This is a genomic window from Pseudorhizobium endolithicum, assembly GCF_902153245.2.
Taxonomy (GTDB): domain Bacteria; phylum Pseudomonadota; class Alphaproteobacteria; order Rhizobiales; family Rhizobiaceae; genus Neorhizobium; species Neorhizobium endolithicum.
Window position 1 is genome coordinate 1 of record NZ_CABFWF030000015.1, and the last position, 188,497, is coordinate 188,497.

The window sequence follows — 188,497 nt, forward strand, 5'->3', positions numbered from 1 at the left end:
GCATCGACACCTCCCGCCAAAGCGAAAAGTGTTACCCATGTCTCCGGTACGAAATGTCACCTATCTCTCAGGTCGGGCAGAACTTCCTATTCATATCGGCTCCCTGATCGGCGCGTCGCGTCTGGCTGGAGATTTCTGTTCGCTTTTTCTTTCCCGCGAGGCTTTTAGGCCCGTTTCCGCAATCGCTCTTCGGTTTGCTGACCTGTTTGCGATCATCGAAGCGTCACCGGGCGCCTGCGGCAGCCACGTTACCTATGGTGGTTTCCTACAGCGCTACCGCCAGGAGGAGCAGCCCGCTAGCTCCGCGCAAGCATAAGCGGCCATTCCTTTCCTGCCCGATGAAGGGTAGTGAAAGGGAAGCATGACCGTGTCTCGAGATCTCGACCTGCCAGCCGCAATATCCGAGGAAGTCCTCGGCCTCTTCCTGGAGGACAACGACCTCGATGCGCTGACGGACATCCTCGTCCAGTCGCTCGAGGAGGCTCTGCGCATCCTGCGGGACGAGATCCGCGGTGACGTGCTCCACTGACGGTGCCGTCCCACAGGCCCCAGCCTCGCAAAGCGTGACATCGGTTCATCAACGGTTACAGTAAAAACGGAACAAGGTCTTTCCTTGGGGGTTCTTCTGCGCGGAAGGGCAACAAAAGGAGAAAGACATGAAAAAGATTCTGATCGCTTCTTGCGCAATCTTCGCTGCGGCCTTCGCAACCGGCGCCTCGGCCCAGGAAGGCACCGCGAGCGGTGCGGCCGGCGGTGCGGTCACCGGTGCCATCGTCGGTGGTCCGGTTGGTGCGGCTGTCGGCGGCATTGCCGGCGCCGCTCTCGGTACGGCAATCGATCCGCCGCCGCAGGAAGTCATCCGCTACGTGGAAACGCAGCCTGCGCCGTCTGCGAGCGTGGTCGTCGAGGAGGAAATCGTGGTCGGCAAGCCCGTTCCCGAAGCCGTGGTCCTCACTCCCGTCCCCGATCACGAGACCTACGCCTATGCAGTGGTCAATGAGCAGCGCGTGATCGTCGATCCGCAGACCCGCACCGTGGTCCAGGTGATCCAGTAAGGCTGCTTCCGTATCACGTCGCATGCCATGGTTTCAGGGCCTTCCTCCGGGTAGGTCCTGAAACCACGACCGGGCCAGCCGTCCGGGCGCGCTCAGCCTCTAGAAAGCAGGGGTGTTGGACGGGTTGCCCTTCGCGCAGTCGCCATAGGCGCTCCTGGCGGACCATCGTTTCCCACAAACCGGCAACGGGTTGATATCTATGCGAGAAAGGTGAGCAGATCGCGCCGCTGCAGGACGGCTGCCTTGCGGGCTGCCGTGTGGGGAGCGGAAAACTGTCTGCTTGAAAATTGAGAAAAACGAAGCTTCTCAAAATGGAATGGTGCCCAGAAGAGGACTCGAACCTCCACACCCTTGCGAGTACCAGCACCTGAAGCTGGCGCGTCTACCAATTCCGCCATCTGGGCGACGGAGAGCCATGTACGGGGGCGGCCCGCGCCTGTCAACAGGCTTTTTGAAGTTTCCGTGCCCGGCTGGAAAAACGGCATGGCGGCCGGACCGGCCGCAGCCCCGGCATTGCCACCTGGCAACCGGCTGGCCTGTCTTGGACGTGAACGCCGTCAGCCGCCGTTGTTTTCCCCGCTGCGATCCAGGTGGCCGAGGTCGCGCTCCGGCTCGATGACGTCGCGCACCCTTTGCTTGAGTTCCTTCGGCCCCGGAAAGCCGCCGTCGCGCTTGCGCTCCCAGATGAGTTCCCCGTCGATGCGAATTTCGAAGTTGCCGCCCGTACCGGGAGTGAGGGCAACTTCGCCAAGGCTGTCGGAGAAGGTCTGCAGCAGTTCCTGCGCCATCCAGCCGGCGCGCAGCAGCCAGTTGCATTGCGTGCAGTAAAGGATGGTGATGCGCGGCTTGTGCATATCGGCTCCTCTCGCAGTTCATCGAGAGGCTTCCGCCGCCGCTCGGGTTTGCGCAAAGCAACCCCAGTTGCGTTGCCGATGCAAGCCCTTTCGATGGAAGTGGAGATGGTCCGGCGGGGGAGGAGGAAGAACGGGTCAGAAATCGGTGGGAGGGTGTCTCCGCGGGCGCATCCGCTACCATCAGGATGGGTGGCCGATGTTCTTCCATTGCTGCCATTGCCGCGACTGCCGGCGCCAGAATGGCAGTGCCTCGGGAGGGGGCGCACCGATCCCGGCTGCCCGCGACTGAAAAAGGCCCCCGCATGGATGCGGGAGCCTCCTCGGGAAGATCCCCGAGCGCGGATCAGTAGGATCGGCTGTCGCCGCGTGCATCGCCGTTCGGGCGCTGGTATGTCCGGGTCTCCTCGGCGATGCGCTCACGGGCCGTGTCATGCACATCCGTAGCGATGCTCGCTGCCTTGCCGTAGACGTCGGAGGCCACTTCTTCCGCCTTGTGCATGGCCTCGGATGTGCTATTGGCCAACTGCTCGCGCACGCCCTCGGCCATCTCGCCCATCGCTTCGTCCTCGCGGCGGGTGTTCGGCAGCGCCGCACCGATTGCAGCGCCGAGTGCAAAGGCGAGTGCTCCGCCGATCAGCGGCTGGTCCTGGAAGTGCTTGAGAAGGCTCTCGTTCATGTTGCCGGCATAATTGCGCATCGAGCCGCCGGCCGACATCGCGCCGCTGCCCATGGAGCGGGCGCCCCCCATCACGGAACTGCCCGCCCTCGAGGCGGAGGAGGTAACCCGCCCCCAGGTCCGCGCAGCCCAGCCGGACGCTTCGTCGAAGAGCCTGCCGGCCTCGTCGCGGATGTCATGCATCTGCCGACCGGTGGCGTCGGCAAAGCCGCGATAGGTTTTGCCGGTGGAGTCCATGAAATGGCCCGCGCGGCGCCCCGATTCGTCCGTCAGCGCCTTGAAGCGGTTGCCGCCTTCATCGGTGAAGTGGCTGTAGCGGGAGGTGCCTTCCATCTGTACCGGACCCACCCGGCGTACCGAACCGCGGACCGGTGCCAGCGGATACTCCGGTTCCTCGTCATACGCTGTCGAGGTGGATGTGTCGGTGGATCGGCTGGCGCCCGGATTGGCCATCAGCCAGGCCATGCTGATTCCCATCAGGGCGACCGGGACCGGATTGGTCTTCATGGCATTGCCGAGATTGGCGACGTATTCGCCGCCGCCGCTGCCCTTCGCGTAAGCCAAGGCTTCGTCTAGAAGCTGTCCCGGCGACATCTTTGACTGGATCGCATCGATCCGGTCCTCGATGCGGCGACGATCCGCTTCGATCTCCCGCTCGATCATTTCTGCTCGGTTGCTGTCAGACGTGGTCATTACACGCGCTCCTTGATCATCTGGGCATCCCGGCGAAGCGACGACGAGGTGCGGTCGAACTTGAGGTTCTCGCCGCGAAGCGCCGAAAGCCCGCGGTGGATCATGCCCCACGCGATCAGCGCAACGACGACGCCGACGATGACGGAGGCCAGTGCGTCGGCGCTCGGTTCCCGCATGCCTTGGGCGACGAAGAAGGCAGCCAATCCGTTGACGAGCGCGGCGAGCAACACCCCGACGGCGGCGATGGCGAAGACAAGGCCGGCTGCGAAGGACTCCACCCCTGTCAGGGCACTGGACATCTTTTCGGAAGCCTCGGTCTTCGCGAGGTCGATCTCCTTGCGGAACAGGCCGGTGATGTCGGCCACGAGGCCGCTCAGAAGTTCCGAGAGCGGGCGGTTTTCCATCTGGTTAGCCATTGTAGCGGCCCTCCGGGGTATAGGACGTCGCATAGCCGGCCCCCGTGGCGGGGCTGACGGGCGAAGCCGCGGTTGAGGTGGTGCCGACGCCGTCTGCAGAGCGAGGGCTCGCAGAAGCGCGTGTTACGCCGTCCGTGGGGGATGCTCCCGCCTGGCGCCGATCTGCGGACGCGGTCAGGAAGCGGCTGGCGGCAAAACCGGCCAGGGCTGCAATGCCGAGGAAGGCTGCAGGCTGACGGCGACCGAAATCTTCCGCCATGGCGGCGATTTCACCCATCTCCTTGCCTTTGATGTCGCCGGCCAGGCGTTGAATGCTGTCGCCGATCTGCTTGGCGTAGCGGCCGACTTCCGGCTGGTCGCCCTGTGCAAGCTCGTCACCGACCTTCTGCATGGCGGTGGCAAGACCGCCGAGACGTTCGGCTGCATAGGTCTTCTGGCCTTCCGCGGCCTCTTTGGCCCGTCCGGTCGCGTGGCCCAGTTCGTCCTGCGCCATGGACTTCACTGCCTGCCAGTCTTCGCTGGCCCTTTCCTTCAGGCTGCCGCCCGCGCCCTGGGCGGTCGATGTGGCGGAACGCGCCGTTTCGGACGCCGCTCTGCCAAGCTCCGGTGCGGCTCCTTCCCGTGCCGGATTGCCTCCGGCGGCGTAGGTGGAGCCCGGCCGGTAGCCGTCTCCGCGATTTGGGTCATGTTCGGTCATGAAACTCTCCCATGGATGTCGGTGGGATCGGCACGGGCCTCGTGCGAAACGATCAGAGATTTGAACAGCAATCAGCCGCAAAATGTTCCGAAAGCTGCCATATTTCGTTCGGGGGAAGGCGGATGGCGGCCATCTGTCCACCCGGAGCCGGGGGCTCCCATGGAGGCTCAGGTATCTGCCGGAGGATTAAGATTGGATTCAGTCTTTCCCGGTAAGGTTCCGTTAGCTTTCACCGGGCGGCACGGATGCCGCCGGGAAATCGGCTCGATTGTTGTTCTGCGTGCGGGTTCTCATGCGTCTTTCGGTTCTGCCAGCTTTCCTCCTTGCCGGCCTTGTTCTGTCCGGCTGCACCTCCAGGTCCGCTCCGGAGACCCGGGCCGCGGCAGCACCTTCTCGCGAGATCACGAGTTCGGTGGTTCCTGCGGCTCCGGTGCCGGTGGCAAGTGTCGGCGGGACGGCCCCGGAAGCCCGCTCCCTGCCGCAGAAGGCGCTCGCCTGGGCGGGAGACGTGGTTCGCCCTCAGGCCTTCGCGCCGGTCACGACGACTGTGGGCATGCCGGTTCCCTCGCAGCGCCCGATGACGCTTCTCCTTCCCGGCGATCCGGGTGCGACCGGGCCGGTCAGTCGCTCGAAGATCTACAGCCAGCGCTTCCGCGACGCCAAGCCGATCAACTTCGGCAAGGTGGCGCCGAAGCACTATGCGGTGCACGGCGTCGACGTTTCCCGCTGGCAAGGCGAAATCGACTGGCCCAAGCTGAGGACTCAAGGCGCTAACTTCGCCTATATCAAGGCGACCGACGGCGGCGACCATCTCGATCCGATGTTCAGGACCAACTGGCGGCGGGCCAAGGAAGCCGGCATCCGCCGCGGCGCCTATCATTTCTTCTACTGGTGCCGCCGCGCCAGCGAGCAGGCCGACTGGTTCATCCGGAACGTCCCGCGTGACCCGGACGCCCTGCCGCCGGTGATCGACGTCGAGTGGAACGGCGATTCCGCCTGCAAGCGCCGCCCGTCGCGCGCCGACGTCCTGGAGAAGATGCAGGTCTTCATGGACAAGCTGGAGCGGCACTACGGCCAGCGTCCGGTCATCTACACGGCGCCGGACTTCTACAAGGACAATCTCGTCGGCGCGTTCGAGAACTATCCCTTCTGGCTGCGGGCCGTTGCCCAGCACCCCTCGAAGGTCTATCCGGGCCGCAAGTTCGTCTTCTGGCAGTATTCGGGCTCCGGCCTGTCCCAGGGTGTCGACGGCAAGATCGACCTCAACGTCTTCAACGGCAGCGAGGAGGGGTGGCACAACTGGGTCGCCGCCCGCGCCATGAGCGCCCGCAACTAACGCCCTTCGTCTAGCTCCGCTTCCGCCAGCAGCCAGTCGGCGAGTTGGCGGACGTTCCTGTCCGCAGACCGCGACGACATGAGGAAGTAGCCCCTGTCCGGGGCTGCGACTTCCGGGCCGGCCTTTGCGAGCATGCCCGTCGTCACCTGGCTGTCGATGAGCCCGAGCCAGCCGAGCGCCAGGCCCTGCCCGCCGAGCGCCGCCTGCACGACCATCGCATAGGTATTGAAGCTTGCGTCTCCGCCCGCGGCCGCGGCGGGACGATGGATGCCCGCCCCCGAGAGATAGCCCGACCAGTCGAACCAGGGTGAGGAAGCCAGGGCCTCCAGGTGGATCAGGGGTGCTGTCGCGAGAAGATCCTCCGTCCGGCAGACGCGCTCCAGGAGCGCCGGTGCGCAGACCGGCACCACCCGCTCCGGCATCATCATCCTTCCGACATGGCCGAACTCGGCCCGAGAGCCGAAGGCGACCGCGATTTCCGCCTGGTCGGCCCAGTCCGAGGCGAGCCTTTGGGTCGAGACGATCTGGATGTCGATCTCCGGATGGCGCTCGCGAAAGCTCTGCATGCGCGGGATGAGCCAGAGCGTGGCGAAGGCATAATCGGTAGCCAGTCTGACCGACGGCCGCCGCGCCTGCTGCCGCAGGCGTTCGGCAAGGGTATCGATATCCGAGACCGACCGCGCCACGACATCCAGCAACTGCCTGCCTTCGCGGCTGAGCGCCACGCCGCGATGCTGCCGGTGGAGAAGGTGCACGCCGAAGGCCGCCTCCAACTGCCGCATCTGGTAGCTGACCGCGGGCTGGCTCAGCCCCAGCACCCGGCCCGCGGCCGACAGCGAGCCGTGCCGGGCGATCTCGCGAAACAGCCTCAGCCATCCTAGGTCGACCGGTGGGAAAGCCATAAAATCACCTTATGCGATGTATCGAAAAAAACCGCCTTCACGATGACAGATTGCCGCGGTTCAATAATCCTAGCAAATAGAAGAAGGGGAACAAGCATGACTTTGCCTTCCATCCAGGGTGCGTCCGTCCTGGCCTGTACCGGCGCATTCATTGCCGCTCTTTCCGCCCTGCCGGCCGCGGCTGCGGACGCCGAATCCTGCAAGACCATCCGGCTTTCCGATCCGGGCTGGACGGACATCACCGCCACCAATGGCGTTGCCGCCTTCCTTCTGGAGGCCCTGGGTTACGAGCCGGACGTCAAGACGCTGTCCGTTCCGATCGGCTACCAGTCGATGAAGAATGGCGAGATCGACGTCTTCCTCGGCAACTGGATGCCGGCGCAGCAATCCTTCATCGATGATCTCAACGCTGCGAAGGCCGCCGAAGTCCTGAACAAGAACCTGGAGGGCGCCAAGTTCACGCTCGCCGTGCCGGCCGCCACCGCGGAGAAGGGCATCAAGGACTTCGCCGACCTCGCCGCCCATGCGGAAGATTTCGAGCGCAAGATCTACGGCATCGAGCCGGGTGCGCCCGCCAACTCCAACATCCAGAAGATGATCGATTCGGGCGACTTCGACCTGAAGGACTGGGAACTGGTGGAATCCGGCGAGCAGGCCATGCTGGCGCAGGTCGCGCGCGCCACTGGGGAAAACAAGCCGATTGTCTTCCTCGCCTGGGCGCCGCATCCGATGAACGAGCAGTTCGAGATCACCTACCTCTCCGGCGGGGACGAATACTTCGGACCGGATTTCGGCGGCGCCGAAGTCTTCACGCTCGCCCGCACCGGCTGGTCCGCCGACTGCCCGAATGCCGCGACCTTCTTCAAGCAGCTGACCTTCACGGTGGAAATGGAGAACGTGCTGATGGGCGAGATCCTGGATGGTGAAGACCCGGCGGATGCAGCCGAAGCCTGGCTGAAGGAGAACCCCGAAGCCTTCGAAGCCTGGGTTGCCGGCGTCACCACCTTCGACGGCAAGCCGGCAAGGGATGCCGTCGCCGCAGCGCTGGGGCTCTGAGGGAAACTACGCGTGCAGCACAGACCGAATATCCTGATCCTGATGGTGGATCAGCTGAACGGCACGTTGTTTCCCGACGGGCCGGCCGATTTTCTCCACGCCCCGCACCTGAAAGCCTTGACGGAGCGCTCCGTGCGCTTCGCTAGCACCTATACCGCAAGTCCGCTCTGCGCACCGGCGCGGGCCTCCTTCATGTCCGGCCAGCTGCCGAGCCGCACGCGGGTCTATGACAATGCGGCCGAATTCGCGTCCGACATCCCGACCTTTGCCCATCACCTGCGCCGGGCCGGCTACCAGACGGCGCTCTCCGGCAAGATGCATTTCGTAGGCCCCGACCAGTTGCACGGCTTCGAGGAGCGGCTGACGACGGACATCTATCCCGCGGATTTTGGCTGGACTCCGGATTATACCAGGCCCGGCGAGCGTATCGACTGGTGGTACCACAATCTCGGCTCCGTCACCGGAGCGGGCGTGGCCGAGATCACCAACCAGATGGAGTACGACGACGAGGTCGCCTACCACGCCACGCGCAAGCTCTACGACCTGTCGCGTGGCCAGGACGACCGGCCATGGTGCCTCACCGTCAGCTTCACCCACCCGCACGACCCCTATGTTGCGCGGCGTCGCTTCTGGGACCTCTATGAGGATTGCCCGCAACTGGATCCCGCCATTCCGGCCATTCCCTATGACGGGCAGGACCCGCATTCGAAGCGCCTGATGGACGCCTGCGACCACAGGGCCTTCGACATCACCGCCGGGGATGTCCGCCGGGCCCGGCGCGGCTATTTTGGCAACATCTCCTATATCGATGAGAAGATTGGCGAGATCCTCGATGTGCTCGAGCGCGGACGCATGGCGAACGACACCGTCATCCTCTTCGTCTCCGACCACGGCGACATGCTGGGCGATCGTGGCCTGTGGTTCAAGATGAACTTCTTCGAGGGCTCCGCCCGCGTGCCGCTGATGATTGCGGCTCCCGGCTGGCAGCCGCGCCTCGTGGAAGAGCCGGTCTCCACGCTGGACGTCTGCCCGACGGTGGCCGCTCTTGCCGGCATCGACATCGCGGCGCTTCTGCCCTGGACGGACGGCACCGACCTTGCCCCGATCGCCCGCGGGGAAACGGGGCGCGGACCCGTGCCGATGGAATATGCCGCAGAGGGTTCGGTGGCCCCGCTGGTCGCCATTCGCGACGGGCGTTACAAGCTCACTCTCTGCGAGGCCGATCCGCCGATCCTTGTCGATCTCGAGGGTGATCCGGCGGAGCTCAGCAACCTTGCGGCAGATCCTGGCCATGCAGCAGTCCTGGAGCGGCTCTCTGCGCTGGCGGCTGAGCGATGGGAGCTGGCCAGCTACGATGCCGCGGTGCGCGAAAGCCAGGCCCGCCGGCACGTGGTCTACGAAGCACTGCGCAACGGCGCCTATTTCCCCTGGGACCACCAGCCACTGCAGAAGGCGTCGGAACGCTACATGCGCAACCACATGGACCTCAACGTTCTGGAGGAAAGCCAGCGTTTCCCGCGGGGCGAATAGGCCGCCAGAACCGACCTTTAAAAAGGGCCTGCATCTCGGTGCGGAACAATTTTGCGTGACTCCCCGTTCTCTTGCCAGGTTAAACGGAGGAAGAACCCATGACCTATGATCCGAATGACAATCGTCCGGACCTGCGGGACCGCCGCCCGGACCTCGTGAACAACAATGTCGACGCCCGCCGCAGCGCGTCCTGGGTACCATGGGTGGCCGTGCTGGCCGTCCTTCTGATCGGCGCCTTCATCTGGGGCAACATGGGCGGCGAGCCCGGCACTGACCCGGCCACGACCTCCTCGACGACGAACTCGGAAGCCATGGACAGCGCACCGGCTCCGGTCGCTCCGGCACCGGGTGGTGGCGCAACCGATGCTGCCCCCGCCGATCCGGCTGCCCCGGCCACTCCCCCGGCCGCAGGCGGTACCACCAACGGCGGTTAATCCGTCTGTCATCCACCTATCCGAGCCGTCCGCCACACTGGCGGGCGGCTTTTTCGTTGGCGGAACGGCGGCCAGCTTGTTGTCGGACGTGGTGTGTTCTTTCCGGGGTTGTGTTTGGGTCGTCATCCCGGACTTGTTCCGGGATCCAGCCACGTGAAGTCCTTCGCGTGAGAAGAGTCTTCCGCACCGTAGGCGCAGTGCTGTGTTCTGTGACCGATCTACAGACCAGGTCCGGGGACAGGAATGACGAAGAAGGGGGCGCTTTTCTCACTAGACACAGGCCCGGTCTGTAGCTAGATAGGAAATGTAATAACATTACAAAAGGGGTGGTGGTGAGGAGAATGGTTATCTGCGTAGGACATCGACTTGACCGCGAGCCGCCTTTCCGCCTACCTGACCGTGATGGTTCCCCGAAGGTGACTCGGAGGGGATTAATAGGGAACACGGTGAGGTTCGTCATTTCGACGTCCAAGACCGAGGCTGCCCCCGCAACTGTAAGCGGATTGTCATTCATCTCCGGCGCTGGAATGCGCCGTGCCACTGTGCCTCGGGTGCGGGAAGGCAGATGAAGGCAGATATCCGCAAGCCAGGAGACCTGCCATCGCGCTGCCATCCAATCGACCCGGGCGGGGATGCCCGGAAAGGAACAGACATGTTTGACCTGCGCCTTCGCCGAACGCCTCACCTCCGTCTTGATTGGACCCTCCGCCACTAGCGCGCCGATTGCGGCTGCCGGACTACCCGGGCCGCGACCGCTATCCGCTCGTTCTCCTGCCTGTTCCATTTCGAGGTCCATCATGCGCCAGCTTCCCGCCAGCCTAGCCCTTGCCCTTGGGGTCAGCATCTCGACGCCCGTTCTTGCGGCGACGGACTATCCCCTCACGATCACGAATTGCGGCCGCGAGGTGACGTTCGAGCAGCCCCCGAAAAGGGTCGTGTCCGTCGGCCAGGGCATGACCGAAATCCTGTTCTCTCTCGGACTGGAGGAGAAAATGGCCGGCACGGCCGTCTGGGTGGGACCCGTCCTTCCGCAATATGCAGAGGCCAACAGCCGGATCAAGCGGCTGGCGGATAACGACCCGAGCTTCGAATCCCTTGTCGGACAGGAACCGGATCTGGTGGCTGCGGAATTCGAGTCGCATATCGGCCCGGAGGGCTCGATCGCCAACCGGGACCAGTTCTCCGCTCTGGGGATAGACACCTATGTTGCCCCGGCGGATTGCGCCGCCAAGATCAACACCAATGGTGGTGACGGGGTGCGCAAGGAGCTGTTCACGATGGAGCTGATCTATCGGCAGATCAGCGAACTTGCCGCCATATTCGATGTCGAGGAGCGTGGCGAGGCGCTGGTCGCCGAACTGAAGAAGCGTGAGCAGGATGCCGTCGCCTCCATTGCCGGCGCGGCTGGGAAGGACCTCCCGGTCGTCTTCTGGTTTTCCAGCAAGGAGGTGACCGGCGACGCCTTTATCGCCGGCAAGAACAGCGCGCCAGCCTATATCCTGAAGACGCTCGGTGCGAGGAACGTCGTGGAAACGGAGGAGGAGTGGCCGCTGGTCGGCTGGGAGACGATCGCCGAGGCCGACCCGGCCGTCATCGTTATCGCTACCATGGAGCGGCGGCGCCATGCTGCCGACAATCCCGAGGTAAAGCTCGATTTCCTCGCCAATGATCCGGTGACCAGCCGGATGAACGCAGTGAGCAACAAGCGCTTCGTCCTGATGGACGCCCAGTCGATGAACCCGACGATCCGGACGATCGATGGCATCGAGACCCTGGCGGAGGGCATCCGCGCCCTCGGGCTCTCGCAGTGAGCCTCCGCCAGGAGAAGAAGGGCGGTTCGAGGGGGTTCTCTCCCGTTCAGCCCACCCGGTGGATGCTGGCAGCACTCGCCATGGCGGCGGGGCTTCTCGCCGCCATGGTCAGCCTCGCCGTATCCATCGGCGAGGTCTCCATCCCCCTCCCGACCACCGCCAAGGCGGTGGCCAACCGGCTCTTCGGCGCGGAGTTCGTGTTGAGCCGGATCCATGAAGGCATCGTATGGGACTATCGCCTCAGCCGGGCGCTCGTCGCAGCATGCGCCGGTGCGTCCCTGGCGCTCTGCGGCGCCATGCTGCAGGCGCTTCTACGCAATCCGCTGGCCGAGCCCTATGTGCTCGGCATCTCCGCCGGAGCTTCGACGGGAGCGGTCTGCGTCATGATCCTCGGTTTCGGCTACGGTGCGGTGAGCCTATCGGGCGGCGCCTTCATTGGCGCCGTTCTGGCCTTCCTGCTGGTCGGGATCCTCGCGGCAGGGGTGGGCGGCACGAGCGAGCGCATCATCCTCTGCGGCATTGCCGGCTCGCAGCTCTTCAATGCGCTCACCTCCTACATCGTCACGACCTCGGCGAATGCGGAGCAGGCGAGGGGCGTTCTCTTCTGGCTCCTGGGCTCGCTCAGCGGCGTGCGCTGGGTGGACGTCTACCTCGCCGCCCCCGTCTGCCTCGTCGGGCTCCTCGTCTGCCTTGCCCATGTGCGGGCGCTCGACTCCTTTGCCTTCGGCACCGATGCCGCCGCCTCGCTCGGGATTTCGGTGCGGCGGGTGCAGATCGTCCTGCTCGCGACAACGGCCGCCATGACGGCCAGCGTCGTCAGCATGGTGGGGTCGATCGGCTTCGTAGGGCTGGTCATTCCCCATGCGGCGCGCTTCATCGTCGGGCCGGGCCATGCACGGCTCCTGCCTGCGGCAGCTTTCGGCGGGGCGATCTTCATGGTGGGTGCCGACATCATCTCCCGGATCATCATCCCGCAGCAGGTCCTGCCCATCGGCGTCGTCACGGCCCTGTTCGGCGCCCCCGCCTTCGCGCTGATCCTCTACCGCGCGAGGCGAACGGCATGAGCATCGCCGTCGAAAACGTCAGCTTCTCGGCCGGCAGCAGGCTCGTCGTCGACGGTGTCACCCTCACCGTGCCAAAGGGCAAGGTCCTCGGCCTGCTGGGGCCGAACGGCTCGGGAAAATCGAGCCTGCTGCGGCTCATCTGCCGGCTGAGAAGGGCCGAAAGCGGCGTCATCCGCCTCGGCGACGACGATATCGCCTCCATACCGCGCGCAGCACTTTCCCGACGCGTCGCCTTCGTGGAGCAGCAGGCGACGACCGATACCCAGCTTACGGTCCGCGACGTCGTGCGGCTCGGGCGTACGCCGCACCGGGGGCTGCTGTCGTCCTGGACGGCGGAGGACGAGGCGGCCGTCTGCCAGGCGCTGGACCGGGTCGATATGCGCGAAAGGACTGGGCAGCTCTGGCAGACGCTTTCCGGCGGCGAACGCCAGCGCGTGCATATCGCCCGGGCGCTGGCCCAGGCACCGGCCGAACTCCTGCTCGACGAGCCGACCAATCATCTCGACATCCAGCACCAGCTCGACATCCTCTCGCTGGTGTCGCGCCTCGGCATCACCTCGATCATCGCGCTGCACGACCTCAACCTCGCGGCAATGTTCTGCGACCAACTGGCGGTACTTCGGGAAGGACGCATCGTGGCCGCGGGCCCGCCGGACGCGGTGCTGACCGAGGACCTGCTGAAGGAGGTTTTCCGGGTACAAGCCAAGGTGGAAGCCTCTCCGCATCACGGGCGGCCGCATATCCACTATCTGGGATGACCCGAAGAGGCGGCCGGAAGGCGATAGGCTGTCCCCACAGACCTTCGAGGCCGGCTTCGACCACCCTCGGGATCAGGGCGAGCGCGCTCGGTCATGCGGTTGCAGCAGGGCGGACTCCTCCCTTGTCCCCGGGTCGAGCCCGAGGATCACGCGCGGACGGATTCATCCCTTGGCGATCCACGGGTCTCACTTCGTTCGCCCGGGGTGCGCGTTCCGGTCGGTGACGGCTGTCGCTCGGGGATGGGAAGGCTTGGTTTTGGATCCTCGGGTCAAGCCCGCGGATGACGAAAGCGAGGGCGGGGCAGGACGTCCCACGCTCCCCTCATCCTGAGGTGGCCGGCAAAAGCCGGCCCTCGAAGGATCCTTCTTGCGCCGCCGCTAGCCCTTATGGCACCACCCGCCCCCGCCCTTCGAGGGTCGCTGCGCTCCCACCTCAGGGTGAGGGCTGACCGCCTGTGCCTCACCGGAGGTGACGGTTATCGCTCCTGCTCAGTCTCCTGCCGCTCGACGGGGCCGCGCCGAGACAGGGCGGGCAGTCTCTCATAGGCGTGGGCGATCAGCGCTCCCTTTTTGGCGCGATTCCAGCCCTTGATCTGGCGTTCACGAGCTATGGCGTCGACAATGCGGTCATAGATCTCCATGAACACGAGCTCGACGGGCCGGCGACGAGCGGTGTAGCCGTCGTAGACACCGGCATTGTGCTCCCACAGGCGCGCGTAGACGTCCTGCTTCGTCAGTCCGGTATAGTAGGAGCCGTCGCTGCAGCGGAGCATGTAAACGGTGACTTCCATGCGGATGCACTCCCGCCGTGTCGCCGCTATGCAACCGCAACCATCGGACTTTGTCGAGAGGCATCCGCATCCGCCCTCATCCTGAGGTGGCCGGCTTTGCCGGCCCTCGAAGGATCCTTGTTGCTCAACCGTCCGCTATTGCCCGCCCTAGACCCTCGACAGTGGCTGCGCTCCCGCCTTAGGGCTAGGGCCGGCGTGGCGGGGCCACTGACGCTTCCGGCCATGAGCATAGCCGAAATGACGACTTTGCTACCGTTAACGAAGGCAACCCTGGATCATCTGGCCTTCGTCAACACGCTCCGGCGAATGGCGAAGAGGATAACAAGCTTGCGAGCCAATCGAACGACGGACCTTCAAAGCCGGTCAAGACGCAGACCCGCGACAAAGCGGTGAGCAAACCGCGATGTGCGAGATCCCTCACTCATCCCCCATCTTCAGCGCCGCGATGAACGCTTCCTGCGGTATTTCCACCTTGCCGAACTGGCGCATGCGCTTCTTGCCTTCCTTCTGCTTGTCGAGAAGCTTGCGCTTGCGGGTGGCGTCGCCGCCGTAGCACTTGGCGGTCACGTCCTTGCGCAGCGCCCGGACCGTCTCGCGGGCGATCACCTTGCCGCCGATCGCCGCCTGGATCGGGATCTGGAACATGTGCGGCGGGATGAGTTCCTTGAGCTTTTCGCACATGCCGCGGCCGCGGCGGTCGGCGGCGGAGCGGTGGACGAGCATGGAAAGCGCGTCGACCGGGTCGCCGTTGACGAGGATCGACATCTTCACGAGGTCGCCGGCGCGGTAGTCGATGATGTTGTAGTCGAAGGAGGCATAGCCCTTGGAGATCGACTTCAGCCGGTCGTAGAAATCGAAGACCACTTCGTTGAGCGGCAGCTCGTAGGTGATCATCGCGCGGTTGCCGACATAGGTGAGTTCGGTCTGGATGCCGCGCCGGTCCTGGCAGAGCTTCAGGATGCCGCCGAGATATTCGTCGGGCGTCATGATCGTCGCCTTGATCCACGGTTCGCGGATCTCGTCGATCTTGACGACGTCCGGCATGTCGGCCGGGTTGTGCAACTCCTTCTCGGTGCCGTCCGTCAGCGTCATCTGGTAGACAACGGAGGGGGCGGTGGCGACGAGGTCGAGGTTGAACTCGCGCTCCAGCCGCTCCTGGATGATTTCCAGGTGCAAGAGGCCGAGGAAGCCGCATCGGAAGCCGAAGCCGAGGGCGGCCGAGCTTTCCATCTCGAAGGAGAAGCTCGCGTCGTTGAGGCGAAGCTTGCCCATGGCGGCGCGCAGGTCTTCGAAATCGGCGGCATCAACGGGGAAGAGGCCGCAAAAGACCACCGGCTGGGCGGGCTTGAAGCCCGGCAGCGCGGAAGCCGTCGGCTTCTTGTCGTCGGTAATCGTGTCGCCGACGCGGGTATCGGCCACTTCCTTGATCGAGGCCGTGATGACACCAATCTCGCCGGGGCCGAGTGAATCGACCTGCAGCATCTTCGGCGTGAGCACGCCGACGCGCTCCACGCCGTAGCGGGCGCCGGTGCCCATCATGCGGATCTGCTGGCCCTTGGTCAGCACGCCGTCGAGTACGCGCACGAGGACCATGACGCCGAGATAGGTGTCGTACCAGCTATCGACCAGCAGCGCCTTGAGCGGCGCCTTCTCGCCACCCTCGCTCTTCGGCGGCGGCAACTTGTGGACGATCGCTTCGAGAACGTCGGGAATGCCGAGCCCGGTCTTGGCGGAGATCATCACGGCGTCGGAGGCGTCGATGCCGATCACCTCCTCGATCTGCTCCTTGATCCGGTCCGGCTCGGCCGCCGGCAGGTCGATCTTGTTGAGGACCGTGACGAGTTCGTGGTCGTTGTCGATCGCCTGGTAGACATTGGCGAGCGTCTGGGCTTCCACGCCCTGGGACGCGTCGACAACCAGCAGCGAGCCTTCGCAGGCCGATAGCGACCGGGAGACTTCGTAGGCGAAGTCCACGTGGCCGGGCGTATCGATCAGGTTCAGGACATAGGTCTCGCCGTCCTTGGCCTTGTAGTGCAGGCGCACGGTCTGCGCCTTGATAGTGATGCCGCGTTCGCGCTCGATGTCCATGGAATCGAGGACCTGTTCCGACATCTCGCGTTCGGCAAGGCCGCCGCAGGTCTGGATCAGCCGGTCGGCAAGGGTGGACTTGCCGTGGTCGATATGGGCGACGATGGAAAAGTTGCGGATATGGTCAAGGGGCGTGCGGTCGGTGCTCATGGTCCGCGCATATAGCAGCGGTCAAAGGCGCCGCATAGCCGGTAGTCACCGGCATTTGCGACAAATGCGCCGCTTTTCGCGGGCGTGCCGCGTTTTAGCGGGCGAACTGTTCCGGCCAGTCGCGGCGGGTGGCCACCTGCCCTTTGGTGCGCAGCCGGGCGACGTCGGCGAGATCGATGTCGACGAGGAGCCAGGAGGTCTCCTCGACGGTGTCCGACGGACTTTCGGCGACGATGCCGGAGGGCGGCATGCCGTAGTCGGAGGGGACGTAGAGGGCGGCGCGGCCGCGGTTTTCGTCCATGGCCGGAGACCAGGGGGCGGTCCCGGCGGTGGGGGAGGAGAGGACGGCAAACTGGTTCTCCAGCGCGCGGGCCTGGGCGCCGATGCGGACCCGGAAGCTGCCGGCGAGCGTATCGGTGCAGGAGGGAGCCAGCACCAGTTCCGCGCCGAGTTCGGCGAGCCGGCGGCCGAGCATGGGGAATTCGTTGTCGTAGCAGATCAGGATGCCGAGCGTGCCGAGATGGGTCTCGAAGGCCTTGAGGCCGTCCTGGCCCGCGGCGATCCCCCATTGCTCGCGCTCGAACCGGGTCATGATCTGCTTGTCCTGGTGGCCGATCAGCCCGTCGGGGCCGAACAGCCAGGCGCGGTTGCGGTACTGTCCGTCAGGGTCGAGCACGGGGGCGGAACCGGGCTGGAAGACGATCCGGTGCTTGCGGGCAAGCCCTTCGCAGAGCTCCAGCCAGCGCGGGATCAGCGGCTGGATGCCGGAAATCGAGCCGTGCAGGTCGGAGCGTGTCGCTGCGTCCAACTGGCCCGCCAGCACCAGGCCGGCATATTCCGGCATGAGCAGGAGTTCTGCCCCCTGGGCGGCGGCCTCCTCCACCAGACCGGTCAGGTGACGGACATAGTCGTCGAAGCTCTCGATCAACTCTATGGCGTACTGGCAGGCGGCAAGCTTGATCATGCGGCGAGATCCTTGATCCAGAAGGAGAGGGGTTTTTCGCTTTCCGCCGCTTCATCGAGGTCGCGCCAGGCGAAGGTGGTGCGAAGCTCCGGATGGTGGCGGTAGCCGCGCTTTTCCCAGAAGGCATCGAGCGGCACGTAGTCGGCCGGGCGGCGGGGGTGGTCCAGCGGGCGCTCGACGGCGCAGAAGGCCGCATAGCGGAGGCCGAGGCGGCGTGCCTGCGCCTCGCGCTCGGCGAAGAAGGACACACCGATGCCGCGGCCGCGATAGGCGGGCAGCAGCACGCTTTCGCCGAAATAGAAGTGGTCGGCCGGGTCGCGCCCGGCGGCGTGGAAGGGCGCCTTCACTTCGTCGGTCTCGGTGGCCATGGGCGTTCCCGTCGAGGCGCCGACGACGACGCCGTCATCGATCGCCAGCACGAAGATCGAACCTTGCGAGCGGCCATAGGTGGAAAGATAGCGCTCCTCATAGGCGAGGTCGCCGTCGTAGAGATAGGGGAAGTCGCGGAAGACGGCGATCCTGAGCCGCGCCACGTCGGCAAAGCAGGCCGCGGCGTCAGCGCCCGAAAAGGTTTTTATTTCTAGGGTCATAGATTATGTTCAGCCGGTTGCGGAGCAGTTATATCGTCGTGAACCATCCGATCCAACCCTCTGCCAGAACCGGGGACCAGCATGACCGCCACCGAGACCGTCCGCGCCTATTACGACGCCTTCAACGCCCAGGACATGCAGGCCTTCCTGGCCCTGCTGACGGATGACGTGGTGCATGACGTCAACCAGGGGGAGCGGCAGGTGGGCAAGCAGGCCTTCGCGCGATTCATGGAGCACATGAACCGGTGCTACCGCGAAAGGCTGACCGACATGGTCATCATGGCCGATGCGGACGGCAGGCGTGCGGCCGCCGAGTTCATCGTCAACGGCGAGTATCTGGAGACCGACGAGGGCCTGCCGGAGGCGAGGGGCCAGACCTACCGGCTGCCGGCCGGCGCCTTTTTCGAGATCCGCGAGGGCAAGGTGGCGCGGGTGACCAATTACTACAACCTCAACGACTGGATCGCCCAGGTCGGGGAATGATTCCGGCGAGGGCCTGCTGCCCTGCGCGCCGGCTGTTGAGCCTGCCGGGCATCCTATAGCTGCATATTTCCCCGAAGCCGGTGATCAGGCGGGGCAGGAAGGAATCCGAGGCTGCTGAAGCGAAGAGGACAGACACTGGGACCCCTGGCGGCAGGAGCGATGGTTTTGCTCCTGTCGATTGTTGCCGCCACTGCGGTGGAACAGTCCCACAACCGGCAGATCGCGCGGGAACTCGCCGCCATCGCAACGCGGATAGAAGGGCGGATTGAGACCCAGACGGCGCTGCTGTCTTCCCTGCGCGGCTTCCTGAGCGCCACCGGCTATCGGATCGATCCTCCAGCCATTCGTCGCTTTCTCGGGCTGAGCGACCAGAACGGGCTGACCGCCGGCATGCAGGGCGTGGGGATCGCGCTTCACCAGAAGGCGGACGATGTCGCTCCGGCAGAGGCGATCCTGAAGGACGCCTATGGCCAGGGGCGTGGTGTCTGGCCCGAGACAGACCAGCCCGACCGGTTCCCGATCGTCCTGCTGGAGCCGGCAGACGAGCGCAACCGGGCCGCCTATGGCTATGACATGTATGCCGAACCGGTGCGGCGCGAGGCGATGGATCGGGCCTGGCGGTCAGGTGAGGCGGCTGCGACGGCACCGGTCGAGCTTGTCCAGGAAATCACCGCCGACAAGCAGATCGGCTTCCTGATCTACCTGCCGGTGATCCGCGACGACGGCACGATCCACAGCCTCGTCTATGCGCCCTACCGTATCGGCGACATGATGCACGAGGTCTTGACTCAGCCGAGCGATCTCGGGGTCACCGCAAGGGTGGTGGATACGGCAACGGGCGTCGTGATGCTCGAGCCGGACAAGGATCTTGCCTTCAGCGCGAGTTATCCGATCTTAATGGCGGATCGGGAGTGGAGGGTTGATCTCGCCTATCGCGACCGTGCTGCAACCTTCAACCAGGCGTCCTTTCTCCTGCTGGTCGGCGGCGGGCTCGTGGCGGTTCTGCTGCAGTGGCTCCTGCAGCAGCGCGAGCAGAGGATCCAGGCCGAACTGGATGCCGCGCGCGAGGTCCGGCGCTCGGCCGAGCTTCGCGGCCTGCTCCTGGAGGAGACGAGACACCGCCTGAAGAACTCCGTGGCGCGGATTTCGGCGATCGCGCGGCTGACGGCCCGGCAGGTGGAGACGAAGGAGGATTTCCTCACCCTGTTCGAGCGGCAGCTCCACGCGCTCGCAGCGGCACAGGACCTTCTCAACCCCGCACTGGGGGGCGGGGTTGACCTGCGTGCCCTGCTGGACGCCGAACTTGCCTCTGTTGGCGGCAACCGCGAAGCGATCGTCGTTGAGGGGCAGCCTGTTCGTCTCGACTCCAACCAGGCCCAGGCGCTCGGGCTGATCCTCCACGAACTGCTGACCAATTCCTTGAAATATGGCGCGCTGTCGCAGGAGCAGGGCCTGCTGACGGTCCGCTGGACGGTTCTGGAGCGGGTCAGGATGGAGTGGATCGAGACCGGAGCGAGACCGGCGGACGCCCAGGCATCGGGTTTCGGTACCCGGCTGATCGATACGCTGGTGACGCGCCAGCTCGGCGGCCGACTGTCGCGGCGGCCGGCCGAAGACGGCATGAGGATCGACATAGACTGGCCTCCGGCTGCTCGCTGAACCCGGTCACGGTCTTTCTTCTTCTGCGCAAATCTCCTTGACTCCATCATAAGAGAAATGAATTCTTCTATGATGGACGATGCCAGCCGCAACTTCGATCGGTCGATCGGCGACCGGGTGCGATCGCTCCGCGCAAGGCGGGGGCTGACCCTGACCGAGCTCGCCCAGCGTTCGGGCGTCAGCCGAGCAATGATCTCCCGCATCGAGCGCGCCGACGCCAGCCCGACTGCCGCGCTCCTCGCCCGAATTTGCGAGGCTTTGGGGGAGACGCTCTCGGCCTTCTTCGCCGATGAGGACGTGCCGGCTTCGGCGCTCAGCCGGAGGGCAGGACAGAGGCTGTGGCGTGATCCCCATACGGGCTATCTGCGCCGCTCGATCTCGCCGGCGGGCATGGGAAGCCGCGTCGACGTCGTCGAGGTGGAGTTCCCGCCGGGGGCAAGGGTTGCCTTCCCGCCGAGGGGGGAAAGCAAGGTGATGACGCAGCATGTCTGGCTGTTCGAGGGCGAATTGCAGATGACGGTCGGCGAGATGCTGCACCGCCTGCTGCCGGGCGACTGCCTGTTCATGGACCTCGGCGATGCCTTCGAATTCCACAATCCCGGCAAGACAGCCGCCCGCTATGCAGTGATCCTCGACCAAGGTCACTGACAGAAACAAGGAGCATGCAGATCGTGACCGCAGCCATACGCATTGCCGATGCCGAGACCGCCATGGCAGCCATCCCGGATCTTTGCGAGGTGCTTTCCGACTGCATCAATGGCGGAGCGTCGCTGGGTTTCATGCTTCCCTTCAAGCCTGAGGATTCGGCCGACTACTGGCGCGGCATCGCCGAGCAGGTCGGGTCGGGCGGTATCATCCTCGCTCTCGCCGAGATGGAAGGAAGGGTCGTGGGAACCGTACAGGTGGGACTTGCATCCAAGCCGAACCAGCCGCATCGCGGCGACCTGATGAAGCTTCTCGTGCACCGCTCGGCCCGCGGTCTGGGCCTCTCGCGCCTGCTGATGCAGGCGGTCGAGGCGGAGGCGGCGCGGCGGGATCGCACGCTGCTGGTGCTCGACACCGCGACCGGCAGCGAGGCGGAGGCGATCTACCCGCGCTTCGGCTGGGAAAGGGTGGGCGTCATCCCGGACTATGCGATGTGGCCGGACGGCGGCTTTTGCGGCACCACCCTTTTCTACAAGCGGATCGGATTGCCAGGCTCTCTGCAAGCGGCCGGGATGTGAGCCGGAAAAGTCGGAACATCGGTTCCTGCCGGGGGTTACGTCTTCGTCACCAACCCAAAGACGGAGACGACGATGACGAAGAGCGATGTTGAACAGGCCATAAAGCGGGCGGAACGCCAGGTGGAGAACACCAGCGCGGGCGGACATCTCGGCGGGACCTATTATGGCCAGGAAGCGGACGGCAAGACCGCGACCACCACCGACCGCTTCGGCTCCAAGGCAAGGCCCAACAACGGCAGCAACTGAGATCGTATGAGTTGAAGAATAGGCCCCGCACGCGTGCGGGGCCTATTCTTTTGATGTTGAGCCAGATCAAGGGCACGCCCACGCAAGCGGGTAGGCTGCAGGTGCTTGAATAGCTGTGGAGGCGCCTTATGCTCGGCTTCGTTGCTGAAACTATCCTTCGCCCGGCCGGTGCGATCGTTGAATGGTATGCGGGTCGCGATGCGAATGGTTTTGCCGTCCATCAGCTGATCGTCGCCCTGATCGCCATGGCTCTCTTCTGCATCGCCGTTCTCTACTGGCCGCGGGTGTGGCGCGGCCTCCTCCATCGGTAGATTCGCAGGACGTCAACGGGCGGCCGCGTTGAGGTCTTCTGCAAGGTAGACGCGCGCCGACGAGGGACCGTCTTCGAGCGATGCCGCAAGGAAGCCGCCGCCTGCGATAACGGCAAGCATAAAGAGAATGGCGGTTCCGAAGCCGCCCTTTGCGGGGCGGCGTGACGAATAGTGATATGACATGAGAAGCCTCCGAGAAGATGCTTCTACAACGGGCTGAGACCCCGGCCGGTTCCGCGGTCTGGGATGAAAAGTAGAAAGTTCTAATGGAATGGGCGGCGAGGTCCGTGCGCACCGGTCCTCGCCGCGTATCCGGACGGGCTTACAGCGTCCCGTTGCGTTGCTGGATCATCATGAAGGTGTCGTAGCTGTACTCGGCGACCTGCGCCCATAGATAGGCGTCCTTCTTGAAGGCCAACTGGCTGTCGTAGAGCTTCTTGAACGAAGGGCTCTTTTCCGACAGCTCCGCATAGGTTTCCATTGCCGCCTTGTAGCAGCCTTCCATGATCTCCTGGCTGAACGGCTTGAGGACCGCGCCGTCGGCCACCAGTTGCTTCAGGGCTACGGCATTGCGGGCATCGTAGTTCGCCAGCATGTTGTTGTTGGCGGACGCGCAGGCATTGGCGAGTATCTGCTGGTAGCTCTTCGGCAGGCCGTTCCACTTGCCCAGATTGAAGAAGGCATGCATGGCAGGGCCGCCTTCCCACCAGGCGGGATAGTAGTAGTACTTGGCCACCTTCTGGAAGCCGAGCTTCTGGTCGTCGTAGGGGCCGACGAACTCGGTCGCGTCGATCGTACCCTTTTCCAGTGCCGGATAGACGTCGCCCGCCGCGATCTGCTGCGGCGTCACCCCGACCTTCTGCATGACCTGTCCGGCAAGCCCGGCAATACGCATCTTGAGGCCTTTGAGGTCATCGAGCGTGTTGATCTCCTTGCGGAACCAGCCGCCCATCTGGGTGCCGCTGTTGCCGGCCGGCAGGGCGTAGAGATTGCGGGGCGCAAGGAATTCGTTGATCAGGTCGTTGCCGCCGCCGGCGGTGAACCAGGCATTGGTCATGCGGGCATTGAGGCCGAACGGAATGGCGGTGCCGAGCGCGAAAGCCGGATCCTGGCCGATATAGTAGTAGGAGCAGGTATGCGCCATCTCCACGGTGCCGCTCGCGACCGCGTCGGCAGCCTGCAGGCCGGGGATGATCTCGCCTGCGGCAAAGACCTGTATGGTGAACCGGCCGTCGGTCGCGTTCCTGACGCTTTCGGCGATCTCGTTGGCGGCGCCGAAGATGATGTCGAGGTTCTTCGGGAAAGACGAGGTGAGCCGCCAAGTGACCTGTGGCTGTTCCTGGGCGATGGCGGGAGCTGCAAGCGGCAATGCTGCGGCGGCGCCTGCGCCGGCCGTTGCAGCCTGCCGCAGGAAGTGTCTACGGTTCATGGGATCCCTCCTCATGGGATGGCGAGAGTTTCTATGGGTCTAGAGGCTCGGCGCGCTGGCCGGGAAGCGGAAGTGCAGCCCGCAGCCGATGCGTGGAACAGGAGGGGTGCCGGCAGGGCCGGCACCCTTGGCATCAGAGCGTGCCGTTACGCTGCTGGATCATCATGAAGGTGTCGTAGCTGTATTCGGCGATCTGCGCCCACAGATACGCATCCTTCTTGAACGCCTGCTGGCTGTCGTAGATCTTCTTGAAGGCGGCATTGTTCGCCGAGATCTCCGCATAGGTTTCCATCGCCGCCTTGTAGCTGGCATCGAGGATTTCCTGACTGAACGGTCGAAGGATCGCACCTTCAGCCACCAGTTCCTTGAGAGCAGTGGCATTCCGGGTGTCGTAGCGCTCCAGCATGCTGGCGCTCCCGGCTGCGCAAGCGTCGTTCAGCATGCGCTTATAGTGTTCCGGAAGGCTGTTGTACTTTTCGAGGTTGACGAAGGCGTGAACCGCCGGGCCGCCCTCCCACCAAGCCGGATAGTAGTAGTACTTGGCGACCTTGTAGAAGCCGAGCTTCTGATCATCGTAGGGGCCGACGAATTCGGTGGCGTCGATCGTTCCCTTCTCCAGCGCGGCATAGACGTCACCGCCGGCGATCTGCTGCGGCGTGACGCCGACCTTCTGCATGACCTGACCGGTAAGGCCGGCGATGCGCATCTTCAGACCCTTCAGGTCCTCGATCGTGTTGATCTCCTTGCGGAACCAGCCGCCCATCTGCGCGCCGGTATTGCCGAGGAGGATGGAGTGGATGTTGTAGCCGGAAAGGAATTCGTTGAGCAGTTCGTTGCCGCCGGCCTGGTTGAACCAGGCATTGGTCTGGCGCGCGTTGAGGCCGAACGGAATCGACGTGCCGAGCGCGAAGGTCGGGTCCTTGCCGACATAGTAGTAGGCGCAGGTATGGGCCATCTCGACCGTACCTGCCGAGACCGCATCCGCGGCTTGAAGGGCAGGAACGATCTCACCGCCGGCGAAATGCTCGATGACGAAATTGCCGCCGGAGGCTTCCCGGACATGGTCGGCGACGATCTGACCGGCACCGAACAGGATGTCGAGGCCCTTGGTGAAGGACGAGGTCATGCGCCAGCTGATCTTCGGGTTTTCCTGAGCGATCGCCGGTGCTGCAAGCGTGGTGGCCGCCGCGGCCCCGACGCCCATCGTGCCGGCCTGACGGAAGAATGTTCTGCGGTTCATCGGATTCCATGCCTTTCGAATTGGTGGAGCACGACCAGAGCGTGTCTGCCTTCTTGTAAAGCGAATCGTTTCGAGAACGGCAAGAGGTTGAGGCATAAAATTTCGCCAGCCCGACCCGGTTTTTGCCTGAAATTGCGCCGGATGGGCGGCCATGCCGTATCTGCGCTGCCCTCTTGATCCCATCCTGCATCCGGCATAAGTTAGAATTATTCTAAAGAGGATTGCCGGATGCTCAGCTCGTTCTTGTCGATTTCTACCCGCCGGGCCTTCGGCTCTCTCAGCGAAGAGGAGATCCTGGCCTTGGCGATCGGGGCCGAGGAAGAGGATTCACGCATCTATCTTGCCTATGCCGACAATCTACGGAACCGGTTTCCGGCATCCGCCAAGGTATTCGAAGATATGGCGGAGGTGGAGCAGGCCCACAAGAACATGCTGATCGAGATGTTCCGCTCGCGCTTCGGCGAGCGGATCCCGCTCATCCGCCGTGAGCATGTCCGCGGCTTCTATGCGCGTCGCCCCGACTGGCTGGTGCGCAACCTGCCGCTGGACAAGATTAGGCGGCAGGCGGAGGCGATGGAGGAGCAGGCCTTCCGTTTCTACACGGAGGCGGCCAAGCGCGTGGGCGACGCCTCGACCCGCAAGCTGCTGGATGATCTGGCGCTGGCCGAGCAGGGGCACGAGGAGATCGCCCGAACGCTGGCCGAAAAGCATGTGGGCGAGGAGGCGAGGGCGGAGGAAGACGAGGCGGCTCACCGCCAGTTCGTGCTCACCTATGTGCAGCCGGGGCTGGCCGGCCTGATGGACGGCTCCGTTTCGACGTTGGCGCCGATCTTTGCCGCCGCCTTTGCCACCCAGGATACCTGGTCGACCTTTCTCATCGGCCTGTCGGCTTCCGTTGGCGCGGGCATCTCCATGGGCTTTACGGAAGCCGCCCACGACGACGGGAAGATTTCCGGCCGCGGATCGCCGGTCAAGCGGGGGCTTGCTTCCGGCACTATGACCGCGATCGGCGGCCTCGGCCATGCCTTGCCTTACCTGATCCCGCATTTCTGGACGGCGACGATGATCGCGGTGCTGGTGGTCTTCGTCGAGCTATGGGCAATCGCCTTCATCCAGAACCGCTACATGGAAACCCCTTTCATGCGGGCGGTGATGCAGGTGGTGCTGGGTGGCTCCCTCGTCCTAGCCGCCGGCATCATCATCGGCCACGGATAACGAAAAGAGCGGGCCCGGGCCCGCTCTCCGTGACTTCGCATGGAACCTTGATCAGCGAAGGGCGCCGACTAGGACGTCGCGGCCGTTCTCGATGCTGACCCAGCGGCCCGTATTGAACGAGGCCTGCCGCTTCAGGAAGGTGTAGGAGGTCTCGTGCCAGAGCTTCACCTCGCGATCGAGATTATCGAGGATGAAGTCGCCCTGGGCCGTTCGCACCGTCAGGACCGCATGTCCTTCGCCATCCGGCTTGCGAACCACCGTGATCAGCAGGTCGGAGAGCGAGAAGCCCCTGGCCGCCAGTTCGCGCCGCTTGAGGAGCGCGTAGTCTTCGCAGTCGCCGACATCCTTCGGGTAGACCCAGACCTCTTCGCGCCCATAGATGTCCTTGTCGGTCATCGCCTGGATACGCGAATTGACGGAGTCGTTGACGCTCTTGATGAGCGACCAGCCGCGGGGAGTGAGCTTGGGCGCGGGCTTGGAAGCGACGCGCTTGTTGCACTCGCTCGGGTTCTGGCGGCAGAATTCGTAGTGTCCGATGGGCTGGGAGGTCACCGCCCCCGTCACCATGTTGGCCTGGGCGCGAGGCGCCGGTACGGCTGCAGTGGTCGGCGCAAGTACAGAGGCGAGGATCACAGCAATGAGCTGTGCCTTCAAGGCAATTTTCATGGACCCGTCCCTTCAAGTCTTAACAAAACGTTAAGACGGGGTGGCCCGGAGTGTCAATCGATCAACTTTTACTGATCCATTTTGAGAGTGAATATGGTTAAAGGTGATGCTTTTTAGCCGCAGCTTAATTATTAATCATTATTTATGAGGGTGCCGATCGCGGAGAGGAGTTTCTCGATGTCCTGGGGCCGCGAAAGACGGTGGTCGCCGTCGCGGATCAGGGTCAGAACGACATCGTCGGCCGGAAGGTGCTCCACGAGCTTCAGGGCGTGGCGGTAAGGCACGTCCGGATCCGCCATGCCCTGCAGGATGTGCACCGGGCAGCCGGTCTCGATGATCCCGGTGAGTACGAGGTTGCGGCGACCGTCTTCGAGAAGACCCCGAGTATAGATGTTCGGCTCCGGGCCGTATTCCGAGTGCTCTTCGAAATACCCTTTCTCGTCGAGGGTGGCGCGTTGCGCGTCGGTGAGATGGGGTTCGACGAGGTCGCAGGTGAAGTCGGGAGCGGGCGCGATCAGCACCATGCCAACAACCTGCGGCCTGTGGCCGCGGCGGCGAAGCTCCTGGACCAGCCGCAATGCGATCCAGCCGCCCATCGAGGAGCCGACCAGGACGACCTGCAGGGGCTTCACCGCGTCAAGAACCGCGAGCGCCTCCTCAAGCCATCGGGAGATGGTGCCGTCGCGGAACTCTCCGCCCGAGGCGCCGTGGCCGGAATAGTCGAAGCGGACCGCCCCCAATCCTTCCCGGATGGCGAAGGCATCCATCTCGACCGCCTTCGTGCCGGTCATGTCCGAGCGGTAGCCGCCGAGCCAGACGAGCGTCGGACCTCCGGCGGTGGCGGACCGCCGGAGGATGGCGATCTGCCGTTCGGTGCCCGGACCGCCGACGGTGATCGTCATCGGTTCGGGTGGCGTGATCTCGATCTGCGACATGGCGGCCTCCTTTGTTGGCCGCCTTATAAAACAGATTCTTACTCTGTCGGCAGCAGGTGATTTTCCTGCAAAGCTATGCTATTGACTTCGCCGTCGTGATCACGACATTGCCGACGCCTTCGCGAATTGCGTGGGTTTTTCTGCCCGATACCGAAACAGCCAAGGAGAATACGACCATTCGCAGACCGTTCAAAGCCGATGCCCCCGTCAAGGAAGGGCCGCGCTCAAACCGGGAAATCCGGATCCCAAGGGTTCAGCTTATCGATGCCGATGGAAACAATCTCGGGGTCGGCGCGACGGACGAAGCGCTGAGGATGGCGGAGGACGCCGGCCTGGACCTCGTCGAAATCTCCCCGAACAACGACCCGCCGGTGTGCAAGATTCTCGATCTGGGCAAGCTGAAATATGCCAACCAGAAAAAGGCTGCCGAGGCGCGCAAGAAGCAGAAGATCGTCGAGATCAAGGAAATCAAGATGCGCCCCAACATCGACACCCATGACTATGAGGTGAAGATGAAGGCGATCAACCGGTTCTTCGAGGACGGCGACAAGGTGCGCGTCACGCTGCGCTTTCGCGGTCGCGAAATGGCCCACCAGGAACTCGGCCTGAAGCTCCTGCAGCAGGTCAAGGAAGATACGGCGGAGATCGCCAAGGTGGAGGCCGAGCCGAAGCTCGAAGGCCGCCAGATGATGATGGTGCTGGCGCCGCGTTAAGCGTCGGAAGCAGCGCCGACCGGTGGCCGGAAAGACCGGCCCCGGCCGGGGGACAAAACCTTCACGCATCCCGTTGCGCTTTTTTCCGACTGCGGTTATAAGCGCGCGTCCGAACGGTCCGGCAGGGCATGCCGAGGCCGTTCTTAATATGCTTGAAGCAGGCCTCGTCAGCCGGTTTCTGAAAGAAGAATGGAGTAGCAAAATGCCCAAGATGAAGACGAAGTCGTCCGCCAAGAAGCGGTTCAAGATCACGGCGACCGGCAAGGTCGTCGCAGCTGCCGCCGGCAAGCGCCACGGCATGATCAAGCGGTCCAACAAGTTCATCCGCGATGCACGCGGCACGATGATCCTTGCCGAAGCTGACGGCAAGAAGGTCGTGAAGAACTACCTGCCGAACGGTCTCTGAGACCTTTTCGCCGATTTGGATCATTAAGGAGATCATGACATGGCACGCGTAAAACGTGGCGTAACGTCCCGCGCAAAGCACACCAAGACCCTCAAGGCAGCCAAGGGCTTCTACGGCCGCCGCAAGAACACCATCCGCGCCGCCAAGGCCGCCGTCGATCGTTCGCGCCAGTATGCGACGCGCGACCGCAAGGTGAAGAAGCGGAACTTCCGCGCCCTGTGGATCCAGCGCATCAATGCTGCCGTCCGCGAATCCGGCCTGACCTACGGCCGCTTCATCGACGGCCTGAACAAGGCTGGCATCGAAGTCGACCGCAAGGTCCTGTCCGACATGGCCATCCATGAGCCGGCTGCCTTCGGTGCCCTCGTCGACGCTTCCAAGAAGGCGCTCGAGTACCTCAAGGAAAACGGCACGGCCAACGAGTTTGAAAGCGCGGTTCGGTAACCAGCGCTTCCCAGGCTTCAAAGCTTCATAGTTTTTGGGAAACCCGCGCTGGTGCAGGCTGGCGCGGGTTTTTCTTTTGCGGCCGGTATGTCTGCTTTGACGACCGACGGTGGTCGACACTAAGACACGTTCCAAACACTCTCTCCGACCATTAACGGAAGAAACCATGTCCGATCTGGAAAACCTGAAAACATCGATCCTGGCGGAGATTTCCGCGGCCGGCGACGAGGCAGCCATCGAGGCGGTCCGCGTCAATGCGCTCGGCAAGAAGGGCTCGGTCTCGGAACTCCTCAAGACGCTCGGCTCCATGACAGCCGAGGAGCGCCAGACCCGGGGTGCTGCGATCAATGCGCTGAAGAACGAGATCACCGACGCGATCGCGACCCGCAGGACCGTGTTGAAGGATGCGGCGATCGAGGCGCGGCTGAAGGCCGAGACGGTGGACGTGTCGCTGCCTGTGCGTTCCTCTCCTGCCGAGCGCGGCCGCATCCACCCGATCAGCCAGATCGTCGACGAGATCACCGCAGTCTTTGCCGACATGGGCTTCTCGATCGCCGAAGGTCCGGATATCGAGACCGACTACTACAACTTCACGGCGCTGAACTTCCCGGAAGGCCACCCGGCCCGCGAAATGCACGACACCTTCTTCTTCCAGGCTGACGAGAAGGGGGAACGCAAGGTTCTGCGCACGCACACCTCGCCGGTGCAGGTGCGGACCATGGAAGCGCAGAAGCCGCCGATCCGCATCGTCATCCCCGGCAAGACCTACCGGCAGGACTCAGACGCGACGCATTCGCCGATGTTCCACCAGGTCGAGGGACTGGTCGTCGACAAGAAGAGCCATGTCGGCCACATGCGCTGGATTCTGGAAGAATTCTGCAAGGCCTTCTTCGAAGTCGACAGCGTGACGATGCGCTTCCGCCCGTCCTTCTTCCCCTTCACCGAGCCGAGCTTTGAGGTGGACATCCAGTGCGACCGTTCCGGCCCGATCGTCAAGTTCGGGGAGGGCTCCGACTGGATGGAGATTTTGGGCTGCGGCATGGTTCATCCGAACGTGCTGCGCGCCGGCGGGCTCGATCCCGACGAGTATCAGGGCTTTGCCTGGGGCATGGGGCTGGACCGTATCGCCATGCTGAAATACGGCATGCCCGATCTGCGCGACTTCTTCAACGCCGATGTCCGCTGGATGAACCACTACGGCTTCCGCCCGCTCGACATGCCGACTTTGTTCGGCGGGTTGAGCCAGTAGGTATGCCGACGCTGCTGATTTGGCACGGATACAAGTTCCGCTTCTATGCGCTGGATGTGGGCGAGCCGCCGCATGTCCATATCGTCAAGGACGGCAGGTCCCTCAAGATCTGGTTGAAGAGTTTGGAAGTCGCCCATAACCGGGGCTATACTGATCAGGAGATCGGCAGGTTGCTTGAGGTAGCTTCCGATCATCGGGATGAATGGATAGGCGTCTGGAATGACTTCTTTGGTGTTTGAAACCGATGACATGCGGCCGGTCCGGGCTTGGTGCGCCGATGGCGAAGTCCATGTCGCACTGGCTGATGGCCGCGTTATATCGACGCCGTTGTGGTGGTACCCCTTTGTGTCGGGACTGGACGACAAGCAGCTCAACGACATCGAACTGATGTACGAGGGCATTTGGTGGACTGCCGTCGATGAAGGCATCTCGGTCAAGAGCATGTTTCTGGGCATAAAGGCGCCTGGAGCCAAGGCTCCCGATCGGGCCGCTTGACTGGCATCTTGATGAATTATCAGACGAGAACAGACATATGAAATTCACGCTCTCCTGGCTCAAGGACCACCTGGAAACCGATGCCACCCTTGAACAGATCTGCGAGCGCCTGACGGCGATCGGGCTTGAGGTCGAGGACGTTGACGACAAGGCCGCCTACAAGTCCTTCGTCATCGCCAAGGTCGTTTCGGCGGAGCAGCATCCCCAGGCGGATCGGTTGAAGGTGCTGATGGTCGATGCCGGTGACGGCAAGCCGGTGCAGGTGGTGTGCGGCGCGCCCAATGCCCGCGCCGGTCTCGTCGGTGCGCTGGCGCGGCCTGGCACCTATGTCCCGGGCATCGACGTGACGCTGTCCGTGGGCAACATCCGCGGCGTCGAGAGCCACGGCATGATGTGCTCGGAGAAGGAACTGGATATTTCCGAGAACCATGACGGCATCATCGACCTGCCCGCCGATGCGCCGATCGGGACCGCTTTCGCGAGCTATGCCGGGCTCGATGACCCGGTCATCGAGATCAACCTGACGCCGAACCGCCCGGATTGCACCTCGATCTATGGCATTGCTCGCGATCTTGCGGCCTCCGGACTCGGCACCCTGAAGCAACATGCCAAGCGGGACTTCAGGACGGAAGGTGAGACCGCGGTTGACCTGAAGATCGTGCTCGACGACGAGCGGCTGTGCCCCGGTTTCGGCCTGCGCCTGGTGCGCGGCGTCAGGAACGGGCCTAGCCCCGCCTGGATGCAGCGGAGGCTGAAGGCGATCGGCCTGCGTCCGATCAACGCGCTCGTTGACATCACCAATTACATGACGTTCGATCAGGGCCGGCCGATGCACGTCTTCGATGCCGCCAAGGTCAAGGGCGATCTGACGGTGCGGCGCGCCTTGCAAGGCGAGACTGTGCTGGCGCTCGATCAGCGTGAATACAAGCTGACACCGAACAATGTGGTGATCGCCGACGACAACGGCGTCGAATCCATTGGCGGCGTGATGGGCGGCGAGCATTCCGGCTGTGACGAGAACACCACCGACGTGCTGATCGAATCGGCGCTGTGGGACCCGATCAATATCGCCAAGACCGGCCGCTCGCTCGGCATCATCACCGATGCGCGCTACCGTTTCGAACGCGGCGTCGATCCGGAATACATGGTTCCGGGGCTTGAGCGAACGACGGAGCTGGTGCTGGAGCTGTGCGGCGGTACGGCGGCAGAAGCGAAGGTGGTCGGCTACAAGGGCTATCAGCCGAAGGTGATCGACTTCCCGACGTCGGAGGTCAAGCGCCTGACGGGCCTTGACGTCTCGCCGGAGGAAAGCCGGGAGATCCTCGTACGCCTCGGCTTCGGCGTGAAGGGCGAAGGCAGCCGCTTCTCGGTGACCGTCCCCTCCTGGCGTCCCGACATCGACGGCAAGGCCGACCTTGTGGAAGAAGTCATGCGCATCCACGGCGTCGACCAGATCATGCCGGAACCGATCGACAACCTCGGCTCGGTCAACGGCCGCATCCTGACGACGCTGCAGGTTCGCAGCCGCACCGCCCGCCGTGCACTGGCCGCCCGCGGCATGCTGGAAGCTGTCACCTGGTCCTTCATCTCCGAGGAACAGGCCAAGCTCTTCGGCGGCGGGGCGCCGAGCCTGAAGCTTGCCAATCCGATCGCCTCCGACATGTCCGACATGCGGCCCTCGCTGCTGCCGGGCCTGCTGACCGCGGCCCAGCGCAACGCCGACAAGGGCTATGGCGACGTGGCGATCTTCGAGGTTTCCGGCACCTATGAAAGCGATACGCCGGACGGCCAGCGCCGCGTGGCGGGCGGCGTGCGCCGCGGCACCGCCTCCATCAACGGCGCCGGCCGGCTCTGGTCGAACACGGCCAAGGGCGGCGGAAAACCGGTCGATGTCTTCGACGCGAAGGCGGACGCTCTGGCGGTGCTGGAAGCCTGCGGCCTGCCGATGGGCAACGTCCAGATCGAGAAGGGTGGGCCGTCCTGGTATCATCCCGGCCGCTCCGGCACCATCAAGATGGGGCCCAAGGTCGTGCTCGGATATTTCGGCGAATTCCATCCGAAGATGCTCGGCGCACTCGACGTTTCCGGCGCGCTGTGCGGCTTCGAGGTCTACCTCGATGCCATGCCGGAGCCGAAGAAGAAGGCAACCCGCACGAAGCCACCGCTCGAGCTTTCACCCTTCCAGGTGGTCAAGCGCGATTTCGCCTTCGTGGTCGGGAGCAATGTAGAAGCGGGTGCGATCATCAAGGCTGCATCGGGTGCCGACCGCAAGCTGATCACCGGCGTCAACGTCTTCGACGTCTTCGAAGGTGCCTCGCTTGGCGAGGGCCGCAAGTCCGTCGCCATCGAAGTGCTGATCCAGCCGGTCGACCGGACGCTGACCGACGAGGATTTCGAGGCGCTGACGGCCAAGATCGTCGGCAATGTCGAGAAGTCGACGGGCGGTACGTTGCGCGCCTGAAACGGGTGGTGCAACGGTTGACGGCGAGATAGCCTGTCCCTGCTTCGGGACAGGCTTTTTTCGTGGGGCGGAGATGCGCAAGCCGAATTCGATGAAGGGGCTGGAGGATCTCGGCCGCGTCAGGCTGTCGAGGAATTTCTTCTTTCGCGACTTCCTGTTCTCCGAGATCGCCGCCACCTACGATATTCCCAACCTGCCGGATGATCCCGATCTGGCGATCGAGGCAGGGCGGCGGCTTTGCGAGGAACTGCTGGAGCCGCTGCAGGCGACGTTCGGCAGACTTCACCTGCGCTCCGGCTACCGCGCGGCGGCGGTCAACGCTTTTGGCAACAGGAACAAGCTGAACTGCTCGACCAATGCCGCCTCGGCCGCGGATCATATATGGGACATGCGCGACGCCGACGGTTGCATGGGCGCAACCGCCTGCATCGTCGTGCCGTGGCTGATCGACAACTACCGGGACGAAGGCGATTGGCGAAAGATGGCATGGTGGATCCACGACCATCTTCCTTATGCATCGCTCTGCTTCTTCCCGAAGCTATGGGCCTTCAACATCCAGTGGCATGAGCGGCCTGTTCGCCGGATCATGAGCTATGCCGAGCCGCGGGGCGTGCTGACGAAGCCGGGCATGGCGAACCACTGCGGCGACCATTCCGCCTTCTACGAAGGTTTTCCCGTGCCGGCGGTCCGGGCCTGATCCTTGCCCACTCAGGCCGATCCCCGTTGCGGCTTGTCGATCTGTTCCTCCACCTCGCGCTTCAGGTCCGCGCGCGCATCGCCGGCAAGGCGGGTGCGGGCCCGCTCCACCGCAGCTTCGTCGACGTCGACCGGTTGGCCGCCGTCGTCGGGGATGCCGGGCCCGCTCTGGGCAATGGTGTCATTGCGGGAACGGTCGTTTGCGCCCTGCGTGGTCTTCTGGTCCTGGATCATGCTGCACCTCCTGATGAAGGTACAACAAGCGTGAGGACCTTTTGTGCCAGCATCGAGAGCTCTATCGCGGTGGCGTCCAGGCGGCGGCCTGCTGCCCGTAGCGGGCGCCGGCGAATTTTTCCGGTGTCAGCAGGTCGCCCAGTTCCTGGACCTCCTGCAGCGTCAGCGTGATCCCGGCGGCAGCGACGTTCTGTTCCAGGTGCGGGATCTTGCGGGCGCCCGGGATCGGCACGATGTCGTCGCCCCGATGCAGCACCCAGGCGAGTGCCAGCTGAGCGGCGGTGATGCCCTTGTCCGCCGCCATTTCTCCGAGGAGCTGGATGAGCGCGGCGTTGGCCGCCATGTTTTCCTCGCTGAAGCGCGGGATGGTTCGGCGGAAATCGTCGGCGGCAAGCTCGTCGGGGTTCTGGATCGTGCCGGTGAGGAAGCCGCGGCCGAGCGGGCTGAACGGCACGAAACCGATGCCGAGCTCCCGGCAGGTGTCGAGGATTTCGCCTTCCGGATCACGAGTCCAGAGAGAATATTCGCTCTGCAGCGCGGAGATCGGGTGGACGGCGTGGGCACGGCGGATGATGTCGGCTCCGGCTTCCGAAAGGCCGAGCGCCCGCACCTTGCCCTCCTTCACCAGATCCGCCATCGCGCCGACGGTGTCCTCGATCGGCACGGCCGGATCGACCCGGTGCTGGTAGAGGAGGTCGATCACGTCCACGCCGAGCCGTTTCAGCGAAGCTTCGGCGACCGCGCGCACATGTTCCGGCCGGCTGTCGACGCCGGACATGGCAGTGGCGCCCCTGGCGGAGGTGTCGATGCGGAAGCCGAACTTTGTGGCGATCACCACCTTGTCCCGGTAGGGTCTCAAGGCCTTGCCGACCAGGATCTCGTTCTCGAACGGACCGTAGACTTCCGCGGTGTCGAAGAAGGTGACGCCCAGTTCCACGGCACGATGAAGCGTGCGGATCGATGCCTGCTCGTCCTGGCCGCCATAGGCATGGCTCATGCCCATGCAGCCGAGGCCGATGGCGGAAACGGTGAGATGCGGTCCAAGCTGCCTGGCTTTCATGGTGACGATCCTGCGTTAGAACTCGATGCGATAGCGGATGTGGTTGTCGGTCTCGACATAGCTGTCATAGAGCCGGCGAGCCGCGGCGTTGTCTTCCGCCGTATGCCAGTAGAGGCGCGACCAGCCGTTCTGCCTGCAGAGTGTGACAAGGTCATCGAGGAGCGCCCGTCCGACGCCCCGGCCGCGGGCCGTCTCGTCGACGAACAGGTCCTCCAGATAGCAGTCGAGGCTCGTGATCCAGGTGCCTTCGTGCGTCAGCGACATGGTGAAGCCGACCACCTCGCCGTCCAGTTCCGCAACCCGCATGAAGATTGCCGAGCCGTCGCTCATCGCCTTGGCCCAGGTGGCATCGGTGATGGCAGGGTCGAGCGTCAATTCGTAGAAGGTGAGGTAGTCCGCCCATAGCCGGCGCCAGGCGGCTTCGTCCTTCGGCCCGGCGGCACGTACTGTCACGGTTGCTTTGTTCGCCATGGCTTACGCTCCGGCTTCGTCGAGGAGCTTCATCTGGTCCGCCGACAGGGAGAGATCCGCCGCGGCCATGATCGTTTCCAACTGTGCCAGACTGGTTGCGCTTGCGATCGGCGCCGCGAGGCCCTTCTTTTGGATCAGCCATGCAAGCGCGATCGTAGCCGGTTCCGCGTCCGTCTCCACGGCAAGCTCGTCGAGCGCAGCGAGTATCCGGAAGCCCTTGTCGTTCAGGTAGTCGCCGACGCGATAGCCGCGGGAAGAGCCTTCGGTGTCTTCCCTGCTCCTGTATTTTCCGGTGAGGAAGCCGGCTGCCAGCGCGTAATAGCTGATGACGCCGATGTTCTCGCGAACGCATAGTTCGGCAAGCGGCCCCTCGAACTTGTCGCGCGTGTAGAGATTGTACTCCGGCTGGATGACGTCGTAGCGCGGCAGGCCATGTTGCGCAGCGGCATCAAGCGAGGCCTGCAACCGGTGGACGTCGAAGTTCGAGCACCCGATGGCCCGCACCTTGCCCTCCTGCCTCAGGCGGTCCAGTGCGGCGAGTGTTTCCTCATGCGGCACCTCGTCATCCGGCTGGTGCGCGAGGTAGAGGTCGATGTAGTCGGTGCCGAGGCGTTTGAGGGACGCCTCCGCGGCTTCTGCGATCCACCCCGCAGACAGGCCGGTCTTGCGGTCCCGGTTGTCGAAGCCCACCTTGGTGACGATGACCGCCTGGTCGCGCGCGACGTAGCCGCGTTTCAGCCATTTGCCGATGACCGTTTCGCTTTCCCCGCCGGCATGGCCGTCGACCCAGGCGGAATAGACATCGGCCGTGTCGATGGCGTTGAAGCCGGCGTCGAAGAACCGGTCGAGCAGGTCGAAGGAAGTCTTCTCGTCTGCGGTCCATCCGAAGACATTGCCGCCGAAAACGATCGGCGCGATGGAAAGACCGGTTCGGCCGAGGGCGCGTTGTTCCATGGGGACTCCGTGGGCTTAGGGAGGAAGATCGTGCCCCGAATGTACGGTGCAGGCCGCGGCTGTCAAAGCGAGAATTTCTGATCCTCCGGCCGCGCATGTTCCCGCGTTGCATCGGGCCGCAAGCGCACCTATGGTGCCGCCCGAACTGCTGCAAGGAGGAAAACAGATGCTGCGTTTCGGGGTGTTGTCGACGGCGAAGATCGGCCGGGAGCTTGTGGTCCCGGCGATCCAGGATGCGGAGAACTGCGTGGTGAGCGCCATCGCCAGCCGCGACCTCGCCAAGGCACGCGCCATGGCGGATCGGTTCTCCGCACCGCACGCCTTCGGCTCTTACGAGGAGATGCTCGCTTCCGACGTAATCGACGCGGTCTATATCCCGCTGCCGACCAGCCAGCATGTCGAATGGTCGGTCAAGGCAGCCGACGCCGGCAAGCACGTGCTTTCGGAAAAGCCGATCGCGCTCAAGGCGGAGCAGATCGAGACGCTGATTGCCGCGCGCGACCGCAACAAGGTGCTGATCTCGGAAGCCTTCATGGTGACCTATGCACCGGTCTGGCAGAAGGTACGGGAACTCGTCGCCGAGGGGGCGATCGGCCGGCTGCGGCAGGTGCAGGGCGCTTTTACCTACTTCAACCGCGACCCCTCCAACATGCGCAACATTCCTGAGCTGGGCGGCGGCGCGCTGCCGGATATCGGCGTCTACCCGACCATCACCACCCGCTTCGTCACAGGCCGGGAACCGTTACGCGTCCAGGCGGTGACGGAGCGGGATCCGGAATTCGGAACCGACATCTATTCGAGCGTCCGGGCCGACTTCGGGGACTTCGAGATGAGCTTCTACGTGGCAACCCAGATGGCAAACCGCCAGGTGATGGTCTTCCACGGGACGGAGGGCTACATCGAGGTGAAGTCCCCCTTCAATGCGGAGCGCTGGGGTGCGGAAGAGATCGAGCTCACCAACCAGAAGCATACGGAATCGCAGATCTTCCGCTTCCAGGACAGCCGTCAGTACCGCCGCCAGGCGGAGGCTTTCGCGCGGGCCGCGGCCGGCGAGACTGCCGAGGTTGTGACGCTGGAGAATTCGCTGAAAAACCAGAAGTTCATCGACGCCATCTACCGTGCCAGCGGCCGTGACGGCTGGGAAGCGGTGTGACCCTTCAGCGCCGGAAGACGAAGCGCGAATAGCCAAAGAAGCTGTAGGCCATGGCGGCGAGCGAGGCGAACACGATCGCCGCGATGGGCTGCACCGGCAGCCGGGCGATGAGCGTGGAATAGACCGCATAGTTGAGGAGGGCTGCGGTGATGCCGACGGCCCAGTAGCGGAAGCCCTCGGCAGCGAGTGAGGATGACGAACGGCCGAAGGTGAAGCTGCGGTTGAGGAACCATGTCACGGCCATGGCAGTCATGATGGCGGGCACGCGGGCCGCGAACGGACCTATGGACGTGAACCAGAGCAGAAGCTGTGTCACGCCGGCATCGACTGCAAAGCCGGTGCCGCCGGAGACGATGAACCAGGCAAGTTTTTTCATGCCGCGTCGGCAGGACGTGCTTGATCGGCCGTCGTGGAGGAGTGTGCCGGCCTCGGCGCCGCGCCGAGCGTCTTCGGCAGGCTGATGTAGTGAAGGCGCAGTTGCTCGTTGCGGGCGCGTGAGAGCGAGTCGAGCACAAGGCCGGCCGTGAGGATCAGTAGCGACATCATCATCAATGCCATGGACAGGATCCAGGTCGGGATCCGGCTCACATAGCCGGTGGCGAAATATTCAGCGAGCACGGGCAGCATGAAGAGGATGCTCGCCGCCATCGCCACGGCGCTGATCGCACTGAAGAAGACGAAGGGACGGGTTTCCTTCATCAGCATGGCGAACATCCAGAGGATCCTGCCGCCGTCCCGGAAGGTCGAGAGCTTGGAATGCGAGCCCTCCGGCCGGCGGCCGTAACCGAGCTCGATCTCGCTGACCGGCAGCCTCAGCCGCGACGCGTGCACGGACATCTCGGTCTCGATCTCGAAGCCGTGGGAGACAGCCGGGAAGCTCTTCACGAAGCGGCGCGAGAAGGCACGGTAGCCGGAAAATATATCGGTGAAATCGCGGCCGAAGATCGTGCGGTAGAGGAGGTTGAAGATACGGTTGCCGAAGGCGTGACCCTGCCGGCCGGCATCCGCCCGCACGCCGCGGCGGGTGCCGACGACCATGTCGGCCTGTTCCGTCAGCAGCGTGCGGACGAGTTCCTCGGCATCTCCCGGTGAATAGGTGCCGTCGCCGTCGGCCATCACATAGATGTCGGCATCGATATCGGCGAACATCCGGCGCACGACATGGCCCTTGCCCTGCCGTCTCTCCCGCACAACCGTCGCGCCGGCAAGCATTGCCTTCAGCGCCGTACCATCGGTGGAATTGTTGTCGTAGACGTAGATGCGTGCTCCGGGCAGCGCCTCCCGAAAACCCCGCACGACGTCGGCGATGGTTGCCGCCTCATTGTAGCAAGGCAGGAGAATGGCGATGTCGTGCTGTCCTGCAGTCATGATTTTCACTCGCAGTACGGAAAATCGGCGCAGGAACTACCGGCGCGACGGCTTTACTATTTCTTGGGAAGGTTAAGGCTAGGTTTCCGGCCATCGATAGGGAAAAACCAAGCCGCCAATGACAGACGCGATCGGTGCAGTTCATCGGGAAAGCGGCAACGTCGCGCCGACACACTCGGCACGTCCCGTGCTCGTGACAGCCCTCTACGCGCTGGTCACGATCGCCATGCTGCTGGCGATGTCCATTCCGTCGGCCACGGATTATGTCGGCGACGACAACGACGACATCATGCGCCTCGTCCAGGTGAGGGATCTTCTTGTCGGGCAGGGCTGGTTCGACCTGATGCAGTACCGGCTGGGGCTGGAAGGCGGAACGCCGATGCACTGGTCGCGGCTCGTTGACCTGCCGATCGCCGCCCTGATCCGGGCGGGTTCTCTGTTCCTGACACAGAGCGGGGCAGAGGCCGTCGCATTGACCGTCTGGCCCCTGCTCCTCATTCCCTTCCTTCTCTATCCGCTCGGCCTTGCGGCGCATCGGCTGGCGGGACCGGTGGCGATGCATGTCGCGCTGGGTCTGGGCTGCCTCTTCGCCTTCACCTGCATACGCTTCCACCCCGGCGCCATCGATCACCACAACCTTCAGCTTGTGCTGGCGGCGTGGGTCGCGGCCATGCTCGCCGATCCCGACCGTCGCCCATCGAGCTACGCGGCGGCAGGGAGCGCCTGCGCGTTCTCCATCGCGATCGGAGCGGAAATGGTGCCCTTCGTTGCCGCGGCCTGTCTCTGCGTCGCGCTGCAATGGATATGGAACGGGGATGCGGCAGGCCGTGCGGCGCGGTCTTTCGGTATTGCCCTTGCCGTCGCCATCTCCATCGCCTTCTTCCTGACCGTCCCACCCAACGCCTACGGGGCGGTGACCTGCGACAGCCTGTCCCTCGGCTTCTATGCCCTGTCGGCCATGGGAGGAGCCCTCCTGGCCTGCGTCACCGGTCTATGGGGCGGCGGAAATATGCGGGGAAGGCTCGGGCTCGCTGCCCTGATCGCGGCGACGCTGGCCGCTACGGTCCTGGTGATCGCGCCGCAATGCCTCGGCAGCCCGTTGAGCGGCCTCGACCCGATGCTGGTCACGCTGTGGCTCGACGCCGTGACCGAGGCGCAGTCGTTCCGTGCCATTCTCTCGAACGCGCCCTACAGCCTCGGCGGCTACTATGCCGTCGGCTTCCTGGCGATGGCCGTCTGCCTGTTCCGAGCACTCCGGGGCGAGGCGCGGGAGGTCCACTTGGTGCTGCTGCTGCTCATCGGCGCCACCTGGGCCGTGGCCCTGGTGCAGGTCAGGGGCTTCTTCTTCGCCAACATGCTGGCGATCCTGCCGCTTTCCCTGCTGATCGTCGATCTGCGGCTGGGCTCGCAGGCGGATCCGGAAAATCCGAATGCGGCCTTCGCCTATGTCATGGTCGTGCTTCTGTCCGTTCCGGCGGTTTGGGCCCTGGCAGGGGCGCTGCTCGATGAAGGGGCGGAGACACCGATCGGTATGGAGACGGTGGCGCAGGACAGCGGTTCACGTCCTCAAAGCGGTGAATGCTCTGCGGAGGGCGGGCTGCCTCTCCTGGCGGAACTGGACCCCGGGGTCGTCGCGGCGCCTTCCAACAGCGGCGCCGAAATCCTGCGCTTTACCGGGCATCGGGTGTTGGCCGCTCCCTATCATCGCAACCAGGCGGGCATGCTGACGGAACTGCATATCGGTCTGGCGCCGCCGGAAGAAGCCCGTGCGTTCCTGGATGGCGCCGGCGTCACGCTGCTTGCATTCTGCGGGTCCGATCCGCAGACCCGGTCGCTGATCCAAATGAAGCCCGACGGATTGTACGCGGTCCTCTCGCGCGGCAAAGTCCCGTCCTACCTGCATCCCGTCGGAACCTCGGAAGGCGGCTTTTCGATATTTCGCGTGGAAGCGAGCCGGTAAGGCTGCGGGCGGCCCTGCCGTCTCAGGTGTAGCGTCGCCGGGCACGACAACTATGCCCAATCATCCCCATGAACCGGCAGTCGGGGAGGTGAAATGGAACTCCCGTTCCTATAGAAGGATGGCATGAGCACGTTTGCCGCCAAGGATTCGCCGACCAATCTCGTCGAACTCTCCGTCTCCGAACTGTCCGGCTCGATCAAGAGGACGGTGGAGACGGCCTTCGACCATGTGCGCGTGCGCGGCGAGATCTCCGGCTATCGTGGCCAGCATTCCTCCGGCCATGCCTATTTCTGCCTGAAGGACGACAGGGCGCGCATCGACGCGGTGATCTGGAAGGGGACGTTTCCGCGCATCCGGTTCAGGCCGGAGGAGGGCATGGAGGTTATCGCTACCGGCAAGGTGACGACTTTCCCCGGCTCCTCGAAGTACCAGATCGTCATAGAAAGCCTGGAGCCGGCGGGCGCCGGCGCGCTGATGGCGCTTCTGGAGGAGCGGCGTCGGCGGCTCGCGGCGGAAGGGCTGTTCGACCAGGCGCGCAAGCGGCCCTTGCCGTTCATGCCGCATGTGATCGGCGTCGTTACCTCGCCCACCGGGGCGGTCATCCGCGACATCCTGCACCGTATCACCGATCGTTTCCCGGTCCACGTGATCGTCTGGCCCGTCAAGGTGCAGGGCGAGGGTTCCGGCGAGGAGGTTGCCGCGGCCATCCGCGGCTTCAACGATCTGCCGACGGACGGGCCGGTGAAGCGGCCGGACGTGCTGATCGTCGCCCGCGGCGGCGGCAGCGTGGAGGACCTCTGGAGCTTCAACGACGAGGCGGTGGTGCGCGCCGCGGCAGACAGCCGAATCCCCCTGATCTCCGCGGTCGGGCATGAGACCGACTGGACGCTGATCGACCATGCCGCAGATATTCGCGCGCCGACGCCGACGGGCGCTGCCGAGATGGCGGTGCCGGTGAAGGCGGAACTCGACGCGCAACTTGCGAGCCTTGCCGCGCGGCTGCGGGGCTGTGCGAGCCGCCATATGGAGCACCGGCGGCAGGCGGTGCGCGCGCTGGTGCGGGCGCTGCCGTCGCTCGACCAGTTGCTCGCCCTGCCGCGCCGCCGTTTCGACGAGGCGGCCGCAGGTCTCGGGCGCGGGCTGGAGCGTACGACGGTGGTCAAGCGGCGCAGCCTGGAGCAGGCGACAGGAGGTCTGCGGCTCGAGCTTCTGGCCAACCGCGTTGCCGAGCGGCGCCGGTTCATCGGCGAACAGATCCTGCGCAAGGAGCGCTGCCTGGAGCGACACATGCTGAAGGAGCACAGCCGCGTCTCCCGCGCCGCCACTGCACTTTCGGCGCTGCCTGCGCGATTGACCGGGCACCTGCAGCGCGAGCGTCAGCACCTGACCTCGCTGATGCGGCACGCGGATACGGCCGTTTCTCACGCGCTGACGAAGAACCGCAGCCTGATGGGGGCCCAGGACCGGATACTGCAGTCGCTGTCCTACAAGAACGTGCTGAAGCGCGGCTACGCCGTGGTGCGCGATGCCGAGGACCGACCTCTAACCCGTGCCGCGGCCATCGGTGCCGGACAAGCCCTGGCCATCGAATGGGCGGATGGACGCGTCTCCGCGGTGGCGGGTGCCGAGGCCGCGACGGTGCCGCCGCCGACACCGGCCACGGAGGTTCCCCGTAAGAAGCCGAAGCCGGCGGCGGTGTCCGAGCCGCCGAAGCAGGGCAGCTTGTTCTGACGACTTCCGTCTGTGCGGCGGCGCCCTTAAATTCTGCTCGCGCTCGCCTATCTCCTCTAGAGGCGGCCTTATCCGCCTTTGGCATCAGGAGCGAGTGATGAAGGGAATATTGTCTGCCGCTGCCATGGGCATCCTGCTCAGCGCCGCGGTTGCCGGACCGTCGCAGGCCGAACAGAGCGAGCTTTCAGCCTTCCTGTTCGGGCGCCATTACGATGATGGCGTAACCGCCATTCCGATAATCCAGGATCCTTCGGAAGACGAGCGGCACCCATCCTACTTCCTCTACCCGGCTCGAATGCGGGTCGCCCAGCAGATCGTGACGAGCGATCCTTCGCTGCTGGACGCGCTGGCGCGTCGGAATATCGCGGTCTACAACGTGCTTTGGGTGCGGACTGCCGCCAACGGCGGCAGGATCGTCTACTATCGCTGACAGCCTGCGAAAATTGCTTGCCGCAGCCGCCGGACGGAAAACCTTAAGCCCATTCGCCCTTTCGCATCACCGGCACACGCGAGCCATCGGCCTTGATGCCGTCGATGTCGATCCGGTCGGAGCCGATCATCCAGTCGATGTGGATGAGGCTTGAATTGCCGCCCTGGGCGGCGATCTGCTCCTGGCTGAGCGAGGCGCCCTCAAGGAAGCACTTCGAATAGCACTGGCCGAGCGCGATATGGCAGGAGGCGTTCTCGTCGAAGAGGGTGTTGTAGAACAGGATGCCGCTTGCCGAAATCGGCGAGGAATGCGGCACCAGCGCCACTTCGCCGAGGCGGCGGGCGCCTTCGTCGGTATCGAGCACCTTGTTGAGGACCGCCTCACCCTTGGATGCCTTCGCCTCGACGATGCGGCCGCCTTCGAAGCGGACCTGGATCTCGTCGATCAGCGTCCCCTGGTGCGACAGCGGCTTGGTGGAAGAGACATGGCCTTCGACCTTCAGCGCATGCGGCGTGGTAAAGACCTCTTCCGTCGGGATGTTCGGATTGCAGGTCACGCCGTTCTTGGCCGTGGAGGCGCCCCCGTGCCATTCGTGGCCGTCTGCCAGCCCCACCATCAGGTCGGTACCGGGGCCGGTGAAATGCAGGGCGGAGAAGCGTTCGCCGTTCAGCCAGGACGACCGCTTCTTCAGGTTGGCGTTGTGTCCGGCCCAGGCCGAGATCGGATCGGCGACGTCGACGCGCGAAGCGGCGAAGATGGCTTCGGCCAAACGTAGGACCGCTTCATCCTCGGGAAGCTCCGGGAAGACGACCTTCGCCCAGGAGGGGTTGGGGTAGGAGATGATGTTCCAGTTGATGTCGAAGTTGGAGATCTTCTCCAGCGCCGGTTTGTAGGCCGTGGAGTTCGCCTTGTTGGCGCGTGCCACCTTGGCGGGATCCTGGCCGGAAAGCAGAAGCGGGTTGTCGCCTGCGATGGCGAGGCGCGCGGCGCCGTTGGCATAGGCCGTCGCCATGCCCTCGTAGAGCCAGCCGGACGCCTTGTCGAAACTTGCATCCGGCGCGTGGGCATAGCGGGCAAGCGTCGTCTCCTCGTCGGAATAGAAGGTGGTGACGAGGCCGGCGCCGGCCATATACGCATGCTTGGTGATCAGGCGCACCAGCGGCAGGGCGGCGAGCGGGGCCGTCATGACGAGATCCTGATCCCGCTGCAACTGAAGGCCGACCTTCACCGCCACCTCAGCCAGCTTGTCGAGCTTGATCGGATCGACGGTCGTATTGATCTCGGAATGGATGTTCATGGGCTACTGTCCTGTCCTGCGGAGGGTGGGTAACACATAATATGCTTCGGGCGCGGTTTGAAGTTATTCCGCGGTAAGCGGTGCCGCGACCGCGTTCAATGCCGCCTGGGCGTCGAGGGGCGCAAGGCGCACCTGCAGGCCCCGCTGCCCCCCATTGATATAGACATGGGCCTCCGACAGGGCCTGCTCCTCGATCGCGGTGGGGACAGTCTTCTTCTGCCCGAAGGGACTGATGCCGCCGACGTGGTAGCCGGTCAGCCGCTCGGCGTCGGCGGGTTTCATCATGGCTGCAAACTTGCCGCCGAAGGCCGCCGCGAGCTTCTTCATGCTCACCTCGCGGTCGGACGGGACGACGATGCAGACCGGCTTGCCGTCCACCTCTGCCATCAGCGTCTTCAGGACGCGGTGCGGCGCTTCGCCGATTGCTTCCGCAGCCTGCAATCCGATGCGCTCGGCCGTCGGATCGTAGTCATAGGTGACGGTGGTGAAGGCAATGCCGGCCTTGGTCAGTGCCTGGGTCGCGCGGGTGGATTTCGACATGACCGGGTTCAGGAAAACAGCGGTTCGTAGAGCTCGGGCTTGAAGCCGACCACGATCTTTTCGTTTGTCTCCAGCACCGGCCGCTTGATCATCGATGGTTGCTCCAGCATCAGGCGGATCGCCTTCTCCCGGTCGAGGCCGGCCTTGGCCGCATCGTCGAGTTTGCGAAAGGTGGTGCCGGCGCGGTTCAGTACCGTCTCCCATCCCGCGGCTTCGACCCAGCGCTCCAGATGCCCGCGGTCGATACCTTCGCTCTTGTAGTCGTGGAAACGGTAGGAAACGCCCCGTTCATCAAGCCAGGTGCGGGCCTTCTTCATCGTGTCACAGTTCTTGATGCCGTAGATCGTCGTCGTCACGTCATGCCTCCAATAGTTGGAGGAAGCGATAACAAGCAGAGTATTCCTTGAGCAAGCATTGACTTCGATCACATCGGGGCATGCTTTCCGAGCATGCCTCCCTTGCTTGCTTGTGCATTGCACAAACAACGGCCCGGAACCATATTCAGCTCAACACAAAGGAGCACATCATGTCGATCCAACGCCAGCATGTCCGCAGTGGCTTTCTCGGTCGCGCCTTCGCTGTCTTCGGCGCCGCCGTCAATGCCTCGAACGCCGTCGAGAACCATCGCAAGCCTGCCAAGCGTGATCTTGCCATCCTTGGCATCGATCCCAAGGCTTTCGAGCAGTTCTGATCGTCCGCCGTCGCAGAGCAACAGATCTCTACACAAATTGTTAAGCCTGTTCGAACATAATCTCCCGATATACTTGGGAGGGTATGTTGGGTGCTGTTGTTCAACTTGACGATGATCATGCGGCGCCAGACGCCGTGACGGTAAGCCGCGATATCCTGCAGGCTGCGGTCTCAAGGCTCGCTCTCGAAGCGTCCGACCTCGGTCTGCATCTCGTCGATATCGCGGGAACCATTCAGGATACCGCCGCCCAGTCGGCGGAACACGCAGCCCTTCTCTCCCGTCTGACCAAGGCGGCGGAGGCGATAGCCGAGGCCAATGGCGATATCGCGCGTTCTCTCGGCGAAACCGACAAATTGGCCGCCAGCGCACGCAAGGTGCTCGGCGAACAGGCGCAGCAACTGAACGGATCGGTTGCCGCGATCGACCATATGGTCACGGCGTCGCAGGAGATCGGCGAGGAGATACGATCTTTCTCCTCTGCGCTTGCCGACGTCGCCCGGCTCGCTGACGCCATCGGTACGATCGCCCGCCAGACCAACCTTCTGGCCCTGAATGCAGCCATCGAGGCCGCGCGGGCCGGCGATGCCGGCAAGGGTTTCGCGGTTGTCGCCGCAGAGGTGCGGGCCCTTTCGCTGCAGACCTCTCAGACCACGAGTTCCATTCAGTCGACCCTTGAGCAGTTGGGCGGTCGCATCGACCGGCTGGTGACTGCCGGCGAGGGCGCGCGCGTTTCCGCGCAGGGGGTGAAAGCCACGGCGACGGAGGTCCAGGGTTCGTTCCAGGATGTCGAAGACGTAATGTCGCAGATCCTGGACAGCGCCTCCTCGCTTGCCGGAGCGACGGAAGCCGTCGATCGCCAGTGCGGCGACTTCGCAGGCTCGATCGCCGCGGCCGCGGCCGCCATCCTGGTCTCCAACGACAAGCTGCAGGAAACGTCTTCGCGCGTCAGCGAGGTGGTGGCGATCTCCGAGCGCATCATCCAGGCGACGGCCAGCGCGGGCACGGAAACGCCCGATACTCCCTACATTCGCTCCGCGATGGCGATTGCCGAAGAGGTTTCGATCGCGTTCGAGAATGGAGTGAGATCTGGCCGCATCGACATGGCCGCGCTCTTCGACCGCCAGTACCAGCCGATCCGGGGTACGGACCCGATCCAATACATGACGCGGTTCACCGAGTTCACGGATATGGTGCTGCCGGCGATCCAGGAAAAGGCGGCCGCAAGCGACGAGCGCATCGCCTTTTGCGCCGCCGTCGACGAGAACGGCTATCTGCCGACCCATAACCGTAAATTCTCCTACCCGCAGCGGCCGGGCGACGTGGCGTGGAATACTGCCAACTGCCGCAATCGCCGCATCTTCAACGATCGGGTGGGATTGGCGGCGGGGCGCAATACCGAACCCTTCCTGCTGCAGACCTACCGGCGCGATATGGGCGGCGGCCAGTTCGTGCTGATGAAGGACATTTCCGCCCCGATCACCGTCAACGGCCGCCACTGGGGCGGGCTGCGGCTGGCGATCCGGGTGTAGATGCACGCAGGAAACGGGTTGAAATGCGCCGTGCCGGTGGCATCCTTCAGCCAAGGAGGGCGATGCCATGGCAGAGCAGCGATATGAGATCTTCGCGACAGCCGCCGGCTTCTGCGGCGTCGCCTGGAGCGAGGCGGGGATCACCCGATTCCAGCTGCCGACGAGTACGGCGAAAGAAACAGAGCGACTGCTGCTGCGCCGCATGGATGGCGCAGAGCGGGGCACGCCGCCAGGAGAGGTGGCGGAGGCGATCGAGGCGGTGAAGCGATATTTCGTGGGCGAACCGACGGACTTTTCCGGCTTCAGGCTGGACCTCCAGGAGCAGGATCCCTTCTTCCGGCAGATCTATGATCTGGCTCGCCGGGTCGCGTGGGGCAGCACGACCACCTACGGTACGCTGGGCAGGATGTTGAGCGCCGGCCCCGAGGTGGCGCGGGAGGTTGGCCGGGCCATGGCAAAAAATCCGGTCGCGTTGATCATTCCGTGTCATCGGGTGCTCGCGGCAGGCGGCAAGCTCGGTGGCTTTTCCGCTCCCGGCGGATCCGAAACCAAGATGCGTATGTTGGAATTGGAGGGTGTTCGGTCGGGACCGCCAGAGCCGGCCCAGCAGGCATTGCCGTTCTGATGGCTGGCGTCCCTAGAGGCGGGTGATCGGCAGTGCCCGGACAACGATCTCGTCCTGCCGGAAGATTGTTTCCAGGTCGCTGCGGTAGCTCCGCCACCAGTGATGGTCGAGCGTCTCCACCATCACTTCGGCTATGACGATCGCATCGCGCTCGATGCCGCCCTTGCCGAGCCATAGACCTTCCGCCGGGGCGCTTCGGTGAAAGGTGATGCCGCCGAACCGTTGGGCGAGATTGTCCCTCACGGAGGCGAAGAGCTCCGGCGGAAACGGGCGTCCGTCCGGATCGGCTGCGGGAAGCAGGATCTGGATCAGATGGGCAGAAGAATCGCTCGGCATTCCGTCCTTGCGCTCATTCATGTCTCAGGCCTCCCTCACCTGTGCGAAACCGGCATCCCGCGCATAGTGAACGAGCTTTTCGTCGAATGTGGCGAAGGATGAACAATACTGTGCCTTTAGGAGGTGCAGTGCATCGGCAAAATCCATCCCTCCCGCGGAAAGCTCGAGGGCTTCCGCCACGATCGGCGCTTCATCGACAATGACGGTCGGGAGGCCGGCAAAATCTCGTATGGATGTGAGACAATCCAATCGAGGCAGTCGATAAATACTCCGAAGCACCCATTCGACCTCGAGAGTCACGGCTATCGGCATGAACACCATCTCGCCATCGATGATGGCGCGAGCGCGATCGGTCTGCTGCGCATGATCACCGATGAGGTAGCGGATGACGAGGTTCGTATCGATCGCGATCATGAATCGGGATCGACACTGCGCTTGAAATCCGCAGCGACCGCTTCAAGAAGACCAGCGTCCATTTCCTCGATCGTCTTGGGTTTACCGGAGTATTTGTCTCTCAACATTCCGAACACGTCGCTCGGCCTTGTCGGTGGAAAAATCGGCGCCCGCTTCAGCAGCACGCCCTCAGGCGTTTCCTCGACGATCAGTTTCGTGCCGGCGTTACAGTCGCGCCGGTCCCGGACCACCTTGGGGAGGATAACTTGCCCCTTGGTGGAGATCGTGGTGGTAAGGGTGCCAGCCATCGCAGAGCCCTCAAGTAAGACGAGGGTAAGATATCGCTCCTGACCTCATCTTCAAGAAAGACGGCTCACTCCCACTCGATGGTGCCGGGGGGCTTGGACGTCACGTCGTAGACCACGCGGTTGATGCCGCGCACTTCGTTGATGATGCGGGTCGCGGTGCGGCCGAGGAAGGTCATGTCGTATGGGTAGAAGTCCGCCGTCATCCCGTCGACCGAAGTCACTGCGCGGAGCGCGCAGACGAAGTCGTAGGTGCGGTAGTCGCCCATGACGCCGACCGTCTGGACCGGCAGGAGCACCGCGAATGCCTGCCAGATCGTGTCGTAGAGACCGGCCTTGCGGATCTCGTCGAGATAGATGGCATCCGCCTTGCGCAGGATGTCGAGCTTTTCGCGCGTGACCGCGCCAGGGCAGCGGATGGCGAGACCCGGTCCGGGGAAGGGATGGCGGCCGATAAAGCTCTCCGGCAGGCCGAGCTCGCGGCCGAGTGCGCGAACCTCGTCCTTGAAGAGCTCGCGAAGCGGCTCGACGAGCTTCATGTTCATCCGCTCCGGCAGACCGCCCACATTGTGGTGGCTCTTGATCGTGACGGAGGGGCCGCCGGAGAAGGAAACGCTTTCGATCACGTCCGGATAAAGCGTGCCCTGCGCCAGGAATCTCGGTGCCCCCTTGCCGTCGGCGGCGATCTTGGTGGCCTCGGCTTCGAACACCTCGATAAAGAGGCGGCCGATCGTCTTGCGCTTCACTTCCGGGTCGGTGACGCCGGCAAGCTCCGTCAGGAACAGGTCGGAAGCATCCACATGGACAAGCGGGATATTGTAGTGGTCGCGGAACATGCCGACGACCTGCTCGCTCTCTCCCATGCGCATCAGGCCGTGATCGACATAGATGCAGGTGAGCTGGTCGCCGATCGCTTCGTGGATCAGCACCGCCGCCACGGATGAGTCGACGCCGCCGGAGAGGCCGCAGATCACCCGCTCGGAGCCGACCTGTTCCTTGATCTTGCGGATCATTTCCGCGCGATAGGCGGCCATCGTCCAGTCGGATTTCAGCCCCACGATCTTGTGCACGAAGTTGGCGAGCAGCTTCGCGCCGTCCGGCGTATGCACCACTTCTGGGTGGAACATCGTCGTGTAGTAGCGGCGGCTCTCGTCGGCGGCGATCGCGAAGGGTGCGTTCTCCGACGTCGCGATGACCTCGAAGCCTTCGGGGAGCTTTGTCACCCGGTCGCCGTGGCTCATCCAGACGGGATAGCGTCCGCCGACCTCCCAGATGCCGTCGAACAGCGGGCTTGCCGCCTTCACTTCCAGGTCGGCGCGGCCGAATTCCGCCGCATGGCCGCCCTCGACCACGCCGCCAAGCTGCGTGCAAAGCGCCTGTTGCCCGTAGCAGATGCCGAGGATCGGCACGCCGGAGTCGAACACCGCCTGCGGCGCCCGCGGGCTACCCTCCGCAGTCACCGAGGCCGGTCCGCCGGAAAAGATCACGCCCTTCGGCTGCATCTTCTCGAAGGCCGAGGCGGCGTTCTGGAACGGGTGGATCTCGCAATAGACCCCGGCTTCGCGAATGCGGCGCGCGATCAGTTGCGTCACCTGGCTGCCGAAATCGATGATGAGAATGCTGTCGGGATGGGCGATCTGGGTCATGCCGAGCCTTTAGAGAAAACTTCTCTTTTGTGCAACTGCGTCAGAGGCGCAATTCGCCTCTTGCCAGGACTTCCAGAAGTCGATCGACGGCCGAGGCAAGCTTCTCGTCGATGACGTGGAGATATTCCGTCCAGTCGCCCACGTGCCGCAATTCCTCCTTGCCGGCGGATATGCCGCGCAGCCCGATCAGCGGCAGGCCGAACCGGTGGCAGCTGCGTAGCAGGGCGAAGGTCTCCATGTCGACCATGTCCGCCTCTATCCGGTCGTAGGCCGTGCCGGAGACGACATTGCCGCCGGTGGAGAGGGAGGCGGAGGGAATGTCCGGGATGCGGTGCGGCAGGTCGATCACTGCCGGATGGTCGAGGAACGGGGTGCGGCCCTTCTCGAAGCCGATCGGCGAGGCGTCCATGTCGCGATAGGAGACGGAAGAGACCTGATAGATCTCCGTCTGCTCCAGGTTTCGCGACCCGGCCGAGCCGAGCGACACGACGAGGTCCGGAAGGGACTTGTCTGCCTGCGACAGCGTCAAGGCATGGGTGAGGCTGACGGCCGCCTCCACCGGCCCGACCCCGGTCATCAGCGGTGTGATCCGCCGGCGCAGATGCGGTCCGTATTCAGCGTCCACGGCCATGACGAAGAGGAGGGACCGCCCGCCTGCCTGCGTGAGCTCGAACCTCATCCGACGATGTCTTCGCGTCCGCGGACTACCATCATCGTCGCCGTCATGGAGGCGATCAGCTTCGCCGGCCCGTCGGCGATCGCATAGGCACGCCCATCCGCCACGATGATGGTAGAGCCGGGTTTCGTGATTTCGCCGCGGAAGAGGAAGCGCTCACCGCGACCCGGCGACATGAGGTTCACCTTGAATTCGATTGTCAGCAGCGAGGCGCCAGGGGCAATCATCGAAAAGGCCGCATAAGTGCACGCGGTATCGAGCGCGGTGGAGATGATCCCTCCATGCAACAGGCCGTGCTGCTGCGTCAGCTTCGGGTCGAACGGCAGTTCGATCTCCACCATAGCCTGTTCGATGCGGGTAAGCCTCGCACCGATGGTCTCCATCGCCGGCTGGCGACCGAAGCTCTGCCTGATCCGCTCGCGGAAATCGTCTGTTTCATCCATTTCATGCCCTCTCGCGCTTGCAAAATTGGCATGCCGCCGGGTGCCGGGCAAGCGGGGAACGGCTTCGCGGTCAGTTCAGCAGCGCGATCGACAGGTTGAGGGCGGTGGCGAAGGAGACCCAGGCCGCATAGGGCAGGAAGAGCCATGCGGAAATCCGGTCGGCGTTCCAGCTCAGCCGGATGAAGGCGAGGATCGCGACGAGCATCGGGATGATGACGACGAGGCCGAGGATCGGGCTCTGGTAGCCGAAGAAGGCGGGGGACCAGAGGAAGTTGAGGATCATCTGCATGAACCAGACCTGCATCCGTCCCGAAGCCGGTGCCTGAAGCCAGGTGCGCGCGCCGGCAATCGCGATCAACACGTAGAGCGTCGTCCAGACAGGCCCGAAGACCCAGGATGGTGGCTGGAAGAACGGCTTCTCCAGCGACTGGTACCAGTCGCCTGGCATGTTGCTGACGCCGCTGAGTGCACCAAGCCCGACAATGACGGCGATGAACAGGATGTAGGTAAGTGCTTTCTTCATGGGCGGGAACATAGGGCGTGGGTCGCTTTGCGCCAGTCCTCTCACGTGAGCCGCACGATATGCTGGTCCCAGGCGACTTTGCTGCGGATCTCGTTGAAGCGGCCGTCATAGGAGGAGACGGCAAAACCTGTGTTTGACGGTGCGATGCCTGCCGCGTCGACGATCGCCTGCTCCCGCACGACTTCGCCGGTCCTTGCATCAAGGCTAACTGCCAGGCCGCCTTTCGGAGAGGTCAGCCCGACGATGCCCTCGCGCCGGTTGACGGCGATCGCTCCCACATAGTTGGCGAGGCCGTCGCTCACGTGCGCCGGCAATGGAATGAACGCCAGACCTTCCCCTCGTCCAACGTGTCCGACAAGCGGGGGGCGGGCATTGCGCGGACCCTCCCATTGGCAGGCAAACCAGATCCGCCCGCCGTCTCCCAAAGCGAGGTGGCGGGTCGAGAGCTGGGACAGCGGCGGTGGAAGCCTGTGCTTCTGGATCAACCGCCCGTCGCGTGCGTCCAGCAGCACCAGCGACGGCTCCATCCGGTCGAGGTTGAGCTTGGTGCGGCCGAAATCCGGATGGGTTTCGATGCCGCCATTGGCGATCACCAGCATTGTCCCGTCGTCCGAGACAGCCATGTCATGGGTGCCGATGCCGTGCGCCTCGAATTCTCCGATGCGCCGGAAGCCGCCGGCTGCGTCATAGATGCCGATCATGCCGCGATTGGCGTCGAAGTCGTTCTCGCTGGCATAGAGCAGGCGGCCGTCCGGGGAGAAGGCCCCGTGGCCATAGAAGTGACGCCCTTCGGGGGCGGCGATGACGAGAGGTTCGGCACGTCCGATCGGATCGGTCACCACGGCGAAGATGCCGGGCCGGCGGGCGAAGGCGACGAGGCGGCCTGCTGCGTGACTGAACGCCAGCCCGTGGGAGCGGGCAGGCAGCGCGGTGCGGTCGATGATCTCGCCGCGCTCGGAAACGGTGGCGATGCCGAAGGAGCCGTCGGGTGCGCGGAACCCCGAGGCATAGACGGCATCGCTTCGCTCCAGCGCCCGCAGGGAGCGCGGAGCAAGCGTCGCCGCAAAGCCGATGCCGGCCGCCTTCATGAAGCTGCGGCGGTCGATGAGTTCGCTCCGCCCGGCCATGCTCAGTCTCCGTCGGAAAAGGAGAAGCCGGAGGTGAGGCCGATCGCCCCGCCATACTGGTCATTCAGCCGGGTAATCAGGTCGCGGCCGTTGATCAGCAGGAAGTCCAGCTTCTGGCGTCCGGCGGGATCGGCAACGGCAGCTTCGATGTCCACGTCCATCTGGCCTACGACGCGCAGCAGCGACTTCAGGACGAATTCCGTGGAGTCGATGATGGAATGCTGGTCGGAGGGAAGCAGGTCGACCATCTCCGAGGTGCGGATGAGGTCCCGCAGGCCCTCCAGATTGCCCTCGATCATGGTCCAGGTGTTCTGCGACCGCCAGAATATCGCCTGCTTCGGGAAGACCGGCTTGTCCCCGCCCTTGTAGAAGGTTTCGATCCTCTGGTCGCGCACCATCTCGGCGCCATGCACGAGAATGCCGAGCAGCGCCGTCATTGCCTCCTGCTCCGTGCGGAACAGGGGATTGTCCGGACCCGGCTCCTTCCAGTCCCGCTGCACGCCGTCCGGCGCGTCCCAGAGTGCTGCGAGCTCGGAAGCGATCTGCTCGATGTTCTGCGCTACCGCGCGGCCATAGCGGCAGCGGAAGCTGCCTTCCTCAGTTGCCAAGCTCTCGGAGCCGGTGCCTGCCAGCACGAATTCCAGGGCACCGAAGCCCTGCATGGCGACGCTCTTGCCTTTGAGGACCGCCACTTCGGTGGCGTTCTCGTCGGGCCTGGCAAGCAGTGCCTGCACCTGCTTGAGCCCGGTGCTCTTGCGATCGGGATAAAAGAGGATGCGCTCGAAGCGGTTTTCTTCGATGGCGGGGCCGGCACGGACGATTTCGATGCGCGCCCAGCTTCGCGCCGCCTCCGCGAAGCCCTCCTTTGCGGCGGCCAATGCTGCCGGTGAAGGGGTTTTGCAGAGGGCGTCCATGTTGCCGGTGAGTGCGTCGGCTGCTGCATGGAAATCGCGATAGCCCGGCAGGATGAAGCCATCGACGGCCTTTTCGATCACCGTCCGTATGACCTCCGGCCGCGGAAGCGTGGGCCTGATCGCCTCTTCCTGCGCGGTGGCAGTGGACGCGAAAACAAGCATGCTAAGCGCGGCCGTCGCAAGCGATCTCAGCATCAGAGCGACTCCAGGAACGCGATCAATGCCGTACGCTCGTCCTTGTTGAGGGAGGCGAAGGCATCGCGGGCGGCCTGGGCCTCGCCGCCATGCCAGAGGATCGCTTCCGTGAGGTTGCGGGCCCGTCCGTCATGGAGGAAGAAGGTGTGCCCATTGACCGTTTCGGTCAAGCCAATGCCCCAGAGCGGCTGCGTGCGCCATTCGCGGCCGTCGGCCACGCCCACCTGCTGCCCGTCTGCCAGCCCCTCTCCCATGTCATGCAGCAGGAAGTCGGAGTAGGGCCAGATCAACTGAAAGGCCTGCGCCTTGTTTTCGGCATCGCGGCGGGTGACGAATTTCGGCGTGTGGCAGGCGGTGCAGCCTGACTGGTAGAAGAGTTCCTTGCCCCTCAGCACCTTGACATCACCCGGATTTCTGCGGGCCGGGACGGCAAGGTTTTCGGAGTAGAAGGTCACGAGGTCGAGAACCGGGTCCGGCGCTTCCGTATCGCCGAGCCGCTCTTGTACGCCGGCCGCACGCGCCAGGCAGTCCGTCTGTGCACTCGTACAGTCGCCGTGATGGAACGGGGCGTCGGGATTGGAAATGCCGAGATCGCCGGCGAAGGCCGAGGCCGACTGGTCCCGCACCGATGCGTTCTGCGCCTTGAAGCCGAAGCGGCCGAGCCTCAGTTCCTGCGTGCGATGGTCGCGGACGATCGCCGGCTTGCCGGAAATGCCGTCGCCGTCGGCATCTTCGGGGTCGGCCTTGGCGAGGATGTCGGCCTCGTGGATCGCCTGGATCATGCCCATGCCGATCATCGGCGGTGCAATCCGCGGCGACAGCGTCACGTCCGGCTCGAGCGGGCCGTAGTTCAGGTTCTTCACGGAATAGGCAGGCTTGCGCAGCGACACGACCTCTCCGTCCGCGAGCGTCACAGGCACTTCCTCGTAGGAGATCACCATCGTGCCTTCCGACTTCAGGCCGGGGATAGCGAGATCCTGCAGTTGTTTCCCGTAGGTGATGTCCGGAAAGTTCAGCGCCTCGTGGCGGGCGATGAGCGCCTTTTCCTGCTCCGTACGGGCCGGGCGGCCCAGCCTGAGGAACATGGAGGTGGCGTCCGCGGCCCCTTCCGGCGGATGCCCGCGGCCGTCCTTCAGGTGGCAGCTCTGGCAGGCGCGCGCGTTGAACAGCGGACCGAGACCATCGGAGGCCTGGGTGGAGGAGGGAGAGGAAACCCAGAGCTTGCGGAACAGCGCATTGCCGAGCTTGAACTCCTCCTCTTCTGCGAAAGTGAGGTTGGCAGAGAAATGCGAGAAGGCATCGCCGTTGACGATCGCCTTGGTGGTCGCCGCCCCGCCCTGCATGGTTTCGAAGTTCTCGGCCCTGGAGAAGTCCTCGGTCGGACGGGTGACGCCGGCGACACGCTTCTTGTCCTTGGGCGAGAGGTCAGTCCGCTCGGTCGGAAAGATCCGGCTCTCGCCAACTGCGACAAGCGGCGACAGAAGGAGAGCGCCCGACAGGATCGGCAGGACGAACAGGCTGGCTTTGAGCGCTCTCATCGTGGTTCAGGGCCGCCCTGAACGGGCGGCTTCCTTCCTTTTCTTATTGGAAGACGGCATCAGGATTATCAAGGCTGTCGGAGCCTTCAAGCTCGATCGCGCCGAGATCCAGCGACGCAATGACGCGCTCGATGGACCGGGTCTGGCCGATCAGTCCGTCGATGGCGGCCTGCACGACGGCATTGCCTTCCGTGTTCCCCTCGCCGATCATCTGGTCATAGGCTTCGCCACTTTCTGCCCGCTCGGCCATGGCGTTCATGGCGGCGAGCGTTGTGTCCAGCTTTGCCTTCACCTCCGCATCGAGCGCCGTATCCTTGACTGAGACGAGGTCGGAAAGCGAGGGCCCCGTCAGCTTCGTGCCGTCGATGCGGGTGTATTCGCCCGTATAGGCCGAGGCGATGCCGATGGCATCGTTGAGGTGGGAGGCATGCGTGTTGTCGGAGAAGCAGTCGTGCTCCTCCTCCGGATCATGCAGTAGGAGGCCGAGCTTCATGCGCTCCCCGGCGAGTTCCCCGTAGGAGAGCGAACCCATGCCGGTCAGCATGGCGCGGATACCGGCCGGCGGATCGGCGGTCACCGCCTTGGCGGCCTCGCCTTCGGGCGCCCAGGCGGCGACCATTTCCTCCAGATCGGCGATCAGCAGGTCTGATGCGGCCTTCAGGTAGGCTGCGCGGCGGTCGCAACTGCCGTTGGTGCAGTTGGCGGTGTCGAAATCGGTATGGGAACGATTGCCGGCGCCAGCCTCGGTACCGTTTAGGTCCTGGCCCCAGAGCAGGAATTCGGTGGCATGGTAGCCGGTTGCGACATTGGCCTCGATCTCGCCCGCCTCGTGCAGGCTGCGGAGAAGATCCGGCGTGATGGAACTGGCGTCGATCTCCTCGCCATTCACCGTGAGCTTCGGATAGGCGATGATGTTGGCGACATAGAGCGCGTTCTCGTCGCTCTCGGTGCCGTAGGATGCATCCACGTAGTCGATCAGCCCTTCGTCCAGAGGCCAGGCGTTTACCTTGCCTTCCCACTCGTCGACGATCGGGTTGCCGAAGCGATAGACCTCGCTCTGCTGGTAGGGAACGCGCGACGCGATCCAGGCCTCACGCGCCGCCTTCAGCGTTTCTTCGCTCGGCTTGGCGATCAACTCGTCGATGGCGGCACCCAGTGCCTTTGCCGTTGTCAGCGAGTCTTCGTATTTCGCATGCGCCAGTTCGGCATAGTGCTTCACGACAGCGGCGGGCTCCGTGGCTGCGGCAACCGGCGTCACGGAAAAGGCTGCGGATGCGGCCAAGAGCGCGAAGGCCGCGCCCAAAAATGTCTTGCGGATCATGGTCCCTCCTTCGGCAGCCTTTTCCCTCGGCTGCACCGGACGTGCATGACGCAAATGAAAACTGGTGTCTAGTTTGGAATAGACGGAAGTCTGGGCGTAGTCTTGACGGAGATCAAATCGCAGATGCTCTGCGCATCCTGCAGAAGAAAAATCCGTCTGTTTCGGTGCTCGCCGGCGTAAGAGTCAGCATCCTGCCGTCACGGCTGCGGGGACGAGGGGTGTCGGCGCCGAACAGCGTGTTCCATTCGTCCGTCACCGCCTCGGCAGAGAAGGCCGGATGTTCGCCGCAGAAGCGCTCGATCTGCCGTTCGTTTTCCTCAGGCAGCACCGAGCAGGTGACATAGACGAGGCTGCCGCCGGGTTTCACGAAGGCCGACGCCTCGCCGAGCGCCTCCTGCTGCTGGGCGACGCGCTCCTCGAGGTTGCGCGACGTCAGCCGCCACTTCGTATCGGGACGGCGCCGCCAGGTACCGGTGCCGGTGCAGGGCGCATCCACCAGAACCACGTCCAGCTTTTCCTTCAACGCATCGAGCTGGCGGACATCGTCATGCACCTGGACGTTCCGGGTGCCCGCGCGCCGCAGCCGCTCGACGATCGGGGCCAGCCGCTTGCGGTCGGCGTCATAGGCGTGGACCTGGCCCTTGTTGTTCATTGCGGCCGCCATCGCGAGCGTCTTGCCGCCGCCGCCGGCGCAGAAATCGAGCACCTGCGCGTGTTCCGGCGGATGAACGAGATCGGCCACGATCTGCGAGCCCTCATCCTGTACTTCGAACCAGCCCTTCTGGAATGAAAGCTCGGCAGTGACGTTCGGCAGGCGTGACGCTCCCTCTCCGGCGGGTATCCTTACCCCGTTGCGCGCAATCGGCGCCGGGACGGCTCCGGAGCGGTCGAGCGCCTTCACGACCTTCTCGCGCGACGCCTTCAGCGTGTTGGCGCGCAAATCGAGGGTCGGACGTTCCGCCAGCGCCTTGGCCTCCGTCAGCCAGTCCTCGCCGAATGCGGTTTCGAAGGATGGCTGTATCCAGTCCGGGATGTCGCCCTGCACATGCAGGGGTGCATCGTCGAGATTGCGGGAGGAAAGGGCCGAGAGGTTCGCCTCGGTGAGGAGAGGCGGGGCGAAGCGGTCATCGGCGAACTCGGCGGAAAGGGCTTCCGGCGAAAGCCCCCATTGCCGGATGAGGACCGCATAGGCAAGTGCCGTCGGCGCATCGTCATCCATCAGGAAGGCATGCGAAAGGCGCATGCGCAGCGCGTCGTAAACGATGTTGCCGATCGCGGCGCGATCGCCGGAGCCGGCGAAGCGGTGGGCGAGCCCCCAGTCCTTCAGCGCGTCGGCGACGGGGCGCCGTCTGTTCTCGATGTCCCTCAGGATATCGATGGCTCCGCCGAGCCTTCCGCCCAGTCGCATGTCAGTCTCCGTTCCGGTTGAACCCGTCCGAACGGGTCCTAACCATCATCGACCGGAAGAGCAAGGGCAGGCCGGCTCAGCCGTCCTTCAGGCCCTTGCCGGATACCTTGCGCGTGCCGGCGTCGACGATCTGGTAGCAGACCTGCGCGGTGCCCGAACGCACCATGCCGATGTTCTGGGCGGCCGCCTTGGATACGTCGATAACCCGGCCCTTGATGAATGGGCCGCGGTCGTTGATGCGTACGATCACGCTCTTGCCGTTGCGCTTGTTGGTGACCTTGACCTTCGTTCCGAAGGGCAGGGAGCGGTGGGCGGCCGTTAGATGGGCCGGGTTCATCCGTTCACCGGAAGCGGTCTTGGAGGTGAGCGCATACCAGGAGGCGTGGCCGCAGCCGGGCGCAGCCTGAGCCGATGCGGAGCCGAGCATTGCGAAAGCAGCAAAGGCAGCCGCGGCGAAAGTCGAGCGTCGAATTGTCGTCAAGTCTGTCGTCCCCGTCGGTCGATGTCCTGCACAAGCCGTGCGGGAAACGGTTAAGCGGGGCGAAAATTGGCGAAAAAGTGCGCGGCGTCATCACGGAATGTTTCAGTCTGTAATATTCCGCAGTCGCATATCCGGCTATCTATTCGCGGGATTTTGAGGACATTGTGAGAAAACTTATCTAGAATCAGTAACTAGACGAGAAGCCGTTTCTTGGGCCTTCCTGAGCGGGCAGAGTTCACGAAAAGAGATGAAATTTTTTTGTTGCAAGGCAACAAAAAAAGGGTGCGCGACGCGAAAATTTGGCGACTTTGTGTCAGATGGCCGGCCGTTTGGGGCCGTAGCCGTCACTTGGATGAATTTTTCATCCTGTCTGATAGTCGCTTCTATCCGCGCCAGAGCCCCGTCGTCCAGAGCTGTTGGAGCGACATCCGGTAGTGGGGGAAGCTGAACCGGAAGCCCAGCCTGCGGATCCTGCCGTTGGAGACGCGCTTGTTGGCGCCGTAGAAGGAGCGGGCCATCGGCGTCATCTCCGCTGTCTCGAACGGCTGTTCCGGAGGGGGCTCGACTCCCATGAGCCGTGCCGCCTCCGCGATGACGTCTTGCGGCGGCGCCGGTTCGTCATCCGTGATGTTGAAAATGCCGCCGCGTCCCGACCCGGCGAGAAAAAGCGTCGCATCCGCAATGTCTTCGACGCGGATCCGATTGAAGACCTGGTCCTTCTTGACGATCCGGCGTGCCGTTCCCCGCTCCAGGTTCACGAATGCATTCCGGCCAGGTCCGTAGATGCCGGCAAGGCGTAGTACCGCGACCGGTACGCCCATGGCTTCTCCCGCGGCAGTCCACGCCTGCTCGGCCTCGACCCTGTCCTGAGAGCGGCCCGGGGAAGGGCGGCACTCCGCCTCCTCGTCCACCCAGGCGCCACCCTGATCGCCATATACGCCCACGGTGGAAAGATAGCCGATCCATTCGAGCCTGGGGCAAAGCGCATGGAGACGGTGGTCCGCGAACCTGAGCAGCGGATCGCCGGCAGCATCCGGCGGGATGGACTGAACGAGGTGGGTTACCTGCGAAAGCCTGTGCTTCAAGGCTTCATCGAGACCGGTGCCGTCGAAGACGAATGCCTCTACGCCCTTGCCGGCAAGCGCCTCCGCCTTGGCAATCGTCCGCGTCGTTCCCGCCACCCCGGCTCCGGTCTCGATGCCTGCCGCTGCGATCGCCGCGCCGGAATAGCCGCAGCCGGAGATCATCATCTGCATCATGCCGCTCCCGCCAGCCGCCATTCGTCGAGAACCTCCGGATCGTCCTCATCGCCATGGGACGCCGCGAAGCGTTGGAATTCTTCCGGGAGCATGAGGCGCTTCAGCGCCCACACCGCCATGCCGCGCACCACGGGCGATGGATCGCGGGCGAGCTTCAGGCAGGGCTCGATCAGGCTCGCGTCTGCCGAATTTCCGGCCGCGATCAATGCGTTGCGGACGAACCGGTCGCGTCCGACCCGTTTCACCGGCGAACCGCTGAAGAAGCTGCGGAAGGCCGCGTCGTCCAGGGCCAGCAGGAAGGAAAGGGGCGGCTCCTTCAGGTCTTCCCGTGCCTTCAGTTTCATCTCCGATGCGCTTGCGGCGAACTTGTTCCAGGGACAGGCTGCAAGGCAGTCGTCGCAGCCATAGATGCGGTTGCCGATCAACGGCCTGAGATGCGGGTCTATCGGCCCCTTGTGTTCGATCGTCAGGTAGGAAATGCAGCGGCGTGCATCCAGCCTGTAGGGCGCGGGAAAGGCGTTCGTCGGGCATGCATCGAGGCAGGCGCGGCAAGAGCCGCAGTGATCGGCTTCCGGCTCGTCCAGGACAAGCTCGGCGGTCGTGAACACGCTGCCGAGAAAGAGCCAGGAGCCGTGGCTGCGGCTGACGAGGTTGGTGTGCTTGCCCTGCCAACCGAGGCCTGCGGCGGCGGCCAGCGGCTTTTCCATGACCGGGGCGGTATCGACGAAGACCTTCACGTCCTCTCCGGCTCGCGCGGCGAACCGCGTCGCGATTTCCTTGAGGCGCCCTTTGATGACGTCGTGGTAATCGCGGTTGCGTGCATAGACGGAGATCGCACCGCGGTCCGGCTTCGATTGCAGGGAGCGCGGATCGTCCTCGGGACCGTAGTTCAGCGCGAACATCACCACGGACCGCACCTCGGGCCACAGCACCCTCGGATCGGCGCGCCGTTCACGGGTCTCCTCCATCCAGCTCATGGTGCCGTGCTGACCCTCGGCGAGGAAGGTGCCTAGCCGCTCCGGTGCCAAGGGAATGCTCCCCGCATGGGTGATGCGGCAGAGATCGAAGCCTTGCGCGGCGGCCTCTGCCTTGACCAGCGCAGTCAGCTTCTCCCGGCGCCGCAGGTCGGGACCGGCGCGCCCGGCTGGCTGTTCAGAAGTCGAGATCTGCATAGTGAGACACCGGCGTAAGGCCCCGGATCCGTTCGGCCAGCAAGGGCCGGAAGGAGGGGCGCGATTTCAGCCGCTGGTACCAGTCCTTGGTGATCGGTGCTTCCGCCCATTCGATCTCGCCGAGATAGTCGAGGACGGAAACCGAGGCGGCTGCCGCAAGATCGGCATAGGAAAGGCGATCGCCGGCGAGCCACGGTCGCGATCCCGCGAGCCAGGACAGATATTTCATGTGCTGCCGTATGTTGGCGCGTGCGGTACGAAGCGCCTTCGAATCCGGGGCGCCACCCCCCTGCGCGGCGGTCATTTGCAGCTTGTAGACCCGTTCGCGCACCAGCGGCTTGGTGACGTCCTGCTCCATCTTCGACAGGAACCATTCCGTCAGCCGGCGGATCTCGGCCCGCTGGAAAGGATCCTCCGCGAACAGACGTCGATCACGCTTGAGCACGCCGTGGGTTTCGTCGAGAAATTCCATCAGCACGGTCGGGCCACAGAGCGCACGCATGCTGTCATCGACATAGACGGGAAGGGTTCCGGCCGGGTTCAGGGCCAGGAACTCGCGACGCTTTTCCCACGGCTGTTCTTCGACGAGTTCCGCCGGAAAGCCATATTCGGCCAGGATAAGGCGGACGAATCGCGAACTGGAGGACATGGGATGATGAAAGAGCGTGGGCATCGATACGTGAGCTTTACGAATACGGTATAGGAAGGAACGGCTGGATCGCGCTTCGCTGCATTAGCCCAGCTATATGGCTTTGGTAAGGGGCAAGGCAAGCGAAGGGCCTGTTACGGTTCCCGAGCATCTTGTCGGCGTACCACCAATAAAGGATGAAGAATGCCGGAACAATCTATCGTCAGCGCTCTCGTTCTCGGACTCATAGAGGGGCTGACGGAGTTCATACCCGTGTCCTCGACCGCGCATGTCCTCCTCGCCGGCCATTTTCTCGGTTTCGAATCTCCAGGCAATACGTTCGCGGTGCTGATCCAGCTGGGTGCCATTCTGGCGATCCTGCTCGTCTATTTCCGCAAGCTCCTGGACATCGCCCTTGCATTGCCGAGTTCGGAGAGGGCGCGGCGGTTCGTGCTGACGGTTCTCCTCGCGTTCCTGCCGGCAGCCCTCATAGGAGCGCTGGCGCACGGCATCATCAAGACGGTCCTGTTCGAAACGCCGGCGCTGATCTGCGTAGTCCTCATCCTCGGTGGCTTCGTGCTGCTTGCGGTCGACCGCATGGCCATCCAGCCGAAATACACCGATATCATGGATTACCCACCGTCGCTGGCGTTCAAGATCGGGCTCTTTCAATGCCTGGCGATGATACCCGGCACGTCCCGTTCCGGGGCCACCATCGTCGGGTCTCTCCTGATGGGAGCGGACAAGCGGTCCGCTGCCGAGTTCTCCTTCTTCCTCGCCATGCCCACCATGCTCGGCGCCTTCACGCTCGATCTCTACAAGAACAGGGACATCATCCGCGCCGACGACGGACTCATCATCGCAATCGGTTTCGTCGCGGCCTTCGTCATGGCGCTGGTGGTTGTCCGCTCGCTGCTCGATTTCGTCTCCAGCCGCGGTTATGCCCCGTTCGCCTGGTGGCGGATTGTCGTCGGGACGGCAGGGCTTATCGGACTGCTGCTCGTCGGGTAGTCAGCGGCGGTCGGTGTGGTGGTAGAACAAGAAGTCGTAAGCAGCCATCGCCAGCGTGACGAGGAACAGGATGCCGAGGTCGACCCGCGGCACCCGCCACAAGAAGATGATGAGGAAGGCACACAGGGTGAGAAAGGCGAGCGAAGCCAGAATCCGGTGCATGTCCTTGGTCCTTCTCCAAATCATGTCTGGCGTGCGCCGACGCCGCGACTGCGGCATCAGCGACGCACATCAGCGGCCGTAAACCTGGTCGGGCAGGTAGAAGACCAGTTGCGGAAACAGATAGACGATCACCATGCTCAGCACCACGAGCCCCATGAAGGGGAGCATGCCCCAGAAGATCTGGGTCAACTGCACATAGGGCGGCGCGATGCCCTTGAGATAGTAAGCCGACATCGCCATCGGCGGTGAGAGGAACGCCGTCTGCAGGTTGAGTGCTACCAGGATGCCGAAGAACAGCGGATCGATGCCGAACATCGGCAGCAGCGGCAGGAAGATCGGCACGAAGATGACGATGATCTCTGACCACTCCAGCGGCCACCCCAGGATGAAGATGATCAGCTGCGCGAGCAGCAGGAACTGCAGGGGCGTCAGGTCCAGCCCCTGCACGAACTCGGAGATCACCTGTTCCCCGCCGAGATAGGCGAAGACCGAGGCGAAGGTATAGGAGCCGACGAAGAGCCAGCACACCATGGCCGAGGTCCGGATCGTCAGGTAGACGCTCTGCCGGATGCGGTCCCAGGTGAGCGCCCGGTAGGCCACCGCCAGCACCAGTCCGCCCAACGCGCCGATCGAGGCCGCTTCCGAAGGGGTCGCCAGACCGAAGAGGATGGATCCAAGCACGGCAAGGATCAGGAAGGCGAGTGGGAAGAAGGACGTCATCAGCATGACGAAGAGCTTGAGGAAAGGGACGTCAGGGACTTCCTCCTCGGTCGGTTTCGGAGCGACGCTCGGCTGAAGGATCGCACGGATCACCACATATGCGAGGTAGAGCCCGAGCAGCAGGAAGCCCGGAATGAGCGCCCCCGCGTAGAGGCGCACGATCGAGACTCCCGAGGTCGCCGCATAGACGATCAGCATGATCGAAGGCGGGATCAGGATGCCGAGCGTACCGCCCGCGCAGATGATGCCTGCGGCGAAGGAGTGGTTGTAGCGCACCTTCAGCATGGCCGGGAAGGCGAGCAGGCCCATAAGCGTCACCACGGCGCCGACGATGCCGGTCGCGGTCGCGAACAGGCCGCAGGTGATGAGCGCGGCCACCCCCATGGAACCGGGAAGGTTCTTCGAGGCGATGTTGAGCGTGGTGAACAGCCGGTCGACGATATTCGCGCGCTCGACGATGTAGCCCATGAACAAGAAGAGCGGGATGGCCGTCAGCACGTCGTTGGCCATCACCGAATAGGTCTGGTTGACGAACAGGTCGAAGATGCGGTTGTTGAAGAAGCCCTCGGCCCACAGGCTGATGCTGTCCCACCAGCCGGCATTCTCGTCCAGCCGGTTGAAGGCCCGCCACATGCGGCCCGGCTCGTAATAGGCATAGTATCCGAACCCGATACCCATGGCCATCAATGTGAAGGCGATGGGAAAGCCAAGGAAGATGATGAAAATGAACAGGCCAAGCATGGTCATGGCCACTTGCGGATCAGTCATTCCTTGCCCCCGGCCAGTTCGGCTTGCTTTTCCCGAATAAGGATCTCCTCGGTCTCCTCTATATCCACCTCTGCCTCGAACCAGCGCCCGTCGCGAAGGCAGAGGATGCAGCGGAGCACCTGGGCGATGCCCTGGATGAAGAGGAGGATTCCAGCAGCGGCCATCACCGTCTTGAACTGGTAGATCGGGATGCCGGCAGGGCTGTTGATGCTGACCTCGCCATAGCTCCACGAGCGCGCGGCATATTTCCATCCGGTGAAGATGAGTGCCGTGACGCCGGGGAAGAAGAAGATCAGGTAGAGGACGAGGTCGAGCGCCGCCTGCGTGCGCGGCTTCCAGAGGCGGTAGAGGAAATCGCCCCGCACATGGCCGCCGAGCGACAGCGTATAGGCCCCGCCCATCATGAACAGCGTGCCGTACATGATGAAGGAGAGGTCGAGCGCCCAGGGCGTCGGCCGGTTGAGGAGGTAGCGGACGAAGACCTCGAAGCTCGTGCCGAAGGTCATGAGGATGATCAGCCAGGCGAATGCCTTGCCGAACCACGCCGACGTGGCGTCTGCAAAACGTATGAATGCCAGCATGATGGACGTCTTTCCGTGTCGGGTGGAAGGCGGCAGGAGCATGAGCCCCTGCCGTTTCGATGCCGCCGGCCGGACGCCGTCAGAGCTTCAGCTTGTTCGGGAAGTAGTGATTGTAGGCAAGCGTGTAGTCCGGAGAGGCCATCAGTTCGAAATAGGTGACCCGCTCCACCCAGGCACGCTGGCTGTCGAGCACCTTCTTCATGAAGGCGTCCTTTTCCAACTCGACGATCAGGTCGTCCCAGGCCTTGATCTGTGCGTCGAGGATTTCCTTTGGCGTGCGATGCACGTTGACGCCGGCCTCGTTCTGCAGCTTCAGGAGATCCGCCGAATAGTTGTCCATGGCCGATGCCGTATTGGCAGTGGATGCCGCCTCAACCGCATAACGGACAATGGCCTGCAGGTCCGGCTCTAGGTCTTCGTAGAAGTCACGGTTGAAAATGAACTCGAAGCATTCCGAAGCCTGGTGGTAGGACGACAGATAGTAGTGCTTCGCGACGTCCTGTGCTCCGAAGCGAATGTCGGAGGATGGGTTGTTGAACTCGAAGGCGTCGATGACGCCGCGTTCCATTGCCGGAACGATTTCGCCCCCCGGCAACTGTGCAACCGACATCCCCATCGCCTGCATCAGGTCGGCGGCAAGCCCGACGGTGCGGTACTTGAAGCCGTTGATGTCGGCAACGGTATTGACCTCTCCCTTGAACCAGCCGAAGGGTTGGGCAAACATCGGGAAGCCCATGAAGCCGACGACGTCGAGACCCAGGATGTCCTGCTGCAGCTCACGATAGAATTCCGCGCCGCCACCGGCATAGAACCAGGAGAGCATGGTCGTAGCCGAGCCGCCGAAGACCGGGCCGGTTCCGAACAGCGATGCGGCCTTGTGCTTGCCGTACCAGTAGGCGGGTACGGAGTGGGCGGCGTCGATCACGCCGTCGTGGCACGCATCGAGAACCTGGAACGCTCCGACGACCGCGCCGGCAGGCAGGAGGTCGACGGTCAGGCGACCACCCGACATGGCCTGCACCCGTTCCGTATACTGCCGGGCAAAGTCCATCCAGATGTCGGACGCAGGCCAGGAGGTCTGCATCTTCATCACCATCGGTGATTGCGCGAGCACTGCCGGTGCGGCAAGCGTCCCGGCGGCTGCACCACCAGCAGTTGCACTAATTTTCAGGAATGAACGGCGCGTATGCGCCTTGTTCTCAGGCTCATGCATCGATTTCTCCTCCCAATCGGGCGGGCTTTTGCCCTTCTCCCACGATCAGTATTGAGGAAAAATCTGCAGACATCAATACGCACAGGCCACGTCGGCTTCAATTTGACGTGGCGGTGCAAACAGGTCCGGAAGGGGAGGTTGGTTCTATCGAGCAGACGCGCCCGGTATCGAGCCCGTTGCACAGGGATCGACGCCATAGGCGGGAGCGCACTTGCCGCTGCCCGTTGCACCCGTTTCCGGTGCGATGAAGGAGCCGACGAGGATCGTCAGCGCCGCACACGCAAAAAAGAGTGCGATGGGCTTGCCCATGGAAGAATGCCTTTCAGAGAAAGTGATTGAGCGTTGATTTCGCTGCAGCCGTGTATGATCCGGCCACGCCATTTTCAATAGAGGAACTTGCTGAATCCGTGGTTAATGCGCAGGACTCGCTTACAGTGCGGCGTTTGCGCCACATGACCGGAAGCAGGCGGCGGATGGCGTTCCGCCGCTCAACCGAAACGATCTCAGGCTGCCTTGCCGCTGTTCGTGAACTGTCCCTGAGGGCGGTACTGCACGAGGTAGGAGGAGACTACCGAGGTGAGAAGCGTCGGGCGGATGCCCATGCCCTCCAGCGTGCGCCCCTCGCGGATGGCCTCTTCCGATACGATGTTGTCCCGCTTCAGCAGCGTGACCTGATCGCTGGTGATCGGCGGCTTGATGAAGGGGATCAGCGACGCGATGCTGCCGATCATCGACGCAATGCCGAACGGCAGGGAAATCAGCGGACGCTTGCGCGCCGTTGTCCGCAGCACGATCTCCATGCACTCGCGGAAGCTCAGAACCTCCGGCCCTCCCAATTCATAGACGCGGCCGCCCGCCAGGACGCCGTCGACCCCGAGCGCCACCGCCTGAGCGACATCCCCGACATAGACGGGCTGGAACTTCGTCTTCCCGCCGCCGATCAGAGGGAGCGCCGGGAACATCTTCGCCATCGCCGCGAACTTGTTGAAGAAGCTGTCCTCGGGGCCGAAGACGATCGACGGGCGCAGGATCACCGCATCGGGAACGATCGACAGGATGGCGGCTTCCGCGCGCCCCTTGCTCCGGGCGTAGGACGAGTCCGACTCCTTGTCGGCACCGATCGCCGAAACATGCACCAGCTTGGCGCCGGCGGCGCGCGCGGCTTCGGCAACGGCACGACCGCCGAAGTCTTGCACCGCGTCAAAGGAGTTGCGACCGCTTTCGAACAGGATGCCGACGCAGTTGACCACGAAGGAGGCGCCTTCGACCGCGCGGTCCACCGATTGACGGTAGCGCAGGTTTGCCTGCACCAGCGCGATCTGGCCTACATATCCGTAGGGTAGCAGGAAGCCCGCGAGATCCGGGCGGCGGACGGCTACGCGAATGCGGTAGCCGCGCTTCACCAGGGACCGCACCACATGGCGCCCGACGAAGCCCGATCCTCCGAAGACGGTGACGAGGGGCGGCAGGTTGGACACGGTCATGGCATGCTCCGGGAGCTAACGGGATGAAATTGTCAGCCGTCTCTTAGACCAAATGTCTTGCAACGGGAAGCAGAAGAAACGCCGCATCTGACGGACGTCAGATGCTTTCCACGACCACCATCTCGGCATCGGCGCATTCCTGCCGGATCTTCGCAGCGGCCTGATATTCAGGGGAATTGTAGCAGTCGACGGCCGCCTGCAGCGACGGGAATTCGATGACGACGTTGCGGGCGCGCGCCTTGCCTTCCAGTTCCGCGAACTGGCCGCCGCGGGCGAGGAAGTTTGCGCCGAACCGCTCGAAAGCAGGCTTGGCGGTGCTGACATAGTCCTTGTAGCGCTCCGGGTCACGGACATCGACGCGGGCGATCCAGTATCCTTTCGGCATGTTTCTTCTCCTCCTGTTTTGAAACTAGAGCGCGCCTGCCATTTCGGCGAGGATCGCTTTTGCCGCCGCCCTCGGATCCTGCGCCTTGACGATCGGGCGGCCGACGACGAGATGACTCGATCCGGAACGCAGGGCCTCGGCCGGCGTCATGACCCGCTTCTGGTCGCCGGCATCGCTGCCGGCGGGCCGTATTCCTGGAGTGACGACGGCCATGCCCTCACCCACGATCGCGCGGACACCTGCTGCTTCCTCGGCCGAGCAGACAATCCCGCCCATGCCGGCCTCCCGAGCCTGTTCGGCACGGCGCAGTACGAGGCTCCTAGGATCGCAATCGTAACCTGCCTCCCGCAAGTCGGCTTCGTCCATGGACGTCAGGACGGTCACGCCGAGCAGGGTGAGTTCTGAGCCTTTGGCTGCCTCGACGGCGGCCCGCATGGCCTTCGGATAGGCGTGCAGGGTCAGCATGGTGACGCCCATCCTGGCGATGTTCTCCACGCCCTTGGCAACGGTGTTGTCGATGTCGAGAAGCTTCATGTCGAGGAAGACCTTCTTGCCCCCTTGGATCAGTTCGCGTGCGAGGTCCAGACCGCCTGCAAAGACGAGTTGGTAGCCGATCTTGTAGAAGGAGATGTCTTCGCCGAGCGTGGAAATGATCGATCGGGCCTCGCCGACCGTCGGGATGTCGAGGCCAACGATCAGGCGATCACGCACGTCCATGTTCCAATCCCTTCCATTCTTCCATCGGCGTCCAGTCGCATGTCGCGATCCTGTCCGCAAGGGAGAAGGCGAAGAGATTGCCGCCGCCGGCGGGTTGGTCGCGGTCGCGGGAAATCCAGGCGCCGGAGAGGTGGCACTTCAGCAAGGTGCCGACGCCCCCATGGCCGACAAAGGCGATGGGCATGGTGGGATCGTGACCGTCGAGGATGCGGGTGACCGCACGGACGATCCGGGCCTGCGCGTCGATGGCGCGTTCCCAGCCGCGGAAACTCTCGTCGGGATGGGCAAAGAACCGGTCGGCCGCGCTCTCGAACTCGGCAGGCGGGAGGAAGCCGGTCGCGCTGCGGTCGTTCTCGTGCATGTCCGGAACGACCTCCACGGCAGCATCGGAAAAACTGGCGAGAAGCTCGGCCGTTTCCACGGCCTTCCTTTCGGTGCTCGAAACGATCCTTTGCAGCGTCACGGCCCACGGAAGTTGCGCCGCCTTCAGCGCCCGGCTCCGACCGATATCCGACAGTTCCCAATCCGGCACGGGAACCGCCGGATCGATATTCACCTGCGGGTGTGTGACGTAGACGCCGAACATGGGGTCAGCCCCGGCTGTAGACCCAGAGCTGCGCCGGCGGAATGTTGCGCACGACGAAGTCCAGGTGCTTGATCTGGAAGCGGTCCGGCCGGGCATCGATGGGAGAGACCGGGCTGTAGGTGATCTGCACGACGGGACGGCCAGGCGGCATGCGGTCGAGCAGGTCCTCGAGCAGGGCGATGCGCTTTTCCATCGGGAAGCTCAGCATGGGGATTGCGGAAATGACGGCGTCGAATTGCTGGTCCTTCCGCTCGCCGAGGGTCCGGTCGAGATCGAAGGCGTCGCCGTTTATGAAGTGCACGCCCGGAATTGTCCGCTTGAGGTGCTGGTAGAAATCCGTCGAATACTCGATCGAGATGATGTTTCCCGGCGCAATCCCGCGGTGGATGATCGCCTTGGTGATGATGCCGGTCCCCGGACCCAGTTCGAGCACCGGAAGCCCCGAGGCGGGATTGATGACGCTTGCCATCCGTCGCGCCGTGACGCCCGACGTCGGGAGAATGGCACCCACGCTCTTTGGCCCGTCGATCCAGCCCTTGAAGAACCTGATCTCCTCATCGAACTTCCGGCCCAGTCGCTCCTTCAGGCGCAATTCCATTCTTCTCTCCTCCTTGGTCAGCTTGGGTTCATGTGGCGTCGATGGCGCAAAAACAAAACCGGATGTCGCACCAAGAAAACGGCATGAAAAAAGCGGCAGGTTTCCCGGCCGCTTTCTGGTTCAGACGCGCATCGGCATCAGTACATAGAGCGCATCGTCGCCGGCGGTATCCCGCACCAGCGTGGGAGACCCGGCATCGGCGAGCATGAAGATCGCGTCCTCGCCCGAAAGCTGCGCCGTGATGTCGAGAAGATATTTGGCGTTGAAGCCGATCTCCAGCGGGTCGTTCTCGTAGCCGACGGCCACCTCTTCCGTCGCGCTGCCGGAATCGGGGTTGTTGACGGTCAGTGTGAGTTGCCCGTCCGACAGCGAAAGCTTTACGGCACGTCCGCGCTCGGAAGAGATGGTCGAGACGCGGTCCACGGCGCGAGTGAAGCTCTGGCAGTCGACGCGCATTTCCTTGTCGTTGCTCGTCGGGATGACACGCTGGTAGTCCGGGAAAGTCCCGTCGATCAGCTTCGACGTCATGATGATGGAACCGATCGTCAGCCGGATCTTGGCATCGGAAACCTCGACCGTGACGACGACCTCCGGATCGTCGACCAGCTTCTGCAATTCGCCGACCGTCTTGCGGGGAATGATGATGCCCGGCATGCCCTCCGAGCCGGAGGGCGCCTGTACGTCGGCGCGGGCCAGGCGATGGCCATCGGTCGCGACGGCGCGCAGCTTCAGGTCTCCGCCGGCCTCGATCGTGTGGAAGAAGATGCCGTTCAGGTAATAACGCGTCTCTTCCGTCGAAATGGCGAACTGCGTGCGGTCGATCAGCATCTTCAGATCGGTCGCCTTCAGCTTGAACGTATGCGTGAAGCTGCCGGCGGTGAGGTCGGGGAAGTCAGCCTCCGGAAGGCACTGCAGCGTGAACTTGGAGCGGCCGGACTGCACCGTCATGGAGCCGCCGTCGGGGTTGGTGGCGAGCAGGACCTCGGATCCGTCCGGCAGCTTGCGGACGATTTCGTAGAGAAGATGCGCCGGTACGGTCGTGGCGCCCGGTTGCTCCACCATGGCGGCGACCGCCTCGGTGATCTCCAGATCCAGGTCCGTGGCCTTGAGCTCGAGGCTCGCACCCGAAGCGCGCAGCAGGACGTTCGACAGGATCGGAATGGTGTTGCGCCGCTCAACGACCCTGTGGACGTGGTTCAGCGACTTCAGGAGATTGGACCGCTCAAGAGTAATACGCATGGACGCTACCGCTTTCGACAGGGCGCCATCGGGGCGGCGCCCGCATAGTTGCCGGCCGAAGGGCCGGAAGATGTGGAGGCGCAAAATGGCAGAACATCTGCACAGAAAGCAAGAGCCGGGAGGTGTTCCCTTGCTCTGAATGCGGACTTGTCGTCACGATTCACAGGGAAAACTTCGCGGCGCTCCGCTTGCCCGCTGGGCTCACCTTGCCCATAAGGAAGCGTGAACGATCAATTTATCCGGGCAGGTTTTGTGAACGACGAGCAGAAGACCATCCAGCGCAGCTACAGGATCGGCAATGCGGCAGTTCCGGCGCGTCCGCTCGACCCGGCGCTCTACCTCGTCGCCACACCGATCGGAAACCTTGGCGACATCACCCTGCGGGCACTCGAAACGCTGGCGGGAGCCGACGTCCTTGCATGCGAGGACACCCGCGTCACGCGTGTGCTGCTCGACCGCTACGGCATCGTCAACCGGCCTTTCGCCTATCACGAGCACAACGCGGACGAGGCCGGTCCCAAGCTGCTTGCCGCGCTGGACGAGGGAAAGTCGGTGGCCCTTGTCTCGGATGCGGGGACGCCGCTCGTGTCCGATCCCGGCTTTCGGCTGGGGCAGATGGCGATCGAGGCGGGGCATAGGGTCGTGCCCGTCCCCGGTCCCTCGGCGCCGCTCGCCGCTCTGGTAGGGTCCGGCATGCCGTCCGACGCCTTCCTGTTTGCCGGGTTCCTGCCTGTGAAGGACAAGGGGAGGCGCGACCGGCTGGCGGAACTTTCGAGGGTGCCGGCCACGCTGATCTTCTTCGAATCCCCCCATCGCATCGGTGCGAGTCTTGCCGCCGCCGCCGATGTCCTGGGCGGGGGCCGCAGGGCGGCGGTCTGCCGCGAACTGACCAAGGCGTTCGAGGAATTCAGGCGGGGATCGCTGGACCAACTCTCCGGCTATTACGCCGACCGGCCCGTGAAGGGCGAGGTCGTCCTTCTGATCGCGCCGCCGGAGATCGACGATGTCCCGGGGGCGATGGAGGTGGATGTCCTGCTGAGGGAACTCGCGGCCTCCATGCCGACGTCGAAGGCCGCCGCCGAAGGTGCGCGGCTTACCGGGCTGTCGAAGAAGGATCTCTACCAGCGGCTTCTGGCCCTGAAGGGGGAGGCGGGTGAAGAGTGATTCCCGTCTCAGCCGCCAGCGTGCCGAACGACGTGGCCACGTCGCAGAGTATCTTGCCGCGGCGCTGCTGCTGCTGAAGGGGTACCGGATCCTGGCCATACGCTTCCGCACCAAGGCGGGGGAGGTGGATCTCATTGCCCGGAAGGGAGACCTTGCCGTCTTCGTCGAGGTGAAGGCACGCATAGGCGAGAGGGAGGCGATCGACGCGGTCAGCGCCATGGCGCAACGGCGCATTCGCGCTGCCAGCGACGTCTGGCTGTCCAGGCGCCCGGATGCCGCCCGCCTGTCGCAGCGCTACGATGTCGTCGCCATACTTCCCGGTCGTCTGCCGCGGCACTTTCCCGACGCCTTCTGACGTGCCGCCGATGGCTCCTGGATGCTATGTGGATTGTAACATTCCTGACATGGAACCGTTACGGGCCTGTCACGTCACCTGCCTATTGCCTTCTCACCGTTACAACCGGTGGGAAGGGACAAGTCATGATCAAGAAGTTCTCCATGGCCGCTCTGGCGGTCACGCTCTACGCCACGTCTTCGCTGGCGGCCACGAACATCACGTGGTGGCACGGCATGGGTGGCCGAAACGGCGAAGTCATCAACGAGATTTCCCAGAAGTTCAACGAGTCGCAGTCGGAATGCGCGCTGACGCCCGTCTCCAAGGGCACCTACGAGGAAGCGCTCGCCTCGGGCATCGCGGCCTTCCGCTCGGGTGAGCAGCCGAACATCCTCCAGGTCTTCGATGCGGGTGCCGCCACCATCATCAATGCCAAAGGCGCAACCGTTGCCGCCGAGGACCTGATCAAGGAAGCGGGCTTCGAGTTCGACCGCGACGACTTCATTGAAGGCGTCCGCTACTTCTACGCCGATTCCGACGGCAAGTTCGTCGGCATGCCGTTCAACTCCTCGGCGCCGATCATGTACATCAACGACGAGGCCCTGAAGAAGGCCGACGTCGAAGCGCCGAAGACCTGGGAAGAGTTCGAGCAGATCGCGCCGAAGTTGAAGGAAGCCGGCTACATCCCCCTCGTCCAGTCGCAGCTGACCTGGCAGTTCACCGAGAACTTCTTCTCGCGCCATGACCTGCAGTTCGCCTCGAACAACAACGGCTACGACAGCGTCATCGACACGACGATCAACGTCACCGATCCGAACCATGTGATGATGTACGAAAAGCTCAAGGAGTGGCACGACGGCGGCCTCTTCGGCTATTACGGCGCCGGCTGGTCCGACAACCAGAAGCCGTTCGAAGAAAACAAGGTCGCCCTGTGGATCGGGTCGTCCGGTTCCTTCGGCGGGCTGCAGAAGACCGCCCAGATGCCCTTCTCCGCGACCTTCCTGCCCTACTGGAAGTCGGTCAATCCGGAAGGCGTCCATACCTTCATCGGCGGCGCGGCCCTGTTCGCCATGTCCGGCAAGTCGGAGGCCGAGAACAAGTGCACGGCCTCCTTCTTCCACTTCCTGACCTCGCCGGAGATCCAGACATTCTACCACCAGGCCACCGGCTATGTCGCCATCACCAAGGCGGCCTATGATCTCGCCAAGGAAGAAGGCCACTACGAGGAGACGCCAGTAGCCGAGGTCGGAATTCAGCAGCTGCAACTGCCGAGCGGCGAGTGGAACAAGGGCTACCGCCTCGGCTTCTATCCACAGATCCGCACCATCATGGAGCGCGAGTACAACCGCATCTTCGCCGGCGAGACGTCGGTAAAGGAGGCGATGGAGACCATCAAGAAGGAAGGCGACGAACTGCTCGCCCGCTTCGCCAAGACCGCCGGCTGATCGACGGCCTTACGACATGGCCCGGCCGCTCCTTTCGGGATGCGGCCCGGCTGATCGGATGGAGGATATGTCTTGGCCTATGTCGCGTCGTCACCCCGTTTCCTGCCCTGGCTCGGTCGTCGCGCCGGCTCCAAGGTCGTTGCCGAAGGCGCCAAGCGCGTTCAGTTTTCCTCGCCGGTCCTCCCTTATCTGTGCCTGGCGCCGCAGCTCGCCGTCATCTTCATCTTCTTCTACCGGCCCTCCGTCCAGGCCGTCAGTTCCTCCTTCTACATCGAGGACCCCTTCGGCTTCGGCTCGACCTTCGTCGGCATGAGCAACTACACCGACATCCTGGCCAGCGCGCAGTATCGCGGCATCGCGCTCTTCACGGTGGTGTTCACCGCGTTGGTGACGTTCTTTTCGCTTTCGATCGGCCTGCTGCTGGCGGTCAAGGCGGATGCCGTCATTCGCGGATCGTCCGCCTACAAGACCATGCTGATCTCCGTCTATGCGATTGCCGCACCGGTAGCCGCCCTGATCGGCATGATGTTCTTCGACCAGCATATCGGCCCGTTTGTCGAGGTGGCGAGCTGGTTCGGCTGGGACATGCGGGTGGGACTGAGTTATTTCGATACCGCCTTCGCGATGATCGCCGTCGCCGTGTGGAAACAGGTGCCCTACAATTTCATCTTCTTCCTATCGGGACTGCAGAGCGTGCCCGTCGCCGTGCGCGAAGCGGCGGCGATCGATTGCGGATCCGGTCTGCGCCGGTTCCGGACGGTCACTCTGCCGCTGCTCGCGCCGACCGCCTTCTTTCTGCTGGTCATCAACGTCACCTACTCGCTGTTCGATACCTTCGGCATCATAGACGTGATGGTGAAGGACAAGTCGGCCAACAACCCCGTCACCCTGGTCTACAAGGTCTATGAAGACGGCTTCCGCGGCAACGACCTGGGCAGCTCGTCGGCACAGTCGGTCATCCTGATGCTCGTCGTCTTCGTTCTGACGGTCTTCCAGTTCCGCTTCATAGAGCGGCGCATCCACTATACCTGAGGGGCGACGGCATGCAGAAAAACAGGCTCTTCGATCACCTGGTGCTGATCCTCGGCTCACTCTTCCTGATGGTGCCGGTGGTCGTCGCCTTCATGACGTCGACGCATACGGCGGCCGACATCCACAGCAACGGTCTTTCGCTCGCCTGGGGTGACAATTTCATAGAGACCTACGAAAAGGTTCTGACCCGCGAGGGCGGCTTTACCGGCCAGGTGACCGGCTCGCGCATGGTCATGAACTCCTTCATCCTCGGCATCGGATTTGCCATCGGCAAGATTGTGCTGTCGATGCTGGCGGCCTATGCGATCGTCTACTTTCGCCTGCGTTTCGCCACGCTCGCCTTCTGGGTGATCTTCACCACGCTGCTCCTGCCGCTCGAAGTCCGCATCATGCCCTCCTACCAGGTGATGTCGAACCTCGGCCTGCTGAACAGTTATATGGGCCTCATCGTGCCGCTGCTCGCATCGGCAACGGGCACCTTCTATTTCCGGCAGTTCTTCAAATCGGTGCCGGACGAGCTTCTGGAGGCTGCCCGCATCGACGGCGCAGGTCCGATCAAGTTCTTCATCGACGTGCTCGTGCCCCTGTCGCGGACGATGATCGCGGCGATCTTCATCATCATGTTCGTCTATGGCTGGAACCAGTATCTCTGGCCCATGCTGATGACCACCGACGAGCGCTTCTTCACCCTGATGCGCGGCATCAAGCAGATCCTGCAGGTCTGGATCGGCTCTCAGATCCCCGACTACAACGAAGCCTTTGCCCTGGCGGTACTCGCCATGCTGCCCCCCGTTCTGATCGTCGTGGTGTTCCAGAGCTGGTTCATCAAGGGCCTGACCGAAAACGACAAGTAAGGACAAACGTCATGGCATCCATCGACATCAACCGTGTCTCCAAGACCTATGCGGGCGGCAACAGGGCGGTCCATTCCGTCGACATCACCATCGGAGATGGAGAGTTCATCGTGCTTGTCGGTCCCTCCGGCTGCGGCAAGTCTACGCTGCTCCGCATGGTGGCGGGGCTGGAGGAGATCACGGAAGGCGAGGTGAAGATCGGCGGCCGCGTCGTCAACACACTGGAACCGGCCGAGCGCGACATCGCCATGGTTTTCCAGAACTACGCGCTATACCCGCACATGACGGTGCGCCAGAACCTCGAATACGGCCTGAAGAACCGCAACACTCCGCGCGCCGAGATCGATGCGCGCGTCGCCGAGGCGGCACGGATGCTGGAGATCTCGCCCTATCTCGACCGAAAGCCCCGCGCCCTCTCGGGTGGCCAGCGTCAGCGCGTCGCCATGGGCCGTGCGATTATCCGGAAACCGGCGGCCTTCCTGTTCGATGAACCGCTCTCCAACCTGGACGCCAAGCTGCGCGTTTCCATGCGCGGCGAGATCAGGCGGCTGCAGCGGCGTCTCGGCACGACGTCGATCTACGTCACCCACGACCAGTTGGAGGCGATGACGCTCGCCGACCGTCTCGTGGTGCTGAACGACGGGCGGATCGAGCAGATCGGCTCGCCGCTCGAGGTCTACCACGAGCCGGCCTCGACCTTCGTCGCGAGCTTCATCGGTGCACCGGCCATGAGCCTGGTGCAGGCGGAACTGCATGGCGACCGGCTTGCGATCGGCCCTTCGCTTCTCAACCTCGACGGTTACGCCCCTGCGTCGGGTCCGGTGACGGTGGGCGTGCGCGCCGAGGACCTGCGTCCGGCCCATGCGGGCGAGGAGGCCCTGGCCTTCCGCCTCGACTATGTCGAGGAACTGGGCGCGCACCGCCTGGTGCACGGCCATGTGGGCGACCAGGCTCTGGTCGTTACGCTGCCGCTCGCGGCGGTCCTGCAGGACGAGATGCGGCTGGCGGTGGATCCGCGCCGGCTGCACTTCTTCGCCCGCGAATCCGGCAGCCGCCTTGCAACAGCGGGGTTGCCGCCGGTGCTCCGGCAGCAGGCCATGGAGCCGGCCGAGATGCCGGGCTGAGACGCGCATAGGCCGTTGCCTTCCACGAACGGCCGTCCTACATCAGGCGGGCATTTCTGAAGGGACAGGGGCAATGGCAAGAATCCGCAGGGTCGCATTCCAGATGGACCACGTCTCCAGCATCAACATCGCCGGGGACTCCACCTTTGCCATGGCGCTGGAAGCGCAGGCGCGCGGATACGAGCTGTTCCACTATACGCCGGACCGGCTGACCATGCGCGACGGGAGGATATTCGCCGCCGTCGAGCCGATGCGGGTCCAGGACGTCAAGGGCGATCACTACAGCCTCGGCGAGCGTGAGCGCGTCGACCTCTCGACCATGGACGTGATCCACCTTCGCCAGGATCCGCCCTTCCACATGGGTTACATCACCTCGACGCATCTGCTGGAGCGCATCCACCCGCAGACGCTGGTGGTCAACGATCCGGCCTGGGTGCGCAATTCACCGGAGAAGATCTTCGTCACCCAATTCGCCGACCTGATGCCTGCTACCCTGATCAGCCGGGATGTCGAGGAGATCGGGCGCTTCCGGCAGGAGATGGGCGATATCATCCTGAAGCCGCTTTACGGCAATGGCGGCGCCGGTGTCTTCCATTCCGCCCGCGACGACCGCAACTTCACCTCCCTGCTGGAGATGTTCGAGCAGGTCTATCGCGGCGAACCCTATATCGCCCAGGCCTATCTGCCGGCGGTGCGCAAGGGCGACAAGCGCATCCTGCTCGTCGACGGGGAACCGGTTGGTGCCATCAACCGCGTGCCGGCGGAAACCGACAGCCGCTCCAACATGCATGTCGGCGGACGGGCCGAACCGGTGGAACTGACCCGCCGCGACCGCGAGATCTGCGACCGGATCGGCCCGGCGCTTCGTGAGCGGGGCTTCCTCTTCGTCGGCATCGATGTGATCGGCGACTACATGACGGAGATCAACGTCACCTCTCCCACCGGTATCCGCGAGGTGAAGAAGTTCGGCGGCGCGGATGTCGCGAGCCTTCTGTGGGATGCGATCGAGGCGAAGCGCGCATAACCGTCGCGCGTTTTGTTCTCCTTCCGCAACCGCATGCAACTGCAGCGCAACGAGTGCGTGAGCCGGTTCGATAAATGTTCTTGTTTTATTCTCTTTTCCATGCCAGATTGCAATCGCTGGCGCGGAAAGCGTTTATCGTTTGCGCCTCGGACATGAAGTTGGGGGCGGTTCATGGTGGCGCGTGTCTCTACGGTTGCATTTCAGGGCATTGAGGGCGTTCCGGTCGAAGTCCAGGTGATGGTCTCGCCCGGCAAGCTACTGATGCCGATCGTGGGGCTGCCGGACAAGGCGGTGGCTGAAAGCCGCGAGCGGGTCCAGGCAGCGCTTCATGCGTCCGGTCTGTCGCTGCCGCCGAAGAAGGTGACGGTGAACCTGGCGCCGGCGGATCTTCCCAAGGAGGGGTCGCATTTCGACCTTGCCATCGCGCTGGGCCTGATGGCTGCGCTGGGTGCCATTCCGGCGGATGCGCTGGCTGGTTACGTCGTGATCGGCGAGTTGAACCTCGATGGAACGCTTGCGCCCGTTGCCGGTGCGCTCCCCGCAGCCATCAGCGCCAACGCGCTAGGCAAGGGCTTGATCTGCCCGGCCGACAGCGGCGCCGAGGCCGCCTGGGCGGGATCTGACATCGATATCCTGGCGCCCCGTAGCCTGATCGCACTCGCCAATCATTTCCGCGGCACGCAGGTTCTCTCCCGGCCGCAACCGGCGATCCGCGCGCTGCCGGCCAACCTGCCGGATCTGATAGACATCAAGGGGCAGGAAAGCGCCAAGCGAGCGCTGGAGGTCGCTGCCGCAGGCGGACACAATCTGCTGATGGTTGGTCCCCCGGGTTCGGGGAAATCCATGCTGGCGGCCCGGCTTCCGTCGATCCTGCCGCCGCTTTCGGCCGCCGAACTGCTGGAAGTCTCGATGATCCATTCGATCGCCGGCCAGCTCTCCGGCGGCAAGCTTTCCGACAGGCGGCCCTATCGCACGCCCCATCATTCGGCCACCATGGCGGCGCTGGTGGGCGGAGGGCTGAAGGCCAGGCCGGGCGACGCATCTCTGGCCCATCACGGCGTGCTGTTCCTCGACGAGTTCCCCGAATTCTCTCCGCAGGTGCTCGATGCCCTGCGGCAGCCGCTGGAAACCGGCGAGTGCGTCATCGCCCGGGCCAACCACCGGGTCTCCTACCCGGCCAACATCCAACTGGTGGCGGCAATGAATCCCTGCCGCTGCGGCATGGCGGGAGAGCCGGGACACACCTGTGCGCGGGGACCCAAATGCGTGTCCGACTACCAGGGACGAATTTCGGCGCCGCTGATGGACCGGATCGATATCCGGATCGATGTGCCGGCAGTGTCGGCGGCGGATCTGATCCGGCCGCGGCCGGCCGAGCCGAGCGCCGACGTCGCCAGGCGCGTGGCTGCCGCGCGCGAACGGCAGCGGGAGCGTTTCGAATGGGCGGGCGTGCCGCAGGTCTCTACTAATGCGCGCTGCTCCACGGCGCTGATCGAGAAGATCGCAGAGCCCGATCCGGGCGGCCTGCAACTGCTCCGCGACGCGGCGGAGAAGCTGAAATTCTCCGCCCGCGGCTATCATCGTGTACTAAAGGTGGCGCGCACCCTGGCCGATCTCGACGGCAGCGACAGCGTCGGCCGTATCCATCTGGCCGAGGCGATCTCCTACCGCATGGCGGGAGAGCGGCTCTCGGCCGCGGCGTGACCTGGAGGAGGTGAATAGTGAATAAGTGAACAGTGTGATTAGCGGGTCTCGAAGAGCCGTTGCGGCTTGCCTGCAGGCCGAGAAACCGGTTCCTACTCGCTACTCGCTACTCGCTACTCGCTACTCGCTACTCGCTACTCGCTATGTTCACCCTCCCAGTCCTTCGAAGAGCGCGGTGGAGAGATAGCGCTCGGCGAAGGAGGGAATGATGACGACGATGGTCTTGCCGGCGTTCTCCTCGCGGCTGCCGACCTTGATCGCTGCAGCAAGCGCTGCGCCGGAGGAGATGCCCACCGGCACGCCCTCGAGCCGCGCGACGAGGCGGGCGGTCTCGAAGGCTTCGTCATTGGTGACCGTGACCACTTCGTCGTAGACGCTGGTATCGAGGATCGTGGGGGCGAAACCGGCGCCGATCCCCTGGATCTTGTGCGGTCCGGGATTGCCGCCGGAGAGAACCGGACTGTCCGTCGGCTCCACGGCGATAACCTTGATTTCCGGCTTGCGGCCCTTCAGCACCTGCCCTGCGCCCGTGATCGTGCCGCCGGTGCCTATCCCGGAGACGAGGATGTCGATGCTGCCGTTGGTATCGTTCCAGATTTCCTCCGCGGTGGTCTTGCGATGGATCTCCGGGTTGGCCGGGTTCTCGAACTGCTGCGGGATAATGGCGTCAGGGAGCGTGGAAGCCAGTTCCTCGGCCTTGGCGATGGCTCCTTTCATGCCTTTCGGGCCTTCCGTCAGCACCAGTTCGGCACCGAGGAGGGCGAGCATCTTGCGGCGCTCGATCGACATGGTTTCCGGCATGGTGAGGATCAGCTTGTAGCCCTTGGCGGCGGCGGCGAAGGCGAGCGCGATGCCGGTATTGCCCGATGTGGGTTCCACCAGGGTGGTCCTGCCGGGCGTGATCTTGCCCTGTGCTTCCAGGCTCTCGATCATCGCGACGCCGATGCGATCCTTCACCGAGGCGATCGGGTTGAAGAACTCGAGCTTGGCCAGCAGATTGGCCTTGACCCCATTCTCCGCTGCCAGCTTGTCGAGGCGCACGATGGGCGTATCGCCGATCGTCTCGGTGATGGAGGAATAGATCCGGCCGCGGCCGGGCTTCTTGTTGTCTGTCATGGTGCTCTCCCTAGGATGGGGACAAGTTAGGGCCAGTTTCGCCGGAAGGCCAGCCAACAGCCGTTGCTAGTGGCCGCATGCGCGGAATTTTGTTCCATGGGCGCCCCCTGCCGGGGCAGCACGTTGCGCAATCAGACGCCGGTCGATCCGAAGCCTCCGGCGCCCCGTATGGTTTTTCCTGCCTCGCCCACCTCATGGACCTGCACCTGCGTCACGGGTGCCAGAACCATCTGGGCGACCCGCATTCCCCGCGTGATCGCGAAGTCATCCTCGCCCAGATTGACGAGCAGCACCTTTACCTCGCCGCGATAGTCGCTGTCGATGGTGCCCGGTGTATTGAGGCATGTGATGCCGTGCTTGAAGGCGAGGCCGGAGCGTGGGCGGATCTGTGCCTCGAAGCCTTCGGGAACTTCGAATACGAAACCGGTCGGCACCAGCCCCCGCTGCCCCGGCTTCAAGATCAGCGTCTCCTCCTCCGCGACGGCGGCCCGCAGATCCATCCCGGCCGCCCCATAAGTCTCGTAGCTGGGCAGCGGAAGCTCCGCCCCGTGGGGCAGCCGTACAAGCTTGAGAACCGGGCCGATGACGTCGCGCATGGGAAGCTCCTTTGTTTCGGAGGTGAATTGCATAAAGGCGGCCAAATCGCTAGATACGCGGCAACTGACAGGATTTACCGGATATGGCTGAAACTCTCGCCGAGGCGGTCTCCCGCCGCCGCACCTTTGCGATCATCGCTCACCCGGACGCGGGCAAGACCACGCTCACGGAAAAGCTCCTTCTGTTCGGCGGCGCGATCCAGCTTGCCGGCGAAGTGAAGGCGAAGAAGGACCGCATCCAGACCCGCTCGGACTGGATGAAGATCGAGCGTGAACGCGGCATCTCGGTCGTTACCTCGGTGATGACGTTCGAATACGAAGGCAATGTCTTCAACATTCTCGATACCCCCGGCCACGAGGATTTCGCGGACGACACCTACCGGACGCTGACCGCAGTGGATGCAGCCGTCATGGTCATCGACGCAGCAAAGGGCATCGAGCCGCGTACGCTGAAGCTCTTCGAAGTCTGCCGCATGCGCGACATTCCCATCATCACCTTCGTCAACAAGATGGACCGCGAAAGCCGCGATCCTTTCGAGATATTGGACGAGGTCGAGGAGAAGCTGGCTCTCGATACGGCTCCGGTGACCTGGCCCGTGGGGCGCTCGAAGACCTTCTGCGGCTCCTACAATCTCGCCAACAACACTTTCCGGGGCTCCGATACCCAGGTGGAGCCGCTACCGGTGAACGGCCCGCAGAGCATCGCCGATCGTCTTCCTGAAAACGAGCGCGCCGCCTTCGTTGAGGAGACGGAGCTCGCGAGGGAGGCGTGCCGCCCCTTCGACCGGCAGTCCTTCCTGGAAGGTCACATGACGCCGGTCTTCTTCGGCTCCGCGCTTCGGAATTTCGGCGTGCGCGACCTCATCAACGCGCTTGGCGCCTATGCGCCGCCGCCCCGCGACCAGGTTGCGGACGTGCGGACGGTCCATGCCGATGAGGACAAAATGACCGCCTTCGTCTTCAAGATCCAGGCCAACATGGATCCCAACCATCGCGACCGCATCGCCTTCGCGCGCATCTGTTCCGGCAAGCTGGAGCGCGGCATGAAGGCACGGCTTGCGCGCACGGGCAAGCAGCTCGGCCTGACCGCGCCGCAGTTTTTCTTCGCTTCGCAGCGCCAACTGGCGGATACGGCCTATGCAGGCGATGTGGTGGGCATCCCCAACCACGGCACTCTGCGCATCGGCGATACGCTGACCGAGGGCGAGGCGCTGGTCTTCCAGGGCGTGCCGAATTTCTCACCGGAAATCCTGCGCCGCGTTCGGCTGGAGGATGCCATGAAGGCCAAGAAGCTGAAGGAAGCGCTGCAGCAGATGGCGGAGGAGGGCGTCGTCCAGCTCTTCCAGCCGGAGGACGGCTCGCCGGCCATCGTCGGCGTGGTAGGCGCGCTGCAGCTCGACGTGCTGAAGGAGCGCCTTTCTACCGAATATGGCCTGCCGGTCTCGTTCGAGATGGCGCGGTTCTCGGTCTGCCGCTGGATTTCGGCGGATCAGCCCGCGGAACTGGAGAAGTTCATCAGCCAGCGCCGCGGCGATATCTGCCGCGACCTCGACGGCGATCCCGTCTTCATGGCCCAGGATGCGTTCTCGCTCCGATACGAGGCGGAGCGCTATCCGGCGATCAGGATGGCCGCGATCAAGGAGTATCACGTCGCCAAGGCGGCGTGAGCCTGGACCTGAGGCTGCCTTGACGACAACAGGCCTGGACGTCTCCTTTCGAACGCGCCTAGCCCTGCAGGTCTTTCAGGAAGTCGTCGCACCAACGCATGACATCCCGCTCGAGCAGGTGGTCCATCATTCCCCGCCAGCGTTCCTGCCGCTCTTCCAGCGACATGCTGAGCCCGCGGGCGATCGCGTTCGCGGTCCCCTCGATGTCGTAGGGGTTGACCAGCAGCGCACCCCGCAATTCGCGCGCGGCACCGGCGAAGCGTGACAGAACCAGAACGCCTGGATCGTCCGGATCCTGTGCCGCGACATATTCCTTGGCGACCAGGTTCATGCCGTCGCGCAAGGGCGTGACAAGCCCGATCGCCGCAAGCCGGTACAACCCCGCCAGTACCGGGCGGCCGATGGATCGGTTGATATAGCGGATCGGTACCCAGTCGACCGTGCCGATGGCGCCGTTCACGCGCCCCGCCTGTTCAGCGACCGTCCGCTGCATCGCCTCGTATTCCGGCACTTCCGACCGGGATTTCGGCGTGATCTGCAGATAGGTGACCTTGTTGTGGTAGCCGGGATTGGCCTTGACGAAGTGTTCGAACGCGTCGATCCGCTGGGTGATGCCCTTGGAATAGTCCAGCCGGTCGACGCCGATGATCAGGTCGCGCCCCTCGATGCTCTGCCGGGCCTTGCGCACCATGATGTTGGTAGCCGCCTTCCGCGCGAAGTCCGCGAAGGCGGCGGTCTCTATGCCGATCCCGTAGTGCCCGCCCTTGAAGGTCCTGCCATAAGAGGTGAACCGGCCCTCGCCGAGGGCTTCGCCGATACCCTCGCGAACGAGACCGCCGGCGAAGTTCGAGAGGTCGTGATCCGTCTGGAAACCAACGAGGTCGTAGTGCGACAGTCCGCGCATGATCTCCTCGTGTACCGGCATGGCGAACAGCACGTCGGCCGGTGGCCAGGGGATGTGCAGGAAAAAGCCGATCTTGTTCTTGAAGCCCATCTGCCTCAGTTCTGCCGCGAGCGGGATCAAGTGGTAGTCATGCACCCAGATGACGTCGTCGTCCTTGAGCAGCGGTGCCAGCCGATGGGCGAAGAAGCGGTTCACCCGGAAGTAGCCGGCCATCTCCTTGCGGCCGTATTCGGCAAGATCCAGCCGGTAGTGGCAGATCGGCCAGAGCACCCGATTGGCAAAGCCTTCGTAGTATTCCTCGACATCCGTCTTGGTCAGGTCCGTCAGGGCATAGGTGATGTTGCCGTGCTGCTGTTGCGCCAGCGGTTCCGGCTCCTTTGTGCCGCTCGACTTTCCGGACCACCCCATCCAGATCCCGCCGCGCTCCTGCAGCGCCGCCTGCAGGGCAACGGCCAGCCCGCCGGCCGGGGCCGCGCCCCCTTTCGCCGGAAGCGTGACCCGGTTTGAAACGACCACAAGGCGGCTCAAGCGATTATTCCTTTCTGCGATGATGCTGCCGGCCCCTCACCCCCGCCGGCGATCCGGGCCAGCGCCTGCCGCAGGTGTTCCGGCGAGGGGAAGATCTCGGCAGCTTCGGTGTCTCCGGGTTCCGCGGCGATCCGGATGGAGTGCCCGCCCAGCATGTTGACGGTGCGGAACATCGCCTCGTCGGTCACGTCGTCGCCGATGGCGATCGGGCGCCGCCCCTTGAACGGCGCTTCTTCGAGATAGTCCTGGACCGCGCTTCCCTTGCTGGCCCTGGCCGGACGAATCTCGAACACCATTTTTCCCCGCTGCAGCGTGAAGTCAGGCCCGGCCTGCAGAAGGTAGAATTCCATCGCCTTCTCGACCTCGCCCTGCCATTCGGGAGCTTGGCGGTAATGCGCGGCCACGGCGGCTCCCTTGTCCTCGATCAGCACGCCCGGCCACTGCCCGGCGGCCGCCGTGAGCGCGTCCTTCACCTCCTCGAAGGCGGCCGTGGCCACGACCCTGCCGACCGTCCCGTCCGACATCCGCCGTTCCGCCCCGTGCAAGCCGGCGACCGGGAAGGAAAAAGGCTCAAACAGCTTGTCCGCATAGGGCAGCGAGCGCCCGGTCACGAGCGCGAGGGCGCCGCCGAGATGGTCGGAAACCTCCTGGAGCCGGCGGGGAAGGTCCGCGGGCACGATAATCGCGTCCGGAGAGGGGGCGATGTCGATCAAGGTCCCGTCGATGTCGAGGAAGAGCGCCCATGCCTCGGGTTCGCTGATGAGCATGTCCACGAACCGGTCGGTGGAGCGAAGCGGGGCCTGGGCATTCCCTGACGGCGTAGGATCGGAATATGGCATGGCCGGATATTTAGCCCGCGGCGCTGATGTGGCAAGGCCGGCACAACCTTGCTCCGCCATGACGGCAGCGGGACCAGGTCATAAATCCGCCATGCTGGCCGGCGGATTTACCGCACGTTAACCATGGCTGGCGGAATCTTTCGTGCATGATAGCGTAGCCGTTCCGCCGAATCCGATGTCGAGGAAACATGTGCCGCTGGGCAGCCTATCGCGGTGATCCGATCTATCTGGAAGAGTTGGTCTCTTCTCCCGCCCACTCGCTGATCGAGCAGTCCCACTGCGCGACCCGGGCAAAGACGGCAACAAACGGGGACGGGTTCGGCATCGCCTGGTACGCGGACCGGCCGGAGCCCGGAAGATATCGCGACATCCTGCCGGCGTGGTCGGACTGCAACCTGCGCAGCATCGCCCGGCAGATACGCTCCCCGCTCTTCCTGGCGCATGTGCGTGCGGCGACGCACGGAGCAACCCGTCGCGATAACTGTCACCCCTTCGTGCATGGTCGCTGGTCGTTCATGCACAATGGCCAGATTTCGGGTTTCGAGCACATCCGGCGGCGGATGGAGGCGCTACTCTCCGATGAACTGTTCCACGCCCGTACCGGCACGACGGACTCCGAGCTCCTTTTCCTGCTGGCGCTGGAATTCGGCCTCGATATATCGCCCCGTACCGCCATCGCCCGTGCGATCGAAACGGCCGAGGCCTTGTCCAGGGAGACCGGTGGAGAAGTCCTGGTGCGGTTCACGGCCGCCTTTTCGAACGGAGAAGCACTCTACGCTGTGCGATATGCCACGGATGACAAGCCACCGACACTCTATGCCGCGCCCTTGGGGAACGAGAGAAGCTACTGTCTGGTATCCGAACCTCTCAACGATGAAGCCGACCGCTGGGCGGAAATCCCCAATGGGGCGATGATCGTCATCAGCGACCGGGGAATGGCCACAGAACGGTTCCTGCCGCAGGCGAGCGCCTGCGCCGCCTAGAGACCGGCAAGACGCTCCGCGACGAGAGCCCCCAGCCGGTCGGCCACTTCATCCTTGGTGAGGTCCGGCCAGTCCTCGACGCCCTGCCGGGAGATGATCTTCACGCGATTGCGCGTTCCGCCCATGATGCCGGTCTGCGGAGATACGTCGTTGGCCACGATGAGGTCGGCGCCCTTGCGCTCAAGCTTGCGGAGCCCGTTCTGCTCCACATCCTGCGTCTCGGCGGCAAAGCCCACCACGAGCCGGGGGCGGCTCCCGTGGTGCCCCACGTCGCTCAGGATGTCGGGATTCTCGGCGAGGAGGAGCGGAGGTGGCGCTTCGCCGGCCTGCTTCTTGATCTTCTGGTCCGAGGAAGATGCGACGCGCCAGTCCGCGACGGCGGCAACCATGACGGCTATATCCACCGGCAGCCGGGAGATCACCGCGTCCCGCATCTCTTCCGCACGCTCGACGTGAACGACTTTCACGCCGGCGGGATCCGGGATCGTAACGGGACCCGAGACGAGCGTGACATCCGCACCCAGTCGTGCAAGGGCGGCCGCAATGGCATGCCCCTGGCGCCCGGAGGAGCGATTGGCGATGTAGCGGACCGGGTCGATCGGTTCATGGGTGGGGCCGGAGGTGACTATGGCCGTTCTGCCTTGGAGCGACTGTGCTTCCGGTCGGAGCAGGCGACCCGCCGCCTCGGCGATCTCCAGCGGTTCCGCCATGCGCCCGACGCCTGCCTCGCCGCTCTCGGCCATCTCTCCCGTGGCCGGGCCGACGAGCAGGATCCCGTCGGCCCGCAAGGCCGCGATATTGCGCACCGTCGCGGGTGCCGACCACATCCTGGGGTTCATTGCAGGGGCGACAAGGACGGGCCTGTCGGTAGCGAGCAGGATCGTGCTCGCCAAGTCGTTTGCGAGACCATGCGCCATCTTCGCCAGGAGGTCGGCACTGGCGGGTGCGACGACGACCAGATCGCATTCGCGCGCCAGGCGGATATGTCCGACGTCCTGCTCGTCCTCACGGGAAAACAGGTCGGTATAGACGTGCGAGGCGGAAAGGGCGCCGACTGCGAGCGGCGTCACGAACTCCTGGGCTGCCGCCGTCATGACCGGACGGACGGAAGCGCCGCGCTCCCGCAGGCGCCGGATCAGGTCCAGGCTCTTGTAGGCGGCGATGCCGCCCGAGATGATGAGAAGGATGCGCTTGCCGGTGAGTTCCATGAAGGGGCCTGCCGTGAGATCGAAGCGGAAGCTAAGCCTTTGGTTCGGGACTTGCAATGAGGGGAGGGTCCTGGGCGGAACCGACGGCCCGCCCTCGCGTTTTTGGGCCGAAGGAGAATGTCATGGCAAAGAAGAATGCCATTCCCAAGAAGGTCGCGGGTTTCAAGGTGCCCCGGACGATCCGCAAATCGAAGCCCCTGAAGGCGCTGCTGGGGAGCAAGACCGGCCGGGACATTCTCGGCAAGGCGCTGATGGCCGGAGCCGCCGCCGCTGCCGCCGTTCTGGCCGAGGAGCGGGAGGAGGTCGCCGCAGCGGGCAGGAAAGGTGCGCGCAAAGGGGCGCGTGCCATGGGCATCGCGGGGGATGCCATCCAGAGCGCGGCGCACGCGGCCATGACCGTGGTGACGGATTCTGCTCGCTCTTTCATGCCGGAGAACAAGGAGCGGCACGAGGAGGAAGAGGGCGACGAGCGCCCTTTCGGGAGCGCCGCCCGGCACTGAACCCGAAGAACAGGAAGGATAGGGTCCGGCGGAGCGGCAAGAGGAATCCAGTCGAACGGCTGATGGCCAGGCGGATGGGAAAGACAACTGCCGGGCGTATAGGCACTGCAGCTCTGCTCGGTGCACTGGGCCGGCTCGTACGAAAACATCCCGGCATCGCGCTGGAAGTGGCTGGCGCCGGGTTGAAGCATGCCGGCAAGGCGGGCGTTGCCGAGGTGCGGGATCTTCTGGGGGCGGAGAAGGAGACCTCTTCTTCCTGACGGAGCCGGTTACCCGCCCGAGCGGTGATCGGCCTCGTCCCCGGCTTCGGCCGTCGCGACCGCGCCCGTGGTCAGCTTGAACCGCGCCATCTCCTCCGCGGTTAGATAGTACAGCCTGTCCGGTGGCGTCTCCAACGCGTTGATCCACAGGCCGGCCTCGATTCCCATTTTATCGAGGTGTCTCGCAATCCGGGCGGTGGTGTTCTGGGCGCCGGACATCGCCTCCTCCGGAGAGGGACGAATCTGGCCGCCGTTGAAGACCTGGTGAACCCCGATCACGGCGTCCTCTTCCGCCTGCCGCGATACCCCGCCCGCGAGCACGAGCGGGCAGGAGGAGGCACACAAGGCCTTGCCCGCGACTTTCGTGCTCAACTTGTTCTCCCGGATGAGTTTCGAGATCGCCAGCGCGTCGTCCACCGAACCCCCCGGCGAATTGAGGGAAACCGTCTTCACATATTCTCCGCGCGCCTCGATCTCCTGAGCAAAACGCGTGGCGGCGCCGACATCGATCGAACCTTCCGCCAGAAGCTCGCCACCCGAGCCGAGCTCGAACCGTATCGGCTGCCGAAGGACTTCCGGCGGACTTCGGGGTTGCACCGGCGGCGCCTGGGGCACTCTGTCGGTGAGGGCGGGCGGCAGAACGGGCGCATCTGTCCGCAGCGGATCATGACCCGGTATCGAGGCATTCGCCATGCTCATTTCCCGCAGGTCGACCGCCACGAACGCGCCGGCGGCAACGAGCAAGCCGAAAAAGGCGTAGCGCATCAGCGCTCCGTCATCGGTGCTGACGAGCGCATCCTTCAGGCGCGTGGCGAGCGAGGCAGAATTCATGCCGACGGACCCTTGCGCGGGTTCTTTACCGATGTGTCGAGGCTCGTGATGTTGGTCGGATGATCCTCGGGAAGGTCGTCCGCATCGACCCGCTGGATGGCTTTCTCTAAATCCATGCCATTCTTGCCGACTGCGCGCTGCACCTCCAGGGCCTCCAGCAGTTCCGCCGCCGTGATCCGGTGGGCAAAGGGGAGTCGCTCCTCCTGCCTGCGAATGGCGCCGTGGACCACCGCCAGGATGAAGACGAGAACCGCGGGCAGAAGGTCGATGGAGATCGCGCCCGCCCAGGCCGGGATGAAGTCGCCGGCATAGCGGAGCACGGCCTCGGCGGACGAGAGCGGTACGAACCGGCGTTCGGCGACCGGCTCGCGGGCCAGGATGTCGTCGGCAGCCTGGGACAGCACCTTCGACTGCACTGCGACGGAGGCACGGATCGTCTCCATCACCTGATCCTGCCGGTTCGCCAGATCCACCGCCTGCCCGTCGGCTACGGGCGCGATGAAGCCGAGCGAAAGGTCTTCCGCCGCCCGCTTCACGGATGGTGCAATCGATGTCTGCTGCAGGGACGTGATGACGCCGGACAGCGCCACGACTTCCGCCGAGAACTGATCGCTTCGTGGTTCGATGGCGCCTGGAGACGAGACCAGCCTGCGCATCGTTTCGAGGTGGGCTCGGCCCTGATCGAAAAGGCTCGTCACCCGCTCGCGCGATGCCGCGATCCCCGCCTCCAACTCGCCGAGCTGTGCCGACATCTGGGAGAGGAGCTGCACCACGCTGCCGGAGCCTGTGGTACCGGTAAGTGCACCCGACTCCCGCTCGTCCTCGGCCAGACGGGCAAAGCGCTCGGAGGTCCGCTGGATGTCCGGCAGCAGGCTCTGGGCGGCGAGGGCGTTCTGGTGCGCCTTGTCGAGATCCGCCGTATAGTCTTCGACGGTTTCGGCGAGATGCTGTTCGAGCGCCGCCGATCCTGCGAGCGCGGCGGCGTTCAGCCAGCTCGACATGGCGATGATCATCGCGCAACCGAGAGCCATGACGCCGAGCATCGCCCCACGTGCGGCGGGTCCGACCACGTGCGGATAGAAACGGGCTATGTAGGACCAGAAGGCATAGATCGCCACGGATACCGAAGCGGAATAGATGATGGCGGCGAAGAAGACGGTGGTGGGCGAGCCATCCAGCAGGCTCCTGACGCCGAGATAGGTGTAGACGCCGGATGCCAGGGCCAGGACGGCAAGCGCGAAGCGGGTCATGGTCTCGACGGCGATGACGCCGTCTTGCAATCGATGCGATGCGCCAAGCGCCATAAGGAGCCTCCGACAGGAATGAATTCCTTAACAGAGGATGAAGAAACCGGCGAAATGAAGGCCGCGGTACGGCCAGCCCCATGCCCCCTTAGGCCTTGTCCATCGCCTGTATTGCGTTGAACAGCACGGTCGCGCCGAGAGCGATGTCGTCCATATCCGCCCACTCGTCGGCGCAGTGGCTGCGACCATCCTTGCAGGGCACGAAGATCATTGCTGCCGGCGCCGCCTTCGCCATCCACATCGTGTCGTGACCCGCTCCGGAGGCCATGCGGCGGTGGCTGATGCCAGAGGCGTCGGCCGACTGTTCGAGGATGGAAAGGACCTGCCCGTCGCACGGCGTCGCGGGAACGTCGGAAATCCTCGCCGGCGGTGAAATGCTCACGCCCCATTTCTCCGCCGCCCGTTCCGTCGTCTCGTTGAGAAACTCGCAGAAGATATCCATGTCTTCACGGAATTCGGCGCGCGCGTCGACGAGAAGCCTCGCCCGAGACGGGATGACATTGGCCGCATTCGGCTCGATGGCGAATTCGCCGACCGTTGCCGTGAAATGACGTGGCGACTGGGAAAGCGAGAGCGCCGCCTGCCGGATGTCGAGAACGAGTTCCGCAGCAGCCACAAGGGCATCCGCGCGGGCATCCATGCGCGTCGTTCCGGCATGATCGGCCCGGCCTTCGACGATGATCTCGATGCGGGTGATTCCGGAAATGGCGGTGACGATACCGACATTCGTCCCCTCCCGCTCCAGGACGGTGCCCTGTTCGATGTGGAGTTCGAGAAACCCCTTGATGTCCGAGCGGCCTTCCGCGACCTCGGCATTCCCCCCGACTTCGGAAATTCCGGCAGCGAGCGTCCTGCCTTCTGCATGGCGCGAAAGCCATTCTGCCGGGCGTTGCCCGGTCATGCCCCGGCTGCCGATGCAGGAGACGCCGAAGATGCTGACTTCCTCGGCAAGGAAATCCACGATCTCCAGGTCGTGGTCGAGCTCGATGCCCCTGTCAGAAAGGGCACGGGCAACTTCGAGGGCAGAGATAAGGCCGGCGATCCCGTCGAACCTGCCGCCGTCGGGGACGGTATCGGAGTGGGAGCCGATCATCAGGGTGCCCTTGCCGGAAATGCGCCCTGCGCGGCGTCCGATGAGGTTGCCGGCCGCATCTATGCGCGTCTGGAGCCCCGCTTCCCGCATGCGCCGCTCGATATACGACCTGCCCTCGAGAAACAGCGGAGAGAAGGCGCGCCGGGTCCACGGGCGTCCCGGCTCGGTGATCGCGGCGAGCGTCTCGATGTCCGCTCCGATGCGTCCTGCGTCCACAGGAAGGTTTCTGGTCATGCCGTCGCCGCCCCTCGAATTCGTGTGGATCGACCGTGCGCTAGCCGATCGCGAAGACAAGATAGACGAGGCAGATCGCGATGATCCAGAGCGCGATACGTCCCGACCGGCTGTGGCGTGCTTCCGACCGCCCGATCGCCTCGGCCGTTTCCGGGTCGAAACGCAGCCCATGCTCGCTCATGTGCACCACCTCGTGATGCAGCTTTTCGGTTTGAGCTGCAATCTCCGGCAAGGCTTCCGCGAGCTTGACGGCTGCCTTCACCCCATCCTTGAGATCTGTGACCACCCGCTTCGGCCCGAGGTTGTCGCGTATCCAGTCCCCGACCACCGGTTCCGCCGCCTTCCACATGTTGAAGCGCGGATTCAGGATGCGTGAAACGCCCTCGACGACCACCATGGTCTTCTGCAGCAGGATCAGTTCCGGCCGCGTCTGCATCTCGAAAAGGTCGGTCACCTCGAAGAGCAGCGCCAGAAGCCGCGCCATGGAGATGGTTTCGGCGGGCTGGCCGTGGATCGGCTCGCCGATGGCGCGGATCGCCTGGGCGAAGCTCGCCACGTCGTGGTGAGCCGGGACATAGCCTGCTTCGAAATGAACTTCGGCGACCCGCCGATAGTCGCGGGTGATGAACCCGTAGAGGATCTCGGCCAGGAACCGCCGCTCCTTCTTTCCGAGCCGTCCGACGATGCCCATGTCGACGGCGACGATGGTGCCGGCGTCGTCGACGAAGAGATTGCCGGGATGCATGTCGGCATGGAAGAAGCCGTCCCGCAGGGTGTGGCGCAGGAAGGACTGGATCAGCGTCTCGGCGAGACGATCGAGGTCATGACCCGCGGCGCGCAGCCCTTCCAGGTCCGACATCTTGATGCCGTCGATCCACTCCATAGTGATGACGTCGCGGCCGGTCCGCTCCCAGTCGACGAGTGGCACCCTGAAGCCGGGATCGTTCCGGGTGTTCTCGGCGATCTCGGAAAGCGCCGCGGCCTCCAGCCGCAGGTCCATCTCCACCTTGGTCGTCTGCTCGAGCGTCCGTGTCACCTCGACCGGCCGCAGGCGCCGGCTGGAGGGCATGAACCGCTCCTGCATGCGTGCGAGCAGGTACATGCTTTCGATGTCATGGGCGAAGCGCTGGCGGACGCCGGGACGAACGACCTTGACGGCAACCTTCCGGCCCTCGACGCGGGCGGGATGGACCTGGGCGATCGAGGCTGCGGCGATCGGTTCGCCGAATTCCGTGTAGAGATCGGCGATGGTCCGCCCGAGTGACAGTTCCACCGCGGTCCTCGCCGTTTCGGTCGGGAAGAAGGACATGCGGTCCTGAAGCATGGAAAGGTCGAGTGCCCAGTCCACGCCGACCACGTCGGGGCGGGTCGCGAGGAACTGCCCGATCTTGACGTAGGATGGGCCGAGCCGGTCGACGGCGCGCGACAGGCGGATGCTGCGCGCCTCCCGTTTGGCCCGGAAGCGGGCAAAGGGTTCTGCCAAGGATTTGAGCAGGCCGATCGAAGGCGGCATGTCCTGCGTCGGCAGGGCCGAGACGACGCCCTCCCGTACGAGCACCCAGCCTACGCGGACCAGTCTGAAATAGGCGCCGATCGTGCTCAAGGGCGACCTCTTTCGTTCCGCGTCGTCATCAGCGTCATCGGGCTCACAGCTTCCAGCCGGAGTGCAGCGCTGCAATGCCGCCGGTATAGTCGGTGTAGGTCACGCGCGAGAAACCGGCATTGCGGATCATGGCCGCGAAGTTCTCCTGGTTCGGGAACTTGCGGATCGACTCGACCAGATACTGGTACGGTTCGCTGTCGCCGGTGATCATCTTTCCGAACTGAGGGATCGCCTTGAAGGACCATTCGTCATAGAGGCGGTCGAGAAGAGGCAGCCCGACCTCGGAAAACTCGAGCACCAGCAGCCGGCCGCCGCGCTTCAGGACCCGGTAGGCCTCCGAAAGCGCGACATCGATGCGCGGCACGTTCCGGATGCCGAAGGCTATCGTATAGGCGTCGAAGCTGTTCGGCTGGAAGGGCAGTTCCTCCGCATTCGCCTCCACGAAGGTGAGGTTGTCGGAAAGGCCCTTCTTCGCCGCCCGCTCGGCGCCGACCGCCAGCATCGAGCCGTTGATGTCCAGGACGGTGGCATGCGCCTTGCGGCCCGAGGCCGCGACGATCCTGAAGGCGATGTCGCCGGTGCCGCCCGCGACGTCCAGGATCCGGTAGGAGGAATCCCGGCGCGGGTTGAGTGCTGCGACCATCGCGTTCTTCCAGACCCGGTGCAGCCCGCCGGACATCACATCGTTCATGATGTCGTAGCGTTTCGCGACCTTGTGGAAGACGTCGTTGACGAGATGCTGCTTCTCGCCCTCGGCGACCTGCCGAAACCCATAGGAGGTTTCCATGCCGCCTTCTGCAGAGGTGCGCGCTTCACTCATCCGATACTCCTTGCTCGTCGTCCGGTCGGCGACCATAGCGAAATCACGTTCGCCTCGCTATCTGTGGCGCACGTCAGGTCGGCAGTGCGACCTTTCGCCCGGTATAGACGAGGCGGACGGGCGTTGAAACAGGAAGTTAGACAGTCATGCCGGAATTGCCAGAGGTGGAAACAGTAAGGCGCGGTCTTGCGCCGGCCATGGAGGGAGCTCGCCTGGAAAGGCTGGAGCTTCGCCGCCCCGATTTGCGCTTTCCCCTTCCCGTCGGCTTGGCGGAGGCAGTCGAAGGGCGGCACATCCTCTCGCTCGGTCGTCGTGCCAAATATCTGTTGATCGATCTGGAGGAGGACCAGACCATCATCTCCCATCTCGGCATGTCGGGTTCGTTCCGGGTGGAGGAAGGGCCGGCCTCCGAAGCGCCCGGTGCTTTCGTTCATCCGCGCTCGAAGGACGAGAAGCATGATCACGTCGTGTTCCATCTGCGCTCCGGAGGCGGCGCATCCCGCGTCATCTATAATGACCCGCGCCGGTTCGGCTTCATGCATCTCTGGAAGCGCAGCGAACTGGATACCTACCCGTCCTTCGTGGGGCTCGGCCCGGAGCCGACGGGCAATGTCTTAGACGCCGGTTATCTCGCACGCCGGTTCGCCGGCAAGAGCCAGCCGCTGAAGGGAGCATTGCTGGACCAGGGCGTCGTGGCCGGGCTCGGCAACATTTATGTCTGCGAAGCGCTGTGGCGGGCGCATCTTTCTCCGCAGCGCAAGGCGGGCTCACTGGTTACGCCGACCGGACGACCGAAGGCATCCCTTCTTGTTCTGGCCGACGCGATCCGTGCGGTAATCGCCGATGCGATCGCTGCCGGCGGTTCCTCGCTTCGCGACCACATCCAGACGGACGGCTCCCTGGGCTATTTCCAGCATTCCTTCTCCGTCTACGACCGTGAAGGGGAGGCTTGCAGGACGCCGGGATGCAACGGTACGGTGGCCCGCATCGTTCAGGCTGGCCGCTCATCCTTTTACTGTGCCAGCTGCCAGAAATAGGAGGAGAGACCATATGGCGGACTTCGAAACGCTGCTGACGGAAACGCGCGGCAATGTCGGGCTGATCACGCTGAACCGGCCGAAGGCGCTGAATGCTCTGAATTCTACCGTCATGCGGGAGTTGTCGGAAGCATTGAAGGCTTTCGACAGCGATCCCTCCATTGGTGCCGTGGTGCTCGCAGGCTCGGAGAAGGCATTCGCCGCCGGAGCCGATATCAAGGAGATGCAGGCGGTCGACTTCGTCGATGCCTTCGTAGGCGACTTCCTGGGCGGCTGGGAGGCGGTCGCCGCCACCCGCAAGCCGATCGTCGCAGCAGTCTCCGGCTATGCGCTCGGCGGTGGCTGTGAGCTGGCCATGATGTGTGATTTCATCATCGCATCGGAGACGGCGAAGTTCGGGCAGCCGGAGATCACGCTGGGCGTGATCCCGGGCATGGGAGGATCGCAGCGGCTGGCGCGGGCTGTGGGCAAGGCGAAGGCGATGGACCTTGTCCTGACCGGACGGATGATGGATGCAGCAGAGGCGGAGCGTGCCGGCCTGGTCGCGCGGATCGTTGCCCCCGAAAGGTTGCTCGACGAGGCGCTGGAGGCTGCGGCAAAGATCGCATCTTTCCCGCGCGCCGCCGTTCTCATGGCGAAGGAAGCGGTCAATCGCGCCGACGAGGTGACGCTTGCCGAGGGGCTTCGTCTCGAGCGGCGCCTTTTTCAGTCCCTTTTCGCCACGCAGGACCAGAAGGAAGGCATGTCCGCCTTCGTGGAAAAGCGGAAACCGAGCTTCACCAACCGATGATGCCGAAGTTCTGCGCTGCAGCCAAAATGCGCGTTGACTGCACGCGCCTTTCAAGCTATATGCCGCGCCACAGTTGGGAAAGCCTGATCATGGCTTCCTCTAATGCTCCCTGATTGCTGAAGACAAGGTCGCTGACGGCCGCGGCAACGGTGGAGTTTGGTTCGAATTCGTAGAGAGGCATAGATGGCCAATACAACTTCGGCGAAAAAGGCGACCCGCAAGATCGCTCGCCGTACCGCAGTGAACAAGGCTCGCCGTTCGCGCGTTCGCGGCTTCATCCGCAAGGTGGAAGAGGCGATCGCTTCCGGTGATCTGGCAGTCGCGTCCGAAGCTCTGAAGGCAGCACAGCCGGAGATCCAGAGGGCGGCCACCAAGGGTGTTCTCCATCGCAATACGGCGTCGCGCAAGGTCTCCCGCCTGGCCGCTCGCGTGAAGGCATTGAGCGCCTAATATTAGCATTTCAAAATTTTGTGATGAAGCCTGGCGGATCGCCGGGCTTTTCCGATTCAAGCTCTCGCTGCCGCGAGGCCGGCTGAGCCTGGCCTCTTCGATGTCAGAGCGATGACAGAGAATATGTCGATATTTCAAAGGCTTAGTCGAGCTAGCTTTGGGAGGAGTTTCGACGGCTTCACACAGAAGGCGCCAGAAATGAGTCAAGCGATTTTTTATTTTTTCTGTGAATACCCGCCTCGGGGCAGTGTCATTTTTGAATCTCATTGATTCAACAGCGATTCTCCACGGCCCGTTTCGGGCGATGCCAAACCGCCATCGAGAGTCAACCGTCGCCAATTAATTTTGGGTAAAAATCAGCATTGATCTAACCCCGCGATCCTGCCTAAATGCCTTCAGCAAGGGCACGGGGATGACTTCAGAAAGGTCGCCGGCGGCCGCATCGTACGATGCGGAGGGTGATCTTTTTGCGCTCTTGCTGCGGACTGCGATGTTCGCTTTCCATGTAACCGACGGTTGTGTGCCGGATTCCAGCGGGTCTCCGGGCGAGATCGTTTTGTCAACTTGCCGACCCGGTTCGGCAGCGATCGAGAAGAGGTGGGCAGACCCCGGCGAAACCGGGGGGCGGGCGCAAGCTGAACGTCAAGAGCGCAGCGCGCGGAGATGACCGATGTCTTTGGCTGGCATCGGAAGTCGGTGGCGGCGAGAGGATGGCCGGAAGAACCAATCATCGGAAGGCCAGGGTATTTTTCAACGAGGTTGTTCTGGCGGCAGAAGCGCTGGCAGGTCAAAGAATGGAAGGCGGCAAGACAATGCATACGAACATCGGAGCGGCACTTGCAACGGGTGGCGGGGACCACTCCCTGCAGGCATTCGATCCAGCGTCTACCCGAGCGGCAGGGGAAAACAGCGAGATGAAGCATGAGGCTCTTTTCGAGCGGGTGAGCCAGCGTTTGAAGGCACAGGTCGGCCAGGATGTATACACGAGCTGGTTTGGCCGCCTGAAGCTTCACTCCATCTCCAAGAGCGTCGTTCGTCTTACCGTCCCGACAACTTTCCTGAAGTCCTGGATCAACAACCGCTACCTCGATCTCATCACCAGCATCTTCCAGGCGGAAGATGCCGGCATCCTGAAGGTGGAGATCCTGGTCCGCAGCGCCAGCCGAAATTCGCGGCCCGTCGGCGCCGAGGTCCGCCCCGCCGCCGGTGACGTTGCTGCTGCCGCTCCCGCTTCGGTCGTACGTCAGCCGGTTCGCGAGATCGGCAAGATCGCCCAGTTCCCGACCGCCGCCTCTCCCGCACGTCCCAACGCTGCGGCTCCGCTGTTCGGCTCTCCCCTCGACGCGCGGTTTACCTTCGAGACCTATGTCGAGGGTCCGTCCAACCGCGTGGCGCTTGCAGCCGCCAGAACGATTGCCGAAGCCGGGGCCGGCGCGGTGCGCTTCAATCCGCTCTTCATTCATTCGGGCGTCGGGCTAGGAAAGACCCACCTGTTGCAGGCGATCGCCAACGCAGCGGTGACCAGCGCTCGGGCGCCGCGTGTCGTGTATCTGACCGCTGAATATTTCATGTGGCGCTTTGCCACTGCGATCCGCGACAACAATGCGCTGACGCTCAAGGATTCGCTCCGCAACATCGACCTCCTGATCATCGACGACATGCAGTTCCTGCAGGGCAAGATGATCCAGAACGAGTTCTGCCATCTTCTCAATACGCTGCTGGACAGCGCCAAACAGGTCGTGGTTGCCGCCGACCGTGCGCCCTGGGAGCTGGAATCCCTCGATCCGCGCGTCCGTTCCCGCTTGCAGGGCGGCGTGGCGATCGAGATGGAGAGCCCCGATTACGAGATGCGCCTGGAAATGCTGAAGCGCCGGCTGGAAGTCGCCCAGCAGGAAGATGCCTCGGTGGATATTCCGGCGGAGATCCTGTCGCATGTTGCCAGGAACGTGGCCAGCAGCGGGCGTGAACTGGAAGGCGCGTTCAACCAGTTGCTCTTCCGCCGCTCGTTCGAGCCGTCGCTCTCGATCGACAGGGTCGACGAACTCCTGGCGCATCTCGTCGGCACCGGCGAAGCGAAGAGGGTACGCATCGAGGACATTCAGCGGATCGTCGCACGACACTACAACGTCTCCCGCCAGGAGCTCGTCTCCAACCGTCGCACCCGCGTCGTGGTGAAGCCGCGCCAGATCGCCATGTACCTATCGAAGACGCTGACACCGCGGTCCTTCCCGGAGATCGGTCGCCGCTTTGGCGGCCGCGACCACACGACGGTGCTGCATGCGGTCCGCAAGATCGAGGAACTGATCGGGGGCGACACGAAGCTCAGCCACGAAATCGAGCTTCTGAAGCGTCTCATCAACGAGAACAACGCCTGACCAAGCAGGGCCGGCAGAAATGCCGGCCTTTCGTCATTCAGGCAGGTCTGTTTGTGGAGCTCCAGTCCGTCAGCAGGCCAGATCGGCGACGACCGCGTCGAGGATGAGCATGCCCTTCGGCGTGCAGCGCAGGCGCGAATTGCCCAGGCGCTCGATGAAGCCGTGTTCCAGTAAAATCTGTTCGCGCCGTGGGTCCGGGTCGCGGCCGGACAGTTGCTGCCAGCGGGCGAGATCCACGCCCTCCGTCAGCCGCAGTCCCATCAGCAGGAGTTCGTCGGCCTGCTCATCGCGGCCTAGCTCCTCCTGGTCAATCATCCCATGCCCCTGCCGTCCCACGAGATCGAGCCAGGCTTCCGGCCGGCGTTCGGTGGCCGTGGCGATCTTCTGGGATCCCCGCGTCAGCCGCCCGTGCGCGCCGGGGCCGATCCCGGCATAATCGCCGTAGCGCCAATAGGTGAGGTTGTGGCGGCTTTCCGCACCCGGCCGCGCGTGGTTGGAAACCTCGTAGGCCGGAAGCCCGTAGCGGGCCGTAGTCTCCTGGGTCGCTTCATACAGATCTGCCGATTGATCCCCGTCCGGCACCAGGAGCTTGCCTGCCTTGTGCAGGCCGTAGAAGGGCGTGCCTTCCTCGATGGTGAGTTGGTAGAGGGACAGATGGTCGACCGCGTAGGAGATGGCCTCCTTCAGCTCCGCCTCCCAGGCATCCACCGTCTGCCTCGGACGCGCATAGATGAGATCGAAGCTCATGCGCGGAAAGATTTCGCGCGCCAGCCGGATTGCCTTCAGCGCGTCGGCCACATCATGCAAGCGGCCGAGGAACTTCAGGTCGGCATCGTTCAGTGCCTGCACCCCCAGTGACACGCGGTTGACGCCGGCGGCGCGGTAGCCGCGGAAGCGTTCAGCCTCGACGCTGGAGGGATTGGCCTCCATGGTGATCTCGATGCCCTCGGGAACATGCCAGTGCCGGCTGATGCTCTCCAGCACGGCCGCGACCGTCGCTGGCTCCATCAGGGAGGGTGTGCCGCCCCCGAGAAAGATGCTGGTCACTGTCTTAGGTCCGCTCATCTGGCGCATCCACCCCATCTCCGATTGGAAGGCGGCTGCGAAACGCGGTTGGTCAACCGGCTGATGACGAACATGGCTGTTGAAATCGCAATAGGGGCACTTGGCCGCGCAGAACGGCCAATGGACATAGATCCCGAAACCGGGCTCGCCGGTGTCGGGCAGAAGGGGGGCGTCGATGTTCACCGCGGCTCAGGCCTCAAGACAGGTTTCGACGAAGCGTTTGAAGGCGCGTGCACGATGCGAAAGAGCGTCCGGTTCGCCACGGCGCCAGCCATGCTTCTCGTCCGAACTCATCTCGCCGAAGGTAAGGTCATAGCCCTGCGGTTGAAAGACCGGATCGTAGCCGAAGCCTTTTTCGCCGCGGGGCGGCCAGACCACGGTTCCCTCGACTTCGCCGCGGAAGAACTCGGTGTGCCCGTCCGGCCAGGCGAGACAGATAACGCTGACGAACCGGGCGGTTCGCTGCTCCGGCGTCACCGCGCCCCGCTCGGCCAGTGCCTTCTCCACCTTCTCCATCGCCATGCCGAAATCGCGGCTGCCGTCCTCGCGTTCCGCCCAGTTGGCGGTGTAGACGCCGGGAGCGCCGTCAAGGGCGTCGACGACCAGCCCTGAATCGTCGGAGAGCGCGGGAAGCCCGGAGGCTTTCGCAGAGGCGAGAGCCTTGATCGCGGCATTTTCCTCGAAGGTCGTCCCGGTCTCGTCGGGCTCGTCGAATTTAAGATCCGAGGCCGACCTTGCGTCGAAGCCGAGCGGCCCGATCAGTTCCGCGATCTCCCGGATCTTGCCGGCATTGTGGCTGGCGACGACGATGGTCTTGGTGTCGAGCTTGCGCATGTTCTGGATACCTCAGCCGATGGACCATAGGCCCGGCTCGGCGCATTCGAGACTGTTGCCCGCGGGGTCGCGGAAATAGATGGACCGGGCGCCATTTGGCCAGATGACGTCGCTCTCGATCGCCACACCCGCCTCTTTTAGCGCGGCGGCGACGGCATCGATGTTGCTGCGTGCGACGCGGAAACAGGCGTGACCCTGGCCGGTCGTTCCGTGGGGCGGGACCTGCGGGCCGTCTTCAGAGGGCGCCTTTACGGTCTCCCCGGGATTGAACATCAGGAGCACGCCAGGACCGCATCGGAAGAAGACATGGCGATTTCCCGCCCGCACGATGCGTTCGAGCCCAAGAATATCGCCGTAGAAGCCCTCGGCTGCATCGAGGTCTTCGGCATAGAGTGCGGTTTCCAGTATGCCCTCGATCAGCACCCGTGTTCCACCTATTGCGTGATGGCCTGCTTCTGCAAGCCCACCAGTTCCTCGGTTCCCGCTTTCGCCAACGCCAGCAGAGACAGGAATTCATCCTGGCTGAATGGCGCACCTTCGGCCGTTCCCTGGACCTCGACGATCCCGCCTGCACCGGTCATCACGAAATTCGCGTCGGTCTCGGCGGCGGAATCCTCCAGATAATCCAGGTCGATCACCGCCTGACCGGCAAAGATGCCGCAGGAGATCGCCGCGACGTGATCTTTCAGCACCCTGTCCACCTTTGTCATCGACCGGGCTTCCATCCATTTCAGGCAGTCATGGAGGGCGATCCAGCCGCCGGTGATTGCGGCGGTCCTCGTGCCGCCGTCCGCCTGGATGACGTCGCAGTCGATGGTGATCTGCTTTTCCCCGAGTGCCGTCAGGTCAACCACAGCGCGAAGCGAGCGGCCGATCAGGCGCTGGATTTCCTGGGTGCGGCCGCCTTGCTTGCCCGAGGCGGCCTCGCGCTTCATGCGATCGCCGGTAGCGCGCGGCAGCATTCCGTATTCAGCCGTCACCCAGCCCTTGCCGCTGTTGCGCAGCCAGGCCGGCGGCTTCTCCTCCAGGCTGGCGGTACACAGCACATGCGTATCGCCGAAGCGGACGAGGCAGGAACCCTCCGCATGCTTGGAGAAGTTGCGCTCGAAGGAAACCTTGCGCATCTGGTCGGTTTTTCTGCCTGAAGGCCGCATCTCTTGCTCCTGGAGAGTTCGTCTCGCCTTCTAAGGGGCTCCCCCGCCTTTTGCAAAGAAAAAGGCTGCCGAGAGAGCGGGAGCGCCTTTTGCGGGCGTGCATTTCCGGTGGCGAAGACCAAGGCGGCTTACTATATTCCGAGGACGAGCAACAGAGGGATCCAGGCAGCGATGGGTTTCATGGCCCGAAGGGAGAACGGCATGTCGCTGGACGACCGTTCGCGCGAGATTTTCAGGCGCATCGTTGAAAGCTATCTTGAAACCGGAGAACCCGTGGGATCCCGCAATCTGTCGCGTCTCCTGCCGATGTCGCTGTCACCGGCATCGGTGCGGAACGTTATGAGCGACCTGGAGGAACTGGGGCTCATCTACGCGCCCCATGTCAGTGCAGGGCGGTTGCCGACCCAGTCCGGCCTTCGCTTCTTCGTGGACGCCTTCATGCAGGTGGGGGACCTCTCGGAAGACGAGCGGACGAGCATCGAACGCCAGATCCGCCCCGAAGACCGCGACCGCCCGCTCGAAACCCTGATGAATGATGCCAGCCGCATGCTGTCAGGCGTCTCGCGAGGCGCCGGCATCGTGGTGACGACCAAAAGCGATCCGGTCCTCAAGCATGTGGAATTCATCCGCCTCGAGCCTACCAAGGCATTGGCCGTTCTGGTGGGCGAGCACAATCAGGTGGAAAACCGCATCATCGACCTGCCGGCCGGGGTGACATCTTCGCAGCTGACCGAGGCGGCGAATTTCCTCAATGCCCACCTTTCGGGGCAAACCCTCATCGAGCTCCGCGCCGAGCTCGAGAAGCTCAAGACCCAGGTTCAGAGCGAGCTAACGGCCCTGTCGCAGGACCTGGTGGAGCGGGGGCTGGCCGTCTGGTCCGGCACGCGGGAGGACGGCAGGCCGAACCAGCTGATCGTGCGCGGCCGCGCCAATCTTCTCGAAGGCATGACGGACCTCGATGACCTGGACCGGCTGCGCATGCTCTTCGACGACCTGGAAAAGAAGGACAGTCTGATCGAGATCCTCGATCTCGCCGAGAGCGGCCCCGGCGTGCGGATCTTCATCGGCTCCGAGAACAAGCTCTTCTCGCTTTCCGGCTCCTCGCTCATCGTGGCGCCTTATCGGGACCAGGAAGAGCGGATCGTCGGCGCGGTCGGCGTGATCGGCCCGACGCGCCTCAACTACTCGCGGGTGGTCCCTATGGTGGACTACACCGCTCAGCTGCTGGCAAGACTGACGCGGCAGCCGCGCTGATCACCCACATCCCCCTCGACAGCCTTGATTTTTGAGGTTCAAACCTCGATATCGGGCACAACTTTGTGAACGTAGATACCGGAGAAGGTCATGACCGACGAAACGAAGAAGAACGGACCTGACGCGGGCCAGAGTGAAGCCGCTTCCGAAAACCCAACCGCGACGACAGCGTCCGCTCAGCGGGACGAGCCCGTCAACGATGCGGCCGAGGCTTCATCGTCCGAGGCTGATCCGGTGGCGGCGCTGCAGGCGGAGAATGCCGAGCTTCGCGACCGCTTTCTTCGCATGGCGGCCGAAATGGAAAACCTCCGCCGCCGCACCGCGCGCGATGTAGCGGATGCCAGATCCTATTCTGTTGCGGCCTTTGCGCGCGACATGCTGGGCGTTTCCGACAACCTGCGCCGCGCCATCGATGCGGTGCCTGCCGAGATGCGTCAGGCGGCTGATCAGACCTTGAGCGCGCTTCTGGAAGGCGTGGAGATGACGGAGCGTTCCATGCTCTCGGCACTGGAACGTCACGGCGTGAAGAAGATCGACGCCGAAGGGCAGAAGTTCGATCCGAACTACCACCAGGCGATGTTCGAGATTCCGAATGCTGAGGTCCCGAACAATACGGTCCTGCAGGTCGTACAGACCGGCTACACCATCGGGGAGCGGGTTCTGAGGCCGGCCATGGTGGGCGTCTCGAAAGGCGGGCCGAAAGCGGAAAACGCCGCTGCCAATACCGCCGAGGGCGAGAAAGCCGACGGCTGATTGCCCAGTATGAAAGAACCCGCCCGAGGCCATCAGGCTCCGGGCGGGTTTGATGGCGGTAGCCTTAAGCAGATCAGGCGGCGTTGGCCTGCTCTTCATTCAGAAATGCATATATCGCAGAGGCGGAGTCCGTCTGCCGGAGCTTTGCCACCAGTTCCTGATCGCGCAGCACGCGTGCGATGCGGGAAAGGGCCTTCAGATGGTCCGCGCCCGCGCCCTCGGGCGCCAGCAGCAGGAAGACGAGATCGACCGGCTCGTCATCCAGCGCTTCGAAATCGATCGGCGTTTCCAGGCGCGCAAAAACACCTTTGATAGACGAGATACTGCTCAGCTTGCCGTGCGGGATCGCTACGCCGTGACCGACGCCCGTCGAGCCGAGCCGCTCGCGCTGGAGGATGACGTCGAAGATTTCCCGTTCGGCAACGCCGGTGAGCTTGGAGGCCTTGGAGGCCAACTCCTGCAGCAACTGCTTCTTGGAATTCACTTTCAGGGCGGGAATAATCGCATCTTGCTGCAGCAAATCTGCCAAAGCCATTCTTTTCATCCTTTGTACCACCGCAAGGTGGAGGGAGCGTCGCTGCCGACGCTCTCCCAGATTCGTTAGCCTTTGATATTGGTGGAATCGATCCAGCCGATATTGCCGTCATTGCGGCGGTAGACGATGTTCAGGTCCTCCTTGCCGGGGCTCCGGAACAGAAGGATCGGCTCGTCGGTCATATCCAGCGCCATCACGGCGGTTGCGACGGACATCGTCCTCAGCTGCTTCGAGCTTTCCGCCACGATGGTGGGCGAGAAATCCTCCGGCAGCTCCTCGTCCTCTTCCGGAATCGCGTCCATGACGGTGTAGGCCACTTCAGCAGGGCCGTTTCCCTGCTGGCCGGCATGATGGTCCTTCAGCTTGCGCTTGTAGCGGCGCAGGCGCTTCTCGATGCGCTCGGCAGCGGCGTCGAAGCTCAGCTGTGGATCATTGGCCTGGCCTGCCGCATGCAGGACGATCCCGGTGTCGAGATGGACCTTGCAATCGGTCGAAAAGCGCGAACCGGATTTCTCCACGATCACCTGACCGGAATACCCCCCGTCGAAGTACTTCGTGACAGCCTCGCCAATCTGATCCTCGATCCGCTGGCGGAACGATTCACCGACTTCCATCTGCTTACCAGATACACGCACACTCATGGATTATTTCCTTCTTGTCGTGACTTGCGTGTTTCAGTCTACGCCAACCGTCCACCTCATCCAAGCGCTTCACGCGGCACGAGGATGTTTTTGGAGTACGATTGAGTACGGGAATAAGGGCTCTTGCTTTGTCCGTTGCAATTGCGGCGGGCTTCTACCCCCGCGGCTGCCGAAAGTCAACGTGTCGTTAATAAACGCCGGAGAACGGCGGATTTGAAGGCATTCTTCGGCCTGCAGATCCATCCGGACGGCAGTCCCGCCGGCACTCCAGGTCCTGCGGGCGTGAAGGATTTCACCCTGTCCCTTCGCTGCTTGACCCGGCGGTCACCGCGGCATTGAAGTCGGCGAAGAACTGCTGCGCCAGCTTGCGTGAGGAGGATTCCACCAGACGGGAGCCGAGTTGTGCAAGCTTGCCGCCAACCTGCGCCTGGGCCGAATACCTCAGAACCGTCTCCGGCCCTTCCTCCACAAGGAAAACGTCCGCAGCTCCCTTGCCGAAGCCTGCTATGCCGCCTTTCCCTTCACCGGAGATCGTGTAGCTTTCGGGGGGATTAATGTTGGAGAGCGAGATCTCGCCGTTGAAGGTGGCGGAGACCGGTCCGATCTTCAGGCGGACGGTAGCCACCAGTTCCGTGGGCGAACTCTGTTCCAGGCTTTGACAGCCGGGGATGCACTGCCGGAGAGTCTCGGTATCGTTCAACGCCGCCCATACGATCTCCCGCGGTGCGGGAATGCGCTCCTCGCCTTCGATATGCATTCTCGGATCTCCTCCCAAAGTCTCCGACAAGAAGGTAGTGGAAGGGAAAGCGCTTTGCCAAGGGCCGCCCCGATGCTATTTGCAGCGAAACCTTTCAAGCAGCGGACCGGCAGATTGAAGAACAGGGAAAGACGTATCGACGGGAGGCGCGCCGGACATCCGGCGTCCCAGACGGGCTCCCAGGCGGAGAAGAGCCGGACGCCTCGAACGGAAAGGCAGGCGAGGAAGCCCGCACCAGCCCGGACCGAAAATCCGGCAGGGGAGGGCTCGACCGCTCGTCCGATGACGAGGCGGACAGGAGAACGTCCGGTCGAACGTGTGCCGGTCATTCTGGAGTCGCGCGGCGCAGGGGACTTTCACCTCATCGACAGCGGCAGCGGCCTGAAGCTGGAGCAGTACGGCCCCTATCGTATCGTACGTCCGGAAGCGCAGGCGTTGTGGCAGCCGTCACTTCCCCCTGCGGTATGGCAGAAGGTCGATGCCATCTTCACCGGAGATACGGATGAAGACGGCATGGGCCGCTGGAAGTTTCCGCGGGAGGCTCTCGGCGAGACCTGGCCGCTTTCCCTGCTCGGCATTGATTTCCTGGGCCGCTTCACCTCCTTCCGCCATGTCGGCGTCTTCCCCGAGCAGATCGTTCACTGGGAGTGGCTGAAGCGGCAGGTCGAAGCGGCGGGGCGTCCCGTCAAGGTCCTGAACCTGTTCGGCTATACGGGCGTCGCCTCGCTGGTCGCCGCCGCTGCCGGCGCCGAGGTCACCCACGTGGATGCGTCGAAGAAGGCGATCGGCTGGGCGCGGGAAAACCAGGCGCTTTCTCAGCTTGAACGGGCGCCGATCCGCTGGATCTGCGAGGACGCGATGAAGTTCATCCAGCGGGAGGAGCGTCGCGGCAACCGGTACGACATCATACTGACCGACCCGCCGAAGTTCGGGCGGGGACCGAACGGCGAGACCTGGCATCTGTTCGAGCACCTGCCGCTCATGCTGGATGTCTGCCGCAACCTGTTGTCCGCGAACGCGCTCGGGCTGGTGCTGACAGCCTATTCCATCCGTGCGAGCTTCTACTCCATTCACGAACTGATGCGCGAGACCATGCGCGGCGCCGGCGGCGTGGTCGAGTCGGGCGAACTGGTCATCCGCGAGGGCGGCCTGGGTCGGGACGGCGACGGTCGCGCACTCTCCACATCCCTTTTCAGCCGTTGGGTACCGGAATGACCGAAGAACTTCGTCGGGGCGCGCACCGCGTCGGGCAAGTGAAGGAGGTCACGAGCCTCGCGAACCCGATCGTCAAGGACATCAAGGCGCTGACGAACAAGAAGGACCGCGAGCAGAGCGGCACCTTCATGGCGGAAGGGCTGAAGCTCGTCATCGACGCGCTCGAACTGGGCTGGACCATCCGCACCCTCGTCTATGCGAAGGCCGCCAAGGGAAAGCCGCTGGTGGAGCAGGTGGCCGCGAAGACGGTGGCGAGAGGAGGCCTCGTCCTCGAGGTCAGCGAGAAAGTGCTGTCGTCGATCACCCGGCGGGACAATCCGCAGATGGTGGTGGGGATTTTCGACCAGAAGTGGGCTCGGCTGCCGGATCTGGAGCTGACGAGCGACAAGACCTATGTGTCCCTCGACCGGGTCCGGGATCCGGGGAATCTCGGAACCATAATCCGCACGGCGGATGCCGCCGGTGCGTCCGGCGTGATCCTCCTCGGGGAGTGCACCGATCCGTTCTCGCTGGAGACGGTGCGGGCAACGATGGGCTCGATCTTTGCGGTACCGCTCGTCCGGGCGACGGCCGAGGAATTCCTGGCCTGGAGAAAAGGCGGGGCGATGGAACTCGTCGCGACGCATCTCGCCGGCGCCGCCGATTATCGCAGCGTCGACTATACGAAGAACCCAGTAGTGCTGCTGATGGGCAACGAGCAATCTGGCCTGCCCGATCTGCTCGCAAAGGCGGCGGACCGGCTGGTGCGCATTCCGCAGCAGGGACGGGCGGACAGCCTCAATCTGGCGGTCGCCACGGCCGTCATGCTGTTTGAGGCACGCCGACACCTCCTCGTATTGGAGGATGACGAATGACGGGCGCGGCTTCGATCTTCTCGCGTCCTGCCGTGGCTGTCGTCATCGTTCTGCTGGCGATTGCCCTGGACCAGGCAATCAAGTTTGCGGTGGAAACCCATCTTCCCATGGAAGAGGCGGTGCCGGTGATCCCGATGCTCGCCCTGTACCGTACCTACAATCTTGGGGTGGCGTTCTCTCTGCTGTCCGGAATGGAGAGGGAATTCATCATCGGGATGCGGGTCGTCATCGTGGCCTTCGTGCTGTGGCTCTGGCGGCGTAGCCCGAAGGAGCGGACGTTCGCACACCTCGGCTTCACCCTCATCGTGGCGGGCGCCCTCGGCAACCTTGTGGACGGCTTTCTCTACGGGCATGTGATCGACTACATCCTTTTCTACACCTCCACCTGGTCCTTTGCGGTGTTCAACCTCGCCGACAGCTTCATTTCGATCGGCGCGGTCCTGGTCATCCTCGACGAGCTGTTCGTTGCAAAGCCGTTGGGATCGCCGGAGGAGGGCGAGTAGAGAAAGTCTTAGCGATTGGTGCCGCAGTATGCCGACACGGCGACGCCAGGGCAGGCCTTTTCCATGCGCACTTTCTCTGTTCATCCCAAGGATTGGATTAAGTCTCTCCGCCAGGTTCGTCCAAGGATTGCGGCTCGTCTCACGGCACGCAGCCGTCGCGCCGAGACGAGCAATGCAGCGATGTCGCGTCAGATGGCGGCGGTGGTGCATGAGCTTCGCACGCCTCTGAACGGAATTCTCGGGATGACCTACCTGCTCGGCCAGACGAAGCTGACGGCCGAGCAGCAGAACTACCTGAGCGGCATCCGCCAGTCCGGCCATGCGCTGGCGCAACTGGTCGAAGACCTTCTGGACCTCTCGACGCTGGAAGCGGGAAAGTTCCGCCTGAACGCGAGGGTGGCCAATCTCCGTCAGCTGATCGAAAGCGTCGTGGAGATGCTGGCGCCGCGTGCCCACGAGAAGCGTATCGAGATAGCCGCGACGGTGGCCGCCGACGTGCCGGAGCTTCTCGAATTCGATCCGGCCCGGCTCCGCCAGGTCCTTTTCAACGTGATCGGCAACGCGGTGAAGTTTACCGGGCAGGGTGGTGTCCTCATTCGCGTTCATGTCGAGGAGCCGGATGTCGTGATTGCGGTCAGCGACACGGGACCGGGCATGACGGCCGAGGCCCAGAAGCGCCTCTTCCAGGACTTCGAGCAGATGGGAGACGCCGCGCAGCGCAGCGGGGGAACGGGACTCGGCTTGGCGATTGCGTGTCGGATCCTCCGTGAATTCGGAGGCTCGCTCTCCGCCATCAGCGAGAGCGGTGTCGGCAGTAGCTTCACGATCCGTTTCCCGCTCCGGCTGGCGGAAGATGCGGCGGCCGGGGCGGGGCAGCGGAACAGGTTGCTGGTAGGAAGCCGGGTGCTGCTGCTCGCGCCCGCAGGGCCGGCAGCAACCGCCATGGCCGCAACGATAGAAACGCTCGGCGGATTTTGCCGCCGTGCCGGCAGTGCGGAGGAGGCCGCCGAAGCTCTTGCTCACAATGCCCGCAACGCCGGCCGCTTCACCGATCTCATCGTCGATCACCGCATGGCGGCCGAAGCCCTGGCGGGCTTGGAACAGGCTGCGCCCTATCGCATACTGCTCGTCAACCCGGAGGAGCGCGCCTCGCAACCGCAGGACCTCTACGATGCCTGGCTGATCCGGCCGCTGCGGGAGAAATCTCTGATCGACGTCCTGGTGGGCCGCCTCAGAAGGCGGGACGGTGCAGCGGTTGTGCCGGTGGAGAACCGGACGGAGGATCGTGCCGCGCGGTCGCTCGCCGTTCTCGTTGCCGAAGATGATCCCGTCAGTGCGATGCTCGTCAGTGCGGTGCTGCGCAAGGCCGGTCACCGGGTGACCCTCGCGGAGGATGCTGCGGCGCTGCTCGAACGCGCAACGTCTTCTGTCGACAGGCAAGACCTGATCGTCAGCGACCTGCATATGCCGGGGATGGATGTCGTCGAGGCATTGTCGGCCGTGCGCCGGCACGAGAAAACGACGGGACTGCATTCCCGTCCCATCATCGTTCTTTCAGGCGATGCTGCGGAGAATTCCCCCGATGGCCTGGAGTCCCTGGCGATAAGTGCAAAACTGACGAAGCCGGCGGATCCCGCACATTTGTTGAGGATCATCGATAGCCTGGCAGTCGCGACGTTTCCTGCCGCGAACCGCATTGACGTCCCAGCTTCCGCGCCCCTATTGTCATAACCGGTGTCATTTTTCTGTTGTGGGAAGATGATTAGTGGCGGTGAGTTGAACCTGCGGGGCAAATCACCATGGCGCTGGAATTCCTGAAGCACGACGTGAACGCGAACCCTAGCCAGCCTCTGCTGCTGCATCCGGCCGGCGAAATCCTCGGGCGGATCGGCAGCCTCGAAACGCGCCTCGCACGCAACGAGCGCGAGGTGGATGCTGCGCAGGCTGTTCGCTTCAGAGTGTTCGTGGAGGAAATGAAGGCACAACTTCCTCCCGACGCGATGCGCCTGCGCCGGGATGTCGATGTCTTCGATTCGTTCTGCGACCACCTGCTCGTCATCGACCGGGCCATCGAGGGCGATGTCGAGGACCAGATCGTGGGAACCTACCGCGTGCTGCGCCAGCAGGTGGCCATGTCCCATGGCGGCTTCTATTCTGCCTCGGAATTCGAGATCGGGCCGATGCTGGAGCGTCATTCCGACAAGCAGTTCATGGAGCTCGGCCGTTCCTGCGTCCTTCCTGCCTACCGGACGAAGCGGACGGTGGAACTGCTGTGGCAGGGGAACTGGGCCTATGCGCTGAGGCATGGCATCGGCGCGATGTTCGGTTGCGCATCCTTTCCCGGGGTCCGGCCGGAAGAACATGCCCTGGCCCTCTCCTTCCTCCATCACAATGTGAAGGTGAGCGGCGAGTGGGCCGTATCGGCGCGGCCGGAACTCCACCGGGAGATGGATCTGATGCCGCGCGAAGGCGTCGATGCCCGTAAGGCGCTGGCTGCCATGCCGCCGCTGATCAAGGGCTACCTGCGGCTTGGCGCGATGATCGGCGAGGGAGCGGTGGTGGACCAGGCCTTCAATACCACCGACGTCCTGGTGGTATTGCCGATCGCGGCGATCTCGGCCCGCTACATCAACTATTACGGTGCTGACGCGGGCCGCTTCGCAAGCTGAGCGCGGCCCGCCTCAGCCTGAGGTTTACGTTCCCGCATTGTAGGCCGCGATCGCGGCCATGTTGACGATGTCGGAATCCTTGGCCCCCATGGAGGTGATCTGCACCGACTTGTCGAGCCCGACGAGCAGCGGCCCGATGACGGTCGCCGTCCCGAGTTCAGCCAGCATTCGCGTCGAGATGGAGGCCGAGTGGATCGCCGGCATCACCAGCACGTTGGCCGTTCCCGAAAGACGGCAGAAGGGGTATTGCTCCATGCGTTGCGGGTTCAAGGCGGTGTCCGCACCCATTTCCCCGTCATACTCGAAATCGACCTGGCGACGGTCGAGGATCTTGACTGCTTCCCGCACCCGCTCGGATCGTTCGCCCGTGGGTTGGCCGAAGGTGGAATAGGCCAGCATCGCCACCCGGGGTTCATAGCCCATGCGGCGCGCGACGCGTGCGGCTTCGACCGCGATGTCCGCCAGTTCCTCCGCCGTCGGCATGTCATGGACGGCCGTGTCCGCCACGAAGACGGTCCGGCCGCGGGAAAGCACCAGCGAAACGCCGATGACACGGTGGCCGGGCTTGGTGTCGATGCAGCGGCGCACATCCTGAAGAGCCGTCGCGTAATTTCGGGTCGTGCCCGTCACCATGGCGTCGGCGTCGCCGACCGCCACCATGGTGGCCGCAAAATGGTTGCGGTCGTTATGAATGAGGCGCTGCACGTCGCGCAGCAGGAAGCCCTTCCGCTGCAGGCGTGCGTAAAGGTGATCGATATAGGTTTCGACGCGGTCGGAGATGCGGGCGTTGACGATCTCGATGTTGGGGCGGTCGAGTTCGATGCCGGCCTTCTCCGCCGTTGCCCGGATGACGTCGTCCCGACCGAGCAGGATCGCCGTGCCGAGTTGGTGGTGCGCGAAGGAAATCGCCGCGCGCATGACCTGCTCTTCTTCCGCTTCCGCGAAGACGACCCGCTTCGGGAAGCGGCGGACCCGTTCATAGATGCCTTGCGTCGTCGCGGCGATCGGATCCCGGCGGGCGGAGAGCTCACGCGCATAGGCGGCGAGATCGGTGATGTTCTTGCGGGCCACGCCGCTTTCCATCGCCGCTTCCGCGACGGCGACCGGAATGGCTGAAATCAGCCGCGGATCGAACGGCACGGGGATGATGTATTGCGAGCCGAAGCGCGGCCGGTTGCCCTGGTAGGCGGCGGCGACATCGTCCGGTACGTCCTCGCGCGCCAGGTTGGCGAGCGCCCGCACGGCGGCGATCTTCATGGCATCGTTGATCTGGGTCGCCCGCACGTCGAGGGCGCCGCGGAAGATATAGGGAAAACCGAGGACGTTGTTGACCTGGTTGGGATAGTCCGAACGGCCTGTCGCCATGATCGCATCGTCCCGGATGCGCGAAACCTCTTCCGGCGTGATCTCGGGATCCGGATTGGCCATTGCGAAGATGATCGGCCGCTCCGCCATGGAGCGGATCATTTCTTCGGAGAAGGCGCCCTTCTGCGATAGGCCGAAGACCACGTCGGCGCCATTCATCGCCTCCTCCAGCGTACGCTTGTCGGTCTTGGCTGCGTGCGCCGATTTCCACTGGTTCATGCCTTCGGTGCGGCCCTGGTAGATGACGCCCTTGGTGTCGCAGAGGATGATGTTGTCGGGGTTGAAGCCCATCGCCTTGATGAGCTCGATGCAGGCGATGGCTGCGGCGCCGGCGCCGTTGCAGACGAGGTTCGTCGTCGCGAGGTCGCGGCCGGTCAGTTCCAGGGCGTTGATCAGTCCGGCGGCAGCGATGATCGCAGTTCCGTGCTGGTCGTCGTGGAAGACCGGAATATCCATCAGCTCGCGCAGGCGGCTTTCGATGATGAAGCATTCCGGCGCCTTGATGTCTTCGAGATTGATGCCGCCGAAGGAGGGTCCGAGGAACCGCACGCAGTTGATGAATTCGTCGACGTTCTCCGTGTCGACCTCGAGATCGATGGAATCCACATCGGCGAAGCGCTTGAACAGCACCGACTTGCCTTCCATCACGGGCTTTGAGGCCAGCGCGCCGAGATTGCCGAGCCCCAGGATGGCGGTGCCGTTGGAAATCACGGCCACCATGTTGCCGCGCGTCGTGTAGTCGTAGGCGGTGGCGGGATCGGCGGCGATCGCCTTAACCGGAACGGCAACACCCGGAGAATAGGCCAGCGACAAGTCGCGCTGCGTCGCCATCGGCTTTGTCGGATTGATCTCCAGCTTGCCGGGGCGGCCCTCCGCGTGAAAGGCGAGTGCTTCCTGTTCCGTCACGGAAGCGCGTTGCCGGGCGGCCTTGTCGTTCACGGGCATAGCTTCTCCAGCTTCTTGTGGGCAGCCTTCTTTCCGGCCGCGGCAGATGTTGTCTTTCAGGGGTCAACATCGATAGAGTCGCCAATCCCCGCGCGCAACAAAAAATCGGTTCCGTGACCCAGTTTGAAAGATTCTCCATCGACGCGCTGAGCACGGCTGAACTGGCCTCGGCCGAAAGCCGCGCCTCGGCGACGCCGATGATGGAGCAGTACATCGAGATCAAGGCGAACAATCCGGATTCGCTGCTGTTCTACCGGATGGGCGACTTCTACGAGCTCTTCTTCGAAGACGCGGTGGAAGCCTCTCGGGCGCTCGGCATCACGCTGACCAGGCGCGGGCAGCACATGGGGCAGGACATCCCCATGTGCGGGGTGCCGATCCATGCGGCGGACGACTATCTGCAGAAACTGATCTCGCTGGGCTTCCGCGTCGCCGTCTGCGAACAGGTGGAAGATCCCGCCGAGGCGAAGAAGCGCGGCTCCAAATCGGTCGTGAAACGCGATGTGGTGCGTCTGGTGACGCCCGGCACCTTGACCGAGGAGAAGCTGCTTTCCCCGTCCGAGTCGAATTACCTGATGGCTGTCGCCCGCATCCGCGGATCGAGCGAGCCGCAGCTGGCACTCGCGTGGATCGATATCTCGACCGGCGTCTTCCGTCTCGCCGAGACGGACCAGGGGCGGCTCCTGGCAGACGTGCTGCGGATCGAGCCGCGCGAGTTGATCGTGCCGGATACCATGTTTCACGATGCGGACCTCAAGCCCGTCTTCGATATGCTCGGCAAGGTGGCGGTGCCGCAACCGGGTGTTTTGTTCGACAGCGCCAGTGCGGAAGGTCGTATCACCCGTTACTTTAGTGTCGGTACGCTCGATGGTTTCGGCAGCTTCTCGCGGGCCGAACTGGCGGCGGCCGCCGCCGCGATCGCCTATGTCGAGAAGACGCAGATATCGGAGCGTCCGCCGCTTGGTATTCCCGAACGGGAGAGCGCTGCATCCACCCTCTTCATCGACCCGGCCACCCGCGGCAATCTCGAATTGACGCGGACACTGTCCGGTGACCGCGAAGGGACGCTTCTGAAGGCGATCGATCGGACCGTCACGGGCGGGGGCGCGCGCCTGCTTGCGGAGCGGCTGATGTCGCCGCTGACCGACCCGTTGCGGATCAATCGCCGATTGGATTCCATCTCCTTTCTCCTGGATGAGCCTTTGCTCTGTTCGGATCTGCGCGCGGCCCTGAAGCATGTGCCGGACATGCCGCGGGCGCTCTCACGTCTGGCGCTCGATCGCGGAGGCCCCCGTGACCTGGGCGCCATCCTGCGCGGCCTGGGGGCCTCCCGGGCCGTCGCCGCCTTCCTCGAAAAGGCCATGCTGCCGGAGGAACTGGGTGAGGCCTTGGCAGATCTCAAGGCGCTGCCGGCGGATCTGGAGGCGATGCTGGGCGGTCTGCTCGCTGACGAGCTGCCGCTCCTGAAGCGTGACGGCGGCTTTCTGCGCGACGGCGCCGACGCCGAACTCGACGAGGTCAGGGCGCTCCGCGACCAGTCCCGGCGGGTGATTGCCGGCCTGCAGTTGCAATATGCCGAGGAAACCGGCGTCAGGTCGCTGAAGATCAAGCACAACAACGTTCTCGGCTATTTCATAGAGGTCACCGTGGGCAATGCCGGCCCCATGACCGATACACCGGAAGGCAAGGCCCGTTTCATACACCGCCAGACCATGGCGAACGCCATGCGCTTCACCACCACCGAGCTTGCGGACCTGGAGAGCAGGATCGCCAATGCGGCGGATCGCGCGCTGTCCATCGAGCTTGCGGCCTTCGCTCGTATGGTCGAAGCGGTGACCGGCCAGGCTGAAGCTATCAAGAAGGGTGCCCGCGCCATCGCCTCGATCGATGTTGCGGCCGGCCTCGCATGTCTGGCCGAGGAATGGGGCTATCATCGCCCCGTCGTCGATGGCTCGCGCATGTTCGCGATCGTGGGCGGGCGCCATCCGGTGGTGGAGCAGGCTTTGAGGCGCCAGTCGGAAGGTCCGTTCATCGCCAACGATTGCGACCTTTCTCCTGCCGAGGGAGGGGAATTCGGCGCGCTGTGGCTGCTGACCGGCCCTAACATGGGCGGTAAGTCGACCTTTCTGCGGCAGAACGCGTTGATCGCAATTCTCGCCCAGATGGGTTCCTTCGTTCCGGCCGCTTCAGCGCATATCGGAGTGGTGGATCGGCTGTTCTCGCGCGTCGGAGCCTCCGACGATCTTGCCCGTGGACGCTCCACCTTCATGGTGGAAATGGTGGAGACGGCGGCGATCCTCAACCAGGCGACGGACCGCTCGCTGGTGATCCTGGACGAGATCGGCAGGGGGACGGCGACCTTCGACGGCCTGTCGATCGCCTGGGCGGCCGTCGAGCACCTTCACGAGGGGAACAGGTGCCGAGGGCTCTTCGCCACCCACTTCCACGAACTGACGGTTCTCTCCGAGAAGCTCGCGCGGCTCTCCAATGCCACCATGCGGGTGAAGGAGTGGGACGGCGAGGTGATCTTCCTTCACGAGGTCGGTCCCGGCGCAGCCGACCGCTCCTACGGCATCCAGGTGGCCCGGCTAGCCGGGCTGCCGGCTTCCGTCGTCGCCCGCGCCCGCGATGTCCTGACCATGTTGGAGGATTCCGACCGGAAGAATCCGGCCAGCCAGTTGATCGACGACCTGCCGCTCTTCCAGGTGGCGGTCCGGCGCGAGGAACAGCGGAAATCGGGATCCTCCGCGGTCGAGGAAAGGCTGAAGGCGATCAATCCCGACGATATGACGCCCAGGGAAGCTCTGGAGGCGCTTTATGCGCTGAAGAAGCAGCTTTCAGCGAACTGACGCGGCAGGTCTTTCACTCCGTCGTTCATGCGAGGTGGTGAACGCGCCGGCGATTATAGGCATTGTCCAGTATGATCGGGAACGGATATAGGCTTCTGGCAGGCGGGCATCAGCAGGACACCATGGCCGACGACGTGATCGATTTCTCCGATATCCTGGATGTGGTTCGTTTGCGCGAAGAATGCCGCGCGGTCGCAGCCGATCCGGCCCGAAACCCGCTGGAATTGCGGACGGCGCTCCTCGGCGTTCTCAAGCAGGCGAGCAGCGAAGGACGCAAGAAGGTCCGCGATCTTCTCAATGCGGACGGCGGAGGGCTTGCCTGCGCGCGTCGCCTCTCCTGGCTTCAGGATCAGGTAATCTGCGTCCTGCACGATACGATTTCGGAGAGGCTGCATCAGGAAGCCGAGAGCATCGCGGTGGCGGCCGTGGGGGGCTATGGCCGCGACACGCTGGCCCCGGGCTCCGATATCGATCTCCTCTTTCTGCTGCCGGCGAAGAACAACGACGCGATGCGCAAGGCGATCGAATTCCTGCTTTATGTTCTCTGGGACATGGGCTTCAAGATCGGACATGCCACGCGCACGATCGAGGAGTGCATTCAGCTCGCGAAGACGGACATGACCATCCGCACCGCGATCCTGGAAAGCCGGTATGTCTGCGGTGCCGAAGCGCTCGTCACCGAGCTGGAGAAGCGCTTTGACGCGGAGATCGTAGCCGGCACCGGTCCCGAATTCGTCGCCGCAAAGCTTGCCGAGCGCGACCTTCGCCACCAGAAGGCAGGCGACACCCGTTACCTGGTGGAGCCCAATGTCAAGGAGGGCAAGGGCGGTCTTCGCGACCTCCATACCCTCTTCTGGATCGCCAAGTATTACTACCGCGTCAGGAACGCCCAGGAGCTTGTCGCAAGGGGCGTCTTTTCGCGCCATGAATGGAAGGTCTTCCAGAAGTCCGACGACTTTCTCTGGGCCGTCCGCTGCCACATGCATTTCCTGACGGGTAAGGCCGAGGAGCGCCTTTCCTTCGATATCCAGCGCGAGATCGCCGAGAGCCTCGGCTATCACAGCCGACCTGGACTGTCGGCTGTCGAGCGCTTCATGAAACACTACTTCCTCGTGGCCAAGGATGTGGGCGACCTCACCCGAATCTTCTGCGCCGCGCTCGAGGACGAGCAGGCAAAGGAAGCGCCCGGACTGAAGCGCGTCATCTCGCGCTTCACCAAGCGCGTGCACAAGATACCCGGCACGGTGGATTTCGTGCAGGATCGCGGCCGTATCACCGTGGCAAATCCCGACGTCTTCAAGCGTGATCCCGTCAATATCATTCGTCTGTTCCACGTGGCCGACATCAACGGTCTGGAATTCCATCCCGATGCCCTGAAGCGCGTGACGCGTTCCCTTTCGCTGATTGGTGATCAGGTGCGCCAGAACGAGGAGGCGAACCGGCTCTTCCTGTCGATGCTGACCTCGCGGCGTGATCCGGCCTTGATGCTTCGCCGTATGAACGAGGCGGGCGTCCTGGGTCGCTTCATTCCCGATTTCGGCCGCATCGTCTCGATGATGCAGTTCAACATGTATCATCACTACACGGTCGATGAGCACCTGATCCGCTCGGTCGAGGCGCTGTCAGAGGTGGACAAGGGGCAGGCTGCGGACATCCACCCGCTGGCAAACAAGCTCATGCCGAACGTCGAGGAGCGCGAAGCGCTTTACGTCGCGGTGCTCCTCCACGACATCGCCAAGGGCCGCCAGGAAGATCATTCGATTGCCGGGGCGCGGATTGCCCGCAAGCTCTGCCCGCGTTTCGGCCTGAACCAGAAGCAGGCGGAACTGGTGGTCTGGCTCATCGAAGAACATCTGCTGATGTCGATGACCGCCCAGACGCGCGACCTGCACGATCGCAAGACGATCACGGATTTCGCCGAGAGGGTCCAGTCCATGGATCGTCTGAGGCTGCTGTTGATCCTGACCATTTGCGACATCCGCGCCGTCGGGCCGGGTGTCTGGAACGGCTGGAAGGGCCAGCTTCTCCGCACACTCTACTACGAGACGGAGCTTCTGCTGACCGGCGGCTTCTCGGAACTGTCGCGCAAGGAGCGAGCCCGGCAGTCCGAGGAGGAACTGTTCGAGGCCTTGTCCGACTGGAGCCAGAAGGACCGGCGGGTCTATTCGAGGCTGCACTACCAGCCTTACCTCCTGTCGGTTCCGCTGGAGGACCAGGTCCGGCATGCCCACTTCATCCGGGAGGCAGACCAGAAGGGGCAGGCGCTCGCCACGACCGTCCGGACCCACTCCTTCCATGCCATAACCGAGATCACCGTGCTGGCGCCCGACCACCCACGACTGCTCTCGATCATCGCCGGCGCCTGTGCCGCAGCGGGAGCCAATATTGCCGACGCCCAGGTCTTCACGACTTCGGACGGACGCGCGCTCGATACCATCCTCATCAACCGGGAATTCCCTGTCGACGAGGACGAATTGCGGCGCGCGGCCACCATCGGCCGGATGATCGAGGACGTGCTGTCGGGCAGGAAGCGCTTGCCGGAAGTCATCGCGACCCGCGCCAAGGGTAAGAGGCGCAACAAGATGTTCAGCATTCCGCCCTCGGTGATCATCTCCAACGGGCTGTCGAACAAGTTTACGGTGGTGGAGGTGGAATGCCTCGACCGGCCCGGCCTGCTGGCGGAGATCACGGCCGTGCTCGCGGACTTGTCGCTCGATATCCACTCGGCCCGGATCACCACCTTTGGCGAGAAGGTGATCGACACCTTCTATGTGACCGATCTTCTGGGCGCCAAGATCACCAACGAGAACCGGCAGGGCAACATCTCCGCCCGGCTGAAAGCAGTCATGGCGGAGCAGGAGGATGAACTGCGCAGCGGCATGCCGCCCGGGATCATCGCGCCTGCCCCGATTCCCGGCCGCCGGCTGCAGGCTCCGCCGCGGCGCCCGAAGGCCGACGCATGAGCCTCGTCCGGAAATTCGCAACTGTCGGCGGTGCGACGCTCGGCAGCCGCATCTTCGGTTTCGCGCGCGAAACCATGATGGCGGCGGCGCTCGGGACCGGCCCGATGGCCGACGTCTTCTATGCCGCCTTCCGCTTCCCCAATCTGTTCCGCCGCCTTTTTGCCGAAGGCGCGTTCAACGCCGCCTTCGTTCCGCTGTTCTCCAAGGAGATCGAGACCCAGGGTGTCGAGGGCGCCAAGCGTTTCTCCGAGGAAGTCTTCGGCGTTCTGTTCTCGGCGCTGATGCTCATCACGATCGCGATGGAACTGGCGATGCCCTGGCTGGTGGACTGGGTCATCGCGCCCGGCTTTGCGGGGGACGCGGAGAAGTCGGCGCTGACCGTGCGGCTCGCTACGGTGATGTTTCCTTATCTTATGTGCATGTCGCTGACGGCCATGATGAGCGGCATGCTGAACTCGCTGCATCACTTCTTTGCGGCCGCGATCGCTCCGGTATTCCTCAACGTGGTGATGATCGCGGCGCTTGCCTATGCCTGGTGGACGGGTGCCGATCCGCTGACGACCGCCTGGTACCTGTCGTGGAGCGTTCTCGTCGCGGGAGTGCTTCAGCTTGCCATCGTCTATTTCGGGGTGCGCCACGCGGGGATCAGCATCCGCTTCCGCCGTCCGAGGATGACACCCAACGTCAAGCGTCTTCTCGTGCTGGCGCTGCCGGCTGCCATCACGGGCGGCATAACGCAGATCAACCAGATCATCGGGCAAGCCATCGCATCCGGCAAGGAAGGCGCGATCGCGGCTCTTCAGTATGCAGACCGCATCTATCAACTGCCTCTCGGCGTCGTTGGTGTCGCCGTCGGCGTCGTGCTTCTGCCGGAGCTGTCGCGGGCATTGAAGGGCGGCCATATGAAAGAGGCTGCGAATCTCCAGAACCGTTCGCTGGAATTCGTGCTGTTCCTGACCCTGCCGGCTGCAGCCGGCCTGTGGGTCCTGTCCGACCCGATCATCCGGGTGCTTTACGAGCGCGGCGCCTTCTCGGCCGAGAACACAGTGGTGGTCGCATCCATCCTGGCGATTTATGGGATCGGCCTGCCGGGCTTCGTGATGATCAAGGCGCTGCAACCCGGCTTCTATGCCCGTGAAGATACGCGGACTCCGATGCTGTTCACGATCATATCCGTCGTCGTCAACACGGGCCTGGCGATCACGCTCTTTCCGCTGCTGGCCGAGCGCGGCATCGCAACGGCCGAGGCGGCGGCCGGCTGGATCAACACGGCGCTGCTCTTCTCGACATTGCTGTGGCGCGGCGACCTGGCATGGGAATGGGCCTTCTTCCGCCGGACCGTGCTTCTGCTCGCTGCCGCCGGCCTCATGGCTGCGGCTCTGGCGTACGCGCTGCCCTTTGCTGCTGCGTGGCTTGCTCCAGGGGCACCCCTTCTGCAGCAGGTTGCGGCGCTCGGCTGCCTCTTGCTGCTCGCGGTCCTCGTCTATTTCCCCGTCGCCTTCCTGATCGGCGGGGCCGACATCGGAATGATCCGGCGCAACCTCAAGCGGGGGCCGCGCCCGGGCTAGCTGCGCTTCTTCCGGCCGCAATGGGCCCAGCGGCGTTTGGGACCGATATCGACATGAACGATGCCGTTGCAATAGCGGCCGATTCCGCCGATGCCGGGAGCGGACGCCGCTGCGGCGAGTATTCTTTTCTCCGGCACTCCGGGAACCCGGATGTCTGCTGCATAGCAGTGACTGTGCTGCGAGCGCCCGGATCGCGGGCGGTGACCCGAGGTCACCATCGGCTTGTGGCCAGTCTGGACCGCGATATGGGCCAGGATCGCCTTGAGCTTGGTCGGGAAGCAGCCGGTCCTGACGCTGACCCGCTGCACCGTGTAGGCCGCTGAATAATCATGTTTGAAGATGTTGCCGCGACGTTTCTGGTTGCTTTCAGCTACCGCAACTCCACTCACGCTGAAAGCAAGAAGAGAGGCAAGCGCGACACGAAGAACAATGCGCATGATATCCCCCTGAAAAAGACCCAATGATCATCTCGGGTCAGCCTTGGTGAGGGGAAAGTGGTTCCGAAAAATGGCGTAAGTATGAGATATTTTTTGCGATGCAGTAGCCTTAATGATCTGTAAGTGCTTGTGGCAAGGCGAGTTGTTTCTGTTGCGACGGAAGATAATTCCAAACCTATTTATAAAACAGGCATCTGTGGAATGCATAGCAAGCAATGCAGCCACTGCGCAGGTGCGGCATCAATGTGGCGAGAAAATGGGCAAGTCGTTGTTGAGGGAAGCCTCGGAAGAGGGGCCATGATCAGGCGACAGGCGAGATTGTGGCGGAAAATCGGCGTCCGTCGCGGCGGTTCGGGGCGGACATCCCTTGATCGTGGGGGGAGGGAGGTGCATAAGCCGCCCCTTAGCAACATGGCCCTCCGGGCCTGGGGCCCTCCACCAGCCTACTGAGGACGACATGAACAGCTTCAAGCCGCTCGTATTCTCGGGCGTTCAGCCGACCGGCAACCTGCACCTCGGCAACTATCTTGGTGCGATCCGCAAGTTCGTCGCGCTGCAGGAAAACAACGACTGCATCTACTGTGTCGTGGACCTGCATGCGATTACCGCCCAACTGGTGCACGACGATCTCCGCAACCAGATTCGCTCCATTGCCGCAGCCTTCATCGCTTCGGGCATCGACCCGGTCGAACATATCGTCTTCAACCAGTCGGCGGTGCCGCAGCACGCGGAACTGGCCTGGATCTTCAACTGCGTGGCCCGCATCGGTTGGATGAACCGCATGACGCAGTTCAAGGACAAGGCCGGCAAGGATCGGGAGAACGCATCGCTCGGTCTCCTCGCCTATCCGAGCCTGATGGCCGCCGATATTCTCGTCTACCGCGCAACGCATGTTCCCGTTGGCGACGACCAGAAGCAGCATCTCGAACTGGCACGCGATATCGCGCAGAAATTCAATATCGATTTCCAGGACAAGATCCGCGCGACCGGCGCCGGCGTCGACATGGTGGTCGGCGAGGAGCCTATCCACGGATATTTCCCGCTGGTGGAGCCGCTGATCGAGGGGCCCGCGCCGCGTGTCATGTCGCTGAAGGACGGCACGAAGAAGATGTCGAAGTCCGATCCCTCGGACCTTTCGCGCATCAACCTAATGGACGACGCCGACACCATCCTGAAGAAGATCCGCAAGGCCAAGACGGACCCCGACTCCCTGCCGAGCGAGGTCGACGGCTTGAAGGGGCGCCCCGAGGCGGACAACCTGGTGGGCATCTTCGCGGCCCTCGCGGACCGCAAGAAGGAGGATGTCCTGAAGGAGTTCGGGGGGCAGCAGTTCTCCACCTTCAAGCCGGCTCTTGCCGATCTTGCGGTTCACGTGCTGTCGCCGATCACCGATGAGATGCGCCGCCTGATGGGCGATACGACCCACATCGACGCCATCCTGCGCGACGGCGGCGAGCGGGCAAGGGCGCGTGCAGAGAAGGTGATGGCCGACGTCTTCGACATCATCGGCTTCCTGCGGTGAGCGTGCGGCTTCGCCGCAGGAGTCCTGGTTTTCATTTTTTCGCGTTCGTATAAATTCCGCGGCTCGGCCATCTGTGTCGAGCTTCGGGAGGAAGAGCTGCATGGTTTCCAAACGCCTGTCTCGACTTGAGGGACACCGCCGCAAGTTCATGGCCGTCATCGACGGCACTCCGGAATGCGAGCGGGCGGTGCATTATGCGGGCCGCCGCGCCAAGAACTCGAACGGCGGATTGGTTCTGCTGTTCGTCATCCCGGAAGGCGATTTCCAGCAATGGCTGGGCGTCGAGGCCATCATGCGGGCCGAGGCACGCGAGGAGGCCGAATCGATCATGGCCAAGGCGGCGCAGAAAGTTCGCGAAACCATCGGCATAGATCCGGAGATCGTCATCCGAGAGGGGAACGCCACCGAGGAAATCAATGCGCTGGTGGAGGAGGACCGGGACATCGCCATTCTCGTCCTGGCGGCGGCTTCGGCAAAGGAGGGGCCCGGTCCCCTGGTTTCGGCCATTGCCGGCCGCGGCGCCGTCTTCCCGATTCCCGTGACGGTGCTTCCGGACAGCCTCTCCGACGAAGAGATTGATGCGCTCTGCTGAACGCTTGACGGCGGAAGCCGAAAGGCGCACTTGAAGGCAAAGATGATTGGGATTATCTTCTTTGGAAGAATTCTAAACTTAGTGCCGAGGCACTTCGGAGAAACAAGATGTTTATTCAGACCGAGGCAACGCCGAACCCGGCAACCCTGAAATTCCTGCCCGGCAAGGTGGTCATGGAGAAGGGCACTGCGGATTTCCGCAATTCCGGCGAGGCCGAGGCGTCGCCGCTTGCCGCCCGGCTTTTCGCCGTGCCGGGCGTGACGGGGGTCTATTTCGGCTACGACTTCATCACCGTGACCAAGGACAGCGGGGAGTGGCAGCACCTGAAGCCGGCGATCCTCGGCTCGATCATGGAGCATTTCATGTCCGGCCAGCCCGTCATGGGCGGGGGCACCAGCACGGCGGAAGCCTTCGATGAAGAGGGCGAGTTCTATGAAGAGGGTGACGAGACCATCGTTGCCACGATCAAGGAACTGCTGGAAACGCGCGTTCGACCGGCCGTTGCGCAGGATGGCGGAGACATCACCTTCAAGGGCTTCAAGGATGGCACCGTCTACCTGAACATGAAGGGAGCCTGCTCCGGCTGCCCGTCTTCTACCGCGACGCTGAAGCACGGCGTGCAGAACCTGCTTCGCCATTTCGTGCCGGAAGTGCAGGCGGTCGAAGCGCTCTGACGGCCTTTTCCGGATAATGCTGATTCTCGCCATCGATACGGCCGGGATCGATTGCTCCGCAGCGGTCTATGACAGCGCTGCAGGCACCGTTCTGGGCTCCGTCGTCGACATGATCGGGAAGGGTCATGCGGAACGCCTGATGGCGGCCATCGATGAGGCGCTTGCCGAGGCCGGCCGTTCCCTTTCGGATATCGGACGGATTGCCGTAGTCGTCGGGCCGGGATCGTTCACGGGCATTCGTGTCGGTGTCGCGGCTGCCCGCGGCCTTGCCCTCGCATTGGGGGTCGAGGCGGTCGGGGTGACGACGCTCGAGGCACTTGCGGCGGTGCATATGGATAGCGGATCGTCGGTGCCGGTCGTTGCCGCCATGGATGCCAAGCGTGGCGAGCTCTACGTTCAGGCGTTCGCGCCCGATGGACGTCCGCTCGGCCCGCCGGAAGCGCTGCCGGCCGAGGCTGCCGCTGCTTTGGCCTCGTCCCTTTCGGCGGAGGTAACCGGTTCCGGGCGGCCACTGGTATTGGGCGCGGAAACGTCTTCCGGCCCGGATCGGTTCGATATTTCTGCCGTAGCCCGGCTGGGTTCGCGCAAAGCGCCGGAAGACTCGCGCCCCAAGCCGCTCTATCTGCGCGGGCCGGACGCCCGGCCGCAGACCGGTTACGCATTGGCCCGGGCTTGAAAGCAGATGCTGGAAGAATACCTCCAGCAGTGGAAGCCGTATTTCGAGATCGTTCCGGTGAAAAGCGGCGACTGCCGCGAGATTTCCGATCTTCACGGCCAGCGCTTTCCAAGGCAGTGGAGCGACGGTGAATTTCTCAGCCTGTTGTTGCAGCCGAACGTCTTCGGGTTCCTCGCCCGTCAGACCAACGCCTTCTTTTCCCGACCGGTCGGAGGCTTCGTGCTGGCACGGGAAATGGCCGGGGAGGCGGAGATCCTGACCATTGCGGTGGCCGAGAGATTCGGGCGGGCAGGGCTCGGCTGGCGACTGATGCAGGCGGCCTTGCGCGAGGCGGAGCAGCGGGGCGCCGAGGAGATGTTCCTTGAGGTCGAGGCCGCCAACGAACCGGCTGTACGGCTGTATCGCAAGCTCGGTTTTCGAACGGTTGCGGAACGCCCGGCCTATTATGAGAGCTCCGATGGAGAGCGTTCGACGGCGCTTGTCATGAAGTGCGATCTTCGCTAGGTCCATCGGAATGCTAATGAATGAAGGCGGCAACGTCATGACAGATCTTTCCAAGACACTGGAGGAGCTGTGTGCCGACAAGGGCATGCGCATGACGGACCAGCGCCGGGTGATCGCGCGCATCCTTCAGGAGTCCGACGACCATCCGGACGTCGAGGAACTCTATCGCCGCTCCGCCAAGGTCGATCCCCGCATCTCCCTTTCGACGGTCTATCGGACGGTGAAGCTGTTCGAGGACCAGGGCATCATCGAGAAGCACGATTTCCGCGACGGGCGCTCGCGCTATGAAACGGTACCCCGGGAGCACCACGACCACATGATCGACGTCGAGTCGGGAACGGTCGTTGAATTCCACTCTCCTGAAATCGAGGCCCTGCAGGAGCGTATCGCGCGGGAACACGGCTTCCGGCTGGTCGGCCATCGCCTGGAACTGTACGGCGTGCCGCTGGACAAGGATGACGCTTGATCACCTGGCTGCGGATCGGCGTCATTGTCGTGGCACTATCCATCGTCACGCTGGTGCTCCTGCCGTTCCAGATGGCCGGTTTGGCCTTCGACCTACGGATGCGCCGCTATATCCCGCGATATTGGCATCGCGCGGCATGCTGGCTGCTCGGCATCCGGATTCATCTCCACGGGCGCATTGACCGCCGCCGGCCGTTGATGCTCGCAGCCAACCATGCGTCGTGGAAGGACATCCTCGTCCTCGGGGCCGTAGCGGACGTGGCCTTCATCGCGAAGTCCGAGGTGGCGGATTGGCCCGTCTTCGGCCTCCTCGCGAAGCTGCAGAAGACCATTTTCGTGGCGCGTGACCAGAAGCGTCAGGCGGGACAACAGGTCAACGAGATCGCCGAGCGGATGAAGGCGGGGGAAATCGTGGTCCTGTTTCCGGAGGGAACCACCTCGGATGGCAACAGGCTCCTCGACATCAAGTCCTCCCTGTTTGGTGCCGCCGCGGCGGCCGTGCCCTCGGTGCCGGGCAATGTTGTGCATGTTCAGCCCGTCGCGATCGCCTACACGCGCGTCTACGGCATGGCGATGGGCCGCTATCACCGCCCGATTGCCGCCTGGCCGGGCGACATCGAGCTTGTCCCCCATCTGATGGGCGTGCTGAAGGCGGAGGCGATCGACGTGGATGTCTCCTTCGGAGAGGCGGTCGCCTTCCGGGCCGGCGACAACCGCAAGGCCTTGAGCGCTGAAGTGGCTGCAAAGATAAGGCGCATGCTGCTTGCGCGGTTGCGCGGCCGGGACTACGGCTAGCAGTCCTGCATTGCGGCCTTCTATTGCAGCCGGTCTTGCGGTAAAGAGCCGCTATGAGCACCGACACCGTCATCCACCACTCCGAAACCGATCCAGGGGCAGGCGTCAATACGCGCAAGGTCTTCATCAAGACCTATGGCTGCCAGATGAACGTCTATGATTCCCTGCGAATGGGCGATGCGCTGGCAAGCGAAGGTTATGTGCAGACGGAGCAGATGGAAGATGCGGACCTGATCTTGCTCAACACCTGCCATATCCGGGAAAAGGCAGCCGAGAAGGTCTATTCCGCGCTGGGCAGGTTGCGCGAGATGAAGAAGGCCCGCGAGGCGGGCGGGCAGGAACTGATGGTCGGCGTGACCGGTTGCGTCGCGCAGGCGGAAGGCGAAGAGATCCTCAGGCGCGCTCCGGCTGTCGACGTGGTCATCGGGCCGCAGACCTATCACCGCCTTCCGGAGGCGCTGCGCCGCGCTCGGCAGGGCAACCGCGTCGTGGACACGGAATATGCGGTCGAGGACAAGTTCGAGCATCTGCCGACGGCGGAGAAGGCGCGCATCCGCTCCCGCGGTGTCACCTCCTTCCTGACCGTGCAGGAAGGCTGCGACAAGTTCTGCACCTTCTGTGTGGTCCCCTACACACGCGGTGCGGAGGTTTCCCGCCCGCTCCCGCAGATTCTCGACGAGGCTCAGCGCCTGGCGGAGGCCGGGGTGAGGGAGGTCACGCTGCTCGGCCAGAACGTCAACGCCTGGCGCGGCGAGGGGCCGGACGGCCGCGAATGGGGATTGGGGGACCTGCTCTACCGGCTGGCGGAGGTGGCGGGGCTTGCCCGTCTGCGATACACGACCAGCCACCCGCGCGATATGGACGACCGCCTCATCGAGGCGCACCGCGACCTGCGATCCCTGATGCCCTACCTGCACCTGCCCGTTCAATCCGGCTCCGACCGTATCCTGAAGGCGATGAACCGCCGCCATACGGCGCAGGAATACCTGCGCCTCGTCGAGCGTATCCGTCGCGCCCGGCCGGATATCGCCATGTCGGGAGATTTCATTGTCGGTTTTCCGGGCGAGAGCGACGAGGATTTCCAAGATACGCTTCGGATCGTCGAGACCGTCGGCTACGCGCAGGCCTTTTCCTTCAAGTATTCGATCCGCCCCGGTACTCCGGGCGCCGAACTTGCGGACCAGGTTCCGGAGGACGTGAAGGCGGAACGGCTCGAAAGATTGCAGGCGCTCCTCTTGAAACAGCAGGCCGACTTCGCCAAATCCTGTGTCGGAAAGGTCATCGACCTGCTGCTGGAGAAGCCCGGCCGCAACGAAGGCCAGGTGATCGGACGATCGCCCTGGCTCCAGTCCGTGAATGTTGATGCAAAAACATCGCAGATAGGTGACATTATTCCGGTACGAATCATTGGAACGGGGCCAAACAGCTTGTTTGCCGAGCCGGCACGGGATGTAGTTGGAACCTGAACCGACTGGCGAGGAGCTTGCCTACTTGAACGGACACGAACTGGTTTCTTCACCCGCGCGTCAACCGAAATCCGCTGCGACCGATGCCAACCACTTCGTGCTGACATTCGAGAACAACAGGTTTGCCAGCGAACTTTTCGGCCAGTTCGACCAGAACCTGAAGCTGCTCGAGGAACGCCTGAACATTCAGGCGCGCGCCCGCGGGAACTCCGTATCGATATCCGGTGACGTTACGGCCACCAACCAGGCGCGCCGGGCGCTCGACTATCTTTATGAACGGCTGCAAAAGGGTGGCAGCGTCGACACGTCGGATGTCGAGGGTGCAATTCGGATGGCTGCTGCGGCGGACGATCAACTGCAACTACCGACGATGGAGCGGAAGGCGCGGCTGTCCGTGGCGCAGATTTCGACTCGCAAGAAGACGATCGCCGCGCGCACTCCCACCCAGGATGCCTATATGCGCGCGCTGGAACGCTCGGAACTGGTTTTCGGGGTGGGGCCTGCCGGTACGGGCAAGACCTATCTGGCCGTGGCCCATGCGGCCCAGTTGCTGGAACGCGGAGCGGTCGACCGCATCATCCTTTCCCGACCGGCGGTGGAAGCCGGCGAGCGCCTGGGTTTCCTTCCGGGGGACATGAAGGAGAAGGTCGATCCTTATCTGCGGCCGCTCTATGACGCGCTCTACGACATGATTCCCGGCGACAAGGTCGAGCGCGCGATCACCGCCGGCGTCATCGAGATTGCGCCGCTTGCCTTCATGCGCGGGCGCACGCTCGCGAACGCGGCGGTTATCCTGGACGAGGCGCAGAACACCACGTCCATGCAGATGAAGATGTTCCTGACGCGTCTTGGCGAAAACGCGCGCATGATCGTCACCGGCGATCCGAGCCAGGTGGATCTGCCCCGTGGGGTGAAATCCGGTCTGGTGGAGGCTTTGCACGTCCTCAAGGGGGTGGAGGGCATCTCGGTCGTCCGCTTCAAGGACGTCGACGTGGTGCGCCATCCCCTGGTCGGCCGGATTGTCCAGGCCTATGATGCGCAATATGCTGTTCACGAGGAAAGCGAGGTTACCGATCGCTGAGGCGGTCGGCGATTTATGCCGCAACTTGACTTACAGATCAGCGTCGAAGACGAGGCGTGGCCTGGCGAAGAGGAACTTCATGGGCTGGTCGACCGGGTTCTGAGTGCTGCGGCCGATTATCTGCAGGCCTCGGAAAGGCAACCATTTCCGCAGCAGCCGGTCGAACTTTCGCTCGTCTTCACCGATGACGCATCGGTCCGCGAGATCAATGCCGAATGGCGCGGCAAGGACAAGCCGACGAACGTGCTGTCCTTCCCGGCATTTCCCGTCCAGCCCGGCAGGATGCCCGGTCCGATGCTGGGCGATATCGTCATCGCCCGCGAAACGGTGGAGCGGGAAGCGGCCGAACTGGAAAAAACCGGCGAGGAGCATTTGACGCATCTCCTGGTGCATGGTTTCCTGCATCTGCTCGGCTATGATCACATGGAAGCCGCCGAGGCCGAGCGGATGGAAGCGCTGGAGACTCGCATTTTGGCCACGCTTGGCCTATCTGATCCCTATGCGGGACAAGACCCGATCACCTAGCTTGGAACGATGAACGACATTTCGACACTTGTTGCCCATGAGGGCAAAGACGGTTCGGACAATTCTTCGGAAGAAGGCAGTAGTCCGCAACGACAGGAAAATTCCCGAAGCAATGCTTCCTTCTGGGCTCGTGCCCTGAGGCTTCTGCGGCCCGCGCAGGGCGAGCGCCTGCGGGAGGATCTGGCAGATGCGCTGATGACGGACGTCAATGTCAGCAATGCGTTCTCGCCCGAGGAGCGGGCGATGCTGCACAACATCCTCCGCTTTCGCGAGGTCCGGGTCGAGGACATCATGGTGCCGCGCGCCGATATCGAGGCCGTCGACATGACGATGACCCTCGGCGACCTCATGATCCACTTCGAGGAAACCGGCCGCTCCCGCATGCCGGTCTATTGCGATACCTTGGATGACCCGCGGGGCTTCGTCCATATCCGCGATCTATTGTCCTATCTTGCGAAGCAGGCTCGCAACAAACGCCGGGCCAGCCCCCGCGCTACGGCTCCTTCGCAGCGCATGCCGCTGGTCGACGACAAGGTGGAAAAGCCCGCGCGCGGGCTGAAGGCAGCCTTCGACCTCGGCCGGGTGGACTTGAGCAAGTCGGTGGCCGATGCCGGCCTCGTCCGCAAGATCCTCTTCGTGCCGCCCTCCATGCTGGCCTCCGACCTGCTGCAGAGCATGCAGGCAGCGCGAACCCAGATGGCCCTCGTCATCGATGAATACGGCGGTACCGACGGTCTCGTGTCGCACGAGGACATCGTGGAGATGGTCATCGGCGACGTGGAGGACGAGCATGACGACGAGGAGGTCATGTTCTCCCGCGCCGGCGAGGACATCTTCATCGCCGATGCCCGTATCGAACTGGAGGAGATCGCCGAGGCGATCGGTCCCGACTTCGATATCCGTGACCGCATGGAGGATGTCGACACCTTGGGCGGGCTGCTCTTCTCTGCCCTCGGGCGCATTCCGGTTCGAGGCGAGGTCGTCCAGGCGCTGCCGGGCTTCGAGTTCCACATCCTGGATGCCGATCCGCGTCGCATCAAGCGCGTTCGGGTGGTGCGCAAGCGCCCCCTGTCGCGGCGGCGTCATGCCAAGGGTGAGGCAGAAGGCATGCCGCCGGACCAGGCGTCCGCCCCTGCGGCATCCGGGATCGGCGGTGCCGACGTCGAGCCCGCACCGGATGCGCGGAACACTCCCTGACGCTGGCATGACGACAGGCGCCGGGATTTTTGAAACACTGCGATCCTGATTCGGGGTAACGGGAAGGATTGCGGAATGGAGCGGTTGGCCGGCAGGATCATGCTTCTCTGGGGCATGCGGCGCGCGGCAATCGCCATTGCGGCGGGCGCGGCCGGGGCACTTGCCCTGCCGCCCTTCGGCATCTTCGGCACCCTCTTCCTCTCCTTCACCTTACTCGTATGGCTGATGGACGGCTTGTCCATACACCCCGAAGGAGGGCGCCTGTCCCGCCTGCGGGCGGCGTTCCTGCTCGGCTGGCTGTTCGGCTTCGGCTACTTCGTGGCAGGACTCTGGTGGCTGGGAAACGCGCTTCTGGTCGAGGCGGACGAATTCGCCTGGGCACTGCCGCTCGCCGTGCTGGGACTGCCGGCCTTCCTCGCACTCTTCTATGGCGTCGCAACGGCTCTGGCGAACCTGCTGTGGTCGGACGGGTTTGGCCGTCTGGCCGCGCTGGCATTCGGATTCGGTATAGCGGAGTGGCTCAGAAGCTTCGTCGCGACGGGCTTTCCGTGGAACGCGATCGGCTACGGGGCCATGCAGACACCGCTCATGATGCAGTCCTCCGCCCCGATCGGTCTCTTTGGCGTGACGACGCTCGCCGTCTTCGTCTTTTCCGCTCCCGCGCTCCTGGGGACGCGCCGGGGCATGGGCGCCGGGCTTGTCCTTGCAGGTATTCTTCTGTGCGCGCATTTCGGGTACGGCGCCTATCGCCTCAACGCCGCGGGCCAGGCCGCAGACGGTGGGGAGACGATCGTGCGGCTCGTTCAGCCGGTCGTCGACCAATCCCGCAAGCTGGAAGGTGTCGATCGGGCGGAGATCTTCGAGGAGCATCTGTCTCTTTCCGCCGCGCCCCCGAAGGAAGGGGCGCGCCGGCCCGATATCATCGTCTGGCCCGAGACCTCGGTGCCCTTCATCCTGACGGAGAACAAGGACGCACTGGTGAGGATTGCCGAAGTCCTCAAGGAGGGGCAGGTGCTGATTGCGGGCGCCGTCAGGGTCGAATATCCGGGCTCCGGCTCGGCGCCCCGCTACTACAACTCGGTCTATGTCATCGATGACGAGGGACAGATTCTCGGGGGCTCCGATAAGGTTCACCTGACGCCCTTCGGTGAATACGTGCCCTTCGAAAACTGGCTGCGGGAATGGGGCGTGGACAATCTGGTGGCACTGCCGGGCGGCTTTACGGCCGCCGCCCTGCGTTCGCCTCTGCCGCTGCCGGACGGCCGGACGCTTTATCCGCTGATCTGCTACGAGATCATCTTCCCTCAGGAGGTCACGGATGACGTCACCTCTACCGCTGCCATCCTCAACATCACCAACGATGCCTGGTTCGGCGATACTCCCGGTCCCTACCAGCATTTCCAGCAGGCGCGGCTTCGGGCGGTGGAGAACGGCCGGCCGCTCCTTCGCGGCGCCAATAGCGGGATTTCGGCGGTGGTCGATCATCTCGGGCGCGTGAGGGACGGCCTCGGTTTCAATCAGAAGGGATCCGTCGATGCCCCATTGAGCGACGCCTCTGTCCCCTCCTGGAACGAGACCGCGCGGCAGACGCATTTCTGGTTGATCGTATTTTCTATGTTTTTGATTGCAGCTCTTGCGCGCGTGGGTTTTAAATCCCGGGCGAATTGACCCAAAACCCCCAAAAATGCATAGTGCCGGCGCACTTCTGTTCGCCATGATGTAGAAGTGATATGCGTTGTCGTCGTCGCCGGTTCGCGGCCGGCGCGAGCGCTTCATCGACCACCAACTGTCAGGACAGAGTGATGATTGAGAATAAGAAGAAGCCGAATCCGATCGACATCCATGTCGGGAGTCGGATCCGTCTTCGTCGCACCATGCTCGGCATGAGTCAGGAAAAACTCGGAGAGAGCCTGGGAATCACGTTCCAGCAGATCCAGAAATATGAAAAGGGAACCAACCGCGTCGGTGCGAGCCGCCTGCAGAACATCTCCAGCATTCTCAATGTACCGGTCTCGTTCTTCTTCGAAGATGCTCCCGGGGAGCAGGGCTCGGTCTCCGGTGGCATGGAAGAGGCGTCGAGCTCCAGCTACGTGGTGGATTTCCTGTCGTCGTCCGAAGGACTGCAGCTCAACCGGGCGTTCGTGAAGATATCCGATCCCAAGGTGAGGCGGCGTGTGGTCGATCTGGTTAAGGCGCTGGCGGCCGATGCCGACAGCGAATAACGGCCGGACATTTTGATCCTGAGAGGCGGCGAAAGGCCGCCTTTTTCATGCGCCAATCCCCCTGGAACAGTCGATTTGACATATAAAGATATATTTATGTGCTTGTCTTTACGCCGGTGAGACACTAACAGATGAGCTGTATGTTTCTTTGAGGGGAATCCCGAAATGCGCGACAGCTATCTCTTCACAAGTGAGTCCGTTGCCGAAGGGCATCCCGACAAGGTCTGCGACCGCATCTCCGATGAGATCGTCGATCTCGTCTACCGCGAAGCAGCCAAGACGGGGGCGGATCCTTGGACAGTGCGCATAGCCTGTGAGACCCTGGCGACGACGAACCGCGTGGTGATCGCCGGAGAGGTCCGTCTGCCCCCCAGCCTCATGAAGAAGGACAAGGAAGGCCGCGACGTCATCAACCCGTCGAAGTTCAAGTCGGCGGCCCGCAAGGCGATCCGCGACATCGGCTACGAACAGAACGGCTTCAACTGGAAGACGGCGAAGATCGACGTGCTGCTCCACTCGCAGTCGGCCGACATCGCCCAGGGTGTCGATAGCGCCGCCGACAAGCAGGGGGATGAAGGCGCCGGCGACCAGGGCATCATGTTCGGTTATGCCTGCAAGGAAACGCCGGATCTCATGCCCGCGCCGATCTACTATTCGCACCGCATCCTCCAGCTTCTCGCGGCGGCCAGGAAGAAGGGCGACGGCGACGCCGGCAAGCTCGGCCCAGACGCCAAGAGCCAGGTCACCGTCCGTTACGAGAACGGCAAGCCCGCCTGCGTGGATTCCATCGTCCTGTCCACGCAGCACCTCGATGAGGAGTGGGATTCCAAAAAGGTTCGTTCCGTCGTCGAGCCCTACATTCGCGAGGCCCTGGGCGATCTGAGGATTTCCGACGACTGCAAGTGGTACATCAATCCCACCGGCAAGTTCGTAATCGGCGGTCCCGACGGTGACGCCGGCCTGACGGGGCGCAAGATCATCGTGGACACCTATGGCGGCGCAGCCCCTCACGGCGGCGGTGCCTTTTCCGGCAAGGACACGACGAAGGTTGATCGTTCGGCCGCCTATGCCGCGCGCTATCTTGCAAAGAACGTCGTCGCCGCGGGGTTGGCGGATCGGTGCACGATCCAGATCTCCTATGCGATCGGCATTGCCCAGCCGTTGTCGATCTACGTGGATCTCCACGGCACGGGCAAGGGCGTGAGCGAAGATCAGGTCGAGACGGCGATCCGCAAGGTCATGGATCTGTCGCCGTCCGGTATCCGGCGCCACCTCGATCTGAACAAGCCGATCTATGCAAAGACGGCAGCCTATGGCCATTTCGGACGCAAGCCCGGCCGTGACGGGTCCTTCTCCTGGGAGAAGGTAGATCTTGTTAAGCCGCTGAAGGAAGCGCTGAAGGCTGCCTGATCTGCCTTTACGCCGGCGGCGTTGAAACTATAAAGCGGGTGGCTCTCGAGCCAGCCGCTTTCTGTATTCGCTGAAAGACGAACGCAATGAACGATCCGCAGCGCCCGGGCCGGGCGACCGAAGCCTTTTTCGGACGGCGCAAGGGCAAGCCCCTGAGAGAGCGGCAGGCCGAGGGCCTGGCCGTCACCTTGCCGGAATTGAAGCTCGATCTTGATGCGGCTCCTCCGGTCCCTCTGGCGGGCCTCTTCCCGCTACCGGTTTCGGAGATCCGGCTGGAGATCGGTTTCGGCGGGGGAGAGCATCTCGTCCATCGCGCCGTCGAAAGCCCCCGGACCGGTTTTATCGGCGTGGAGCCCTTCGTCAATTCGATGGCGAAGCTGCTGAGCCGGGTTAACGATCTTGGCCTGAAGAACATCCGCGTCTACGACGATGACGCGACCCAGGTGCTCGACTGGCTGCCTGCGGCCTCCGTCAACCGCATCGACCTTCTCTACCCCGACCCTTGGCCGAAGCGTAAGCATTGGAAACGGCGCTTCGTATCGCAGGCCAACCTTGAGCGGTTTCATCGGGTGCTGAAGCCGGGCGGGCTGTTCCTGTTCGCCTCCGACATCGATACCTATGTCAACTGGACGTTGACCCACTGCCGCGACCATGGCGGCTTCGATTGGCTGGCGGAGCAGGCATCGGATTGGCTGACGCCCTTTGAGGGCTGGCCGGGCACGCGGTACGAGGCCAAAGCCAGGCGCGAGGGCCGTTCCTCCGCCTACCTCACCTTCCGCAAGGTATGAAATTTCGTCTTAGTGAAGGCTGACGGTCTTCAGGTCGTCCTCGGCCGCCTTGAAGAAGGTGCTGGAGCGATTGTCGGTCAGGAGGATCGGAGTGCCGTCGGCTCCGAAGAGCGCCCAGAGATCGAGATTGGGATCCATGTCCGGGGCTTCGGGGAAGCACCGCGAGACATCCTCGGAGCTTATCTTGCGAATGTAGCCCACTTCTCCGGCGCCGAGATGAGCGAGTTCCGATACGGTCAAGCGTGTGTTCGCTTCTTTCAGGAGCATTCCAGCCTCCGACATTGAGGGCATCACGACGATGATGTCGTTGCCTTACTCTGAGGCGGAAATGTTAATTTTTCGCACCATCCGGGCGGGCTTGGGGCGGATGAGATCCACCGAAAGAAGGCCATTCCTGAGGGAGGCGCCGTCGACCTGCATGCCGTCGGCCAGCACGAACACGCGCTGGAACTGCCGGGCTGCGATGCCGCGGTAGAGGTAATCCCGTTCGGGCTGCTCCAGTTGCCGGCCCCGGATGACGAGCTGGTTCTCCTCGACCGTCACATCGAGCTCGTCCTGGGAGAAGCCCGCTACGGCGACGGTGATCCGCAAGCGCTCGGGCGCTCCGGAAGCATTTTCCGGAAGCCGCTCGATATTGTAGGGGGGATAGCCGTCATTGGCCTTCGCCAGGCGTTCCAGGGTCTTTTCCATCGTGTCGAAACCCAGCAGCAGCGGGCTCGCGAACGGCGTGATTCGGCTCATCTGACAGTCCTTGTGAAGCGACCATGATCCCGGCCCGCGAAGGCGCCGTATCCAACGGCAATATGGGAATGTCCGGCTGCGAGCGCAAGCGCGACGGACGTCTGATCCATTGCCTCTCGCTACGGAGCCGTGTAGCTAGGCGCCCGAGCCAACAATGTGGGAATCTGCCATGGCGCAGCGCAGGAAGATCATCATCGATACGGATCCGGGTCAGGATGACGCCGCGGCCATCATGCTGGCGTTTGCGAGCCCGGACGAGCTCGAGGTGCTCGGGCTCTGTGCGGTAGCGGGCAATGTGCCCTTGTCCCTGACCAGCCGGAACGTGAGGATCGTCTGCGAACTCTGCGGGCGCCAGGACATGCCCGTCTACGAGGGCGCGAAGCATCCGATCCTGCGCAAGCAGGTGACGGCGGAACATGTGCATGGCCGGACCGGCCTGGACGGGGCGGAACTGCCGGAGCCGACGATGACGGTAGAGCCGCAGCATGCGGTGGATTTCATCGTCGAGACGGTGATGCGGGAGCCCGCCGGCAGCGTGACGCTCTGCACGCTCGGGCCTCTGACGAACGTTGCGCTGGCGCTTCAGATGCAGCCTGCGATCGCGGGGCGCGTCCGGGAACTTGTGATGATGGGGGGCGGCTTCTTCGAGGGCGGCAACATCACGCCGGCTGCGGAATTCAACATCTACGTCGATCCGGAAGCGGCGGCAGCCGTGTTCGCTTCAGGCATCCCGATCGTGATGATGCCGCTCGACGTCACCCACCAGCTTCTTACCCGCAAGGACCGTGTCGCGAGGATCGCCGCTCTGGGCACGCGGCCGGCGCAGGTCCTCGTCGATTGGCTCGCCTTTTTCGAACGCTTTGACGAGGAAAAATACGGTTCCGACGGCGGGCCGCTCCATGACCCGACGGTGATCGCCTATCTCCTGAAGCCGGACCTCTTCTCCGGCCGTCACTGCAATGTCGAAATCGAGACGCAGTCCGATCTGACTGTTGGGATGACGGTCGTCGATTGGTGGCGGGTTTCGGGACGCAAGCCGAATGCCATGGTCATGCGGAACGTCGACGCCGATGGCTTCTTCGACCTGCTGACGGAAAGGGTCGGCCGTCTTTAGAGACGGGCGGCAACCTCCGCCGCCGTCGGAATGGAAGGTTGTGCGCCCGGCTTGAGGCAGGCGAGGGAGCCGGCGACGGCAGCGCGGCGCAACATGTCGTCGAACGCCAGTCCCGCATCCAGCCCGGCAGCCAGATAGCCGCAGAACGTATCGCCGGCGCCAACCGTATCGACCGGCTGGATCTCCAGACCCCGAGCACGGTGCAACCGGCCGTCCTGCGCGGCGATGACGCCCTCGGCGCCAAGGGTGACGATGAAGGTCTGTCCCGTCTGCGCGTTCATCGTCTGCAGCGCGTCTTCGCGCTCCGCAGGCTGCAGGTCCGCCCGGCCCGTCAGGAGCTCGAATTCGGTCTCGTTGGCGATGACCACGTCCGCAAGCCTTGCCAGCCTTGCGGCCTCCGCAGTAATAGGCGCGGTGTTCAGGATGGAACTGACGCCCTTCGCCTTTGCTACCTGCAAGGCAGCCTCCACCGCAGCGGCGGGTACCTCGAGTTGGAGCATCAGCACATCACCCTGCGACATGGCCTCGACCGCCGCGCGAGCCTGCTGCTCGTCGAGGGTTCCATTCGCGCCCGCGACCACGGCGATCATGTTCTCACCGGTACCGCCGACCAGGATGAGAGCGGTGCCGGTCGGACCCTCCACACGGCGGATGGCGGATAGATCGACGCCTGCCTGATCAAGGAGCGCGAGCGCCGGCTCCGCGAACTCGTCCCTGCCCACCGCGGCCGCCATGCGCACGCCATTTCCGGCACGCCGTGCCGCCAGCGCCTGGTTGGCGCCCTTGCCCCCGGCGGCCGTGGCGAAACTGTTGCCGGCAACCGTCTCACCCGGCTCGGGCAGGCGGTCGGTGGTTGCGATGAGGTCCATGTTGATGGAGCCGAGGACGGTGATCATGCTGCGGGTCTCTCTGCGTCGTCCGGAGTAGGTGGCGACACTGCCCGAGCCAGTCACTCCTCGTCAACCACCCGCAGTTTCAGGAGGCCGGTGCGGCTCTCTACCGCGTGCGGCTTGTCGTGTCCCACGCTTCGCGGAGCCTCGGCGGCTTGTTCGAGCTCCAGCGCGCCGATCCTGGCGCCGCGCCGGACAAGCTTGTCCGAGGAGGTGAGGATCTGTTCCACGTCGCGCTGTGCGGCAAGAAAATGCCCCTGCAGCTTGCGGGTCCTGTCGTCGAGCCGTGCCAGGTCTTCCATCAGCAGCGCCACTTCGCCCTGGATCAGGTGCGCCTGCTCGCGCATGCGCTGGTCCTTGAGGACGGCCTGGATGACCTGGATCGACAGCATCAGCAGCGACGGAGAGACGATGACGACCCGCGACCGCTGCGCCCTCTGGATCACCGCATCGAAATGCTCGTGAATCTCCGCAAAGATCGATTCCGACGGCACGAACAGGAAGGCCATCTCCTGCGTCTCGCCGTTGATCAGGTACTTCTCCGAAATGTCGCGGATGTGGACCTCCAGGTCGCGTCGGAACTGCGCCGCGGCGGCCTTTCTCCCTTCCGGCGCCACGGTCTCCCGAAACGCATTCCATGCTTCCAGCGGAAACTTCGCGTCGATCACCAGCGGCGGTGCGCCGTTGGGCATCCGCACGAGGCAGTCCGGCCGCTTGCCATTGGAGAGCTGGCCCTGGAATTCATAGGCGCCGATGGGCAGGCCGTCGGCGATGATCGCCTCCATTCGGCCCTGGCCGAAGGCGCCGCGGGTCTGCTTGTTCGAAAGGATCGCCTGCAGCCCGACCACGTCCTTCGCCAGCGTCTGGATGTTGTTCTGCGCCGCGTCGATAACGGCCAGCCGCTCCTGCAGGAGGCGAAGGTTCTCGTGCGTCGATTTCGTCTGCTCCGTGATCGTGCTGCCGAGCCGTTGGCTCATGCCGTCAAGCCGCTGGTTCACCGCCTGGTTCAGTTCCGATTGACGCTGCGACAAGGTTTCGGCCATGGTGGCGATACGCCCCTGCATCTCCGCTTGGCTCCGCATCAGTTCGGCCAGCCGCGCTTCCGACTGCGTGGCCTGCCGCGCCAGCTCGGCGCCTCTCCGCTGCGACGAAACGACGAGGTAGAACGCAATCGCGGCGAGTGCTGCCGTGCCCAAAGCTAGAAGCCAGAACGTTTCGGGATGGAGTCCGAGGGTGCGGAAGAGGGAGGTAGAGCTATCCATTGCTCCACCCTAGCAGAATTCGCTGCGGCGAAAAGATCAAAAGGTGAACATATAAGGGGCCCGTGACGGACTTGGCCTACCTCTCCTGTTCCATCGGCAAAAAAGATGCGCTATGGGAGGCCATGACGATCAAGCCCCTTATCATTCTTCCCGACCCGGTCCTGCGTCAGGTTTCTAAGCCAGTCGAACAGGTCGATTCTGAAATCACCCGCCTCGCAGATGACATGCTGGAAACGATGTACGATGCGCCCGGCATCGGGCTGGCGGCCATCCAGATCGGCGTCCCGCGCCGCCTGCTGGTGATCGACGTCTCCAAGGAGGACGAAGAGAACAAGCCGATGGTCTTCATCAACCCGGAAATCGTCGGAGCCTCCGACGAGCGTTCGACCTACGAAGAAGGCTGCCTCTCCATTCCCGATTACTATGCGGAAGTGGAGCGCCCTGCGATGGTGGCGGTCAGCTATGTCGACCGCGAGGGGAAACAGCAGACGATACAGGCGGATGGCCTGCTGGCGACCTGCCTGCAGCACGAGATCGACCATCTCAATGGCGTGCTCTTCATCGACCACATCTCGCGGCTGAAGCGAGAGATGGTGATCAAGAAGTTCACCAAGGCCGCCCGTTCTCGCGCAGTGTAGTAAGTCCAGGGCCGGGCGGAAAGCTCTCCTCCGCGGGCGGCAAGTGCAGACAGGATCGCGATGAGCCTTCGCATCATCTTCATGGGAACGCCGGAGTTCTCGGTCCCGACGCTTCGCGCGCTGAAGGAGGCGGGCCATGAGATCGTCGCGGTCTACAGCCAGCCGCCGCGTCCGGGCGGACGCCGCGGCCTCGACCTGCAGAAGTCCCCGGTCCACCAGGCGACAGAGCTCCTCGGTATCCCCGTCCATACTCCGGTGAACTTCAAGGACGACGCGGACCGGGCGCAATTCCGGTCCCTGAACGCCGATGTTGCGGTGGTTGTCGCCTATGGCCTGCTTCTGCCCGAGGCGATCCTGAGCGGTACCCGGCTCGGCTGCTATAACGGCCACGCCTCGCTCCTGCCGCGTTGGCGGGGAGCGGCCCCGATCCAGCGGGCGATCATGGCCGGTGACAGAAAAACCGGCATGATGATCATGAAGATGGAAAAGGGGCTCGACACGGGACCCGTCGCGCTTACCCGCGAAGTGGAGATTGGGGAGAACGCCACTGCTGGCGAGCTCCATGACCAGCTGATGCTGATTGGCGCCCGCGCCATGGTGGAAGCGATGGAATGCCTCGAGGCTGGGGACCTGCCGCTGACGCCTCAGCCGGAGGAGGGCGTCCTGTACGCCGCCAAGATCGACAAGAGCGAGACCCGCATCGATTTCTCCCGGCCCGCTATCGAGGTGCACAACCGCATCCGTGGTCTCTCGCCTTTTCCCGGCGCCTGGTTCGAGGCCGAGATCAACGGCCGCGCCGAGCGGATCAAGGTCCTTCTCTCGGCAGTATCTGAAGGGGGAGGCGAGGCAGGAACCGTGCTGGACGACAATCTGACGGTCGCCTGCGGCAGCGGCGCCGTGCGGCTCACCCGCCTGCAGAAGGCGGGCGGAAAGCCTCTCGCCGCAGCCGACTTCCTGCGTGGTACGCCGCTGCCCGCCGGCACGAGGCTCGGCTGATGCCGCGATTCCGCATGACGGTCGAATATGACGGTACCGCCTATGTCGGCTGGCAGATGCAGGAGAACGGCCATTCGGTCCAGGCTGCGCTGCAGAACGGCATCCTCTCGTTGACGGGAGAGACCGTCTCGATCCGCGGTGCCGGCCGCACGGATTCCGGCGTCCATGCGATCGGTCAGGTCATCCATGCGGACCTCTCGCGCGATTGGAAGCCCTATACGCTCCGCAACGCCCTCAACGCCCATCTGGGGATGGCCGGTGAGAAGGTGGCGATCGTCGATGTGACGGCGGTGGGTGATGAGTTCGACGCTCGGTTCTCGGCGATCAAGCGCCACTACCTCTACCGCATCATCAACCGGCCGGCACCGCTGGCGCTGGAGGCGAAGCGCGCCTGGTGGGTGCCGAAGCCGCTGGATCACGAGGCCATGCATGCGGCGGCGCAGATGCTGGTGGGCCACCACGACTTCACCACCTTCCGCTCCGCCCATTGCCAGGCGACGAGCCCCGTGAGGACCCTGGATCGGCTGGATGTGACGCGACAGGCAGACGTGATCGAGATCCGTGCTTCGGCCCAGAGCTTCCTGCACAACCAGATACGATCCTTCGCAGGCACCCTGAAGCTCGCGGGTGAGGGGAAGATGAGCCCGGAGGATGTGCGCGCAGCGCTGGAGGCGAGGGATCGCAAGGAATGCGGCCCCGTGGCGCCTCCGGAAGGTCTCTACTTCATGAAGGTCGACTATCCAGGCGAAGGCTGACCGTCAGCCGGGATAGATTCCGAGGAAACGCTCCAGCGTGTCTGACAGCAGCATGGTCGGCACGATCAGCACCATGGTCAGCGTTGCGATCATCAGCGGATGTGGCCCACAGATGAGCCGGAAGATGCGCGATATGGAAAAGACCAGCGCGACCATCAGGAAGAGCCAGATCAGCGACAGGAAGCCCGTCAATCCCGGAGCGAGCATCAGCAGAAGGCTGAGCAAGCCATAGGCATAGGCGAAGGGAACGGAGAGCCAGTTCACCGCCACGACCATCGCATGGTATTTCCGGCCAAGCCCGAGGGCGAAGGCCAGGAGCCCGATCAGTACCAGCGGCACCAGCCAGTTGGCGAATTCCAGCATGCCCAGCCGGAAAAAGAAGATGCCGCCCAGTTCCGTGTCCCGCGGCATGCCCCGCAGATAGAGTTCCCTCCACCAGAGCCAGGAGATCGCCATGGCGGGGAGGCACCAGACGATGGCCCAGAAGGAGCGCAGCAGGCCGCGGTCGGAGATGTCGAGTTTCTGGAGCCCGGCTGCATCTCCCCGGACGAGTTGCCAGAGGCCGGCGAGGTAGTATCTGACCTCAAATGCTCCGGGCATGGCGGAACCAGTTGGAGATGAAACTGCCATAGATATCGGTGAGGAGTTCGAGATCCGCCACCGCCACCCGTTCGTCGACCATGTGCATGGTCTGGCCGACGAGGCCGAATTCCACCACCGGGCAATAGTCCTTGATGAAGCGGGCATCGGAGGTGCCGCCGGTGGTGGAGAGCGCCGGCCGGCGCGACGTGACGTTCTCGATCGCCTCGCTGAGTGACCCGATCAAGGCGTCGCTGTGCGTCAGGAAGACATGGCTCGGACGCTCGTTCCATGTGATGTCGTAACGGACCGGGTCGCGCCCCGGCCGCAATGTGCCCTGAGAGGCTGCGGTATCGAGGCGGCGCAGAATTTCCGTTTGCAGGCTCTCGACCGTCCAGGTGTCGTTGAAGCGGATGTTGAATGCCGCGGTCGCCTTGGCCGGAATGACGTTGACGGCGGGATTGCCGGTATCGACGGAGGTGACTTCCATGTTGGAAGCCGGAAAGTCCTTCGTGCCGTTGTCGTAAGGCTGCTCCATCAAGGCATGGGTCAACTGAAGCAGTCCACGGACCGGATTGTCGGCAAGATGCGGGTAGGCGGAGTGGCCCTGTACGCCCTGCACGGTGATCCGTCCGGAAAGCGAGCCGCGCCGGCCGATCTTGATCATGTCGCCGAGGACGTCCGGATTGGTGGGCTCTCCGACAAGGCAGGCATCCCAGGTCTCGCCCTTGTCCGCGGCCCATTTGAGCAGTTTTTCCGTGCCGTTGATCGACGGGCCTTCCTCGTCGCCGGTGATCAGGAAGGAGATCGAACCCTCCGGGGCTCCATGCGCCTCGATATGGCGGGCGACAGCCGCCACGAAGCAGGCGATCCCGCCCTTCATGTCGACGGCGCCGCGACCGTACAGCATCCCGCCGTCGATATCGGCTGCAAAAGGAGGATGCGACCAATCGGCCTCGTCGCCCGGCGGAACGACGTCGGTATGGCCGGCAAACATCAGGTGAGGGCCGTCGCTGCCGATCCGCGCATAGAGGTTCTCCACGTCCGGCGTGCCGGCGGCACTTGCCACCATCCGCTCGACGCGGAAGCCGAGCGGCGACAGCATGGCTTCGAGAGCGGTCAGGGCTCCACCTTCCGCGGGCGTTACCGAAGGGCAGCGGATCAGTGCCTGGAGGTTTTCTACGGGATCGGTGGCAGCCATTGCCGATCAGTCTCGCAACAACTCGTTGATGCCCGTCTTGGAGCGCGTCTTCTCGTCGACGCGCTTGACGATGACCGCGCAATAGAGGTTCGGGCCGGGTTCGCCGTTGGGGAAGGGCTTGCCCGGCATCGTTCCCGCGACCACGACCGAATAGGGGGGAACTTCGCCATAGGTGATCTCGCCCGTGGCGCGGTCGACGATCTTGGTGGACTTGCCGATGAAGACGCCCATACCGAGCACCGACCCTTCGCGGATGATGCAGCCTTCGACGACCTCGGAACGAGCGCCGATGAAGCAGTTGTCCTCGATGATCGTCGGGCCGGCCTGCATGGGCTCAAGCACGCCGCCGATGCCGACGCCGCCGGAGAGATGCACGTTCTTGCCGATCTGTGCGCAGGAGCCCACGGTCGCCCAGGTATCGACCATCGTGCCTTCGCCCACATAGGCGCCGAGGTTCACGAAGGACGGCATCAGCACGACGTTCGGCGCAATGTAGGCCGAACGGCGTACCACGGCGTTCGGCACGGCGCGGAAAGCGGCAGCCCGAAACTCGCTCTCGCCCCAGCCCTCGAACTTCGATGGAACCTTGTCCCACCAGGTGGACTGGCCGGGGCCCCCCTTGACAACCTCCATGTCGTTCAGGCGGAACGACAGGAGCACGGCCTTCTTCAGCCACTGGTTGACTTTCCACGATCCGTCCGCCTGACGCTCCGCCACACGCGCCTTGCCGGAGTCGAGAAGGTTCAGCGCGGCATCGACGGCATCCCGAACCTCTCCCTTCGTCGAAACCGAAACGCCCTCTCGTTGTTCGAAGGCTGTCTCGATGGTCATCTCCAGAGAGGTGAGATCCGTGCTGCTCATGGCAAGTCCTTAACGTCGCATGGGTAGGATAGGGGCCGGCGGCTGGCCAGATGATGATGATTGATCTATGCGACGGTCACTCCACCGTCAATGTGAATTGGCGCATTGCGCCCGACTTGAAAGGCAGGACATGGCGAAGCTCAAGAAGGACGAACCGCGGCGTAAGGACGGGGTATGGGACCCACTGAAGGACAGTTCTACCGACCGGCAGAGTGCCGCCGGCGTGCCGCAGACGCCGCAGTCGATGTCGCCTTCCTATCGCCTCGCCTATGCCGACGACGAGTTCCTCTGCCGCGAGGAACTGCGACCGGTACGGCTCCAACTGGAACTTCTCAAGGCCGAGATGGTCCTTGCCGAGAATGGCATCAAGTCGACGGTCGTATTGTTCGGTGGCGCCCGCATTCCGGCACCCGGACAAGCGGCCTGGGCTGCCCGGAACGAGACCCAGCGCAAGAACCTCGAAGCAGCCTCCGCCTATTACGAGGAGGCGCGCAAGTTTGCCAAGCTGTGCGCCCTGCACGGCGAGAAATACGACCATCAGGAATATGTGGTGGTGACGGGCGGCGGGCCGGGCGTCATGGAGGCGGGCAATCGGGGCGCTTCGGAGGCCGGAGCTCCGACGGTGGGCTTCAATATTGTCCTGCCGCATGAGCAGGCGCCCAATCCCTACGTCACTCCGGAACTCAGCCTCAACTTCCACTATTTCGCGATCCGCAAGATGCACCTGATGATGCGGGCAAAGGCGATCGTCATATTTCCAGGCGGATTCGGCACGATGGACGAGATGTTCGAAGCCCTGACCCTCATCCAGACGGGACGCATGGAGAAAATCCCCTTCATCCTTTTCGGCAAGGACTTCTGGCACCGGATCGTCAATTGGCAGGCTTTGGCCGATTTCGGCACGATCGCGCCGGAAGATATCGACCTCATCAGTTTCGTCGAGACCGCTGAGGAGGCTTGGAAGATCATCGGCGACTACTACGAGCATTAGAACGAAGAAACCCGCCCCTGGCGGTGGGGCGGGTTCAACGACGTGCCGTTCTAATCGCGGCGATTAGAAGGGGCGGTCCGGCATGTCGTCGATGGTGATCGCGTTGTCTCCATTGCGGTCCATGCGGGTGAACAGCTTGTCGACGGCGGCACCCACTTCGGCCTTGCTGAACTGGCCGTTTTCGTCAGTGTCCGCATGGCGTATCAGTTGCATACCGCCCATGCGGCCATGGTGCATGCCCCAGCGGTGTCCACCGTGCCGACGGTCACGGTCTCCGCGGCGCTCTGCGCGGTCCTGGCTGTCAGCTTCTTCTCCAGCCTGTGCTGTCTCCTGTCGACGTTCCTCGCGCCGCTCTGCCCGTTCCTTTCGGAACTCCTCCATCTTGGCCTTGCGATAGGCACGGAGTTCACCGGGGATCAGGTTGCCATCCTTGTCGGTGTCGATCTCGTTGAACAGCGCGTCCTGTCTTGCCGAGACCTCTTCCTTGGTGATCTTGGCATCCTTGTCGGCGTCTGCCGTCTTCAGCAGGCGGATAAAGGTCATCTCCTGCATCATGCCGCCTCTGCCGGCGTGCCGGCCGGGGCCGTCGCGCCCTGGGCCGGCGAAGCTCGGCGCGGCGGTACCGGCGACGAGAACAGCGGCAAGTGAGGCGAGTACGATCTTGCGGGTCTTCATGGAGAGGCTCCTTCCTCGGTTGCTCTATAGCTTCAAGCTATGGCCGGTCCGGCGGAGGAACCACTTAAACATCCGTAATCTGGATGAACTTTCGGTAACGTGTCAGCGTGCCGCAAGCGCCGAGAGGAAGCCTTGCAGGTCGTCGGTGAGGTAGTCGATGTGGTCGTCCTCCTCCGACAGCACCTCCCAACGCTCCACCAGAACGTCGTCCAGGTTGCGCGGTGCCAGAAGCACGGTGCGCATGCCCAGCGCCTTCGGAACCTTCAGGTTGCGGGGCAGATCCTCGAACATGGCGGCATGGCGCGTATCCACCCTGTGCAGGCTGGCGAACTTGTCATAGGTCGCGCCGGCGGGCTTCGGAATATAGTCGGCAGCCACGATGTCGAAGATGTCATCGAAGTGATCGAGGATCCCGAGCGCGCGGGCAGCCGCTTCGGCATGCGGCACGCTGCCGTTGGTGAAGATGAACTTGCGCCCCGGCAGCGCCTTGATTGCCTCGCCCAGCTCCGGATGCGGCAGGAGCGCGGAGTAGTCGATCGCATGCGCCCGCTCCAGAAACGCGTCGGGATTGATCCCGTGGTTCAGCATCAACCCCTGCAGGGTCGTCCCGTGTTCGTGATAGTAACGCTTCTGCAGCGCCCTGGCCTCCTCCCGCTCCAACTGCAGCAGTTCTGAAACATAGGCGGTCATGTTCTGGTCGATCTGCGCGAACAGGTTGACATGATGCGGATAGAGCGTGTTGTCGAGGTCGAACACCCAGTCACGGATATGGGCGAAATCGGCAGCTACGGGGGATCGCTTGGGCTTGGTCATGCCGCGTTATGCACCGTGGCGCGATGAAAGAAAACGGCAAACTCCGGTTCGGCCCGAAAGTGAGCTTGGCGAAGCGCGCAGGGGGTGCTAGCGGCCATCGTCATGGAACTTTGGATTCCCATCACCGTCGCCTCGGCTTTCCTGCAGAACATGCGGTCTGCCCTGCAGAAGCATCTGCGGGGACGTCTGAGCACAACAGGTGCCACCTTCGTGCGCTTCGGCTATGGCGTGCCCTTCGCTTTAGCCTACATGGCTATCCTCCATTGGGGTCTCGGGCGGCCCATGCCGGTGCCCAATCTTTCATTCCTCATCTGGGCGGTTGCCGGCGGATTCGCCCAGATTGGCGCGACCTTCCTGCTGGTCTATATCTTCGCCTTCCGGAATTTCGCGGTGGGAACGGCCTATTCGCGCACGGAGCCCGCTCAGGCTGCGCTGGTGGCCCTCGTTCTGGTCGGCGAGACGGTGACGGCGGGCACGGTCATAGCCATTGCCATCTCCGTCGTCGGCGTGATGCTGATTTCGGTGGCGAGGACCGAATTGACGCCCAGATCGCTCGTCACATCCGTCGGCAGCCGCACGGCAGTTTTCGGGCTCCTGTCCGGTTTCCTCTTCGGCATCTCGGGCGTCTCCTACCGATATGCCTCGCTGTCGCTTGCTCCCAGCCTTCCCGCGCCCGATCCCGTGGTGCAGGCGGGCTACACGCTGATGGTGGTTATCGTCATGCAGGCGGTCGCCATGCTTGCCTGGATCATCGTCAGGGAGCGCCGGGAGTTGCAGCAGATCGCCGCCGCCTGGCGGCCGGCACTGCTGGTCGGCTTCGTCGGCGCCACCGCGTCCTTCGGCTGGTTCACGGCGATGACGCTTCAGCCGGCGGCTGTCATCAAGGCACTGGCGCAGGTGGAGATGCTCTTCACATTCGCCTCGTCCGTCTTCGTGTTCAAGGAGCACATCAACCGGCTGGAGATTGCCGGCTGCGTGCTGATCGTACTCGGGATCCTGGCGCTGGTGCTGATCTGATCTCGCCCGTTAGGGCACGATCAGCGTGCCGGCACCATGCTCGGTGAAGATCTCCAGCAGCACTGAATGGGCGGTCTTTCCGTTGAGGATGACGACCCCCTGCACGCCCGCCTTGATGGCGTCGATGCAGGTTTCGACCTTCGGGATCATGCCGCCGGAGATCGTCCCATCCTTGATCAGCGCCTGCGCCTCGGCGACCGACAGTTCCTTGATCAGTTCGCCCTGCTTGTTGAGAACGCCGGGCACATCGGTCAGGAACAGCAGTCGGGTGGCACGAAGCGCGCCGGCGATTGCCCCCGCGAAGGTGTCGGCATTGATATTGTAGGTAGCGCCGTCGCGGCCGGGCGCCACGGGAGCGATGACGGGGATCATCTCCGACTTGGCGAGCAGGTCGAGAAGCGTGCGGTCGACTTCGACGACCTCGCCGACGAAGCCGAGATCCAGCACCCGTTCGATGTTCGAATCCGGATCGACGATGGTCTTCTTCGCCTTTTCGGCGAAGACCATGTTGCCGTCCTTGCCGCACAGGCCGATCGCCCATTCGCCGGTCTGGTTGATGAGCGCGACGATCTCCTTGTTGATGGAGCCGGCCAGCACCATTTCAACGATCTCGACCGTCTTCGCATCGGTGACACGCAAGCCGCCTTCGAACTTGGATTCGATGCCCATCTTGGAGAGCATCGCGCCGATCTGCGGGCCGCCGCCATGCACGACGATCGGGTTGACGCCGGACTGCTTCAGAAGCGCGATGTCCGCGGCGAATGCCTTGCCGAGCTCGCTGTCGCCCATGGCGTGGCCGCCATACTTCACGACGATCGTCTTGTTTTCGTAGCGCTGCATGTAGGGCAGCGCCTGGGCCAGAAGTTTCGCCTGAAGTTCGCTGTCTGTGGCGCTCATGAAATTCCCCGTGATCTGCGTTGGCGCGTTTTAGCGCAGGTTCGTGACAGATGAAACCGGCGGCGAATGCGGTGTCACACGGTGGCGTAGCCGATCGTATGCGCAATGGCCCGGCGCAACTCGTCCACGCCCTTCGACTTCTCCGAGGATGTCGCGAGAATATCCGGATAGGCCGCCGGCCGCTTGCGGATCTTATCGGCCGTCTCCGAAACCAGCCTCGGCACGCCGGCCTCCTTGATCTTGTCGATCTTCGTCAGCACGATCTGGTAGGAAACGGCTGCCTTGTCGAGCAGGTCCAGAACCTCCTCGTCGTTCTTCTTGATGCCGTGGCGGCTGTCGATCAGCACATAGACGCGTTTCAACGTCGCGCGGCCGCGCAGATAGTCGAAGACGAGCTTCGTCCAGGCATCCACCTGGTCCTTCGGCGCCTGCGCATAACCGTAGCCCGGCATGTCGACGAGCGCCATCGGCGGCAGGTCGTCCCCTTCACCCGAATAGCCCTGCGGCACGAAGTAGTTGAGTTCCTGGGTACGGCCCGGCGTGTTGGAGGTGCGTGCCAGCCCCTTGTGCCCCACCAGCGCGTTGATCAGTGATGACTTTCCGACATTCGAGCGGCCGGCGAAGGCCACTTCAAGGGGACCCTCCGGCGGCAGGAATTTCAGCGAGGGAACGCCGCGGATGAAGATCCACGGGCGGCCGAAGAGCGGCTTGTCGTCCGGAGTCGTTGGCGCGGGCATGGTGGTCGTCCTGTCGCTGTGGAAGGGACGGCTTCCGGTTTTTGGCCGACATTGTCAAGTTGCGGGTCCACGAAACCGGCACTGTCCGGCAAAGAAAAGCCCCGGCGAACCGGGGCTTCCAGGTTACTTGTTGGGGGCCGGTTTTCGCCGGAACATGCCCTTGATGTTGTCGAAGAGTTCGATCTTCGCGCCGTGGCGCTTCATGATCAGCGCCTGCTGCATGATCGAAAGCGTGTTGTTCCACGCCCAGTAGATGACGAGGCCTGCCGGGAAGGTCGCCAGCATGAAGGTGAAGATCAACGGCATCCAGTTGAAGATCATCGCCTGGGTCGGATCCGGAGGCGTCGGGTTCATGCGCATCTGCAGCCACATGGTGACGCCCATGATCAGCGGCCAGACGCCGATCAGCAGGAAGCCGGGCACGTCGTAGGGCAGAAGGCCGAACAGGTTGAAGAGCGACGTCGGATCCGGTGCGGACAGATCCTGGATCCAGCCGAAGAACGGCGCATGCCGCATCTCGATCGTGACGTAGATCACCTTGTAGAGAGCGAAGAACACCGGGATCTGCAGGAGGATCGGCCAGCAGCCGGCGATCGGGTTGATCTTCTCCTCCTTGTAGAGCTGCATCATCGCCTGCTGCATGGCCATGCGGTCATCACCGTGCTTGGCCTTCAGCTCTTCCATCTTCGGCTGCACGCGCTTCATATTGGCCATGGAGGCGTACTGCTTGCTGGCCAGCGGGAAGAAGATCGCCTTGACGACGATCGTCGTCATGAGGATCGCCACGCCGAAGTTTCCGAAGTAGCGGAAGAAGAAGTCCATCAGGTGGAACATCGGCTTGGTGATGAAGTAGAACCAGCCCCAGTCGATCAGGAGCTCGAAGCGCGGGATCGAGTACTGCTCTTCGTACTGGTCGACCAGCGGAACTTCCTTGGCGCCGGCGAAGACGAGGTTGGTTACCTCGGCGGACTGGTTTGGCTCTATCGTCAGCGCATCGCTGCGGAAGTCTGCCTGGTAGCGCGGCTGCCCGTCCTTGAAATGGGAGAAGCGGGATTCGTAGGGCAGGGACTGCGGCGGGATGAGAGTGGCGGCCCAGTACTTGTCTGTGATGCCAAGCCAGCCACCCGTGGCTTTCGCATTGGCGATCGCTTCCTCTTCGACGTCGTCGTAGCTTTCCTCCATCAGACCGGTCTCGCCGAGCACGCCGATGAAGCCTTCGTGGATGACGTAGACGGAAGGGGTCGCAGGCTTGTTGTAGCGCGTGACGCGGCCATAGGGGGCAAGCGATATGGCCTCGGCGGTCGGGTTCTCCACCTTGTCCGCGACGCTCAACATGTAGTGCTCATCGACCGAGATGGTGCGAGTGAAGACCACGCCCTTCTCGTTGGTGAACGTGAGGACGACCGGGGTCTCAACCGTCAGCTTCTCGCCGCTCGCGAGCGTCCACTGCGTCGACGGACCCGGCACGGAGCCGGAGTTGTCGCTCTGGACGAAGCCGAGTTCGGTGAAATAGCCGTCAGCCGTATTGGCTGGGGAGAAGAGGGTGATGATCGGGCTCTCCTCATCGACGGTCTCGTTGTATTCGCGCAGCTTCAGGTCGTCGAAACGCGCGCCGAGAAGATTGATGGAGCCGGAAAGCGCGGGAGTATCGATGGCGACGCGTGGGCTTGCCGCCACGGCCTGCTCACGGTTCTGCGTCGCCTGCGCCTGGTTGCCGCCTGGAAGATTGCCGCTCACTGTCGCGCCTGGGCTTTCCGGCGTCACGGGCTGCGCGGCTTCGCCCTGCAAGGCCTGCTGAGCCTCTAGCGCGCGCTGCTGCGCTTCCATCCTCGGGTTCATGTAGAGGAATTGCCAAGCAAGGACGATCACTACCGAGAGGGCGATCGCAATGAAGTAATTGCGGTTCTTTTCCATCATGCTTTCCTGGAACGGGTCTCCTCGGACCGTTTCGGTCGCGGCCGGCCGTTGATCCGCTCGGCGAGTTGTGCAGTGAGTTCTGCGAACGGTACCGTCAGGACCTCCCGTCGCGCGACAATGACATAGTCGTGTCCGGCTTTCATTGCAAACCCGGCGCTCTGCCGTACCGCCTCCTTGAGGCGTCGGCGCATGCGGTTTCGCGCCACGGCATTGCCGTGCTTCTTGGTAACGGTGAAACCGACGCGTGGTGGTGAATCCGGGGCCTGACGGTCCAGGACTTCCAGAAGAAAGGTTCGGCCTCGCCGGCTTTCACCCGTACGCACGGCAAGAAACTGCGGCCGGCTCTTCAGCCGCCCGACAGTCGTCTTGGATGTCTTTCCGTTCGTCATTGCCCGGTTGTCGGGCACGCCCGCCCTTAGGCCGACAGACGCTTGCGGCCGCGTGCGCGACGAGCTGCAAGAACCTTGCGGCCACCATTGGTCGCCATGCGGGCCCGGAAGCCGTGGCGGCGCTTGCGGACAAGCTTGGACGGTTGATAGGTACGCTTCGACATTTATTTTAATACCGCGGTGTGCGGCCCTTCTTGATTGCCATAGGGCAAGAGCGTTTCGAAAACGTTCGGCGATAGCTCGCAGTCGTGCGAGACGGTGAGGCTGAACGTGCGCGGCTTATAAGAGAACTTCTGGACAGAAGTCAATCGGCGGCGGGGTCTGGAGGTCACCTGGGTGCGGATACGTCCGGTGCCAGGAGGGGACGCGCATCGGGCCTCCTCGAAATGAGGGGTGAGAATTAGCAGTCCCCTGGAGTCTGCCAGCCTCGGACACAAAATCACCAGTCGAACAGGGACTTAGCGCCGGGAGGTGGCGGCGGATGCGGGCCGGCGACGCCAGCAAGCTAAAGCCTTTCTTAATTCGCTCATGCCAATTCTAGCACTTAATCTTGAGGGGTTTCTCGCGAATCCCCCTGATCTTGAAGTCATGACTAGAAAAGGGAATGCGATGAGAATCCGAGGTAAGATCAATCTTCTTGTTGGTCTGATGAGTGCCGTGTCCCTGGTCGTGGGCGCACTCTCCGTGTTTGCGATGACGGAATCCCGCGCCCGCATGCAGCAATACGAGACGGCGGCTCACCGGGCGCATATGGGCGAGAGTCTCAACAGGCTGGTGACGGCCGTGGTCATGGAAGCGCGCGGCATATACGCGTCGGATACGAAGGAAGAGGCTGCCAAGTTCGGAGAAGGCCTTCTGAAGAACCTGCAGAAGATGGATGCACTGCTGGAGAACTGGAAGACCGAAGTCCCGGAGCACCAGCGCGCCTCCTTCGACAGCCTTCTGGCGCGGGCCGCCGAGTTCAAGGCCTTCCGCACGGAAACCGTGCGCCTGGGAACGGAAGTCGGCCCCGAGGCAGGGAACGAGCAGGGCAACAATGAAGCGAACAGAAACAACCGCAAGGCCTTTCAGGCGGAGATCGATGCAGTCGTCCAGGCCGATCTGGACGAATTGACCGCGGTGGATGCTGACCTCGACCAATTCAATCAGATGGTCATCCTGCTGCTTTCGGGCGTCGTCCTGCTCGGTGTCGGCGCCGGTGCGGGCTTCGGTCTCTATATCGGCCGCCGCCAGCTGAGTGGCCCGATCCTGGAGCTGACGACGACCATGAAGAGGGTTGCAGACGGTGACTTCGGGACCGAGATCCCCGGCAAGGGCCGGCAGGACGAAATCGGCGACATGGCCGCCGCCGTCGAGGTCTTCAAGCAGAATGGCCTGGAAGTTGCCCGTATGAACGAGCAGGAAAGCGGCAGCCGGGCACGAAGCGATGATCTGCGGGTCCGCATGGAAGCCGTGGTCAGCGCCGCCGCGGAAGGCGATTTCAGCAAGCGTATCGATAAGCAGTTCGGTGACGAGAGCCTCGATACCTTCGCACGCAATGTCGACAGCCTTCTCGATAGCGTCGAGGCAGGCGTTTCGGCAACCGGTCGGGTCGTCAAAGCTCTGGCGGAGGGTGACCTCACCCAGACCATGGCGGGTAATTTCCTTGGCGCCTTCGCCGAGCTCCAGGCAAACGTGAACGCCGCCGTGGAGAGCCTCCGGCAGGCCATGCAGAATGTGCGCGTCAGCACCAGCACGATCAACAGCAGTTCCAATGAGCTCAGCAGCGCGACCAACGATCTGTCGAAGCGGACGGAACAGCAGGCTGCCGCACTGGAGGAGACCTCCGCCGCCCTGGACGAGATTACGGCCGTCGTCCGCACCTCTACCGAGCGTGCCCAGGAGGCAACCGTCATGGTCGGTGAGGCCAAGGAGAGCGCCGTCCAGTCCGGCGCCGTTGTCCGCAGCGCCGTCGAGGCCATGGGCCGCATCGAGCAGGCGTCGAACGAAATTGCCCAGATCACAAATGTCATCGATGAAATCGCCTTCCAGACGAACCTGCTTGCGCTGAATGCCGGCGTGGAGGCCGCCCGCGCAGGGGAGGCCGGCAAAGGCTTCGCCGTCGTCGCCCAGGAGGTGCGGGAACTGGCACAGCGGTCCGCGGCCGCGGCCAAGGACATCAAGGGGCTCATCACGAAGTCCGGCGAGGAAGTGGCCGGCGGCGTCCGGCTGGTCCAGAAGACCGGCGAGGCCCTGTCGGAGATCGAGGCACGCGTGCTGCGCATCAACGACCACATCCACTCGATCGCGGTCGCGGCCAAGGAGCAGGCGACGGGTCTGCAGGAAGTCAATACCGCCATCAACCAGATGGACCAGGTGACGCAGCAGAACGCCGCCATGGTCGAGGAAACGTCCGCGGCGACCCAGAAGCTTTCTGCCGAAGCCGGCGGCCTGCTCTCGATGGTCTCCCGGTTCCACATCGGGGAGGGCACGAGTGCTGCCCAGCCGGCCGTACCCGCTCCCCGGGCAGCGCCTGCGGCAAAGGGTGCCGCGCCCGCCCGTCCGGCGGCGGAGTGGGATCGGCCGCGGCCGTCACCGGCACGGACGATGACCGGGGCAATCGCCAAGGCCCTCGGAATCGGCGCTCCCGCATCGGCAGCCGCCGCGGCTGCCGATTGGGAAGAGTTCTGATCCGTCCGACGGATCGCGTCATGGAACGGGCCGGGGTGAGACCTCGGCCCGTTCTGTTTGTGCCCTTGGAAAAAACTGGTAAAAGGGCGAGGGGGCGCTGATGGATACGGGCTGCCGAAGGGGTTCGGCAGCATCGACTGGAGATCCGCATGAGCGGAGAAGCTCAGACAGATCCGCATGGCTCGCAGGAGCGCTCCGCGCCTGCGCCGATGCCGCGCTTGTTCCACGGCCTCTCCGGCCGGCTTCTCTGGCTGACCGTGGTCTTCGTCATGCTGGCGGAAATCCTTATCTTCGCGCCATCGGTCGCCGGCATGCGCATGAACTGGCTGCGCGACCGTCTCGATACCGCCGCCGCGGCAGGTATCGTCATCGATGGCCTGCAGCCGTCCGAACTTCCTCGCAGCGTTCAGGACGACACGCTGTTGGCGACGGGCACCAAGGTGATCGCCCTGCGCAAAGACGGCACGTCGAGGCTTCTGGCGGCCGTCGATGTTCCGCCCCAGGTCGACGACCAGTATGACCTTGCCGACGTCCCGATGCTGGTTTCGATCCGCGATGCCATGAACACGCTCTTCTTCGGCGGTGGCCGGGTCATGCGCGTCTTCGGCCCGATCGGCGAGACCGATATGATCGTCGAACTGGTGATGACGGACGATGCCTTGCGCAAGGACATGCTGAGCTATGCGCACATGATGTTCGTGCTGTCGCTCGTGATTTCGCTGATTACCGCGGTCCTGATCTTCCTGGCGATCAACCGCATGATGATCCGGCCGATCCGGCACCTCGCGCGAAGCATGCAGCTATTCTCGGAGCGGCCGGACGACCCGGAGCGGGTTTTCCGGCCGGACGGTGCAAAGGGTGAACTTGCCGTCGCAGGTCGCCATCTGGCCGATATGCAGGTGGAGCTTCAGCGCACTCTCAGACAGCAAAAGAACCTCGCCGATCTTGGCCTCGCCGTGTCCAAGATCAACCATGACATGCGCAACATCCTGGCATCCGCGCAACTGATGTCGGACAGGCTGATCGATGTGGAGGACCCAATGGTGCGCAGCTTCGCTCCAAAGCTGCTTCGCACCATCGACCGTGCCGTAGGATATACCAATGAGGTCCTGTCCTACGGGCAAGCCTCGGAGGCGGCGCCCAGGCGCCGGATCGTCCGTCTCTCCGAACTCTGCCAGGAGGTTCGCGATATGCTCGCCCTCGATCCCGGTAGCGGCATCGAATACCAGGAGCAGGTTCCTCCGGACCTTGAGATCGACGCTGACAGCGACCAGCTCTTCCGCGTCATTCACAACATCTGTCGCAATTCCGTGCAGGCACTCGCCGTCTTCCATCCGGAGGACGCGGCCACCGTTCGCCGCATCACCGTGACGGCGACGCGCATCGGCAGTGTCGTCGGCATCACGATCGACGACACCGGCCCCGGCATGCCCCGCAAGGCCCGCGAGAACCTCTTCGCCGCCTTCCGCGGCTCCGCCCGCTCCGGCGGCACCGGACTCGGCCTCGCCATCGCCCGCGAACTGGTGCTGGCCCATGGCGGCACCATCGCATTGGTAGAAAAGCCGGGCCCGGGCACGCAGTTCAGGATCGAGATCCCCGATCGGCCGGTCGCGCTCGACGACTATCGCGCGCGCGCCTGATGAAAAGCGAGCAATTCCATCCGCTTGGAGATGGCGTACTGGCAAAAATGGAATTTGGCGGGGAAAATCGCTTGCAATCGGAAGGCGGACGATTTAGAGGATCGCCACGCAAGCGGCACCGCCGTTTCGCAATACGCACCCGTAGCTCAGCTGGATAGAGCACCAGACTACGAATCTGGGGGTCAGGAGTTCGAATCTCTTCGGGTGCGCCATTTCCTTTTCCGTTTCGATAGCATCTCCCTGGAAGATCCGCGTCATGCCGTAGGCAAGCGACCGGCGCTGCTGCTATAGCGACTGCAGGATCTGCACTCGAACCCGTTCCGGGAGATATCATGAGCGACAAAACTGAAAGGCCTGTGGCGTTGATCACCGGCGGCGGGCGCGGCATGGGGGCGGCCATCGCCCGCGAATTGCACGGCCAGGGCTACAGGCTTGCGCTGATGTCGCCTTCAGAAAGCTGCGAAGCGCTGGCGGCCGAGCTCGAAGGCGTGGCGTTCCGGGGTGTTGCCGAGGAGGCAAAGGATATCCAGGGCATCTTCGACGCTACGATGACCGCCTATGGGCGCATCGATGCCGTGGTCAATCATACAGGGCATCCGCCGAAGGGCGATCTCCTCGACATCTCCGACGAACAGTGGACGCTCGGCTCGGATATGATGGTGCTCAGCCTGGTGCGGATGGCGCGGCTGGTCACGCCGGTCATGCTCGGGCAGGGAAAGGGCGCCTTCGTCAACATCACCACCTTCGCGGCCTATGAGCCGTCACTCGTGTTTCCCGTTTCCTGCACCTACCGTGCTGCCGCCGGGGCCTTCACAAAGCTCTACTCCGATCGCTATGCCGCGAGCGGCATAAGGATGAACTGCATCCTTCCGGGCTACATCGACAGCCTGAACCACAAGCCAGAGACGGCGGAGAAAATCCCGATGAAGCGCGTGGGCCTGGTTGAGGAGATCGCCAAGACTGCGGCCTTCCTCCTTTCGGATGGTGCGGGCTATATCACCGGCCAGAACATTCGTGTCGACGGCGGCGTGACCCGACACGTCTGATTTGGAGGAAACCATGCGTTGGAAGCGGACGATCCAGTTGCTGGATGTGCATTGCGAAGGCGAGATTGGCCGCGTCGCAATCGGCGGCGTGCCCAGGATACCGGGCGAAACGGTTGCCGATCAGTTGCATTGGCTGAATAGCGATCCAAAGGGGCGCGAACTGCGGCGCTTCCTGTGCCTCGAGCCGCGCGGGGCTCCGATCGGGTCCGTCAATCTCCTCCTGCCGGCACGTCATCCCGATGCGGATGCGGCCTTCATCATCCTGCAGCCGGACCAGGCGCATGCGAGTTCCGGGTCCAACTCCATCTGCGTCACGACCGCTCTGTTGGAGGCGGGGATCGTCGAAATGCGGGAACCGGAAACGGTGGTCACGCTGGAGACGGCGGCCGGTCTCGTGAAGGCTACCGCAACCTGCCGCGACGGCCGCTGCGAAAAGGTCCGGCTGACCATGGTCCCGTCATTCGTAGACCGGCTGGATGTGGAGCTCGATACGCCGCACTGGGGCAGGATTTCGCTCGATCTCTGCTATGGCGGCATCTTCTACGCGCTGGTCGACGTGCGGCAGATCAACCTGACCATCGAGAAGGGAAATGCGGCCGCGCTGGTGCAGGCCGGCATGGTGCTGAAGGACCTCGTCAACGCCGCCATTCCCGTCGTGCATCCGGAGATCCCGGCTATCTCCGGCGTTGCCTATGTGATGTTCCGCGATATCGATGAAGACGGGGCGGTGCGGACCTGCACCACCATGTGGCCGGGGCGCGCCGACCGTTCCCCCTGTGGCACCGGAAATTCCGCCAATCTTGCCGCCCTGCATGCCCGCGGCAGGGCAAAGGTAGGCGACCTGTTGCGGTCGCGCTCCATCATAGGTTCGGAATTCGAGGTGGGCTTGTCCGGGGAAACGCAGGTTGCGGGCCGGCCGGCGATCGTGCCGACCATCACCGGCCGCGGCTTCACCTTCGGCCTTACCCAGGTGGCGCTCGATCCGTTCGATCCGCTGGCGGACGGCTTTGCAATGACCGATGTCTGGGGACCATCCGCCGGCAGTATCTGAGGATCAGATATCCTTGGCGAGGGCGGCCGGGCTCTCCATGTCGCCCTCCTTGAGGACGAGCGTTCTCATGCCTTCGTCGAGGCTACTGACGGCCGGCGGTTCAATCTTGCCCGATGCGTACAGTTCGAGGAGCTTGTTAACGGCAAATTCGTCGCCCAGCTCCGCCGCCTTGGCATAAACCTCGGTGGCCTGTTCCAGGTCGGCGGTGATCCCTTCGCCGGTCTCCAGCATGATCCCGAGGTTCACCATCGCATCGACATTGCCGCGGGCTGCGGCGAGATCGTACCAGGCGATGGCCGTTTCGTCGTCGGCGGGGACGAGGGTGCCCTCGTCATAGATGACGGCGATGTTGAACGCGGCGGTATCGTCGCCCGCGACTGCGGCCTTTTCAAACCAGTACAGCGCCTTGCCGACATCGGCCCGGGTGCCCAGCCCGTCACGATAGGCCACGCCGAGATTGTAAGCTGCGAGCACGTTTCCGCCGTGCGCCGCTTCGTCATACATGCGGAATTCCGTCTCGTGGTCTCCCAATCGGCCCAGGAGCATGCCGAAGTTCACTTTCGCTGCCGGGTAGTCTGCTTGCGCCGCCGCCTCGAAGGCGGTCATCGCCTGGTCGATCTCCTCGACCTTGTTCAGCGCGCGACCGAGCTGATAGGCAAATCGGGGATTGCCTGTGACTTCGAATGCGATACGGCAGGAATCGATGGCCGCATTGTCGATCTCGCCCGTCTCGACTGCGCCATAGGCCTGGTTGCGCTGATTGTCGTAGGGGCTGCCGGCAAGGCGGTCGCATTCGTTCTGCACGGCAAGAGAGACCGCGGGCTCCTGTGCGCCGGGAGAGACCGTCAGCGCCAGCAGCGCGGCGGCGGTTCCTGTGGCAAGTGCAAAACCCCTGTTGACTTTCGAGGTCGGGGATTTCATTGTGCGCTCCGATTCATTTCTTCTTCATTTTGCTTAACGAACGCCCAAGTTCGTGAGCGGTTCCTTGCATTCGAGGAGCCGGGGCCTTCCGTCCGTCATTCCTGCTTCACCATTTCGCGAGCGTGCCGCCTCCCTCACGGTGTTTCGGGAGCAGGCCGCGTTGTTTATCCGGGGCTGTTGGTGCTAATGCGGATTGCACCCATGACTGCGAGGCTCCCTCATGAAGACGATCACCATCCGCCGCCCCGACGACTGGCACTTGCACCTGCGCGATGGAGCCGTCCTGGAAGGCGTCGTCGGCGATACCAGCCGCCACTTCGCACGCGCCATCATAATGCCGAACCTGGTGCCGCCGGTGGTGACCCCTGCGGATGCGGCTGCCTACCGCCAGCGTATCCTGGCAGCGGTACCGAACGGCGATCGTTTCCAGCCGCTGATGACGCTCTACCTGACGGAAGGAACCGACCCGGAGGATGTTGCGGCCGGAAAGGAAAGTGGACTGATCACGGCCGTGAAGCTTTATCCGGCCGGCGCCACGACCAATTCCCATAGCGGTGTCCGCGACATCGAGAAGGCGATGCCGGTTCTGGAACGGATGGCGCAGATCGGCCTGCCGCTCTGCGTGCATGGAGAGGTCACGACCCCCGAGGTCGACATCTTCGATCGTGAGGCCGTGTTCATCGAGACCGTGCTCGATCCGCTTCGCAAGCGCCTGCCCGAGTTGAAGGTGACCATGGAGCACGTCACCACCAAGGATGGCGTCGACTATATCAAGGAGGCATCCGCCAATCTGGCTGGTACCATCACCACCCACCACCTCATCATCAACCGCAACGCGATCCTGGTCGGCGGCATCCGTCCGCATTACTACTGCCTGCCGGTCGCAAAGCGGGAGCATCACCGGCAGGCGCTGCGCGCGGCGGCGACGTCCGGCAATCCGCGCTTCTTCCTCGGTACGGATTCGGCGCCGCATGTCGACCCGTTGAAGGAATGCGCCTGCGGCTGTGCCGGAATCTATACCGCGCCGAACACCATGAGCTGCCTCGCCCATGTCTTCGAAGAGGAGCGTGCCCTCGACCGGCTCGAAGCCTTCACCTCCCTCAACGGCCCTGCCTGGTATGGTCTTCCGCCGAACGAGGAGATGATGACGCTGGTCAGGCGGGATGAGCCGCTGCAATTTCCGAAGAAGCGCGAGACGGGTGCTGGAGCGATCACCATCTTCGATCCGATGTTCCCGCTTTACTGGGATGTGGAGGCCTGAGGCAGGCTGAGGCCCGAGTGTCGCCATCTGGCGCCTGGAGCTCGGTGCTGCTATGGCGCTGGACAAGAGCGACACGAAGGAGCGGCAGCATGATCCGGACCACCTTTACCGACCACGACGTCATGGCAGAGCTGATGGCGAAGATGTTGTGGGAGATCGGTGCTGTGCACTTTTCCGCCGACAAGCCCTATAAGCTTTCCTCCGGCATGATGAGCCCCGTCTATATCGACTGCCGCAAGCTCATCTCCTATCCCCGCATCCGCTCGGCCATCATGGATTTCGCCGCGGCGACCGTCATGCGTGATGCGGGCTTCGAGAAATTCGACTGCGTGGCAGGCGGCGAGACGGCGGGCATTCCGTTTGCTGCCTTCCTGGCCGAGCGGTTGGGCCTGCCGATGATCTATGTCCGCAAGGCGCCGAAGGGTCACGGCCGCAACGCCCAGATCGAAGGCCATATGCCGGAAGGCGCCCGTGTCCTGGTGATCGAGGACCTCACGACGGCTGGCGGCAGTATGTTCAAGTTCATCGATGCCATCCGCGCCGCCGGGGGCACTGTCGACCACGGCATCGCCCTCTTCTTCTACGGCATCTTTCCGGAAGCCGAGGCACGCTTCCAGAACGGCAAGGTGCAGCTTCACCACATCGCCACGTGGCGCAACGTGCTCGCCGCCGCCCGGACGGAAAAGCTGTTCGACGACAGGACGCTGGCGGAGGTCGAGGCTTTCCTCGACGGTCCGCTCGCGTGGTCGGGCCGCAACGGCGGCGTGAGTGAGCTTTCGCTCTAGTCAATCGACAAAAGCTCGCGTAATTCGATACCGCAGCAGTTCTGGGAGGACCGACATGATCGTGTGTTGCGGTGAGGCGCTGATCGACATGCTGCCGCGTGAGACGACGCTGGGGGAGAAGGGTTTCGCGCCCTATGCGGGCGGCGCCGTCTTCAACACGGCGATAGCGCTGGGACGGTTGGGGCAGCCGACCGGTTTTTTCACGGGCCTCTCCGACGACATGATGGGCGACATCCTCCGGGAAACCTTGGCCGCCAGCCATGTGGATTTCCGCTTCGCCGCCATTTCCTCCCGTCCGACGACGATCGCCTTCGTCAAGCTGGTGAAAGGCCAGGCGAGCTACGCCTTCTACGACGAGGGCACGGCAGGCCGCATGATCACCGAGACCGATCTGCCCGCTCTCGGCGGCGATTGCGAGGCGCTGCATTTCGGCGCGATCAGCCTTATCCCCGAACCCTGCGGCGGCACCTATGAGGCGCTTATGGCAAGGGAGCATGGAAAGCGCGTCATCTCGTTCGACCCCAATATCCGCCCCGGCTTCATCAAGGACAAGCAGAAGCACATGGAGCGGATTGCCCGCATGGCGGCGATGTCCGACATCATCAAGTTCTCCGACGAAGACCTCGACTGGTTCGGCCTCGAAGGGGACGACGACGGGCGGGCCGGCTATTGGCTGTCCAAGGGGGCGAAGCTTGTCATCCTCACCCGCGGTGCCGAAGGTGCGACGGGTTATACCGGGCGATTTAAAGTTTCCGTCGCAAGCGAGCGGGTGACGGTGGTGGATACCGTGGGCGCGGGCGATACGTTCGATGCCGGTATTCTTGCTTCGCTCAGGATGCAGGGCCTGCTGACCAGGGAGAAGATTGCGGCGCTCACGGAAGGTCAGGTCAGGCAAGCCTTGCAGCTTGGCGCGAAGGCCGCGGCCGTGACGGTTTCTCGGGCGGGCGCCAACCCGCCTTTCGCGCACGAGATCGGGCTGACGCTGGCATAGGAGGCGATCTCCCTCGCCGCCGACGACCTACGCCGCCCAGTAGCGTGGGCGTGCCATCGCCAGGCGCTCAATTCCTGGCCTTCAACCCCGCCAGCACCTTTACCAGCCCCTGGGTCGAGCTGTCGTGCCCTTCGGCGCTCTCTTTGCCTTGCACCACCGGCAGCAGGCCTGTCGCCAGTTCCTTGCCCAGTTCGACGCCCCACTGGTCGAACGAGTTGATGCGGAATAGCACGCCTTCCACGAAGACGCGATGTTCGTAGAGCGCGATCAGGCGCCCGAGCGCGTAGGGTGTCAGCCGGTCGTAGACGAAGGTGATGGACGGGCGGTTGCCGGGGAAGACCCGGTGCGGAGCGATTAAATCCGCCTTGCTCTCGTCCATGCCCTTCGACGTCAGCTGCGCCTTCGCCTCCTCTCGTGTCCGGCCCTTCATCAGCGCTTCCGATTGCGCCAGGCAGTTTGCGATCAGCAGTTCGTGCTGGTGGCGCAGATGCGGCTCGAAACCGTTTGCCGCGATCATGAACTCGGTCGGGATGATGCTCGTGCCCTGGTGGATCAGCTGGTAGAAGGCGTGCTGGCCATTGGTTCCGGGCTCGCCCCAGACGACCGGGCCGGAGTCGCCTTCCACAGGCGTGCCGTCGACGGTGACGCCCTTGCCGTTCGATTCCATGTCGAGCTGCTGCAGGTAGGCCGGAAAGCGCGATAGCCGCTGGTCATAGGGCAGGATGGCCCGAGAGGGATAGCCGAGCACGTTGCGGTGGTAGAAGCCGATCAGGCCGAGCAGCATCGGCAGGTTTTTCCGTACCGGCGCTTCGCGGAAGTGCTGGTCCATCGCGTAGGCTCCGTCGAGGAAGCGCCCGAAGTCCTCCGGCCCGATGGCGATCATCAGCGGCAGGCCGATCGCCGACCAGATGGAATAGCGGCCGCCGACCCAGTCCCAGAAGCCGAAGACCCGATGCTGCTCGATCCCGAATGCGGCGACCTTGTCGAGCGCGGTGGAAACAGCGGCGAAGTGATGCTTCACGGCATCCTCGCCGAGCCTGCCGGCGATGAACGCTCGGGCCGAGGCTGCGTTCGTCATCGTTTCGATCGTCGTGAAGGTCTTGGAAGCGATGATGAAGAGCGTCGTCTCCGCGTCGAGCCCCTTCAGCGTATCGGCGATATGGGCGCCGTCGACGTTGGAGACGAAATGTGCCCGCGGCCCGTCGTGGAAGGGTGCGAGCGCCAGTGTCGCCATCACCGGTCCGAGGTCGGAGCCGCCGATGCCGATGTTGACGACGTCAGAGATCGGCTTGCCCGTCGCGCCTTTGAGGCTGCCGGAGCGGATCCCGTCCGCAAAGCTTGCCATCGCCGCAAGCACGGCGTTCACACTGGGCATCACGTCCATGCCCTCTACCAGCACCGGCGTGTTCGACCGGTTGCGAAGGGCGGTGTGGAGGACTGCGCGGCCTTCGGTGAAGTTGATAGCCTCGCCGGAGAGCATCGCCTCCCGCTTTTCCGACACGCCGGCCTCGTCCGCCAACCGCTCCAGAAGGGCCATCACCTCGTCGTTGACCGCCGTCTTGGAGAAGTCCATCAGGAGATCGTCCAGGGAGACGCTGTAGCGCCGGAAGCGGTTCGGATCGGCTGCGAATGCAGCGCGAATGTCGGTTGCCTTCGTATCGGAGACGGTGGTCTTCAGGTCTTTGATGATGGCCTGCATGGAGGGTCCTCGTGATCCGGTGGCGGAATGCACGGGAACCTATAAGCTTTCCATGTCAAATCAAGCGCAGCGGGACGGCTGCGCCCGACAGGCGGTCGATCAGCCGCGCAACTCGCGCCGCAGGATCTTGCCGACGTTCGACTTCGGAAGCTCGTTGCGGAATTCGATCAGCTTCGGTCGCTTGTAGCCGGTCAGGTTGGCGGCGCAATGCTCGCGGAGATCGTGCTCCGTAAGCGCCTGGTCCTTCTTCACGACGAAAAGTTTCACGACCTCGCCCGAATGCGGGTCCGGCACGCCGACGGCCGCACATTCCAGCACGCCCGGATGCATAGCGGCGACTTCCTCCACCTCGTTCGGATAGACGTTGAAGCCGGAGACGAGGATCATGTCCTTCTTGCGGTCGACGATCTTCGTGTAGCCGCGCTCGTCCATGTAGCCCATGTCGCCGGAGCGGAAGAAGCCGTCCGCCGTCATCACCTTGGCGGTTTCGTCGGGCCGCTGCCAGTAGCCGGCCATGACCTGCGGGCCCCGGATGCAGATCTCGCCCACTTCGCCGAGCGGCAGCGCATTGCCGTCCTCGTCGCGGATCGAGATGTCTGTCGATGGCAGCGGCAGTCCGATCATGCCGGTGAATTCCTGACTGTCGAACCGGTTCGCCGTGGCGACCGGCGAGGTCTCCGACAGGCCGTAGCCTTCGGTGATCGCTGTTCCTGTCAACGCCTGCCAGCGCTCGGCGACTGGTCGCTGAACCGCCATGCCGCCGCCGAGTGCGAGGATCAGCGACGAGAAATCGATCTTGCCGAACTCGGCATTGTTCATCAGTGCGTTGAACAGGGTATTGAGGCCGGGGAAGACATGCACCTTGTGCTTCTGCAGTTCCCTGACGAAGGCCGGGATGTCGCGTGGGTTTGCGATCAGGACGTTGTGCCCGCCCATCGCCACGCCCATCAGCGAGTTCACCGTCAGCGCGAAGATGTGGTAGAGCGGCAGGGCGCAGACGAAGGTCAGGACTTCCGGCCGGGGCCGGTTCTCGAAGGCGGCGTCGAGCCACATCGAGATCTGCATCTTGTTGGCGATGAGGTTCGCGTGGGTGAGCGTTGCGCCTTTCGAGACACCCGTCGTTCCGCCGGTATACTGCAGGAAGGCGACGTCGCTGCTGTCGATATCCACCGGCTTCAGCGGATGCCGTGCGCCCTCCGCCAGCACCCTTTTGAACGGCAAGGCCGAGGGGATCGACCACTTCGGCACCAGCTTCTTCACCTTTCGCACCACGAGGTTCACGATGTGCCCCTTGACGCCGAGCATATCGCCCATGCTGGTGACGACGATGTGCTTCAGGCTGGTCTGGCCGGCGACCTGCTGCACGGTGTGGGCGAAATTCTCCAGTACGAAGATCGCCTTGGCACCGGAATCCTTCAACTGGTGCTCGAGCTCGCGCGGCGTGTAGAGCGGATTGACGTTGACCACCGTCAAGCCCGCCCGCAGGATGGCATAGGTGACGACGGGGTTCTGCAGCACGTTCGGCATCATCACCGCGACGCGGTCGCCCTTGGCGAGGCCCCGTGCCTGCAGCCATGCGCCGACCTTGCGGGTATGGGCCTCGAGCTCCCTGTAGGTCATCTCCCGGCCCATGCTCGAGAAGGCGACGCGCGGCAGATATTCCACGCAGCAACTCTCGAAGAGTTCGGCCAGCGAGCGGTAGGAGAGCGGAGGGATCTCAGCAGGAACCGACGGCGGATAGGAGGCAAGCCAGATCTTGCCGGAATCATTGCGCACCCGCGCAGGCACTTCGTTCATATGGGCCTCCTCTTCCCTGCTTCCTTGTCGCGGCACCTGGCGCAAAGTCCTCCACTCTGCGCAAGAATCCTACTATGCCACGGTCTCTTGCGCCGGGCCATCTTGTTAATCTTGCTATATAACCTTGACGTAAACGTCAACTGGTCCGGGCCTGCGGGAATGAGGAACGAAATCTCCCGCTGCCGAGTTACGTCCGTACACCACCACCGAAAGGAGGACGTGATGCTGCATCATGAACCGCGCGCTGGGCAGGATCCCTATGTCAAGGATACACCTTCCCTGATCGCCAGCGACAAGGTGGAAGGCACCCGTGTCTATGGCGCCGACGGCCGGCATATCGGCTCCATCCAGCGTGTACTTCTGGAAAAGCGAGGGGGCCGCGTTGCCTACGTGGTCCTGAGCTTCGGCGGGTTCATGGGGATCGGCGACGACTACTATCCCCTGCCTTGGGAGAAGCTCACCTATGACGAGGAACTGGACGGCTACCGCATCGACCTGACCAAGGACCAGATCACCGGCGCTCCCCGCTACAACGATCTGGACGACGACACCTGGTATCAGGACAAGGGCCGCACGATCTACGACTACTACGGGGTTCCGCCCTACTGGATGTAGGCTCCATGGACCGATGCCGGAATGATGGAGAGGCTTCGTTGCGACGAGGCCTCTTTTCCTTTGATTAATGCCTCCGTGACAATCATGACCCATTGCCAGGCGGCGGACATAGCGGGGAACGATGGGGCAGTCATCCGACAGGGCCGGCAAGAGGGCGGGCGTGCGGGATCTGGAGCGCGAGGATCTTCCGTCCGTCGGGGGGCTGTTCCAGCGGACGTTCCGCAAGGGTGGCGAACCGCCGGCATCGTTAATCGACTATCTCCGCGAGGTGTTCTTCGAGCATCCGTGGCAGGATGACGAACTGCGCTCGAAGGTCTTTGTCGGTGAAAACGGCGACGTCCAGGGCTTTGTCGGTGTTTTCCCGTCGCGCCTGGAACTCGACGGCCGGCCGCTTCGTGCAGCCTTTGCCGGGTCGATGATGGTGGAGCATCCCGATCGCAATCCTCTCGCCGGCGCGCGGTTGCTGCGCGCATTCCTGGCTGGCCCGCAGGATATTTCCCTGACGGAGACGGCGAATGCCGTGGCGCTTGGGATGTGGCAGAAGCTGGCGCTCCCGCTCGATACCGCCTACAGCCTCAACTGGCTTCGCGTCTTCCGGCCGACGGCTGCCGCAGTCGGCGTGGTGGAGCGGAAGTTCCCAACTGCCCGGATCCTGCGGCCCGTTGCGGCTGCGGCCGATGCCCTCGGCGAGCGGGCGGGCTTTTCGTCACTTCGCATGCCTGCCGCCGTAGCAGGCCGCCGCACCGCGTTCCGGGATGCGACGCAGGCGGAGTTCGCCGAGGCCTTGCTGTCCCTGAAGGACAGTTTCACGCTTCGCCCCATGTGGGATCGCACCGCACTCGACTGGTTCACGCAGCACGCGCGTCAGAAGCGCGCGACGGGAAAACCCTTCTGGCGCCTCGCTCTCTCCCCGAAGGGGGAGGTCGTCGGGTGCTACGTCTATTTCGCGAGCCGGGGCGGGATCGGCTGGCTGCTGCAGGCGCTTTGCACCCCGGCGATTGCCGGTGACCTTGTGGATGACCTGTTCGCCCACGCCGACGGCCAGGGATGTGCGGGCCTGCGCGGCGGCGGCCATCCGTGGCTGACCCCGGAGCTTATCAGCCGAAAGGCGATCTTCTACGGGCGAGCCTTTTTAGTCGCCCATTCGAAGGATGCGAGCCTCCTGCAGCCGATCCGCTCGGGAACCGCGCTGATCAGCGGCCTGGCGGGCGAGAATTGGACCCGCCTGATCGGCGACAGCTTCGACTGACCCGGCCTTCCCGCTGCTCAAAGCATGGTTAAGGGTGAGGCGTGCAGATATTCGGCCACCTTCCGCTTCGAGGCGATATTGCGCCAGACGGCCTCCACCTGGTCCGGTGTCAGGTCTGCCGCCTCGCCGACCGCCTCCCGAGGAATGCCATTGTCGAGACCGTAGAGGCAGATGTCCATCCGGTCATAGGGCAGAGAGAAGTAATATTCGTCCTGGCCCTGCGGCAGCGACCAGGTGTCGGTCGTCGGTGGACGGCGGCGGATTTCCTCCGGCACGCCGAGCGCTTCCGCCAGCTGGTAGACCTGCGTCTTGTAGAGATGGGCGATCGGTTTGAAGTCGGCCGCGCCGTCGCCGTTCTTGACGAAGAAGCCCTGGTCGTATTCGAGGCGGTTGGGAGTTCCGGCAACGGCGAAGTTCAGCCGGTCGGCATGGTAGTATTCGATCTGCTTACGCGTGCGCTGCTTCATGTTCGCCGCAGCGACCATGCCGAGGTAGACGTCGAGCGGCATCCGGTGCCGGCTTTGTTCGCCGGACGGTGAGGCGACAACGAGCCAGGAGATGTTGTAGCCGCGGCTGGAGAGGGCATTTTCGAGGACGACCTTGCAGCCCCAGCCATCGCCGAATTCCGGAACGATCTGCCGGATGAAGCCGTCGCGCCGCGTGTAGCAGCCGGCGGCGGCCAGGGCCGGGCCAATATCCTCCAGAACCGTCTCTACGCCCGTTGCGGCGGCGAGCGCCTCGCCGAGGCGCAGGCTTTCGGGATCTGAATCGTGTTCCGGCATGAAAATTCCGGTCACCCTGGCCGGGCCGAGGGCTCGGGCGCAAAGTGCCGCGGTGACGCTTGAATCGATGCCACCGGACAGGCCGACGACGACTCCCCGCTTGCGCAGGTCCTTGAGGACGGTTTCCCTGATCCAGGCGCAGATGCGCTCGATTTCGGCCTCTGCATCAAGGCGGAGGCCGTCGGAGGAGAAGGCGGTGGCCTTCCCGGCGATCGTCATGCTCTGGTTCATACGGCATTCTCCCGTTGCGGCTCGACGGCGTCGGCGCCGGCAGTCATTCTGATCTTTCCCGTGGTCGTCCTGGGCAGCGCATCCCGGAACTCGACCGTCTTCGGCACCATGTAGTCCTCAAGCTGGCTGGTGCAGTGGCGGATGATGTCGCGTTCCGACAGGGTGCAGCCGGCGTCCAGCGCCACGTGCGCACGCACCACCTGGCCGAAGATCGGGTCATCGGCACCCGTCACCGCCGCTTCGCGGACGCCGGGCACTGCGTAAAGCACCCGCTCGACCTCCTGCGGGCTCACCTTCTCGCCGCGCGTCTTGATGATGTCGTCCTTGCGGCTGACGAAATAGAGAAAGCCTTCTGCATCCGCCTTGAAAAGGTCTCCGGTCCGCAGGCGTCTGCCGGTTTCGATGGGCTCCAGGCAGCGTAGCGAAGCTGCCTCGTCGCCCCAGTAACCGGCCATCACATGCGGCCCCTCGACCACCAGTTCGCCGATCTCTCCGGGAGGGGACGGCTCGCCATCTTCCCCCATGACGAAGGCGTGGGTGCCGGGAATGGCCTTTCCCACCGATGTCGGTCGGCTGGCGAGATCGATGGGATCGAGGAAGCTGACGCGCAGGCACTCCGTCTGCCCGTACATCACGACGATCTTCGAATCCGGCAACAGTTGCCGGAGCCTGGCGGACAGCGCCGGCGGCAGCGCGGCAGCGGCGCTCGTCACATAGCGCAGCGCCGGCAGGGCCTCAGCCGGCAGATCCTTCATCCCCGCAAGCAATGCGGCCATGGCCGGCACGAGCGGAAAACCCGTTGCCTTTTCCTCCGCCAGCCGGTCGAGGATCTTGCGCGGGAAGGCGAAGCTCTTCTCCAGTACCAGGGTTCCGCCGACCGAAGCCATCGTCACCATCTGGGTGATGCCATAGCCGAAGGAAAGCGGCAGCACGCTCAGCACGACGTCCTCGGACGTGTTTTCGAGATAGCCGATAATCGATTGGCAGGCGGCATCGACATTCGCATGGCTCAGCATCACGCCCTTCGGCCTTCCCGTCGAGCCCGATGTATGGATCAGAAGGGCGAGCGCCTGGTCGTCATGGAGCGCCGGCAGCACCTGGCTGCTCGCCGCTCTCAGCAGATCCTCGAACCGCAATACGCCCGGCTCCGGGCTCTGCGGCATCTGGCCGGCGATAACGGTGGCCTCGATGCGGGCGATGGCAATGGCAGACCGGACCGCCGCAAGGTGGCGCGCATGGACGATCACGGCTGCAGGCTTGATGCTGGTCAGGATGGTCGCAAGCTTCTCGGCCTTCATCGAAGGGTAAAGAGGGCAGGCGACCGCGCCCGCCTTCCAAACTGCGAAAAAGCTCAGCGGAGCCTCGATGTCATTTTCGAGCAGGAGGACGACCCGGTCGCCCGGTTCGGCTCCGGCGTCCATAAGAGCTCGGGCGAGGCGATCGGACTGGACCTGGAGGTCCGCATAGCTCAGCCGGCATCCGCCGGCTACCAGAGCCGTCCGGGCCCGGAGCCGCTTCGTACTGTCATGAAGCCTCGCCTCTATACGCATCGTCTGGATCAGGCGGCGACCGGCAGCTTCCGCGCCAGGTAGCCCGCCATGTTGTCCACGCTGTCGAGGTTTTCCGGCACGATCTCCTCGTCCGCGATGCTGATCCCATAGGTGGCTTCAAGAAACGCAATGAGCTCGAGAACGCCGGTGGAGTCGATTACCCCGCTTTCCAGCAGCGACTGGTCGTCGGAAATGTCCGCATCGGCGCGGAAAAGAAAATTTTCGGCAATGAATTCCCGCACGGCGGGGCGAAATCTCTGGGCCATAAGCGGCTGCTCCATCCAAAAAAAGCGAACTTTGCGACGCCATCCGCTCCCGGCGACGCGACATCTGGTTGAGGAGCCACGCTGACACACCGGGCTGAATCTTTTGCTAAATGGCATCGTAAAGACTTTCCGAAGCAACGCATCGATAAGCGCGTCTCCGCGTTGCTGATGGTGAAGCGCAAGGCCATGCCGCGCTTTACCGGAAAGGCGGAAATGGGGAGCAGGCCGGGCAGGGATGAAGATCGCGACCTTCAACGTCAACGGCGTCAACGGCCGGATCGACAGTCTTCTGTGCTGGCTGGAGGAGGCGCGCCCGGATGTCGTGTGCCTGCAGGAACTGAAGGCGCCACAGGAGAAGTTTCCGTATCGCGCGCTGGAAAGGGCGGGCTACGGTGCCGTCTGGCATGGCCAGCAACGTTGGAACGGGGTCGCGATCCTGGCGCGGGACGTGGACCCCATCGAGACCCGCCGCGGCCTTGGCGGCGATCCGCAGGACAGCCACAGCCGCTACATCGAAGCCGCCGTCAACGGCGTCCTCGTCGGCTGCCTCTATGCGCCCAACGGAAATCCGGCCCCCGGCCCGAAGTTCGACTACAAGCTGGCCTGGTACGACCGCTTCCTTGCGCATGCGGGATATCTTCTTGAAAGCGGTGCCCCCGTGGTGCTGGCCGGTGACTACAACATCATTCCGGACGACCTCGACCTTTATTCTCCGGAGCGCTGGCAGGACGACGCGCTCTTCCGGCCGGAGGTCCGCGCGTTATTCGCCCGTCTCCTCGCACAGGGCTGGACGGACGCCGTCCGTCATCTTCATCCCGAAGAGCGGATCTACACGTTCTGGGATTACTTCCGGAACGCCTGGGGCCGAGATGCCGGCCTGAGGCTCGACCATCTGCTCCTCAGCCCCGCGATCGCCAACCGCCTGGAGCGGGCGGGGGTGGATCGCGAAGTGCGTGGAAGGCCTCACGCCAGCGACCACGCCCCGACGTGGATCGAATTGTGCGAGGTGTAAGGGGAGGCGGCACATAAGCGTCCGCCTCTCTTTATCGCTAGAATGCCGCCCGCTTGTCCCGCCTGCCGAGCCTTTGCAGCAGGTAATCCACCTCCACCCGCGCCGTTTCCGTCAGCGCCATGCCCGGCTTGCGTTGCGCATCCGAGGTAATCACACCGCGACGCTTGAGAACATGCTTGCGCACCGCAAGCCCGATGCCGAGTTGCTGCTCGTAGCGGATCAGCGGCAGATGCGCGTCGAACAGGTCGTGTGCCTCCTCGCGCTTTCCTTCTGCAAAGAGGTTTATGAGTTCGCTCAGCATGTCCGGAAACCCGTATCCGGTCATCGCGCCGTCGGCGCCGCGTTCCGGCTCGAAGTCTAGGAACATACCGCCATTGCCGCAGAGGATGGAGAAGGGCCGGAGTTCGCCCGCCTTCTGCATGGCGCGCAGCCTGGAGATCTTCTCCAGTCCCGGCCAGTCCTCGTGCTTCAGCATCAGGCAGGAGGGGTGGTTCGAAATCACCTTCGCCACGACGCCCGCCGACATCACCACGTTCAGCGTCAGCGGGTAATCCTGCAGCACCCACGGCACGTCGTCGCCCACGGCCTCCACTGCCTGGCCGAAGTAGTTGACGATCTGCTCGTCGGTCCGGAGCGCCGGCGTCGGCGCGATCATCACGCCGGCGGCCCCCATGTCCATGGCGTCGCGGGCAAGCGAGCGCATGGCGGCAAAGCCCGGGGCGGAAACGCCGACGATCACCGGCACCCGCGAGCGGCCGACCACCTGCCTGATGATCGCCCGGCTTTCCGAAGGCTCCAGCTTCGGCGCCTCGCCCATGATGCCGAGGATGGTGATCCCCGTGCAGCCGCTGTCCTGGTAAAAGTCCGTCAATCGGTCGATCGACGGCGTGTCGATCGACCCGTCCGGGAGGAACGGCGTGGTGGCGATGGCATAGACGCCCTTTGATTCAGCAGAAAAACTCACTGGCCGTCCTTCCATGCCTGATAGCGGGCCTTGGTTTCCGCATTCATCGGGTAGAGGCCGGGCAGCGGCACGCCGCGATCCACCTCTGTCATGATCCAGGCCTCCATCCGCTCCTGTTCCGGCGCCTCGGCAAGCACGGCGTCGAGCAGCTTCGCCGGGATCAGTACCGCACCGTCTTCATCCACGACGACGATGTCGTCGGGATAGACGGCGACACCGCCGCATGCGATCGGCTCCTGCCATCCGACGAATGTCAGCCCCGCGACCGATGGTGGGGCTGCAACACCATTGCACCAGACGTTCAGTCCGGTGCCGAGCACGCCTTCCGCGTCCCGCACGACGCCGTCCGTCACCAGGCCGGCGACGCCCTTCTTCACCATCCGCGAGCAAAGAATGTCGCCAAATATCCCGGCATCCAGCACGCCCATGGCGTCCGCGACCGCGATGCAGCCTTCCGGCATGGCCTCGATCGCGGCACGCGTGGAGATCGGGGAGGCCCAGCTTTCCGGCGTCGCAAGATCTTCGCGCGCAGGCACGAAGCGCAGGGTGAAGGCCGGGCCGACCACGCGCTTTTGGCCGGGCTTCAGCGGCTTGGTTCCCCGCATCCAGACATTGCGCAGGCCCTTCTTCAGGAGAACGGTTGTAAGGGTGGCGGTGGAGACGCCCTTCAGGATTTCGACGGTCTTCGGATCAAGCGGCATGGATACTCCTCGTACTCCGGGAGGACTGGCCCGCCCGGGAACGGGGATATTCAGATGCTCTTCCGGAGGCGTCAAGGAAGGGAATGGCGATTCCGGTCCTCCGCGTAAGGAGTCGCGAAGACCGCCGCGGTCGCAGCCGATCCTGCTACCGGGTGGAAGCAAGCGTGTGCATCCGACGCGCCGCGCAAACACCATGCTTCAGCGTCGGCCAAGGCGATCAACAGGGCCCTCGTATCAATCCTGCTCCGTCGTCCGGTCCGTGTCCCCATTCTGAAAGATCCGCCGGTCCTTCTCGACCTTGCCGAGATCGAAATTCTCGACCGGCTTGACGGGTAAATCGGTCCCGGCGGGATCCTTGCTGCCCGAAGCGGGCTGTCTCTCGTCCTTCCCGCTGGAAGCTCTCGATCGATCGGTCATTGTCATCTCCTCGGTTGGGGAGGAGAAACGATCGGGGCGCGATTTCGTTCATGATCCCCTGGCACTCCATCTCCATGTTCCTGAGCCGAGGCTCAGGAACATGTGACGGTCCGCTCGGTCACTAGCCGATCTCACTGAAGACTTCGGGGTTCTCCTCGCCTTCCACGTCCAGCCAGCCGGCCAGACCACGCTCGACCCGCGAGAGCGAGTGATCGACGAGAACATAACGGCCCGGAACTTCGGGCTGGAATTCCACGATTGCCGCGCCTCCCGCCGGCACCACGACCGTTTGGACATCTGTCTGCGGCGGCTGCGTGACGCTGCCGTTGATATAGACGCGGTCGAAGATTTCGCCGATCACGTGGAAGGAAGACACATGATTGGGGCCGCCGACGCCGAAGAAGATGCGGATCGTTTCACCGACCGAGGCTTTCATGGGGTAGTGGTCCGTCAAGGCACCGACATGGCCGTTGAGGACGAAATATTCCGGCCGTTCGTTGAGGAGCTTGTCATAGTCCTCCGTCAGCAATCCCTCCGATCCGAAGGGTTCGGCCGTATAGATCTCGCCCTGCATGACGTAGAATTCGCGGTCCACGGGAGGAAGCCCGTCTTCCGGCTCCACAAGGATCATGCCGTACATGCCGTTTGCCATATGCATGGCCACCGGCGGGACCGCGCAATGGTAGACATAAAGACCGGGATGCCGCGCCTTGAACTTGAACGCCTTCTCCTCGCCTGGAGCGCAATTGGTGGCTTCCGCGCCGCCGCCGGGGCCCGTGACAGCATGGAAGTCAACGTTGTGCATCATCCAGCTGTCTTCTGCGTTCTTGAGGTGGACCTCCACCGTATCGCCCACCCGCACGCGCACCATCGGCCCCGGAACGGTCCCGTTGAAGGTCCAGTATCGGAAGGTGGCCCGCTGATCGAGCTTTGCCTCGACTTCCCGGGTTTCGAGATCGACCCGGATGGTTTCAGGCTCCCGCCGTCCGATCGGTGGGGGCACAGCTGAGGGGTCATGCGCTATGTCATTGGACACGGGGGTGGGGACGGAATAGGCTCGCTGACTAAGACTGCCGACCGCATTGCTGTGGGATGCAGCGTGGACCGCTCCGCTGGTGCCTCCATGCCCGTGCTGTGCGGCCGCTTCCTGGGCGGCACCCAGCGTACCCAGGGCAAGGCCGGCCGAACCCGCTAATAACGCACGACGCGAAACGGCAATCCGCTCGCCCTCATCCCTGTTTTCCTGCGTTACGGTACGTGAATCAGTCATTTTGGCTTCCTCTTGAATGATTTCGAATCGGGCGGCCGGCGGCTTAGCTGCCGACAACTTCTGCAAGCAGTTCTTCCATCCGTGTCTTTGCCTTGCCCGGCAGCTTTACCGCTGTCACTTGTTCGAGATTGGCGGTGTCTTCACCAACCTGGATGACGCCGACCATCCCCATGCCCTGATGCGGAAGGCACTTGTAGCCATAGAGACCCTCAACATCGAAGGTTACCTTGATCTCTTCGTTGATCTTGCCTTTCCAGGCCTCGGCCCCTTCCGGGATCATTCCCTTGACCGATTCCGAATTATGTCCCTTGTCGACATTGATGAAGGTTACCGTGTCACCGGGAGCGATCTTCAGGTAGGCAGGCTCGAACTGCATCGCCCGCCCCTCCGAATCCTTGTTCACCATCTTGACCTCGTGGTCCGCGGCGAATGCCGGCATGCCGAGCGCAATCATCCCGAGGGCTGTCAGAGTGGTGCTAAGGACTTTCATTATCTTCTCCTTGATGTTTGTCCGTTCGTCGCCGGTCTAATCTCACCTGCCGCGGAAGGTTCCAATGGTTTGGACAATGGCCTTGGAGGAGGTTGAACGGCCTGTACGACAGGATGACTTGGAGGTTGATCAAGGGCCGGCTTCGGTTCACCAATCCTGGCATTGGCGGCGGGCGTGGCATTCTCGTCACTGCTCAGGAAGCCTTCCACAGAAAGAGCCGCCCGCAGAGAATGCTTCCCCGCAACCGATTAAGGAACTCTCCATACGGACGCCACCTCATAATTGAAGCCGCTGCCCCCTGTCAGCGCGCACCACCGGACGACGCGATCACTCGGGAGAAGTCCGAACTCAGCAAGATGCTGTTTTCCGAGCGCAGCGGCTGGAGCTCATGGTGCCATTCGCAGTCGCCGCAAACAGGTAGCCGACGTCAGGTTGACGCGAGTTCTGAAAACCCGGTTCATCAAGCTGGCTTTTTTCTTCCGGCGGAGCCGCACTAGGACGCGGAGCCGCGTACTTGCGAAGAAGGGGAGAAATGGTGCCGCTTACGTGACTCGAACACGTGACCCCATCATTACGAATGATGTGCTCTACCGACTGAGCTAAAGCGGCGTGGGCAGGACCGGCGTGCCGGCTGCGATGTGATGGGGCTGATACAGGCAAAGGAGGCCGATTTCAAGCCGGGATTTTGTGGCGCCGCCATTTTCCCCTTCCGTATCTGACGGGCGCCCTCAGGCGCACAGGCGGTTGCGAGCCTCACGGTATTCGCGTTCCAGCCGCCCAACCAGTTCGGCCACCGGCACGACCGCCTTCACCGCGCCCACGCCCTGGCCGGCGCCCCAGATGTCCTTCCAGGCCTTGGCGCCGGTCACCGCCTTGTCGAAGTCCATCTTGGAGGGATCGGCGGCCGGAAGGTTCTCCGGATCCATGCCCGAGGCCAGGATCGAACCCTTAAGGTAATTGCCGTGAATTCCGGTGAAGTAGTTGGAGTAGACGATGTCGGCAGCTTGTGATTCCGTGATCATCCGCTTGTAGGCATCCACCGCGCGCGCCTCGTCCGTGGCGATGAAGGGCGTGCCGATATAGGCCATGTCGGCGCCCATGGCCTGTGCCGCCAGGATGCCTCCGCCGGTACCGATGGCTCCGGCGAGCAGAAGCGGTCCGTCGAACCATTCGCGGATCTCCTGCACCAGCGCAAAGGGCGACAGCGGGCCGGCATGTCCGCCCGCGCCGGCTGCGACCGCGATCAGCCCGTCCGCACCCTTGCGGATCGCCGAATTCGCATGCCGGTTGTTGATCACGTCGTGCAGCACGATGCCGCCGTAGGAATGCACCGCAGCGTTCACCTCCGGCACGGCTCCCAGCGACGAGATCACGATCGGCACCTTGTATTTCACGCACATCATCAGGTCGTGCTCCAGCCGCTTGTTGGAGGTGTGCACGATCTGGTTGACGGCGAACGGGGCGGCCGGCTGGTCCGGATGGGCGGCATCGTGTGCTGCGAGTTCCTCCGTGATCATCGCCAGCCACTCGTCGAGCTGGCTCTCCGGCCGCGCATTCAGCGCCGGAAAGGCGCCCACGACACCGGCCTTGCATTGCGCCAGCGTCAGCGCCGGATGGGATATGATGAAGAGCGGCGAGGCGACCACCGGCAGGCGAAGTTTGTCCTTCAGAATCGGCGGCAGCATCATATCCTCCTTCGACTTACGTTTACGCAAACGTAAGTGTCACTAACAGAATGCCGGAGACTCGAAAAGAGGGCGTGGAGCAGACGCCTGAGCAGATGACGGCATCGGCCCCACATTCGCCGGAATGCGAGTGCTTGCAGTTCGCGGCCGGAAGGATTACCCAAACGTCGATCAGTGGCCCATCGTGGGGCAGAATACGCAGGAACGGTTTTGAGCGGTTTGGAAACAGCCATCAGGAACGCGTTGGAAAAATCCGACCGCACCAGTCCGGAGATCCGTGCGCGCATCTACCAGTCGGCGCGCCAGGCCCTTGATGCCGGTCTTCAGAAACAGGGCATATCGGACCAGCAGGTCGTGGCGGCTCAGCGGCAGCGCCTGGAACTGAAGATCCGCGAGATCGAGATGGAGGAGCGGGCGCGGGTACGGCCCGTGAGCGCTCCGGCCACGCCGCAGGCCGCTCCCCCGGCGCCGAAGCCGGCAATATCGCCGGAGGCCTCCGTCGGGGACGCGTCGATCCTGGGCGGCGCCACGCGGGACGAAGCGTTTCCCGCCATGGCGCCGGCGCCGAACGTATCCAGTCTCGATGCGCTTCGTGCAGAACGCCCTGCTTCCTCCGGACCGGCCGCGCCCGAGGAGCCGAAGGCGCGGGCCGTGCGTTCGCGCGGACGCCGGCGGGAGCGCGATGCGGCGATCCTTGATGCCCCGCCAGAACGGGCTGCCAAACCACGCCGGCGTCGCGGCTTCCTGTCGGTATTGGTGGCATGGCTCGTGTTCTTCGCGTTGGTGGGCCTCGCCGCCTGGTGGGCCTACTCGTCCGGTTTGGTGCAGCAATCGCTCCAGCAGGCAATGGAGGCGACGGAACGGTCGCTGTCCGGTCAACGCACCGGGTCCGCAGGCCCAAGCCCGCAGGCCGGTTTTTCCGAAGAATGGGTCGAGGTGTTCGACGGCGCGGACGCAGCCGCCGTCGTGGGCGGCGCATCGGCAGTCGTGGAACCTGTTTCCACCTCCGCTACGCCTGCCTTGCGGCTGACATCCGGTTCGCCCGGCGGCGAAGGCGACCTGGGGATCACCATCCCGGTCGACGTCCTGCGCGAACTCGCGGGCAAGTCGTCGACGATCGCGCTCACGGTTCAGTCCGCAACGGAAGTGCCCGTTCAGTTTTCGGTGCGCTGCGATTTCGGAAGCCTCGGGACCTGTCCGCGCCATCGCTTCACGGCGCGGCAGGAGAGGGAGGATCTCCTCCTGCGGGTCACCTTCGAGGGCTCCATCGCGCCCGATGCGCCCGGCAAGCTGCTCCTCAACACCGCTCTTGACGATCCCCAGGCCGCCCTGCTCCTGCATTCGGTGAGGGTGCTGCCGGGGCAGTAAGCAGTCAGCGCAGGGCTTCGGGGCCGTCACCTGCGATGTTGCGGTCGATCTCTCCGATGGCCTCCAGGTCCCGCCCTTCGTAGTCGATTGACAGCAGCAGGTGCCGGATGACGTTGATCCGCGCCCGCCGCTTGTCGTTGGCCTTCACCACCGTCCATGGCGCATGCGTCGTATGGGTCGCGGCCAGCATGCTGTCGCGTGCCTTCGTGTAGTCCTTCCACTTCGTCAGCGCGGCGATGTCCATGGGCGACAGCTTCCAGATCTTCAAAGGGTCGTGCCGTCGGTCGTGGAAGCGCTTCAACTGCATCTCGCGGCCGATGTTGAGCCAGAACTTGAAGAGATGGATGCCCTCGTCGACGATCATCTGTTCGAGCCGAGGAGCGTCGCGGAGAAAAGCGCGGCACTCCTCGGGCGTGCAGAAGCCCATGACGGGCTCCACGACGCCGCGATTGTACCACGAGCGGTCGAAGAGGACGATTTCCCCCGCCGTCGGGAAGTGGTCGACGTAACGCTGGAAGTACCACTGGCCCCTCTCGACTTCCGTCGGCTTCGGCAGGGCGACGACGCGGGCAAAGCGGGGATTGAGATAGGCGCGGATCGAGAAGATCGTCCCGCCTTTTCCGGCGGCATCCCGCCCCTCGAACAAGGCCATCACCCGCTTGCCGCTCTCCTGCAGCCAGAACTGCAACTTGACGAGCTCGATCTGCAATTCCTTCAGGGCCTTCTCGTACTTCTCCTTTTCCATCTTGTCGTCATAGGGATAGCCGCCGGACGCCAAGGCCGCCTCGTCCACCCAGTGCGGCAGCTTCGGATCGTCGATGTCGAACAGGCGCCGCTGGCCATGGATGTCCAGTTCCACGGTGCGGTCTTGGCTGATACTGCTCATGGCGGACTCTCCCTGCTGCCGGCGGTGCCGATGGAACCTTGCTCCCCGATGGAATTAATCCCGTTCCACCGGACGTCGATGTATATCTGTCATGAAATCGGCCTAGAGCCGAAACCGGAGGACCGGGAGGCATCTGACGGATGGCGTTTCATGATTGGGGGAAGGAATTGAGCAATCGACTGCAGGCGGAATGGATGATGCTGGCAGCGCTGTCGATTGTGGCGGCGGCGACGGTTTTCGCAGGGTTGCCCCTCTGGCAGGTGGCGCTGGGATGGTTCTTCCTGGCAGGTGTCGTGCTGGCCGGCGGTCGGGACCGGCCCCGTCCGCCGGTCGCCGAGACGGCCCGGCAGCCCAGGGAAAGGGATCTGCTGGGGGAGGTTCCCTCCACGCTCGATGCTCTTGATGTTCCGGCGCTGGTGCTGGATCGCGAAGCGAATATCCTTTTTCAGAATGATGCGTCCAGCCGGACTTTCGGGTCTCTGCCCACCGGCGCGCATATCTCTGCGAGACTCAGGTCGCCGGCCGTGCTCGACATGATCAGGGAGACGCTGGCGACCGGCAGGCCCAACCAGATCGAGCATGCGGAGCGGCTGCCGTCGCAACAGGTCTACCTGGTGCGTATCGCGCCCGTCGATCTGCCGGCGGAGGGGCAGGGGAAGAGGCTTTTCCTTCTGGCCTTCCGCGACATCTCGGAACTGCGCCGGCTGGACCGCATGCGCAGCGATTTCGTCGCCAATGCCAGCCACGAGCTCCGCACCCCGCTCGCCTCGCTCCGCGGCTTCATCGAAACGCTGCAGGGGCCGGCGAAGTCCGATCCGAAGGCTCAGGAGCGGTTTCTGTCGATCATGCTGGATCAGTCGACGCGCATGAGCCGGCTGCTCGACGATCTCCTGTCCCTGTCGCGGCTCGAACTGCGGGCCAATGTCGCACCGGAGGGAAAGGTCGATCTGGTTTCCCTGCTCTCGCATGTGCGGGATTCCCTGTCTCCCCTTGCCGGAGATCTCGGCGTCAGCATCAACCTCTATTTGCCTCCGGGACCAGTGGAGGTAGCCGGTGAACGCGACGAACTGGTTCAGGTGTTCGAGAACCTTGTCGAGAATGCATGCAAGTACGGGCAGGAAGGCAAGGCTGTCGACGTGTTTCTGAGCGCCGCGGAAGCGGGGCCGCTTGAGGTCACCGTGGCCGACTACGGTCCCGGTATCCCATCCGAACATCTGCCGCGGCTGACGGAGCGCTTCTATCGCGTCAGTGTCGAGGACAGCCGCTCGAAGAAGGGCACGGGACTGGGCCTGGCGATCGTCAAGCATATCCTGACCCGCCACCGCGCCCGGCTGATCGTGGCTTCCGAAGTCGGCAAGGGTAGTCGGTTCACCGTCCGCTTCTAACGCTGCGCGCGTAGGAACCGTGAAAATGCGGACGGCAATGCAAAAATAAAGGCGGACCGGAGCCCGCCTTAGATCCTCATCTTCCGGGCATTTTCAGACCCGGACAGCTGCCTTCCGGCGGTCGGCGACCGGCTGGTAGGCCAGCCGGGCATGATAGCCGCAATAGGGCGAAGCCTCGGAGGCATCCACACCGCAGAAGTGGAAGTCGTCCTTGAGGGGGTCGCCCATCGGCCACTTGCAGGTGCGCTCCGTCAGGTCGGTGAGGGCGAGCTTGCGGGAGATCGGCACGACCACGTTGGACGGCGGGACGAATTCGATTTCCTCTGCCGCGATGTCGATCTCCTCCTTCAGCGCGGTCGCGCCGACGGTGCGGGTGACCGTGCGGGTCACGCTCCGTGCGGGATAGTTCGCCGGACGGGCGGACGGAGCCGGGCGCTTGACGGCGCGGGTGGAGGTGGCGGAACCGCCTGCCTTGGCGCGCCCCGGAAGGTTCAGCCGATGTACCTTGCCGATCACCGCATTGCGGCTGACGCCGCCGAGCTGGGCGGCGATCTGGCTGGCGCTCAGTCCTTCGGCCCACAATCTCTTCAGCTTTTCGACGCGCTCGTCTGTCCAGTTCATGCCCGTTCTCCGCCTTTGAACGTCTCCGGCATGCGGAATCCCTCCCCGTCGGCGCGAATGACAATTCGCGCCAGCCACTATATCTAGGCTTTGAGGTGACTAGTTCCGCCGCATGCAGTCTAGTTATTGATTGTCAAACTACTGGGCCGGTGACTCCGTGGCAAGAGTCCGCGGAATCCGCACGAATCGATTTTCGGGTTTTCCCCAACTTGCTTTTCGAGCGAGTCATTTTTGTCACATCACGACGTCGCTATCCTGGAGCGCGCTTTTGTTGACATGCCGGGGCGAAATGCAGATAGTGCCCGCGCCGCCCGAGAGGGCGGCATTTTTTTGATTGATTTCCGCCCTGATCGGCTGTGATCGCAAGGAGCTGCTCCCTATGGCTGAAGCCGCGCTGTTCGACACGTACAACCGCATATCGCTGCGCTTCGAGCGAGGGGAGGGCGTATGGCTGATCACCGAGACCGGCGAGCGCTATCTCGACTTCGCAGCCGGCATCGCCGTCAACTCCCTCGGGCATGCCCATCCGCATCTCGTGGATGCGTTGAAGGCTCAGGCGGACAAGCTGTGGCACCTGTCGAACCTCTACGATGTTCCCGGGCAGGAGAAGCTTGCACGGCGGCTGACCCAGGCGACCTTTGCCGACAAGGTCTTCTTCACCAATTCGGGCGCGGAGGCGCTGGAATGCGCCATCAAGACGGCACGCCGCTACCAGTTCAGCAAGGGCCATCCCGAACGGTTCCACATCATCACCTTCGAGGGCGCCTTCCATGGCCGCACGCTGGCGACCATCGCGGCCGGCGGCCAGGCCAAGTATCTGGAAGGTTTCGGGCCGAAGGTCAGTGGCTTCGATCAGGTGCCGTTCGGAGACATAGATGCGCTGAAGGCGGCGATCACCGATGCCACGGCGGCAATCCTCATCGAGCCGGTTCAGGGCGAGGGCGGCCTGCGCCTGGTTTCCAGGGAGTTCATGCGCACGCTGCGCCAGTTGTGCGATGAGCACGGGCTTCTTCTCATCCTGGACGAAGTCCAGTCGGGCGTCGGCCGCACCGGCAAGCTCTTCGCCCATGAGTGGTCCGGTATCACGCCGGATATCATGGCCGTCGCGAAGGGTATCGGCGGCGGCTTCCCGCTCGGCGCCTGCCTTGCGACGGAGGAGGCCGCAAGCGGCATGAAGGCGGGCACCCATGGCACCACCTATGGCGGCAACCCGCTCGCCATGGCCGTGGGCAACGCCGTGCTGGACGTGGTGCTCGCGGACGGCTTTCTGGAGCACGTGCGCGATGTCGCCCTGGTGTTCCGCCAGGGCCTTGAGGGCCTGAAGGATCGCTATCCGGACGTCATCGAGGAGATCCGCGGTGAAGGCCTGATGCTCGGCATCAAGGCGAAGGTTCCCAATGCGGACCTGCTGCAGGCGATGCGGTCGGAGCATATCCTGGCGGTGCCGGCCGGCGACAACGTATTGCGGCTCCTGCCGCCGCTCGTCGTCACCGCCGACGAAGCACGCGAGGGCCTCGCCCGCATCGAACGCGCGGCAGAAAGCCTTCACAAGTCCGGTATGAAGAAATCAGCGTAAGGAGCGGGAGCCTGCGCTCCCTTCACGATATGGCATCACCCAGGCATTTTCTCGATCTATCGGCAGTCTCCGCGGAAGATCTCCGGACCATTCTCGATGACGCGCGGGAGCGGAAGCAGGCGACCAAGGCAGGTACGGCGAAGCGCCCGCTCGAAGGCAAGATGCTGGCGATGATCTTCGAAAAGCCGTCCACGCGTACTCGCGTGTCCTTCGACGTCGGCATGCGCCAGCTCGGCGGCGAGACCCTTTTCCTCTCCGGTACCGAAATGCAGCTCGGCCGCGCCGAAACGATCGGCGACACCGCCAAGGTCCTATCGCGCTACGTGGACGCGATCATGATCCGCACCACGGAGCACGCTCGCCTGCTGGAGATGGCGGAACACGCGACCGTCCCGGTCATCAACGCCCTCACGGACGATACCCATCCCTGCCAGATCATGGCTGACATCATGACCTTTGAGGAACTTCGCGGCCCGGTGAAGGGCAAGACGATCGCCTGGACCGGCGACGGCAACAATGTCCTGCATTCCTTCGTCGAAGGTGCAGCCCGCTTCGGATATCGGATGAACATGGCTGTTCCCATGGGTTCGGAGCCTTCCGACAAATTCCTGAACTGGGCGCGCAACAACGGCGGGGATATCATGCTGTGCCATGATGCCGAGCGGGCCGTGGCGGGTGCCGATTGCATTGTGACGGATACCTGGGTGTCCATGAACCAGGAGCACAAGGCGCGAGGCCACAACATCTTCCAGCCCTATCAGGTGAACGGCGCGCTGATGAAGCAGGCCAAGCCGGAAGCGCTCTTCATGCACTGCCTGCCCGCGCACCGCGGGGAAGAGGTGACCGACGAGGTGATCGACGGGCCGCAGTCGGTGGTTTTCGACGAAGCGGAAAACCGCCTGCACGCCCAGAAATCCATCCTGGCATGGTGCCTCGGGGTCGTCTGACCTCCTCCTTGATTTGCCGGGAAACCGACACCATCTGTCGGCTTTCGGTCCCGTGCCATCCAGATGGGCGGGAATTCACCCACTTTGTCGACGCCTTTTGCGCCGCTGCGGTTCCGCCTGAAGCCGTGCGCATGTAAAAGCGGACATTGTCCGGCGTCCAGGAGCAAGTCATGGCGGAAGCGACCGTTGAAATGAATGAGCTGAACTTTGCGGGAGACGACCGGGTCGTTCCGTTCCAGGTGGAAGGGCTGGATGTGCGGGGACGCGCCGTCCAGTTGGGCCCGCTCCTGAACTCGATCCTCGGGCGGCACGACTATCCCGCTCCCGTCGCGCGCCTGCTTGCCGAAGCGATCGTGCTGACGGCTCTTCTGGGTACGTCCCTGAAGTTCGACGGCAAGTTCACCGTGCAGACCAAGGGCGACGGGCCCGTTGACCTTCTGGTCGCGGATTTCTCGACGCCCGACAGCCTGCGCGCCTATGCACGCTACGACGAGGACGCCCTTGCGGCAGCCGTCGCGGAAGGAAAAACCTCCCCGCCGGAACTGCTGGGTGCGGGCGTACTTGCCTTCACGATCGATCACGGCCACGGCATGCAGCCCTATCAGGGCATCGTGCCCCTGGACGGCTCTTCGCTGGAGGAGATCGCCGGCGTCTATTTCCGCCAGTCGGAGCAGATCCCCACGAAGGTAAGGCTGGGTGTGGCCGAGCTTCTGGACCGGGATGCCGAAGGCCGGCCGCGCCACAACTGGCGGGCGGGCGGACTGGTGGCGCAGTTCCTGCCGCAGGCGCCCGAGCGTATGCGCCAGCCGGATCTGCACGGCGGCGACGGTGACGAGCGGGAGCACGATCAGAGCGACGACGATGCATGGTCGGAAGCGCGTGTGATGGTGGAAACGATCGACACGGATGAACTGACGGATCCGCAGGTGCCGATCGAACGGCTGCTCTTCCGGCTGTTTCATGAACGTGGCGTGCGGGTCTACAAGCCGCAGACGGTGGTGGATCGGTGCAGCTGCTCGCGCGAGAAGATCAAGGGCGTGCTGGACGGCTTCAGCGCGGAGGAGATCAGCGCCAGCGAGCAGGAAGGCGAGATCGCCGTGACCTGCGAGTTTTGCTCGACCACCTACCGCTACGCGGTCGAGGAGTTCGCCGCCGCGTGAGTGCGGCCGGTGCGGGTGCTAGTTGAGCACCCGCAGAAGCCCCGGCGAATCCAGCGAGAACGCCGGGATGTCGACATGGAAGCTATTTCCTTCGTCGTCTTCCATCGTGTAGTGGCCGAACATCATGCCGGAGGGTGTGTCGAGGGGGCAGCCCGAGGAGTATTCGTATGAATCTCCCGGCAAGAGCCGTGGCTGTTCGCCCACGACGCCCGGACCTTCGACCTCGTCCACGGTGCCGTTCTGGTCGGTGATGTGCCAATACCGCTGCGTCAGCCGCACCGCACGGTCGGAGTGGTTCTCGATGACGATATGGTAGCCCCAGACATATCTGCTGTCCTCCGGACTGGATTGCTCCTCCAGATAATAGGGCTCCACGACGACTTCTATGTCTTTCGTTCTGGCGCGATACATACGCGGCACTTTCGATGATACCGTTCCGGGTATGTTACAGCTTCGCTAAAACGTCAAGAAAAGCGAGAGCTTGAGAGCGCCCGTTTCCCTTCGGAGAACTCCTTTTCGGCGATTAACGATAACCGGGAGAGTTAACCGGTTCCGGTGCTCTCCCGGCCGCGGTCAGCCCGGAACCTTGTCCAGCGCGCGGGCGAAGTCCTCGATCAGGTCGTCCGTGTCCTCGATGCCCGCCGAAAGCCTGAGCGTCCCGGCGGAAATGCCAAGCTCGGCACGAGCCTCGTCGCCGAGGTTCTTGTGGGTCGTGGTGCCGGGATGGGTGATCAGGCTCTTGGCATCGCCGAGATTGTTGGAGATCTTCACCACGTCCAGCGCGTTCTGAAGCGCGAATGCCGCGGCCTTGCCGCCCTTCAGCTCGAGGCAGACCAGCGTGGAGCCGCCGCTCATCTGCTTGGCGATGATGTCCGCCTGCGGGTGGTCCGCCCGGCCGGGATAGATGACCTTGGCGATCTTCGGATGGCCGGCCAGCAGGTCGGCGATCCGCGCGGCATTTTCCGTCTGCTGGCGAACCCGCAGCGGCAGCGTCTCGATCCCCTTCAGCAGCGTCCAGGCATTGAACGGCGACATGGCCGGACCGGTGTGGCGGAAATAGTCCTGGAGGTTCTCGTCGATCCACTGCTTGTCGGAAAGTACGACGCCGCCCAGGCAGCGCCCCTGGCCGTCGATGTGCTTCGTGGCGGAGTAGACGACGACATGGGCGCCGAGCTCCAGTGGCTTCTGGAAGAGTGGGGTGGCAAACACGTTGTCGACCACCACCTTGGCTCCGATCTGGTTCGCGAGCTTCGCAACGCCGGCAATATCAATCACTTCCAATGTCGGGTTGGTGGGGCTTTCGAGGAAGAAGACCTTGGTGTTCTTCCGGATTGCCTTTTCCCAGTTTGCGATGTCGCGTCCGTCGACCAGGGTGCATTCGACGCCATATTTGGGTGCCAGCGTCTCCACCACCCAGCGGCAGGAGCCGAAGAGCGCGCGGGCGGCGACGATATGATCGCCCGCCTTCACTTGGCAGAGGATCGCGGCAGCGACGGCCGCCATGCCCGATGCCATGGCGCGCGCTTCCTCCGCGCCCTCCAGAAGGCACATGCGCTTCTCGAACATGTCGTTGGTCGGGCTGCCGTAGCGGGCGTAGATATAGCCTTCGCTCTCGCCCTTGAAGCGCGCTTCGGCCGCCTCCGCCGTCTCGTAGACGAAGCCTTGGGTCAGGTAGATCGCCTCGGAGGTTTCGCCATATTGCGACCGGATCGTTCCGCCGTGGACGAGCTGGGTTGCGGGGCGCCATTTCGTGCTCATGCGCTTGCACCTTTCAGACACAAAAAAACCGGTCGCGTCAGCAGACCGGTCTTGCCCCCGGTCTTTTTAGCCACTTGTTTAACGTGGCTGCAAGCCGACCGGCCAAATCACCACGGGATAAAACTGCCATAGCGCTCGTCCTCGCTTGCGTCAATGGCAGGCATTTGGTTTTGTCCCAGCCAGACGGGGAAGACGAGAATGACACGGAACACCGGAATCCTGGCCGATCGGGCCATAGTGGCGCTGTTCGACAGCGGCCGCCTGGCGTCGGAGAAGCCGCTGGACGGCGATCAGATTCAACCTGCGAGCCTCGACCTGCGGCTCGGCGCCAAGGCATTTCGCGTCCGCGCAAGCTTCATGCCCGGCCCCAACAGCCGGGTGGCGGACAAGCTCGATCGCCTCAAGCTGCATGTGGTGGACCTGTCGGAAGGCGCCGTCCTGGAAACCGGCTGCGTCTATATCGTGCCGCTCATGGAGAAACTGGACCTGCCGGCGGAAATGTCCGCCTCCGCCAATCCCAAGAGCTCCACCGGCCGCCTCGACATCTTCACCCGCGTGATCACCGACTACGCCCAGGAGTTCGACAAGATCCCGGCCGGCTATTCCGGGCCGCTCTACCTGGAGATCAGCCCGCGGACCTTTCCCATCGTCGTCCGGCGCGGCTCGCGCCTGTCGCAGATCCGCTTCCGCATCGGCAATGCCCTGCTGGGAGAACCGGAGCTGCTGCAGTTGCACGAGGCCGAGACACTGGTTGCGGCCCGGCAGCCGAATGTCAGCGGCGGCGGTATTGCCCTCTCGATCGACCTCACCGGCGACAAGGACGGCCTCATCGGCTACCGCGGCAAGCATCACACGGCGGTGGTGGATGTCGACAAGAAGGCCCAGCACGACATCTTCGATTTCTGGGAGCCGCTCTACAGCCGCGGCCGCAACGAACTCATCCTCGACCCGGACGAGTTCTACATCCTCGTATCCCGGGAGGCGGTGCATGTGCCGCCGCTCTATGCCGCGGAGATGACCCCCTTCGATCCGCTGGTTGGCGAGTTCCGCGTCCATTATGCCGGCTTCTTCGATCCCGGCTTCGGTCATGCGGAAGCCGGCGGGCGCGGCAGCCGCGCCGTTCTCGAAGTGCGCAGCCATGAGGTGCCGTTCATCTTGGAGGACGGCCAGATCGTCGGTCGCCTCGTCTATGAGCACATGCTGCAACGGCCCGATGCGCTCTATGGCGTCGGCCTCGGCTCCAACTACCAGGCGCAGGGGCTGAAGCTGTCGAAGCACTTCCGCATCGGCTGAGGGAACGCCGCTCTCCGCTGGATCGACGCTTGACAGAGACGGCGAACTGATAGAACTCTGCGCACCGTCGCGGGTGTAGCTCAATGGTAGAGCAGCAGCTTCCCAAGCTGACGACGAGGGTTCGATTCCCTTCACCCGCTCCAACCTCACGATGTCCGACCCGGAGACATAGGTAACAGACTGTACCTAAGACATGGGTGACAACCTCGTGCCGAACGGGTTGTCGATGGTT

At 63.6% G+C, this 188,497-nt stretch carries 196 protein-coding genes, 4 tRNA genes and 2 riboswitches; of the genes, 99 read left to right on the plus strand and 101 right to left on the minus strand.

All coding sequences use genetic code 11. The features are described 5' to 3' along the window. From RTCK_RS17510 to RTCK_RS17520, 3 genes are all read left to right on the plus strand, one after another. A partial coding sequence (locus tag RTCK_RS17510; RefSeq protein WP_211181461.1) for a hypothetical protein occupies positions 1-316 on the plus strand: 316 nt, incomplete at its 5' end. A 45-nt stretch (positions 317-361) separates the two neighbouring features. After that, entirely contained in the window at positions 362-529 is a 168-nt protein-coding gene (locus RTCK_RS17515; protein WP_185928040.1) for a hypothetical protein, read from the plus strand. 127 nt (positions 530-656) lie between these two features. Next, positions 657-1,055: a DUF1236 domain-containing protein gene (locus tag RTCK_RS17520; RefSeq protein ID WP_142593760.1), complete on the plus strand. Its 399-nt coding sequence runs from the start codon at positions 657-659 to the stop codon at positions 1,053-1,055. Positions 1,056-1,372: 317 nt separating this feature from the next. On the opposite strand, the gene RTCK_RS17525 is transcribed toward RTCK_RS17520, so the two are convergent. Then, positions 1,373-1,459: transfer RNA gene (locus tag RTCK_RS17525), tRNA-Leu, on the minus strand. A 153-nt stretch (positions 1,460-1,612) separates the two neighbouring features. Then, a complete protein-coding gene (locus RTCK_RS17530) occupies positions 1,613-1,909 on the minus strand; it encodes a SelT/SelW/SelH family protein (RefSeq protein ID WP_142593761.1) in 297 nt (98 codons plus the stop codon). Between RTCK_RS17530 and RTCK_RS21265 the strand changes: the two genes are divergently transcribed. Beyond that, entirely contained in the window at positions 1,893-2,198 is a 306-nt protein-coding gene (locus RTCK_RS21265) for a GFA family protein (protein ID WP_456239063.1), read from the plus strand. The two genes, RTCK_RS17530 and RTCK_RS21265, sit on opposite strands and share 17 nt — an antisense overlap. A 54-nt stretch (positions 2,199-2,252) precedes the next feature. Here RTCK_RS21265 and RTCK_RS17535 read toward each other — a convergent pair whose 3' ends face one another. The 3 genes from RTCK_RS17535 to RTCK_RS17545 are packed head-to-tail and all read right to left on the minus strand — an operon-like array spanning position 2,253 to position 4,391. Further along, positions 2,253-3,278 (minus strand): DUF3618 domain-containing protein, encoded by a 1,026-nt coding sequence (locus RTCK_RS17535; RefSeq protein ID WP_142593762.1) that lies wholly within the window; start codon positions 3,276-3,278, stop codon positions 2,253-2,255. Beyond that, entirely contained in the window at positions 3,278-3,694 is a 417-nt protein-coding gene (locus RTCK_RS17540) for a phage holin family protein (protein WP_142593763.1), read from the minus strand. Before RTCK_RS17540 ends, RTCK_RS17535 begins: the two co-directional genes overlap by 1 nt. Then, positions 3,687-4,391: a nutrient deprivation-induced protein gene (locus RTCK_RS17545; protein WP_142593764.1), complete on the minus strand. Its 705-nt coding sequence runs from the start codon at positions 4,389-4,391 to the stop codon at positions 3,687-3,689. Before RTCK_RS17545 ends, RTCK_RS17540 begins: the two co-directional genes overlap by 8 nt. A gap of 292 nt (positions 4,392-4,683) precedes the next feature. On the opposite strand from RTCK_RS17545, the gene RTCK_RS17550 reads away from it, so the two are divergent. Continuing rightward, complete coding sequence (locus RTCK_RS17550; protein ID WP_142593765.1) at positions 4,684-5,727, plus strand: glycoside hydrolase family 25 protein; 1,044 nt, start codon at positions 4,684-4,686, stop codon at positions 5,725-5,727. On the opposite strand, the gene RTCK_RS17555 is transcribed toward RTCK_RS17550, so the two are convergent. After that, entirely contained in the window at positions 5,724-6,629 is a 906-nt protein-coding gene (locus RTCK_RS17555) for a choline sulfate utilization transcriptional regulator (protein ID WP_142593766.1), read from the minus strand. The two genes, RTCK_RS17550 and RTCK_RS17555, sit on opposite strands and share 4 nt — an antisense overlap. A gap of 96 nt (positions 6,630-6,725) precedes the next feature. Between RTCK_RS17555 and choX the strand changes: the two genes are divergently transcribed. The 6 genes from choX (at position 6,726) to RTCK_RS17585 (ending at position 13,282) form a co-directional block, all read left to right on the plus strand. Continuing rightward, on the plus strand, positions 6,726-7,685 hold the full coding sequence (choX, locus tag RTCK_RS17560; RefSeq protein ID WP_142593767.1) for a choline ABC transporter substrate-binding protein: 960 nt from the start codon (positions 6,726-6,728) through the stop codon (positions 7,683-7,685). Between the two features lie 12 nt (positions 7,686-7,697). After that, entirely contained in the window at positions 7,698-9,215 is a 1,518-nt protein-coding gene (gene betC, locus RTCK_RS17565) for a choline-sulfatase (protein ID WP_268963146.1), read from the plus strand. A gap of 98 nt (positions 9,216-9,313) precedes the next feature. Beyond that, positions 9,314-9,649: a hypothetical protein gene (locus tag RTCK_RS17570; protein WP_142522100.1), complete on the plus strand. Its 336-nt coding sequence runs from the start codon at positions 9,314-9,316 to the stop codon at positions 9,647-9,649. A 386-nt stretch (positions 9,650-10,035) separates the two neighbouring features. Next, positions 10,036-10,266: riboswitch (cobalamin riboswitch) on the plus strand. Positions 10,267-10,446: 180 nt separating this feature from the next. Then, on the plus strand, positions 10,447-11,460 hold the full coding sequence (locus tag RTCK_RS17575; protein WP_142593768.1) for an ABC transporter substrate-binding protein: 1,014 nt from the start codon (positions 10,447-10,449) through the stop codon (positions 11,458-11,460). Positions 11,461-11,522: 62 nt separating this feature from the next. After that, on the plus strand, positions 11,523-12,524 hold the full coding sequence (locus tag RTCK_RS17580; RefSeq protein WP_142593877.1) for a FecCD family ABC transporter permease: 1,002 nt from the start codon (positions 11,523-11,525) through the stop codon (positions 12,522-12,524). Beyond that, positions 12,521-13,282, plus strand: coding sequence for an ABC transporter ATP-binding protein (locus tag RTCK_RS17585; RefSeq protein WP_142593769.1), 762 nt, complete (start codon positions 12,521-12,523; stop codon positions 13,280-13,282). The genes RTCK_RS17580 and RTCK_RS17585 overlap by 4 nt, the downstream gene beginning before the upstream one ends. Before the next feature lie 476 nt (positions 13,283-13,758). Here the strand turns inward: RTCK_RS17585 and RTCK_RS17590 are convergent, their stop codons facing one another. From RTCK_RS17590 to RTCK_RS17605, 4 genes are all read right to left on the minus strand, one after another. Beyond that, positions 13,759-14,073, minus strand: a complete 315-nt coding sequence (locus RTCK_RS17590; RefSeq protein WP_142593770.1) for a GIY-YIG nuclease family protein — start codon at positions 14,071-14,073, stop codon at positions 13,759-13,761. 417 nt (positions 14,074-14,490) lie between these two features. Beyond that, positions 14,491-16,311 carry a translation elongation factor 4 gene (gene lepA / locus RTCK_RS17595; RefSeq protein WP_142593771.1) on the minus strand — a complete coding sequence of 607 codons (1,821 nt, stop codon included), beginning with the start codon at positions 16,309-16,311 and terminating at the stop codon, positions 14,491-14,493. A 94-nt stretch (positions 16,312-16,405) separates the two neighbouring features. Then, positions 16,406-17,275 carry a carbon-nitrogen hydrolase family protein gene (locus tag RTCK_RS17600; protein WP_142593772.1) on the minus strand — a complete coding sequence of 290 codons (870 nt, stop codon included), beginning with the start codon at positions 17,273-17,275 and terminating at the stop codon, positions 16,406-16,408. Continuing rightward, positions 17,272-17,865 carry a GNAT family N-acetyltransferase gene (locus RTCK_RS17605; protein ID WP_142593773.1) on the minus strand — a complete coding sequence of 198 codons (594 nt, stop codon included), beginning with the start codon at positions 17,863-17,865 and terminating at the stop codon, positions 17,272-17,274. Before RTCK_RS17605 ends, RTCK_RS17600 begins: the two co-directional genes overlap by 4 nt. A gap of 81 nt (positions 17,866-17,946) precedes the next feature. Here RTCK_RS17605 and RTCK_RS17610 point away from each other — a divergent pair, with 81 nt between their 5' ends. The 6 genes from RTCK_RS17610 (at position 17,947) to RTCK_RS17635 (ending at position 21,787) form a co-directional block, all read left to right on the plus strand. Then, positions 17,947-18,348, plus strand: a complete 402-nt coding sequence (locus RTCK_RS17610) for a ketosteroid isomerase-related protein (protein WP_142593774.1) — start codon at positions 17,947-17,949, stop codon at positions 18,346-18,348. Positions 18,349-18,513: 165 nt separating this feature from the next. Then, a complete protein-coding gene (locus RTCK_RS17615; protein ID WP_185928041.1) occupies positions 18,514-20,007 on the plus strand; it encodes a CHASE domain-containing protein in 1,494 nt (497 codons plus the stop codon). Between the two features lie 57 nt (positions 20,008-20,064). Next, positions 20,065-20,655, plus strand: a complete 591-nt coding sequence (locus RTCK_RS17620; RefSeq protein WP_235988750.1) for a helix-turn-helix domain-containing protein — start codon at positions 20,065-20,067, stop codon at positions 20,653-20,655. 14 nt (positions 20,656-20,669) lie between these two features. Then, complete coding sequence (locus RTCK_RS17625) at positions 20,670-21,230, plus strand: GNAT family N-acetyltransferase (RefSeq protein WP_142522082.1); 561 nt, start codon at positions 20,670-20,672, stop codon at positions 21,228-21,230. A gap of 72 nt (positions 21,231-21,302) precedes the next feature. Next, positions 21,303-21,476 carry a hypothetical protein gene (locus RTCK_RS17630; RefSeq protein WP_185928042.1) on the plus strand — a complete coding sequence of 58 codons (174 nt, stop codon included), beginning with the start codon at positions 21,303-21,305 and terminating at the stop codon, positions 21,474-21,476. A 128-nt stretch (positions 21,477-21,604) separates the two neighbouring features. Then, the gene (locus tag RTCK_RS17635; protein WP_142593777.1) at positions 21,605-21,787 is read left to right on the plus strand and encodes a hypothetical protein; all 183 of its coding nucleotides are present in this window, start codon (positions 21,605-21,607) and stop codon (positions 21,785-21,787) included. 12 nt (positions 21,788-21,799) lie between these two features. Here RTCK_RS17635 and RTCK_RS17640 read toward each other — a convergent pair whose 3' ends face one another. From RTCK_RS17640 to RTCK_RS17650, 3 genes are all read right to left on the minus strand, one after another. After that, entirely contained in the window at positions 21,800-21,970 is a 171-nt protein-coding gene (locus tag RTCK_RS17640) for a hypothetical protein (RefSeq protein WP_185928043.1), read from the minus strand. A gap of 139 nt (positions 21,971-22,109) precedes the next feature. Next, entirely contained in the window at positions 22,110-23,216 is a 1,107-nt protein-coding gene (locus RTCK_RS17645) for a TRAP transporter substrate-binding protein (RefSeq protein WP_142593778.1), read from the minus strand. Between the two features lie 133 nt (positions 23,217-23,349). Beyond that, a complete protein-coding gene (locus tag RTCK_RS17650; RefSeq protein ID WP_142593779.1) occupies positions 23,350-24,456 on the minus strand; it encodes a TRAP transporter substrate-binding protein in 1,107 nt (368 codons plus the stop codon). 228 nt (positions 24,457-24,684) lie between these two features. Here RTCK_RS17650 and mbfA point away from each other — a divergent pair, with 228 nt between their 5' ends. Beyond that, the gene (gene mbfA / locus RTCK_RS17655) at positions 24,685-25,671 is read left to right on the plus strand and encodes an iron exporter MbfA (RefSeq protein ID WP_142593780.1); all 987 of its coding nucleotides are present in this window, start codon (positions 24,685-24,687) and stop codon (positions 25,669-25,671) included. Between the two features lie 51 nt (positions 25,672-25,722). Here mbfA and RTCK_RS17660 read toward each other — a convergent pair whose 3' ends face one another. Further along, the gene (locus RTCK_RS17660) at positions 25,723-26,337 is read right to left on the minus strand and encodes a transglutaminase-like cysteine peptidase (protein ID WP_142593781.1); all 615 of its coding nucleotides are present in this window, start codon (positions 26,335-26,337) and stop codon (positions 25,723-25,725) included. A 131-nt stretch (positions 26,338-26,468) separates the two neighbouring features. Beyond that, positions 26,469-27,239 carry an alpha/beta hydrolase gene (locus tag RTCK_RS17665; RefSeq protein WP_235988756.1) on the minus strand — a complete coding sequence of 257 codons (771 nt, stop codon included), beginning with the start codon at positions 27,237-27,239 and terminating at the stop codon, positions 26,469-26,471. A gap of 209 nt (positions 27,240-27,448) precedes the next feature. Between RTCK_RS17665 and infC the strand changes: the two genes are divergently transcribed. From infC to RTCK_RS17705, 8 genes are all read left to right on the plus strand, one after another. After that, positions 27,449-27,985 carry a translation initiation factor IF-3 gene (infC, locus tag RTCK_RS17670; protein WP_142593878.1) on the plus strand — a complete coding sequence of 179 codons (537 nt, stop codon included), beginning with the start codon at positions 27,449-27,451 and terminating at the stop codon, positions 27,983-27,985. 202 nt (positions 27,986-28,187) lie between these two features. Continuing rightward, complete coding sequence (gene rpmI, locus RTCK_RS17675; protein ID WP_142522074.1) at positions 28,188-28,391, plus strand: 50S ribosomal protein L35; 204 nt, start codon at positions 28,188-28,190, stop codon at positions 28,389-28,391. 39 nt (positions 28,392-28,430) lie between these two features. After that, a complete protein-coding gene (gene rplT / locus RTCK_RS17680) occupies positions 28,431-28,835 on the plus strand; it encodes a 50S ribosomal protein L20 (RefSeq protein WP_142522073.1) in 405 nt (134 codons plus the stop codon). 166 nt (positions 28,836-29,001) lie between these two features. Then, positions 29,002-30,084, plus strand: coding sequence for a phenylalanine--tRNA ligase subunit alpha (gene pheS / locus RTCK_RS17685; protein WP_142522072.1), 1,083 nt, complete (start codon positions 29,002-29,004; stop codon positions 30,082-30,084). 2 nt (positions 30,085-30,086) lie between these two features. Next, positions 30,087-30,323 (plus strand): DUF4160 domain-containing protein, encoded by a 237-nt coding sequence (locus RTCK_RS17690; RefSeq protein WP_142522071.1) that lies wholly within the window; start codon positions 30,087-30,089, stop codon positions 30,321-30,323. Continuing rightward, positions 30,304-30,579, plus strand: coding sequence for a DUF2442 domain-containing protein (locus RTCK_RS17695; RefSeq protein WP_235988751.1), 276 nt, complete (start codon positions 30,304-30,306; stop codon positions 30,577-30,579). Before RTCK_RS17690 ends, RTCK_RS17695 begins: the two co-directional genes overlap by 20 nt. A 37-nt stretch (positions 30,580-30,616) precedes the next feature. Beyond that, entirely contained in the window at positions 30,617-33,040 is a 2,424-nt protein-coding gene (pheT, locus tag RTCK_RS17700) for a phenylalanine--tRNA ligase subunit beta (protein ID WP_142522070.1), read from the plus strand. A 73-nt stretch (positions 33,041-33,113) separates the two neighbouring features. Next, a complete protein-coding gene (locus tag RTCK_RS17705; protein WP_142522069.1) occupies positions 33,114-33,737 on the plus strand; it encodes a hypothetical protein in 624 nt (207 codons plus the stop codon). 11 nt (positions 33,738-33,748) lie between these two features. On the opposite strand, the gene RTCK_RS17710 is transcribed toward RTCK_RS17705, so the two are convergent. From RTCK_RS17710 to RTCK_RS17725, 4 genes are all read right to left on the minus strand, one after another. After that, positions 33,749-33,970, minus strand: coding sequence for a hypothetical protein (locus RTCK_RS17710; protein ID WP_142522068.1), 222 nt, complete (start codon positions 33,968-33,970; stop codon positions 33,749-33,751). A 61-nt stretch (positions 33,971-34,031) separates the two neighbouring features. After that, the gene (locus tag RTCK_RS17715) at positions 34,032-35,030 is read right to left on the minus strand and encodes an aldo/keto reductase (protein ID WP_142522067.1); all 999 of its coding nucleotides are present in this window, start codon (positions 35,028-35,030) and stop codon (positions 34,032-34,034) included. A 15-nt stretch (positions 35,031-35,045) separates the two neighbouring features. Next, a complete protein-coding gene (locus RTCK_RS17720; RefSeq protein WP_142522066.1) occupies positions 35,046-35,501 on the minus strand; it encodes a GNAT family N-acetyltransferase in 456 nt (151 codons plus the stop codon). A gap of 3 nt (positions 35,502-35,504) precedes the next feature. Then, the gene (locus RTCK_RS17725) at positions 35,505-36,455 is read right to left on the minus strand and encodes an aldo/keto reductase (RefSeq protein ID WP_142522065.1); all 951 of its coding nucleotides are present in this window, start codon (positions 36,453-36,455) and stop codon (positions 35,505-35,507) included. A gap of 166 nt (positions 36,456-36,621) precedes the next feature. Between RTCK_RS17725 and RTCK_RS17730 the strand changes: the two genes are divergently transcribed. Beyond that, on the plus strand, positions 36,622-37,608 hold the full coding sequence (locus RTCK_RS17730) for a Gfo/Idh/MocA family protein (protein ID WP_142593783.1): 987 nt from the start codon (positions 36,622-36,624) through the stop codon (positions 37,606-37,608). A 4-nt stretch (positions 37,609-37,612) separates the two neighbouring features. Here the strand turns inward: RTCK_RS17730 and RTCK_RS17735 are convergent, their stop codons facing one another. After that, the gene (locus RTCK_RS17735; RefSeq protein WP_142593784.1) at positions 37,613-37,984 is read right to left on the minus strand and encodes a GtrA family protein; all 372 of its coding nucleotides are present in this window, start codon (positions 37,982-37,984) and stop codon (positions 37,613-37,615) included. Continuing rightward, complete coding sequence (locus RTCK_RS17740; protein WP_142593785.1) at positions 37,981-38,976, minus strand: glycosyltransferase; 996 nt, start codon at positions 38,974-38,976, stop codon at positions 37,981-37,983. The genes RTCK_RS17735 and RTCK_RS17740 overlap by 4 nt, the downstream gene beginning before the upstream one ends. Before the next feature lie 118 nt (positions 38,977-39,094). Here RTCK_RS17740 and RTCK_RS17745 point away from each other — a divergent pair, with 118 nt between their 5' ends. The 3 genes from RTCK_RS17745 to RTCK_RS17755 all read left to right on the plus strand — a co-directional run bounded on the left by RTCK_RS17745 (position 39,095) and on the right by RTCK_RS17755 (position 43,097). Further along, entirely contained in the window at positions 39,095-40,936 is a 1,842-nt protein-coding gene (locus RTCK_RS17745) for a hypothetical protein (protein ID WP_142593786.1), read from the plus strand. A 123-nt stretch (positions 40,937-41,059) separates the two neighbouring features. After that, entirely contained in the window at positions 41,060-42,667 is a 1,608-nt protein-coding gene (gene xseA / locus RTCK_RS17750; RefSeq protein ID WP_142593787.1) for an exodeoxyribonuclease VII large subunit, read from the plus strand. A gap of 97 nt (positions 42,668-42,764) precedes the next feature. After that, on the plus strand, positions 42,765-43,097 hold the full coding sequence (locus tag RTCK_RS17755) for a hypothetical protein (RefSeq protein ID WP_142593788.1): 333 nt from the start codon (positions 42,765-42,767) through the stop codon (positions 43,095-43,097). Positions 43,098-43,140: 43 nt separating this feature from the next. On the opposite strand, the gene RTCK_RS17760 is transcribed toward RTCK_RS17755, so the two are convergent. The 3 genes from RTCK_RS17760 to RTCK_RS17770 form a co-directional block, all read right to left on the minus strand. Beyond that, positions 43,141-44,394: an aminopeptidase gene (locus RTCK_RS17760; RefSeq protein ID WP_142593789.1), complete on the minus strand. Its 1,254-nt coding sequence runs from the start codon at positions 44,392-44,394 to the stop codon at positions 43,141-43,143. 63 nt (positions 44,395-44,457) lie between these two features. Beyond that, positions 44,458-44,934 carry a Cys-tRNA(Pro) deacylase gene (gene ybaK / locus RTCK_RS17765; protein ID WP_142593790.1) on the minus strand — a complete coding sequence of 159 codons (477 nt, stop codon included), beginning with the start codon at positions 44,932-44,934 and terminating at the stop codon, positions 44,458-44,460. Between the two features lie 8 nt (positions 44,935-44,942). After that, the gene (locus RTCK_RS17770) at positions 44,943-45,290 is read right to left on the minus strand and encodes an ArsC family reductase (RefSeq protein ID WP_142593791.1); all 348 of its coding nucleotides are present in this window, start codon (positions 45,288-45,290) and stop codon (positions 44,943-44,945) included. A gap of 170 nt (positions 45,291-45,460) precedes the next feature. On the opposite strand from RTCK_RS17770, the gene RTCK_RS17775 reads away from it, so the two are divergent. The 3 genes from RTCK_RS17775 to RTCK_RS17785 all read left to right on the plus strand — a co-directional run bounded on the left by RTCK_RS17775 (position 45,461) and on the right by RTCK_RS17785 (position 47,779). Then, entirely contained in the window at positions 45,461-45,625 is a 165-nt protein-coding gene (locus tag RTCK_RS17775) for a hypothetical protein (protein WP_185928044.1), read from the plus strand. Positions 45,626-45,711: 86 nt separating this feature from the next. After that, positions 45,712-47,154 (plus strand): methyl-accepting chemotaxis protein, encoded by a 1,443-nt coding sequence (locus RTCK_RS17780; RefSeq protein ID WP_408004569.1) that lies wholly within the window; start codon positions 45,712-45,714, stop codon positions 47,152-47,154. 67 nt (positions 47,155-47,221) lie between these two features. Next, a complete protein-coding gene (locus tag RTCK_RS17785; protein ID WP_142593793.1) occupies positions 47,222-47,779 on the plus strand; it encodes a methylated-DNA--[protein]-cysteine S-methyltransferase in 558 nt (185 codons plus the stop codon). Positions 47,780-47,791: 12 nt separating this feature from the next. On the opposite strand, the gene RTCK_RS17790 is transcribed toward RTCK_RS17785, so the two are convergent. The 16 genes from RTCK_RS17790 to RTCK_RS17865 form a co-directional block, all read right to left on the minus strand. Beyond that, entirely contained in the window at positions 47,792-48,136 is a 345-nt protein-coding gene (locus tag RTCK_RS17790) for a hypothetical protein (protein WP_235988752.1), read from the minus strand. A 3-nt stretch (positions 48,137-48,139) separates the two neighbouring features. Beyond that, positions 48,140-48,529 (minus strand): type II toxin-antitoxin system VapC family toxin, encoded by a 390-nt coding sequence (locus RTCK_RS17795; protein ID WP_142593794.1) that lies wholly within the window; start codon positions 48,527-48,529, stop codon positions 48,140-48,142. After that, positions 48,526-48,816, minus strand: a complete 291-nt coding sequence (locus tag RTCK_RS17800; protein WP_142593795.1) for an AbrB/MazE/SpoVT family DNA-binding domain-containing protein — start codon at positions 48,814-48,816, stop codon at positions 48,526-48,528. The genes RTCK_RS17795 and RTCK_RS17800 overlap by 4 nt, the downstream gene beginning before the upstream one ends. A gap of 65 nt (positions 48,817-48,881) precedes the next feature. Then, positions 48,882-50,459 carry a glutamine-hydrolyzing GMP synthase gene (gene guaA, locus RTCK_RS17805; protein WP_142593796.1) on the minus strand — a complete coding sequence of 526 codons (1,578 nt, stop codon included), beginning with the start codon at positions 50,457-50,459 and terminating at the stop codon, positions 48,882-48,884. Between the two features lie 40 nt (positions 50,460-50,499). Further along, complete coding sequence (locus RTCK_RS17810; protein WP_142593797.1) at positions 50,500-51,138, minus strand: 5'-methylthioadenosine/S-adenosylhomocysteine nucleosidase; 639 nt, start codon at positions 51,136-51,138, stop codon at positions 50,500-50,502. After that, on the minus strand, positions 51,135-51,578 hold the full coding sequence (locus RTCK_RS17815) for a PaaI family thioesterase (protein ID WP_142593798.1): 444 nt from the start codon (positions 51,576-51,578) through the stop codon (positions 51,135-51,137). Before RTCK_RS17815 ends, RTCK_RS17810 begins: the two co-directional genes overlap by 4 nt. 70 nt (positions 51,579-51,648) lie before the next feature. Next, a complete protein-coding gene (locus RTCK_RS17820) occupies positions 51,649-52,101 on the minus strand; it encodes a TspO/MBR family protein (RefSeq protein WP_142593799.1) in 453 nt (150 codons plus the stop codon). 41 nt (positions 52,102-52,142) lie between these two features. Then, positions 52,143-53,228: a DUF1513 domain-containing protein gene (locus tag RTCK_RS17825; RefSeq protein ID WP_142593800.1), complete on the minus strand. Its 1,086-nt coding sequence runs from the start codon at positions 53,226-53,228 to the stop codon at positions 52,143-52,145. A 2-nt stretch (positions 53,229-53,230) separates the two neighbouring features. Beyond that, positions 53,231-54,337: an imelysin family protein gene (locus RTCK_RS17830; protein ID WP_142593801.1), complete on the minus strand. Its 1,107-nt coding sequence runs from the start codon at positions 54,335-54,337 to the stop codon at positions 53,231-53,233. Next, the gene (locus tag RTCK_RS17835; RefSeq protein ID WP_142593802.1) at positions 54,337-55,875 is read right to left on the minus strand and encodes a di-heme oxidoreductase family protein; all 1,539 of its coding nucleotides are present in this window, start codon (positions 55,873-55,875) and stop codon (positions 54,337-54,339) included. The genes RTCK_RS17830 and RTCK_RS17835 overlap by 1 nt, the downstream gene beginning before the upstream one ends. A 43-nt stretch (positions 55,876-55,918) precedes the next feature. Then, positions 55,919-57,196 carry an imelysin family protein gene (locus RTCK_RS17840; protein WP_142593803.1) on the minus strand — a complete coding sequence of 426 codons (1,278 nt, stop codon included), beginning with the start codon at positions 57,194-57,196 and terminating at the stop codon, positions 55,919-55,921. A gap of 112 nt (positions 57,197-57,308) precedes the next feature. Beyond that, positions 57,309-58,604 (minus strand): RsmB/NOP family class I SAM-dependent RNA methyltransferase, encoded by a 1,296-nt coding sequence (locus tag RTCK_RS17845; RefSeq protein ID WP_142593804.1) that lies wholly within the window; start codon positions 58,602-58,604, stop codon positions 57,309-57,311. A 76-nt stretch (positions 58,605-58,680) separates the two neighbouring features. Beyond that, positions 58,681-59,085, minus strand: coding sequence for a septal ring lytic transglycosylase RlpA family protein (locus RTCK_RS17850; protein ID WP_408004571.1), 405 nt, complete (start codon positions 59,083-59,085; stop codon positions 58,681-58,683). A gap of 383 nt (positions 59,086-59,468) precedes the next feature. Then, the gene (locus RTCK_RS17855) at positions 59,469-60,341 is read right to left on the minus strand and encodes an SDR family oxidoreductase (protein ID WP_142593805.1); all 873 of its coding nucleotides are present in this window, start codon (positions 60,339-60,341) and stop codon (positions 59,469-59,471) included. After that, positions 60,341-61,516, minus strand: a complete 1,176-nt coding sequence (queG, locus tag RTCK_RS17860; RefSeq protein WP_142593806.1) for a tRNA epoxyqueuosine(34) reductase QueG — start codon at positions 61,514-61,516, stop codon at positions 60,341-60,343. Before queG ends, RTCK_RS17855 begins: the two co-directional genes overlap by 1 nt. Then, a complete protein-coding gene (locus tag RTCK_RS17865) occupies positions 61,497-62,189 on the minus strand; it encodes a glutathione S-transferase family protein (RefSeq protein WP_142522041.1) in 693 nt (230 codons plus the stop codon). Before RTCK_RS17865 ends, queG begins: the two co-directional genes overlap by 20 nt. Positions 62,190-62,348: 159 nt before the next feature. On the opposite strand from RTCK_RS17865, the gene RTCK_RS17870 reads away from it, so the two are divergent. After that, positions 62,349-63,155 carry an undecaprenyl-diphosphate phosphatase gene (locus RTCK_RS17870; RefSeq protein WP_142522040.1) on the plus strand — a complete coding sequence of 269 codons (807 nt, stop codon included), beginning with the start codon at positions 62,349-62,351 and terminating at the stop codon, positions 63,153-63,155. On the opposite strand, the gene RTCK_RS17875 is transcribed toward RTCK_RS17870, so the two are convergent. From RTCK_RS17875 to dnaN, 11 genes are all read right to left on the minus strand, one after another. Continuing rightward, entirely contained in the window at positions 63,156-63,317 is a 162-nt protein-coding gene (locus RTCK_RS17875) for a hypothetical protein (RefSeq protein WP_185928045.1), read from the minus strand. Positions 63,318-63,386: 69 nt separating this feature from the next. After that, a complete protein-coding gene (locus tag RTCK_RS17880) occupies positions 63,387-64,805 on the minus strand; it encodes a TRAP transporter large permease (protein WP_142522039.1) in 1,419 nt (472 codons plus the stop codon). After that, positions 64,802-65,386: a TRAP transporter small permease subunit gene (locus RTCK_RS17885; RefSeq protein WP_142522038.1), complete on the minus strand. Its 585-nt coding sequence runs from the start codon at positions 65,384-65,386 to the stop codon at positions 64,802-64,804. Before RTCK_RS17885 ends, RTCK_RS17880 begins: the two co-directional genes overlap by 4 nt. A 79-nt stretch (positions 65,387-65,465) precedes the next feature. Continuing rightward, positions 65,466-66,599 carry a TRAP transporter substrate-binding protein gene (locus RTCK_RS17890; RefSeq protein ID WP_142522037.1) on the minus strand — a complete coding sequence of 378 codons (1,134 nt, stop codon included), beginning with the start codon at positions 66,597-66,599 and terminating at the stop codon, positions 65,466-65,468. A 144-nt stretch (positions 66,600-66,743) separates the two neighbouring features. After that, on the minus strand, positions 66,744-66,908 hold the full coding sequence (locus RTCK_RS17895; protein WP_185928046.1) for a hypothetical protein: 165 nt from the start codon (positions 66,906-66,908) through the stop codon (positions 66,744-66,746). 194 nt (positions 66,909-67,102) lie between these two features. Continuing rightward, entirely contained in the window at positions 67,103-68,083 is a 981-nt protein-coding gene (locus RTCK_RS17900; protein WP_142593807.1) for a complex I NDUFA9 subunit family protein, read from the minus strand. 97 nt (positions 68,084-68,180) lie between these two features. Further along, a complete protein-coding gene (locus tag RTCK_RS17905; RefSeq protein ID WP_142522035.1) occupies positions 68,181-68,468 on the minus strand; it encodes a DUF1330 domain-containing protein in 288 nt (95 codons plus the stop codon). Positions 68,469-68,492: 24 nt separating this feature from the next. Beyond that, complete coding sequence (pyrF, locus tag RTCK_RS17910) at positions 68,493-69,185, minus strand: orotidine-5'-phosphate decarboxylase (protein WP_142522034.1); 693 nt, start codon at positions 69,183-69,185, stop codon at positions 68,493-68,495. Continuing rightward, positions 69,172-69,771 (minus strand): histidine phosphatase family protein, encoded by a 600-nt coding sequence (locus tag RTCK_RS17915; protein WP_142593808.1) that lies wholly within the window; start codon positions 69,769-69,771, stop codon positions 69,172-69,174. The genes pyrF and RTCK_RS17915 overlap by 14 nt, the downstream gene beginning before the upstream one ends. Before the next feature lie 4 nt (positions 69,772-69,775). Continuing rightward, positions 69,776-70,369, minus strand: coding sequence for a phospholipid N-methyltransferase PmtA (gene pmtA, locus RTCK_RS17920; protein WP_142593809.1), 594 nt, complete (start codon positions 70,367-70,369; stop codon positions 69,776-69,778). Positions 70,370-70,489: 120 nt separating this feature from the next. Further along, entirely contained in the window at positions 70,490-71,608 is a 1,119-nt protein-coding gene (gene dnaN / locus RTCK_RS17925; RefSeq protein ID WP_142522031.1) for a DNA polymerase III subunit beta, read from the minus strand. A gap of 222 nt (positions 71,609-71,830) precedes the next feature. On the opposite strand from dnaN, the gene rsmI reads away from it, so the two are divergent. The 8 genes from rsmI (at position 71,831) to RTCK_RS17965 (ending at position 80,289) form a co-directional block, all read left to right on the plus strand. Further along, a complete protein-coding gene (rsmI, locus tag RTCK_RS17930) occupies positions 71,831-72,772 on the plus strand; it encodes a 16S rRNA (cytidine(1402)-2'-O)-methyltransferase (protein ID WP_408004573.1) in 942 nt (313 codons plus the stop codon). Then, positions 72,762-73,127: a YraN family protein gene (locus RTCK_RS17935; RefSeq protein WP_142522030.1), complete on the plus strand. Its 366-nt coding sequence runs from the start codon at positions 72,762-72,764 to the stop codon at positions 73,125-73,127. Before rsmI ends, RTCK_RS17935 begins: the two co-directional genes overlap by 11 nt. 125 nt (positions 73,128-73,252) lie before the next feature. Continuing rightward, positions 73,253-74,551: an extracellular solute-binding protein gene (locus RTCK_RS17940; RefSeq protein ID WP_142593810.1), complete on the plus strand. Its 1,299-nt coding sequence runs from the start codon at positions 73,253-73,255 to the stop codon at positions 74,549-74,551. A 72-nt stretch (positions 74,552-74,623) separates the two neighbouring features. Continuing rightward, positions 74,624-75,583: an ABC transporter permease subunit gene (locus RTCK_RS17945; protein ID WP_142593811.1), complete on the plus strand. Its 960-nt coding sequence runs from the start codon at positions 74,624-74,626 to the stop codon at positions 75,581-75,583. A gap of 11 nt (positions 75,584-75,594) precedes the next feature. Beyond that, positions 75,595-76,437 (plus strand): sn-glycerol-3-phosphate ABC transporter permease UgpE, encoded by an 843-nt coding sequence (gene ugpE, locus RTCK_RS17950; RefSeq protein ID WP_142593812.1) that lies wholly within the window; start codon positions 75,595-75,597, stop codon positions 76,435-76,437. An 11-nt stretch (positions 76,438-76,448) separates the two neighbouring features. After that, positions 76,449-77,561, plus strand: a complete 1,113-nt coding sequence (gene ugpC, locus RTCK_RS17955) for a sn-glycerol-3-phosphate ABC transporter ATP-binding protein UgpC (protein ID WP_142593813.1) — start codon at positions 76,449-76,451, stop codon at positions 77,559-77,561. Between the two features lie 73 nt (positions 77,562-77,634). Further along, positions 77,635-78,585, plus strand: a complete 951-nt coding sequence (gene gshB, locus RTCK_RS17960; protein ID WP_142593814.1) for a glutathione synthase — start codon at positions 77,635-77,637, stop codon at positions 78,583-78,585. A gap of 171 nt (positions 78,586-78,756) precedes the next feature. Beyond that, positions 78,757-80,289: a YifB family Mg chelatase-like AAA ATPase gene (locus RTCK_RS17965; protein WP_142593815.1), complete on the plus strand. Its 1,533-nt coding sequence runs from the start codon at positions 78,757-78,759 to the stop codon at positions 80,287-80,289. Positions 80,290-80,436: 147 nt separating this feature from the next. Here RTCK_RS17965 and cysK read toward each other — a convergent pair whose 3' ends face one another. Continuing rightward, positions 80,437-81,405: a cysteine synthase A gene (gene cysK, locus RTCK_RS17970; protein WP_142593816.1), complete on the minus strand. Its 969-nt coding sequence runs from the start codon at positions 81,403-81,405 to the stop codon at positions 80,437-80,439. A gap of 131 nt (positions 81,406-81,536) precedes the next feature. After that, positions 81,537-82,001 (minus strand): dUTP diphosphatase, encoded by a 465-nt coding sequence (gene dut, locus RTCK_RS17975; protein ID WP_142593817.1) that lies wholly within the window; start codon positions 81,999-82,001, stop codon positions 81,537-81,539. A gap of 83 nt (positions 82,002-82,084) precedes the next feature. On the opposite strand from dut, the gene RTCK_RS17980 reads away from it, so the two are divergent. Next, positions 82,085-83,668 carry a peptide chain release factor 3 gene (locus tag RTCK_RS17980; protein WP_142593818.1) on the plus strand — a complete coding sequence of 528 codons (1,584 nt, stop codon included), beginning with the start codon at positions 82,085-82,087 and terminating at the stop codon, positions 83,666-83,668. A gap of 58 nt (positions 83,669-83,726) precedes the next feature. Here the strand turns inward: RTCK_RS17980 and otsA are convergent, their stop codons facing one another. Together otsA and otsB are read right to left on the minus strand one after the other, a co-directional pair. Continuing rightward, on the minus strand, positions 83,727-85,100 hold the full coding sequence (gene otsA, locus RTCK_RS17985; RefSeq protein ID WP_142522020.1) for an alpha,alpha-trehalose-phosphate synthase (UDP-forming): 1,374 nt from the start codon (positions 85,098-85,100) through the stop codon (positions 83,727-83,729). Next, on the minus strand, positions 85,097-85,867 hold the full coding sequence (gene otsB, locus RTCK_RS17990) for a trehalose-phosphatase (RefSeq protein ID WP_235988753.1): 771 nt from the start codon (positions 85,865-85,867) through the stop codon (positions 85,097-85,099). Before otsB ends, otsA begins: the two co-directional genes overlap by 4 nt. A gap of 260 nt (positions 85,868-86,127) precedes the next feature. Between otsB and RTCK_RS17995 the strand changes: the two genes are divergently transcribed. Further along, complete coding sequence (locus RTCK_RS17995) at positions 86,128-86,922, plus strand: class II glutamine amidotransferase (protein WP_142593820.1); 795 nt, start codon at positions 86,128-86,130, stop codon at positions 86,920-86,922. Here RTCK_RS17995 and coaBC read toward each other — a convergent pair. After that, complete coding sequence (gene coaBC / locus RTCK_RS18000) at positions 86,919-88,130, minus strand: bifunctional phosphopantothenoylcysteine decarboxylase/phosphopantothenate--cysteine ligase CoaBC (protein WP_142522966.1); 1,212 nt, start codon at positions 88,128-88,130, stop codon at positions 86,919-86,921. The genes RTCK_RS17995 and coaBC overlap by 4 nt on opposite strands. A gap of 122 nt (positions 88,131-88,252) precedes the next feature. Here coaBC and RTCK_RS18005 point away from each other — a divergent pair, with 122 nt between their 5' ends. Further along, positions 88,253-88,630 (plus strand): hypothetical protein, encoded by a 378-nt coding sequence (locus RTCK_RS18005; protein ID WP_142522017.1) that lies wholly within the window; start codon positions 88,253-88,255, stop codon positions 88,628-88,630. 74 nt (positions 88,631-88,704) lie between these two features. After that, on the plus strand, positions 88,705-88,890 hold the full coding sequence (locus RTCK_RS18010) for a hypothetical protein (protein WP_142593821.1): 186 nt from the start codon (positions 88,705-88,707) through the stop codon (positions 88,888-88,890). Positions 88,891-88,899: 9 nt separating this feature from the next. On the opposite strand, the gene RTCK_RS18015 is transcribed toward RTCK_RS18010, so the two are convergent. From RTCK_RS18015 to ubiE, 5 genes are all read right to left on the minus strand, one after another. Then, entirely contained in the window at positions 88,900-89,721 is an 822-nt protein-coding gene (locus RTCK_RS18015) for a COG3904 family protein (RefSeq protein WP_185928047.1), read from the minus strand. Beyond that, a complete protein-coding gene (locus RTCK_RS18020; protein ID WP_142593822.1) occupies positions 89,718-91,025 on the minus strand; it encodes a hypothetical protein in 1,308 nt (435 codons plus the stop codon). The genes RTCK_RS18015 and RTCK_RS18020 overlap by 4 nt, the downstream gene beginning before the upstream one ends. An 88-nt stretch (positions 91,026-91,113) precedes the next feature. Beyond that, positions 91,114-92,352 carry a Zn-dependent hydrolase gene (locus tag RTCK_RS18025; protein ID WP_142593823.1) on the minus strand — a complete coding sequence of 413 codons (1,239 nt, stop codon included), beginning with the start codon at positions 92,350-92,352 and terminating at the stop codon, positions 91,114-91,116. A gap of 40 nt (positions 92,353-92,392) precedes the next feature. Further along, on the minus strand, positions 92,393-93,955 hold the full coding sequence (gene ubiB, locus RTCK_RS18030; RefSeq protein WP_142522013.1) for a 2-polyprenylphenol 6-hydroxylase: 1,563 nt from the start codon (positions 93,953-93,955) through the stop codon (positions 92,393-92,395). 43 nt (positions 93,956-93,998) lie between these two features. After that, positions 93,999-94,775 (minus strand): bifunctional demethylmenaquinone methyltransferase/2-methoxy-6-polyprenyl-1,4-benzoquinol methylase UbiE, encoded by a 777-nt coding sequence (gene ubiE / locus RTCK_RS18035; protein ID WP_142593824.1) that lies wholly within the window; start codon positions 94,773-94,775, stop codon positions 93,999-94,001. A gap of 146 nt (positions 94,776-94,921) precedes the next feature. On the opposite strand from ubiE, the gene mutM reads away from it, so the two are divergent. From mutM to dnaA, 4 genes are all read left to right on the plus strand, one after another. Then, on the plus strand, positions 94,922-95,812 hold the full coding sequence (gene mutM, locus RTCK_RS18040; RefSeq protein WP_142522011.1) for a bifunctional DNA-formamidopyrimidine glycosylase/DNA-(apurinic or apyrimidinic site) lyase: 891 nt from the start codon (positions 94,922-94,924) through the stop codon (positions 95,810-95,812). Positions 95,813-95,825: 13 nt separating this feature from the next. Continuing rightward, on the plus strand, positions 95,826-96,602 hold the full coding sequence (locus RTCK_RS18045) for an enoyl-CoA hydratase (RefSeq protein WP_142522010.1): 777 nt from the start codon (positions 95,826-95,828) through the stop codon (positions 96,600-96,602). A 183-nt stretch (positions 96,603-96,785) separates the two neighbouring features. After that, positions 96,786-97,052, plus strand: coding sequence for a 30S ribosomal protein S20 (gene rpsT / locus RTCK_RS18050; RefSeq protein WP_142522009.1), 267 nt, complete (start codon positions 96,786-96,788; stop codon positions 97,050-97,052). An 812-nt stretch (positions 97,053-97,864) separates the two neighbouring features. Further along, on the plus strand, positions 97,865-99,427 hold the full coding sequence (gene dnaA / locus RTCK_RS18055; RefSeq protein WP_142593825.1) for a chromosomal replication initiator protein DnaA: 1,563 nt from the start codon (positions 97,865-97,867) through the stop codon (positions 99,425-99,427). A gap of 69 nt (positions 99,428-99,496) precedes the next feature. Here dnaA and hemW read toward each other — a convergent pair whose 3' ends face one another. From hemW to rph, 4 genes are read right to left on the minus strand one after another with little or no spacing between them, the layout of a single operon-like run. Beyond that, complete coding sequence (hemW, locus tag RTCK_RS18060) at positions 99,497-100,675, minus strand: radical SAM family heme chaperone HemW (RefSeq protein ID WP_142593826.1); 1,179 nt, start codon at positions 100,673-100,675, stop codon at positions 99,497-99,499. A 6-nt stretch (positions 100,676-100,681) separates the two neighbouring features. Beyond that, on the minus strand, positions 100,682-101,326 hold the full coding sequence (rdgB, locus tag RTCK_RS18065; protein WP_142593827.1) for an RdgB/HAM1 family non-canonical purine NTP pyrophosphatase: 645 nt from the start codon (positions 101,324-101,326) through the stop codon (positions 100,682-100,684). Between the two features lie 12 nt (positions 101,327-101,338). Next, on the minus strand, positions 101,339-101,746 hold the full coding sequence (locus tag RTCK_RS18070) for a VOC family protein (RefSeq protein ID WP_142593882.1): 408 nt from the start codon (positions 101,744-101,746) through the stop codon (positions 101,339-101,341). Positions 101,747-101,760: 14 nt separating this feature from the next. Next, on the minus strand, positions 101,761-102,480 hold the full coding sequence (rph, locus tag RTCK_RS18075; protein WP_142522005.1) for a ribonuclease PH: 720 nt from the start codon (positions 102,478-102,480) through the stop codon (positions 101,761-101,763). Between the two features lie 171 nt (positions 102,481-102,651). On the opposite strand from rph, the gene hrcA reads away from it, so the two are divergent. Together hrcA and grpE are read left to right on the plus strand one after the other, a co-directional pair. After that, entirely contained in the window at positions 102,652-103,734 is a 1,083-nt protein-coding gene (hrcA, locus tag RTCK_RS18080) for a heat-inducible transcriptional repressor HrcA (RefSeq protein WP_142593828.1), read from the plus strand. Between the two features lie 90 nt (positions 103,735-103,824). Continuing rightward, a complete protein-coding gene (gene grpE, locus RTCK_RS18085; RefSeq protein WP_142593829.1) occupies positions 103,825-104,487 on the plus strand; it encodes a nucleotide exchange factor GrpE in 663 nt (220 codons plus the stop codon). 73 nt (positions 104,488-104,560) lie between these two features. Here the strand turns inward: grpE and ptsN are convergent, their stop codons facing one another. The 3 genes from ptsN to RTCK_RS18100 form a co-directional block, all read right to left on the minus strand. After that, complete coding sequence (gene ptsN / locus RTCK_RS18090; protein WP_142522002.1) at positions 104,561-105,022, minus strand: PTS IIA-like nitrogen regulatory protein PtsN; 462 nt, start codon at positions 105,020-105,022, stop codon at positions 104,561-104,563. A gap of 65 nt (positions 105,023-105,087) precedes the next feature. Beyond that, positions 105,088-105,663: a ribosome hibernation-promoting factor, HPF/YfiA family gene (gene hpf / locus RTCK_RS18095; protein ID WP_142522001.1), complete on the minus strand. Its 576-nt coding sequence runs from the start codon at positions 105,661-105,663 to the stop codon at positions 105,088-105,090. 292 nt (positions 105,664-105,955) lie between these two features. Then, positions 105,956-106,420, minus strand: a complete 465-nt coding sequence (locus tag RTCK_RS18100) for an SRPBCC family protein (RefSeq protein ID WP_142522000.1) — start codon at positions 106,418-106,420, stop codon at positions 105,956-105,958. Positions 106,421-106,492: 72 nt separating this feature from the next. Here RTCK_RS18100 and RTCK_RS18105 point away from each other — a divergent pair, with 72 nt between their 5' ends. The 5 genes from RTCK_RS18105 to RTCK_RS18125 all read left to right on the plus strand — a co-directional run bounded on the left by RTCK_RS18105 (position 106,493) and on the right by RTCK_RS18125 (position 111,661). Continuing rightward, entirely contained in the window at positions 106,493-107,635 is a 1,143-nt protein-coding gene (locus RTCK_RS18105) for a class I SAM-dependent methyltransferase (RefSeq protein WP_235988754.1), read from the plus strand. Beyond that, the gene (locus RTCK_RS18110; RefSeq protein WP_142593831.1) at positions 107,632-108,489 is read left to right on the plus strand and encodes a TrmH family RNA methyltransferase; all 858 of its coding nucleotides are present in this window, start codon (positions 107,632-107,634) and stop codon (positions 108,487-108,489) included. The genes RTCK_RS18105 and RTCK_RS18110 overlap by 4 nt, the downstream gene beginning before the upstream one ends. Beyond that, the gene (gene lspA, locus RTCK_RS18115) at positions 108,486-108,992 is read left to right on the plus strand and encodes a signal peptidase II (RefSeq protein WP_142593832.1); all 507 of its coding nucleotides are present in this window, start codon (positions 108,486-108,488) and stop codon (positions 108,990-108,992) included. The genes RTCK_RS18110 and lspA overlap by 4 nt, the downstream gene beginning before the upstream one ends. 180 nt (positions 108,993-109,172) lie before the next feature. Next, positions 109,173-110,723 carry a hybrid sensor histidine kinase/response regulator gene (locus RTCK_RS18120; protein ID WP_185928048.1) on the plus strand — a complete coding sequence of 517 codons (1,551 nt, stop codon included), beginning with the start codon at positions 109,173-109,175 and terminating at the stop codon, positions 110,721-110,723. Positions 110,724-110,791: 68 nt separating this feature from the next. Next, positions 110,792-111,661 (plus strand): GNAT family N-acetyltransferase, encoded by an 870-nt coding sequence (locus tag RTCK_RS18125; protein ID WP_142593834.1) that lies wholly within the window; start codon positions 110,792-110,794, stop codon positions 111,659-111,661. 24 nt (positions 111,662-111,685) lie between these two features. On the opposite strand, the gene RTCK_RS18130 is transcribed toward RTCK_RS18125, so the two are convergent. Further along, on the minus strand, positions 111,686-113,971 hold the full coding sequence (locus RTCK_RS18130) for an NADP-dependent malic enzyme (protein ID WP_142593835.1): 2,286 nt from the start codon (positions 113,969-113,971) through the stop codon (positions 111,686-111,688). Positions 113,972-114,168: 197 nt separating this feature from the next. On the opposite strand from RTCK_RS18130, the gene mutS reads away from it, so the two are divergent. From mutS to murJ, 3 genes are all read left to right on the plus strand, one after another. Continuing rightward, the gene (gene mutS, locus RTCK_RS18135) at positions 114,169-116,820 is read left to right on the plus strand and encodes a DNA mismatch repair protein MutS (RefSeq protein ID WP_142593883.1); all 2,652 of its coding nucleotides are present in this window, start codon (positions 114,169-114,171) and stop codon (positions 116,818-116,820) included. Positions 116,821-116,942: 122 nt separating this feature from the next. Further along, complete coding sequence (locus tag RTCK_RS18140; RefSeq protein WP_142593836.1) at positions 116,943-119,783, plus strand: [protein-PII] uridylyltransferase; 2,841 nt, start codon at positions 116,943-116,945, stop codon at positions 119,781-119,783. Next, positions 119,780-121,351: a murein biosynthesis integral membrane protein MurJ gene (gene murJ / locus RTCK_RS18145; RefSeq protein ID WP_142521993.1), complete on the plus strand. Its 1,572-nt coding sequence runs from the start codon at positions 119,780-119,782 to the stop codon at positions 121,349-121,351. The genes RTCK_RS18140 and murJ overlap by 4 nt, the downstream gene beginning before the upstream one ends. Here the strand turns inward: murJ and RTCK_RS18150 are convergent. After that, positions 121,348-121,788, minus strand: coding sequence for a YcbK family protein (locus tag RTCK_RS18150; RefSeq protein ID WP_142521992.1), 441 nt, complete (start codon positions 121,786-121,788; stop codon positions 121,348-121,350). The two genes, murJ and RTCK_RS18150, sit on opposite strands and share 4 nt — an antisense overlap. A gap of 457 nt (positions 121,789-122,245) precedes the next feature. Here RTCK_RS18150 and trpS point away from each other — a divergent pair, with 457 nt between their 5' ends. The 15 genes from trpS to trmB all read left to right on the plus strand — a co-directional run bounded on the left by trpS (position 122,246) and on the right by trmB (position 135,705). Then, the gene (gene trpS, locus RTCK_RS18155; protein ID WP_142521991.1) at positions 122,246-123,310 is read left to right on the plus strand and encodes a tryptophan--tRNA ligase; all 1,065 of its coding nucleotides are present in this window, start codon (positions 122,246-122,248) and stop codon (positions 123,308-123,310) included. 100 nt (positions 123,311-123,410) lie between these two features. After that, entirely contained in the window at positions 123,411-123,902 is a 492-nt protein-coding gene (locus RTCK_RS18160) for a universal stress protein (protein ID WP_142521990.1), read from the plus strand. A 107-nt stretch (positions 123,903-124,009) separates the two neighbouring features. Beyond that, complete coding sequence (locus RTCK_RS18165; RefSeq protein ID WP_142521989.1) at positions 124,010-124,576, plus strand: NifU family protein; 567 nt, start codon at positions 124,010-124,012, stop codon at positions 124,574-124,576. A 16-nt stretch (positions 124,577-124,592) separates the two neighbouring features. Continuing rightward, positions 124,593-125,252, plus strand: coding sequence for a tRNA (adenosine(37)-N6)-threonylcarbamoyltransferase complex dimerization subunit type 1 TsaB (gene tsaB, locus RTCK_RS18170; protein WP_142593837.1), 660 nt, complete (start codon positions 124,593-124,595; stop codon positions 125,250-125,252). A gap of 6 nt (positions 125,253-125,258) precedes the next feature. Continuing rightward, positions 125,259-125,756 (plus strand): GNAT family N-acetyltransferase, encoded by a 498-nt coding sequence (locus RTCK_RS18175; RefSeq protein WP_142521987.1) that lies wholly within the window; start codon positions 125,259-125,261, stop codon positions 125,754-125,756. Between the two features lie 37 nt (positions 125,757-125,793). Next, positions 125,794-126,222 (plus strand): Fur family transcriptional regulator, encoded by a 429-nt coding sequence (locus tag RTCK_RS18180; RefSeq protein ID WP_142521986.1) that lies wholly within the window; start codon positions 125,794-125,796, stop codon positions 126,220-126,222. Continuing rightward, entirely contained in the window at positions 126,219-127,016 is a 798-nt protein-coding gene (locus tag RTCK_RS18185; protein WP_185928049.1) for a lysophospholipid acyltransferase family protein, read from the plus strand. Before RTCK_RS18180 ends, RTCK_RS18185 begins: the two co-directional genes overlap by 4 nt. A gap of 53 nt (positions 127,017-127,069) precedes the next feature. Next, entirely contained in the window at positions 127,070-128,482 is a 1,413-nt protein-coding gene (gene miaB / locus RTCK_RS18190) for a tRNA (N6-isopentenyl adenosine(37)-C2)-methylthiotransferase MiaB (protein WP_142521985.1), read from the plus strand. A 25-nt stretch (positions 128,483-128,507) separates the two neighbouring features. Further along, complete coding sequence (locus RTCK_RS18195) at positions 128,508-129,563, plus strand: PhoH family protein (RefSeq protein WP_142593838.1); 1,056 nt, start codon at positions 128,508-128,510, stop codon at positions 129,561-129,563. A 15-nt stretch (positions 129,564-129,578) separates the two neighbouring features. Beyond that, positions 129,579-130,088, plus strand: a complete 510-nt coding sequence (gene ybeY / locus RTCK_RS18200) for an rRNA maturation RNase YbeY (RefSeq protein WP_142521983.1) — start codon at positions 129,579-129,581, stop codon at positions 130,086-130,088. A 9-nt stretch (positions 130,089-130,097) separates the two neighbouring features. Further along, positions 130,098-131,285 (plus strand): transporter associated domain-containing protein, encoded by a 1,188-nt coding sequence (locus tag RTCK_RS18205; protein WP_142521982.1) that lies wholly within the window; start codon positions 130,098-130,100, stop codon positions 131,283-131,285. Between the two features lie 75 nt (positions 131,286-131,360). After that, entirely contained in the window at positions 131,361-132,953 is a 1,593-nt protein-coding gene (lnt, locus tag RTCK_RS18210) for an apolipoprotein N-acyltransferase (RefSeq protein WP_142593839.1), read from the plus strand. A 134-nt stretch (positions 132,954-133,087) separates the two neighbouring features. Continuing rightward, positions 133,088-133,507 carry a helix-turn-helix domain-containing protein gene (locus RTCK_RS18215; protein WP_142521980.1) on the plus strand — a complete coding sequence of 140 codons (420 nt, stop codon included), beginning with the start codon at positions 133,088-133,090 and terminating at the stop codon, positions 133,505-133,507. A 165-nt stretch (positions 133,508-133,672) separates the two neighbouring features. Next, entirely contained in the window at positions 133,673-134,917 is a 1,245-nt protein-coding gene (metK, locus tag RTCK_RS18220) for a methionine adenosyltransferase (RefSeq protein ID WP_142521979.1), read from the plus strand. An 86-nt stretch (positions 134,918-135,003) separates the two neighbouring features. Further along, the gene (trmB, locus tag RTCK_RS18225; protein WP_142593840.1) at positions 135,004-135,705 is read left to right on the plus strand and encodes a tRNA (guanosine(46)-N7)-methyltransferase TrmB; all 702 of its coding nucleotides are present in this window, start codon (positions 135,004-135,006) and stop codon (positions 135,703-135,705) included. A gap of 9 nt (positions 135,706-135,714) precedes the next feature. Here the strand turns inward: trmB and RTCK_RS18230 are convergent, their stop codons facing one another. Beyond that, a complete protein-coding gene (locus RTCK_RS18230) occupies positions 135,715-135,972 on the minus strand; it encodes a BQ00720 family protein (RefSeq protein WP_142521977.1) in 258 nt (85 codons plus the stop codon). 45 nt (positions 135,973-136,017) lie between these two features. Then, positions 136,018-136,446 carry an Hsp20 family protein gene (locus tag RTCK_RS18235; RefSeq protein WP_142593841.1) on the minus strand — a complete coding sequence of 143 codons (429 nt, stop codon included), beginning with the start codon at positions 136,444-136,446 and terminating at the stop codon, positions 136,018-136,020. Between the two features lie 169 nt (positions 136,447-136,615). On the opposite strand from RTCK_RS18235, the gene RTCK_RS18240 reads away from it, so the two are divergent. Then, the gene (locus RTCK_RS18240) at positions 136,616-137,560 is read left to right on the plus strand and encodes a nucleoside hydrolase (protein ID WP_142593842.1); all 945 of its coding nucleotides are present in this window, start codon (positions 136,616-136,618) and stop codon (positions 137,558-137,560) included. On the opposite strand, the gene RTCK_RS18245 is transcribed toward RTCK_RS18240, so the two are convergent. Both RTCK_RS18245 and RTCK_RS18250 read right to left on the minus strand, forming a co-directional pair. Then, a complete protein-coding gene (locus RTCK_RS18245; RefSeq protein WP_142593843.1) occupies positions 137,557-138,456 on the minus strand; it encodes a ribokinase in 900 nt (299 codons plus the stop codon). The two genes, RTCK_RS18240 and RTCK_RS18245, sit on opposite strands and share 4 nt — an antisense overlap. A 53-nt stretch (positions 138,457-138,509) precedes the next feature. Next, entirely contained in the window at positions 138,510-139,712 is a 1,203-nt protein-coding gene (locus RTCK_RS18250) for a DNA recombination protein RmuC (protein WP_142593844.1), read from the minus strand. Between the two features lie 122 nt (positions 139,713-139,834). Here RTCK_RS18250 and def point away from each other — a divergent pair, with 122 nt between their 5' ends. From def to truA, 3 genes are read left to right on the plus strand one after another with little or no spacing between them, the layout of a single operon-like run. Next, positions 139,835-140,350, plus strand: a complete 516-nt coding sequence (gene def, locus RTCK_RS18255; RefSeq protein WP_142593845.1) for a peptide deformylase — start codon at positions 139,835-139,837, stop codon at positions 140,348-140,350. A gap of 60 nt (positions 140,351-140,410) precedes the next feature. Continuing rightward, positions 140,411-141,346 carry a methionyl-tRNA formyltransferase gene (gene fmt / locus RTCK_RS18260; protein ID WP_142593846.1) on the plus strand — a complete coding sequence of 312 codons (936 nt, stop codon included), beginning with the start codon at positions 140,411-140,413 and terminating at the stop codon, positions 141,344-141,346. Beyond that, positions 141,346-142,101: a tRNA pseudouridine(38-40) synthase TruA gene (gene truA / locus RTCK_RS18265; RefSeq protein WP_142521970.1), complete on the plus strand. Its 756-nt coding sequence runs from the start codon at positions 141,346-141,348 to the stop codon at positions 142,099-142,101. The genes fmt and truA overlap by 1 nt, the downstream gene beginning before the upstream one ends. A gap of 3 nt (positions 142,102-142,104) precedes the next feature. On the opposite strand, the gene RTCK_RS18270 is transcribed toward truA, so the two are convergent. The 3 genes from RTCK_RS18270 to dapD are packed head-to-tail and all read right to left on the minus strand — an operon-like array spanning position 142,105 to position 144,742. Further along, entirely contained in the window at positions 142,105-142,701 is a 597-nt protein-coding gene (locus tag RTCK_RS18270) for a hypothetical protein (RefSeq protein ID WP_142521969.1), read from the minus strand. Next, complete coding sequence (gene dapE / locus RTCK_RS18275; protein ID WP_142593847.1) at positions 142,685-143,881, minus strand: succinyl-diaminopimelate desuccinylase; 1,197 nt, start codon at positions 143,879-143,881, stop codon at positions 142,685-142,687. The genes RTCK_RS18270 and dapE overlap by 17 nt, the downstream gene beginning before the upstream one ends. Positions 143,882-143,887: 6 nt before the next feature. After that, entirely contained in the window at positions 143,888-144,742 is an 855-nt protein-coding gene (dapD, locus tag RTCK_RS18280) for a 2,3,4,5-tetrahydropyridine-2,6-dicarboxylate N-succinyltransferase (protein WP_142593848.1), read from the minus strand. A gap of 130 nt (positions 144,743-144,872) precedes the next feature. Here dapD and RTCK_RS18285 point away from each other — a divergent pair, with 130 nt between their 5' ends. After that, positions 144,873-145,733: an LOG family protein gene (locus tag RTCK_RS18285; protein ID WP_142593849.1), complete on the plus strand. Its 861-nt coding sequence runs from the start codon at positions 144,873-144,875 to the stop codon at positions 145,731-145,733. Between the two features lie 63 nt (positions 145,734-145,796). Here RTCK_RS18285 and RTCK_RS18290 read toward each other — a convergent pair whose 3' ends face one another. Both RTCK_RS18290 and RTCK_RS18295 read right to left on the minus strand, forming a co-directional pair. Then, complete coding sequence (locus RTCK_RS18290) at positions 145,797-146,408, minus strand: EF-hand domain-containing protein (protein WP_142593850.1); 612 nt, start codon at positions 146,406-146,408, stop codon at positions 145,797-145,799. A 102-nt stretch (positions 146,409-146,510) separates the two neighbouring features. Beyond that, positions 146,511-147,221: a pyrimidine 5'-nucleotidase gene (locus tag RTCK_RS18295; protein WP_142593851.1), complete on the minus strand. Its 711-nt coding sequence runs from the start codon at positions 147,219-147,221 to the stop codon at positions 146,511-146,513. A gap of 102 nt (positions 147,222-147,323) precedes the next feature. On the opposite strand from RTCK_RS18295, the gene RTCK_RS18300 reads away from it, so the two are divergent. Continuing rightward, positions 147,324-148,238 carry a DMT family transporter gene (locus RTCK_RS18300; protein ID WP_142593852.1) on the plus strand — a complete coding sequence of 305 codons (915 nt, stop codon included), beginning with the start codon at positions 147,324-147,326 and terminating at the stop codon, positions 148,236-148,238. Positions 148,239-148,247: 9 nt separating this feature from the next. Here the strand turns inward: RTCK_RS18300 and argB are convergent, their stop codons facing one another. From argB to rpmH, 5 genes are all read right to left on the minus strand, one after another. Then, positions 148,248-149,135, minus strand: a complete 888-nt coding sequence (gene argB / locus RTCK_RS18305) for an acetylglutamate kinase (RefSeq protein WP_142521962.1) — start codon at positions 149,133-149,135, stop codon at positions 148,248-148,250. A gap of 74 nt (positions 149,136-149,209) precedes the next feature. Then, a complete protein-coding gene (yihA, locus tag RTCK_RS18310) occupies positions 149,210-149,872 on the minus strand; it encodes a ribosome biogenesis GTP-binding protein YihA/YsxC (RefSeq protein WP_142593853.1) in 663 nt (220 codons plus the stop codon). 123 nt (positions 149,873-149,995) lie between these two features. Further along, positions 149,996-151,789, minus strand: a complete 1,794-nt coding sequence (gene yidC, locus RTCK_RS18315; RefSeq protein WP_185928050.1) for a membrane protein insertase YidC — start codon at positions 151,787-151,789, stop codon at positions 149,996-149,998. Continuing rightward, a complete protein-coding gene (gene rnpA / locus RTCK_RS18320) occupies positions 151,786-152,178 on the minus strand; it encodes a ribonuclease P protein component (protein WP_142521959.1) in 393 nt (130 codons plus the stop codon). The genes yidC and rnpA overlap by 4 nt, the downstream gene beginning before the upstream one ends. Positions 152,179-152,204: 26 nt before the next feature. Continuing rightward, positions 152,205-152,342: a 50S ribosomal protein L34 gene (gene rpmH, locus RTCK_RS18325; RefSeq protein WP_052636689.1), complete on the minus strand. Its 138-nt coding sequence runs from the start codon at positions 152,340-152,342 to the stop codon at positions 152,205-152,207. Between the two features lie 445 nt (positions 152,343-152,787). Between rpmH and RTCK_RS18330 the strand changes: the two genes are divergently transcribed. From RTCK_RS18330 to RTCK_RS18350, 5 genes are all read left to right on the plus strand, one after another. After that, the gene (locus RTCK_RS18330) at positions 152,788-154,848 is read left to right on the plus strand and encodes a methyl-accepting chemotaxis protein (RefSeq protein WP_142521958.1); all 2,061 of its coding nucleotides are present in this window, start codon (positions 152,788-152,790) and stop codon (positions 154,846-154,848) included. A 149-nt stretch (positions 154,849-154,997) separates the two neighbouring features. Next, positions 154,998-156,488, plus strand: coding sequence for an ATP-binding protein (locus tag RTCK_RS18335; RefSeq protein WP_142593855.1), 1,491 nt, complete (start codon positions 154,998-155,000; stop codon positions 156,486-156,488). A 135-nt stretch (positions 156,489-156,623) separates the two neighbouring features. Further along, positions 156,624-156,700, plus strand: a tRNA-Arg gene (locus tag RTCK_RS18340). 120 nt (positions 156,701-156,820) lie between these two features. Next, entirely contained in the window at positions 156,821-157,534 is a 714-nt protein-coding gene (locus RTCK_RS18345; RefSeq protein WP_142593856.1) for an SDR family oxidoreductase, read from the plus strand. Between the two features lie 13 nt (positions 157,535-157,547). After that, on the plus strand, positions 157,548-158,585 hold the full coding sequence (locus tag RTCK_RS18350; protein WP_142521955.1) for a 4-hydroxyproline epimerase: 1,038 nt from the start codon (positions 157,548-157,550) through the stop codon (positions 158,583-158,585). A gap of 3 nt (positions 158,586-158,588) precedes the next feature. On the opposite strand, the gene RTCK_RS18355 is transcribed toward RTCK_RS18350, so the two are convergent. After that, positions 158,589-159,506: a tetratricopeptide repeat protein gene (locus tag RTCK_RS18355; RefSeq protein WP_142593857.1), complete on the minus strand. Its 918-nt coding sequence runs from the start codon at positions 159,504-159,506 to the stop codon at positions 158,589-158,591. 220 nt (positions 159,507-159,726) lie between these two features. Between RTCK_RS18355 and pyrC the strand changes: the two genes are divergently transcribed. From pyrC to RTCK_RS18370, 3 genes are all read left to right on the plus strand, one after another. Beyond that, the gene (gene pyrC / locus RTCK_RS18360) at positions 159,727-160,767 is read left to right on the plus strand and encodes a dihydroorotase (protein WP_142593858.1); all 1,041 of its coding nucleotides are present in this window, start codon (positions 159,727-159,729) and stop codon (positions 160,765-160,767) included. Positions 160,768-160,856: 89 nt separating this feature from the next. Further along, complete coding sequence (locus RTCK_RS18365; protein ID WP_142593859.1) at positions 160,857-161,552, plus strand: orotate phosphoribosyltransferase; 696 nt, start codon at positions 160,857-160,859, stop codon at positions 161,550-161,552. 55 nt (positions 161,553-161,607) lie between these two features. Then, positions 161,608-162,543, plus strand: a complete 936-nt coding sequence (locus tag RTCK_RS18370) for a carbohydrate kinase family protein (protein WP_142593860.1) — start codon at positions 161,608-161,610, stop codon at positions 162,541-162,543. Between the two features lie 67 nt (positions 162,544-162,610). On the opposite strand, the gene pgi is transcribed toward RTCK_RS18370, so the two are convergent. Both pgi and RTCK_RS18380 read right to left on the minus strand, forming a co-directional pair. Next, positions 162,611-164,242 (minus strand): glucose-6-phosphate isomerase, encoded by a 1,632-nt coding sequence (gene pgi, locus RTCK_RS18375; RefSeq protein ID WP_142593861.1) that lies wholly within the window; start codon positions 164,240-164,242, stop codon positions 162,611-162,613. Between the two features lie 99 nt (positions 164,243-164,341). Next, complete coding sequence (locus RTCK_RS18380) at positions 164,342-166,039, minus strand: long-chain fatty acid--CoA ligase (RefSeq protein WP_142521949.1); 1,698 nt, start codon at positions 166,037-166,039, stop codon at positions 164,342-164,344. 222 nt (positions 166,040-166,261) lie between these two features. Here RTCK_RS18380 and RTCK_RS18385 point away from each other — a divergent pair, with 222 nt between their 5' ends. Both RTCK_RS18385 and RTCK_RS18390 read left to right on the plus strand, forming a co-directional pair. Further along, positions 166,262-166,654, plus strand: coding sequence for a PRC-barrel domain-containing protein (locus RTCK_RS18385; RefSeq protein ID WP_142521948.1), 393 nt, complete (start codon positions 166,262-166,264; stop codon positions 166,652-166,654). Between the two features lie 121 nt (positions 166,655-166,775). Next, a complete protein-coding gene (locus tag RTCK_RS18390; protein ID WP_142593862.1) occupies positions 166,776-167,903 on the plus strand; it encodes a hypothetical protein in 1,128 nt (375 codons plus the stop codon). A 17-nt stretch (positions 167,904-167,920) separates the two neighbouring features. On the opposite strand, the gene nadE is transcribed toward RTCK_RS18390, so the two are convergent. Genes nadE through RTCK_RS18405 form a run of 3 tightly spaced genes read right to left on the minus strand, consistent with a single transcriptional unit; the run spans position 167,921 to position 170,732 of the window. Beyond that, complete coding sequence (nadE, locus tag RTCK_RS18395) at positions 167,921-168,904, minus strand: NAD(+) synthase (protein WP_142593884.1); 984 nt, start codon at positions 168,902-168,904, stop codon at positions 167,921-167,923. An 8-nt stretch (positions 168,905-168,912) separates the two neighbouring features. After that, positions 168,913-170,466 carry a class I adenylate-forming enzyme family protein gene (locus RTCK_RS18400; protein WP_142593863.1) on the minus strand — a complete coding sequence of 518 codons (1,554 nt, stop codon included), beginning with the start codon at positions 170,464-170,466 and terminating at the stop codon, positions 168,913-168,915. A gap of 8 nt (positions 170,467-170,474) precedes the next feature. After that, positions 170,475-170,732, minus strand: coding sequence for an acyl carrier protein (locus RTCK_RS18405; RefSeq protein ID WP_142593864.1), 258 nt, complete (start codon positions 170,730-170,732; stop codon positions 170,475-170,477). A 235-nt stretch (positions 170,733-170,967) separates the two neighbouring features. On the opposite strand from RTCK_RS18405, the gene RTCK_RS18410 reads away from it, so the two are divergent. Further along, entirely contained in the window at positions 170,968-171,744 is a 777-nt protein-coding gene (locus RTCK_RS18410) for an exodeoxyribonuclease III (RefSeq protein ID WP_142593865.1), read from the plus strand. A 37-nt stretch (positions 171,745-171,781) separates the two neighbouring features. Here the strand turns inward: RTCK_RS18410 and RTCK_RS18415 are convergent, their stop codons facing one another. From RTCK_RS18415 to RTCK_RS18445, 7 genes are all read right to left on the minus strand, one after another. Then, positions 171,782-172,708, minus strand: coding sequence for a dihydrodipicolinate synthase family protein (locus RTCK_RS18415; protein ID WP_142593866.1), 927 nt, complete (start codon positions 172,706-172,708; stop codon positions 171,782-171,784). Next, entirely contained in the window at positions 172,705-173,409 is a 705-nt protein-coding gene (locus tag RTCK_RS18420; protein ID WP_142521942.1) for a ribonuclease activity regulator RraA, read from the minus strand. The genes RTCK_RS18415 and RTCK_RS18420 overlap by 4 nt, the downstream gene beginning before the upstream one ends. A gap of 234 nt (positions 173,410-173,643) precedes the next feature. Further along, positions 173,644-173,826 (minus strand): hypothetical protein, encoded by a 183-nt coding sequence (locus RTCK_RS18425; protein WP_142593867.1) that lies wholly within the window; start codon positions 173,824-173,826, stop codon positions 173,644-173,646. 121 nt (positions 173,827-173,947) lie between these two features. Further along, positions 173,948-175,096, minus strand: a complete 1,149-nt coding sequence (gene nirK / locus RTCK_RS18430; RefSeq protein ID WP_142593868.1) for a copper-containing nitrite reductase — start codon at positions 175,094-175,096, stop codon at positions 173,948-173,950. Between the two features lie 43 nt (positions 175,097-175,139). Beyond that, entirely contained in the window at positions 175,140-175,586 is a 447-nt protein-coding gene (locus RTCK_RS18435) for a pseudoazurin (protein ID WP_142593869.1), read from the minus strand. 533 nt (positions 175,587-176,119) lie between these two features. Continuing rightward, positions 176,120-176,195 (minus strand) — tRNA-Thr (locus RTCK_RS18440). A gap of 119 nt (positions 176,196-176,314) precedes the next feature. Further along, positions 176,315-177,274 carry an NAD(P)H-dependent flavin oxidoreductase gene (locus RTCK_RS18445; protein ID WP_142593870.1) on the minus strand — a complete coding sequence of 320 codons (960 nt, stop codon included), beginning with the start codon at positions 177,272-177,274 and terminating at the stop codon, positions 176,315-176,317. Between the two features lie 207 nt (positions 177,275-177,481). On the opposite strand from RTCK_RS18445, the gene RTCK_RS18450 reads away from it, so the two are divergent. Next, positions 177,482-178,639 (plus strand): PulJ/GspJ family protein, encoded by a 1,158-nt coding sequence (locus RTCK_RS18450; RefSeq protein ID WP_211181462.1) that lies wholly within the window; start codon positions 177,482-177,484, stop codon positions 178,637-178,639. A gap of 4 nt (positions 178,640-178,643) precedes the next feature. Here RTCK_RS18450 and ppk2 read toward each other — a convergent pair whose 3' ends face one another. After that, the gene (gene ppk2, locus RTCK_RS18455) at positions 178,644-179,525 is read right to left on the minus strand and encodes a polyphosphate kinase 2 (RefSeq protein ID WP_142593872.1); all 882 of its coding nucleotides are present in this window, start codon (positions 179,523-179,525) and stop codon (positions 178,644-178,646) included. 140 nt (positions 179,526-179,665) lie between these two features. Between ppk2 and phoR the strand changes: the two genes are divergently transcribed. Beyond that, on the plus strand, positions 179,666-180,910 hold the full coding sequence (phoR, locus tag RTCK_RS18460; protein WP_185928052.1) for a phosphate regulon sensor histidine kinase PhoR: 1,245 nt from the start codon (positions 179,666-179,668) through the stop codon (positions 180,908-180,910). A 93-nt stretch (positions 180,911-181,003) separates the two neighbouring features. On the opposite strand, the gene RTCK_RS18465 is transcribed toward phoR, so the two are convergent. Continuing rightward, entirely contained in the window at positions 181,004-181,531 is a 528-nt protein-coding gene (locus tag RTCK_RS18465) for a GcrA family cell cycle regulator (protein WP_142593873.1), read from the minus strand. 379 nt (positions 181,532-181,910) lie between these two features. Here RTCK_RS18465 and RTCK_RS18470 point away from each other — a divergent pair, with 379 nt between their 5' ends. The 3 genes from RTCK_RS18470 to RTCK_RS18480 all read left to right on the plus strand — a co-directional run bounded on the left by RTCK_RS18470 (position 181,911) and on the right by RTCK_RS18480 (position 185,214). Continuing rightward, on the plus strand, positions 181,911-183,107 hold the full coding sequence (locus tag RTCK_RS18470; protein WP_142521933.1) for an aspartate aminotransferase family protein: 1,197 nt from the start codon (positions 181,911-181,913) through the stop codon (positions 183,105-183,107). 29 nt (positions 183,108-183,136) lie between these two features. Next, positions 183,137-184,054: an ornithine carbamoyltransferase gene (gene argF, locus RTCK_RS18475; RefSeq protein WP_142593874.1), complete on the plus strand. Its 918-nt coding sequence runs from the start codon at positions 183,137-183,139 to the stop codon at positions 184,052-184,054. 170 nt (positions 184,055-184,224) lie between these two features. Next, complete coding sequence (locus RTCK_RS18480; RefSeq protein ID WP_142521931.1) at positions 184,225-185,214, plus strand: Hsp33 family molecular chaperone; 990 nt, start codon at positions 184,225-184,227, stop codon at positions 185,212-185,214. A gap of 18 nt (positions 185,215-185,232) precedes the next feature. On the opposite strand, the gene apaG is transcribed toward RTCK_RS18480, so the two are convergent. Both apaG and RTCK_RS18490 read right to left on the minus strand, forming a co-directional pair. Beyond that, the gene (gene apaG / locus RTCK_RS18485; protein WP_142521930.1) at positions 185,233-185,625 is read right to left on the minus strand and encodes a Co2+/Mg2+ efflux protein ApaG; all 393 of its coding nucleotides are present in this window, start codon (positions 185,623-185,625) and stop codon (positions 185,233-185,235) included. A gap of 162 nt (positions 185,626-185,787) precedes the next feature. Next, on the minus strand, positions 185,788-186,972 hold the full coding sequence (locus RTCK_RS18490; protein WP_142593875.1) for an O-succinylhomoserine sulfhydrylase: 1,185 nt from the start codon (positions 186,970-186,972) through the stop codon (positions 185,788-185,790). 45 nt (positions 186,973-187,017) lie between these two features. After that, positions 187,018-187,096, minus strand: a riboswitch (SAM riboswitch). A gap of 74 nt (positions 187,097-187,170) precedes the next feature. On the opposite strand from RTCK_RS18490, the gene RTCK_RS18495 reads away from it, so the two are divergent. Both RTCK_RS18495 and RTCK_RS18500 read left to right on the plus strand, forming a co-directional pair. Next, a complete protein-coding gene (locus RTCK_RS18495; RefSeq protein WP_142593876.1) occupies positions 187,171-188,265 on the plus strand; it encodes a 2'-deoxycytidine 5'-triphosphate deaminase in 1,095 nt (364 codons plus the stop codon). A 69-nt stretch (positions 188,266-188,334) separates the two neighbouring features. Further along, positions 188,335-188,408, plus strand: a tRNA-Gly gene (locus RTCK_RS18500). The last annotated feature ends 89 nt before the right edge of the window (positions 188,409-188,497 follow it).

What these genes read in the sequence shown, in the direction of transcription:
- RTCK_RS17515 (WP_185928040.1), top strand. Translation starts at nt 362, where the DNA reads ATGACCGTGTCTCGAGATCTCGACCTGCCAGCCGCAATATCCGAGGAA.
- RTCK_RS17520 (WP_142593760.1), top strand. Translation starts at nt 657, where the DNA reads ATGAAAAAGATTCTGATCGCTTCTTGCGCAATCTTCGCTGCGGCCTTC.
- RTCK_RS21265 (WP_456239063.1), top strand. Translation starts at nt 1,893, where the DNA reads ATGCGCGGCTTGTGCATATCGGCTCCTCTCGCAGTTCATCGAGAGGCT.
- RTCK_RS17530 (WP_142593761.1), bottom strand. Translation starts at nt 1,909, where the DNA reads ATGCACAAGCCGCGCATCACCATCCTTTACTGCACGCAATGCAACTGG.
- RTCK_RS17535 (WP_142593762.1), bottom strand. Translation starts at nt 3,278, where the DNA reads ATGACCACGTCTGACAGCAACCGAGCAGAAATGATCGAGCGGGAGATC.
- RTCK_RS17540 (WP_142593763.1), bottom strand. Translation starts at nt 3,694, where the DNA reads ATGGCTAACCAGATGGAAAACCGCCCGCTCTCGGAACTTCTGAGCGGC.
- RTCK_RS17545 (WP_142593764.1), bottom strand. Translation starts at nt 4,391, where the DNA reads ATGACCGAACATGACCCAAATCGCGGAGACGGCTACCGGCCGGGCTCC.
- RTCK_RS17550 (WP_142593765.1), top strand. Translation starts at nt 4,684, where the DNA reads ATGCGTCTTTCGGTTCTGCCAGCTTTCCTCCTTGCCGGCCTTGTTCTG.
- RTCK_RS17555 (WP_142593766.1), bottom strand. Translation starts at nt 6,629, where the DNA reads ATGGCTTTCCCACCGGTCGACCTAGGATGGCTGAGGCTGTTTCGCGAG.
- choX (WP_142593767.1), top strand. Translation starts at nt 6,726, where the DNA reads ATGACTTTGCCTTCCATCCAGGGTGCGTCCGTCCTGGCCTGTACCGGC.
- RTCK_RS17570 (WP_142522100.1), top strand. Translation starts at nt 9,314, where the DNA reads ATGACCTATGATCCGAATGACAATCGTCCGGACCTGCGGGACCGCCGC.
- RTCK_RS17575 (WP_142593768.1), top strand. Translation starts at nt 10,447, where the DNA reads ATGCGCCAGCTTCCCGCCAGCCTAGCCCTTGCCCTTGGGGTCAGCATC.
- RTCK_RS17580 (WP_142593877.1), top strand. Translation starts at nt 11,523, where the DNA reads ATGCTGGCAGCACTCGCCATGGCGGCGGGGCTTCTCGCCGCCATGGTC.
- RTCK_RS17585 (WP_142593769.1), top strand. Translation starts at nt 12,521, where the DNA reads ATGAGCATCGCCGTCGAAAACGTCAGCTTCTCGGCCGGCAGCAGGCTC.
- RTCK_RS17590 (WP_142593770.1), bottom strand. Translation starts at nt 14,073, where the DNA reads ATGGAAGTCACCGTTTACATGCTCCGCTGCAGCGACGGCTCCTACTAT.
- lepA (WP_142593771.1), bottom strand. Translation starts at nt 16,311, where the DNA reads ATGAGCACCGACCGCACGCCCCTTGACCATATCCGCAACTTTTCCATC.
- RTCK_RS17600 (WP_142593772.1), bottom strand. Translation starts at nt 17,275, where the DNA reads ATGATCAAGCTTGCCGCCTGCCAGTACGCCATAGAGTTGATCGAGAGC.
- RTCK_RS17605 (WP_142593773.1), bottom strand. Translation starts at nt 17,865, where the DNA reads ATGACCCTAGAAATAAAAACCTTTTCGGGCGCTGACGCCGCGGCCTGC.
- RTCK_RS17610 (WP_142593774.1), top strand. Translation starts at nt 17,947, where the DNA reads ATGACCGCCACCGAGACCGTCCGCGCCTATTACGACGCCTTCAACGCC.
- RTCK_RS17620 (WP_235988750.1), top strand. Translation starts at nt 20,065, where the DNA reads ATGAATTCTTCTATGATGGACGATGCCAGCCGCAACTTCGATCGGTCG.
- RTCK_RS17625 (WP_142522082.1), top strand. Translation starts at nt 20,670, where the DNA reads ATGCAGATCGTGACCGCAGCCATACGCATTGCCGATGCCGAGACCGCC.
- RTCK_RS17630 (WP_185928042.1), top strand. Translation starts at nt 21,303, where the DNA reads ATGACGAAGAGCGATGTTGAACAGGCCATAAAGCGGGCGGAACGCCAG.
- RTCK_RS17635 (WP_142593777.1), top strand. Translation starts at nt 21,605, where the DNA reads ATGCTCGGCTTCGTTGCTGAAACTATCCTTCGCCCGGCCGGTGCGATC.
- RTCK_RS17640 (WP_185928043.1), bottom strand. Translation starts at nt 21,970, where the DNA reads ATGTCATATCACTATTCGTCACGCCGCCCCGCAAAGGGCGGCTTCGGA.
- RTCK_RS17645 (WP_142593778.1), bottom strand. Translation starts at nt 23,216, where the DNA reads ATGAACCGTAGACACTTCCTGCGGCAGGCTGCAACGGCCGGCGCAGGC.
- RTCK_RS17650 (WP_142593779.1), bottom strand. Translation starts at nt 24,456, where the DNA reads ATGAACCGCAGAACATTCTTCCGTCAGGCCGGCACGATGGGCGTCGGG.
- mbfA (WP_142593780.1), top strand. Translation starts at nt 24,685, where the DNA reads ATGCTCAGCTCGTTCTTGTCGATTTCTACCCGCCGGGCCTTCGGCTCT.
- RTCK_RS17660 (WP_142593781.1), bottom strand. Translation starts at nt 26,337, where the DNA reads ATGAAAATTGCCTTGAAGGCACAGCTCATTGCTGTGATCCTCGCCTCT.
- RTCK_RS17665 (WP_235988756.1), bottom strand. Translation starts at nt 27,239, where the DNA reads ATGACGATCACCGTCGGCGGTCCGGGCACCGAACGGCAGATCGCCATC.
- rpmI (WP_142522074.1), top strand. Translation starts at nt 28,188, where the DNA reads ATGCCCAAGATGAAGACGAAGTCGTCCGCCAAGAAGCGGTTCAAGATC.
- rplT (WP_142522073.1), top strand. Translation starts at nt 28,431, where the DNA reads ATGGCACGCGTAAAACGTGGCGTAACGTCCCGCGCAAAGCACACCAAG.
- pheS (WP_142522072.1), top strand. Translation starts at nt 29,002, where the DNA reads ATGTCCGATCTGGAAAACCTGAAAACATCGATCCTGGCGGAGATTTCC.
- RTCK_RS17690 (WP_142522071.1), top strand. Translation starts at nt 30,087, where the DNA reads ATGCCGACGCTGCTGATTTGGCACGGATACAAGTTCCGCTTCTATGCG.
- RTCK_RS17695 (WP_235988751.1), top strand. Translation starts at nt 30,304, where the DNA reads ATGACTTCTTTGGTGTTTGAAACCGATGACATGCGGCCGGTCCGGGCT.
- pheT (WP_142522070.1), top strand. Translation starts at nt 30,617, where the DNA reads ATGAAATTCACGCTCTCCTGGCTCAAGGACCACCTGGAAACCGATGCC.
- RTCK_RS17705 (WP_142522069.1), top strand. Translation starts at nt 33,114, where the DNA reads ATGCGCAAGCCGAATTCGATGAAGGGGCTGGAGGATCTCGGCCGCGTC.
- RTCK_RS17710 (WP_142522068.1), bottom strand. Translation starts at nt 33,970, where the DNA reads ATGATCCAGGACCAGAAGACCACGCAGGGCGCAAACGACCGTTCCCGC.
- RTCK_RS17715 (WP_142522067.1), bottom strand. Translation starts at nt 35,030, where the DNA reads ATGAAAGCCAGGCAGCTTGGACCGCATCTCACCGTTTCCGCCATCGGC.
- RTCK_RS17720 (WP_142522066.1), bottom strand. Translation starts at nt 35,501, where the DNA reads ATGGCGAACAAAGCAACCGTGACAGTACGTGCCGCCGGGCCGAAGGAC.
- RTCK_RS17725 (WP_142522065.1), bottom strand. Translation starts at nt 36,455, where the DNA reads ATGGAACAACGCGCCCTCGGCCGAACCGGTCTTTCCATCGCGCCGATC.
- RTCK_RS17730 (WP_142593783.1), top strand. Translation starts at nt 36,622, where the DNA reads ATGCTGCGTTTCGGGGTGTTGTCGACGGCGAAGATCGGCCGGGAGCTT.
- RTCK_RS17735 (WP_142593784.1), bottom strand. Translation starts at nt 37,984, where the DNA reads ATGAAAAAACTTGCCTGGTTCATCGTCTCCGGCGGCACCGGCTTTGCA.
- RTCK_RS17740 (WP_142593785.1), bottom strand. Translation starts at nt 38,976, where the DNA reads ATGACTGCAGGACAGCACGACATCGCCATTCTCCTGCCTTGCTACAAT.
- RTCK_RS17745 (WP_142593786.1), top strand. Translation starts at nt 39,095, where the DNA reads ATGACAGACGCGATCGGTGCAGTTCATCGGGAAAGCGGCAACGTCGCG.
- xseA (WP_142593787.1), top strand. Translation starts at nt 41,060, where the DNA reads ATGAGCACGTTTGCCGCCAAGGATTCGCCGACCAATCTCGTCGAACTC.
- RTCK_RS17755 (WP_142593788.1), top strand. Translation starts at nt 42,765, where the DNA reads ATGAAGGGAATATTGTCTGCCGCTGCCATGGGCATCCTGCTCAGCGCC.
- RTCK_RS17760 (WP_142593789.1), bottom strand. Translation starts at nt 44,394, where the DNA reads ATGAACATCCATTCCGAGATCAATACGACCGTCGATCCGATCAAGCTC.
- ybaK (WP_142593790.1), bottom strand. Translation starts at nt 44,934, where the DNA reads ATGTCGAAATCCACCCGCGCGACCCAGGCACTGACCAAGGCCGGCATT.
- RTCK_RS17775 (WP_185928044.1), top strand. Translation starts at nt 45,461, where the DNA reads ATGTCGATCCAACGCCAGCATGTCCGCAGTGGCTTTCTCGGTCGCGCC.
- RTCK_RS17785 (WP_142593793.1), top strand. Translation starts at nt 47,222, where the DNA reads ATGGCAGAGCAGCGATATGAGATCTTCGCGACAGCCGCCGGCTTCTGC.
- RTCK_RS17790 (WP_235988752.1), bottom strand. Translation starts at nt 48,136, where the DNA reads ATGAATGAGCGCAAGGACGGAATGCCGAGCGATTCTTCTGCCCATCTG.
- RTCK_RS17795 (WP_142593794.1), bottom strand. Translation starts at nt 48,529, where the DNA reads ATGATCGCGATCGATACGAACCTCGTCATCCGCTACCTCATCGGTGAT.
- RTCK_RS17800 (WP_142593795.1), bottom strand. Translation starts at nt 48,816, where the DNA reads ATGGCTGGCACCCTTACCACCACGATCTCCACCAAGGGGCAAGTTATC.
- guaA (WP_142593796.1), bottom strand. Translation starts at nt 50,459, where the DNA reads ATGACCCAGATCGCCCATCCCGACAGCATTCTCATCATCGATTTCGGC.
- RTCK_RS17810 (WP_142593797.1), bottom strand. Translation starts at nt 51,138, where the DNA reads ATGAGGTTCGAGCTCACGCAGGCAGGCGGGCGGTCCCTCCTCTTCGTC.
- RTCK_RS17815 (WP_142593798.1), bottom strand. Translation starts at nt 51,578, where the DNA reads ATGGATGAAACAGACGATTTCCGCGAGCGGATCAGGCAGAGCTTCGGT.
- RTCK_RS17820 (WP_142593799.1), bottom strand. Translation starts at nt 52,101, where the DNA reads ATGAAGAAAGCACTTACCTACATCCTGTTCATCGCCGTCATTGTCGGG.
- RTCK_RS17825 (WP_142593800.1), bottom strand. Translation starts at nt 53,228, where the DNA reads ATGGCCGGGCGGAGCGAACTCATCGACCGCCGCAGCTTCATGAAGGCG.
- RTCK_RS17830 (WP_142593801.1), bottom strand. Translation starts at nt 54,337, where the DNA reads ATGCTGAGATCGCTTGCGACGGCCGCGCTTAGCATGCTTGTTTTCGCG.
- RTCK_RS17835 (WP_142593802.1), bottom strand. Translation starts at nt 55,875, where the DNA reads ATGAGAGCGCTCAAAGCCAGCCTGTTCGTCCTGCCGATCCTGTCGGGC.
- RTCK_RS17840 (WP_142593803.1), bottom strand. Translation starts at nt 57,196, where the DNA reads ATGATCCGCAAGACATTTTTGGGCGCGGCCTTCGCGCTCTTGGCCGCA.
- RTCK_RS17845 (WP_142593804.1), bottom strand. Translation starts at nt 58,604, where the DNA reads ATGCGACTGGGCGGAAGGCTCGGCGGAGCCATCGATATCCTGAGGGAC.
- RTCK_RS17855 (WP_142593805.1), bottom strand. Translation starts at nt 60,341, where the DNA reads ATGCAGATGATGATCTCCGGCTGCGGCTATTCCGGCGCGGCGATCGCA.
- queG (WP_142593806.1), bottom strand. Translation starts at nt 61,516, where the DNA reads ATGCAGATCTCGACTTCTGAACAGCCAGCCGGGCGCGCCGGTCCCGAC.
- RTCK_RS17865 (WP_142522041.1), bottom strand. Translation starts at nt 62,189, where the DNA reads ATGCCCACGCTCTTTCATCATCCCATGTCCTCCAGTTCGCGATTCGTC.
- RTCK_RS17870 (WP_142522040.1), top strand. Translation starts at nt 62,349, where the DNA reads ATGCCGGAACAATCTATCGTCAGCGCTCTCGTTCTCGGACTCATAGAG.
- RTCK_RS17875 (WP_185928045.1), bottom strand. Translation starts at nt 63,317, where the DNA reads ATGCACCGGATTCTGGCTTCGCTCGCCTTTCTCACCCTGTGTGCCTTC.
- RTCK_RS17880 (WP_142522039.1), bottom strand. Translation starts at nt 64,805, where the DNA reads ATGACTGATCCGCAAGTGGCCATGACCATGCTTGGCCTGTTCATTTTC.
- RTCK_RS17885 (WP_142522038.1), bottom strand. Translation starts at nt 65,386, where the DNA reads ATGCTGGCATTCATACGTTTTGCAGACGCCACGTCGGCGTGGTTCGGC.
- RTCK_RS17890 (WP_142522037.1), bottom strand. Translation starts at nt 66,599, where the DNA reads ATGCATGAGCCTGAGAACAAGGCGCATACGCGCCGTTCATTCCTGAAA.
- RTCK_RS17895 (WP_185928046.1), bottom strand. Translation starts at nt 66,908, where the DNA reads ATGGGCAAGCCCATCGCACTCTTTTTTGCGTGTGCGGCGCTGACGATC.
- RTCK_RS17900 (WP_142593807.1), bottom strand. Translation starts at nt 68,083, where the DNA reads ATGACCGTGTCCAACCTGCCGCCCCTCGTCACCGTCTTCGGAGGATCG.
- RTCK_RS17905 (WP_142522035.1), bottom strand. Translation starts at nt 68,468, where the DNA reads ATGCCGAAAGGATACTGGATCGCCCGCGTCGATGTCCGTGACCCGGAG.
- pyrF (WP_142522034.1), bottom strand. Translation starts at nt 69,185, where the DNA reads ATGGACGTGCGTGATCGCCTGATCGTTGGCCTCGACATCCCGACGGTC.
- RTCK_RS17915 (WP_142593808.1), bottom strand. Translation starts at nt 69,771, where the DNA reads ATGTTCGGCGTCTACGTCACACACCCGCAGGTGAATATCGATCCGGCG.
- pmtA (WP_142593809.1), bottom strand. Translation starts at nt 70,369, where the DNA reads ATGGAATTGCGCCTGAAGGAGCGACTGGGCCGGAAGTTCGATGAGGAG.
- dnaN (WP_142522031.1), bottom strand. Translation starts at nt 71,608, where the DNA reads ATGCGTATTACTCTTGAGCGGTCCAATCTCCTGAAGTCGCTGAACCAC.
- RTCK_RS17940 (WP_142593810.1), top strand. Translation starts at nt 73,253, where the DNA reads ATGATCAAGAAGTTCTCCATGGCCGCTCTGGCGGTCACGCTCTACGCC.
- ugpE (WP_142593812.1), top strand. Translation starts at nt 75,595, where the DNA reads ATGCAGAAAAACAGGCTCTTCGATCACCTGGTGCTGATCCTCGGCTCA.
- ugpC (WP_142593813.1), top strand. Translation starts at nt 76,449, where the DNA reads ATGGCATCCATCGACATCAACCGTGTCTCCAAGACCTATGCGGGCGGC.
- gshB (WP_142593814.1), top strand. Translation starts at nt 77,635, where the DNA reads ATGGCAAGAATCCGCAGGGTCGCATTCCAGATGGACCACGTCTCCAGC.
- RTCK_RS17965 (WP_142593815.1), top strand. Translation starts at nt 78,757, where the DNA reads ATGGTGGCGCGTGTCTCTACGGTTGCATTTCAGGGCATTGAGGGCGTT.
- cysK (WP_142593816.1), bottom strand. Translation starts at nt 81,405, where the DNA reads ATGACAGACAACAAGAAGCCCGGCCGCGGCCGGATCTATTCCTCCATC.
- dut (WP_142593817.1), bottom strand. Translation starts at nt 82,001, where the DNA reads ATGCGCGACGTCATCGGCCCGGTTCTCAAGCTTGTACGGCTGCCCCAC.
- RTCK_RS17980 (WP_142593818.1), top strand. Translation starts at nt 82,085, where the DNA reads ATGGCTGAAACTCTCGCCGAGGCGGTCTCCCGCCGCCGCACCTTTGCG.
- otsB (WP_235988753.1), bottom strand. Translation starts at nt 85,867, where the DNA reads ATGCTCATCAGCGAACCCGAGGCATGGGCGCTCTTCCTCGACATCGAC.
- RTCK_RS17995 (WP_142593820.1), top strand. Translation starts at nt 86,128, where the DNA reads ATGTGCCGCTGGGCAGCCTATCGCGGTGATCCGATCTATCTGGAAGAG.
- coaBC (WP_142522966.1), bottom strand. Translation starts at nt 88,130, where the DNA reads ATGGAACTCACCGGCAAGCGCATCCTTCTCATCATCTCGGGCGGCATC.
- RTCK_RS18005 (WP_142522017.1), top strand. Translation starts at nt 88,253, where the DNA reads ATGGCAAAGAAGAATGCCATTCCCAAGAAGGTCGCGGGTTTCAAGGTG.
- RTCK_RS18010 (WP_142593821.1), top strand. Translation starts at nt 88,705, where the DNA reads ATGGGAAAGACAACTGCCGGGCGTATAGGCACTGCAGCTCTGCTCGGT.
- RTCK_RS18015 (WP_185928047.1), bottom strand. Translation starts at nt 89,721, where the DNA reads ATGAATTCTGCCTCGCTCGCCACGCGCCTGAAGGATGCGCTCGTCAGC.
- RTCK_RS18020 (WP_142593822.1), bottom strand. Translation starts at nt 91,025, where the DNA reads ATGGCGCTTGGCGCATCGCATCGATTGCAAGACGGCGTCATCGCCGTC.
- RTCK_RS18025 (WP_142593823.1), bottom strand. Translation starts at nt 92,352, where the DNA reads ATGACCAGAAACCTTCCTGTGGACGCAGGACGCATCGGAGCGGACATC.
- ubiE (WP_142593824.1), bottom strand. Translation starts at nt 94,775, where the DNA reads ATGAGTGAAGCGCGCACCTCTGCAGAAGGCGGCATGGAAACCTCCTAT.
- mutM (WP_142522011.1), top strand. Translation starts at nt 94,922, where the DNA reads ATGCCGGAATTGCCAGAGGTGGAAACAGTAAGGCGCGGTCTTGCGCCG.
- RTCK_RS18045 (WP_142522010.1), top strand. Translation starts at nt 95,826, where the DNA reads ATGGCGGACTTCGAAACGCTGCTGACGGAAACGCGCGGCAATGTCGGG.
- rpsT (WP_142522009.1), top strand. Translation starts at nt 96,786, where the DNA reads ATGGCCAATACAACTTCGGCGAAAAAGGCGACCCGCAAGATCGCTCGC.
- dnaA (WP_142593825.1), top strand. Translation starts at nt 97,865, where the DNA reads ATGCATACGAACATCGGAGCGGCACTTGCAACGGGTGGCGGGGACCAC.
- rdgB (WP_142593827.1), bottom strand. Translation starts at nt 101,326, where the DNA reads ATGCGCAAGCTCGACACCAAGACCATCGTCGTCGCCAGCCACAATGCC.
- rph (WP_142522005.1), bottom strand. Translation starts at nt 102,480, where the DNA reads ATGCGGCCTTCAGGCAGAAAAACCGACCAGATGCGCAAGGTTTCCTTC.
- hrcA (WP_142593828.1), top strand. Translation starts at nt 102,652, where the DNA reads ATGGGTTTCATGGCCCGAAGGGAGAACGGCATGTCGCTGGACGACCGT.
- grpE (WP_142593829.1), top strand. Translation starts at nt 103,825, where the DNA reads ATGACCGACGAAACGAAGAAGAACGGACCTGACGCGGGCCAGAGTGAA.
- ptsN (WP_142522002.1), bottom strand. Translation starts at nt 105,022, where the DNA reads ATGGCTTTGGCAGATTTGCTGCAGCAAGATGCGATTATTCCCGCCCTG.
- hpf (WP_142522001.1), bottom strand. Translation starts at nt 105,663, where the DNA reads ATGAGTGTGCGTGTATCTGGTAAGCAGATGGAAGTCGGTGAATCGTTC.
- RTCK_RS18100 (WP_142522000.1), bottom strand. Translation starts at nt 106,420, where the DNA reads ATGCATATCGAAGGCGAGGAGCGCATTCCCGCACCGCGGGAGATCGTA.
- RTCK_RS18105 (WP_235988754.1), top strand. Translation starts at nt 106,493, where the DNA reads ATGCTATTTGCAGCGAAACCTTTCAAGCAGCGGACCGGCAGATTGAAG.
- RTCK_RS18110 (WP_142593831.1), top strand. Translation starts at nt 107,632, where the DNA reads ATGACCGAAGAACTTCGTCGGGGCGCGCACCGCGTCGGGCAAGTGAAG.
- lspA (WP_142593832.1), top strand. Translation starts at nt 108,486, where the DNA reads ATGACGGGCGCGGCTTCGATCTTCTCGCGTCCTGCCGTGGCTGTCGTC.
- RTCK_RS18120 (WP_185928048.1), top strand. Translation starts at nt 109,173, where the DNA reads ATGTCGCGTCAGATGGCGGCGGTGGTGCATGAGCTTCGCACGCCTCTG.
- RTCK_RS18125 (WP_142593834.1), top strand. Translation starts at nt 110,792, where the DNA reads ATGGCGCTGGAATTCCTGAAGCACGACGTGAACGCGAACCCTAGCCAG.
- RTCK_RS18130 (WP_142593835.1), bottom strand. Translation starts at nt 113,971, where the DNA reads ATGCCCGTGAACGACAAGGCCGCCCGGCAACGCGCTTCCGTGACGGAA.
- mutS (WP_142593883.1), top strand. Translation starts at nt 114,169, where the DNA reads ATGATGGAGCAGTACATCGAGATCAAGGCGAACAATCCGGATTCGCTG.
- RTCK_RS18140 (WP_142593836.1), top strand. Translation starts at nt 116,943, where the DNA reads ATGGCCGACGACGTGATCGATTTCTCCGATATCCTGGATGTGGTTCGT.
- murJ (WP_142521993.1), top strand. Translation starts at nt 119,780, where the DNA reads ATGAGCCTCGTCCGGAAATTCGCAACTGTCGGCGGTGCGACGCTCGGC.
- RTCK_RS18150 (WP_142521992.1), bottom strand. Translation starts at nt 121,788, where the DNA reads ATGCGCATTGTTCTTCGTGTCGCGCTTGCCTCTCTTCTTGCTTTCAGC.
- trpS (WP_142521991.1), top strand. Translation starts at nt 122,246, where the DNA reads ATGAACAGCTTCAAGCCGCTCGTATTCTCGGGCGTTCAGCCGACCGGC.
- RTCK_RS18160 (WP_142521990.1), top strand. Translation starts at nt 123,411, where the DNA reads ATGGTTTCCAAACGCCTGTCTCGACTTGAGGGACACCGCCGCAAGTTC.
- RTCK_RS18165 (WP_142521989.1), top strand. Translation starts at nt 124,010, where the DNA reads ATGTTTATTCAGACCGAGGCAACGCCGAACCCGGCAACCCTGAAATTC.
- tsaB (WP_142593837.1), top strand. Translation starts at nt 124,593, where the DNA reads ATGCTGATTCTCGCCATCGATACGGCCGGGATCGATTGCTCCGCAGCG.
- RTCK_RS18175 (WP_142521987.1), top strand. Translation starts at nt 125,259, where the DNA reads ATGCTGGAAGAATACCTCCAGCAGTGGAAGCCGTATTTCGAGATCGTT.
- RTCK_RS18180 (WP_142521986.1), top strand. Translation starts at nt 125,794, where the DNA reads ATGACAGATCTTTCCAAGACACTGGAGGAGCTGTGTGCCGACAAGGGC.
- miaB (WP_142521985.1), top strand. Translation starts at nt 127,070, where the DNA reads ATGAGCACCGACACCGTCATCCACCACTCCGAAACCGATCCAGGGGCA.
- ybeY (WP_142521983.1), top strand. Translation starts at nt 129,579, where the DNA reads ATGCCGCAACTTGACTTACAGATCAGCGTCGAAGACGAGGCGTGGCCT.
- RTCK_RS18205 (WP_142521982.1), top strand. Translation starts at nt 130,098, where the DNA reads ATGAACGACATTTCGACACTTGTTGCCCATGAGGGCAAAGACGGTTCG.
- lnt (WP_142593839.1), top strand. Translation starts at nt 131,361, where the DNA reads ATGGAGCGGTTGGCCGGCAGGATCATGCTTCTCTGGGGCATGCGGCGC.
- RTCK_RS18215 (WP_142521980.1), top strand. Translation starts at nt 133,088, where the DNA reads ATGATTGAGAATAAGAAGAAGCCGAATCCGATCGACATCCATGTCGGG.
- metK (WP_142521979.1), top strand. Translation starts at nt 133,673, where the DNA reads ATGCGCGACAGCTATCTCTTCACAAGTGAGTCCGTTGCCGAAGGGCAT.
- trmB (WP_142593840.1), top strand. Translation starts at nt 135,004, where the DNA reads ATGAACGATCCGCAGCGCCCGGGCCGGGCGACCGAAGCCTTTTTCGGA.
- RTCK_RS18230 (WP_142521977.1), bottom strand. Translation starts at nt 135,972, where the DNA reads ATGCTCCTGAAAGAAGCGAACACACGCTTGACCGTATCGGAACTCGCT.
- RTCK_RS18235 (WP_142593841.1), bottom strand. Translation starts at nt 136,446, where the DNA reads ATGAGCCGAATCACGCCGTTCGCGAGCCCGCTGCTGCTGGGTTTCGAC.
- RTCK_RS18240 (WP_142593842.1), top strand. Translation starts at nt 136,616, where the DNA reads ATGGCGCAGCGCAGGAAGATCATCATCGATACGGATCCGGGTCAGGAT.
- RTCK_RS18245 (WP_142593843.1), bottom strand. Translation starts at nt 138,456, where the DNA reads ATGATCACCGTCCTCGGCTCCATCAACATGGACCTCATCGCAACCACC.
- RTCK_RS18250 (WP_142593844.1), bottom strand. Translation starts at nt 139,712, where the DNA reads ATGGATAGCTCTACCTCCCTCTTCCGCACCCTCGGACTCCATCCCGAA.
- def (WP_142593845.1), top strand. Translation starts at nt 139,835, where the DNA reads ATGACGATCAAGCCCCTTATCATTCTTCCCGACCCGGTCCTGCGTCAG.
- fmt (WP_142593846.1), top strand. Translation starts at nt 140,411, where the DNA reads ATGAGCCTTCGCATCATCTTCATGGGAACGCCGGAGTTCTCGGTCCCG.
- truA (WP_142521970.1), top strand. Translation starts at nt 141,346, where the DNA reads ATGCCGCGATTCCGCATGACGGTCGAATATGACGGTACCGCCTATGTC.
- RTCK_RS18270 (WP_142521969.1), bottom strand. Translation starts at nt 142,701, where the DNA reads ATGCCCGGAGCATTTGAGGTCAGATACTACCTCGCCGGCCTCTGGCAA.
- dapE (WP_142593847.1), bottom strand. Translation starts at nt 143,881, where the DNA reads ATGGCTGCCACCGATCCCGTAGAAAACCTCCAGGCACTGATCCGCTGC.
- dapD (WP_142593848.1), bottom strand. Translation starts at nt 144,742, where the DNA reads ATGAGCAGCACGGATCTCACCTCTCTGGAGATGACCATCGAGACAGCC.
- RTCK_RS18285 (WP_142593849.1), top strand. Translation starts at nt 144,873, where the DNA reads ATGGCGAAGCTCAAGAAGGACGAACCGCGGCGTAAGGACGGGGTATGG.
- RTCK_RS18290 (WP_142593850.1), bottom strand. Translation starts at nt 146,408, where the DNA reads ATGAAGACCCGCAAGATCGTACTCGCCTCACTTGCCGCTGTTCTCGTC.
- RTCK_RS18295 (WP_142593851.1), bottom strand. Translation starts at nt 147,221, where the DNA reads ATGACCAAGCCCAAGCGATCCCCCGTAGCTGCCGATTTCGCCCATATC.
- RTCK_RS18300 (WP_142593852.1), top strand. Translation starts at nt 147,324, where the DNA reads ATGGAACTTTGGATTCCCATCACCGTCGCCTCGGCTTTCCTGCAGAAC.
- argB (WP_142521962.1), bottom strand. Translation starts at nt 149,135, where the DNA reads ATGAGCGCCACAGACAGCGAACTTCAGGCGAAACTTCTGGCCCAGGCG.
- yihA (WP_142593853.1), bottom strand. Translation starts at nt 149,872, where the DNA reads ATGCCCGCGCCAACGACTCCGGACGACAAGCCGCTCTTCGGCCGCCCG.
- yidC (WP_185928050.1), bottom strand. Translation starts at nt 151,789, where the DNA reads ATGATGGAAAAGAACCGCAATTACTTCATTGCGATCGCCCTCTCGGTA.
- rnpA (WP_142521959.1), bottom strand. Translation starts at nt 152,178, where the DNA reads ATGACGAACGGAAAGACATCCAAGACGACTGTCGGGCGGCTGAAGAGC.
- rpmH (WP_052636689.1), bottom strand. Translation starts at nt 152,342, where the DNA reads ATGTCGAAGCGTACCTATCAACCGTCCAAGCTTGTCCGCAAGCGCCGC.
- RTCK_RS18330 (WP_142521958.1), top strand. Translation starts at nt 152,788, where the DNA reads ATGAGAATCCGAGGTAAGATCAATCTTCTTGTTGGTCTGATGAGTGCC.
- RTCK_RS18335 (WP_142593855.1), top strand. Translation starts at nt 154,998, where the DNA reads ATGAGCGGAGAAGCTCAGACAGATCCGCATGGCTCGCAGGAGCGCTCC.
- RTCK_RS18345 (WP_142593856.1), top strand. Translation starts at nt 156,821, where the DNA reads ATGAGCGACAAAACTGAAAGGCCTGTGGCGTTGATCACCGGCGGCGGG.
- RTCK_RS18350 (WP_142521955.1), top strand. Translation starts at nt 157,548, where the DNA reads ATGCGTTGGAAGCGGACGATCCAGTTGCTGGATGTGCATTGCGAAGGC.
- RTCK_RS18355 (WP_142593857.1), bottom strand. Translation starts at nt 159,506, where the DNA reads ATGAAATCCCCGACCTCGAAAGTCAACAGGGGTTTTGCACTTGCCACA.
- pyrC (WP_142593858.1), top strand. Translation starts at nt 159,727, where the DNA reads ATGAAGACGATCACCATCCGCCGCCCCGACGACTGGCACTTGCACCTG.
- RTCK_RS18365 (WP_142593859.1), top strand. Translation starts at nt 160,857, where the DNA reads ATGATCCGGACCACCTTTACCGACCACGACGTCATGGCAGAGCTGATG.
- RTCK_RS18370 (WP_142593860.1), top strand. Translation starts at nt 161,608, where the DNA reads ATGATCGTGTGTTGCGGTGAGGCGCTGATCGACATGCTGCCGCGTGAG.
- pgi (WP_142593861.1), bottom strand. Translation starts at nt 164,242, where the DNA reads ATGCAGGCCATCATCAAAGACCTGAAGACCACCGTCTCCGATACGAAG.
- RTCK_RS18380 (WP_142521949.1), bottom strand. Translation starts at nt 166,039, where the DNA reads ATGAACGAAGTGCCTGCGCGGGTGCGCAATGATTCCGGCAAGATCTGG.
- RTCK_RS18385 (WP_142521948.1), top strand. Translation starts at nt 166,262, where the DNA reads ATGCTGCATCATGAACCGCGCGCTGGGCAGGATCCCTATGTCAAGGAT.
- RTCK_RS18390 (WP_142593862.1), top strand. Translation starts at nt 166,776, where the DNA reads ATGGGGCAGTCATCCGACAGGGCCGGCAAGAGGGCGGGCGTGCGGGAT.
- nadE (WP_142593884.1), bottom strand. Translation starts at nt 168,904, where the DNA reads ATGACGATCGCCGGGAAGGCCACCGCCTTCTCCTCCGACGGCCTCCGC.
- RTCK_RS18400 (WP_142593863.1), bottom strand. Translation starts at nt 170,466, where the DNA reads ATGCGTATAGAGGCGAGGCTTCATGACAGTACGAAGCGGCTCCGGGCC.
- RTCK_RS18405 (WP_142593864.1), bottom strand. Translation starts at nt 170,732, where the DNA reads ATGGCCCAGAGATTTCGCCCCGCCGTGCGGGAATTCATTGCCGAAAAT.
- RTCK_RS18410 (WP_142593865.1), top strand. Translation starts at nt 170,968, where the DNA reads ATGAAGATCGCGACCTTCAACGTCAACGGCGTCAACGGCCGGATCGAC.
- RTCK_RS18420 (WP_142521942.1), bottom strand. Translation starts at nt 173,409, where the DNA reads ATGCCGCTTGATCCGAAGACCGTCGAAATCCTGAAGGGCGTCTCCACC.
- RTCK_RS18425 (WP_142593867.1), bottom strand. Translation starts at nt 173,826, where the DNA reads ATGACCGATCGATCGAGAGCTTCCAGCGGGAAGGACGAGAGACAGCCC.
- nirK (WP_142593868.1), bottom strand. Translation starts at nt 175,096, where the DNA reads ATGACTGATTCACGTACCGTAACGCAGGAAAACAGGGATGAGGGCGAG.
- RTCK_RS18435 (WP_142593869.1), bottom strand. Translation starts at nt 175,586, where the DNA reads ATGAAAGTCCTTAGCACCACTCTGACAGCCCTCGGGATGATTGCGCTC.
- RTCK_RS18445 (WP_142593870.1), bottom strand. Translation starts at nt 177,274, where the DNA reads ATGATGCTGCCGCCGATTCTGAAGGACAAACTTCGCCTGCCGGTGGTC.
- ppk2 (WP_142593872.1), bottom strand. Translation starts at nt 179,525, where the DNA reads ATGAGCAGTATCAGCCAAGACCGCACCGTGGAACTGGACATCCATGGC.
- phoR (WP_185928052.1), top strand. Translation starts at nt 179,666, where the DNA reads ATGGCGTTTCATGATTGGGGGAAGGAATTGAGCAATCGACTGCAGGCG.
- RTCK_RS18465 (WP_142593873.1), bottom strand. Translation starts at nt 181,531, where the DNA reads ATGAACTGGACAGACGAGCGCGTCGAAAAGCTGAAGAGATTGTGGGCC.
- RTCK_RS18470 (WP_142521933.1), top strand. Translation starts at nt 181,911, where the DNA reads ATGGCTGAAGCCGCGCTGTTCGACACGTACAACCGCATATCGCTGCGC.
- argF (WP_142593874.1), top strand. Translation starts at nt 183,137, where the DNA reads ATGGCATCACCCAGGCATTTTCTCGATCTATCGGCAGTCTCCGCGGAA.
- RTCK_RS18480 (WP_142521931.1), top strand. Translation starts at nt 184,225, where the DNA reads ATGGCGGAAGCGACCGTTGAAATGAATGAGCTGAACTTTGCGGGAGAC.
- apaG (WP_142521930.1), bottom strand. Translation starts at nt 185,625, where the DNA reads ATGTATCGCGCCAGAACGAAAGACATAGAAGTCGTCGTGGAGCCCTAT.
- RTCK_RS18490 (WP_142593875.1), bottom strand. Translation starts at nt 186,972, where the DNA reads ATGAGCACGAAATGGCGCCCCGCAACCCAGCTCGTCCACGGCGGAACG.
- RTCK_RS18495 (WP_142593876.1), top strand. Translation starts at nt 187,171, where the DNA reads ATGACACGGAACACCGGAATCCTGGCCGATCGGGCCATAGTGGCGCTG.